This window comes from Variovorax paradoxus (assembly GCF_009755665.1).
Classification (GTDB): Bacteria; Pseudomonadota; Gammaproteobacteria; order Burkholderiales; family Burkholderiaceae_C; genus Variovorax; species Variovorax paradoxus_G.
Genome location: NZ_CP046622.1, coordinates 4,045,494 through 4,272,289, shown reverse-complemented (window position 1 = coordinate 4,272,289; position 226,796 = coordinate 4,045,494). Strand labels below are relative to the sequence as shown.

Sequence of the window (226,796 nt, the reverse complement as noted above, 5' to 3'; positions counted from 1 at the left end):
TTGATCGGCAGGCCCCAGAAGTTGCCCTTCTTCACCGCGTCGAAGCTCTTGCCGTAGCGCGAGAAGTCGCCAAAGTTGAGCATCGGCCCGCTGAAGTAGCTCACCACCAGCGCAATGGCCGAGAGCATCACGGGCAGCGCGTCCCACCCCTGGAACTTGATGCCGCCCAGGTTCAGGTCGATGTTGCTCCAGCCCGCCTTCCACACCAGCCAGCCGCAGAGAACGGCCATGACCACGTACACGGCCGGCCCAGCCCAGTCGATGAACTTGCGGATCGCTTCCATGCCGTGCCAGAACACGAACGCCTGCAGCACCCACATGATCATGAACGCGAGCCAGCCCAGCGCCGACAGGCCCGCGAAGCCGTGCTGCGCCACGTCGGCATACGGCGCAAGGTTGGGGAACATGTGCAGCGCCAGCACCATGAAGGCCGCCGACGCAAGGTACGTTTGCACGCCGTACCAGGCCACCGCAATCAGCCCGCGGATGATGGCCGGGATGTTGGCGCCCAGCACGCCGAACGAGGCGCGGCACACCACGGGGTAGGGCACGCCCGTCACCTGGCTGGGCTTGGCCACAAGGTTGCAGAAGAACTGCACGATGACGATGCCCACCAGCAGCGACACCAGCACCTGCCAGCTCGACAGCCCCAGCGCAAACAGGCTGCCGGCCGTGATGTAGCCGCCCACGCTGTGCACGTCGGACATCCAAAAGGCAAAGATGTTGTATTGGCCCCAGGTCTGCTTCTTGAGAGGGGCCAGGTCTTCGTTGGTCAGCCGCGGGTGGTAACCCGGCTTGATCAGCGCGTTGGATTCGGCATGCGGTGCATGGCCGGCTTCGCTCGCCCCAGCGGGGGCCTGGCTGACAACTGTGCTCATGGTCTTTCCTCGTGCGAATGGTGGATTGAGGGACCGCTTTTCCGGTGCAAGTCGGGGCGCCGGGTATCGGGTGCGTTATTTGTATACAAAAACAGTGTGCAATCAACCCCATCCGGCAAATCATATATCCGTAGATTCCCTGAGATCCCGCTGCGGCACGATCCGCTGTTGGAGGCCCGCAATCGCACATTTCGCGCCTTTCCAGGGGCCCGGTTCAGCATCGGCTCGGGCAGTGCTTTCTTTAGCATTGGCCCACCATCAGACCTCTGCGAACAGGCACCCAATGTCCAATCTTCTCGTCCCCTTCAAACTTGACCAGCTCGGCGAGCCGCGTGAATACCGCCCGCCGGCGGAGCGCGTCATCGAGGGTGATGTCGTTTGCCGCAACTGGGACGTCGACAGCGCGAAAGACGGCAAGGTGCGCGCCGGAGTGTTCGAGTCGACCGTTGGCGTCAATCACTCCATCAAGGGCGACACCTGGGAGTTCTGCCACATTCTTTCCGGCGTGGTCGAGATCACCGAGCAAGGCCAGCCGCCGCAGACCTACAGGGCCGGCGACTGCTTCATCATGAAGCCGGGCTACGTCGGCACATGGCGCACCATCGAGACCGTGCGCAAGGTGTGGGTCATCGCCTGACCGGAAAGCACCGTGACCACAGCCGAGCCACCCATGGACGACACCCGCTTCTACATCGACGGGGCCTGGCAAGACCGCGCCCATGCCGTACGCGTTGCGGTCGTCAACCCGTTTTCAGAAGAGATCGCCGGGCATGTCGCGGCCGGCTCGTCGATGGATGTCGATCTTGCCGTTGCGGCGGCCCGGCGCGCCTTTGAGCGGTTCTCACGAAGCACCGTCGACGAGCGGATAGCACTGCTGGGCCGCATATTGGCGCTGCTGGAGGAGCGCGCGGAGCTTTTCGCACAAGCCATCGTGGCGGAAATGGGCGCTCCCATCGCCTTCGCCCGGGCCGCCCATGTGCCTTTTGCCATCGCGCATATCCGCACCCAGATGGAAGTGCTGCAACGCTACGAGTTTCTTTCCATCCAAGACGGCTTTGCCATTTCAAAAGAACCGATCGGCGTGTGCGCGTTGATCACGCCATGGAACTGGCCGCTGTACCAGATCACCGCCAAGGTCGCCCCCGCAATTGCGGCGGGCTGCACGATCGTGCTGAAGCCCAGCGAACTGTCTCCCTACAGCGCGCAGCTCTTTGCGCAAGTGATGCACGATGCTGGCGCGCCACCCGGTGTGTTCAACCTGGTTGGCGGCACGGGTGAGGTTGTCGGTGCGGCATTGGCGGCGCACCCCGGTGTCGACATGATCTCGATCACCGGATCGACGCGCGCGGGCGTGCTCGTGGCCCAGGCGGGGGCGGTGACGGTCAAGCGCGTGGTGCAGGAACTGGGCGGCAAGTCGCCGAACGTGTTTCTCGACGACGCCGATTTTGAACAGGGTGTCGCGAAGGGCGTGCTGGCCGGCATGCGCAACGCAGGCCAGTCGTGCAGCGCGCCAACGCGCATGCTGGTGCCCGCGTCGCGCTTGGCCGAGGTGGAAGCATTGGCCGCCGCAGCCGTGGCCGGCATCACGCTCGGCGATCCGCGCGACGGACAAACGACGATGGGCCCCATTGCAAATGCCGCGCAGTACGCGAGGGTACAGGCGATGATTGCCAGCGGCATCGACGAGGGCGCCAAGCTGGTGTGCGGCGGCCTCGGCAGGCCTGCCGGCCTGGCGCAAGGCTACTTTGCGCGCCCCACGGTGTTCTCCGACGTGAGGCCCGACATGCGGGTGGCGCAGGAAGAAATATTCGGCCCCGTGCTGGTCATCATTCCCTACCGCGATGAGGCCGAGGCCATCGCGATTGCGAACGACACCGTCTACGGCCTCGGTGCCAGCGTGCAGTCTGGCGACCGAGAGCGGGCACGGCGCGTGGCGGCACAACTGCGCGCCGGCCAGGTGCACATCAACTACCCGGCGCGAAGCAGCCATGCGCCGTTCGGTGGATACAAGCGGTCCGGCAACGGGCGCGAATACGGCGTGCATGGTCTCGAGGAATATCTCGAGACCAAGGCAGTCGTCGGCTACTGACCAGTTTCATCGATTCTTTAACGGACATCCCGAGAATGCCTGCACCTCTATTTCCAGTCGAGTCGAGCCCGGACCTGCCGACGCATGCGGACGTCGTCGTGATCGGAGGCGGCATCATCGGCGCCTTTGCCGCCTACTACATGGCCAAGCGCGGCATGAAGGTCGCGCTGGTGGAAAAGGGCCGCGTCGGCGCGGAACAATCGAGCCGCAACTGGGGCTGGTGCCGCCAGCAGAACCGCGACGCGCGTGAATTGCCGATGGCCACCAAAAGCCTGGACCTGTGGGAACAATTCACCGCGGAAACCGGCGAGGTGACGGGCTTCCAGAGATGCGGGTTGCTCTACCTCAGCAACAGCGAGAAAGAGCTGGAGGGCTGGGCGCGGTGGGGCGAGTTCGCGCGCACCGTCGACGTCAAGACCCACATGCTGACCGCGGACGAAGCGGCGCAGCGCGGCCGCTCAACCGGCAAGCCCTGGAAAGGCGGCGTCTTTGCGCCGACCGACGGCACCGCGGACCCGTCGCGTGCGGCGCCGGCGGTGGCGCGGGCCCTCATGAGATTGGGCGGCACGGTCCACCAGGGCTGCGCCGCGCGCGGCGTCGAAACCGAGGGCGGCCGGCTCTCGGCAGTCGTTACCGAGAAGGGAACCATCCGTACCAAGGTTGCGGTGCTCGCCGGCGGCGCCTGGGCATCCTCGTTCTGCCGCCAGTACGGCATTCGGTTTCCGCAGGCCGCAATCCGGCAGACGGCGCTGTCGGTTGCCACCAGCGGCAAGGAGATACCGGCTGCGCTCCACACGACCGGTGTTTCCATGACGCGGCGCGCGGACGGCGGATATACCCTGGCCATCAGCGGCCGGGGACGCGTGGACCCAACGCCGCAGCTGCTGCGCTTTGCACCGCAGTTCCTGCCCATGTTCCAGCGGCGGTGGCGCAATCTCGCACCCGGCGGACTCGAGGGCGTCCGCTCGGGGCATGAGGGCTGGTCCCGCTGGCGGCTCGACCAGCCGACGCCGATGGAGCGCATGCGCGTGCTCGACCCGAAGGTGGACGCATCGGTTGTGAGCCTCACCTACAAGCGCGCGGTGGAACTGATGCCGGAACTGAAGGAGAGTTCGGTGACCGCAGCCTGGGCCGGCTACGTGGACAGCACGCCCGACGGCGTTCCCGGAATCGGCGAGATGTCGAGCCTGCCCGGCTTCGTGCTGGCGGCCGGGTTCAGCGGCCATGGCTTTGGCATTGGCCCCGGGGCCGGCCATTTGATTGCCGACATCGTCAGCGGCGGCGAACCCATCGTCGATCCGCGCCCCTACCACCCGGCCAGATTCCTGTCGTCGGCATGGGGCAAGGTCGCGGACTTTTAAAGACAGCCATGACGCCGCGGCTCACCGCCCTGCGCGCAGATCACTTGCCCGATGCTGTCCGGCAATCCGCCGCACTTGGATGGCCCTACCGAGAGGCCGACTGGCGCTTTGCCTTCGGTATCGGCAGGGGCTTCGCGGCAGAAGCCGACGGCCGACTGGTGGCTACGGCGATGTGGTGGCCCTATGGCGAGACCCATGCCTCGGTGGGCATGATCATCGTCGACCCGGCCATGCAGGGGCGCGGCTTGGGGCGCGCCTTGATGGAGAGGCTGCTCCACAAGGCGCGCAACCGCACGGTGTTCCTCAACTCCACCCGGGAAGGGCTCCCGCTCTATACGCAACTCGGGTTCGTCGCCCGCGGGCAGGTGTTCCAGCACCAGGCGGTACTGCCGCCGGAAGCCGCTCTGGCTGTTACGCCGGCGCATGTCCGGCCCATGCAGGCAGCAGACAGTGAGAGCGTGCGACGGCTGGATCGGGTCGCCACCGGGATGGACCGCACGGCATTGCTCGATGCATTGTTGGCGGCCGGAACGGCGATGGTCGTCGATCGCGGTGCCGGTGTGTCGGCCTACGCCTCGGCAAGGGAATTCGGGCACGGCGTGGTGATCGGCCCGGTGGCCGCATCGGGCGCAAACAGCGCGGCCGATGCACGGGATCTCGTCACCGCGCTCGCCGGCCGCTTTCGTGGCCGGTTCCTACGCATCGACGTGACGGATCGCAGTGGCCTGTCTCCATGGCTCGCCCAGATGGGCCTGCCCTGCGTCGGCCATGCAGTGCCGATGGTGCGCGACGTCCAGCCTCGGACCGTCGATGCCGATGCCGATGCCGATGCCGATGCAGCTACAGGTGCCGGATTGGATGCGCACCCGCGCCTGTTCGCCCTTTCCAACCAGTCATTCGGCTGACCCCGCGACTCCTCACGCCCAAGCGTCCCCTGACATGATGGAAATCCACTTATGAAGCTGATGCCCTACTGGCTCGATACCGCGCCCAGGTTTACCGGCGGCCAGGCCGAGGCGCCCAGCGGCGATGTCGATGTGGCGGTGGTCGGTGCGGGCTTCACCGGGTTGTCCGCGGCCATTGCACTGGCGAAGAAGGGGGCAAGCGTTGCGGTGTTCGATGCGGGGAATGTGGGCAGTGCCGCCTCGGGCCGCAATGGCGGCATGTGCAACAACGGCTTCGCGCAAGACTACGTTGCGATGTCGGGCAAGCTCGGGCGCGAGCGGGCCAATATGCTCTATCGCGCTTTCGACGCGGGCGTGTGCAAGGTGGAGTCGCTGATCGCGGAGGAGGGCATCGACTGCGACTTCAAGCGCGTCGGCAAGCTCAAGCTCGCTGCCAAGCCGGAGCACTACGACAAGCTGGCCCGCTCGCAGGCGCTGATGGCGAAGGAATGCGATCCGGACACCCACATGGTGACGCGGGCCGAACTGCGCAGCGAGATCGGGTCGGACCAATATTTCGGCGGCATGGTCTTCGGCAAGAGCGCGGGCATGCACGTGGGGCGCTACGGCCATGGCCTTGCCGTGGCGGCCGCGAAGCGCGGCGTGCGCATCTACGAGAACGCGCCCGTCGTCGGCCTCAAGCGCCAGGCCGGTTCGGTGCATCAGGTCGAAACGCCCGGCGGCAGCATCCGCGCCAGGCAGGTGCTGCTCGCGACCGGCACATCGGCCGTGGGGCCACTCGCGTGGTTCCGACGTCGCATCGTGCCGGTGGGTGCATTCATCATCGTCACGGAGCCGCTCCCGGTCGAAGTGCTCGACCGGCTGACGCCGCGGCGCCGCATGACGACGGACACGAAGAACTTCGTCAATTACTTTCGCGTGACGCCGGACAACCGCCTGCTCTTCGGTGGCCGCGCGCGTTTTGCGGCGACCAATCCCAAGTCGGACGTGAAGAGCGGTGCCATCCTGCAGCGATCGCTCGTGCAGGTCTTTCCCGAGTTGAGAGACACCCGTATCGACTACTGCTGGGGCGGCATGGTCGACATGACACGCGACCGCCTGCCGCGCGCCGGAGAGCGCAACGGGCTTTTCTATTCCATGGGCTACAGCGGGCACGGAACCCACATGTCGACCTACATGGGCGCGATCATGGCGGAGGTGCTGGATGGCCGCGCCGACCTCAACCCGTGGCGCGATTTCGACTGGCCCGCGATTCCCGGGCATTTCGGCACGCCCTGGTTTCTTCCGATCGTCGGCGCGTACTACCGCTTCCAGGATCTGGTGCGCTGAGTACCGTCGGCGGCCGGGCGGTCAGTCCGCCTCGACCGGCGCCAGCATGGTTCCGCGGCAGTTGGGCGAGCCGCAATGGCAAGGGTATTTGGAGGCCGGCGAACCATCGTCGGCGGTGAGGGAATAGTCGATGAACAACTCGTCGCCCGCATCCACCGGCACGATGGTCTGGAACTTCAGCACCAGTTCGCCCGCGTCGTCGTACTCCTCGACCGCCTCGCAATTTGGATCGCAGGCATGGTTGAGGTGGCGCGTGCCGTTGCCGCCCTTGCCGCCGTCGATGGTCTCGTGGTTGGAGAGGGTGAACAGGTAGGTGAGCTGGTCGTTCCACGCGCCGGCGGCGATTTCCTGCTGCGTGTAGCGCCGGCCTTCGTAGAGCCCGAGGAACGCATAGGCGGGCAAGTCGCGCGTTGCAAAGGCGCCGAGCCCATGCACTCCGCTGGGCCCGACGCGGATGAACGGCGTGGACGAGGTTTGCTTGCGGCGTTTCATGGGCCCAAGTGTGCACCAGCCACCTTGCTCAGGGCTTGCGTTCCTCCTCGCGCCTTTTGTCGTGTTCTTCATCGGCTTGCGCCTGGAACATGCGCGTGAAGTCGCAGCACGCCTGCGCCAGCATCACGATCGACGAGGTGAGCGCGCTGCGGTGCTCGCCCTTGTGCATGGCCACGTAATGCACCGCGGGCAGGGCGGGCGCCACGTCGATCACAGTGAGCATGCCGGCCGAAACCAGCGGGTCAAGGCACTGGCGCGGAAGGTAGCTCACGCCCAGGCCCGACACCGTGAGCCCGGTCAGCGCCACCAGGTTGCTCACCACGATGGTGTCCGACGGTTGCACGCCCTGGTCCTTCATCCAGGCGTCGTAGGCGCGCCCCGTGCCCGAGCTGCTGCCTTGCACCAGCATGCGGTGCCGGGCGAGCTCGTGCAGCCGCACCGTGCCGGCGGCGGCCACCACGCCCGGCTTGCACATCCAGGCGCTTTGCACCTTGCCGATGGCCTTGCTCTGCATGCGCGAATCGGCGAAGGTGTCGGGCACGATCACCAGGTCGAGTTCGTCGGCCAGCAGCTTGTCGCGCAGTTGCAGGCTGTCGTCCACGTCGGGTTCGAGAATGACCTTGGGATAGTGCCGCTGGATCAGCCCCACGAGCCGGGGCAGCCACGTCATTGCGGTGAGCTCAGTCACGCCGATGCGCAGCCGCCGCTCCACCACGCCCGGCTTGCTGAACTGCTCGACGGCGGCATCGCGCTGCTCGAGAAGCCGGGCCGCAAGCACGAACATCTCTTCGCCTTTTTCGGTCAGCCGCGCGGTGCGCTGGGTTCGGTCGAAAAGCTCGGTGTCGAACAGGAGCTCGAGTTCATGCACCCGCTTGGACACGGCCGATTGCGAGGTGTGAAGCTGGTTGGCCGCCTGCGCAAAGCCGCCGAGCCTGGCGATCCAGTACAGAGCCTCGAGTTGCTTGAAGGTCATCACGGTGCGTCGCGGCTCCTGAACTGAATACTTTTATTCATGTAATTCGATCACAAAAAATCGCTTTTGGAAATTTGAAGCCAAGCCGAAGATTCGCACCGTGCTGCCCCGTGTACTTCCTGCTTCATCTTCAAAGGAACATTCCATGAACTTCAAACTGTCCCTCGTGCTTGGCGCCGGCATCGCGCTGGCCTGCGGTGCCGCGGCGGCGCAAGAAAGCCCGACGCTGCGCAAGATCAAGGAAAGCGGCACCGTGCAGATCGGCAGCCGGGACACGCAGATTCCGTTCTCCTACAAGACGGGTGCAGAGAGTGCGCCCATCGGCTTCACCAACGAGATCTGCCTGAAGGTGGTCGACGCCATCAAGGCCAAGCTGGGCATGCAGAAGATCGAGGTGCGCTACACGCTGCTCAACTCCACCAACCGCATTCCGCTGGTGCAGAACGGCACCGTCGACCTGGACTGCGCGACCACCACCAACACCGTGCAGCGCCAGCAGCAGGTCGACTTTGCGCCGAGCCATTTCGTCACCAACATCACCGCCGCGGTCAAGAAGAACTCGGGCATCAACTCGATTGCCGACCTGCAGGGCAAGACCGTGGCCACGGTGGCCGGCAGCACCTCGATGCAGTTGCTGCGCGGCTTCCGCAAGACCGAGAACATCGAGGTGCAGGAGATCGCGGGCAAGGACACGGCCGATGCCTTCCTGCTGCTGGCGAGCGACCGCGCCGTGGCCTACGTGCTCGACGACGTGCAGCTGGCCGGCCTGATTGCCAACCAGCCCAATGCCTCCGACTACAAGCTGCTGAAGGACGTGCTGCGGCAAGAACCCTACGGCATCATGATGCGCAAGGACGACCCCGAGTTCAAGGCCATCGTCGACCAGACGGTGGCCGAGATGATGAAGTCCGGCGCCATCGACAAGCTCTACGCCAAGTGGTTCATGTCGCCCATTCCGCCGCGCAACGTGAACCTCAATTTCCCGATGTCCGACGCCGTGCGCGAGGCCTACAAGAACCCGAACAACAAGGGCGTTTGAGGATGCCGGCCACCACACACCATGCCAACGGGCTGGCGTTTCCCGATGCGCTCATGCGCGCGGTGAAGCAGCGCTTTCTCAATGTCGACCACGACCACCACGGTCGCGAGCGGCTCTACTTCGACAACGCGGGCGGCTCGTTCCGGCTGAAGGCGGCGGTGGAGCGGTTCGCGCAAGTCGATGCGATTCCCGACAACGCGGAGCGCATTCACGCTGCCGCTGTCGAGCTGCAGCAGATTCAGGCCCGAGGCACGGACGACCTGCGCACCATCTTCAACGCGCGCGGCGGCAGCGTGTATGCGTCGTTGACCGCGTCGGGCGCCATGTTCGACATGGTGCGGGCGGTGGCCGAGAACGTGCCGGGCACGAACATGGTCACCACCGTGCTCGAGCATCCCTCGTCGTTCGACGCGATGAGCCTCTACGCCCAGAGGGCGGGCCGCGAGCTGCGGGTGGCCCGGAGCAACCCCAAGACCGGTGGAGTCGACGCGGACGAGATCGTGCAGCTGGTGGACAAGGAAACCTGCCTGCTCAACGTCATCTACGCATCGAACATCTCCGGCGCCAAGCTGGAACTGGAGCAGATCGTGCGGCGTGCGAGGGAGATCAAGCCCGATCTCTACATCGTGGTGGACGCCGTGCAGCATGCGCCGCACGGGCTCATCGACCTGCAGAAGACGCCGGTGGACGGCATCAACATGGCGCCCTACAAGTTCTTCGGTTGCCGGGGCTCGGGCCTGTCATGGGTGTCCGACCGCGCGGCGCTGCTGCCGCACCACAAGCTCGCGGGCAAGAAGCCCGACTTCTGGGACCTGGGCAGTTCGGCCCCGTGGCAGTTTGCGGTGGTCACCGAAATCGTCGACTACGTATGCTGGCTCGGCGGCCACTTTTCGGATGCCACCGAGCGGCGGGCGCTATTCGAAGCCGGCATCGCGCACATCGAGTTGCACGAGCGGGCGCTGCTCGCGGCGCTGCTCGACGGCAGCGGCGAGGCCACGGGCCTGCGCCACATCGAAGGGGTGAAGGTCTTCCTCGATCATCCCGATCTGACGAAGCGCGACCTCATCATCGGCATCGGCTTCGAACACCTGGACTGCACGCAGGCCGTGGTCGAGTACGGCAGGCGCGGCGTGACGGTGTACGAGCGCGTGGCAAGCAGCATCTACTCCAAGCGCATGCTCGACTCGTTCGGGCTCGAAGGCACGGTGCGTGTCTCACCGCTGCATTGCAATTCGCTGGCCGACATGGAGAAGTTTCTCCATGTGACGCAGGAGATTGCCCTCAGCGCGAAAGGGCGGAGGACAGGAACCGCCGGATGACCGGAACCACCTGCTCGAGGTGCGTCTCGAGCAGCCAGTGCCCGCCGTCCGTCAGCACCAGCTCGGCTTTCGGAATGTCGCGCAGGTAGGCACGCGCGGAAGCCTCGGGCATGTAGCCGTCGTTCGGCCCCCACACGATGAGCGCGGGTGGCTCGTGCTCGCGCAGATAGGCCTGGTAGCGCGGAAACCACTCGAGGTTCTGCTTCAGGCCTTCCATCAGCTTGCGCGCAAGCTCGCGGCGCGGCGGCGTGTTCATCAGCGGCCAATGCAGCTTCCACAGGTCGGGCGGAATCTGCGCAGCTTGGGCTTCGGACACCTCGCCGACGAACTCGGCGCGAAAGCCTTCTTCGCTCACCGCTTCTTCGAGCACCGCGCGGTTCTTCGCCGACGGATCGCGCCAGAACTCCTGGATGGCCTTGTACTTGGGGCCAAGCGTGTCTTCGTAGATGTCGCCGTTCTGGATGATGAGCGCAGCCACGCGCTCGGGGTGGCGAATCGCCAGGCGCAGGCCGATCTGCGAGCCGTAGTCGTGCAGGTACAGGCCGTACCTGCCGATCTCCAGTTTGTCGCAGAAGGCCTCGAGAAAGCCCGCATAGGCGTCGAAGTCGAAGCCGAAGGCATCGGCCGGCGGTGTGCCGCTCAGGCCAAAGCCGGGATAGTCCGGCGCCACCAGCCGCCACTTGTCGGCCAGCGCCGGCATGAGCCGGCGGTACTGGAACGACGAACACGGATAGCCGTGCGGAAGCAGCAGCACCGGCGCGTCGCGCGGGCCGGCTTCCCGGTAGAAGATCTGCATCCCGTCGACCTCGACGAAGCGGTGCGAGACCGCATGGGCATCGGCGGGCAGCAGCGACGTGGAGGAACTGCGTTCGGTCATGCGCCCCATGCTGCGCGCCGGTGCGTGCCGGCGGGTGTAGGTGGCCGCTGATGCGCTGCGTCGGACGGCCGCAACGCAGGCAGGTGGCTCCGCTCGGAGGCTCAGGCCAGCAGGTCGCTCAGCGTGCGCGCAATCACCTTGGTGGCGCGGCGCAGGTCTTCGAGCACCACGCGTTCGTCGCTGCGCTTGGCATGCGATTCGAGCACCGTGCGCGGGCCGGCGCCGTAGATCACGCCCGGAATGCCTGCCTCGCCATAAAGGCGCACGTCGGTGTAAAGGGGCGTGCCCATGGCCTTGATCGGCTCGCCGAACACGTCCTGGCCATGCTTCTGGATCGCATCGACCAGCGGCTTGTTGCCCGCGAGCGGCTTCATCGAATTGGCCAGCAGCAGGCGCTTGATCTCGACCGTGATGCCGGTGCTCTCCGCGGCAGCATCCGCAATCACCTTGCGGATCGTCGCTTCGACCTCGACCGGGTTCTCTTCGGGGATCATGCGGCGGTCGAGCTTGAACACCACTTTGCCCGGAACCACGTTGGTGTTGGTGCCGCCTTCGATGCGGCCCACGTTGAGGTACGGGTGCGTGATGCCCTCGACCTTCGATGTCACCTGCTGGTAGAGCGTGTTCTGCGCATACAGCGCGTTGAGAATCTTGACTGCGCCCTGCAGCGCATCGACGCCGGTGGTCGGAATGGCCGCATGGGCCATCTTGCCGTGCACCGTCACTTCCATCTGCAGGCAGCCGTTGTGGGCGGTGACCACTTCGTAGCTGAAGCCGGCCGCGATCATCAGGTCGGGCTTGGTGAGCCCCTGCTTGAGCAACCAGCCCGGGCCGAGGATGCCGCCGAACTCTTCGTCGTAAGTGAAGTGCAGCTCGACGCTGCCCTTGGTCGGCTTGGCCACGGCTTCGAGCGCGCGCAGCGCGAAGGTAAAGCTCGCGAAGTCGCTCTTGCTGACCGCGGCGGCTCGGCCGTAGAGGCTGCCGTCGGCAATTTCGCCGCCATACGGGTCGTACGTCCAGCCTTCGCCGGGGGGCACCACGTCGCCGTGCGCATTGAGGGCCACGGTGCGGCCGCCGGCGCCGTAGGGGCGGCGCACGATCAGGTTGGTGATCGACTCGAGGCCGTACTCTTTCACCTCTTGCTCCGGCACGGCGTGCTTCTCGGCGTCGAGCCCGAAGTCCCTCAGCAGCTCGGCCGTGCGCTCGGCGTGCGGTGCGTTGTTGCCGGGCGGGGTGTCGGTGGGCACGCGCACCAGTTGCTGCAGGAACTGCACTTCCTCGTCGAAGTGGGCGTCGATCCAGGCGTCGAGCTTGGCGTAGTCGGTCATGTGTTTTCTTTTCAGTGAGCTTGTTCGGCGGCGAGGTCGTCCAGCAGGTTCTGGAAGGCCTGCACTGCGAGCTGGATGTCGTCGTTGGTGCTCGATTCGAGCGGGTTGTGGCTGATGCCCGAGTTGATGCCGCGCACGAAGAGCATGGCCTGGGGCATCACCTCGTGCAGCTTCATGGCGTCGTGGCCCGCGCCGCTGGGCATGCGGAAGAGCGGAATGCCCAACGCGTCGACCGCTCTTTCCCAGCGCTGCTGCCAGTCCGGCGCGCTGGGCGCGGCGGAAGCGCGCATGGTTTCTTCGAGCTCATGCCGCACGCCTCGGCGTTCGCAGATGGCCTTGAGTTCGGCCAGCACATCGTCGGCCAGCGCATCGCGCTGCGCATTGTTCGGCGCGCGCAGGTCGAGGCTGAACTTGCAGCGCCCCGGCACCACGTTGATCGAACCGCTGGGCACTTCGAGCATGCCCACGGTGCCGACGGAGTCGCCGTCTTTCGCGGCGCGCTGCTCGGTGTAGAGAATGAGTTCGGCCACCGCGGCGGCCGCGTCGCGGCGGCGGTCCATGGGCGTGGTGCCAGCATGGCTGGCCGTGCCGATGATTTCGCCCACGTAGCGCACGCCGCCATTGATGGCCGTGACAATGCCCAGCGGCAGGTCGAGCTCGGTGAGCACCGGGCCCTGTTCGATGTGCACTTCGACAAAGCCGAGGTACCGCGCCGGGTCGCGCTGGATCTTCGGAATGTCGGCTTCGTCCAGGCCCGCATGCTTCATGGCTTCGCGCATGGTGATCCCGTCGGCGTCCTTCTGGTCGAGCCAGCGCGGATCGAAGTGGCCGATGAGCGCGCCCGATCCCAGGAAGGTGGCCTTGTACCGCTGGCCTTCTTCCTCCGCAAAGCCCACCACCTCGAAGGCGAAGGGCAGGCGCCTGCCCTGGCGCTTGAGTTCGCGCACGCAGGCCATCGGCACGAAGATGCCCAGCCGCCCGTCGTACTTGCCGCCGTTGCGCACGGTGTCGTAGTGCGAGCCGGTGAGCAGGGTCTTGGCGCCGGGCGTTGCGCCTTCGTAACGGCCGACCACGTTGCCGACCGCATCGATGTGCACGGAGTCGAAGCCGCAGTCGCGCATCCAGCTCGAAATCTGCTGCGCGCAGGCGCGGTGCGCATCGGTCAGGTAGGTTACCGTGAGCTGGCCTTTTTCGGCGTAGCCCGGGTCGGTGTGCGCCGAGAGTGCCTCGTGCCAGTCCCACACGTCGTTGCCCAGCGAGATGTCGGCGCCGAACTTGTCGTCCAGACGGATCTCGGCAATGCGGTGAATGTTGCGCAGCGCCTCGCCGAGTTCGAATTCAGGGTGATTGAACAGTCGGCGCTCGAAGGTGTCGATGATCTCGCGCTTCGAAAGACCCGTGCCGCGCGGCCCGCGCACCGCAAGAATGAAGGGAAAGCCGAACTTCGCGTTGTAGTCGGTGTTGAGCTTCTGGATTTTCGCGAACTCTTCGGGCGTGCAGTCGGTGAGGCCGGCCTTGCTCTGCTCGTTGGTCGATTCGGCCGTGAGCGTCTTGCTGACCATGGCCTTGCCGGCGAGCTCGGGGTGGGCACGGATGAGGCCGATCTTTTCGTCAACCGACGAAGCCGCCAACGCCTGCACCAGCGCATGCTTCAGGTGCGCGAGCGAGCGGAAGGGGCGCGCGGCGAGTGCGCGCTGCGCGATCCAGGGCGAGTGCTCGTAGATGCCGTCGAGCAGGGCCACGGCTTCGGCCGGTACGGCCGCGTTGAGTTGGGCAATGGTGAGGCTCATGGTCAGCTTCCTGAGGCGGCAGATTCGAAGGGGTGTGCCTGCTTCCAGTGGCGCGCGATGTCGACGCGCCGGCAGACCCACACGCGGTCGTGCTGGCCGACGTGGTCGAGAAAGCGCTGCAGCGCGGTAATGCGGCCGGGCCGCCCGAGCAGCCGGCAGTGCATGCCGATGCTCATCATCTTGGGGCTGTTGTCGCCGGCGGGGTTGCCTTCGGCATAGAGCGCGTCGAAGGTGTCCTTCATGTACTGGAAGAACGGGTCGGCGTGCGAGTAGCCCTGCGGCAGCGCAAAGCGCATGTCGTTGCAGTCGAGCGTGTAGGGCACGATGAGCTGCGGCACCACGGTGCCGTCGGTCTTTTGCACCTTCATCCAGAAGGGCAGGTCGTCGCCGTAGTAGTCGCTGTCGTATTCGAAGCCGCCGTAGTCGGCCACCAGGCGCCGGGTGCGTGGGCTGTCGCGGCCGGTGTACCAGCCGAGCGCGCGCTCGCCCGTCAGCTTTTCGATGGCTTCCATGCCCAGGCGCATGTGCTCGCGCTCGGTGGCTTCGTCCAGGTTCTGATAGTGGATCCAGCGCCAGCCGTGGCAGGCGATTTCATGGCCGAGTTCCTTGAAGGCGGCGGTGAGCTCGGGGTAGCGCTCGAGCGCCATGCCCACGCCGAACACCGTGAGCGGTAGGCCGCGCTTTTCGAATTCGCGCAGGATGCGCCACACGCCGGCACGCGAGCCGTACTCGTAGATGCCTTCCATGCTGATGTGCCGGTCCGGAAAGCTCGCCGGGTTGAACATCTCGGAAAGGAACTGCTCCGAGCCCGCATCGCCGTGCAGCGTGGCGTTCTCGCCGCCCTCTTCGTAGTTGAGGACGAACTGCACCGCAATGCGCGCGCCGCCGGGCCATTGCGCATGCGGCGGGTTGCGGCCGTAGCCGACGAGGTCGCGCGGGTAGGGCAGGGTGGTGTCGTAGACGGTCATGGATGTTCAGGACAGTGCAAGCGAGATGTCGTTGGTCGGAACCTTGCGGTCGAACGTGAGGTTGGCCTCGACGTGTTCCAGGTGTTCGGTCATGAGGCGCACGGCGCGCTCTTCGTCGCGTGCGGCCAGCGCCTTCACGATGTCGGCGTGCTCGTCGTTGGAGTGCTCGGCCGCGCTGGTGCTCTGGTACATGAGCGTGATGAGCGCGCAGCGCGAGATCAGCTCGCCGAGTATTTGCGCCAGCACCTGGTTGCCCATGAGTTCGGCCATGCGCACATGAAAGTCGCCCAGCAGTTCGGTGCGGCCCGAAATGTCTTCGCCCGACACGGCGGACTTTTCGAGCGCCACGTGTTCCTTCAGCGCCTTGATCTTCGCGGGCGTGACGGTGCGCACGAACTCGCGCGTCATCTCGGCCTCGAGCATGCGCCGCACCTTGAACACCTGCCGGGCCTCGTCGACCGCCGGTGCCGCCACGAACGCGCCGCGCGCGGGTTCGAGCCGGATGAGCTTGTTCTGCGACAGCTGGAACAGCGCCTGGCGCACCAGCGTGCGCGACACACCGAAGTGGTCGGCCAGCTTTTGCTCTGCCAGCTTGGTGCCGGGCTGTAGCCGGTGTTCGACGATGGCCTTGGTGAGCGCGTCGACGATCGAACGGGTGGTGGAGGACTCCATGTTTTTCATGATAGACCCAAAGGCGGTAACTGTATACACTTTTGTCCACCGGAATTTCCCGCCCCGACCGGAACCTCATCGTTCCATCATTGAAGGAGCGCCCCATGGGCCTGAGCACCCACGTACTCGACACGATGCACGGCGGCCCCGCCGCCGGCATGGAGGTGGCGCTGTACACCACCCAAGGCGACACCGCGACGCTGGTGAAGCGTTTCACGCTGAATTCGGACGGCCGCAGCGACGGGCCTCTCTACGACAACAACTCGCTCAAGGCCGGCACCTATCGCCTGGTGTTCGACGTGGCGGGTTATTTCAAGGCGCGCGGCGTGAAGCTGCCCGAGCCCAATTTCCTGAACAAGGTGTCGCTGGACTTCGGCGTGGCGCACACCGACCAGCACTACCACGTGCCGCTGCTCGTGAGCCCGTGGAGCTATTCCACGTACCGCGGCTCCTGAGGGTCAGTCGCCTTGTTGCTGGCCTTCGGTGAGCGTGTCGAGCTGAAAACGCCCGCTCTTGTCCCACAGCCAGGTGTCGGTCCAGGTGACCGCACCCAGGCGCGTGGCCGCAGGGAAGGGCGCGGCCTGCAGCACGAAGCGTTCGATCTCGGCGATGACCTCGGGCGCATGCTTGGGCGCGCGCATCCAATGCAGGGACACCACCTTTCCGCCGGCATCGAGGTTGACCTGCAGCGTGCCGACGGCGTACAGCAGGGGCGGCAGCTGCCCGCTGTAGATGCGCGACCTGTTGGCTTCGTAGATGTGGCGCGCGGCGTCACGGCGGTACTCGCGCGCGGTGGCCGCATTCGATGCGCGCGGTGCGGCGCCGGCCCCGCCTCGCTCGGTCTTGGAGTCGCTCAGTTGGCCCGGAACAGTGCCGGTGCTCCCGCAGCCGGCAAGCCAGAGGGCGCAAGAAAGAACGGATGCCGCCAAGGCAAGGCGGCGCGGCGTAAGCTGACGATTCATCGCCGGGTTTATACCGTGAGTCTCGTGCAACCCCGCAACCGAAGGTATCGGAAATGAACGGCATGGTCGATCAGCTGCTGGCGCGGCTTGCGCACGAAGACGCGGTGCTGGTGCGCGTCGAATCCACACAGGGATCGGCGCCGCGCGAGGCCGGCACCTGGATGGCGGTGTGGGCCCAAGGGCTCACGGGCACCATCGGCGGCGGTCAGCTCGAGTTCCAGGCCACGCAGGAAGCGCGCGAATTGCTCGCGGGTCGGCGCGCCATCGACGGCATCGAGCGCTACCCGCTCGGCCCGAGCCTGGGCCAGTGCTGTGGCGGCGTGGTGTTTCTCTCGTACCGCCGCATCACGGCCGCCGATGCGCCGGCGCTGCAGCGAGAGCTGGTCGCGCAGCTCAAGCCCGTGGCGCTGTTCGGCGGCGGCCACGTGGGCGCGGCGCTCGCGCGGCTGCTGGCCAGCCTGCCGTTTACCGTGCGCTGGATCGACAGCCGCGACGGCGTGTTCCCCGAGGCGCTGCCGGCGCAGATCGACACCGAGCACTCCGAGCCCGTGCAAGACGCCGTGGCCGCGCTCGCGCCGGGCAGCCGCGTGCTGATCATGAGCTTCAGCCATGCCGAAGACCTGGACATCGTCATCGCCTGCCTCAAGCGCCTGCGCGAGCGCGGCGACCTGCCTTACATCGGCCTGATCGGCAGCAAGACCAAGTGGGCCACCTTCAGCCATCGGCTCGAGGCGCGGGGCTTCACACCCGACGAACTGGCGCGCATCACCTGCCCGATCGGCGTGCCCGGCATCACCGGCAAGGAGCCGGAGGTGATTGCCGTGGCGGTGGCGGCACAGTTGTTGCAATCGCTGGGTTGAACAGGGTTTTCCCGGCGGCAACGCCTTCAAAAAAAGCAGCCCGCCACTTGCCAAAACTGTATACACTTTCGGTCCACAACAAGCCGCAGCGGAGCGAGGCCCATTTCATGGAGCCTGCGTTCGCGGCACTTTCTCTGCTTACAGCGCCCGCAGTGGTGAGCAGGCTGAAGAAACCCCTTTGCGGCGCCCCCACGCGCCCAAGGGGTTGAGAGAGAGCACCACATACATGGAAAGCTATTACCTCGACTGGGCCAACCTGCTGCTGCGCTGGGTCCACGTCATCACCGCCATCGCCTGGATCGGTGCCTCCTTCTACTTCGTGATGCTGGACAACAGCGTCGAAAAGCCGCAAGACCCCGAGTCACTGGACAAGGGCGTGGGCGGCGAGCAGTGGGCCGTGCACGGCGGGGGCTTCTACAACATGCAGAAGTACGCGCTGGCGCCCAAGAAGCTGCCGGACCATCTGCACTGGTCGTACTGGGAGAGCTACAGCACATGGATCACGGGCTTTGCTCTCTTCACCATGTCGTACCTGTGGAACGCCAGCACGTACCTGATCGACAAGAGCAAGATGGACTGGCAGCCCGGCGCGGCCATCGGCGTGGCGCTGGCCTTCTTCGTCGTGTTCTGGATGGTGTACGACGGCATCTGCCAGATCTTCGGCCGCCGCAAGAACGGCGACACCATCGTCGGCGTGCTGATCGCCATCTTCATCGTCTTCGCCACCTGGCTCGCCTGCCAGTGGTTCGCGGGCCGCGCGGCTTTCCTGCTGGTGGGCGCCATGATGGCCACCACGATGAGCGGCAACGTCTTCTTCTGGATCATTCCGGGCCAGCGCAAGAACGTGCAGGCGCTGCGCGAAGGCCGGCCGGTCGATCCGGTGCACGGTCAGCGCGGCAAGCAGCGCAGCGTGCACAACACCTACTTCACGCTGCCGGTGCTGTTTGCCATGCTGAGCAACCACTACAGCTTTACCTACACGCACAAGTACAACTGGATCGTGCTGCTGCTCATCATGCTGGGCGGCGCGGCCATTCGCCAGTTCTTCGTGGTGCGGCACCGTTTCAAGCTCGGCAACGCGGGCAACCCGCTGCCCTATGCGCTCATCGGCATCGTGGTGCTCGGGCTCACCATCGTTTGGATGAAGCCGGAACCGGCCGCGGCGCCCGCGGCTGCCGCAGCAGCGCCCGCCGTGGCGTTCAAGGACGTGCAGAAGGTGCTCGAGCAGCGCTGCTTCATGTGCCACGGCGCGGCCACGCAAATGAAGAACGTGCGTGTCGACACGCCCGACCAGGTGGCGGCGCATGCCCAGGCCATCTACCAGCAGGTGGTGGTCACCAAGATCATGCCGATGAACAACGCAACCGGCATGACGGACGAAGAGCGCGCGCTGGTCGGCCGGTGGTTCCAGGCCGGCGCCAAGACGAACTAGGCAGAGAGACAGAAGAGATAGACCGCGGTCAAGAGAGCGGGCCGCCGTTCGCCGCACAATCGCCGGATGGAGACAAAGCAAGCCATGACCGCATCGAGCCCTTCTTTCGGCCCCACCCCCGACCCGCACGAAGCACCGCGCGCCTTCCTCGAACATCTCTACCGCGTGGCGGTCGACCGCGCATTGCCCTTGTCCACCCTGGGCGCGCATCTGCCGAAGCCGCCCAAGGGCCGCACGCTGGTGCTCGGCGCGGGCAAGGCGGGAGGCTCGATGGTGCAGGCGCTCGAAGCACTGTGGCCGGCCGACGCGCCGCTGTCGGGCCTGGTCGTCACGCGCTACGACCACATTCCGCCGCGGCCCGAAGGCGTGCCCTCGCGCATCGAGCTCGTTGAGGCGGCGCACCCGGTGCCCGATGCGGCGGGCCGGCAGGCGGCCGAACGCATCCTCGCGCTGACCCAGGGCCTCACGGCGGATGACCTGGTGCTGTGCCTGATCTCGGGCGGCGGTTCGTCGCTGCTGGTGCTGCCGGCCGAAGGCCTGACGCTGGAAGACAAGCAGCGCATCAACAAGCAACTGCTCGACAGCGGCGCCCACATCGGCGAAATGAACTGCGTGCGCAAGCACCTCTCGCGCATCAAGGGCGGCCGGCTGGCCGCGGCCTGCGCGCCGGCGCGCGTGGTCACGCTCACCATCAGCGACGTGCCCGGCGACGATGCGGCCGTCATTGCGAGCGGCCCTACCGTTCCGGACGCCACCACCTGCGCCGATGCGTTGGCCATCCTCGATCGCTACGGCATCGAAGTGCCGGCGCCGGTGCGCGCGCAGCTCGAGAGCGGCGCGCTCGAAACCCCGAAGCCGGGCGACGCGGTGTTCAAGGGCCATGAGGTCCACATGATCGCCACGCCGCAGCAGTCGCTTGAAGCCGCGGCCAAGGCGGCACGCGAGGCCGGTATCGAGGCGCACATCCTCAGCGACGAAATCGAAGGCGAATCGCGCGAGGTCGGCAAGATGCACGCCGCGCTGGCACGTGCCGTGGCGAATCGCGGCCAGCCCTTTGCACGGCCGTGCGTCATTCTGTCGGGCGGCGAAACCACCGTGACCATCCGGCCGCGACAGCCCGGGCAGGCCAAGGGCAGGGGCGGGCGTGCCGGCGAGCTTTGCATGGGCCTGGCCGGCGCGCTCATGGGCCAGCCGCAGGTGTGGGCGCTGGCGGCGGACACCGACGGCATCGACGGCGTGGAAGACAACGCCGGCGCCTTCGTTGCGCCCGACACGCTGGCGCGCGCCGCCGCCGCCGGCCGCAAGCTGTCGGACCACCTCGACCGCAACGACGCGTACGGCTATTTCGACGCGATCGGGGATTTGTTCGTGACCGGGCCCACGAACACCAACGTCAACGACTTCCGCGCGCTGCTGATCCTGTAGAGGCAAAAAGGGCCGGTTTTCCGGCGCCTGCGGGCTTCGCGAACTCGGGTTAATCTATGCACCCGGCGGCAAATTGCCGCCGCTGTCGCCAGCGCACCTTCCGGGTGCCGCGCCGCGCAACCCAGATTTTCCCCTTTTCATCATCATCCAGTCCCCGAAGGAAAAGTTCGCCATGACCGCCACCTACACCGACACCCGCCTGCTGATCGACAACGAATGGGTCGACGCCGCCGGCGGCAAGACGCTGGACGTCGTGAACCCCGCTACCGGCAAGGCCATCGGCAAGGTGGCGCATGCCAGCATTGCCGACCTCGACCGCGCACTGGCCGCCGCCCAGCGCGGCTTTGAAAAATGGCGCAACACGCCCGCCAACGAGCGCGCCGCCGTCATGCGCCGCGCCGCCGGCCTGATCCGCGAACGTGCCCCCGAAATTGCCAAGCTGCTCACGCAGGAACAGGGCAAGCCGCTCGCCGAAGCCAAGGGCGAAACCCTGGCAGCCGCCGACATCATCGAGTGGTTTGCCGACGAAGGCCGCCGCGTCTACGGCCGCATCGTGCCCTCGCGCAACCTGGCCGCGCAGCAGCTGGTGATCAAGGAGCCGCTGGGCCCCGTCGCCGCCTTCACGCCCTGGAACTTCCCCATCAACCAGATCGTGCGCAAGCTCGGCGCCGCGCTAGCCACCGGCTGCTCGTTCCTGGTGAAGGCGCCTGAGGAAACCCCCGCATCGCCCGCCGCGCTGCTGCAAGCCTTTGTCGATGCCGGCATTCCGCCCGGCACCGTGGGCCTGGTGTTCGGCAACCCGGCTGAAATTTCGAACTACCTGATCTCGCACCCGATCATCCGCAAGGTCACCTTCACGGGCTCCACGCCGGTCGGCAAGCAGTTGGCCGCGCTGGCCGGCGCGCACATGAAGCGCGTCACCATGGAACTGGGCGGCCACGCACCGGTCATCGTCGCTGAAGACGCCGACGTGGCCCTGGCCGTCAAGGCCGCAGGCGCCGCCAAGTTCCGCAATGCGGGCCAGGTCTGCATTTCGCCCACCCGCTTCCTGGTGCACAACAGCCTGCGCGAAGAATTCGCCCGCACGCTGGTCAAGTACACCGAAGGCCTGAAGCTCGGCGACGGGCTGGCCGAAGGCACGACCCTCGGCCCGCTCGCCAACGCACGCCGCCTCACGGCCATGGCCCATGTGCTGGACGATGCGCGCAAAAAGGGCGCAACCATTGCGGCCGGCGGCGAACGCGTTGGCGACACGGGCAACTTCTTCGCGCCCACCGTGCTGACCGACGTGCCGCTCGATGCCGACGTGTTCAACAACGAGCCCTTCGGTCCCATCGCGGCCATTCGCGGTTTCGACACGCTCGAAGAAGCCATCGCAGAAGCCAACCGCCTGCCGTTCGGCCTGGCAGGCTATGCCTTCACCAAGTCGATCAAGAACGCGCATCTCTTGAGCCAGAAGCTCGAGCTCGGCATGCTGTGGATCAACCAGCCGGCCGCACCTTCGCCGGAAATGCCGTTCGGCGGCGTGAAGGATTCGGGCTACGGCTCCGAAGGCGGCCCCGAGGCGCTCGAGGCTTACCTGAACACCAAGGCTGTTTCGATCATGAGCATCTGAGCGGTTCGCTCAGATCGCCTGGGTTCTTTGGGAAAGGCGGCATCGCTTCGGCGGTGCCGCTTTTTTTTGTGCTGTCGTTGTTCAGTTCAGGGCGGCGCACCCGCCGACGGGGTACCTTTCTCCGCGAATGTCCCCCGGCCTGCGGCCTCCTCCTTTATTTCGCTGCGCAAGGCACCCCATCGACGGGAGCGTTATGAGCGATGGTCGTTGATCAGCGTTGCACCAGCAGCGTGTCCCAGTGCACAGGGCATCGGGTGCTCCCCGCAGCGAAATAAAGGAGGAGGGGCGCAGCCCCGGGGAACATTCGCGGAGGGGAGTACCCGGTGGCCTTTGCACCCGCCCCGAACAGCAGCACCCGGAACAAGCGCAAAAAATCACTGCCACCCATACCGCCGCGCATACCAACCCTTGACCGTCTGCGTCAACGTCGCATACCCAGCCAGCATCGCCGCCAGCCACGGGAAGTAAGCCAGTGGAAGCGCCTGCAGCCTGAAGTAGTGCGCAAACCGTCCCATCGGCAGCCAGATTCCCGCCGCGGCAATGGCGGCCCCCATAGCCAGCAGCGGCCAGGCGGCGCGGCTCTGCAGGAACGGGATCTTCCGCGTGCGGATCAAGTGCACGATCAGCGTCTGCGACAACAGGCCTTCGACGAACCAACCCGACTGGAACAACGTCTGGTGCCCCGCCGTGTTGGCCGAGAACACGAACCACATCACTGCGTAAGTCAGGATGTCGAACACCGAACTCAGCGGCCCGAAGAACACCATGAACCGGCCCAGGTCGGCCGGGTTCCAGCTTTGCGGCTTGCGCAGGAACTCGGGGTCGACGTTGTCGAACGGAATCGCAATCTGCGACACGTCGTACAGCAGGTTCTGCACCAAAAGGTGCAGCGGCAGCATCGGCAAGAACGGCAGGAACGCGCTTGCCACCAGCACCGAGAACACGTTGCCGAAATTCGAGCTTGCCGTGAGCTTGATGTACTTGAGCATGTTGGCGAACGTGCGGCGCCCCTCGATCACGCCCTGCTCCAGCACCATCAGGCTCTTCTCCAGCAGGATGATGTCCGCCGACTCCTTGGCCACGTCCACCGCGCCGTCCACCGAAATGCCGATGTCCGCCGCACGCAGTGCCGGCGCATCGTTGATGCCGTCCCCCATGAAGCCGACCACGTGTCCGTTGGCGTGCAGCGCGTGCACGATGCGCTCCTTGTGCGCCGGCGTGAGCTTGGCGAACACCTGGTGCTGCTCGACCAGCGTGCGCAACCCCGCGTCGTCCAGCGCCTCGATCTCGCGGCCGAGCACCACATGGCCGGCCTCGATGCCCACGTCGCCGCAAACCTTGCGCGCCACCAGCTCGTTGTCGCCCGTGAGCACCTTCACCGCCACGCCATGCTCGGCCAAGGCCCGCAGCGCGGGCGCGGTCGATTCCTTCGGCGGATCCAGGAAAGCGACGTACCCCAGCAGCGTCAGCCCTGATTCATCGGCCACGCCGTAGGCGGGCTTCCGGGCGTCGGCTTTCAGCGCGCGGCTGGCAACGGCCACCACGCGCAGGCCTTGCGCGTTCAGCTCAGACGCCACACGGTGGATGCTCGCCAGCAAATCACCGTCGAGCGCCAGCACTTCCGCGCCGCGCTCGACCGCGGTGCACACCGAAAGAATCTCTTCCAGCGCACCCTTGCAGATCAGCAGGTGCTCGCTGCCGCCGTTCTCCACCACCACCGACATGCGGCGGCGCGAGAAGTCGAACGGCACTTCGTCGATCTTGCGCCAGGCCGTCTGCAGCCGCGTTTCGGGCTGCATCTCGGCGTGGTTCAGCACGGCCTTGTCGAGCAGGTTCTTGAGCCCCGTCTGGTGAAAACTGTTCAGGTAGGCCAGCTGAAGCACATGGTTCGACGCCTCGCCCCAAGCGTTGGTGTGGCGCTCCAGCACGATGCGGTCCTGCGTCAGCGTGCCGGTCTTGTCGGTGCACAGCACGTCCATTGCGCCAAAGTTGTGAATGGCTTCCAGCCGCTTCACGATCACCTTCTGGCGCGACATCACCACCGCGCCCTTGGCGAGCGTGGCGGTCACGATCATGGGCAGCATCTCGGGCGTGAGGCCGACGGCAATCGACAGCGCGAACAGCGCCGCCTCCCACCAGTCGCCTTTGGACACGCCGTTGATCACCAGCACCAGCGGCGCCATCACCAGCATGAAGCGGATCAGCACCCAGCTCACGCGGTTGATGCCGGCCTGGAACGCGCTCGTGCCTTGGTCGGCGGCGGCCACGCGCTGTGCGAGTGCACCGAAGAAGGTGCGGTTGCCGGTGTGCACGATCAGCGCGATGGCGGTGCCGCTGATCACGCTGGTCCCCATGAACAGAAGATTTTCGCGTTCGAGCACGCCGGCTTCGCGGCCGCCTCGGTCGATGGTGGGGAATTTCTCGACCGGCATGGCTTCGCCCGTCAGTGCGGACTGGCTGATGAACAGGTCCTTGGCGCCCAGCAGGCGGCAGTCGGCCGGAATCATGTCGCCGGCCGAAAGCGCGATCACGTCGCCGGGCACAAGGTCGCGCATCGGCACTTCGACGCGCGGCGCGCTCGCGGCGCCGGGGGCCGGCCGCAGCACCGTGGCGGTGTTGCTCACCATCGCCTTGAGCCGCTCGGCCGCCTTGTTGGAGCGCGACTCCTGCAGAAAGCGCAGCACCGTCGACAGCCCCACCATGCTGCCGATCACGAGCGCGGCCTTCATGTCCTCGGTCACGTACGAAACGAGCGCCAGCACCGTGAGCAGCAGGTTGAACGGATTGCGGTAGCACTGCCACAGGTGCGTCCACCACGAAAGCGGCTGCTCGTGGCGCACCTCGTTGCCGCCAAGGCGCTTGCGCAGCGCCTGTGCCTGGTCTTCGCCCAGGCCCTGGGGCGAACTGCCGAGCGTTGCGAGCAATTCGCCAGCATCGGCGTGCGATGCGGCGGCCAGCGCCTTCGCAATGTCCGGCGGCATGGCGGCGGAGGCGATGCCGACGGGTTTCGAGCCCAGCATGGTTTGCCAGCGCTCGAAGTGATGCAGCATGCGGCGGCTGCGCAGGAAGCTCTCGAAAACGGACTTCAGGACGTTCTTCATTCTTTTTTCCTTCGCGGCGCCGGCCGCGAAGGGAAGAACCTCCCGCGTCAATCAGGCGTGGGAATCCCCTGCGGCGCGATGCGCTGCAAACTGTTGTTATCGATGGGTCGGAACAGGGGTGGCGCGCAGGGGCGCCAATGAGAAGCGGGGTCCATGGAAGGCCTCCTTGTTTCGTGCGTGCCGAGCCGTGCGGTGCAGCGCTTCAGCGTTGCGTGGTGCGGGAGGGGTGCTCCAGCAGCAGGAAGAAGCTGCGGATGCGCCGCGTGGTCCAGAGCGCGGCGGCGCGGTCCAGCATCTCGTTGTCGAGGTCCTGTTTGGTGGCTGCTTCGCGCGCAGGCACGTGCGCCGATGGGCGAACGGTGTCCTGCACCGGCCGCTGGTGCTGCTGACGAGATTGGAATTGACGCATGGCAAGGCTCCTTCGCGATGAAGGGCCCCGCGCACGGACGCACGCAAGCTGACTGAAAAAGTCAGTGACGCAGAACGGCGGGATTCGGAAGGGGAGAACCGCTGGCCTGATTGGCGAACGGGTCACGCTGCATGCACGGCGGCCGCAGCGCAAGGGAGCCTGCGCTAGAGGGCCGGATGTGTCACGCCTGCCGAGGCACGCGTCTTGTCACTGATCCAACTGGCACTGTCCACGCACGAGGCTCCGAAGTGAAGATCTCTCGATTGTTGCACTGCGTCATGAGGTGCGTCAACCCTTGGCGGCATATTCCGCGCTGCCAGCGCGGTGGCTCCGAACGTGCGGGAGCGGCCTGCTGGCTTCAGTTCGCGATGCACTGGAACAGCACGCCCGACTCGGCGGGTGCCCTGCCGAGCCACTTGGGCGTTGCATTCCGCGCGCTGCAGTAGTCGGAGGCCTGCACGTAGGTAGGGGCACGCAGCGCGCCGTCGCGAAACGGCGTCACCTCGTTGGGAGGCGAGGAGCAGCCGGTAATAACAAGCAAGGCGAGCGGAAAAAGGAGGTGCCGGTTCATCCGGCCATTCTAAGTAAGAGAGAGTAAGAGCAGGCGCTTCACCGCCCGGCGGCGCGGCGCACCTATTCGCACAACGCACGAATTACCGGCGGAATTGGCACGGCGCGGATGCCGCCGCCCTCGCGCCTGGCCGCAAAGATGCGCACCTCCTCGCACTCGAGAATCAGATCGTCGCCGCGCGTGACGCGGTAGGTCTGCACAAAGCTCTTGTCGCGCCACTCGCCAACGCGCACCGCAATGTGCAGCGTGTCGCCGTAGCTCGCCGCCTTGACGAAGCGCGTGTGCGTGTCGACCAGCGGCGTGCCGATCACGCCCAGCGTCTTGGTGGTTTCTTCCCAGCGCGGCACGCCGCATTCCGCAAAGAAGTGGCGCGAGGCCGCATCGATCCAGCGGAAGAAGTTGGGAAACCAGACAATGCCGGCCGGATCGCAGTCGCCGAACTCGACGCGCGCGGTGTAGGTGATTTCTTTGCTGCTGCTCATCTGTTCATTGTCGCGGTGCTCAGTCGGCAACGATCTTCCGGTCGCGGATCAGCGCGCCGAAGCGCTGCGAATCGGCCGCGGCGCGCTGCTGGAAATCGGCCGGCGACCCCGGCAGCGCTTCGCCGCCCAGCGCGGCAATGCGCTCCTTCACGGCCGGCAGCGCGAGCGCGCGGTTGATCTGCGTGTTGAGCTGCGCCACCACTTCCGGCGGCGTGCCCGCCGGCGCATAAAAGCCGAACACCGTGTCGGCATCGAAGCCGCGCAATCCTGCCTCGTCCAGCGTGGGCACATCAGGAAACTGCGGCGAGCGGTGCGGGCTGCCCACCGCCAGCAGCCGGAGCTTGCCGGCGCGCACCTGCTGCAGGCCGATGCCTGGATCGAACGCATAGTCGATCTGGCCCGCAAGCAGGTCCTGCAGCGCGGGCGCCGCACCGCGGTAGGGCACATGGAGCGCAAAGACGCCGGCCTGGCTCTTGAACATTTCGCCCGCCAAGTGCGGCGAGCTGCCATTGCCCGGCGAGCCGAACGAGAGCTTGCCCGGGTTGGCCTTGAGGTACGAAATGAACTCGCGCACATTGGTGGGCGGCAACGAAGGCTTGACCACCAAAAAGACAAGCACGCGCGCGGCTGCGGCCACCGGCACCAGGTCCTTCGCGGGGTCGAAACTCATGCGCGAATACAGGTGCGGGTTGACGGACACCATGCCCCCCGAACTCATGAGCAGCGTGTAGCCGTCGGCCGGCGCGCGCGCCACCGACTCGCCACCGACGTTGCCGTTGGCCCCCGCGCGGTTTTCGATGACCACGGGCTGCTTCAGCGATTCCTGCAGCGGCTGTGAAATTGCGCGCGCGATCTGGTCCGCCGCGCCGCCCGGCGGAAAGTTGACGACCACCTTGATCGGCTTGGCGGGCCATGCGCCGGGTTGCGCCTGGGCATGCGTGCAGGCCAGGAGCGCGCATGCGGCGGTGAACAGAAGGCGGCGGCGCCAGCGAAGGGTTGTATGGGTCATGGTGTCGTGTCTCCTTGGTTGTTATGAAATTGGAAAATCAGGCGGTGGTGGAAGGTGGACGCTTCATCCAGCGGATGGGCTGGGCCTGCACCGGCCGCGGTGCGGCGCCATGGCGCACGAGGGCGGCGTCGAGCGCCTTGCCGCCTTCGTCTGCCAGGGCCGCCTCGCGCGCCGCGGCAATCGCCTCGGCGCGCTTCATTGCGGGCAAGGTCGCACGGCTCGCGAGTTCGTCGATCACGTGCAGCAGGTTGTGCTTGCCTCGCTCGTTGGTGCTGCCGTAGCCTTTGATGAGCCGTCCGCAGAGGGCCACTTCCCGGCCCAGTGCCCAGGCTTCGCGCATGCCGGTTTCCACGGCCGCAAGCCAGCGTTCGATCAGCGCCTGCTCCTCGCCGAAGCGCTGTCCGCGCCGGCGCAGCCACTTGAGCGAAGACAGGAGCCGCAGCGACGCCATGCCGAACACCGAGTGACTGCCCACCTTCAGCGGCAGCGCCCAAGGCTCGCGGCCACGCGACTGGCGGGCGCGGTCCCATGCGGTCACGCGGCGCGCAAGGCCAGGCGGCAGCAGCGCGGCGAACTCGGGCGCGCCAGGCTTGAAGTGGTCGTAGACCTTCACGATGTCTTCATCCGAGGCGCGCACTTCCTGCCGCACGCGCTGCGCACGGCTCGCCCGGCCCTTGAGCGCGGCCACGCGAACGATGTCGTCGAAGGCCATCCACAGCGCGAGCCAGCGCGCGGCCTCGCGAGTAATGGCAAAGCCCTGCGCGCCGGAAGGGTCGGCAGCGCGCTCGGCATCGAGCACCCTGGCCAGCCGTGCTGCGTAGAGCCCGGCGTAGGCGGCGTCCTGGTAGTCGAGCACGCGCGCATGGCCGAGCGCGAGCATGTCGTGCACCGCCGGCGGAAAGCGCCGCGCCACGTCGTCGGGCAACGCGCGGGCCAGTGGCGGTGCGTCGGCCGTGTCGCCGGCCATCACGCTGCTGACAAAGGCGGCCTGCGCGCGCGGCGCGCTCACCGCCTTGAAGGCGGCTGCAAAGCCGCGCAGGCTGGCCGCGGCCATCTTGTTCAGTTTGTCGGGCGCGCTGGTGTCGCCGCCGCGCACCACGTGCTCATACGCTTCGCGCGGGAAAGGGAGCAGGCCGCTGCCCGCAATGGCACCGAGCATCACGGCGCTGACCACCGTGCCGGCCTCGCGCGCCACGGCGTTCATGTCGAACACATGGTGCTCGCGGCTGAAGGCCTTGACGATGTCGAGCAGGTGCTGCGCGTCTGCGCGGCCGTCGCCGGGCTGCATGCCTTCGGCCGTGGTGAAGATGCGGGCCGAAGAGCTGATGACCAGCGTGCGCAGCGGCGCGCTCATGCCGTTGCCGATCTGGCGCGCGGTCTCGAGCAGTTCCGACGACACGATGGCGTCGAGCGCACCCGGCACCGGGCTCAGGCTGAACACCGGCCGCCTGCCGGCGAGCTGCGCGAGCGGCAGCGGAAACACTTCGATGTAGTAGGTGGTGGCGCCGGTGCGCTGCGCCACGCCGGGAATCGACGTGCTCTGCGCGGCATAGCCGGCGTGGCGGGCAATGTCGACCAGCCATTCGGTGAGTACGCCGCCGCCTTCGCCGCCCAGGGCGCAGACGAGAAGGGTGATGGGCCGGTTCTGTTCCATGGCGTATCTCATGCGGGTTGCAATGCGCGCACGACCGCACCGCGCAGGCCGTGCAGAAGGCGTTCATGCCACTTCGGGTTCTGCACCACCTCGGCGCGGTAGAAGCTGGGGCACAGCGTGGCCGCGTGCGCGTTCTCGCCGCACAACCCGCAGCCCACGCAGCCGTCGATCACGGTGGCCACCGGGTCGACCTTCAGCGGATCGGGGTTGTCCTTGAGCGTGAGCGTAGGGCAGCCCGAAAGGCGGATGCAGGCGTGGTCGCCGTTGCATACGTCTTCATCGACGCCGTATTTCACGCGCACCACGCGCTCGCCCTTCTTGAGCAGGCTTGCAATCCAGGGCTTGATGCGGCGCTGGCGCTCCAGCTGGCACTCGCCCTCGGCAATCACCACCTTCAGGCCGTTGAAGTCGCTGGTGAGCGCCTCCGTCAGCGTCTTGCGCATGCGCTCCACGTCGTAGGTGGTCACGGTGCGCATCCACTTCACGCCCAGGCCCGTCAGCGTGGACTCGATGGTCTGGTTCTTGTCGACCAGGCTCTGCTGCTTGTCGACCGCGCGTTCCTTCATCTCTTCGTCGGGCGTGGAGATGATGTCCTGCGTGCCCGTGGCCGAGGTGTAGCCGTTCTTGAAGATCAGCAGCACCGCATCGTCGCCGTTGAAGAGCGCGCTCTGCACCCCGGTGAGCAGGCCGTTGTGCCAGAACCCGCCGTCGCCCATGATCGACAGCGTGCGGCGGTTCATCATCGGCGCCACGCCTGCGCGGCTTGCCAGGCTCATGCCGTAGCCGAGGATCGAATGCCCCATCGAGAACGGTTCGAAGGTGCCGAAGGCATGGCAACCGATGTCGGCCGCAATGTGCACAGGGCCCGTCTGCTGCTGCGCAAGCTTCAGGGCCGAGAACACCGGACGCTCCGGGCAGCCGACGCAAAAGCTCGGCGGCCGGTTGGGCAGCGGCGCGGAGAGCTGGCGCGCCACGGCTTCGCGCCGCTCGCGGTTGCCGGCCAGCCAGGCCGCGGCGGACGAAGAGGCTTCGCCCGTCCCGATGTATTTGGCCGCGAACACGCCGATGCCGCCCGCGAGCACTTCCACCCCGTATTCACCCGCCGACGGCAGCATGTCCTTGCCGTGCAGCGGCGTTTGGATGTCGCGCCGGCGCAGCAGGGTGGCGATGTCTTGCTCGATGTATTCGGGCTGGCCTTCTTCCACTACCAGCACTGCGCGCTTGCCCACGCAAAAATCGGCCACCTGCTCAGGCACCAGCGGGTAGGTCACGTTCAGCACCAGGATCGGAATGTCCGTCTCGCCGAATGCATCGGCCAGGCCCTGCTGCTGCAGGCTGCGGATCAATGCGTTGTACAGCCCGCCTTGCACCACGATGCCAAGATCGGCATGGCGACCACCTGGAACGAGCTCGTTGAGCCCATGCTCCACGATGTAGCGCCGCGCCGCCGGAATGCGCTCATCGCCCTTGAGCTTCTCGTGGCGAAAGGTGACGGGCGGATGCGCGAGGCGCATGTAGTCGAAGCCCGCGGGTTCCGTCATCAGCGCCCGGGTCGAGACGGCGGGCGCAATGTTGTCCTTGCACTCGAAGCTGCCGCGCACATGGCAGGTGCGGATGCGCAGCTCCATGAGGCAGGGCATGTTCGATGCCTCCGAGAGGCGGAAGCCGTGCTCGACCATGCGCACCATCTGGCCGAGGTCGGGCCGCGGATCGAGCAGGCACATGCTCGACTTGAGCGCGTAGGCATGCGTGCGCTCCTGGATCACGCTCGCGCCCTCGCCGTAGTCCTCGCCCACCACCACCAGCACGCCGCCCGTCACGCCGGGCGACGAGAGGTTGGAGAGCGCATCGGCCGCCACGTTGGTGCCGACGATGGACTTCCACGTGACGGCGCCGCGCAGCGGGTAGTGAATGGAAGCGCCGAGCATCGCGGCCGCGGAGGCTTCGTTCGAGCAGGCCTCCACGTGCACGCCCAGTTCGTCCATGTATGTCTTGGCCTGCACCATCACGTCGAGCAGGTGCGAAACCGGCGCGCCCTGGTAGCCGCCGACGTAGGCCACGCCCGACTGCAGCAGGCCTTTGGTGATCGCGAGAATGCCCTCGCCGTGGAATGTGTCGCCGGCGCCCAGGCGCAGCGATTGCACTTCCTTGCTGAATGAAACTTCCAAGAGATTCGGCTCCAATGGGTTGATGTGGTGGTTGAATGGCTGGCGGGCAAAGGCGTGCGTTCCCCGCACCGCGCCTGCGCCGGCGTTGCGCTGCGGTATCGGTGGCTACTTGCCGGGCGGCCTGGCGGCGGTGCCGGGAAAGCGCGCCACGTAGTGGGCAAGGGTGTCCAGGTCCTCCGGCGGGATGCCGCTCACGGCCTCGGTCATTGCCTGCGTGTAGCCCGGCCGCTTGCCGGTGCGAAAGCCGTGCAGCGTCATCTGCAGGTAGTCCTCGCGCTGCTGTGCGATGCGCGGCACCTGCTGCCCGCCGCTCAGGTCGGCGCCGTGGCAGATGACGCAGCGGTGCGTTTGCGCCAGCGCCTGCCCGCGCGCCATGCGGGCTGCATCGGGCGGTGCGGCCGCGGACGGTGCGGGCACGGCCGGCAGCGTGGCTATGAACTCGGAGAAGCCGCGCAGGTCCTCGTCCTTCATTGTCTTGGCTACGGCCGTCATGGCGGGGTTGTCGCGCCGGCCTTCACGAAACAAGAACAGCTGCGTAATGGCATAGAACGAATGCTGGCCCGCGAGCACCGGTGTTCCCGCCATGTCGCTGCGCCCGTTGGCACCGTGGCACGAGGCGCACACTGCCGCATAGCGCTGCGCATAGCTGCCCTGCGCGGCCTGCGTGCCTTGCGCACTGGCGGAAGGCGCCGCTGAAGCGAGGAGCGTCATGGCCATGGCTGCGCCTGCCTGCATGAAAGCCGAAAGAACGAAACCCCTGCTCATCGGCCGCTGTAGCTGATGCGGTAGATCGCGCCCGCGTGGTCGTCGCTCACGAGCATGGAACCGTCCTTCAGCACCAGAAAGTCCACCGGCCGGCCGAGATAGTTGTTGTTCTCGACAAAGCCCGTCATGAACGGCTCGACCTTCGCGCCGCCCTTGCCATCGGGCCATGCCACGGCAATGTCTGCGTACTTGACCGTGCGGTTCCATGGCCCATGGCGTGCGATGAACATGGCGCCGCGGTACTTGGTCGGGAACATCTTGCCCTTGTAGAAGGCAAGGCCCAGCCCGGCCGCATGCGGGCCGAGCAGCGCGGCCGGCTTGGTGAACTCGCCGCAGTTCTTGCCCCAGCCGAACTCGGGGTCGGCAATGTTGCCCTGGTGGCAATACGGGTAACCGAAGTGCTGGTCGGGCTTGGTCACCACGTTCAGCTCGTCATTCGGCAGGTCTTCGCTGAGCCAATCCCGCCCGTTGTCGGTAAACCAGAGATTGCCCGTCTTCGGATCGAAGTCGAAGCCCACCGTGTTGCGCACGCCGCGCGCCACGGTCTCGATGCCGCTGCCGTCCAGGTTCATGCGAAAGATGCGTGCATGCGCCTCGTCCGGGTCGCAGATGTTGCAGGGCGCACCTACCGCGTAGTAAAGCTTGTTGTCGCGCACGCGCAGGTAGCGCCAGCTGTGGTCCTGACCGCCGGGCAATTTGTCGTTCAGCACCGCCGGCGTGCCGGGGTTGTCGAGCTTGTCCTCGATGCCGTCGTAGCGAACGATCTGCTTGTGCGTGGCAAGGTACAGCGCACCCTTGTGGTATTCGACGCCGGTGGCGAACTCGGTCTTGTCGACAATGGTCTTGGGCTTGCGGTCGCCCTTCTCGGCAATGGCATACACCTTGTTGCCCACGAAGAGCGTGCTCACGAACACCGTGCCCTTGTCGCCCTGCCGGAGCGACCGTGCATCGAGCACGCCCGAGGCCCAGGTCTCCACCTTGAAGCCCGGCGGCAGCTTGAACTTGGCTGTGGGCAACTGGTCGGCCGCGGTGGGAATGGGGAAGGAAGGAACCGGCGCCATGCGCGTGGCCGCCTCGGTCTTGGGGCGCCCCTTGGCCCAGCCCGGCTCTTCGGCCGGAGGCTGTTGGGCCCACGCGGCGGTGGTGGCAACGCAAAGCAGGGCGGCAATTGCCGCATGCGGACGCAGTCTGGCCATGTCTTGTCTCCTTCTCGTGGGTGGGCTCTTCGTTGTTTGCCGAATGTCTCTGCCGGCAACGGCGGCCAGTGTGCGAGCCCTGCGCCGGGTCTTCAATAAAATAATCGAGCTAAGTAATATGCATGCCATGCATATACAAACGATAGACCTCAACCTGCTGCGCCTGTTCGATGCGGTCTATCGCGCGCGCAGCGTGAGCCGCGCCGCCGAAGAGCTGGGCCTCACGCAGCCCGCCGCAAGCCACGGCCTCGGCCGCCTGCGCCTGCTGCTGAAAGACGCGCTCTTCACGCGCGCCCCCGGCGGTGTGGCGCCTACGCCGCGCGCCGATCGGCTGGCCGTTGCGGTGCAGGCCGCGCTCAACACGCTGGAAGAAGCGCTGCAGGAGCCCGGCCGATTCGAGCCGCAGGCATCGCGCAAGACTTTTCGCATTCACATGAGCGACATCGGCGAGGGCCGCTTTCTGCCTTCTCTCATGGCGCGCCTTGGCGAACTGTCGCCCGGCGTGCGCGTGGAGACCCTGCCGCTGGCGCCCACCGAGATAGCGCCAGCGCTCGACAGCGGCCGCATCGACTTTGCCTTCGGCTTCTTGCCCAAAGTGCGCGACACGCAGCGCAAGCACCTGCTGAAAGACCGCTACATCGTGCTGCTGCGCAAGGGCCATCCGTTTGCACGCGGGCGGCGCAACAGCCAGGCGCTCATCGAGGCGCTTCAAACGCTTGAATACGTGGCGGTGCGCACGCATGCCGAAACGCTGCGCATCTTGCAACTGCTCAACCTGGAAGAGCGGGTGCGCCTGACCACCGAGCACTTCATGGTGCTGCCGGCGATCGTGCGCGCCACCGATCTGGCCGTGGTGATGCCGCGCAACATCGCGCGCGGGTTTGCAGAAGAAGGCGGCTACGCCATCGTGGAGCCGGCCTTTCCGCTGCGCGACTTCACGGTGTCCCTGCATTGGAGCAAGCGCTTCGAAGCCGATCCGGCCAACCGGTGGCTGCGGCAGGTGATCGCGGAGCTGTTTTCGGACGGTGCCTGACGCAAAAACGGCGGCGGCCGCCCAGGAATGGCCCGGTATGGCCTGGGAATTGCTCGCTGGCTCAAGGGTTTCCCCGTAGCTTGCATACCGCCCCCCACATACGCAATATGGGCGCTGCGGTATGTATCCGGCGGCGCAAGCCGCTAACGTCAACGCTTGGCCGAAACGAGCCACCCACGAGCACGAAGAGCATGAGCACCGAGAGCAGCAACAAGATCCAACCCATCCGGTTTTTCCACCGCGGAAAAATCGTCGACGTCAGCGGCGTCCACCCCACGCGCTCCGTGCTCGACTGGCTGCGCGAGGACGCGCACTGCACCGGCACCAAGGAAGGCTGCAACGAGGGCGACTGCGGCGCCTGCACCGTGGTCGTCGGCGAGCTGGCCGAGGCCGGTGGCCTGAAGCTGCAAACGGTCAATGCCTGCATCCAGTTCTTGCCCACCTTGCACGGCAAGGCGCTTTTCACGGTCGAAGACCTCAAGGACCAGTGCCAGGCCCATGCGGCAGGCGAGACCGAAGTACAGGCGCAGGACAAGCGCCCGCATCCCGTGCACCGGCTGCACCCGGTGCAGCAGGCCATGGTCGATTGCCACGGCTCGCAGTGCGGTTTTTGCACTCCCGGGTTCGTGATGTCGCTGTGGTCCGCCTACGAGCACCACCAGGCCGAGGGCACCCAGCCCACCCGCCAGCAGCTGGCCGATGAGCTTTCGGGCAACCTGTGCCGCTGCACCGGCTACCGGCCGATTCTCGATGCCGGCCAGCGCATGTTCGACCTGCCGCAGGTACGGCTCGATGCGCAGCCGGTGGTGGCCGCGCTCGCAGCCCTGCAAGGGAATTTGCAGGGAGAGAGCCTCGACTACGCCGCGCCGCTCGGCGCCCGCATCGACCACTTTCATGCACCCAGAACGCTTGCGCAGCTGGCGGCACTGCGCGTGCAGAAGCCGGGGGCGCAGCTGCTCTCGGGCTCCACCGACGTCGGCCTGTGGGTCAACAAGCAGTTCCGCGACCTGGGCGACATCATCTACGTGGGCGACGTGGCTGAAATGAAGATCATCGAGACTCGTGCGGAGGAGCTCTACATCGGCGCCGGCGCATCGCTCGAATCCGCCTTCGAAGCCCTGGTGCAGCGCGTGCCTGGCCTGCAGGATGTGTGGCTGCGCTTTGCGTCGCCGCCCATCCGCCATGCCGGCACCATGGGCGGCAACGTGGCCAACGGCTCGCCCATCGGCGATTCGCCGCCGGTCCTGATGTCGCTCGACGCTGAGATCGAGCTGCGCCGCGGCGATGCGGTGCGCCGCATGCCGTTGCCCGATTTCTATATCGACTACATGAAGAACCAGCTGCAGCCGGGCGAGTTCGTGCAGGGCCTCGCGGTTCCGCTTGCAGCCATGCGCCGCCAGGTTCGCGCCTACAAGATCAGCAAGCGCTTCGACTGCGACATTTCCGCGCTGTGCGCCGGTTTTGCGGTGGAGCTGGAAGAGGGCGGCGACACGGTGAAGGCCGTGCGCCTGGCTTTCGGCGGCATGGCCGCCACGGTGAAGCGCGCCGCCCAGGCCGAAGCCGCGCTCGTGGGCAAGCCCTGGACGCAAGCCAGCGTGAACGCCGCCAAGCTTGCGCTTGCGCAAGACTTCAAGCCGCTGTCGGACATGCGCGCATCGGCCGACTACCGGCTGCAGGTGGCGCAAAACCTCATCCAGCGCCTCTGGCTCGAAACCCGCGCCGACGACGCACTCTCGCTCGACGAGACCAGCGTCTGGAGCGTGATGCCCCATGCCTCGGCCAACACCGTGGCGGAAGGAGTCTGACCATGAACAAGCCCATCGACGCCCGCCTGCTGCAGCCCGCCGAGCCCTTTGCCGACTACCTGAAGAACACCGCCGCACGCATCGACCCCGCGGCCGAGGCCGTGGCGCACGAACTCGGCGCGCGCGTCGGCATCAGCCGCCCGCACGAATCGGCGCACCTGCACGTGGCCGGCGAGGCCACCTACATCGACGACATCCCCGAGATTGCGGGCACGCTGCATTGCGCGCTGGGCCTCTCGCCCGCAGCCAACGGCCGGGTGACGGCGCTGTCGCTCGATGCGATCCGCGCGATGCCGGGCGTGGTGTCGGTGCTGACGGCCGACGACATTCCGGGCACCAACGACTGCGGCTCGATCGTGCACGACGACCCGATACTGCTTTCGCTAAAGGACGGCGGCCAGATCCGCTACCTGGGCCAGCCGGTGTTCGCGGTGATTGCAGAAAGCCGCGATGCCGCGCGCCGTGCCGCCGCAAAGGCGAAGGACGCCATCGCGGTCGAGGCCGAGCCACCCGTGCTCACGCCGCAAGACGCCCACGCCCGCGGCCAATACGTGGTGCCGCCAATGCACATCGTGCGCAGCGGCGGCGCGGCCAACGAAGGCGACGAGGCGGCGGTGCGCGCGGCCATTGCCGCGGCGCCGCACCGCCACAAGGCCACGCTCGACGTGGGCGGGCAGGAGCAGTTCTACCTCGAAGGCCAGATCAGCTACGCCATTCCGAAAGAGGGCGGCGCGCTGCACATTCATTGCTCCACGCAGCACCCGAGCGAGATGCAGCACCTGGTGGCGCACGCGCTGCACCTGCAGTCGAACGAAGTGCACGTCGAATGCCGGCGCATGGGCGGCGGCTTCGGCGGCAAGGAATCGCAATCGGCTCTCTTCGCCTGCGTGGCCGCGGTGGCGGCCAGCAAGCTGCGCCGCCCGGTCAAGCTCAGGCTCGACCGCGATGACGACTTCATGATCACCGGCCGCCGCCACTGCTTCTGGTACGAGTACGACGTGGGCTACGACGACGAGGGCCGCATCCTCGGCGCGGAGATCACCATGGTCTCGCGGGCAGGCCACTCGGCCGACCTTTCGGGCCCCGTGATGACGCGCGCGCTGTGCCACTTCGACAACGCCTACTGGCTGCCCAACGTGGCGATGCATGGCTATTCGGGCAAGACCAACACGCAGAGCAACACGGCCTTTCGCGGGTTCGGCGGTCCGCAGGGCGCCATCGCTGTCGAGAACATCCTCGATTCGGTCGCGCGCGAGCTGAAGAAAGACCCGCTCGATGTGCGGCGCGTCAACTTCTACGGCAAGGCGGAGAACAACGTCACGCCCTACCGGCAGACGGTGACCGACAACATCGTGCACGAGCTGGTGGCCGAGCTCGAAACGAGCAGCGACTACCGCGCCCGGCGCGAGGAGATTGCCGCGTTCAACCAGAAAAGCGTGGTGCTCAAGCGCGGCCTGGCGCTGGCGCCGCTCAAGTTCGGCATTTCGTTCAACGTGAAGCACTTCAACCAGGCCGGCGCACTGGTGCATGTGTACACCGACGGCTCCATTCTCGTGAACCACGGCGGAACCGAGATGGGGCAGGGCCTCAACACCAAGGTGGCGCAGGTGGTGGCGCACGAACTGGGCGTGAGCTTCGAGCGCGTGCGCGTGACCGCCACCGACACCACCAAGGTGGCCAACACCTCGGCCACCGCCGCATCGACGGGTGCCGACCTGAACGGCAAGGCCGCCCAAGACGCGGCGCGGCAGATCCGCGAGCGGCTTGCGCAAAGCGCCGCCGAACGCCATGGCGGCAAGCCGGGCGAAGTGCGCTTTGCCAACGACAAGGTCGAAGTCAACGGCCGCACGCTGGCCTTCAGCACGGTGGTCGGCGAGGCGTACCTCGACCGCAAGCAGCTTTGGTCCGACGGCTTCTACGCCACCCCCGGCCTCAGCTGGGACAAGGAAAAGATGCAGGGCCGCCCGTTCTACTACTACGCCTATGGCGCGGCGGTGAGCGAGGTGGTGGTCGACACGCTCACCGGCGAATGGAAGCTCTTGCGCGCCGACATCCTGCACGACGCGGGCAAGTCGCTGAACCCGGCCGTGGACATCGGCCAGGTCGAAGGCGCCTTCATCCAGGGCATGGGCTGGCTCACTACCGAAGAGCTGGTGTGGCATCCGCAAAGCGGCAAGCTCACCACGCACGCGCCCAGCACCTACAAGATTCCGACGGCCAACGACTGCCCGCCCATCTTCAACGTGCGCCTGTTCGAAGGCCAGAACGTCGAGGACTCCATTCACCGCAGCAAGGCCGTTGGCGAACCGCCGCTGCTGCTGCCGTTCTCGGTGTTCTTTGCCATCCGCGATGCGGTGTCCGCCGCGGGCGGCCACAGGGTCGATCCGCCGCTGAAGGCACCGGCCACGAGCGAATCGATTCTTCGCGCCATCACGGCCGTCCAGTCCGCATAGTCCACTCGTAGACTTTGGCGCATGTCCAAAGTCCTTCCCATGCCCCACGCCCTCGTCCTCTTCGCGAAACACCGCGGAACCGGCCTTGCCGGGCCATGGTTGCGGCTCGCCGTCGTGGGAGAACGCCATGCGTGACCAGGCGCTTTTCGACAAGATCGACCTGCACCTCATCCGGGTGCTGCACACCGTGCTGACCGACCGCAGCGTTTCGCGCGCCGCCATTCGCCTGGGCATGTACCAGCCGGCCGTGTCGGCCGCGCTGAAGCGCCTGCGCGAACTCTCGGGCGATCCGCTCCTGGTGCGCTCGGGCTCGGGCATGGTGCCGACCGATGCGGGGCTGCGGATGATCGAGCCGGCCGCGAGCATCCTGCGCGCAGCCGAAATGCTGTTCTCCGATGCGCGCGGCTTCGAGCCGCAATCGGCGGCCACCACCTTCCGCATTGCGGCCAGCGACTACATGGACCCGCTCTTCCTGCCGATGCTGGTGGCGCACGTGAAGCGCGAGGCGCCGCTATGCCAGATCGAGATCCATGCGCTCACGCCCGATTCCGACTACCACGGCCACCTCGCCCTCGGCCAGGTCGACCTGGTGATCGGCAACTGGCTCAAGCCGCCGGAAGACCTGCACATGGCGCGGCTCTTCGGCGACGAGGTGGTGTCGCTGGTCAACCAGGACCACCCGGCCGTGCGCCGCGGCTGGGACCTGGAAACCTGGCTCGCGGCCGAGCACATTGCGCCCACGCCCATGCACCCGGGCGGGCGCGGCATCATCGACCAGATGCTCGACGAACTCGGGCGCCAGCGCAACATCACGGCGCGCTGCGCGCACTTCAGCCTCATTCCGGACATGGTGGCTTCGAGCCTCCTGGTGCTCACCACCGGCCGCCAGTATTGCGAGCGCTTTGCCGCGCGCCTGCCGGTGAAGATTCTCGATTGCCCGGTGGCGCTGCCGCGCCTCATGTACTACCAGCTCTGGCACGAGCGCACCCATTCGTCGAGCTCCGCGCGCTGGCTGCGCGAATGCATCAAGGACGTGGCGGCCTCGCTTCGGCCCGCCTTCACCACGCCGGCCCAGCGGGCCCTCGCAGCGGAGGCTCCCGACCCGCCCTGACGAATCCTTCGGCCGCGCCGGCGTCGCGGCCGGGGCGACGATGAACGAACCGCCAAATACAACAGCTGGAGACAAGCGACATGAACAGGTTTGAAGAGGTGCCCAAGGTCACCGATCCCCACGCCTCGGGGACAGCCGCGCGCACCGCGCCGCGGAATGCGGGCTTGCTTGAACGCATGTTCAAGCTCACCGAGCACAACACCACGGTGCGCACTGAGGTCATCGCAGGGCTCACCACCTTCCTGACGATGGCCTACATCATCTTCGTGAACCCGTCGATCCTCGGCGACGCGGGCATGCCGAAGGGCGCGGTGTTCGTGGCCACGTGCCTGATCGCGGCGCTGGGCACGCTGATCATGGGCCTGTATGCCAACTACCCGATTGCCATGGCGCCGGGCATGGGCCTGAACGCCTACTTCGCCTATGTGGTGGTGCTGGGCATGGGCTACACGTGGCAGGTGGCGCTGGGCGCGGTGTTCATCTCGGGCTGCCTGTTCCTCATCGTCACGGTCACCGGGTTGCGGGAGCTGTTCATACAGGGCATACCGCAGTCGCTCCGAACGGCAATCACCGTGGGCATCGGCATGTTCCTCGCGCTCATCGCGCTCAAGAGCGCCGGCGTGGTGGCTGCCTCGCCGGTCACCTTCGTCACGCTGGGCGACCTGCATTCGGCGCCGGTGGTGCTGGCCACGGTGGGCTTCCTGGTGATCGTGGCGCTCGACCGGCTCAAGGTGCGCGGTGCCATATTGATCGGCATCATGCTGGTGACGGTGCTGTCGTTCTTCTTCGGCGGCAACAAGTTCCATGGCGTGTTCGATGCGCCGCCGTCCATTGCGCCCACCTTCATGCAGCTGGACATCCTGGGCGCGCTGAAGGGCGGCATTTTGAATGTGGTGCTGGTGTTCTTCCTGGTCGAGATGTTCGACGCCACCGGCACGCTGATGGGCGTGGCCAAGCGCGCGGGTCTCCTGGTGCCCGGCAAGATGGAGCGCATGAACAAGGCGCTCCTGGCCGACAGCGGCGCCATCTTCGCGGGCTCGCTGCTGGGCACCTCGAGCACCACGGCCTACGTGGAAAGCGCCGCCGGGGTGCAGGCCGGCGGCCGCACCGGCCTCACCGCCGTGGTGGTGGCGGCGCTCTTTCTTGCCTGCCTGATGATCTCGCCGCTCGCGGGCTCGGTGCCGGCCTACGCCACGGCGCCGGCGCTGCTGTTCGTGGGCTGCCTGATGCTGCGCGACCTGGTCGAGCTCGATTGGGAAGACACCACCGAGGTGATTCCCGCGGCGGTGACGGCGCTGGCCATGCCCTTCACTTATTCGATTGCCAACGGCTTGGCCTTCGGCTTCATCACCTACGCCGTGCTCAAGCTGTTCACCGGCCGGGCACGGGAAGTGCATGCGATGGTCTGGGTGATCGCAGCAATTTTCCTGTTCAAGTTCGCCTACATCGGCGGACACTGAGCAAAGCGCCGTCGGGCGCCGATGGTTGCGGGGACGCTATTAAACTTGTAGCTATGTTTTCCGCTTGTTGCTGTTGAACGAGACAAACCCACGAAACCCGGCATGACAACCCCCAGACTCCAGCTCGCGAACATCACCAAGCGCTACCCCGCGGTGGTGGCGAACAGCGACATCTCGCTGGCCGTGGCGCCCGGCGAAATCCATGCAGTGCTCGGCGAGAACGGCGCCGGCAAGTCGACGTTGATGAAGATCATCTACGGCTCGGTCAAGCCCGACGAAGGCACGGTCGTCTTCGACGGCCAGGCCGTCAACCTGCGCAACCCGCAGCAGGCCAGGGCGCTGGGCATCAGCATGGTGTTCCAGCACTTCAGCCTGTTCGACACGCTCACCGTGGCCGAAAACGTGTGGCTGGGCCTGGACAAGTCGCTGCAGCTGGCCGAAGTGGCCCGCAGCATCACGGCCAAGGCGAGCGAATACGGGCTCGACATCGACCCCTCTCGCCCGGTGCACACGCTCTCCGTGGGCGAGATGCAGCGGGTGGAAATCATCCGCGCGCTGCTCACCAGCCCCAAGCTGCTGATCTTGGACGAACCGACCTCGGTGCTCACGCCGCAGGCGGTCATCAAGCTCTTCACGGTGCTCAACAAGCTGGCCTCCGAGGGCTGCAGCATCCTCTACATCAGCCACAAGCTGCACGAGATCCGAGAACTGTGCACGGCCTGCACGGTGCTGCGCGGCGGCAAGGTCACGGGCGTGTGCAATCCGCAGAACGAAAGCAACGAGTCGCTCTCGCGGCTGATGATCGGCGCCGAGCCGCCGCCGCTCAAGCACCGGCCGGTGCATGCGGGCGCGGTGGCGCTGCGCGTCGACAAGCTGTCCCTCACTCGCGAAGACCAGTTCGGCGTCGACCTCGACGGCATTTCGTTCGAGGTGCGCGCCGGCGAGGTGGTCGGCATTGCGGGCGTGTCCGGCAACGGCCAGAAGGAGCTGCTCTACGCGCTCTCGGGCGAAGACGTGCGCGCCGAGCCCGCGATGGTGCGGGTGTTCGACAAGCCGGCCGGCCGGTTCAGGCCCCGCGCGCGGCGCGCGCTCGGCCTGCACTTTGTGCCCGAAGAACGGCTGGGCCGCGGTGCGGTGCCTACGCTCGGCCTTGCGCACAACCTCTTGCTCACGCGCGGCAATGCGGTGGGCAAGGGCGGCTGGATTCGCACCGGGGCGCTCGAAAAACATGCCCGCGGCATCATCGAACGCTTCAATGTCAAGGCCGGCGGACCGAATGCCGCGGCGCGGTCGCTCTCGGGCGGCAACCTGCAGAAGTTCATCGTCGGCCGCGAGATCGACGCCAACCCCAAGCTCTTCATCGTCGCGCAGCCGACCTGGGGCGTCGACGTGGGCGCCGCCGCGCTCATTCGCAGCGAAATTCTCGCGCTGCGCGATGCGGGCTGCGCTGTGCTGGTGGTGAGCGAAGAGTTGGACGAGCTGTTCGACATCAGCGACCGGCTGCATGTGATTGCCAAGGGCCGCCTCTCGCCATCCATCGACCGCGCGGCCGCCACGCTGCCGCAGATCGGCGAGTGGATGAGCGGCCTTTGGGAGCAGAAGAACAACAATAAGGAGGCGGCCCATGCTTAAGCTCGAGCCTCGTCCGGAGCTTTCGCGGTTCTGGACCTTCGCCTCGCCGATCCTGGCGCTGCTGATCACCGTGCTCATCGGCGTGGCCTTGTTCGCCGCGCTGGGCAAAGACCCCGTCAAGGGCCTGCTGGTGTTCTTCTACGAACCCATCAAGAGCGGGTACGCCATTGGCGAGCTCACGATCAAGGCCACGCCGCTGCTCATCATCGCACTCGGCCTGGCGGTGTGCTTTCGCTCCAATGTGTGGAACATCGGCGCGGAGGGCCAGTTCGTGTTCGGCGCCATTGCCGCGGGCGGCGTCGCGCTGATGGCCGACAAGACCACCGGTTCATGGATCGTGGTGGCCATTCTTGTTGCGGGCACCCTCGGCGGCATGGTGTGGGCCGGCATCGTGGCGTTCTTGCGCGACAAGTTCAACGCGAACGAAATCCTTGTGAGCCTGATGCTGGTGTACGTGGCCACGCTGCTGCTCGGCTACATGGTGTTCGGCCCGTGGAAAGATCCGCAGGGCTACAACTTTCCGCAATCGAAGACCTTCGAGGCCGTGACGCAGATTCCGCGGCTCTTCAAGGGGTCGCGCGTGAGCATCGGTTTGATCATCGCGCTGCTGGGCGTGGGCGCGCTGTGGGTGTTCCTGTTCCGCACCCGGGCGGGTTTTGCGCAGCAGGTCGGCGGGCTTGCGCCGGCGGCCGCACGCTACGCTGGCTTCTCTGCACGGCGCGCCATCTGGATCGCACTGCTCACCTCGGGCGGGGCGGCAGGCCTGGCAGGCGCGCTCGAAGTGGCCGGCCCGCTTGGCCAGCTCACGCCGTACGTGCCGGCGGGCTACGGCTTCGCGGCCATCATCGTGGCCTTCGTCGGCCGGCTGCATCCGGTCGGCATGGTGTTCTCGGCCATCCTCATGAGCATGTTCTACATCGGCGGTGAGTTGGCGCAATCGCGTCTCGGCCTGCCCAAGTCGCTCACCGGCGTGTTCCAGGGCCTGCTGCTCTTCACGCTCCTGGCCTGCGACACGCTCATCGCCTACCGCATCCGCCGCAAGGCAGCCGCCAAGGCCGCCACCCACACGACGAGCTCGCTGCAAGCCAGCACGCCGCTCACGGCCCCGGCCGCGCGGTCGACCGAAGGAGCCCTCTGACATGGACAGCTACGCACTCCTGCTGGGTTCCACCCTCAGCGCCGGCACCGTACTCGCCATCGCGGCGCTGGGCCTGTTGATCAACGAGAAAGCCGGCATCGTCAACCTCGGCGCCGAAGGCATGATGCTCTGCGCCGCCATCGCGGGCTTTGCGACGGTGGTCACTACGCACAACCCTTGGCTCGGTTTCCTGGCCGGCATGGCGGCCGGCGCATTGCTTGCGGCCTTCTTCGGCGTGCTGGTGATCTGGCTCAACACCAACCAATACGCCACCGGCCTTGCGCTCAGCCTGTTCGGCGTCGGCTTCTCCGCATTCGTGGGCATCAACTTCGTGCAGGCCAAGCTGCCTGAGAGCGTGTCGTATGCCGTGCCGGTGCTCAGCGACATTCTGCTCGTCGGACCCGCGCTGTTCCGGCATCACCCCATGGTGTACTTTGCCGTGGTGCTGACTTTCGGCCTGATTTGGTTCTTGTACCGCACCCGCGCCGGCCTGGTGTTGCGCTCGGTGGGGGAGTCGCCGGAATCGGCGCATGCGCTCGGCTACCCGGTGCGGCGCATCCGCTTCATGGCCGTGATTGCGGGCGGCGCGCTGTGCGGGCTGGCGGGCGCGTACCTCTCGACCGTCTACACGCCGCTCTGGGTCGAGGGCATGGTCGCGGGCCGCGGCTGGATCGCGCTCGCGCTCACCACCTTTGCCACCTGGCGGCCGATTCGCGTGCTTCTGGGCGCCTACCTCTTCGGCGGCGTCTCTATGCTGGGCTTTCACCTGCAGAGCAGCGGCGTCGACGTGCCGCCGCAGTTTCTCAGCATGCTGCAGTACATCGCGCCCATCGTCGTGCTGGCGCTCATTTCGCGCAACCCGGCGTTCATTCGCATCAACATGCCGGCATCCATCGGAAAGCCGTTCTACCCCGGCTCATAATCTCGCATTTCGATTTCCGCCAACCTGTCCTTTTTGAGGATTTCCGACAATGAATGATCTGAACAAGCGCTCTTCCCTGCTCAAGCTCGCCGCCCTGACCGCGGTGGCTTCGGCAGCCCTGATCGGCTGCGGCAAGAAAGAAGAGGCGGCGCCTCCGGCCGCGGCCCCCGCGCCCGCCCCGGCGCCTGCTGCCGCCGCACCGGCACCGGCCGCGCCGCTCAACATCGCATTCGCATACATCGGCCCGGTGGGAGACGGCGGCTGGACCTTCGCGCACGACAACGGCCGCAAGGCGCTCGAGAAGGAATTCGGCGACAAGATCAAGACCACCTTTGTCGAGAGCGTGCCCGAAGGCGCCGACGCCGAACGTGTGTTCCGCGACATGGTCGGCCAGGGCAACAAGCTGATCTTCGGCACCACCTTCGGCTACATGGAGCCCATGCTCAAGGTGGCCGCCGACAGCAAAGAGGTGAAGTTCGAGCACGCCACCGGCTACAAGACGGCCGAGAACATGCGCACCTACGACAGCCGCACCTACGAAGGCGCCTACATGGCCGGCGTGATTGCCGGTGCCATGACCAAGACCAACACGCTCGGCGTGGTGGGCTCGGTGCCCATTCCGGAGGTGCTGCGCAACATCAACAGCTTTACGCTGGGCGCGCAGTCGGTCAACCCGAAGATCACCACCAAGGTGGTGTGGGTGAACGAATGGTTCAGTCCGCCCAAGGAAACCGAAGCCGCGACCGCCCTCATCAACGGCGGTGCCGACGTGCTGTTCCAGAACACCGACTCGCCCGCCGTGCTCAAGACCGCACAGGAAAAAGGCAAGCGCGCCTTCGGCTGGGATTCGGACATGACCGCCTACGGCCCCAAGGCCCACCTCGCGTCCGCCACCATCAACTGGGCGCCTTACTACATCAAGGCTACGCAAGACGCGCTCGACGGCAAGTGGGCCACCGGCCAAAGCTGGTGGGGCGTGAAGGAAGGCGCCATCGACATCGTCTCCATCGCTGAAGACGTGCCGGCCGAAACCAAGGCCAAGGTCGAAGAAGTCAAGAAGGGCCTGAAGGACGGCAGCTTCGTGATCTGGAAGGGCCCGATCCTCGGCCAGGACGGCAAGGAAGTGGTTGCCAAGGACGCCGTGGCCGACGACAAGTTTCTCTCTGGCGTGAACTTCTACGTCAAGGGCGTCGAAGGCAAGGTGCCGGGCGGCGACAAGAAGTAATCACTTCGAGCCTTGCATCAAAAGAAGGGTCGCCTGCGGGCGGCCCTTTTTGTTTTTGCACGGCTCGAGATCAGCTCGGGCAGCCGCTCACAGGTCCCGGGTATTCCATCTCGAGCATGACCCAGCTTCGCCGCGATGCGCCGTAGCGCTCGCCGATCTCGCACAGCGTGCGGTCCAGTTGCTGCACGGGCTTGAGCGTTGCCGAGAGCGGCAGGGGCGGTGGGCTGTCGGCGGCAGGTCGGGCCATGAGCACCAGCCCGCTGCGCAGCGTCACCGGGCCCGAAACCGACACCGCCTCCACGCTGGCGCGCCCGCTGCGCGACCAGGCATCGGCCACGAGCGCCAGGGCAATGTCGTCGCTGCCGTTGTGCACCTCGATGCTGCGCCGCTGCTGGCGCCAGAACGCCGCCTTGTTCAGCAGAAAGTCGGCTCTGCGGCCTGTGTCGAGATAGAACGGCCTGCTGTCGTGCTCAGGGCTCCAGGAGGCCACGCCCAGTTCGGCGGCGAGTGCCTTTGCCTTCCCGGGCCCGCCGATGGCTTCGACCAGCGCAAGCATCGTCGGCACCGAGGCGGTGATGCCTGTGGTCGTGGCTATGCCGCGGTCCATCACGTAGCGCTGGTGCGGCACGTAGGTGGCGCCCGGGTGGCGCTTCAGCAGCGTGCCGCGGTCGTACCAGTGGCCCGCAAAGCGCCGCCCGTCGAGCAACCCGGCCTGGCCGACCACCCGCGCGCCCGAACACACACCAATCACGCGTGCACCCCGCGCCGCCTGCTGCTTCAGCCAGGCGGCAACGGCGGGGTTGTCGTCGGTGATCATCGCGGGCACGAGCACGTAGTCGGCGCCCGAGGGATGAAGCCGGTCGAAGCCGGCAAAGTCCTGTGCGCCGTCGATCTCCAGCGCTGGATACAGGCTCACCCGTCCGCTGCGCGGCGCCACGATGCGCACCTCGGCCATATCGGCACGCCGGAGTACCGCATGCGGCAGCAGCAGGTCGGTCATCTCTGTGCCTTCGTTCAGCGCGAGCACGGCAATCACGGGCCTGCCGGCACGAACCGGCTTCAGCGCATCGACAAAGGCCTGCTGTGCGCGCGCGAACATGGCCGCATCGGCCGGTGGCGGCGGCAGCAGCGGGGTGGTGCTTCCGCAAGCTGTTACCGCCAGCACGGCCAGCGTTGTAATACTTGCCTCTGCCAGCACTCGTAGTAACCTAAACATGCTGTCCCTCGATGACCGTGATGTCTTGAGCCTACGAATACCCACCCCCACCCACAAGGACGAAGAAGCCGCGGTTTCTGCCAGCGATGTGGTGCTTGTCGCGTTCGACGGTGTCGAGGCCATCGACGTCGCCGGCCCGGCGAGCGTGTTCAGCAAGGCCGAACTGCTGCGCCCCGGCAGCTACCGCCTGCACATCGCGTCGCCATCGGGCGGCAATGTGCTGACGAACGGCGGCCTGAGCTTTGCCGGAACGTGCAACCTGCGGCAACTGCCCGCCGCCATCGACACGCTCGTCATTGCGGGCGGCGACGAGCCGGGCGTGCGCGCGGCCATCGTCGACCAAGGCATCAGCGGATGGATCGCGGAAATTGCGCCCGGCGTACGCCGCATTGCCAGCGTGTGCAGCGGTGCATTCGCGCTTGCCGCAGCCGGCCTGCTCGACGGCCGCGAGGCCACCACGCACTGGCGCGCCTGCGACCAGCTGCAGGCGCTGTGGCCGCAGGTGCGGGTGCAGCGCGAACGCATCTACGTGCATGACGGGCCGGTGTGGACATCGGCCGGCGTCACCACCGGCATCGAGCTGGCGCTCGCGCTGGTCGAAGACGATCTCGGCCATGCCGTGTCGATGGAGATCGCCCGCACGCTGGCATTGCCCATGCTGCGCGGTGCCGAGCAGCCGCAGTTGAGCCAGGCGCTCGAGGCGCAGGCCTCGGCGAGCCATCGGCTGCGCGAACTGGTGGCGTGGATCGGCACGCATCCGCAGGACGATCTCTCGGTGGAGGCGCTGGCCGGGCGCGTGCAGATGAGCCCGAGAAATTTCGCGCGCGCCTTCGTGGCCGAGACCGGCCGCACGCCGGCGCGCTTTGTTGAACAGATTCGCGTGGCAGCCGCCGCGCAACTGCTGCGTCAGACGCAGTGGCCGCAAGACCGGATCGCGAGCCTCAGCGGCTTCGGATCGGTGGATGCATTGCAGCGTGCCTTCGCGCGGCAGCACGGCCTGACGCCGCAAGCCTATCGAACCCATGACCAAACTTGACGCTACCGCCCTTGCACTGATCGACAACTGCGCCCGGGCTTCGATCCAGCTCCTGGAACGCAACCTGACGCCGCATGGGATCTTGGCCGCCAGTCCCACCGAGGCGGCCGTGGCGCGGCGCTACACGCGCATCTTCGGACGCGACGCCGCTATTTGCGTGATGGCGATGTGCGGCAGCGGCGTGCCAGCGCTGGAGAAGGGCGCCGTTGCCAGCCTCGATGCGCTCGCGGCGCAGCAGGCCGCCAACGGGCAGATTCCGAAGTACGTCGACCCCGAAGGACTGGACGCCGACTTCTGGTACCTGGGCTGCATCGATGCCACGCTGTGGTGGCTGATTGCGGTGGACCATGTGCGCCGCCATGGCGAGGTGGGTGCCTCGCACTGGAGCGGCGAGGTGGAACGCGCCATCGGCTGGCTGCTGGCGCAGGAGCACCAGCACTTCAGGCTGCTGCAGCAGAACGAGGCCAGCGACTGGGCCGACATCATGCCCCGCTCGGGCTATGTGCTGTACACCAACGCGCTCTGGTACGACGTGAAGCGCCGCTTCGCGCTGGACCACGCCGCGGCCACCGAGCACCACTTCAATCACCTGTTCAATCCGTTCCAGCAAGACCTGCCCGAATACCATCGCGCCCGGTTGCTGCGGCACTACGCGCGACGCGGCCGGGACGACCCGGGCCTGTATCTCAGCTTCGTCAATCTTTCGTTCGTGGGCAACGAGGGCGATGTGTTCGGCAACGTGCTGGCCATACAGAGCGGGCTGGCCGACGCTCCCATGGCGCGCCGCATCGTCAAGACCATCGTGGCCGCACGCGCGGCAGAACCTTACCCCGTGCGAGTGGTGCTGCATCCGCTCACGCGCGAGCATGCGCTGTGGCGGCCGTACATGGCGCGCCATCAGCAGAACGTGGTGCACCAGTATCACAACGGCGGCATATGGCCCTTCGTCGGCGGCTTCTGGGTGATGGCGCTCGCGCGCACGGGCCTGCACGATCTGGCCTGGCCTGAGCTCGCGCGCCTTGCGCACGTGAACGAGCTCGGCAACTGGCGCTTCACCGAGTGGTTCCACGGCCGCACGCTGGTGCCGATGGGAATGGCGGGCCAGAGCTGGAACGCCGCCACCTTCCTGCTTGCGCAGCGTGCCCTGCAGGACGGCGAGGCGGCCTGGTAGCTCAAACCGTGAGAACGACCTTGCCGATGTGGCCCGCGCGTTCGAGGTACTGATGCGCCTGCACCACGTCGCCCAGCGCAAAGCTGCGGTCGATGCGCATCTGCAAGGCGCCGCTGGCCAGGCCCTCGTTGACGAAGCCCAGCCCGCGGCCGAACGCGTCCTCGTCGCGCGGCAGGCCCATGGTGGGCGAGCCGATGAACTCGAGAACCGTGTAGACGTGGAAGCGCCAGCTCTTGCGAAACTGCGCAAGAGCCGGGTACCTGAGTTCCGCGCCGCCGGAGAGCCCGTACAGCACATACCAGCCGCGCTGCGCGACAACGCCGCCCAGTCGCTCCAGCTGCGCACCGCCCACGCCGTCATACACGAGGTCGACGCCGCGGCCCTCGGTGACTGCCATCACGCGTTCGACCACGTCTTCGTCCTGGGTTACCACCACATGCGACGCGCCCGCATCGAAGAGCGCCTGGCGCTTGGCCGCCGTGCGGGTGGTTGCAATGGCGATGATGCCGGCCGCACGCGCCATCTGCAGCGCCGCGATGCCCGTGCCCGATGAGGCGCCTGTGACGAGCATCGTTTGCCCACGCTGCAGCCGCGCCATCTCGAACATCGGAAAGTAGCCCGTCAGGTAGGCCATGTAGGCGCCGGCGGCTTGCGCGGGTGAAAGGGTTTCCGGGTAGCGGACCACCTGGGTCGCGGGGAACAGGATGCTGTCGCCATAGGTAGGGTAGCGGCCCTGGTTGGCACCAGGCAGCACTGCAACGCGGTCACCCACCGAGAAGCCGCTGACGCCTGTGCCCACTGCGTCGATGACACCGGCAGCCTCGTTGCCCAAGCCGGCGGGCAAGATTGCATCTTCGATGTACAAGTTCTGTCGCCACAGCGCATCGGCCCAGTTCAGGCCGATGGCCTGCACCGCAATGCGCACCTCGCCGGCGCCGGGCGAGGGCGTTGCCACCTGCTCGATTTTCAGCACCTCGGCACCGCCGAACTCGTGAAAGCGAACCATCTTGCTCATACAAAAACACTCCTTGATTGAACGAAGGCTGCAGGAATGGAGCAGCCGACCAGGCCAATCTAGTGGCCCTGCTGCAATCAAGGAAATCGATTGATCCGATATTCGGTATGCACACAATCGATAGCTCCAAAGTGCCTGATGAAACCGATCGAACTCAGCCGAATCGACCTGAACCTGCTCACCGTGCTGGCGGCGCTCATGCGCGAGCGGCACGTCAGCCGCGCCGCCGAGCGGCTGAACCTGGGGCAGCCCGCGGTAAGCCACGCGCTGGCGCGGCTGCGCGAGCTCACGGGCGATCCACTGCTGGTGCGCCAGGGACGGGTGATGGAGCCGACCGAGCGCGCGCTGGCGCTGATGCAGGGGCTTGGGCCGGCACTCGACCAGATCGAGGCGACGCTGCGCGCGCAGGCGGAGTTCGAGCCCGGGCGCGCCGCGCCGGTGTTTCGCATCGGCCTGACCGACGACCTGCAGATCGCCATGCTGCCGCGGCTGCTTCGCGCGCTCGGTGCCGAGGCGCCGAGCGCCAGGCTGGTCACGCTCACCGTCTGCTACCGCAACGCTGCGCAGCACCTGGACGACGGGCAGGTCAGCGCGGTGATGAGCTTCCTGAAGGACCTGCCTGCGGGCGCGAAGGTCCGCAAGGTTCGCACGGCGCGTTTCGCAGTGCTGCGCGCCGACACCGCCGCCGGAAAGCTCGCGCTCGATGACTACTGCCGCCGGCGGCATGTGCTCGTGACCTATGCGGGCGACCTCTGCGGCACGGTCGACGAGACGTTGAGCGAACTCGGCAGGCAGCGCGACGTGGCTTTCTCGGTGCCGCAGTTCGGCAGCCTGCCCGCGGTGCTGGCCGGCACCGAGTTGCTGGCCACGGTGCCCGAGCACGTGGCGCAGGCGCTGTCGGCGCAAGGCGGTCTTCGCTACGAGGCCTTGCCTTTCGAAAGCCCGAGCTACCAGATCAGGCTGGCGTGGCGCGCCGTGACCGACAAGGACCCGGCGGAGGCCTGGCTGCGCAAGGCGATGCTGCGCGCCTTTGGCGATTGAAGCAGCGCCGATATGATCTGCGCCAGACTCAATGGGAGACCGGTATGCGAGTGCACGGCAAGACAGGTTTTCTGGCCAGCCTGATGGCCGGGCTGCTCTTTGCGGCCCTGCCGCTCAGGGCCGCACCGGCGGACGAGCCGGCCGTCTGGCCGACCGCCGGATGGCTGGCAAGCACACCCGAGACGCAAGGCATGGATTCCGCCGCCGTCGCCAGGCTGGTCGACTTTGGCGCCGAGAACGCGATGGACAGCCTGCTCGTCACGCGCCACGGAAGGCTGGTTGCCGAGGCCTACTACGCACCTTATCGCGCCAATCTCAAGCATGCGGTGAACTCCACCACCAAGGCCGTCGTCGGAACGCTCACCGGCATGGCGATCCAGGACGGGCTGCTGGCTTCGCGCGACCAGAGCGTGATCGACTTCTTTCCCGAGCGCAGCATCGCAAATCTGGATGCGTCGAAGAAGGCAATGACCCTCGGGCACCTGCTCGACATGACCTCGGGCATCGACTGGAAGGAAAAGCTCGACGATTCGGTACCCGAGACAGCACTGCAGTTCGGGCGCAGCCGCGACTGGCAAGGCTTTGTGCTCGACCGCCCGATGGCGCAACCGCCCGGCGGCGGCTTCAACTACAACAGCGGCAACACGCATCTGCTCTCGGCCATTCTTGCGAAGAAGACAGGCGGCAGCACGCTGGCCTATGCACAGCGCAGGCTGTTCCAGCCGCTGGGCATCGGCGACGTTCGCTGGCGCAAGGACCCGCAAGGCATCGAGACCGGCGGCTTCGGCCTTTACCTGCATCCGCGCGACATGGCGAAGATCGGCTATCTCTACCTGCGCAAGGGCCAATGGGAGGGGCGCCAGCTGCTGCCCGCCGCGTGGGTGGACCAGGTGTTCAACGCCTCGGTGAACATGGAGTTTCGCGATGGCCCCGTGTTCCGGTATGCAAATGGCTGGTGGACCATTCCGGAAAAGCGCGCCTACATTGCCGCGGGCATGAACCGGCAGCTGATCATCGTGCTGCCAGAGAGCGACGTGGTTGCCGTGGTCACAGGAAGGCGCAACTACCGGTTGCCCCCGTTCATCGACATGATCGCGGCTGCTGCCCGTTCAGCCGGGCCGCTGCCTGAAGACGGCGCCGCGCAGGCCCTGCTGGCCGATCGCATTCGCGCCGCTTCCGTAGAAAGGCAGAGCTCCGCGGCGCCCGCGCCCGAGCTTGCTGCGGCGGTCTCGCGCAAGGTGTGGCAATTCGATCGCAATGTGTTGGGTGTGCGGCGGCTGATGCTCGATCTCACGGCGGCCAATCCAAACTACGAGATACTTTTCGACAACGCACGCGCCGACGCGCCTGCCGAGCCGGTGACCGGGCCGCTGGGGCTCGATGGCTACTACCGCATCAACGAGAAGGTTGCCGATGCGCCGGTTGCGGTGAGAGGCGACTGGGTCGAACCGCAGGTCTTTCGCATTTTTTCGCGCTCGCTCAGCGATGGCGATGTGTCGATGTACCTGCTGCGCTTTGATGGCGCCAAGCTGAACGTTGCGTTCGAAAACAACCGGGGTTTCAAGACCCAGGTGCAAGGACGGGCCGCGGACTAGTGGCAACCATCGGATCAGTTGGCAGCCGCCACGATCTTCTCGATGGCCTCCACGGCCCGCCCCAGGCCGTCTTCCGCTCGCATCTGCCCTCCCAGAGCGTGCGCCTTGGCACGCACCTCCGGGCGATCTGCAAATGCAATGGCCCGCGCAAGTCGGTCCGCACCCAGGCGGTTGCCCGCGACGGCCTCGGGTGCAACGCCCGCCAGCGCCAGCCGGTGCGCCCAAAAGGGCTGATCGCCCGCAAAGGGCACCACCACCGATGGCACTCCCGCGCGCGCGGCCGAATGCGTGGTGCCCGAACCGCCGTGATGCACCACGACCGACATTCGGGGAAACAGCCAGTCGTGCGGCGTGTCGCCCACCACATGGAAGTTGGCGGGCAGCGACTGCACGTCGATGCCGCTCCAGCCCGGGTTGAGTACGGCGCGCCGGCCCGCGACGGCATCGACCACCACCTGGCGCAGGCGGCTCGCATCGAAACCGGTCATGCTGCCGAAGCCGATGTAGACCGGTGCCTCGCCCGCGGCGAGGAAGGTGCTTAGCGACTGCGGCGGCTGCCAATCGGGTGCCGGCGGCATCCACTGGCCGCACACGGCTGCGTTCGCGGGCCAATCGGCCGGCCGCGGCACAAGGCTGGGCGAAAAGCCGTAGAGCGCCGGGTGCGCGGTCCACATTCGCCGGCGCGATGGCAGGCCGCACACTTCGGCGCGAGCCACATTCAGCGCGGGCCGGAATGCACGCCACAGCATCGCAGTGACAAGATGATGGCTGGCGCGATTCAGAAAGCGCGGCACGCGCGAAGGCGGCAGGAAGGGTGATGCGAACTCGCGGGTCGGCGTGAGCGGGAACATGCCGGCACCGATGGCCGGCACATCGAGGGCTTCCGCTGCCGACAGCCCCACGAAAGCGGCGAGCCCTGCACACACGATGGCGTCGCAACCGCGCGCGGTCTCGACCGTTTGCCGCAGCCAGGCTGCGGCTTGCACGTTGGCGATGTTCGCGAGCGCCTTGGCGGCCGCGCCGGGCCGGTCGCTCGGCGCCACGACGTTGGCAATGGCCCCGCCGGTGCCCAACGCGCCGCGGATGTCGCCTGCCAATGCATGCGAGCGCACGCCGAGCCGCTGCGCGGTGCTCAGCGTGGATGCGTCCGCCAGCAGCACCGAGGCGTGGCCCGCGTTGTCGAGCGCATGGCACAGCGCCGCGAGCGGGCGGGTATCGCCCTCGGTGCCATAGGTAACGACGGCGATCTTCATGCGCGCTTTCTCCGCAGTGGCTTGCCGGCGGCACGGGCGCCGCCGACAAAGATTTCGACAATGACCGCAAACTCGTCGCCGAGCGCCAGGCCCGGTTGTGTGAGCCATCGCATCAGCGCGCCGAAGTACAGGTGGTGCAGCAGCGAAGCCAGGTGCTCGGCGGGCAGGTCGGCGCGCAGTGTGCCGTCTTGCTGCGCCTGTGCGATCAGCAGCGCAAAGAGCCCCGCGAGGTCGCGCGGGCGCCCTTGGGCATCGCCGGCGTCGAGCTCGTCCTCGATGTTGAGAAAGCGAAACCGGAAGTAGTCGAGCAGGTAGGCCCGGTAGCGCTCCGACCATTCGGCCGACGCGTCGAGCAGCTGCATCAGCCGCGACTCGAAACTGCCGGGCTTCTCGGCCAGCCGGCTCAGCCGCTGCGTGTCCGCCGCCAGTTCCTTGTGCACCCAGTGCGCGAGGATCGCCTCCTTGGTTGGAAAGTGGTTGTACAGCGTGCCCTTGGCCACGTCGGCCTGCAGCGCAATCTGTTCCATCGTGGTGGCGTTGTAGCCGTCGGTTTCGAAGAGCCGCATGGCAGCGGTTGCCACGCTGTCGAGCGTTTGGGCGCGGCGCCGCTCGCGCCTGCCTGTAGGTTCTGCGTCTGCCAAAGGTTAGCCACTGAAATATGAACGTCGTTCAAGTTTATACGATGTTCATATTTTGCGACCAGAGCCGGCCGGATGCGGGAGATCCGAGGCTGGTGTCCGCCCGCGGCACGGGATATAAGACATTTTTTCTGGGAACCGCATCGCCATGCCAAGCCAAACCGCCTCGGTCTCAAGCGCAACCCTTTTGCAGGACACGGCGCCGATCGTCGAGCAGTTGCCCGCCGCAATTTTTTGCAAGGACACCGCGGGACGGTTCGTCTTCGTGAATGAACGGTTCAGCCAGCTCAAGCGCACTTCGGCGGACCGGATCCTGGGCCGCACTGCCACCGAGATCGCCTCTTCCGAAGCGGCACAAGAGCCGGATTCGCCGTGGCGGCTGGAGCTCGCCGAGCGTGAAGACCGGCAGCACGCGCAGATCATCCAGACGGGGCAGCAGCTCGAGCGCGATGAGGTTCTTTCTGGCGCGGGCGGACAGCCGCCGCAGACCTGGCAGGTGGTCGAATCCGCGGTGCTGGGCCCGGGCGGGGCGGTCATCGGCAGCCAGGGGGTCATGCTCGACGTGACCCGGCGCCACCGGGAAGACGAGATGCTGGCCAACGAGCGCGATCTTCTTCGCGCGCTCCTGGACAACTCTCCGGACCACATCTACTTCAAGGACGGGCAGTCCCGCTTCATCAAGACCAGCACGGCCCAGGCCCTCGAGTTTGGAATGTCCACGCCCGAGGGGCTGGTGGGAAAGTCCGATTTCGACGTCTTCTCCGAAGACCATGCACGGCCGGCCTTCGAGGACGAGCAGGAGATCATCCGCACGGGCCTGCCGATGATCGGCAAGGTGGAAAAAGAAACCTGGATCGACGGGCGGCCCGACACCTGGGCGTTGACCACGAAGATGCCGCTGCGCAACCGCGCGGGCGAGATCATCGGAACCTTCGGCATCACCAAGAACATTTCGGACCTGAAGGAGGCCGAGCGCCAGATTGCCGAGGTGCACAAGCAGCTGGTCGAGGCCTCGCACCTGGCGGGCATGGCCCGGATTGCCACCAATGTGCTGCACAACGTCGGCAATGTGCTCAACAGCGTGAACGTCTCCGCCGCGCTCATTCTTTCGCGCGTTCGTGCCTCCAAGGTGGCCGGGCTCGCGCGGGCGGTGCAGCTGCTGGATGAGCATGCGGATGACCTGGGCGCTTTCCTGGCATCCGACCCCAAGGGCAAGATGCTTCCCGGCTATTTGCGCCAGCTGGCTTCGGCGCTGGTGGCCGAGCAGGACGACGCCATCAGGGAACTTGCGGCGCTCAGCAAGAACGTGGAACACATCAAGGAGATCATCGCCGCGCAGCAGGCCCATGCCGGCGCGTCCAGGCTGCTGGAGAAGGTGCAGATCCGCGATCTGATCGAAGATGCACTGCGCATCAACGAAGAGGCACTGAAGCGGCGCCAGATGGCGATCGATAAAGAGATCGCTTCCGTTCCCGAGTTGCTGCTCGATCACGGGCGAATACTTCAGATTCTGGTGAACCTCATCAGCAACGCCGAGCAGGCCATGGACGGTGTGACCGACCGCGAGCCAAGGCTCACGGTGCGGGTGGACCTTACCCCGGCGCAGCGGCTTCGCATCTGCGTGGCGGACAACGGGGTGGGCATCGAGACGCAGACGCTGACCCAGGTGTTCGTGCACGGCTTCACCACCAAGAAGACCGGCCATGGGTTCGGCCTGCACAGCGCGGTGATTGCCGCGCATGAAATGGGCGGCACGCTCACTGCGCACAGCGAAGGGCCCGGCACCGGCGCGGCGTTCACGCTCGAGCTGCCGGTCGAAACCAAGGGAGCCGCCCCGCTCAGCGCAGGCTGAACAGCGCGGCCGCGTTGCCCCAGGCAATGCGTTGTGCCACGTCGGGCGGCAGGTCGCCAAGCCACGTGCGGTAGCCACGCATGATCTCGTCGTAGGCGCTCCAGCGCTGGTTGACCCAGGTGTCGGAGCCGACGACGAAGCGGTCGGGGTACTTGAGCAGAAGCGCGCGCCATTCGGGGCACAGCCTGCCGCCTTCGCAGGTGAGCCCGGGCCGGTAAGAGAGTTCGCCCATCAGCAGCGGATAGCGCTCCAGCAGCGCCTGCACCCGCTCGATCGGCGCGCCGCCGATGCCGGTGTGCGCCCAGATGAGGCGCAGCGATTGGCCCTTCGAAGGCGCATTGGCCATCAGCAGGTCGATTGCCACGTCGTCCACGTGCGCAAGCACCGCGAGCTTCTGCCGCTCCGCCAGAGCGATGAGCTTCCTGGCGACGGGGCCGTTGGCATTGGCGCTCTCATACAGGTGGAATTCGCCGATGCCGCGGTAGGGCCCGCTTGCGGTGCCGCGCGCCAGTTCGGTCTGCACCATCTCGTGGATGGTCTCGTCGCGGAACCAGTTGCTGTAGTCGTCGCGGTTGCGGTACAGGCGCACGAAGGGCACCACGGTAACGCCCGCCTCGCGGGTCTCGCGCGCCGCCGCCAGGGTTTGCGTGCCTGCGTTGGGCCGGGAGTTGGCGATGATCGCCTTCACGTTGTTGCGCTGCATGCGCGCGAGCGCCTCGGCTGGCGGATACGGCCCGGCATTGCCGTCCCAGGCTTCCTGGTTGTAGTGCAGGTGCGTGTCGAAAAGCGGGCCTGCGTAGGGTGTCTGCGCAAAGGCGAAAGGCACGGCAGCCGCCGAGCAGGCGGCCAGAAGCAAGGCTGCAATAGGCGCAATGGCTCTCATGGAATCCTCATGCGGGTGGAGGCCCGATTATCCGGGCCGCGGCGGCCTCGCACACGGGCTCGGCTGGGCTTATGCTGTGCGCAGATCACAACGCCCGATTTGCCCACCATGACCGATTTCCGTCCCGTCTTCGACAAGAGCTTCGGCAGCATTGCCGCCGACCGCCTGCCCGAACTGCTGCGCGCCATGCCCAAGGCCGAGCTGCACATGCACATCGAAGGTTCGCTCGAGCCCGAGCTGATCTTTGCGCTCGCGCAGCGCAACGGCGTGAGCATTCCCTATGCGAGCGTGGAGGACCTGCGCCGCGCCTACGCCTTCACCAACCTGCAGAGTTTTCTCGACATCTATTACGCCGGCGCCAGCGTGCTGCTGAAGGAGCAAGACTTCTACGACATGGCTTGGGCCTACCTGGAGCGCGCCGCGGCCGACAACGTGGTGCACACCGAGATGTTCTTCGATCCGCAGACGCACACGGCGCGCGGCGTGCCGATGGAAGTGGTAGTCAATGGCCTGCACCGGGCCTGCGTCGACGCGCTGCCCAAGCTGGGCGTGAGCGCGGCGCTCATCCTGTGCTTTCTGCGCCACCTGAGCGAAGAAGAAGCCTTCGAAACGCTGGAGCAGGCCCTGCCTTACCGCGACAAGTTCATTGGCGTGGGGCTCGATTCGAGCGAAGTGGGTCATCCGCCCGAAAAGTTTGCGCGCGTGTTCGCGCGCTGCCGCGAGCTGGGCTTGCGCCTCGTCGCGCATGCGGGCGAGGAGGGCCCGCCAGAGTACGTGTGGAGCGCGCTCGACGTGCTGAAGGTAGAGCGCGTCGACCACGGCGTGCAGAGCGCGAAAGACCCGGCGCTGATGAAGCGGCTTGCGCAAGACCGCATTCCGCTGACCGTGTGCCCGCTGTCGAACCTCAAGCTCTGCGTGTTCCCCGACCTGGCGCAGCACAACCTCGGCGCGCTGCTCGATGCGGGGCTGGTTGCTACCGTCAACTCGGACGACCCGGCTTACTTTGGCGGCTACATGAACCAGAACTTCACGCAGACCTTTGCGGCCACCGGACTGAATGTGCAGCAGGCCTGGCAGCTTGCGGCCAACAGTTTCGAAGGCAGCTTCATCGACGCCAGCGCCAAGCGCGCCTACGTCGACCGGCTCAACGCCGTCTTCGCAACTTTCTGACCGGCATCCGCGGCGGCACGTTGCCGCGGAACCAGCAGCGGCATTGCCACCAGCGCGCAGGCGCTGGCCGCAAGCCACACCAGCGCCCAGCCCTGCAGCGCGAGCAGGTGCGGAATGGAAAAGGGCGTGACAAAGCACACCAGGAACACGCTGGTGTTCGCCATGCCCAGTGCGGTGCCGGCGCGGGCCGCACCGGCCAGCGTGGCCAGCTCTGTGTAGGCCACGCCGTGCCAGGCCGATACGCAGACCCCGCTAGCCGCCAGCAGCACCACGAGCGCAATGCGCAGCGCCGCTGAATCGGCCGTGTGCGTGCCAGCCGCCATCACCAGCCCCGCAAGGGCCGCGAACAGCAGAACGCTCAGTGCACTGCAGGCGCGCAGATAGGCGGGGCGGTTGCGGCGGCGGTCGGTCCAGCGGCCGCTCCAAACGCGCATGACCATGGCGCCGATCTGTATGAGCACCATCGTGGCGGTGATGGTTGCAAGCCCGGCATGGCCGAAGTCGTGCAGGAACACGGTGCCGAAAGACAGCACCGCGAACTGCGGCGCGCACAGAATGCCGATGCCGGCCACGATGCGCCAGACGCGCGCGTCGCGCAGCGGGCCGCTCTGCGGTGAAGCCGACGCTTGTGCAGCCCCGGACTGGCTGCGCGGCGCAATCGGCGGCTCGTGCACCCAGGTCCAGCTCATCGCGGCGCTCAGCAGGCACAGCACCGCCAGCAGCCCGTAGAGCGCGGCAAAGCCGAAGTGCAGCGCCACAAAGGGCAACACCAGCGCGCCGATGCCGCCGCCCAGCGGCACGGCGGTCTGGCGGATGCTCATGGCGAGCCCGCGTTCGCCGGCCTCGAACCACGTCATCACCGCCCGGCCGCTCGCGCCGTTGACGCTCCCGCCGAGCAGGCCCACCAGCAGCAGCCCCGCGCCCAGCCAGCCCAGGCCGGGGATGTGCTGCGCGCTGGGGGCGGCCCAGAGCGCCATTGCCGCGAGTGCAACGGCGGTGCTGCCCAGGCCCGTCAGCAGCACCGGCCTGTCGCCCCATCGGTCGGTCAACAGGCCCCAGGGCAGTTCGCTCACCGCAATGCCCAGCCCCATGAGGCCGAGCACCAGGCCCAGCGTGGCGTTGTCGAGCTGGTAGCCCGTGCGCATGAGCACCGCGGTCATCGGAATGCCGCTGAAAGCCACGGAGAAGGCCGCGTTGGCGGCAACGCCCGCGGCCAGCACCTTCCAGCGGTGCGTGGGCGGGAACGAAGAGGAAGAGGTCGAAGCAGTCATGGCGGTGCAGTGTCCGCCGTTGCAAAGGTTTTGAAAATCAGAAAATAATGAGCCAACCGTTCGAAAAAACAGGACGAGTGCTGAAAGGTGAATCCATGTCACAGGTGATGTTCGATCTCGACGTGCTGCGCAGTTTTTCCACCGGCATTGCGCTCGGCAGCTATGCGCGCGCGGCCGATCGGCTGGGCCGCTCCACGTCGGCGGTGAGCGCGCAACTCAAGAAGCTCGAGGCGCAGGCCGGCACGGCGCTTTTTCGCAAGGCAGGCCGCGGCCTGGAGCTCACCGATGCGGGCGAAACGCTGCTTGCCTATGCGCACCGCATGCTCGAACTCAACGAAGAAGCCGGTGCCGCCATGCGCGGGGCGGACTTGCAAGGCTGGGTGCGGCTCGGCCTGCAGGAAGACTTTGGCGAAACGCTGCTGCCCGCCGTGCTCGGGCGCTTTTCACGCGCGCATCCCAAGGTGCGCATCGAGGCCTGCGTGGCGCGCAGTGCCGAGCTGCGCGAGCGGCTCGAGCTTCGGCAGCTCGACCTGGCGCTGGTGTGGGACACCGGCGAGCAGATGACGCCGCACGGCGAGCGCGTGGCACGGCTGCCGCTGCAGTGGATCGGCCCCAGGGCGCCCGATGCGCTCGACGCGCCCTGGTGGAAAGAGCGCGAGCGCCGCAGCGGCGCCCGCAAGACCAGGGAGCCGCTGCCGCTGGTGCTGCTCGATGCGCCGTGCCCGCTGCGCGAAATCGTCACCGCCGCGCTCGACCGCGCGGGCACGCCGTGGCGGCATGCGTTCACCAGCGCCAGCCTTGCGGCCTTGTGGGCGGCGACGTCGGCCGGGCTCGGGCTTTCGGTGCGCACGCCCTTCGGCCTGCCGGCGCATGTGCGCCCCATCGACCGCACGGCCGTGGGTCTTCCGGCGTTGCCGCAGATGTCGCTCATGCTCTACCGCGCGCAGGCCGCGGCCGAGACGCCGGTGGAGCGGCTCGCCACGCTGCTGATGGAGGCCGTGCGCCAGCATGTGCAGCTGGAGCCGGCGCAGCTTCACTGAGCGGCCCCCGCTAAAATCCTCTCCCCGCAGCAGGGCGTCCCGGCCGGCTGCGGGTTTTTGCTTTTCCGGGGCCATGTAGAGGACCACCATGTACAAAAACCTCGCGGGCCGCGCCGTTCTGGCGTGGGCAGCCGCCTGTTTTTTATCTCCCGCTTTTTCGCAACCGCAGGCTCCCAAGGAGCCGCTGAAGATCGGCTTCGTCTACGTGACGCCGGTTACCGATGCCGGCTGGGTGCGCCAGCATGAAGAGGGCCGCAAGACTGTCGACGCGGCGCTCGGCGGCAAGGTCAAGACCACCTTCGTCGAGAACGTGCCCGAGGGGGCCGATGCCGAGCGCGTGATCCGCGACCTTGCGCAGCAGGGCAACCGGCTGATCTTCACGCCCAGCTTCGGCTACATGGAGCCGACGCTCAAGGTGGCGCGCGACTTTCCCGATGTGAAGTTCGAATCGGTCACCGGCTACAAGGCCGCGCCCAACGTGGCAACGGCCAACGCGCGCTACTACGAAGGCCGCTATCTCGCAGGCATTGCGGCCGGGCGCATGACCAGGACGAACGTGGCCGGCTACGTGGCGGGCTTTCCGATTCCTGAGGTGCTGCAGGGCATCAATGCCTTCACGCTCGGCATGCGTTCGGTCAACCCGAATGCGAAGGTGGCGGTGGTGTGGCTCAACGAGTGGTTCGATCCGCCGAAGGAGCGCGATGCGGCCATGGCGCTGTTCAACCAGAACGCCGACGTCGTCGCCTTTCACACCGGCTCCACGGCGGTGATGGCCGCGGCGCAAGAGCGCGGCAAGATGGCCGTGGCCTACCACTCCGACATGCGCAAGATTGCACCCGATGCGCAGATCGTCGCGGTCACCCACCAGTGGGGCGGCTACTACACGCAGCGCGCGCAGGCGGTGCTCGACGGCAGCTGGAAGAGCGGCAACCTCTGGGGCGGCGTGAAGGAAGGAATGATCCGCGTCGGCGACTTCGGCACCAAGGTGCCCAAGGCCGTGCAGCAGGAGGTGCTGGCACGCCAACAGGACATTGCCGCGGGCAAGCTGCAGCCGTTTCGCGCGGTGGACGGCGATGTGCGCGACAACGAGGGCCGTGTCGTCATTGCGAAAGGTGCGCAACTGAACGACGAGCAGATCCTGAAGATGAACTGGCTTGCCGAAGGCGTGCAGGGGCGCGTCGCGCGTTAGGTCAGTCGCGCTAGCCCAGCCGCTCGACCACAAAGTCGACGAAGGTCCGAAGCTTGGCGCTGGGCCGGGCTTCGGGCAGCCGCATGATGTGAACCTGCCGTGTCGGCAGCTCCCACTTGGGCAGCAATCGAACCACCTGACCCGAGGCCAAGGCAGGGCCGAGCAATGCATCGGCCTGCACGATCACCCCCACGCCCGCAATCGCCGCGGCCAGCAGCGCCTGGCCGTTGTTGGTGCTGAGCGGGCCGCGCACCGGCACATGCACCGTCTGGCCGTTGCGCGTGAAGCGCCATGAATGGTTCGGCCCCCACGCCGCGAAGCCCAGCAGCGGAAAAGCTTCCAGTTCGGACGGGTGCTTTGGAAGCCCGTGGCGCGCAACCCAGGCGGGGCTTGCCACCGCGAACATGCGGGCCAATGCGAGCGGCCGCGCAATGAGCCGTTCATCGACCGCGGCCCCCGAGCGGATGCCGCAGTCGAAGCCCTCTTCGGCCAGATCGACCACCCGATCGTTGAGGTTCAAGTCCACCTTCACCTGCGGGTAGGCCGCGATGTACTCGGCAATGACGGGTGTGAGGCGGTGCGCGCCATAGGCGACGGGCGCTGTCACGCGCAGCACGCCCTGCGGCATGGCGCGCAGCGACTCGGCCACGCCGTCGGCCGTGTGCACGCTCGCGAGCACGTCGCGGCAACGCTCCAGGTAAGCGGCACCGATTTCGGTAAGGGCGTGGCGCCGCGTGGTGCGCTCCAGCAGGCGGGCGCCGAGCTGATCCTCGAGCGCGCGGATGTGCTTGCCGACCATCACGGCCGAGAGATCGAGCGCTTCGGCGGCCGCGGCAAAGCTGCCCGCGTCAACCGTAGCGACGAAGACTTCCATGGCGCGCAGCTTGTCCATATTAAGAACTATGAGTTTCGAATTGCCGAACCGGATGGCAATTTATCGAACTATCCATTCGCAAAACAATGGGACCTTCTTGATTCACTTGGCGAGGTTTTCATGAAGGTTCTTGTTGTGGGCGCGACGGGCGCCGTGGGCAGCGCAGTAGCGCAGGCGTTGACCGGGCGCGGGCACGAGGTAGTGCGTGCAGGCCGCACGCGCGGCGACCGGCAGGTCGACATCACGAGCGACGCGAGCGTCGAGGCGCTGTATGCCGCTGTAGGGCGCGTCGACGCGATCGTTTCGGCGGCTGGCGGGCTGTTCTTCGGGCCGCTTGCCGAAATGCGGCCGGCCGATTTCAACATCGGCCTGCAGGACAAGCTGCTCGGCCAGGTGCGCCTCGCGCTGCTGGGCCAGCACGTTCTGGCAGATGGCGGCTCGATCACGCTGACCACGGGCGTGGCGGCCGACGATCCGGTTCGCGGCGGAGCCAATGCGGCTGCCGTGAATGCGGCGGTCGAGGGTTTCGTGAAAGGCGCAGCCATCGAACTGGCGCGCGGCCTGCGCATCAATGCGGTCAGCCCGACGCTGCTGACCGAATCGTTGGCGGCGTATGGCGCGCTCTTTCCGGGCGTCGAAACCGTACCGGCTGCGCGAGCGGCGCTTGCTTATGTGCGCAGCGTCGAAGGCCCACTGACTGGGCGCGTGTTTCGCGTGTGGCAATGAGCAGGCGCACGCGATGGGCCGGCGCACTGCTCGCGCTCGCCACGGCGGCCGCCACCGCCGCACCGCCCGCCGTACAGGCGCTGCCCGAAGACTGGTATCCGGAAAGTGTCGCCATCGGGCCTGACGGCGCGTTCTATGTCGGCAGTTGGCGCCAAGGTGCCGTCGCCCGGTTGAAGCCGGGCGTCGCGCCGAAGGCCGAGGTGCTCGTGAAGCCCGGCGCCAACGGCCTGGCGAACGGGCAGGGCGTGCTGGTCGATGCGAAACGCCAGGCCCTGTGGGTCTGCTCGGGCAACAGCGGCTTCACCACCGTGCCGCAGACGCCGAGCGCCCTCAAGCGCTACGACCTCGCCACGGGCGCGCCGCGCGCAAGCTACGCAATGCCCGATGCGGGCTACTGCAACGATCTTGCCCAGGACGCGCGCGGCAACATCTACGTGACCGATTCCTTCCACCCGCGCGTGTTGCGGCTCGCGCCCAATGCGACCGCGCTCACGGTCTGGAAGGAAAACCCGGCACTGGCCGGCGAAGGGCCGTACAAGGGTTTGAACGGCATTGCGATCGATGGCGGGCGCGACATCTATGTAAGCCTCGTAGCCGCCGCATCGCATCTGCTGCGCATTGGTTTGAACGCCGATGGCGGGCCCGGCGAAGTCACCCGCATCGAGGCGCCGCGCATGATGAAGAACGTCGACGCGATCCGGGCCTGGAAGCCCGGGCGGCTGGTGCTGTTCGAGAGCAATGCCTTCGGCGACGGCCCCTACGGTGGGCAGGTCACGGTGGCGCGCATCGACGGCGCGAAACTGGCGCTGCAAACAGTGGTGGCGGGGCTCAACGACCCGTCTTCGGGCGCGGTGCTGCGCGACCGGGTCTACTTCATCGAATCGAAGTACCCGCTGCTGACCCGGCGCAAGGACGGCGAGGCGGCCGTTCCGCTCGGCGTTCCTTTCGACATCCAGTCGCGTGCCCTGCCGCCGGATTGAAGTGGGGACGGCATATAGCACTCATACGCGCATGGAAATTGCGGCGCTGCGGGGCTGGTTTACCCTCCGCAGCAACGATGAAAAAAGCCTACCGCGCCTCCCTCCTTCGATTCGACGACGCCGGACTGCCCGTTTTCGATGAAGACGGCCTGCTGGTCGTCGCCGCCGACAGCGCCGGCCGCCAGCGTGTGCTCGACGCCGGCAGCCACGCCGCCGTGTCGCCGCGCCACCCCGATGCGGAGCTGACCCACCTGCCGGGCCGCATTCTCGCGCCGGGCTTCGTGGACATGCACATCCACTTTCCGCAAACGGACATCATCGGTTCGCCCTCGCCGGGGCTCCTGCCCTGGCTCGAGAACTACACCTTTCCGGCGGAAGCCAAGTTCATCGACCCGGCGCACTCGAACGAAGTGGCCGACGTGTTCTTCGACGAACTGCTGCGCAACGGCGTCACCACGGCGCTGACCTTTGCCACGTCGCATGTGGCGTCGGTCGATGCCTTCTTCGAGGGCGCCCAGCGCCGGGGCCTGCGCATGATCAGCGGCAAGGTGCTGCAGGACCGGCATTCGCCGGACGGCGTGCGCGACGAGACCGAGCAGAGCCTCATCGACTCCGAAGCGCTGATCCGCAAGTGGCACAACACCGGCCGCCTGGGCTACGCCATCACCCCGCGCTTTGCACCCGCGAGCACCGACGCGCAGATGCGCGGCGCCGGCGAGTTGGCCGCCAAATACGCGGACACGTGGATCCAGTCGCACGTGGCCGAAAACCGCGACGAGGTGGCGTGGGTGCGCGAGCTGTATCCGCAGGCGCGTTCGTACCTCGATGTGTATGCCGGCTTCGGGCTGATGCGCGAACGCGCCGTGTATGCGCACTGCATCTACCTGGACGACACCGACCGCGAGCTGCTGCGCGACACCCGAACGGCCGCCGCGGTAAGCCCCACCAGCAACCTGTTCCTGGGCAGCGGCTTCTTCGACTTCGGCGCGGCGGACCGCGTCGGCTACCCGTACGGGCTGGCCAGCGACGTGGGCGGCGGCACCAGCTTCAGCCCCTTCCACACCATGATGGCGGCCTACTACGTGGGCCGCGAGGGCCAGACCAAGACCGGCCTGAGCATTGCGCCTTCGCAGCTGTGGTGGCGCCATACCGGCGGCGCGGCGCGCGCGCTGGGGCTCGAAGGCGTGATCGGCAACCTGCAGCCCGGCTGCGAAGCCGACTTCCTGGTGCTCAACCCCCAGGCCACGCCTTTGATGGCGCGCAAGGCCGCCCGCGCGAACAACCTGGAGGAGCTGCTGTTCTCGATGATCGTGCTGGGCGACGACCGGCTGATCGAGCGGACGGTGATCTCGCAGGCGAAATAGGGATAGCTCGGTGGCACATGCCACAATTCGTGCCATTCCTCCCCGCAGCAGCATCAGCGACCGCATATGAGCATCAAGAGCGACAAATGGATCCGGCGCATGGCCGAGCAGAACGGCATGATCGAGCCTTTCGAGCCCGGCCAGGTGCGCGAGGCCGCCGGCCACAAGATCATCAGCTACGGCACCTCGAGCTACGGCTACGACATCCGGTGCGCGCCTGAATTCAAGGTTTTCACCAACATCCACAGCACCGTGGTCGACCCGAAGAACTTCGACGAGAAGAGCTTCGTCGACATGCACGGCGACTACTGCATCATTCCGCCCAACAGCTTTGCGCTGGCGCGCACGGTCGAATACTTTCGCATCCCGCGCAACGTGCTCACCATCTGCCTGGGCAAGAGCACTTATGCGCGCTGCGGCATCATCGTCAACGTGACCCCTTTCGAGCCCGAATGGGAAGGCTACGTGACGCTCGAATTCAGCAACACCACGCCGCTGCCCGCCAAGATCTACGCGGGCGAGGGTTGTGCGCAGGTGCTGTTCTTCGAGAGCGACGAGGTCTGCGAAACCAGCTACAAGGACCGCGGCGGCAAGTACCAGGGCCAGCGCGGCGTCACGCTCCCCAAGACCTGATTCACGTGATCTGACCGCTGGTTACGCAACCGGCGGCCGGGCCAAGTACCATCCTGCAGACGCCCGGCAAAACTGCCCGGCAAGGAGACTGCGATGAGATGGGAAGGCAACGAACAATCGGACAACGTCGAAGACCGCCGCGGCCAAGACGGCGGAGGCGGCGGCTTCATCGGGGGCCGCAGCATCGGCATCGGCACCATTGCGGTTGCGCTGATTGCCGGCTGGATCTTCGGCATCAACCCGCTCACGGTGCTCAGCCTGCTGAGCGGTGGCGGAGACCCCGCCCAGGTGCAGCAGCAACAGCAAGGGCCCGCACCCAAGCCACCGTCTGGCGACCGCGAGGCGGCCTTCGTCTCGACGGTGCTCAAGAACACCGAAGTGGTCTGGACCAACATCTTCCGGCAGAACGGCGGCAGCTACCAGCCGCCCCGGCTCGTGCTGTTTCGCGGAGCCACGCCCACGGCCTGCGGCACGGGGCAATCGGCCATGGGGCCGTTCTACTGCCCGGGCGACAAGAAGGTGTACATCGACCTCGGCTTCTACGACACGCTCAAGAATCAGCTCGGCGCACCCGGCGAGTTTGCGCAGGCCTATGTCATTGCGCACGAGGTGGGCCACCATGTGCAGGACGAACTCGGCGTGACCGCCAAGGTGGACGGCATGCGCGGCCGGTTGAGCCAGTCGCAGAACAACGCGCTGAGCGTTCGCGTCGAGTTGCAGGCCGACTGCTTTGCCGGCATCTGGGCGCACCATTCGCAAGAGTCGAAGAAGTGGCTCGAGCCGGGCGACATCGAGGCGGCCATGAACGCCGCGCAGAAGATCGGCGACGACGCCTTGCAGCGCTCCGCGGGCCGCGCGGTGGTGCCCGACAGCTTCACCCACGGCTCCAGCGCGCAGCGCCAACGCTGGTTCGGCGCGGGGTATCAGAGCGGCGACATCAAGTCCTGCGACACCTTCAACGCGCGCACGCTTTGAGCCTTGGCGCTCTGCAGGGCGCATGATCGTTGGGGTTGCAGCTATAAAATAAATAGCAATACGACTGGCGCGGACGTTGTCACGGCGCCGTCACTGCCATTTTTTGCGGCAATGCGACAATAGAAGGCTTAATGACAAGCTCCTTCTCCAATCTATCGCTGGCGGAACCGCTGGCGCGCGCCGTAGCCGAAATGGGCTACGAGACCATGACTCCCATCCAGGAGCAGGCCATTCCGGTCGTGCTTTCGGGGCAGGACGTGATGGGGGCCGCGCAGACCGGCACCGGCAAGACCGCGGCGTTTTCGCTGCCGCTGCTGCAGCGCATGCTCAAGCACGAGAACGCCTCCACCTCGCCCGCGCGGCACCCGGTGCGTGCGCTGGTGCTGCTGCCCACGCGCGAACTGGCCGACCAGGTGGCCCAGCAGGTCAAGCTGTACGCCAAGTACACCAACCTGCGCAGCACGGTGGTGTTCGGCGGCATCGACATGAAGCCGCAGACACTCGAGCTCAAGAAGGGCGTCGAAGTGCTGGTGGCCACGCCGGGCCGGCTGCTCGACCACATCGAAGCCAAGAACGCGGTGCTCAACCAGGTGGAGTACGTGGTGCTCGACGAGGCCGACCGCATGCTGGACATCGGCTTTCTGCCCGACCTGCAGCGCATCCTGAGCTACCTGCCCAAGCAGCGCACCACGCTCTTGTTCTCGGCCACGTTTTCGCCCGAGATCAAGCGGCTGGCCAGCAGCTACCTGCAGAACCCCGTCACCATCGAAGTGGCGCGGCCGAACGAAACGGCTTCCACCGTCGAGCAGCACTTCTACAGCGTGAGCGACGACGACAAGCGCCGTGCGCTCAAGCAGATCGTCAAGCAGCGCGGCATCACGCAGGCCTTTGTCTTCGTCAACAGCAAGCTCGGCTGCGCACGCCTGGCGCGCTCGCTCGAGCGCGACGGTCTTCGCACCACGGCCCTGCACGGCGACAAGAGCCAGGACGAACGCCTGAAGGCGCTCGCCTCGTTCAAGGCGGGCGAGGTCGACCTTCTGGTGTGCACCGACGTCGCGGCCCGCGGGCTCGACATCAAGGACGTGCCGGCGGTCTTCAACTTCGACATTCCGTTCAACGCCGAAGACTACGTGCACCGTATCGGCCGCACGGGCCGTGCCGGCGCCTCGGGCCTGGCCGTGAGCTTTGCCAGCGGCGGCAACGATGCGCGCCTGGTGGCCGACATCGAGAAGCTGATCAAGAAGAAGATCGAGCTCGAACCCGTCGAGTTCGAAGAAGACAAGCCGCGCGGCCGCATCAACGACGGACGCCGCCACTGGCGCGAAGAGGGCGAGGCCGGCGACGCACGCGATGTGCTCGACCAGCCGCGCGAACGCAGCAGCATCGGCGCCGATGCGCGCCGCGGCGGCGGACGCCCGCATCGCGCGCCTTCCGCACCGCGCGATCCGTTCTTCGACAAGCCCTATGAGCCAGGCGAGCGCGAAGCCGCTCCCGACTGGGAAGCCGCCGCCAAGGCTGCGCCCGCGCGCGGCATCTCGAGCAACATCAAGACCAAGCGCAAGGTTGCGGCGCTGTTCAAGAGCGCCGAGACGAACTGACGAGGCTCGGGGGGGCGGCCTGCTTCGGCGAGGCCTCCCGTTCACACAAAGAGAAAGCCGGCGAATGCCGGCTTTCTCTTTGGGCCCTGTCGAGATTCACGGCTCGCGGAACTCTCATGCCTTTCGAGTCGACCACTTACGCGCGGAGCAATCATTGAGGATGGAACCGCTGTTTCACTAAAGCTGGAATTCCTAGGGTTTTGTCCCACTAACTTTGGAATTTAGCGGCTGAATTCGTTCCGAAGCCGAGCTACCTATCGAAGAAATCCTAGCCAGCCATCTGCAAACCGATCACGCCGCCGACGATCACCGCGATGCATGCCAAACGTGTCGCCGTAATAGGATCTCCGAGCAGGACGATGCCAGCGAGCGCAGTGCCAGCCGCACCGATCCCCGTCCAAACCGCATAGGCGCTTCCGACCGGGAGTTGCCGCAGCGCAGTGGAAAGCAGGACCAGGCTGCCGAGCAGCGCGGTGCCTGTTCCCATAGCAACCCAAGGCCGCTCCAAGCCGTTTGAATGCTTCAGCCCTACTGCGAAGACGATCTCGAGCAGGCCCGCCGCAACCACTAAGACCCAGGACATTCCAAGGCTCATGTCATCGACTCCGTGCGTCGTGCTTACGCATGGAGCAGATTGCCGTTCAGGGCTATGCGTACCGTACGCACGGTGAGCACCGCGAGGGCCACGCTCAGCACCGCTAGAAGCAGCACGGCAACCATCCAAAGTTGGCCAGTGCCCCGAGCGTCAGCGTACTTCAGGGCGGCATTGGCCAAGGCAGCCATGGGGAAGCTTATGGCCCACCAGGCCGGCGAGAATTTGATGCTGCGTCGGAACACCTTCGGTGCGATCACCACGAACAGGAACAGCGCAAAGTAGAAGAGCACGGAGGCAAAGCGGTCAACGCCACCCACGATGTTCGTATACGCGAGGAAGCCGACGGCAAAAGGGGCCACCAGGATCATCAACGAGGGTGTCATACCTTGCGCCAGCGGTTCCCGATGCACAAGCCGTCGCACGATCAGCACGAAGAGGACCAGCGCCAAGACCCCACCAACCGCGCCCGCGAGCAGGTTGATCTCGGGCGCCCAAGCCATGGGCATGTGCGCACCCGTCACAGCGATGTCAAGGGTGGCAACGCCGGGAATCAACCAAGCCGGGACCGCGTGCGTGTCGTCCACACTGCCCTTGAGAAGGCGGGAGGCCACAACGAAACTGAGCCAAAAGGTCGCGAGCACGCCGACCGTCCATATCGCGCGCGCTGCCATCTCGCTGTACGGTCCCACCACAGCAGATAGCAGAAGGATCGAGATCGCGATCGTCCCGAAGAAGTTACCGGCCACCGGGTGATTGAATTCCGCTTGCACGGCGGCTCGATACCGGGTGAGCTTGACCAGATAGCCCAGCACGATCAACACAAAAATGCCGAGCGCAAATGCGCCGATGGCTTCACCGATGAAAGCCGGCACACCCAGGCTACTGTGCGCAAGGCGCCATGCCAGTGCCAGACCGGAGAGGCCCATCACCGAGGCGAAAAGACTTACGGGGAGGTTTCTCACAGAGACCCCGGTTGGCGGTGAATAAACCGGAAACGTTGTGTCTGGGGGGACGGTCTCACCTCCGGGGAGGCTGTTCACAAAAGCCTCAGTTGGCGGTGAGTAAACCGGAAACGTTGTGTTTGAGGGAACGGCTTGCATGAATAGCTCCTTGGCTGAATATGTTGATATGGGAATTTTCAGCCATACTTTCTGCATCGTTTTCTCTTTAGCCGGCGTTTTCTGCCAATGAGTCAGCCTTCACAGCCATGCGTATCGCCATCCTTGCTTTCCCCCGTGTGCAACTCCTCGATGTTGTGGGGCCTGCCGACGTATTTGCCGAAGCTTCACGTCAGCTTGGCCAGCCACGCGCGTACCAAATCCAGGTGATCGGCACAGTGCCAGGAATGCTTAAAAGCAGCAGCGGGCTGCGGCTTGCGGTGGACGCAACCGTCGCAGAGCATCGCGGCCCCATCGATACTTTGCTCGTTGCCGGCAGCCCTGATGTTGCGGAGGTCGCGACGGACACCGAATTGCACGAATGGCTCCGACGTCAAGCACACACGGTCCGCCGGTTCGGTTCGGTCTGCAGCGGCGCGTTTGTCCTCGCGGCCGCGGGCCTTCTGGACGGTAAACGTGTGGTCACCCACTGGAACGCCGTAGAACGCTTGGCCGCCCAGTACCCGAAAGCCAATGTCGAGCCGGACGCCATCTACGTGAAGGATGGCAAGCTCTTCACCTCCGCAGGCGTCACAGCCGGGATGGATCTCGCTCTCGCAATGGTGGAAGAGGACCATGGACGCGAGCTAGCTTTGCGCGTTGCGCGTGAGCTAGTGATGTTTCTGAAGCGGCCAGGCGGACAGAGCCAGTTCAGTGCACATCTGGCAGCACAAACGTCGGAACGTTCGAGCGTTCGGCAGGTCCAGGACCATGTGCTTTCGCAATTGAAAGACGACCTCTCCGTTCCGACGTTGGCAGCCCGCGCCGGCATGAGCGAACGCAACTTCGCTCGAATTTTCAGAAGTGAGACAGGCACTACGCCTGCGGAGTTCGTCGAGAACGCGCGCATTGACGCTGCGCGCCGCCTCGTCGAGGAATCGGATTTGCCTGCAAAGCGCCTTGCCGACGAAGTCGGATACGCGAATGTCGATGCGTTCAGGCGTGCCTTCAGCCGGCGGCTCGGCGTGAGCCCGGGCGAATATCGCCGTCGATTCGCAAAGTAGGGCGGTGGCCTAGCGGTGGACAAAGCCTTCGAACGAATGTTGGTGAGCCCGCGGCGGTTCCAAACTCAGTGAAAAAAGTTCCATTCCCGGTGAAACACGACAGGCCCACCGGCCGTGCGAAACACTCAGATCACGTGAAAGTGATGCGTCCCATCGCGCGCCAGTTGTGCCACCAGCCCGAACTCCCAATCCAGATACGCCTGCATCGCTTCGGCGGGCGCATCCGTGCCTTCGTAGGGCCGGCGATAACGGTCGGTGCGCGGCACGGCCAGCCGCGTCTCGCCCGATTCAGCCTCCAGGCCCGCGGCAAACCATGCCGCATTGCCGCCGGCCAGCACCAGCACTTCTACATCGCGCTGGCCGCGCGCGTCGAGCAACGCGCGCAGGTCGGCCGCGGCATAGCGCGCGAGCAGGCTGCTGCCGCAGGTGAGCACATAGCGCTGCGACGGCGGAATGGCCGTGCTTGTGGCCTGCGGCAACTGTGCGCGAATGGCATACCAAGCGCCGGGGATGTGCCGCTTCACGTAGTTGGCGCTGGTGGTCACGTCGATCACCGCGGTGCCGGGCTGCGCCAGAAATGCTGCCAGCGCCTTCGGTTCGATCTCGGCGACGGCCGCTGCAACGGGGGGATAAACAGGGGAGGGCGCCGAGGTTTCGGTGAATGACGAAGCCGCGGGCACCGCATCGGGCACATACACTTCCCAGCCCATCTGCGCGAGCCACGACGCGCTCATCGATGCGCGCACGCCGTCATCGTCCGCCAGCACGATGCGCGCGCCGCGCACCGGCACCTGGTGGTCGGTTTCTTGCACCAGCTGCCCGCCGGGTGCACTCGCAAAGCCGGGCAGGTGCCCGGCCTCGTATTCCTCGGGCGTGCGCACGTCGAAGCGGTACAGCGTGCGCTCCGGGGCTTCGAGTGTGTGCAGCGCGTCGAGCGCGATGCGCCGCACTCCGGCCTTGTCGGCCACGCGGCGTGCATCGGCATCAGCCTGTGCGCGGTGCGCACCGGCCACCGCGTTGGGCGCTCGGCGGCTGGCGCCATGGTCGAGCACCTGCCCCGCGAGCTTCCAGCCGATGGTGCCGTTGCGCAGGGCAGCCACCGGGTTCGGAATGCCCGCATTCACCAGCGATTGCGTGCCGATGATGCTGCGCGTGCGGCCCGCGCAATTGACGATGACTTGCGTGGCCGGGTCGGGTGCGAGCTCCCGCACGCGCAGCACCAGCTCCGCGCCGGGCACGCTGGTGGCCGAGGGAATGCTCATGGTCTGGTATTCGTCGAAGCGGCGCGCATCGACCACCACCACGTTCGCCTTGCCGTCGACCAGCGCCTTCACCTCGGGCGCGGAGAGCGAGGGCGTATGCCGCTCGTGCTCGACCAGTTCGCCGAAGGACTTGCTCGGCACGTTCACGTCGCGGAACAGCTCGCCGCCGGCCGCGCGCCAGCCTTCGAGGCCGCTTTCGAGCAGGTGCACGTTGGTGTAGCCCAGCGCAGCCAGCGTTTGCGCGGCGAGCGGCGCCAGGTCGATGCCGTCGTGCGTGCCGTAGAGCACGATGAAGGTGCTGCGCCGCGGAATGCGCCGCCAGGCTTCGATCTCGATGCGCGAGAGCGGCAGGTTCGCGGCCCACAGCGGATGCTCCTGCGCGAAGGGATCTTCCTCGCGCACGTCGAGCAGCGCGGTTTCTTCGCGGGCGAGCAGGCGCGCGCGCACGGCGGCAGAGGGCAGCAGGGGAAAGGCGGTGGTTGTCGTCATGCGGATGTCGATCGGAGTTCGGCGGAGCGGTCCCACAGGTTGGGAAGAAGCGTGTTGGAGTAGCCCGAAACAAAGGGCTTGCGTCCGCCCTCTGCGGGGTAAGTATGCCGCCGCACGGCGCCGATGTTGGCGCCGTAGACGTGGATGCTGATGGAAACGCGGTCGTCATGCGCGTTGTGCACGCGGTGCAGGTCACCGACGGTGGGCGACACAGCCTCCACTTCGCCGGCTTCGAGCCGCACGGCCTCGCCTTGCGGCCGGGCCCGGCCGTCGTCGCCAATTGCGTAGCCCTGGCTGTATTCGGCTCCTCGCAGCATGCCGATCAGGCCCCACACCGTGTGGTCGTGCACCGGCGTGGCCTGGCCCGGCCCCCACACAAAGCTCACGACCGAGAAGCGCTCGGTGCTGTCGGCATGCAGCAGAAACTGCCGGTAGTGCACAGGGTCGGGCTGCGCGAAGGCATCGGGCAGCCAGTCGTCTCGCGCGACCAGCGTGCGAAGCAGCGCTCGGCCTTCGGAAAGAATGCGCGGTTCGTCGGGTGCGCTGTCGAGCAGCCGGCCGAACGCGCCGACGAATTCACGCAGCGGCGCAATGGCGGCAACCTCGGGTGCGGTCATGCCGGCCGTTTCCAGAGCTGCGCATCGGTGATGGCACGCACGTCCACGCGCAAGGGCAAGATGCCGTCGCGCGCGGAGCGGTCGGCCACCGCCTGCAGTGCAACGATGTCGGCTTCGGCCACCGGCCGGCCCGTGACCGAGGCTCGCGCCGTGATGATGCGGGCCGACTCGATCGGCAGCCGCGTGAGTTGGCTGTAGGCCTGCGCATAGGCCTCTGGGTTGGCAAGCGCCCATTCTCCCGCGCGCGCCAGCCGGTCCAGAAACTGCACGATGGCAATGCGCTTGGCGGGGTCCGCCAGCGAAGGCTCGCTGGCGGTGATGAAGCCCAGGGCCGTGTTGATGCCGCGTCCGTCACGCAAGATGCGCCCGCCCTGCTGCAGCGCAATGGTGTAGTAGGGGTCGAAAACGGCCCAGGCATCGATCTGCTTCGACGCAAAGGCCGCGGCCGCATCCGTCGGCAGCACGAACTTCACCCTGACCTCGCTGCGCAGCACGCCGGCTTCTTCGAGCGCGCCATACAGCTGGTACTGCGAAATGCTGCCGCGCGCGGACGAAACGATGACTGTCTTGCCGCGCAGGTCGGCCACGGTTCGCAGCGGCGAATCGGGCTGCACCACAATGCCCAGCGCATCGGCCTTGCCCACGCGCGTGGCAACGATCTTCAACGGTGTGCGGCCGACGGCCGCGGCAAGCACCGGCAGGTCACCGGCCACCGCGGTATCGACCGCCGCACTGCGCTGCGCTTCGAACAGCGGCGCCGCGCCCTGGAAGTTGGCCCAGCGATACGCGAAGGGCACGCCCTCGAGCGCTTTCGATGCCTCGAAGAGGGCACGCAGGCCTCCGGCCTGGTCGCCGAGCACCAGCGTGGTCTGCGGTTGCTGCGCCCCGGCGCGCATGGGGCCGGCAGTTGCCAGGGCAAGTGCTGCGCCTTGCTTGAGCCAGCTGCGGCGCGAGGCTTTGGAGAAAAGGAGATCGGTCATGCGGCAGCTCCCGAAGACTGCAATGCGCGGGCGCCGGCCGCAATCAGTATGGCGTCGTTCTGCGGCGTGTGAATGCGGCTGCACAGCACGTCGCGGTGGTGCCGCTCCAGCGGGTTCTGCCGTGCGAGGCCGTGGTTGCCACTCAGCTGCAGCGCGATTTCGACTACGCGCACCGCGTTGTCCGTCACGGTGTACTTGAGCAGGCCGCTCTCGGTGGCCGGCTGGGCGTGGCCTTCGTCAACGGCGCGGGCCGCATCGTCGAGCAGCACGCGGTTGGTGCGCAGCAGCGCGGCAATTTCTCCCACGTGCTCCTGCACGCGCGGCAGGCTCGCAAGCGGCGCGCCCAGGCTGCCTGGCGCGCGCCGGTTCAGGAAGCCGGTCAACCAATCATTGGCGGCCTGCGCCACCGCGTCGTACAGGCTGCCGAGCAGCACGGTCATCCAGGCCTGCTGCGTGGCGTGCGCGTCGATGTCGGTCTGGCTGCCCGCGTCGGGGGCCCAATCGGCCGGGGCGCGCAGGTCGACCGCGTGGTCGAGGTCGATCGCGACGTTCTCGAACACCACTTCATGGCTGCCCGAGGCACGCAGGCCCAGGTGATCCCAGCTTGCGATCACGCGCACGCCGGGCGCATGGCGCGGCACCAGGAAAACGCCGGTGCGCGGCGCGGCTTCGTCGGTGCGTGCCCATACGGCAAGCCAGGAGAGCCCCTCGATGCCGGTCGTGTAGAGCTTGTGGCCGTCGATCTTCCAACCGTTGCCTTCGCGGCGCGCAACGGTCGCGGGCAGCCCGCCACGCGCCGGAGAGCCGAGCGCGGGCTCCACGCGCAGCGCATTGATGAGCGCGCCGTGCTCCACCGCGTCGCGCAGTACGCGCTCGCGCAGGTGCGGCGGCCAGCGGCTGTCGCTGCGCGCAAGTGCGTGGTGCTGCAGATAGGTCATCGTCAAGATCAACGCAGTGGCGGGTTCGCCGCGTGCCACTGCGGCAATCACGCGCCGCGCCGTTGCCAGCGTGGCACCGCCGCCGCCGTGCGCCGTGGGCGCTAGCAGGCCGACGAGGCCATGCGATTGCAGCGCGTCGAAGTTCTGGCGCGGAAAGGCGCCGCTGCGATCGTGGTCGGCTGCCGTGGCCGCGAACTGGGCCGACAGGCGCGCGAGAAGGGCGCCGTCGACCCGGGCCGGAGCGGCGTTTGCCGTTGGGAATTCGTTGGTGGCCGGCGGGCGGCGCAAGGGGAGTGCACTCATGGTTGCGCACAGTACCGGCCCCGCGCTGCGGCGGAAACGACGCATCCCGCATATGCAAACTCGTTTTTCTGCGTTCGCTTTTGTTGTGTGCGCCGGTACGGTCCGGTGCATGAAACCTGAATTCCCATTCGATCGGCGCCGCCTGCTGCAGGCCGCCGCCTGGAGCGCCATGGCTGCTGCAGCCGGCGCTGCGCGGGCTGCGGCACCGGCACGCGACCTTTCCGGCGTCACCTTGCGCGTGGGCACCTACAAGGGCCTGTGGAGGCCGCTGCTCACGGCCTCGGGCCAGGCCGACACACCCTACAAGATCGACTGGCGGGAGCTCAACAACGGCGTGCTGCACATCGAGGCCATCAACGGCGACGCGCTCGACCTGGGTTCGGGCAGCGAGATTCCGCCGGTGTTCGCGGCGCGCCAGAAATCCAGCGTGAAGCTGGTGGCCGTGACGCATGAAGACCTGAACAACCAGGCCACGCTCGCGCGCAAGGATTCGCCGATCCGCAGCATTGCCGACTTCAAGGGCAAGCGCGTGGGCTATGTGCGCGCCACCACTTCGCACTACTACCTGGCCAGGCAACTTGCCGAGGCGGGGCTTTCGTTCAGCGACATCCAGGCCGTGAGCCTGACGCCAGCGGATGGCCTGTCAGCCTTTGCGCGCGGCGATCTCGATGCATGGGCCATCTACGGCTACAACGGCCAGCTGGCACGCACGCAGTACGGCGCGCGCACCATCAAGACCGGCGTTGGCTATCTCTCGGGCAACTTTCCCATCTACGCCAATCCGCGCGCGCTGGACGACGCGCCGCGCCGCGCGGCACTGAGCGACCTGCTGCAGCGCCTGCAGCGCTCGTTCGCATGGATCAACGGCAACTTCCTGGCCTATGCGCGCGCGCAGTCGGCCGAGACGCGCGTGCCCATCGGTGACCTGGTCGAGCTCTTCAACGGGCGCAGCGGCAACTACAGCCTGGGCCCCGTCACCGACGCGGTGGTGCGCAGCCACCAGGAGGTGGCCGACACCTTCCTGAAGATCGGCGTCCTCGACGGCCCCGCCGATGTGAAGCCTTTGTGGGACCGCAGCTTCGAGAGCGTACTGCGCCAGTCCGCCGCCTGAACAACCACGCACCCAACCTGAAAACACGAGGACACCATGAGCCAGAACGAAGTTGAATTCATCGGCATGATCCAAGGCCAGAAGGTCTCGGAGATCCATGCCGCCAAAGGCCCCGCCATCGACCGCGACTACGTGCGCGCCTTTGCGCAGGCGCACGAGAACGCGGGCTTCGACCGCGTGCTGGTGCCGCACCATTCCACCAGCCCCGACGCCACGCTGACGGTGGCCTACGCCGCCTCGGTCACCGAGCGCATCCACTTCATGCTGGCGCATCGCCCCGGCTTCGTGACGCCGACGCTGGCTGCGCGGCAGTTTGCATCCCTTGACCAGTTCAGCGCCGGCCGGCTTGGCGTGCACTACATCTCGGGCGGCTCCGACGAGGAGCAGCGACGCGACGGCGACTGGCTCGACCACGACCAGCGCTATGCCCGCACCGACGAATACCTGGAGGTGCTGCACAAGGTGTGGACCAGCGAGAAGCCCTTCGACCACGAGGGTGCGCACTACCGCTTCCAGAACGCGTTCTCGGAAGTGAAGCCGGTGCAGACGCGCAATGGAAAGCCGCATGTGCCGGTGTATTTTGGCGGTGCGTCGGAAGCTGCGATTCCCGTGGCCGGCAAGTACGCCGACGTGTATGCGCTGTGGGGCGAATCGCTCGACCAGGCGCGCGAACTCACGACGCGCGTGCGCGCCGAAGCTGCGAAGCATGGGCGCAGCGTGGGCTTCTCGGTGTCGTTCCGGCCGATCCTGGCGGAGACCGAAGAGGTCGCATGGGCGCGTGCTGACAACATCCTGGCCGAGACAAAACGCCTGCGCGTGGTGCAGGGCTACAACCGCGGCGGCCCGCAGCAGAGCGAAGGCGCCAAGCGCCTGCTGGCCGCGGCCGAGAAGGGCACGCGGCTCGACAAGCGGCTGTGGACCGCGGTGGCGCAGGAGATCGGCGGCCGCTCGAACAGCACGGCGCTCGTCGGCACGCCCGAGCAGGTGGCCGACGCATTGCTCGACTACTACGACTTGGGTGTGACCACCTTCCTGATCCGAGGCTTCGATCCGCTGGAGGACGCGACGGACTACGGACGCGAGCTGATTCCGCGCACGCGCGAACTGGTGGCGCAGCGCCTGCAGTCTCAACGCAAAGCCGCATGACCTGACTTTCTCCCTCCCCCTCTGGGGGAGGGCAGGGGTGGGGGCTGACGGCCTTCACGACACAGCAGCCTTGCGAGTGCCGCTTGCCTCCATCCCAGCCTTCCCCCAGCGGGGGAAGGAGCAACACCCAACACGAGGACATCTTTCATGAGTGCAGTTCTGTCGATCGACTGGGATGCCGGCTTCGCCCTCCAGCGCAACCCGAACCCGCAGCAAAAATACTGGTTCGACCCCATCCCGCCGCGCACCAGCGTGCAGGCCGAGCGCCGCCACAGGCAGGAGCGCCTGGCGGGCGCCTTCCGCCTGTTTGCGCGCTTCGGCTTTGCGCAGGGCCTGGCGGGCCACATCACCGCGCGCGATCCGGAGCTCACCGACCACTTCTGGGTCAACCCGCTGGGCATTCACTTCTCGCGCATCAAGGTGTCCGACCTGCTACTCGTCAACTCGAAGGGCGAGACCGTGATCGGCGACAAGCCGCTCAACAAGGCGGCCTTTGCCATTCACGCCGCCATCCACGAGCACAACCCGAAGATCGTTGCGGCCGCCCACACGCACTCGACCTACGGCAAGGCATGGTCCACGCTGGGCCGCAAGCTCGACACCATCACGCAGGACAGCTGCGTGTTCCATGAAGACGTGGCGCTGTTCGATGACTTCACCGGCATGGTGGTCGACACCAGCGAGGGCGATCGCATTGCCCAGGCGCTGGGCGACAAGAAGGGCGCCATTCTCAAGAACCACGGCATCCTGACGGCGGGCCCCACGGTGGAGGCTGCCGCGTGGTGGTACATCGCGCTCGACAACGCCTGCCACACGCAACTGCTGGCCGAGGCGGCCGGCAAGCCGCAGCCCATCGACGAAGCCACCGCGCGCCACACCCACAGCCAGATCGGGGGCCCGGAGGGGGCCATCCACTCTTTCGACAGCCTCTACCAAGGCCTGGTCGAGGCGGAACCCGAACTGCTGGACTGACGACAAAAAACCAACGGAGTTCTCGATGACCTCATCCCTTTCACGCCCCGTATCGCGCCGGGGTGTCCTGCGCGCCGGCGGCGCCGCCGCCGTGGTCGCCTCCGGCGGGCTGATCGCCTCGCAGGCCTTCTCGCAGCAAGCGCGCAAGCTCACCTTTGCATGGAACGCCGCCGCGTTCTGCCTGTCGCCCGTGGTGGTGGCGCAAGAGCGCGGCTACTTCGAACGCAACGGCCTGCAGGTGGACCTGATCAACTACACCGGCTCCACCGACCAGCTGCTGGAGTCGCTTGCAACGGCCAAGTCCGATGCGGCGGTGGGCATGATCCACCGCTGGCTCAAGCCGCTGGAGTCGGGTTTCGACGTGAAGATCGTCGGCAGCTCGCATGGCGGCTGCGTGCGGCTGGTGGGCGCGAAGAGCGCCGGCGCGACCAGCCTTGCAAGCCTCAAGGGCAAGATCATCGGGGTGTCGGACATCGCGAGCCCCGGCAAGAACTTCTTCTCGATCCTGCTTGCGAAGAACGGCATCGATGCCGACAGGGACGTGACCTGGCGCCAGTACCCGGCCGACCTGCTCGACATTGCGGTGCAGAAGGGCGAGATCCACGCCATCGCCGACGGCGACCCGAACGTCTACCTGATCGAGAAGCGCAACAAGGGCGCCTTCGTCGAGATTGCGAGCAACCTCTCCGGCGAATACAAGGACAAGGTCTGCTGCATCGTGGGCGCCCGCGGCGAACTGGTGCGCAAGGACAAGCCGACCGTCGCTGCGCTCGTGCGCGCCATTGCGCAGGCGTCGGACTACGTGGCCGAGAACCCGAACGAATCGGCCAAGCTCTTCGCCAAATATTCGCCCAAGGTGCCGGTGGAAGACCTGCGCGCGCTGCTGGGCACGCTCACGCACAACCATCATCCGCTGGGCAAGAACCTGCGCAACGAGGTCGAGTTCTATGCGCGTGATTTCCGCGGTGTCGGCGTGCTCAAGAAGACCACCGACCCGGTGCGCTTTGCCGAACACGTTTCTTTCGATCCGCTGGCATGAGCACCCCAGACCCCGCATTGGGCTTCGATTCCCTCCCCTTCCGGGGGAGGGCCAGGGTGGGAGCCGCGGCGCCAGAACGCGCACCTGCTCCCGCATCGACATCGCCCCGTATCCAAACGGCCCTGCCCATGTGGCGCATCGGCTTCGCCGCCGCTGCGACATGGCTTGCGCTCGGCCTGCTCACCATCTACTGGCCGAACCAGGCCGTGGGTTTCAGCGACTGGGCCTACACCGATGAGTTCGGCATTGCAGCCATTGCCGTCGGTGCGCTGCTCCTTGCCGTCGCATTGCTCGGCCCGCGCGCCGGCCGTGCCTCGCGCCTGCTCCGGCCCGCCGGCCCCTGGCTGGTTGCGCTGCCCGTGCTCTTCGCCATCTGGGAGATTGCGACGGCCAAGCTCGCGCTGCTTCCCACGCCGTTCTTCGCGCCGCCGCAGAGCCTGGTCGAAACCTACATCGACGATTGGCGCCGGCTCGGCGAAAGCCTGCTGCACTCGGCAAGGTTGCTGGCGCACGGCTTTGTGCTGGGTGCGCTCGCGGGCTTTCTCACGGGCGTGACCATCGGCTGGTCGCGCATTGCGGGCTACTGGGTGCATCCGGTGCTGCGCTTCCTGGGGCCGGTGCCGGCTTCGGCGCTGCTGCCGCTCGCGTTCTTCTTCTTTCCGTCGAGCTATGCGGCCGCGGTGTTCCTGATTGCGCTGGCCACGGGCTTTCCGGTGGCGGTGCTCACTTGGTCCGGGGTGGCGGGCGTCAACCGCAACTACTACGACGTGGCGCGCACCATGGGCGCGAGCGAGCGCTTCCTGGTGCTGCGCGTGGCCATTCCGGCTGCGCTGCCGCAGGTGTTCGTGGGCCTCTTCATGGGGCTTGGCGCAGCGTTCTCGGTGCTCGTCACGGCCGAGATGATGGGTGTGAAGGCCGGGCTCGGCTTCTATCTTTCGTGGGCGCAGGGCTGGGCCTCGTACTCGAACATGTACGCCGCGCTGATCGTGATGGCCGTGCTCTGCTCGGGCCTGATCACGCTGCTGTTCAAGGTGCGCGACCGCGTGCTGTCGTGGCAGAAAGGAACCGTCAAATGGTAGCCGCCGCTGTTGCAGAAGCCGGTGTGCGCCAGGCCGGCGCGCACATCGACATTCGCGGCGTAAGCCACTGGTTCGATGTGCCTGCGGGGCCGCTGCAGGTGCTCGACGACATCGACCTCACGGTCAAGCCCGGCGAATTTGTCGCGCTGCTCGGGCCGAGCGGCTGCGGCAAGTCGACCTTGCTGCGGCTGGTGGCGGGGCTTGAACCCGCCACGGCGGGACGCATCACGCAAGACGATGCGCCGATCACGCGGCCCGATCCGTCGCGCATCGTCGTGTTCCAGGACCCGACGCTCTACCCGTGGCGTAGCGTGTGGGACAACGTGGCGCTGGGCCTGCAGGCGCGGGGCGTGCTCAAGGCGCAGCGCGGGCGTGTCGATGAAGCCCTCAAGCTCGTGGGCCTGAGCGACTTTGCAAAGGTCTTTCCGCATCAGCTTTCGGGCGGCATGGCGCAGCGCGTGGCATTGGCGCGCGCGCTGGTCAACGATCCGCAACTGCTGGTGCTCGACGAACCGCTCGGCAAGCTCGATTCGCTCACGCGCATCGCGATGCAGAGCGAGCTCGTCAACCTGTGGCAGCGCGCGGGATTCTCGGCACTGCTGGTGACGCACGACGTGGAAGAGGCGCTGTTCCTTGCCAACCGCGTGATCGTGCTGAGCGACCGGCCGGCGCGCGTTGCGGCAGAGATCGTGGTCGACCTGCCGTACCCGCGGCATCGCGGCCATGCGTGGCTCGCCGAGTTGCGTCACGAAGCACTCAGGCACCTGGGGCTCGACGCGACTTGGTGAGATGAACAGCACGCCGGAGGCCGATTGGCTCAACCTGCTGATCGGCCTGCTGCAAGGTGCGCAACTGCAGCTGCTGCGCGTGCTCGATGCGCTCGGGCTCGCAGGGCAGGTGCACGGCCAGCCGGCCTGGCCGTGGTCGCAGCGCCTCTCTGGCGAGAACCTGCTGATCGACCTGGGCCAGGCGCGCAGCCTTGCGTGGACGCTGGTCTTTGTTGCCGTAGCGCTGCTTGCACTGCTGCTCGCGCTGCTGTGGCGGCGCCCGCGCTTCTACTTTCTGGCAATGGTGCCGATGCTGCTGATTGCAGCGCCATGGCCAGAGGCGCATGTGGTGCTGGTGCCGGCAACGCCCACGAGTTTCCAGGCATCGCCGACCGGCTTCACGGCTGCTTCCATCGCAAAGGGACGCGTGCTCTACGAACAGAACTGCGTTGCGTGCCATGGAGTGGACGGCAGGGGCGAAGGACCGCTTGCGGCCTCTCTGGCTGTGTGGCCGCCGAATCTGAGCGGCCCCTTGCTGTGGCGGCGCGCTGACGGCGATCTGCTCTGGCGCATTCTTCACGGCACGCGCGATGCGCAGCATGGCCGGGCCACGATGCCGGGCTTCGGCGGAAAGATCGACGAGCCCGATGCCTGGGCGTTGATCGACTACATGAAGGCGCTTGGCGCGGGCCAGAGCCTGCGCGCGCTCGGCAGCTGGCCGCAGCCCATCGGCCTGCCCGACATGGCGGTGCGTTGTGGCTCGCAGCCGCCGCGCACGCTCGCAAGCTGGCGTGGGCAGCGCGTGCGCATCGTCGCCGGCAACGCAGCGCCGGCCGAAGATCCGCGGCTCGTGACGGTGCTGCTCGTGCCGCCGTCGCCAACGGCATCTAGCGCCGCTGCCGATTGCGTGGCGCAGTCCGCTGCCGCATGGGAGGCGTTGGCCTTGATAGCCGGAACCGACCGCCTCGCCGGCACGCAGCTCATCGCCGACCGCGACGGTTGGCTGCGCGTGCGCGGCGAGCCCGGCAACACGGGCTGGTCCGACGACGACCTGGTCTGCCGCAGCGAACGCACCACGGCGGCAGGGCAGGGCGCCGCCTTGCCCGCCGATGGATTGGGCGCGCTGATCGCCCGCATGGACGCGGAGCCGGTGCGCTTCGTCAAAGGCGGCTTCATTCACTGACCGATTTTTTATCTGCAACGAACACGGAGAACCCATGAACACATCCCAGCCCGACAGATCACGCCGGCGGCTGCTTACGCGCAGCCTCGCTGCGGCCGCCACCATCAGCTTGCCCGCCGTCTCGTTCCAGGCCAATGCACAAAGCCGCCAGGTGCTCAAGGCAGGCGACCAGAAGGGCGGCCTGCGTGCACTGCTCGAAGCGGCCAACGGCCTCGAAGGCCTCGGCTACGACATCCAGTGGTCCGAATTTCCCGCCGCCGCGCCGCTGGCCGAGGCGCTCAACGCTGCCGCAGTCGATTCCGGCCCCATCGGCGATGCGCCGCTCATCTTCGCGCTGGCCGCGGGCACGCGCGTCAAGGCCATTGGCGCGAATCGCTCCGATTCGTATGGCACCGCAGTGCTGGTGCGGCCCGATTCGGCGCTCAAGACCGCGGCCGATCTCAAGGGCAAGAGCATTGCGACCAATCGCGGGTCCATCGGCCACTACGTCACGCTGAAGGCCATCACCGCGGCCGGCCTCAAGCCGGAGGAGGTGAGCATCCGTTTTCTTGCGCCCGCCGATGCCAAGCTCGCGCTCACGCAAGGCTCGGTCGATGCATGGGCCACCTGGGAGCCCTACACCGCGATGGCAGAGGTCAGCCAGCATGCGCGCGTGCTCGTCAGCGGGCGCGGGCTGCTGCCGGGGCTCAGCTACCTGGCGGCCACCGATGCGGCCATTGCCGCCAAGCGGCCTGTGCTGCAAGACTTCTTACAGCGCGTGGTGAAAGCGCAGCTCTGGTCGTACCGCAATGTCGATGCCTACTCGGCTGCGCTGGCCCGCATCATCGGTATTCCGCCCGAGGCGGCCAAGCTGCAGTTCGAACGCCGCCGGCAGAAGTGGATACCGATCGATGCGCAGGTGATTGCCGACCAGCAAGGCACCGCGGATTTCTACCGGCAGGTGGGGCTCATCAAGCAGCCGCTCGATGTGAAGGGCACCTTCGACGCCGGCTTTGGCGTGGCCGCGGGCGCCTAGCCGCGCGGCCGGTCAGCCCGGCTTCTGCGCCTGCTCGCACGTCACCTGGATCAGCTCGCGCTCGTCCAGCGTAGTGCCGATGCGCACGGCGCTCAGGCAGCCGCCCCAGACGCAGCCCGTGTCGGTCGAAAGCAGGTCGGGCCGCGAAAGCCAGCCCAGCGTGGACCAGTGGCCGAACGCGACCGTGGCATTGGCGGTCTTGCGGCCGGGCACGTCGAACCAGGGCATGAAGCCTTCGGGCGCGGTGGCGGCGCCGTCCTTGCTCTCGAACTCCATCACGCCTTCGGCCGAGCAGAAGCGCATGCGCGTGAGTGCGTTCACGATGGCGCGCAGCCGCGCGCTGCCGCTGAGCTTGTCGTTCCACTGCGCCGCCTCGTTGCCGTACATGGTGAGCAGGAACTCGCCCAGCGCCGGGCCGCGCAGCACCGATTCGACCTCGGCCGCCAGCACCAGCGTGTCGCCCACCGTCCATTGCGGCAACACGCCCGCATGCACCATGAGCAGGTCGCCGCCGTCGATTTGCATGTGCAGCGCCATGTGCTGCTGGCGCACCCATTCGAGCATGGCTTCGCTGTCGGGCGCTTCGAGCAGGCCGGCCAGCGTGTCCTTGCGGCTGGGCTTGCGTGCGCCGTGCGCCACGCCCAGCAAGTGCAGGTCGTGGTTGCCGAGCAGGCTCAGCGCCGAGGCGCCGTAGCCCTGCACGCGGCGCAGTACCGCGGCTGAATCGGGGCCGCGGTTGACCAGGTCGCCGAGCAGCACAACGGTGTCGCGGCTGGGAGAAAAACCGATCTTGTCGAGCAGTTTCTGGAGGGCCGCGTCGCATCCCTGGATGTCGCCGATCAAGTAAAGTGCCATTTCCTTATTTTCACCCCATGTTCATGGATGTTCTCCTGCTGGCCTTGCTGACTTCGCTGAATGCGTTGTTCGCAATGTCCGAAATGGCCCTTTCAACCAGCCGGCGCGCGCGCCTTGCCGCGCTGGCCGAGACGGGAGATACCGGCGCGGAAGCCGCGCTCCGGCTGATGGAGGAACCCACCCACTTCCTCTCGACCGTGCAGATCGGCATCACATCGATCGGCATGCTCAGCGGTATCGTGGGCGAGGCCGCCTTTGCCGCGCCGCTCGCAGTCTGGATGGAAAGCCTCGGCATGGGCCGCGGCACGGCCAGTGTGGTTTCCACCGCGGTGGTGGTGACCGGCATCACTTTCTTCACCATCATCTTCGGCGAGCTGGTGCCCAAGCGCATCGGCCAGCTCTACCCCGAGCCCGTGGCGCGCTGGGTGTCGCGCCCCATGCGCGGGCTGGCGAAGGGCGCCAAGCCCTTCGTGTGGCTGCTGGCGGGCGCCACGGCCACCGTGCTGAAGCTGCTGCGCATCGACGCCAACGCCGCCCGCTCCATGACCGAGGAAGAAATTTCGGCCAGCCTGGAAGAGGGTGTGGACGCCGGCGTGATCGAGCAGCACGAGCACCAGATGGTGCGCAACGTGTTCCACCTGGACGACCGGCGGCTGTCGTCGCTGATGATCCCGCGCGCCGACATCGAATGGCTCGACGCGTCGGACACCGTGGCGCAGGCGCTGAAGAAGGTGGCCGACGCGGGGGCGCTCAACATCGTGCATTCGTGGTACCCGGTGTGCCGCAATTCGCTCGACGACGTGGTCGGCGTGATCAGCGTGGCGCATCTGCTGCGGCTGGGCACTGAGCACGCGGGCGTGCTCGGGCAAGAGGCCGCTCCGGCGGTGTTCGTGCCCGAAACCCTCACCGGCATGGAACTGCTCGAGCAGTTCCGCGAACGCGGCGGGCGCCTGGTGTTCGTGGTCGACGAATACGGCGTGGTGCAGGGTCTCATGACGCCGCGCGACATGCTCGAAGCCATTACCGGCGAGCTGCAGCCCGGCACCCTGACCGACGCCTGGGCGCGCGAGCGGCCCGACGGCGTGTGGGAGCTCGACGGGCTGATGCCCGTTTCGGAACTGCGCGCGCGGCTCGGCATTCGCGAACTGCCCGACGAAGAGCGCGGGCGCTACAACACCGTCGCAGGTTTGCTGATGGCCGTTTCGGGCCATCTGCCCAAGGCGGGCGAGGTGATCGAATGCGCGGGCTGGCATTTCGAAATCGCCGCGCTCGAGGGCCGCCGCATCGACCGCGTGCTGGCCGCGCCCGACAAGTCTGCCGCGCACGGCGACTAGCGCCTGCCCGCTTCATCAGAATTTCAAGAAGACCCCACCGAGCGATCGCATGATCGCAGCCCCACCATGACCGAAGACATCTACACCGAGCCGAATGCCGACCCCGACACCCTTGCCAACCTGGGGCCGCTGCGCGCCATGGCCGGCATCTGGGAGGGCAGCCGCGGCGTGGACGTGAAGCCCAAGCGCGAAGGCCCCAAGACGCAGATCTACGTCGAGCGCTACGAGCTGCAGCCCATCGATCCGCAGACCAACGGCCCGCAACTGCTGTACGGCCTGCGCTATCACACCTACATCCACAAGCCCGGCCTCACCAAGATGTACCACGACCAGGTGGGCTACTGGCTCTGGGAACCGGCCACCGGCACGGTGATGCACACGCTGGCCATTCCGCGCGGCCAGGTGGCCATGGCAAGCGGCCATGCCAAGGCCGGCGACACGCGCTTCACGCTCAGCGCCGAGCGCGGCAGCCTGGTGAACGGCATCGTGTCCAACCCGTTCATCGAAGAGGCCTTCACCACGCTGGCGTGGAACATCACGGTCACTATCAATGCCGACGGCACATGGTCCTACGATCAGGACACGGTGATGCAGATCCAGGGGCGGGCCGAGCCTTTCCATCACACCGACCGCAACACGCTCACGCGGGTTGCGGAGCCGGGGCTCAACCCGCTGGCCATGCCCGACGCGCCTGCTGCGGTGGTGGTCTCGCCAAGATAGCGTCGGCAAGCACTACCAGCGGATCTTCACGCCCACGCTGCCGTTCAGGCCACTCTTCGTGCGCGCCCCGCCGCCCGACGCCCAGTACTTGCCCAGCTCTCCGTACAGGCTCATGTTCTGCGTCAGCCGCAGCGTGGCGCCGGCCGCCAGTTCGGTGCTCGTGCCGCCGGTGCGGGTGGCAATGTCGGTGTAGCCCGCGGGCCCTGTGAAGCGGGTCACGTCCGTGCCGCTGCTGCTGCGGTAAAGGTTGAGCCGCGCATACGGTTGCAGCGGCCCGGCGGCGGTGGTCAGCTCGCCCTTGATGCGCACGCCCGCGCGCACCAGCCAGCCGCTGTGGCTGTCCTGCTGCACCACGGCGCCGACGATGCCGGTGTCGTCCAGGCTCACGCGCTGGTGCACCAGCTGCAGCTGCGGCTCGACGATCCACTCCGGCGAAATGCGGAAGGCCTGGCCCACCTCGATGGAAGCGAGAAAGCTGCGGCCCTTGCCCGAGCCGGAGGCGCCCAGGTCCGTTGCCGTGGTGTAGCGGTGGCGGCCGGCCTGCAGCACGCCGTCAACGTACAGGCCTCCGTCGTTCTTCCAGGTGGCGTAGGCGCCCAGGTATTGGCTGCGCAGGTCGTTGGAGCCGGCCGCGTAGCCCTGCACGCCGCGTGCAAAGCCGCTCACGCGCACGTCGCCCTCGAGCTGGCCGACGTAGATGCCGACGCGCCAGTTCGGATCGGCCCACAGGTCGTTGCCGGCCTGGAAGCCCGTGAGGCGCCCTTCGCTGGCGGGGCTGACGGTGCCGCCCTGGCTGGTGGTGCGGTCCATGCTGATGATGCGGGCCCAGCCTTGGCGGAAGCCCTGGTTGGGCGCGTCGATGCCGGCCCCGCCCGCGTTCTCGTCACCCACGCGCTGGTGGAGGTTGCCCACCATGGCCAAGTTGGACTGGCGGAACTGCTCGGGCAGCGCGGCGTACAGCGGCACTTCGGCGCGGTAGATGGGCACGGTGATGGTTGCGGGCGCGTTGGGAGAGCCGCCGTCACCGCTCAGCGGGTCGCCGTCGTCCGGTGCTGGCGCGGGCGCTGGTGCCGGAGGCGCAGGAGGTGCCGGAGGACCAGGAGGCGGTGGAGGAGGAGGGGGAGGCGGTGGCGGCGCAATGATGATGCCGGACCGCAAATACCAATTCTCCCCCGCCCCCGAGGCATCGCCCGCATGCAGCCGGTACTCGTAGGCCCCCGCATCCACATGCCCGCCGGCCAGGCGGAACGCATCGCGCGTGGTCTGCGCCGTCGTCGTGGCCCCGTTCATCGCCGTCACCACCTCGATGCCGCTGCCCACCGTCAGCGCTCCCAGCCCGCCCAGGTTCGTCACCTGGATGTTCGTCGTGCCGCTGGCAATCGCCGTGCAGCCGCTCAAAATCAGCCGGTCGCTCAGGCTGCCGCTGCCCCCCAGCGCCGTACCCAGGCGCAGCGTGCCGCCGTTGCCCACCCAGGGCCCCTGCACCGTCAGCGTCGCCCCCGGCGAGCCGCTCAGCAGCGACACCGTGCCCGCGCTGGCCATGCCCGCAATGGTCTGGCTGTGCCCCGCCAGGTCCAGCACCGCCCCCGCGTCCACCGTGAACGCGCTCGCGCTGCTGAAGCTGCCCGCCGCCCCCGCGCGCAGGCTGCCCGCCGCCACCCGGGTGGCGCCCGTGTACGTGTTCGCCCCGCTCAGGGTCAATGTGCCCGCGCCCACCTTCACCAGCTCGCCCGCGCCCGAGACCGGGCCCGACCAGCCCAGCCCGTGGCCGTTGCTGTCGATCGTGCCCGTGCCGCCCAGCAGCAGCGCATTGCCCAGGTCCAGCCCGTCCGCGCCGGCCACGATGCGCGCGCTCGCGCCGCTGTCGATCGCCACCGCGCCCAGCAGCGTGCCGCCCGCGTTCAGCACCAGGCGGTTGCTGCTGCCGCCGGTGAAGGCCACCGCCGGCGCGCGTGTGAGCCCGTCGCCGCCCAGCCCGCCGGCCAGGGTGCCGCTGTTCTGCAGGTCCAGGTCGGCGCCCCTCACCCCGGCGCCGCCGGCCCCCGGAAGACCTGCGGCCCCGCCGTTGCTGCTGGCTCCACCGGCACCCCCGCCCCGCCGGCGATGGTGCCGCTGTTGATCACGATTGCACCCCCTGCGCCGACCGAGGCCAGCCCGGCCCCGCCGTCGCCGCCGTTGCCCGGCGTGCCGGTGCCGCCCACCCCCGCCGCCGCCGGCACCGCCCGCGCCCCCGGCGCCGCCCAGGAGCTGGCCGGTGTTGACCACTGTCACTGCCGCGCTGCCCGCGAGCGTGAGGCCGGCCCCGCCGGCGCCGCCGCCGCCGCCCGAGGCGTTGCTGCGCGCCGGCAGCGATTCGGATCCGCCCGCGCCGCCGGCGCCGCCCGCCGAGGTGCCGTCGTGGGTCAATGTGAGCCCCGGGGTGGCGCTGCGCAGCCACAGCCCGCTGCCGCCGCTGCCGCCGCCGCCGGCCTGGGAGAAGGCATCGCCGCCCGCACCGCCGGCGCCGCCGGTGAAGACGCCGCTGGCGGTCACATCGGCCAGGGGGTCGAGCAGCGTGGCGCCATGGCCGCCCGCACCGCCGCCGCCCGCGGCCCAGTAGCCGTTGCCGCCGGCGCCGCCCGCACCGCCGGTGGCGGAGAAGCCGGCCGCGGTGGTGGCCGGGCCCATGGCATTGCCGATCTGGCCGCCGCCGCCCCCGCCGCCGTAGCCGTTGCCGCTGGCGATGTCGCCGGTCTGCGATTGCCCGGCGGCGCCCGCGTCGCCCTGCCACACGCCGGGCGAGACCTCGGTGGTGGCGGCACCGGCCGCACCGCCTGCGCCGGGGGTGGCGCCGCCGAAGCTGCCGATGTCGGCGGCGCTGCCGGCGCTGGGGCCGCTCTCGGTGGAGGCGCCGCCGTCGCCGCCATGGGCGTTGACCGTCGTGTCGTTGACCCCGCCGGTGCCGCCTTGGCCGTCGCTGCCGCCGTCGCCGGCGTGCAGGGCGGTCTCGCCCACGGGCTGGCCGCCGCTGCCGCCGGCGGCGCCTGCGGGCAGGGCCAGGGCTGCGCCCAGAAGCAGCACGGACAGGGCGATGGCGTGCAGGCGGAGGTCGGCCACCGGGCCTGCGCGGCTGCGTTCTTCGACACTGCCGCCGCCGCACCCTGGCCGGGCATGGCCGCGAGAGACTTCGGGTGCCGCTACGCATGCGCCGAGCGAAGGATTCCACAGGGTTCGAAAAATTCTGTTCATGGCTCTACCTTTTGGCGGCGTGTTCCCCCCGCTGACCAGCCAACGGAGGCATCGCCTGGCGCCCGGATCGGACTGCAAGCGTTCTTTGCCGTGGAACCAATGTAGAAATTGCGTCACATCCGGACATGAGCGGTGCGCCCCTTTCCCGGGGAGACAAACGCCCCCGCGCGTGCCGCTGCGAACCATGACAAATCGCCTGCCGATGCGGGCAGGCCTGCCTCTCGTCCTACAGGCACGGCGCCGCCGAGCCCCCAGGATCGGGTGATGAGCAAATGGATCTTTGCAAGCGTGAGCGTGGCCGCCTGGTGCGCGGCCGTTACCGCATCGGCGGAGCCCGTGAGGGTGCCGGTCGACAGCGACGACAAGGGCACCATCTACCTGGCGCCGAACGTCAATTCCACCGAAACCTCGGCCTACACCAAGGGCGCGACCATTGGCGTGGAGCGGCCCGACGGCAGCGGCACCTACATAGGCACCGACACCTCAACGCCGCGGCCGACCTACTCGCTGGGTGCGAGCACGGGCGGCAATGTGTCGCTCACGGGCGGCGTGCTGAGCGACGGCAAGAACAACAACGGCGTGAAAGCCGGCGTCACCATCAAGTACTGAGTTTCAGGCGATCAGACGAGCGTGCCGTACACGATGAATCCGTCGTGCGAGGCCATCTTGTCGTAGAGCATGCGCCCCGCGGTGTTGGTCACGTGCGTCTGCCAATACACTCGGTGCGCGCCCACGCGCTTCACGTGCGCGTACACGCCTTCGATCAGCTGGCGCCCCACGCCGCGGCCGCGCTCCGAAGGCAGCGTGAACAGGTCTTGCAGGTAGCAGTTCGGCTCGATGCGCGTGGTGCTGCGGTGAAACAGGTAGTGCGTCAGCCCTACCAGGCGGCCGTCGCGCTCGGCCACCAGCGCATGCACCGGTTCGTAGGCGTCGAAGAATCGCTGCCAGGTCACCCGCGTGATTTCTTCCGGCAGCGCAGTGGGGCCCTCGCGCTCGTAGAAGGCGTTGTAGCCGTCCCATAGCGGCTTCCAGCCGGCGTAGTCTTCCGGCACCGGGGGGCGGACCAGAAGGGAAGAAGAAGGCGAAGGGGAAGAAGAGGTCGTCATGCGTCGGCTGCCTGCACGTTGAAAACATGCGATTGCAACACGACCGCGCACGCTTCAGCGACCGAAGAAGGGGTTCAGCAATTCTTCTTCGGCCGGCGACTTGTCCTTCCGGGCCGTGGACGCAGGCGCGGGCGCGCGTGCGGCCTTGCGCGGTGCGGAAAGGCTGCACGCGGTCGGCACCACCGCCGTCAGCGGCGGAATGGGCGGCAGCACCGGCGGCTCGCCGGCCGGCCCCATCGACTGCTCGAGAAAGTCGAGCATCGCGCGCATGGCGGCGCTGTTGTGCCGGCGCTGCGAATAGGCCGCGTAAAGCCAATGGTCCTTCGGCATGTGCTCGCGCAGCACCGGCACCAGCGCGCCGCGCTCCAGGTGCGACTGCGCCAGCGGCTCGGGCACATAGGCCACGCCCGCGCCGCGCAGCGCCAGCTCGATGAGCGCAACGGCGTCGTTGGCTTCCATGCGGCTGTGCACCTGCACCTCGACCGGCTTGCCCTTGGTCTCGAAGGGCAGGTGGGTCGTGGGCTTTGCCGAATAGCTCAGCACGTCGTGGCGGGCAAGGTCTTCGGGCACCTTGGGAATGCCGCGCTGCGCCCAATAGGTGGGGCTTGCGCACACCACCATGTCGAACGGCACCAGCCGGCGCACGATCAGGTTCATGTCGTCGATGCGCCCGCCCGTCAGGTGAATGTCGATGCCTTCCTCGATCAGGTCGATCTCGCTGTTGGTGAACACCAGGCTCACATACACCTCGGGATAGAGCTTGATGAATTCGGCAATCACGTCGGACAGCCAGCCTGCAATCAGCCCGTGCGGCGCGCTCATGCGCAGGCGCCCGCGCGGGTGCGAGCCGTGGGCCTGCAGGTCGTTCAGCGTGTTCTCGGCCATGGCCACCAGCTCGGCGCTGCGGTCGAGCAGCACCTGCCCCGCATCCGTCAGGCTCAGCGAACGGGTGGAGCGGTTGAGCAGCCGAACGCCGCTGCGCTCCTCGAGCTCGGCCACATAGCGGCTGACGGTAGCTTTCGACATGCCCAGCGAAATGGCTGCACGGGAGAAGCTGCGCCGGAACGCCACTTCGCGGAATGTTTTGATGAGATCGAGGCCGTCCATGGTGGCTGCATTGTTTCAGTTTCCCCGCAGGGCTGCAGATCCAACCGGCGGATTCCCGCGTATCACGGCAGGCGGCTCCTTCCGGCGCCGCGAACAAGGATTTCACGCGCATGCCGCAAACCACTGAAGCCGCCATTCGCTCGGTCGAGCGGGGCCTGGTGCCCGACACCCTCGTGCGAATGGGCATCCGGCGCCTGCTGAGGGCCAGGCTGGCCGAACTCGAAGGCGGCGCCGCGGAAGAAACCGCCGAGCTCACCGAAATCTTTCTGCGTGAGATGCGGGCCGCCCCGCTGGCACCCCTGCCCGAGAAGGCCAACGAACAGCATTACGAAGTGCCGGCCGGTTTCTTCGGCGCCGTGCTGGGGCATCACCGCAAGTACAGCAGCTGCTTCTGGCCCGAAGGCGCAAACACCTTGATGCAGGCCGAGTCGGCCGCGCTCGAGGCCACATGCGAGCGCGCGGAGCTGCGCGACGGGCAGGACGTGCTCGAACTCGGCTGCGGCTGGGGTTCGCTCACGCTGTGGATGGCCGAGCGCTACCCCGCGAGCCGCATCACGGCGCTGTCCAACTCGCAGTCGCAGCGCGAATACATCGAGGTGGAGGCCACGCGCCGCGGCCTGCACAACGTTCGCGTCGTCACGCGCGACTTCAACGAGTTTTACACGGCCGACCGGTTCGACCGCATCCTCTCGGTCGAGATGTTCGAGCACCTGCGCAACTGGCCGCGCGCCTTTGCCAACGTGGCGCGGTGGCTACGGCCCGAGGGCCGCTTCTTCATGCATGTGTTTGCGCACCGGGACGCGCCCTACGCCTTCGAGGAACGCGACGCGAGCGACTGGATGAGCCGCCACTTCTTCTCGGGCGGCATGATGCCGGGCGACAGCCTGGCGCTGCGTTGCCAAGACGATTTGCGGGTGCTTCAGCAATGGCGCTGGGACGGCACCCACTACCATCGCACCGCCGAAGCCTGGCTCGCCAACATGGACGGGCGCCGCATGATGCTGTTTCCGCTCTTCAGACGAACCTACGGCGCCGATGCCGAACTGTGGTGGATGCGCTGGCGGCTCTTCTTCATGTCGGTGGCCGAGCTCTTCGGCTACGAGAGCGGGCAGCGGTGGTGGGTGAGCCACTATCTTTTCGAGCGGCGCGCATGAGTTTCATGACCGTGGCCCTGGGCGGACTTGCGGCAACCGCGGTCCTGGCATTCGCGACCTGGCTCGCCAGCCTGGCACGGCGCGACGCCAGCCTGATCGATCGCGTCTGGTCGCTTTGCATCCTGGCCGCGGCGGCGATGTACTTCTTTCTGCTGCCGCCGCAAACGGCGCCGCGAGGGCTTTGCATGCTGCTGATTGCCACCGTGTGGGCATTGCGGCTCAGCGTTTTCATCAGCTGGCGCAACTGGGGCCACGGTGAGGACCGGCGCTACCGCCAGATCCGCGAACGCAATCAGCCGAGCTTCGGGTTCAAGAGCCTCTACCTGGTGTTCGGCCTGCAGGCCTTGCTGGCGTGGGTTGTTTCGGCGCCTTTCCTTGCCGGCATGTCGGCAGTGCGCGAGCTGAACATGCTCGATGCAGCAGGCATTGCGCTGGCGCTGTTCGGCATTGCGTTCGAGAGCATCGGCGACGCGCAGATGGCCCGATTCAAGGTCAACGCGGCGAACAAGGGGCAGGTGATGGACCGCGGCCTCTGGCGCTACACGCGCCATCCCAACTACTTTGGAGAGGCCTGCGTCTGGTGGGGCTTGTGGCTCATGGCCGCGGCCGGAGGCGGGTGGGGCGGCGCCTGGGCCGCCGTGTCTCCGGTGCTCATGACGGTGCTTCTCTTGAAGGTGTCCGGCGTGAGCCTGCTCGAGAAAGATATTGCCGAACGGCGCCCGGCCTACCGCGACTACATTGCGCGGACCAATGCCTTCGTGCCCGGCCCTTCGCGCGGCAAAGCGCCATGAGGGCCGCACGGCTCGGCCCGACTTTTCCGATCTCGATCCTTCATTCGAACTAACACGGGAACATTCATGTCCATCCGGCAATTCGCCATCGCCTATGCGGCATCGGCCGTGGTCTTCCTGGTGCTCGATGGAATCTGGCTGACCGTGATGGCCGACCGGCTCTATCGGCCGGCGCTCGGCCATTTGATGCTGGAGCGTTTTGCGCTGGCTCCGGCCGCCGCTTTCTATGCGATTTACCTGGCTGGCGTGGTGGTGTTTGCCGTATCGCCCGCGCTCGCCAGCGGGCGCTGGCTCACGTCGCTGGGCCTTGGCGCGCTGCTCGGGCTCATGGCCTACGCGACCTACGACCTGACCAACCAGGCCACGCTGAAAGACTGGTCATGGACGGTGACCATCGCGGACCTGTGCTGGGGCACTTTCGTCACCGCTGTTTCAGCGGCCGTGGCAGCCAAGGTGGTGCTGGCTGCGAGCCGCTGACGCGCGGTTGCTACATCCCGACCAGCGCGCCCAGTGTGCGCGCCACCAAGCCATTGAAAAGCACCCGGCCGCGCACCGAGGCAAGGCAGATGCATTCACCGCCCGCCTGCACCACTGGCTGGTGGTGAAAGCTGCCGTCCGCCTCGTCGAAATCGCCCGGGCCGAACAGCGCGCGCCCGTCGTGGAAGGTGCCGTAGAGCACCTGCGTGAGTTCGGAGTCGCTGTGCGTGTGCATCGGCAGGTTCTTGCCCGCGCCAATGCGCAGCAGAAAAACATTGGCCGCCGGATCGTCGGGCAAGGTCACGCGGCTCCAGCGCATGCCCGGCCCCAGCCAGCGCCAGCGCGTGGCGGGGCATCCGGCCAGCGAGCGCGGCCAGGTCATGCCCGGCGGAAGCACGGGGTGCGGAGCCGGTACCGGCGCCGGCATGGCGCGTGGTGCGGGCGGGGTGTCGATGGCCGCCATCGTGCGCGCGAGCGCATCGGGTGCCATGGTTGCGGCCGGCAGTTCGTCCAGCAGCGCGCCGCCCACCGCCTCGAAGACGCGCATGCGTTCGCGGCAATGGGCGCAGTTTTCGACATGGCTGGCAACGACCACCGAATGGCCGCGGTCAAGGCTGCCTGCCGCATGGGCCAGCAGCAACTCGTCGTCTGGGTGATGTTGAATCGTCGTCATGGTTCGAGTCCATCGAGCAGCCGCCGCAAATGGCGAACGGCCAGGCGCACGCGCGACTTGACGGTGCCGAGCGGAAGGCCCAGCGCCTTTGCAATCTGCGAGTGCGGTTGCTCCTCGTAGAAAGACAGGCGCAGCACCTGCGCCTGTTCGTGCGGCAACTGCGCCATGGCCTCGCGCACGCCGGCTTCGCGCTGCCGCGTCAGCAAAAGTTCGTCCGGCTGGGGAAGCGTGTCGGGCATGTCGTCGCCGTCGAGCTCCTCCGCATCGGCCGTGCGATTGCCAATGCGCCTGAAATGGTCCACCCGCAGGTTGCGCGCAATGGTGAAGATCCAGGTGGAAACATTGGCAAGGCCGGGGTCGAAGCTCGGCGCCTTGCGCCAGACGCTCACCATCGCTTCCTGCGCCAGTTCCTCGGCCAGCCCTTCGGAGGTGCCGAGCCGTATCAGGTAAGACTTTACGCGCGGCGCGAAATGCTTGAACAGCGCGGCGAAGGCCTGCCGGTCGCCGTTGCGTGCCACGGCCTGGGCCAGGTTGTTGAGTTCTTCGCTTGTCGGCATCGCGTCCCGGCCTTGATGCAGTGTCACGATCGACAGCCAAGGTGCTCGCGGTCGAACGCGCGAGGAGACCGGTGCCGTGGTTTGTCGGACGGTGTTCATGCTGCTCTTACGCACCGCCGGCGGCATTAGATCACAGCGGTTCGCTGTAATGGCGGCAAATCCAAATCCGCCGTGGCTGCGTACAAGTTGCCACATCTTCCTTTCGGAGCCCCCATGACGATTGCAGCAGCCCCCGACACGCCAGCGTCGCTCATCGAGGCTCCTGGCGGGCCGGCGCTCGATATTGCAGTGATCGGCAGCGGCATTTCAGGGCTTTCGGCCGCCTGGCTGCTGTCTCAGCGGCACCGGGTCACGCTGTACGAGGCCGACAGCCGGCCCGGCGGCCACAGCAACACCGTGCAGGTCGCGAGCGTGGCGGGGGTCACCCCTGTGGACACCGGCTTCATCGTCTACAACGAATCGGCCTACCCGAACCTCACGGCATTGTTCGCGCACCTGGGCGTGGCAACGCAGCCTGCGGAAATGTCGTTTGCCGTGAGCCTGGACAACGGTGCGCTGGAATATTCGGGCAGCGGCCTGGGCGGCCTGTTCGCGCAGCGCGCCAACCTACCGAGGCCGCGCTTTTGGTCGATGCTGTACGACCTGGTGCGGTTTTACCGGCAGGCGCCGGGCGATGCGGCGCACTACGGCCTGCTGCCTCTCGATTGCTACCTCGACGCGCGCGGCTACGGCCAGGCCTTCAGGGAAGACCACCTGTACCCGATGGCGGCCGCCATCTGGTCGACCCCCGCCGCGCGGATCGGCGACTACCCCACAGAGGCCTTCGTGCGCTTTTGCGAGAACCACCATCTGCTCAGGCTCGGCGGACGGCCGCTGTGGCGCACCGTGGCGGGCGGCAGCGTGCGCTATGTGCAGCGGCTTACCCACGGCATGGGCGATCGGCTGCGGCTGGACACTGCCGCCGTTCAGGTGCGGCGCGAGGCCGACGCCGTTCTTGTGCGCACCGAAGGCGCCGGGCCGCCAAGGCGGTTCGACCACGTGGTGCTGGCCACCCACGCCGACCAGGCGCTGCGCCTGCTGCCGGACGCAAGCAGCGCAGAAATGCGGCTGCTCGGCGCCTTCGGCTACAGCCGCAACCGCGCCGTGCTGCACAGCGACCCCAGCCTCATGCCCACGCGCCGCGCGGTGTGGTCGAGCTGGAACTACATGGCCGACCGCAGCCGCTGCGGCGCCTTGTGCGTGACCTACTGGATGAACAGGCTGCAGGGCATTCCGGAAAGCACGCCGCTATTTCTCACGCTCAACCCCGTGCACGAGCCGGCGCGCGAGCACCTGATCGGCAGCGAGGTGTACGAGCATCCGGTTTTCAACTCGGCCGCCATGCGTGCGCAGGACGAGCTGTGGTCGCTGCAGGGGCAGCGCCGCACCTGGTTCTGTGGGGCCTACTTCGGATCGGGTTTCCATGAAGACGGGTTGCAGGCCGGCCTGGCCGTGGCCGAGGCGCTGGGCGGCGTGCGCCGCCCATGGAACGTGCCCAACGAATCGGGCCGCATCAAGCTGCGCCCGGCCGCTGCGGCGGAGGCTGCTTGAAGCAAGGCTCCGCCCTTTATCTTGGCCGCGCAACGCACCAGCGGCTGCGCCCGGCGCGCCACCGGCTGGGCTACCGCGTGTTCTCGCTGCTGGTCGATGTCGACGAACTGCCGGCGCTTTCGCGCAGGCTGCGGCTCTTTTCATTCAACCGCTTCAACCTGTTCAGCCTGCACGAAAGCGACTACGGCGCGGGCGACGGCATGGCGCTGCGTGCCTATGTGGAGCGCCAGCTCGATGCCGCGGGCCTGCGCACGGGCGGCGCCATCCACCTGCTCAGCATGCCGCGCATCCTGGGCTACGCATTCAATCCGCTCAGCGTGTACTTTTGCGGCCACCCGGATGGCGGCCTGCAGGCGGTGCTCTACGAAGTGAGCAACACATTCGGCCAGCGCCACAGCTACCTGATTGCGGTGAACGAGGCCGAGCGCCACGGGGAGCGCATCGCGCAGCAGTGCGCCAAGCACTTTCATGTGTCGCCGTTTCTCGATCTGGACATGCGCTACGACTTTCGCGTGGAGCCGCCTGATGCAGAGCGCGAGGGGCTACGCATCGGCATTACCGCGTGCGACGCGGAAGGCGCAGTGCTCACCGCTAGCTTCGATGCCCGGCGGCGCCCGCTGGGCGATGCGTCGCTTGCGCTGGCCTTTTTCTCCCACCCGCTGCTGACCTTCAAGGTCATCGCCGCCATTCACTGGGAGGCCCTGCGGCTGTGGGTGAAGGGCGCGCGCTTCCGCTCTTGCCCACCCGCGCCCGCGAAGCCGGTCACCATCGCTGGAACCAAGGACTCATGAGCAATTCAACTTCTTCCACGTCCAGCGGCCTCGAGGCCGCAGTGCTCGGTTCACCCGCGGGGCTTGCTCCAACGTCCTGGATTCGTCAGCCGCTGCGGCGGCTGCTGGCGCGTCTGCTGCGCAGCGTGCATTGCGGCAGCATTGCCGTGGAACTGCCCGACGGCGAGCGCTTGGAAGGCCGCGGCGCGGCGGAAGGCCCGCATGCCGCCATCAGGCTGCACCGCTGGCGGCCGCTCGCGCGCATGCTGCTGCGCGGTGACATCGGCCTTGCCGAGTCTTATCGCGATGGCGACTGGTCGAGCCATGACCTGACGGGACTGCTCGAATTCGGCATTCGCAACGAAGCCGGCTGGGGCCGCGTCTTCGAAGCCTCGCTGCCCGCGAAATGGTTCGGCCGCGCCGTGCACCGCATGCGCGCCAACACGCGCCGCGGTAGCCGGCAGAACATCTCCTTTCACTACGACATGGGCAACGCCTTCTATGCCCAGTGGCTCGATGCCGATTTGATCTATTCGAGCGCGCTGTACGCCACGGGCGACGAATCGCTCGAGCAGGCGCAGGCGGCCAAGATCGACCGCATTGCTGCACTGCTTGCACCGGCGCCCCATGACTCGGTGCTCGAGATCGGATGCGGCTGGGGCGCGCTCGCACTCGCGCTGGCGCAGCGGCACGGTGCGCAGGTCACGGGGCTCACGCTGTCCGCCGAACAGCTCGCGCATGCGCAGCAGCGCGTGCAGGAAGAAGGGCTGTCAACGCAGATCGACCTGCGCCTGCAGGACTACCGCGACGTGCAGGGCCGCTACGACCGCATCGTGTCCATCGAAATGCTCGAGGCGGTGGGCGAGCGCTACTGGCCGGTGTACTTCGACACACTGCGGGAGAGGCTGGCGCCGGGCGGCACGGCGGTGGTGCAGGTCATCACCATTGCGGACCAGCACTTCGAACAGTACCGCCGCAGCCCCGACTTCATCCAGCGCTTCATATTTCCGGGCGGCATGCTGCCGACGGTGCGCGCGCTCGAGGCCGAGGCTGCCCGCGCGGGCCTCGCGCTGGAGTGCGCCGAATCGTTCGGCGCCAGCTACGCGGCCACGCTCGCCGAATGGCGGCACCGCTTTCTTGCAGCATGGCCGTCCATCGAGCCGCTGGGCTACGACGCCTCGTTCAAGCGGCTGTGGGAGTACTACCTCTGCTACTGCGAGGCGGGCTTTCTGTCGGGGCGGGTCGATGTGGGGCTCTTCACGCTGAAGCACGCGCCGAGCCCGGCCGCGCCTATACCGATCGCCCGTCGAACTGCGTGACCGGTATCGCCTGCAAGTCGATGCCTTCGATGCAGCGGAGGTTGATGGCCGCCATCGGCTCGCCCGACGGAGCCTTGGCCTCACCATAGGGATGAATGCCGCACTCGGGGCAGAAGCGGTGCTTGATCACGTGCTTGTTGAAGAGGTAGACGCTGGTGTCTTCTTCGGGCGTGAGCAATTGCATGTTGCCGCGCGGCACAAACCACATCAGCGTGCCCTTGCGCTGGCACATGGAGCAATTGCACGACAGGGCCGAAGTGATCTCGCCCTCGGCCTCGAACTTGATGCGGCCGCAGTGGCAGCTTCCCTGGTATTTCATGCGCGGTGTCCTCTCGTCCAACAGTTAACCGTTGGGTTGAGTATTGGATGAATGCGGCGGTATTGTCAAGCGGAGGCGGCACGTTTCAGTTCGGCCGGCGCGTGCCCATAGGCCCTGGAGAACGCCCTCGAAAAAGCCGCGGCGCTCCCAAAGCCGGCTCGCCGCGCAGTCAACTTCACGGCCTCTCCGGCCGCCAGGTGCCGGCGCGCCAGCGTGAGCCGCCAGGAGCTCAGGTACGCCATCGGCGTCATTCCAACAGTTGCGCGAAACGCCGACATGAATGCGCTCCTGGACATGGCCGCTAGATCCGCCAGGTCGTCCACCGTCCATTGCCGCGACGGCGCCTCGTGAATCAACACCAGCGCGCGATGCAGTGCGGGGTGCGCAAGCCCGGCAAGCAGGCCCGGCTTCTGCGCACCGGTGTCGATCGCGCTTCTCAGCACCATCAGCATGAGCACTTCGGCCAGCCGGTTCAGGGCTGCGCTGCGGCCGCAGCGGCTTTCAATGGCCTCGGAAAGAAATGCCTTGGCGGTGGCCTCCAGCGCGAGCGACTCCTGCAGGGGCACCGATATCTCGTCGGGCATGGCGCTCATTAGCGGGTTGGTGTCGTTGTCGAAATCGACATGCGCCGCAACACGCACATCAGGCGGCAACGCGCTGGAGCCATGCAATCGAAAGACCACCCGGGCACCGGCTTCGCCATCTGCGCCCGCGAGCAGCAACACCGGTCCGCGCGTGTGAGGCTCGGCGAGCACGGCGACTCGCAGCTTGAACACTTCGATAAATGCCGCAAGTCTGTCCGCTTTGGCGGGCTTTGGACTTTGAATCATGGAATCTGGACTCTTCATGATCGCAAGCATGCGATCTTTGAGCCTCGTTTGCAACCAACTCAAAGGAAGACCCAGATGCTGATGCCACGCCAACAAGCCCCGGAACTCGTGCTCGATACGCTCGCCGGCGGCCCCTTTCGCCTGGCCGACGACGCACCCGAACGAATGACGCTGCTGTGCTTCTACCGGGGCCTGCATTGCCCGATTTGCGCCACCTACCTGAAGGAGCTGGAGCGGCTGACGCCGTCATTCGCCGAGCGCGGCGTCAGCACCATCGCCATCAGCTCGGACGGCGAAGAACGCGCACGCGCCATGGCCGAGAAAATCGGCGCAGCCAACTTGCGAATCGGCTACGGGCTTTCGCTCGCAAAGGCCAGGGAGTGGGGCCTCTACGTTTCGGCATCTCGCGGCAAGACGTCCATCGGGATCGAGGAGCCGGCGCTTTTTTCAGAGCCGGGCCTTTTCCTCATCAGGCCCGACAACACCGTTTATTACCTCTCGGTGCAGTCGATGCCTTTCGTTCGCCCCAACTTCGCGGAGATGGTGCAGGCGCTGGATTTCGTCATCAAGAACAGCTATCCGGCCAGGGGCGAGTACACAGGCCCGCTGCAGGAGCAGCCGGCCTGATTAGCGAGCGCTGGTTACTCCGCGGCGATGCCCGCGGTCTTGATGATCTGGCCCCAGCGGCTGAGTTCGGCCAGCTGGAACCGCGCCAGCTCTTCGGGCGTGGAAAGCGCGGCTTCCATGCCGGCCTGCTCGACCAGCTTTTGCACAGCGGGCGTTTCGATGGCGCGGTGCATGAGAGCGTTCAGCCGCTGCACCACCGGAGCCGGCGTCCCGGCGGGCGCGTAGAGCGCGTTCCAGTAGCCGAACTCGTAGCCGGGCAATGATTCGGCAATGGCCGGAACGCCCTGCACCAGCGGCAGGCGCTTGGGGCTGCTCACGCCCAGTGCACGCAGCTTGCCCGCCTTGACGTGGGGCAGGGTGGTGGCCAGGTCGGCAATCATCAGGTCGGTTTGGCCCGCGACCAGGTCGAGCACTGCCGGCGGGTTGGCCTTGTAGGGCACGTAGTTGAAGCGGGTGCCCGTCATCTGCTGGAACAGCTCGGTGGCCACTTGCGCGGACGAACTGCCCGAGCCGTAGTTGAGCTTGCCCGGCGCAGCCTTGGCGGCGGCAATCAGTTCGGCCACGTTGTTAGCCTTGACCTGCGGGTTCACCACCAGCAGCTGATAGCCCTTGGTCAAGAGCGACACCGGCGCGAAGTCCTTGATGGGGTCGTACGAGAGCTTTTTCTGCAGATGCGGGTTGGCCGATTGCGTGGTGTTGGTGGTCATGAACACCGTGTAGCCGTCGGGCTGGGCACGCGCGACAAACTGCGCCGCAATGCCGCCGAACGCGCCGGCCCGGTTGTCGACGATCACGGGCTGGCCCGTTTCCTTGGTCAGCTCCAGCCCTATGGCGCGCGCCAACCCGTCGGTGGCACTGCCGGCGCTGGAGCCCACCACGATGGTGATGGGCCGCGCGGGAAAGTTCTGCGCGCTGGCGGCGCCGCAGAGCGGAAGAAGCATGGCAAGTGCCAGGAGCGATCGGCGATGGTTCATTGGTTTGTCCTTAATAGTTATGGAGAGAGAAAAGAGAGCGGCAACTTCGAATGCGCGCACTGCCCGAAGAGATCAGCGCAGCAGGTTCCAGCCCGACATGAGCGCATGCAACTGCCGGTGCTGGTGGTCCGTCAACGGCCAGGCCGATGGCGGGCGGGTCGCGCCGCAGTCGTTGCCCATCAACTGCAGCGCGGTCTTCACCACGGTCACGTTGGTGCCGTTGTTCTCTTGCGCGCGAAGCTCTTCGAAGGGCAGCATCTCGCCGATGAGCCGCATGGCCAGCGCATGGTCGGCCGCTTCGAGCGCGTTGTAGATGGCCACCGAGCGCTCCGGCAGCACGTTGATGAGGCCCGACGTAAACCCGCGCGCGCCCACGGCGTAGAAGGGCGGCGCCCACACCTCGGCCAGGCCGCCCACCCAGGCCAGCTGGCGGTCGGCGGTGCGGCGCATGGCCTCGGCCAGCACCAGCGGCGTGGGCGAGGCCCACTTCACGCCCACGATCTCGGGTATGCGGCACAGCTCCTCGATGGCGGCCAGGCCGATGTTCTCGTTGCGCAGGTACAGCACCATCGGCAAGCCGTCGGCCGCATCCGCGATCTTTCGCAGGTACGCCACCACGCCGCGCGGCGCAACAAAAGGGTCGGGCGGCTGGTGCACCATCAGCGCGTCGGCGCCGGCTTGGCGCGAGGCGCGCGCCAGTGCGCAGGCTTCATGAACGCTGCGGCCCACGCCGGCCAAAAGGGGCACGCGGCCCGCAATGCATTCGGCTGTGGCATGCACCATGCGCTCGGCCTCGTGCGCCTGCAGGCCGTAGAACTCGCTGGTGTTGCCGTTGGCTACCAGCACATGCACGCCGGCCTGCACGGCGCGGTCGACCACCGGCTTGAGCGGTGCAACGCTGATGGCGTCGCTGGCGTCGAAGGGCGTTACCAGAATGCCGGAGATGCCGTTGAGTGCCTCGCGCAACGCGCGGCCTTGGAAAGAACTCATGTCGAATAAGGAATGGAAAAGGAATGGAGCGCGGAGAACGGCTACTCTAGGAGCCACCGGCAACAGCGTCCAATCCATACATGGGATGCCGCCATCCAAGATTTGAATCGTGTTCCAGCTCACCCAACTCCGCTGCTTTGTGGCCGTTGCCACCGAACTGCACTTCGGCCGCGCCGCCGCATCGCTGAACATGACGCAGCCGCCGCTCACGCGGCAGATCCAGCTGCTGGAGCATGAAGTGGGCGTGCTGCTGCTCGAGCGGGCCGGCGGCAGCGTGCGGCTCACGCCCGCCGGCGAAGTGTTTCTGCGAGAGGCCGAAGACATCTTGCGCCGCAGCCAGGCCGCCACGCTGGCCGCGCGCCGCGCAATGCGCGCCGATGCCGGCAGCGTGACCATGGGGTTCATTCCCGCGGCCAGCTTCACCATGCTTCCGCAGCTGCTGGCCACGGTGCGGACCCAGCTGCCCGACGTGCAGGTGATGCTGCGCGAAATGCAGACCGCCGACCAGATCGAGGCCATTGGCGCCGACCGCATCGAGCTGGGCATCGTGCGCCCGTTTGCGCCGCGCAGCTTTACCGAATCGGCCGCCATATTCCGCGAGCCCTTTGTGCTTGCCGTACCGGCGGAGCACCCGCTGGCGCAGATTGAATCGATACCGCTGGGCGCGCTCGAAGGCCAGGCCTTCATCGAGTTCTGCCCGTCGGAGTCGCGCTACCTTTACGAGCTGGTGGCCGGGCGGCTGCGTGCCGAAGGCGTTGCGCCCGAGGTAGTGCAAACGCTGAGCCACACGCACTCGATACTGTCGCTGGTGGACGCGGGCGTGGGCGTGGCGGTGGTGCCGCACTCCGCGCACAGGCTGCGCTATGCCGGCGTGGTGTTCAGGCCGCTGCAGGATGCGGGCGGCTTCGACGTCGAGCTGCACCTGGCGTGGCGGCGCGGCGGCCGGCATGGCGTTGCGGATACCCTGCGCATGCTCATCCAGCAGGCGTATCCGGCCCCTGCAAGGCCGTAGGGCTTTCTTGTACGATCGTCCGAGAAAACGGGCCCGCCTCAACACTCTTTTTCATGACCGATTCGCTGCTCACGCTGAATGCCGGCTCGTCATCGATCAAGGTCGCGCTGTTCGACGCGGCCGAGGGCGACGGCTCGCTCCCGGTCGCACGTTGGTCGGGTCAGGCCGATGGTCTTGGCGCTGGCCTCAAGCCCAGGCTGCGGGTGCACGATGCAAGCGGCGGCATGCTGCACGACGCCGCGCTCGAAGGCAGCCAGGCTTCGCACAAGGGCGCGCTGGCTGCGCTGCTTGAGTGGCACGCTCGTCAGCACGACGCCAGCCGCATTGCCGCGGTGGGCCATCGCATCGTGCATGGCGGCGGCAGCTTCATGGAGCCGGTGCGCGCCAAGGAGTCGGTGCTTGCCGAACTGGCCGCGCTGGAGCCGCTGGCACCGCTGCACCAGCCGCACAACCTTGCGGGCGTACGCGCCGCCATGCAGGCCTTCAACGGCGTGCCGCAGGTGCTGTGCTTCGACACCGCGTTTCACGCCACGCAGCCCGATGTAAACCGCCGCTTCGCGCTGCCGCGCGCGCTGCACGATGCGGGCGTGCGCCGCTACGGCTTTCACGGGCTGTCTTATGAATCCATCGTCGCGCAGTTCGCCGAGCATGCGCCGCAGCTCGCACAACAGCGCGTGATCGTCGCGCACCTGGGCAACGGGGCTTCGATGTGCGCCATGGCACAAGGTCGATCGGTGGCCACCACGATGAGCTTTTCTCCGCTCGACGGCCTCACCATGGGCACGCGCTGCGGCCGGCTCGATGCGGCCGTGGTGCTGTACCTGATGCGCTCGCGCCGCATGTCGGCGGACGAGGTGGAGAAGCTGCTGTTCCGCGAGTCGGGCCTGCTGGGCCTTTCAGCCGTGTCCAGCGACATGCGCGAGCTCGAGGCTTCAACGGCGCCAGAGGCCGCAGATGCCATCACGCACTTTGCGGAGCAGGTGCTTCAGCACATGGGCAGCCTTGCCGCGGCATTGCGCGGTGTCGATGCGATCGTCTTCACCGGTGGTATCGGCGAAAACGCCGCCGCGCTGCGCGAGCGCATTCTCGAAGAATGCGACTGGTTGGGCGTGAACGTCGATGCGGCTGCCAATGCCGAAGGCGCCACGCGGCTGACCACGCCCGAGAGTCCCGTGAGCGCCTGGGTGTTCAAGACCGATGAAGAGGCCGTGATTGCGCGGCACACCGCGCGGGTGCTGCGCCAGTAGACGGGGCGTTCGCTGTCCCGATGATGCACGCCCAGATCGAAGCTGCCTTTACGGCGTCGCTTTCAGAAGACCGTTTTTCGCAAGACCTTCGCGCGGTTGTTTTTGCACCAGCCAGTTCGTAGCAACCAGCGCAAGAAGAACGGCCGCTGCGGCGCAACCAAACACCGATTGCAGCCCGTGGGCCAGCGCGGCCGCCACGGCGTCTGCCGCCGCACCGCGCGACAGTGCACCCGGTGCGGCAAGTTCGCGCTTCATCAGGTGCGCGAGCAGTGCTGCCAGCAGTGCCACGCCCGCGGCGCCGCCAAGGCTGCGCAGCATGACGGGCGCCGCTGTGGCAATGCCCATGTGCTGCGCCGGCGAAACGCGCTGTGCCACCACGGTGACGATAGGAAAGAGCAACCCCAGCCCGAGCCCCAACGGCAACAGCGCGGCCGACAACGCCAAGGGCCTCGCGGGCAGCCAGTGCAGCACGCCCGCCATCAGGCCGAAGGACAGCAGCATGAGCATGCAAGCCGCACGCGCTATTGAAGCAGCCGGCCTCTGTGCGCGCAGCAGCTTGCCGCTGGTGACGGCCGCCAGAGTGATGCCGGCCATCAACGGCAGCAGGTGCCATGCGGAGCCTGTAGGCGACAGATGCAAGCCAATTTGCAGGTACTGCGGCAGGAACACCACAGCGGCGTAGAGCGCAACGCCGGTCGCTGTTCCGATGAAGCTGACGGCCGCATAGGCGGGGCGCGCGAACAGCGACAGCGGCAGCAAGGGGTGCGCAACTCGCTTTTGACGCCAGACAAAAGCCAGCGTGAACATAGCTCCCAGCGCCAGCAGAAGCCACAGCGAAACGCGCTCTGGCAGATTCAGCTGCCCCTGCTGGGTGGCCAGCAGAAGCAGAACAAGAGCGGCCGTGAGCAGCGCTGCGCCGAGCCAGTCGATGGACATGCGCTGCCGCTCTTGCGTGGCTGGCGGTTGCGCGGCGGAGGACTTCGATGGAAGCGTCGATGCCAGCACGCCCCAGGCCAGCGCCGCCGGCGGAACGTTCATCCAGAAAGCCCAATGCCACGACAGGTGCTCAACCAGTGCGCCGCCAATCAGCGGACCGAACATCGTCGATACGCCGTAAGCCGCGCCCAGCAGCGCCTGGTAGCGGCCACGCTGTTCTGGCGCGAACAGGTCGGGAACCGTCAGCATGGCCAGCGTCATCAAGCCACCGCCGCCCGCACCTTGCAGCGTCCGTGCAAGCACCAGTTGCTGCACGTCCTGGCTCGCCCCGCAGGCCAGTGACCCGGCCAGGAACAGCCCGATTGCCAACAGCAGCATCGGCTTTTTGCCCAGCACGTCGGCCAAGCGCCCATACAGCGCAATGACCACCGTCGCGGCCAGCAGGTAGGCAGAGAACACCCAGGCCAGCGGCCAGGCGCCCGGTAGTTCGCGTGAAATGACGGGCAGCGCGGTGGAAAGAATCGTTTGGTCGAGCGCCGCCAGGACGAGCGTCAGCACGAGCATGGCAAAGGGCAGCAGGGGCGAAGAGGTGCGCAGGGCTTTCATGAAACCGTTCGGTCAGGGGAGGGGGCGCAAGTGTCCGCAGCCACAATCATTTTGTACAGTGCAACATATTGAACATATGATTTCGTATGGCGAACACATACGACCTCAATCTGTTGACCGCGCTCGATGCACTGCTGTCCACCGGCAGCGTGACGGCTGCCGCCGCGCGCATGCACCTGAGCACACCTGCCATGAGCCACACCCTGGCACGCATTCGCGAATCGTTTGGCGATCCGATCCTGGTGCGCGCCGGCCGCAAGCTGGTGCCCACCCCGCGCGCCCTTTCGCTGGCAGAGCCAGTGCGCACCTTGCTCGCGCAAGCACAGGCATTGCGCGCACCGGCAGATGCACAAAGCCTGGCGGCAGTGCGGCGGCGCTTCGTTGTGCGTGCACCCGAAGGCATTGCCGTGGTGTTCGGGGCCAGCGTGTCGCAGACGCTGGAAGAGGAAATGCCGCTGGCCTCGCTCCAGTTTCTGCCGGAAACCTACGCCGACCCCGGCGCGTTGCGCGAAGGCCGCATCGACCTGGACGTGGGCAGCTTCAGAGGCACCGACCCTGAAACCGAAACCCAGGTGCTGTCAGAGCAAACATTGGTGGGCGCGGTGCGCGCGGGGCATCCGCTGCTCAAGGGGTTGAAGAAAACGCCGATGACGGCTGCAAGGTATGCGGATGCACGCCACGTTGGCGTTACGCCGCGCGAGGGCGAGCCGTCGCCGGTGGATACGGCGTTGGGCCAGTTGGGTCTGCAGCGCCAACTGGCGTTGCTGGTGCCAAGCACCTTTTCGGCGTTGATTGCCGCCTCGCGCACCGAGCTTGTTGCAAGCGTTCCCGAGCGCACCGCACGGGGCATGGCCGGTTCGCTGGGCCTCAGCATTTTCGAGTTGCCCGTCGCAGTGCATTCGGAGCCGCTGCGCATGGCATGGCACCCGCGCCACCATGTCGATCCGGCGCATCGGTGGTTGCGCGAAAGCATTCGGCGGCTGCTTGACGACCGGCGCTGGATTGTGCCGTCCGTCACGTCGCTGACCGGCGCTGCGAAGAAGCGTGTGGTGTAACGAGGCCGTGCGGCGTCAGGCCTGAAAGTTCAGCCTGAGCCCCGGCGTGGGCCAGTCATCGATGGCAATCAACCGCCCGCTGCCCGATAGCGTGACGTACGCCGTGCGCATGTCGCGCCCGCCAAAGCAGATGTTGGTGGTGTAGCGGTCGGGCAGCGGCACGTGGTCGCAGGTGCTGCCGTCCGGCGCAACGATGGTGATGCCGCCGTGCAGCAGCGTGGCCACGCACAGGTTGCCCAGCGCATCGGCCGCCATCGAGTCGAAGCGCTGGTAGTGCCCGCCCGGCGATGCGCACAGCATGCGGCCACCGTGCGGCGAGGGCCAGCCGTCCTTGCGCAGGCGGCCGGGCGCCGTGATGTCGAAGGCCCAGAGCCGCGCGCCTTCGGTTTCCGCGTAATAGAGCGTGCGGCCGTCCGGCGACAGCGCGATGCCGTTGGGCGTCATCGCCGGCCGCACGACCGCATGCACGGCGCTGCCGATGCTGTGGCCATGGAACACGCCGCCGCGGTCCATGTCGCGCTCGCGCGTCTTGCCCAGGTCCGTAAAGTAGAAGCCGCCTTGCGCGTCGAACACGATGTCGTTTGGGCCACGAAGCGCAAAGCCCTCGACCATGTCGTAGAGCCGCTCGGCCTGCCCGGTGGCAAGGTTCACGCGTTCGATGCGCCCGCCCGAATAGTCTTCGGCCTGGCCCACCGGGCGGTGGCACCCATCGGCCTCGGTATGCCAGCGAAAGCCGCCGCTGTTGCACACGTACACCGCGCCGTCCGGCCCCATGGCGGCGCCGTTGGGGCCGCCGCCCAGGTCGGCCACCACCTGCACCAAGCCGTCGTGCCGCACTCGCGTGAGCGTGCCGCGTGCAATTTCAACCAGCAGCACAGAGCCATCGTCCATGGCAATGGGCCCTTCGGGAAACTGCAGGCCGGTGGCGAGTTCGCGGATTTGCATCGGAGGCCCTTTCTCTTGCTGGGCCGCCTTTTTACACCCGCGGTTGCGTTTCAGTCGCCGCCGCAGCCGCTGCGCTCCAGCACTGGCAGCAGCTGCGGCCCCAGCGACTTGAGCAGCTGCGTCGGCAGCGCGCTGGTGAACGTGTAACGCGCGGCATGGGGCTCGTGCACGTAGGCCATGATGGTGCCGAAGTAGCGGTCGCCAATGGTGAACGCGAAGGTGGCCGAGCGGCTGATCTTGCGCTCCGCAGACTTGCGCCCGCCGCCGGTGTGGCCGTAGCGGTGGTCGCCGGTGCCGGTCTTGCCGCCCACTTCGAGCGCGCGGCCGTCCGCATCCACCAGCACGCCCTTCAGGCGGCGGGCCGTGCCGTCTTGCACCACCTGGACCAGCGCTTGGCGCACGGTGGCGGCCACCTCTGCGGGCAGCACCTGCTCGGCACCGGCGTTGCGCGGCTCCAACCGTGTTTCGTAAGGGGTGTCGCGCGCAAAGTGCAGTGAGCCCACGCGCTGCACCGGGTGGCGCATGCCGTCGCTGGCGATGATGCCCATGAGCTCCGCCAGCGCGGCCGGCCGGTCGCCCGATGCGCCGATGGCGCTTGCGTAGGAAGGTGTGAGCGATTCGAACGGATAGCCCAAGCGTTGCCACGAGCGGTGGATTTGCGCGAAGGCGTCGATCTCGATCAGCTCGCGCAGGCGCGTGTCTTGCGCGCTCTTGTGGCGCGTCTTGAAGAGCCAGGCGTAGACCTCTTGGCGTTCGCTGGTGCTCGCGTTCAGCACCTCGGCCAGCGTGGCACCGGGGTGCTTTCGCAAATAGCCCACCAGCCACAGCTCCAGCGGATGCACGCGCGCCACGTAGCCGCGGTCTGCCAGCGAAAGGTTGGCGTAGGTGGTGCGCAGCGCACGCAGTTCGCGCGGCGAGCCGTCGTATCCGCGGCCCAGCTTCTGCGAAAGCAGTTCTTCGAGCCGGGTCTCGTCCGCATCTGGCTCCACGGTGAACAGCACGCTGGCCAGGCGCGGCGCCGAAGGCCGCACGCCGCGCAGCAGCAAGGCCTGGGCATCGGCCGCCGGCAGGCGCTGGTACTTGCGATAGAAGCGCATCAGAAAGGCCGAGCCCTCACGGTCGGCAAAGCGCACGAGCAGCTCGCGCCGGCGCGGGTCGGTTGGGTCTTTGAGCAGTTGCTCGGCGTCTGACTCGCCGCCGAACATGCGGTGGCGCACCACGTCGCGCATCAGGCGAATGAACACCAGGTTGATCGAATGCTTGAAGCCTTCGCGCACGGTAATGAACTCGTTGTTGCGCGAGCGCTCGAAATTTTCGAACTGGTGCAGGCCACCGCCGGTAAAGAAGGCTTCGCCCGGGTTGGCCGAATACTTGCGCTCCATGGCTGCTTCGAGCATGGGCGCCAGGCGCTTGTCCTTGGCGCGCAGCAGGTACTGCCGCGCCCACACGCCCAGCGGGTCGCGCGGGCTGGGAGCCAGTGCCGTGAGCTGCGCGGTGCCCAATCCGGCCCAGCTGGCGTGCAGCTCGGCCACCAGCTCGAGGTAGCTCACCAGCGTGCGCAGCTTGGCGGTGGAGCCAAGGTCCAGCCGCGCGCCCTGGTTCACGTCGAAAGGCTGGTCGATGCTGTCTGCCTGAACCCGCAGCAGGCTGCCTTGGGGACCACGCTCGAACAGCGTGAAGCTGTAGACCAGCGGGCTCGGGTCTGCGCCCGCATCCAGCAGGTGCGGGCCGTACAACCCCGCCGCCTTGGCCGCGGCCGGCGTGCGCAGCCCTGCCAGCACCTGTGCCGCCAGCGCTTGCGCCTCGCCGTCCAGGCTGGTTTCGGCCTCCAGGTCGAGCCGCTCCAGGTCGTAGGCGCGCGGCACGTCGAGCAGGGTGGAGATGTGGGTGCGCAGCGCACTCGTGGCCTTGCGCTGAACAAAGTCGGGCCGCGCGGTCGGGGGCAGCTCGGGCCGCAGGTGCAAGGGCAGGGGCAACGCCGCATCGCGCAGCGTGGGCGAAATAACGCCCGCCTCGGCCATCAGCCGCAGGTAGCTGTTGGTGAGCCGGCCCAGGCTTGCGCCGTCGCCCAGCAGGTGTTGCGACGGGCGGCGCTGCGCAATCATCAGCGACAGCGCCTGCTTGAAGGCCTGCGCCTGGCGACGCAGCCCATCGGGCGTGGGGGCGGCGCCCTCCGCCTGGTCGGCCAGCAGGCGGTTCACTTCCCGAAAGTCGCGCCCGTACCAGGCCCACAGCCCGTCGCCCATGCCGTGCACCTCGCCCATGCCGGGGCGCGCGGCCAGCGGCACCGTGTCGAGATAGTCGACCACGATCTGCCGGCGCCGCGCCAGCGTGTCGTCCCCGTCTTGATAGGCGCGCACAGATGCAGACGCCATTTGCCGCAGCTTTTCGCGCACCGATCCCGTGCGGCCGTGCGGCGAATGGCGGTACTTTTCGATTTGCGTGGCCAGCGTGCTGCCGCCCGTGGCCGACTGGCTGGGGCTGAACACCCGCAGCCCGTGCTCCACTGCGGCCTTGGCAAAGCGCTCCGGGTCGAGCGCCGGGTTGCGCTGCGGCGGCTCCGCGTCAAGCAGGTGGCGGTCTTCGACGAACAGCAGGCTGCTCACCAAGAGCGGCGGCACCTCTTCAAAGCGCTCGTAGGCGCGCTGCGGCACCCGCGTGTGCAGCAGCGCCGTGTTTCGGCAGTCGCGCACCGTAAGGCCGGCCTGGTTCTTTTCGCGGTAGGGCGTAAAAAGCCCGTGCTCCTGCAGCTCGATGAGGCGAGGCGACATGCGCGCCTGCCGGGTGATGGTGAAGCCATGCGGCCCGAGCCGCTCGATGAAACGGGGCAGATCGTGATAGCCCATCCGCTCGTCGTACGGCCCAGTTTGGGGAAAGCGAATGGCGTTGCTGGGACCCGAATCGACGCTGAAGGTGGCGCCGGCGGAAAAGTCGCGCCACAAGGCGGATTGCAGGCGCGAGGTCTTCAGCTCATCGACCACCAGAAAGGCACCGAGCGCACCCAGCACGGCGAGCCCAGTGCCGATCCAGAAGACCTTCTTGAACCTTGTCATGCTCTGCCTCGCACACAGTCTGCAACGCGGGTTCGCTCAAGGCGATGATGCGCCTTTGGCAGCAGTTTGGGTGGTGCGGGGCAGCCTGAAACGAGGGAGAACTACCTATTGGGGGTTCGCGGTGTGCCGGCATACAAATGCGGGTTGCCGCCGGGCTTTGAAAAACAGGCGTCAGCCCACCGCCTTGATGAGTCGCTCGCGCCCCGCCTTGGCCAGCATTGACGCCACCGCGCAAGAGGCCAGGCGCGCCGGCTCCGAGTCGGCCCGGCTCGTCAGGATGACCGGCACCCGCGTGCCCAGCACAATGCCCGCCGCATACGCCCCGCCCAGAAAGGTGAGGCTCTTTGCCAACATGTTGCCCGCGTCGAGGCTGGGCACGATCAGCACATTGGCGCGGCCCGCCACCGGCGACACGATGCCCTTGATGCGCGCCGCCTCCGCGTCGATGGCGTTGTCCATGGCCAACGGCCCGTCGACCTCTGCGCCGGTAATCTGCCCGCGGTCGGCCATCTTGCACAGCACCGCCGCATCCAGCGTGGAAGGCACCTTGGTGCTCACCGTTTCAGTGGCCGAGAGAATCGCCACCCGCACCGCAGGCATCTGCAGCGCATGCGCAAGGTCGATCGCGTTCTGCACGATGTCGACCTTTTCATCGAGCGTGGGCGCAATGTTGATGGCCGCGTCAGAAATGATGAGCGGCTGCGGGTGCCCCGGAACGTCCATCACAAAGCAGTGGCTGATGCGCCGCGACGTGCGCAGCCCGCCCTCGCGCCGCACCACCGCGCCCATCAGCTCGTCGGTGTGCAGGCTGCCTTTCATCAACGCATCGACCTCGCCGCGCAAGGCCATGGCCACGGCGGCATCGGCTGCGGCGTGGCTGTGGGGAGCATCGACGATGGGGATGTTGGAAAGGTCTGCATTCGCCTCGCGTGCCGCGGCTTCGATCTTTGCGCGCGGGCCGATGAGCGTGGGGGCGATGAGGCCGAGTGCGGCTGAAGCGAGGGCTGCTTCGAGGGAGACGGCGTCGGCTGGGTGGACGACTGCGACGCGCAGCGGTGGGAGGGCGCGGGCTGCGGTGATGAGGCGGTCGTAGTGGGGGGTGGGAGGCGGGGGGGATGAGAGGGGCATGCGGGCTCCGGAGCTTGTGCGGTTCAGAGAGTTTGCAGCAGTTGGTTGGAATCCGGTTGCTTGCTGCTGCTCAGCAAAGCGTTTCGACCAACCGCGCCGTGGCGCGTGCGATTTCTTGATTGCCTTGCTGATGTGGGAAAAGTTGGGCCGATGCTCGATTTGTTCACTGCATCCACTGCGTCGAGGCCACCAATGGGGCGCTTCTGTTCTTACATTTGAACGACTGCCGCGCCTCACGGCAAGACATCGCAATGCACACCGCAGCGATGTTGATGTGAGGCACAAAAGGCGACGGCCAAGGTGCGCTAACACCATGGCCGTCTGACCAATCAACGTGCAACACCTTGGAAGGCGCACATTAAGTGGCTGATCGAATTATCACCGGGCGGAACACGCCCGCATCCGACCACGCAATCCATCAGCAGGACGCGGCGGACGTTCTTGAGAACAAGTTGTCCCAATTGCAATCTCTGCTGAGTTGCTGCTATGGGGATGGGGCTGAGTGGTTCGATGCGATTGGGGCGAAGCATCGGGACAACATCATGTGGATTGCGGCAGATCTCGCAACTGAGGCCGTCCGGCTTACTCAAGAGGTGCTGAGCGGAACTCGCGCGAATGATCCAGTGAATGCCACTGCCGACGTCGATCCTTACGGCGGTGTCGTAGCCAGCGATCCCGGCGATAGTCGTGCACGAAAGTAGTTCGCGGTCTCTTCGTCACTGCAATAGACGTAGCACCCTTTCATGCCGCGCGTCATCAGCGTGCGGTAGGTGTTCTTAATGATCAGATCCGCCTCCGCGGTAGCCTTCTTCGGATCTGCCTTAAGCCGAACCTTGTAACCACGCAAGGTCTTGTCGTATCGGTCCCGCGCACTCGGCACTGTCTTGATGAGCCCATCACGCACGATCAAGTCCGGTCCGATGATCACGCCGATGTAGTCCACCTCGAGACCTTGGCAGGTGTGGATGCAACCAACCTCGTTGATCGAGTTTGGCGCGATGATCCAAAGGCTCCCATCGACATCGAGGTTCCATCGCTTTCGATACTCGCCAATGACGATGTCGAAAGTCTTGGGGTCTTTCTTGCTGGTCCATGGCCAGCAATAACCAGCGACAACGCGGGCGGTGCCTGACTTGTTCTTCTCTGCGATCGATGCGTGAAGCTCGTCGGGCGTGCTGAAGACCTTGAAGTCGAACTCAGCGGGAGTGAGCATTTTGTTCGCTGTTTGCCGAACGTCGAGCGTGTCGTCCAGCCACGCGATGTAGCCGTCCGAACCACTGCACCTGAACTGAGAGGCCAACTCGTGTTCCGACACCTCCGCGCCTTTGCCAATACCAAAGTCGCGAATGGTTTTCTTAGTGCCGATGTCGCTCAACGTCACGCGTTGGTCTTCATCGATGAAAAACACCGTGCACTTGGCTGCGGCGATGAGTTCCTTGACCTGGTTCTCACCGAGGTTGCCGTACAGGCCGCTCTTCTCGTTCAGGCGGTGAGCCTCGTCCACGATCAGCACATCGAACGTGTCGCTCGGCGTATCGATGAAGCCACCCGAGCCCGTAAAGAGATTTGAATAGCGAGTGCGAGTCATCGTGCCTGCAAGCTTGGTTTCGTACACGCGCCGGGGCGCGGCGTTCTTTGAAACGTACTTGCAGTTCAAGCCAGCACCCATTAGGGCGACGAGTGCGTTAATGGCGAGAACGGTCTTGCCAGTTCCCGGGCCGCCTTCGACGATCACGACCTTGGGGCTCGCGCTCGATGCAGCTCGACCAGCAGCCAAGATGTTCTCGTAAACCTCTTTCTGGTCGTCGATCAAGATGAACTCGGCGTTTCCCCTCAGCAGGCCGGCAAGGCTCTCGCTAAGCGCCTTCGACGGCCTGATTCGGCCATTCACCAATTCGTAGAGCACGCTCGGGTCGCCGAACTTGATGTGCTGCTTGATGAAGTTGCGCAGCAAGCTCCGCTCGGTCTCCCCCCGCAAGAAAAGCGGCGCTTTCTCGATATAGCCGGCGTAGTGGTCCGAGTCGATGACACCGTCGCGCTCGTAGTTGTGCAGATACGCGCAGGCCTGAACCGAGATACCGCCGGAGTAGACGGCTTCGTTGAAACCCTCCATCAACGAGGCGTAGGACCACGCTTGGTACGAAGGATGAACGACCTCTCGGTGCCCCCCACCAAGATATGTGCTGACCAGTGCGTCCTTGGTCGAAGGCTTCACCTTGTCCCACTGCTTGAGCTCGATGAGCACGACATTCTTCGAGTTGTCGTGACCTCGGCCGGTCAGGCTGATGTCGATGCGCTTAGAGCTTTGCGGAATATGAAGCTCGACTGCAACGCCGACGTCATCAGGAATATCCGAAGCGCTGAGAACCCGGGACATGTACCCCAGCGATTCCTTCCATGACCGCATCTCCGCCGCCGGTACCCTTCGGCCGGTAGCAGTCGTGTACTTGGCCAGGATGACGTCTTCGATGTCTCTGTCGTTGTTGTCGCTGAGAAACTGCTTCTTATCGGCTTGGTAGACGATCACGTCAGTTCTTCCCGGACTCGTCGGATTCCGGTTGGCCGTGCTTCTTGCTGCTGCCCCGAACCTTTTCTGCGGGGTATCGCATGGCGTTGTCCTTCAGCTTCTGCTGAACCGCGGCATCGAGGTCGATCCCCAAGACTGAAGAGAGGCGGACGAGGTAGAGCAGAACGTCCGCAAGCTCGTCTTGCACGGCCCTAGCCGTCTGGACGTCTCGACCGGCATCTTTGGAAGCGGCCTCCGACATCCATTGGAAGATTTCGTTCAGTTCCCCGACTTCGCCCGTCAGGGCCATCACCAAATTCTTGGGCGAGTGGAACTGCGCCCAATCGCGCTCGTCTGCAAACTGCTCTAAGCGGGCTGCGAGCTGTGCCAAGTCGACAAGCGCGGTGCCTGACGTTGCGTCAACGGCATCGGTCATGTTGAAGCTCTCCTATTGCCCATCGCCAATGAGGTGCGAGTGAACGGTCTTGACTCAGGTTGCAGGAAATAGGTGCGTAGGTCCGGCTCGGTCATGAAACAAGTGTATCTAGAGACGCCCTCTGCTATTTCACATTGTTGAAGCAAATTGGGTGGAGCGACGCGTTCTACGTCCGCGGGTGGGCTGGTTACGGAGTCCAGGGACCTAAAAACAACGACTCAACGAAACGATGGTTAACTACGACCGAGGATCGAAGTTAAAGTATGTCACCAATCGTTAATTTGTTCGGGTGATGAACGACAATTTCTGTGCAAGTCGCGAAGTGCGGGCTCGACTTGACCTTTTCCAAGTTGCAGAACTGACGCCCGATTGGCGGTTGCAGATCAATTCCTTGGCAAATTGAAATGCCGAGCGAACAAATCTCTTCTGTTTTCTCAATCGCCGCGGCGCTCCCATCTTTTGTTTTGGGACGCGTCTATCGCCGCTCGCAGGATCTCCATTCGGCGTTTGGCGGTGGAGGGCAGAGCGGGATCTCCAACTCTGCGCGGGCACCAGTGACGTTCCTGTTTACGGGAAGTGGTGAGCGCTATGGCTACGCTGATCGATTCGACGAGGACGGCACCTTCTTTTACTTCGGTGAAGGGCAGAAGGGCGACATGAAGTTTGTCCGCGGCAACCTAGCGGTTCTCAACCACTCGAGCCAGGGCAAAGCGCTGCACCTGTTCCGCGTCATTGGAAAAGGCAAGGGGCAAAAATATCTTGGTGAGTTCGTTTATCAGGATCATGACTGGGTCATTGCGGCTGATGTGGACGGAAAGCCCCGAAATGCGATTATTTTTCGGCTAGTACCCCTTGCCCGTCTGGAGCAGCTTGAGCTTGCCTCCGCAGAGCCACCCGTGGACGACGTGACGCTTCAAGAGTCTAGAAATCGAGCTATTGCCGCGTCCGAAGTTATTGGCTCGCAAGAAAACAAGAAGGGGAGCCGGACGATTTATGAACGTAGCCGCGCGGTGCGCGACTATGTCCTGCAACGTGCGGCTGGGAAGTGTGAGCTTTGCGAGTCGCCCGCACCTTTCACCCGAAACGATGGCCGGCCTTACTTAGAGCCGCACCACACCACGCGGTTGTCTGACGGAGGGCCTGATCACCCGCAGTTTGTTGCAGCGCTTTGCCCAGCCTGTCATCGAGAAGTGCACTATGGAGAGCATGCGCAGGTAAAAAATCTGACGTTGAAGGAAAGGCTGCAGGTTCTTGAGGCGGCTGGTCCAGCCTGATTTCGTGTCCACGACCCATCTGCGGGTCAACAGGCAAAAAGCCCCTGACTCTTGCGAATCAGGGGCTTTCTAGTTTTGGTGCCGGAGAGATGAATCGAACACCCGACCTTCTCATTACGAATGAGCTGCTCTACCGACTGAGCTACACCGGCGAAGCCTCGGATTATAGCAACCCGTCAGGCCTTTTCGGTGTGGTACTTGGTCAAACGCTCGACTTCGTTACGCGAACCCAACATCACGCTCACGCGCTCGTGCAGTTTGGTGGGCTGCAAGTCCAGGATGCGCTGCTTGCCGTTGGTGGCGGCGCCACCGGCTTGCTCCACCAGCCAGCTCATGGGGTTGGCCTCGTACATCAGGCGCAGCTTGCCGGCCTTTTCGGGCTCGCGCTTGTCCCACGGGTACATGAACACGCCGCCGCGCATCAAGATGCGGTGCACGTCGGCCACCATGCTGGCAATCCAGCGCATGTTGAAGTCTTTGCCGCGCGGGCCTTCCTTGCCGGCCAGGCACTCGTCGATGTAGCGCTTCATGGGCTCGTCCCAGTGGCGCATGTTGCTCATGTTGATGGCAAATTCCTTGGTATCGGCCGGAATCTGGATGTCTTCCTGTGTGAGCACAAAGCTGCCTTGCTCGCGGTCTAGCGTGAACATGGCCACGCCGTTGCCCACGGTCAGCACCAGGGTGGTTTGCGGGCCGTAGATGCAGTAGCCGGCGGCCACTTGCTGGGTGCCGGGCTGCAAAAAGTCGGCTTCCTGCACGCCGGGGGTGTCGTCGGGCTTTTTCAGCACGCTGAAGATGGTGCCAATGCTCACGTTCACGTCGATGTTGCTGCTGCCGTCGAGCGGGTCGAACATGAGCAGGTATTCGCCCTGAGGGTAGCGGTTGGGCACCACGTAGATGCTGTCCATTTCTTCGCTGGCCATGGCCGCCAGGTGGCCGCCCCATTCGTTGGCTTCAATCAGCACTTCGTTGGCAATGATGTCCAGCTTCTTCTGGATTTCGCCCTGCACGTTTTCGCTTTCGGCGGTGCCGAGCACGCCGCCCAGCGCGCCCTTGTTGACGGCCTGGCTGATGCTTTTGCAGGCACGGGCCACCACTTCGAGCAGCAGGCGCAGCTGGCCCGGAATGAGGCCGTCGGCGCGCTGCTGTTCAACGAGGTAGCGGGTGAGGGAGATCTTCTGTTGTTGATAAGCCATGTGCTTCCTGTATTGGGTTCGATTCGGTTCGATGTTGTGCCGAGGCGAGGCGTCTGGGCGCTCAGTCGGCGTTGTCTTCGGGCCAGGGGGCGCCAAGGTCGTAGGCAATGCGCATGGCAATGTCGGCCGATGCCTTGTCCAGCCCGTCGTTCAGCAACTTGCCCTGGTTTGCCAGCCAATGCGCGCGGCGGATGCTGCGCTGCGTGTTGGCGTCCTTGCCGCGCAGTTCCTGTTTGAGCGAGGGGCCGACGAGGTCCGACAGGCTGACGGTCGAGCGGTACGAATATTCGTGCCACAGCGTGCGCTTGTCGGGGGAGCCGATGCGCACGTTGGCTCGCACCACGGCTTCGTCCTCGTCGTCGGAAACATTGGCCCAGCCTTCGACCACGGTCTGCGCGCTGTCGGGGTTGAGCGGGCTGCCCCTGAACATGCTGGAGGCAGGCTCGCGGTAGGTGGCGCCCTGGTAGTTGGGGCTGGTGCGCAATGCCTTTTCGAGGCGCGGGCTGAGCAGGGGCGCCAGTTCGTAGTTGCCCATTACCGCGAGGTATAGGGCCGAGCGCGACTGGATCTCTTGCTGCAGCGAGTCCTGGTAGCCCTTGTTGGCCGCGCCGGTCGCACCGCCGAGAGCCATGGCACCGATGATGCCCACGCCGGGAATTGCCGCCATGCCGGCGCCGATGACGCGCATGCGCTTGAAGCTGGCGTCCGGGTCGCTTTCGACCTCGACGCCGATGCTGGGCACGACCACCTGCACGGTCGAGCCGGGCAGGGTGGCCAGTTGCGATTTCTTGATCCACGGCTGGCTCGACCTGCCGCCGGCGCCCGCGCAGCCAGCAAGCGCCGCGCAGAGCAGGAGCGCTGTCGCCGTCAGCGCGAGCGCCGGCCGCCGCTTCTGGCGAGGCCGCTCAGTTGCCGGCGAGTGCACGCGTCACTACCTCGTGGGTGTCCTTGCTCAGGTCGGGCTTGGCGGCCACGCGGGCAATGGCTTCGCGCGCGGCGCTGCGGTAGGGCTCGGCCAGCTTGCTCCAGCGGTCGAGCGCGCGGGCAAGGCGGGCGGCCACCTGGGGGTTGATGGCGTCCAGCTCTATGACCCGCTCGCTCCAGAACACGTAGCCGGCGGCGTCGGGGCGGTGGAATGCGCCGGGGTTGGCGCTGCAGTAGCTGAAGATCACGCTGCGCGCGCGGTTGGGGTTCTTGATGGAGAAGTCCGGGTGCTTCATCAGCTGCTTCACCAGCGGCAAGATGTCGCCGCCGCGGTCGGGCGCGCCGGCCTGCAGCGAGAACCACTTGTCGATGACCAGCGCTTCGTCCTTGAACAGGGCATGAAAGCGCGCGAGCGCCTGCGCGGCCAGGGTGTGGCCCGACGACACCAGCGCGTTGAGCGCGTTGAAGCGGTCGGTCATGTTGCCGGCGTCTTTAAAGCGCTGCAGCGTTTTGCCGGGCCACACGGTGTCGCCCGAAGAGCGCGCCGCCAGGCACAAGAAGTTAAGCGCCATGCCGGCCAGCGCGCGGCGGCCTGAAGAGGTCGGGTCGGGCGTGTAGGCGCCGGTGTCGTGGTTTTCTTCGTAGACCTGTTGCCAGTCTTGGAAGAGGGCGGTGGCCAGCTGGGCGCGCATGGCTTCGCGCACCAGGTGCACGCGCGGCGGGTCGACCACGTCGAGCTGCTCGGAAATGTAGGTTTCCGAAGGCAGGGTGAGCACCAGCTCTTTAAAGGCGGCGTCGAGCTTGGGGTTGCGCAGCACGCTGCGCATGGCGTCCAGGTACGCGTCGTTCAGCACCGGGGTGGTGTCGGTCGCCAGCGCGGCAATGCCCTGCAGCGCGGCGCGCAGGCCCAGGCGCTGGCCGGCTTCCCAGCGGTTGAAGGGGTCGGGGTCGTTGGCCAGCAGGGTGAGCAGTTGGGCGTCGGTGTATTCAAAGTCCAGAATCACCGGCGCGCTGAAGCCGCGCAAGATCGAAGGCACGGGCTCGGCGTCGAGGCCCACAAAGGTAATTTGCTCGCCGGCGCGCGAGAGCACCACGGTGCGCGTGCACGGGGTGCCCGGCGCGCTGCGGGTTACTTCGCTTTCGCCTTCGAGCTGCAGCGGCAGTTCGCGGCCGCTGGCGTCGAGCAGGCCAATGTTCACCGGAATGACAAACGGCTCCTTGGTCGGCTGGCCCGGCGTGGGCGGGCAGCTTTGCACAATGCTCAGGGTATAGCTGCGCGCTTGCGCGTCGTACACGCCGTGGGCGGCAAGGCGCGGCGTGCCGGCCTGGCTGTACCAGCGCTTGAACTGCGGCAGCAGGCGGGCCAACTCCGAATCGGGGTTGGCGTCGGCAATGGCCTGGGCAAAGTCGTCGCAGGTCACAGCCTGGCCGTCGTGGCGCTCGAAGTAAAGGGTCATGCCCTTTTCAAAGCCCTTGCGGCCGACCAGCGTCTGCATCATGCGCACCACCTCGGCACCCTTTTCATAAATGGTGACGGTGTAGAAGTTGCTGATCTCGATGTAGCTGTCTGGCCGCACCGGGTGGGCCATCGGGCCGGCGTCTTCAGGAAACTGCGCGGTGCGCAGCACGCGAACGTCTTCGATGCGCTTCACGGCGCGGGCCGAGGCATCGGCGCAAAGGTCCTGGCTGAACTCCTGGTCGCGGAAGACGGTGAGGCCTTCCTTCAGCGAAAGCTGGAACCAGTCGCGGCAGGTGACGCGGTCGCCGCTCCAGTTGTGAAAGTACTCGTGGCCGACCACGCTTTCGATGTTGCTGTAGTCGGCGTCGGTGGCGGTGGCCTGGTTGGCCAGAACGTACTTCGTGTTGAAGATGTTCAGGCCCTTGTTCTCCATGGCGCCCATGTTGAAGTCGCTGGTGGCCACAATCATGAAGCGGTCCAGGTCCAGCGGCAGGCCAAAGCGGGCTTCGTCCCACAGCACGGAGTTGACCAGCGAGTTCATCGCATGCTCGGTCTTGTCGAGGTCTCCGGCGCGCACGTACACCTGCAGCAAGTGCTCCTTGCCGTTGCGGGCGGTAATGCGCTGCTCGCGCGCCACCAGCTTGCCGGCCACCAGCGCAAACAGGTAGCTGGGCTTCTTGAAGGGGTCGACCCACTTGGCAAAGTGGCGGCCCTCGGGCAGGTCGCCCTGTTCGACCAGGTTGCCGTTCGACAGCAGCACAGGGTACGCGGCCTTGGCGGCGCGCAGCGTAACCGTGTACATCGCCATCACGTCGGGGCGGTCCAAGAAGTACGTGATGCGGCGAAAGCCCTCGGCCTCGCACTGCGTGAAGAAGGTGTCTTCGCTCACGAACAGGCCCATCAGCTTGGTGTTCTTGATCGGGCAGCAGGTGGTGAAGATCTCGAGCTCGAAGGCGTCGGGCAAGCCGTCGATCACGAGCTGCTCGCCTTCCATGCGGAACGATGCGCCCTGGCCGTTGACCAGCACGCGCGCCAGGTTCAGCTCGTCGCCGTCCAGGCGCAGCGGCTGGGCCGGCACGTCGGGGTTGCGGCGCAGTTGCATGCGGTTGAGCACGCGGGTCTTGGCGGGGTCGAGGTCGAAGGTCAGGTCGACGGTGTCGATCCAGAATGCCGGAGCGGCATAGTCTTCGCGGCGAATGGCGATCGGTTGCCCTTGGGCGTCACGCTGCAGCAGCATCGAGTGTCTCCAGAAAATTCGAATGGGCGAGTTCGTCGTAGTCGCGAACGGCGGCAATCACATGGGGGCCGGCAAGCTCGGCGGCGGTATGGGTGCTGCACACGGCCACGGCACGCATGCCGCCGCGGCGCGCAGCCTCTATGCCGAAGGGCGCATCTTCAAACACAACGCAGCGCTCGGGCGCCACGCCAATGCGGCGCGCGGCTTCCAAGAAGATCTCGGGCGTGGGCTTGCCGGCAAAGCCTTCGTCGCCGCCCACAATGGCCAGAGGCAGCGGGTCCATCTTCAGGCGCGACATCGCAAATTCAATGTTGTGCTTGTCGCCCGCCGTGCCCACGGCCACCTTCAGGCCGCGCGCCACGGCGGCCTTGGCAAAGGCGGTAAAGCCGGCAACCTCGGTGAAGTTGTCGCCGAACATGGCGCGGTAGATTTCTTCTTTTTCGTGCACCAGGGTTTGGCACTCGGCGTCTGAAAGCTCGCGCTCGAACAACTCGCGCATGCACTCGGTGCCGGTGCGGCCCGTGGTGCGCGCAAGAATGTCGGTCACGTCGAGCTTGAGCCCGTGGCGCGCCACAAACTCGACCCACGAGCGCGCATGCCACGGCATGGAGTCGATCATGGTGCCGTCCATGTCGAAGATGAAGGCTTCGACCTTGTCGTGGGTCAGGCTCATCGATTACACGCCCTGCTTCAGCGAGGCTTCGATGAACACGTCCAGGTCTCCGTCGAGCACCTTTTGCGTGGCCGAGACTTCAACGTTGGTGCGCAGGTCCTTGATGCGGCTGTTGTCCAGCACGTAGCTGCGGATCTGGTGGCCCCAGCCCACGTCGGTCTTGCTGTCCTCGAGCTTTTGCTGCTCTTCCTGGCGCTTGCGCATTTCGTGGTCGTACAGGCGCGAACGCAGGCGCTTCCACGCCACGTCGCGGTTGCTGTGCTGGCTGCGGCCGTCCTGGCACTGCACCACGATGCCCGTGGGGATGTGCGTCAGGCGCACGGCCGAGTCGGTCTTGTTGATGTGCTGGCCGCCCGCGCCCGATGCGCGGAAGGTGTCGGTGCGCACGTCGGACGGGTTGATCTCGATCTCGATGGAGTCGTCGATTTCCGGGTAGACAAAGATCGAGGCAAAGCTGGTGTGGCGCCCGCCCGACGAGTCGAACGGCGACTTGCGCACCAGGCGGTGTACGCCGGTTTCGGTGCGCAGCAGGCCAAAGGCGTAGTCGCCTTCCACCTTGATGGTCGCGCCCTTGATGCCCGCGGTGTCGCCCGGCGTTTCGTCTTCGATCTGCGTCTTGAAGCCCTTGCGCTCGGCGTACTTCAGGTACTGGCGCAGCAGCATGCTGGCCCAATCGCAAGCCTCGGTGCCGCCCGCGCCGGCCTGAATGTCGACAAAGGCGTTGAGCGGATCGGCCGGGTTGTTGAACATCCGGCGGAATTCAAGCTGCTTGATGTCGGCTTCGAGCGCGGCAGCGTCGTCGGCAATGGACTGCAAGCCGTCCATGTCGCCGTCTTCCTTCGACATTTCATACAGCTCGGTGTTGTCCGAGAGGCCGCTGGTGAGGCGGTCGAGCGTCACGACCACGTCGTCGAGCGACTTCTTCTCGCGGCCGAGTTCCTGGGCCTTCTTGGGGTCGTTCCAGACGTTCGGGTCTTCGAGCGATGCGTTGACCGTCCTCAGACGTTCGGCTTTGGCATCGTAGTCAAAGATACCTCCGTAAATCGGCCGTCCGGGCGCTCAGGTCCGCGAGGGTTGCGCCGATTTGGTTGATTTGTTCTGCGTCCATGGGGTGTCCTGACTGTGTTCGGGGGAAACCGGACATTTTCTCATGGACCGATAACCCGCCCAGGAACTGCGCCGTATTGCTCCTTCCCCCGCTGGGGGAAGGCTGGGATGGGGGCGGGCAGGGCGCCCATTTCGAGCGCCGCTTGCCCCCACCCCGGCCCTCCCCCAGCGGGGGAGGGAGGAAGGCGAAGTCAGAAGGCGGGGACGAGCGAGCCCTTGAACTGGCTTTCGATAAAGCTCTTCACCTCCGCCGACTGGTAAGCCGCAACCAGCCGCTTGGCCCAGGGCTTGTCCTTGTCGGCGCGGCGCACGGCAATCAGGTTGGCGTAGGGGCTTTTCGGGGCTTCCTTGATCACGGCGTCCTTGGCGAGCGAAAGGCCGGCCTTCTCGGCGTAGTCGTTGTTGATGGCGGCAATGGCCAGGTCGTCGAGAGAGCGGGGCAGTTGGGCTGCGTCCAGCGCCACCAGCTTCAGCTTCTTGGGGTTGCTCACCACGTCGAGCGGCGTGGCGTTGTTGTTCTTCACCGCATCGGGCTTCAGCGTGATGAGGCCGGCCGTCTGCAGCAGCAGCAGGGCGCGGTTGCCGTTCGACGGGTCATTCTGGATGCCGACCGAGGCGCCGTCGGGCAGCTGGTCGATCGACTTGATCTTGCGCGAGTAGAAGCCCAGCGGCGCCGTGATGGTGAGGCCCACGGGCACGATGTCGAAACCGCGCGCCTTGTTCTGGTTGTCCAGGAAGGGCTGGTGCTGAAAGGCGTTGGCGTCCAGGTCGCCCGAGGCCAGCGCGGCGTTGGGCAGCTGGTAGTCGTTGAACACCACCACCTGGATGTTCAGGCCGTCCTTGGCGGCGACCTTTTTCACCACTTCGAAGATCTGCTCGCCGTTGCCGACGGACACGCCCACCTTGATGGCGGTTTTGTTGTTGTCTTGCGCGAAGGCGGCGCTGCCGGTGAAGAAAAGTGCGCCTGCAACGGTGGCAAGGGCGAGGGTGCGGCGGCGAAGGGTGCTGTGCATGTTGTGTTGCGCGAATCAAAAAAGTAAGGGCGCGAATGTGGCATTGCCCCGCCCGTTTGGGAACGAACCAATCCGCATATCGATATGGCATTGCCCGCTGGGCTTCTCCAATGCTTATGCGTTTTCATGCATAAGCAAGCGCCGATTTGTTCGTTCCCTTTTGACGATTTTGTTTTCATACTCGGCCCCTTTTTGCGAACTCCGCGGCCCGCTTCGACGCAGGCCGTGCCTCCTCTCCATGACCAACCATTCGCCTGATGCGGCCCGCGGCAACGCGGCGCCGGTCATCCGACTTCAATCGGTGCAGAAGTCTTTTGCCTTGCCCAGCGGCGAGGTGTTCGACGCCGTGCAGTCGCTCTCGCTCGACATTCAACAGGGCGACGTGTTCGGCCTGATCGGCAAGAGCGGCGCGGGCAAGTCGACCTTGCTGCGCCTCATCAACCTGCTGGAGCGGCCCGATGCGGGCAAGGTCTTTGTGGGCGGGCGCGACCTGACGACGCTCTCGCGCCGCGAGCTGCGCGACATGCGCCAGAACATCGGCATGATCTTTCAGCAGTTCAACCTGCTGCAGAACGCCACGGTGTTCGACAACGTGGCGTTTCCGCTGAAGATCCACGGCCGCCATTCAAAGGCCGAAATCGACGCCCGCGTGCGCGAATGCCTGGCCCTGGTGGGCCTGGCCGAGAAGATCGACACCTACCCGGCGCAGCTTTCGGGCGGGCAGAAGCAGCGCGTGGCCATTGCGCGTGCGCTGGCGCCGCGGCCGCAAGTGCTGCTGTGCGACGAGCCCACCTCGGCGCTCGACACCGAAACCACCCGCGCGCTGCTGGAAACGCTGCGCGACATCAACCAGAAGATCGGCGTGACCATCGTCATCGTCACGCACGAGCTCTCGGTGGTCGAGGTGCTGTGCCGCAACGTGGCCATTCTGGAGAAGGGCCGGCTGGTGGAGCAGTTCGCAGTGCTCGATGCGCCGGCCGAAGAGCGCAAGACCGCGCTGGGCCGCGAAATCGACGAACTGGTGCGTCGCCGCGAACGCGAGGCGCGAGAACCCGTCACGCCGCGCCCCTTGCCGGTGCAGCGCAGCGCGCAGGAGGTGGCCTATGTTTGAGAACATCGCGCCCATCCTCCCTGAGCTGTGGGTGGCCACGGGCCAGACCTTCCTGATGCTGGCCATCGGCCTTTCGGCGGCGGTGCTGATCGGCGGGCCGCTGGGCATTTTGCTGTTCTTGCTCGGGCCGGGCCAGTCGCTCGAAAACAAGCCGGCGTTCCTCGTCCTGAACTGGATCGTGAACACCGTGCGCTCGTTTCCTTTCATCATCTTGCTGGTGGCGCTGGTGCCGTTCACGCGGGTGATTGCGGGCACTTCCATCGGCCCGCTGGCGGCCGCGGTGCCGCTGTCGTTTGCGGCCATTCCGTACTTTGCGCGGCTGGTGGACCAGTGCCTGCGCGAGGTGCCGCGCGGCGTGATCGAGGCGGCGCACGCCATGGGCGCATCGGAGCTGCAGATCGTGTGGCGCGTGCTGGTGGTGGAGGCGCGCTCCGGCCTGGTGCTGGCGCTCACGGTGCTTGCGGTGAGCTTTCTCTCGTACTCCGCCATTGCCGGCGTGGTGGGCGGCGGCGGCATTGGCGACCTGGCCATCCGCTACGGCTACTACCGCTTTCAGACCGACGTGATGGTGCTCACCGTAGCGCTGCTCGTGGTGCTGGTACAGATCCTGCAGTTCGTGGGCAACACCACGGCGCGCAGGCTGGACAAGCGTTGATTTCCTGTTTTTCTCTTTTCTTTTGTCTCTTTTCTCTCCTGCTCATTCCATGAAAACCGTACTGCTGCGCCGCTCCGTCCTCACCCTGTCTCTTGTCGCCCTGTCGTTCGGCGGCCTTTCACTGGCGCAGGCGCAAGAAGCCAAGAAGAACCTCGTCATCGGCGGCACCGCCGGCTCGAACATCGACCAGCTCAAGGCCGGCATCGTCCCCATCCTGGAGAAGAAGGGCTACAAGGTGAAGCTGGTCGAGTTCAACGACTACGTGCAGCCCAACCTCGCGCTGGCCCAGGGTTCGCTCGATGCCAATTTCTTCCAGCACCAGGTCTACCTGAAGAAGTTCTCGGCCGACCAGAAGCTGGACCTTGCCGAACTGGTGCAAGGCCCCATCGCACCGTTGGGCGTGTATTCGACCAAGCGCAAGACCCTGGCCGAGGTGAAGGAGGGCGACCGCTTCACGCTGCCCAACGACCCGAGCAACCTGGCCCGCGCGCTGGTGCTGCTGGAGCAGAACAAGCTCATCACCATCAAGCCCGGCGTCGATCCGCTGCGCGCGTCTGAAAAAGACGTGGCCGAGAACCCGAAGAAGCTGAAGTTCATTCCGCTCGAAGCCGCGCAGCTGCCGCGCTCGCTGGGAGACACCGACTACGCCATCGTCAACGGCAACTTTGCAATCTCGTCGGGCCTGAAGCTCACCGAGGCGGTGGTGCTCGAAAAGACGCCCGACTACTACCTGAACGTGGTGGCCGTGAAGAGCGCGGACAAGAACGCGCCCTGGGCCAAGGACATTGCCGACGCCTACCGCTCCAAGGAGTTCAAGGCCGTGGTCGACACCAAGTTCCAGGGCTACGCCAAGCCCAGCTTCCTGCAATAACTGCAGCTAACGCCTCAACCCAAGGACGCCCATGCCCGTGCTCGCAGTCTTCGATGCCGAAGGTCGCTGGTGCGACACGCATGTGTGCGACGGCCGCATCAACGAGCACTTGGGCAAGCAGGGCGTGAGCTGGGGCCGCGAAGAAGCGCCCGCGGGCCAGCGTGCGCTTGAGCGGGCGAGCCTGTTCTACGTGCGCACGGAAGACGGCTACCTGGGCCTGCTGCTCGAGGCGGGTGAATGGATGGCGCTTTCGGCCGGCGCCGAGCATTTTGTCGACGACGGTCAGGCCGCGCCGCCCCGGCCGCTGCCCGCCGCGCTGCCGCACTTTGACGCCTTCGTCGACGAGGTGCTGATGCTGACGGGCAACGACGCGGACGAAGAAGACTGAGTGCAAAGCGGGGTCTGCTGGCGCACGCCGGGCCCGCGGGCTTGTAGCATGTGCGCATGACCCAGCACATCGGAATCGTCGGGTGCTCCGCCGAAGGCGCGGCGCTCTGCTACCAGACCATTTGCGTGGAAGGGGCCCAGCTGCTTGGGCCGCATGCGCATCCTGAAGTCTCGATGCACACGCCGTCGCTTGCCGACTACATGCAGCACATTTACCGCAACGACTGGCGCGGCGTGGGCGAGGTGATGCTGGCTTCGGCCAACAAGCTCGCGAAGATTGGCGCCAGCTTTCTGGTCTGCCCGGACAACACCATTCACCAGGCGCTGCCGTTCATCGAAGCGCGCTCGCCGCTGCCGTGGCTGCACATTGCCGAGTGCGTGGCCGAAGAAGCCGCGCAGCGCGGGTTCAAGCGCCTGGCCATCACAGGCACGCGCTGGCTCGTCGAGAGCGAGGTCTACCCCGAGAAGCTCTCTGCCAAGGGGCTCGAGTACGTTCGGCCTGCTGCCGACGAGCGCGAAGAAATCAACCGCATCATCATGGACGAGCTGGTCTGCGGTGTTTTCACGCCCGATGCGGTCACGGCGTTCCGCCGCGTCATACAGCGCATGAAGGACGAGGAAGGCTGCGACGCGGTAGTGCTCGGCTGCACCGAGATTCCGCTGATCATGAACGACGTGAACTCGCCGCTGCCCACGCTCGATTCGACGCGGCTTTTGGCGCGCGCGGCGTTGCAGCGCACCGTGCAGGGCCGCGCTGCAGCCTGAACCCGGGCGGGCTCAGCTCGCCAGAAACTGCTCGATCAACCCGGCCACGCGCTGTGGCTGGTCGTGGTGCAGCATGTGGCCGGCATCGGCCACCTGTTCGATGCGCACCGAGGGCACGGACCGGAGGCGCTCATGGAACTCTTCGAGCGTGTAGCGGTTTTTCCACCAGCCGTGCAGGCTGTCGTCCGCGGCTTCGACCATGAGCGTGGGCGCCGAGATCCGCGCATAAAGGGCGAGCGTTTCATCGACCCGGAAGATGTTGGCATTGACGATCTTGTGAGCGGCTTCGCCAAGAATCTGCCAGCGCTCGCTGCCGTCGGGCTGGGTTTGCGCGGCCGACCAATGGCCCGCCAGCCAGTTGGCCTTGTCGGGCGTGAGGCGCGGGTTGGTCTTCATGAGCCGGCGCGCCACGCCGTCCACCGACGAGTAGCTGGCAAGCGCCATTTCGCCGCGGTGCAGGCGCTTGAGCTCGTCGATCCATTGCCCGTAACGCGCGGGCGCTTCCTCGGGCTTGCGCGCGGGCATGCCGAAGCCTTCGCAATTGACCAGCCGGCGAATGCGCGCGGGCCTTGCCCCCGCGTAGTGCATGGCAACATTGCCGCCCATGCTGTGGCCGACCAGGTCGACGGGCTGCGCCGCATCGCCTTCGCCCGCGTAATGGTCGAGCAGCCATTCCAGGTCGGCCAGGTAGTCGGGCAGCCAGTAGTTGTCGACACCGCCGCCCTCGGTCAGGCCAAAGCCGCGCCAGTCGGGCGCGATGATGAAGCGCTCTTCGGCCAGCGCATCGACCACGAACTGCCACGAGGCCCCCACGTCCATCCAGCCGTGCAGCAGCACCAACGGCGGCCGCGCCGCGGAGGGCTCGCCCCACACGCGCACGTGGTAGCGGAGATTGCGCACGGGTACGAATTCGGTGCGCGAAGGGCGAAGGGCTTGGTACATGGGCGCCGATGATACGGAGCCGACGGCGGCGGCGCAGTCCGCCACAAGACAGTGCGCGCTCGGGTTTTGGGCCCGCGGCCAGCGCACCGTGGAGGAGGGCGGTAGCATTCCGCGCATGAAAAAAATCCAACTCGGCCAGAGCAGCCTGCAGGTCACCCCGATCTGCCTTGGCACCATGACATTCGGCGAACAGGTGGACGAGCCCACCTCGCACGCCATCTTGAGCCGCTCGCTCGAGCGCGGCGTCGATTTCATCGACACGGCCGAGATGTACGCGGTGCCCACGCGCAAGGAAACCTACGGCGCCACCGAAACCATCATCGGCAACTGGTTTGCGGCCAATCCCGGCGCGCGCCAGAAAATTACGTTGGCCACCAAGGTGGCCGGCCCGGTGCGCGCCACGCCCTGGGTGCGCGAAGGCGCGGGCATGACGGCGGACGACATCGTGGCGTCGTGCAACGCCAGCCTCAAAAGGCTGAAGACCGACGTCATCGACCTGTACCAGATCCACTGGCCCGAGCGCCACGTGCCGGCCTTCGGCGCGCTTTACTACGACCCGGCCAAGGAAACCTCGCAGACGCCGATTCACGAGCAGCTCGAGGCGCTGGGCGGGCTGGTCAAGGCCGGCAAGGTGCGCGAAATCGGTCTTTCCAACGAAACGCCGTACGGCGTGCACGAGTTCGTGCGCCTGGCCGAGCAGCACGGCCTGCCGCGCGTGGCCTCGGTGCAGAACGTCTACAACCTGGTGAGCCGCGGGCTCGAGAACGGGCTCGACGAGACGATGCACCGGCTCGGCGTTTCGCTCTTGGCGTATTCGCCGCTGGCCTTTGGCCTGTTGACCGGCAAATACGACCAGGGCGGGATCGAAGGGCCCGAGGCTCCGAAGGGCGCGCGAATTTCGAGCTACGAATCGGTGCGCAAGCAGCGCTGGGGCCGGCCCGATGCATTGAAGGCGGCGCGCCGCTACAACCAGCTGGCGCGAGACAACGGCCTGACGCCGGTGCAGCTGGCGCTGGCCTTCTGCTACACCAAATGGCAGGTGGCAAGCACCATCATCGGCGTGACCACGGTGGCGCAGCTCGACGAAGACCTCGACGTGTGGGGCACCACGCTTTCGCCGGAAGTCTTGGCCGAGATCGACCAGATCCGCTGGGAAATCCGGGACCCGGCAACGTGAGAGCGGCCCCAGGGGTGCACCGGTGAGCAAGAAGGCGCACGTTTCCGAAACGCCTGCCACGCAGCTGCTGCGCGAGAACAAGGTCGCCTTTACGGAGCACCCGTACGAGTACCTGGAGCACGGCGGCGCGCAGCACAGCGCCGAGGTGCTGGGCTTCGATCCCTTCATTGTGGTGAAGACGCTGGTGATGCAAGACCAGGACGCCAAGCCGCTCATCGTGCTGATGCACGGCAACCGCACGGTGTCGACCAAGAACCTGGCGCGGCAGATCGGCGCCAAGTCGGTGGAGCCCTGCAAGCCCGAGGTCGCGCAGCGCCATAGCGGCTACATGGTGGGCGGCACCTCGCCTTTCGGCACGCGGCGCCAGATGCCGGTGTACATCGAGTCGACCATTCTGGAGCTGCCGAAGATCGCAATCAACGGCGGGCGGCGCGGCTACCTGGTGGGCATCGACCCGCAGGTGTGCGTGGCGCTGCTGGGCGCCAAGCCGGTGCAGTGCGCGCTGGCAGAATAGCCGGCCCGAATAAGAACATCCATCCTTCGTGGAGCGCCGCCTTGAGCTTTCATTTGCCTTCCCTCCTTGCCATCGTGGCTTCGTACCTGATCGGCTCGTTGTCGTTCGCGGTCATCGTGAGCAAATCGCTCGGCATGGCCGACCCGCGCAGCTACGGCAGCGGCAACCCCGGCGCCACCAACGTGCTGCGCTCGGGCAACAAGGGCGCGGCGCTGGCCACCTTGCTGCTCGACGCGCTGAAGGGTTGGCTGCCGGTGTTCGTGATTCGCCATTTCGGCGCGCAGTGGGGTTTGGGCGAGGGCGTGGCTGCGCTGGCGGGCCTGGCGGCCTTCCTGGGCCATTTGTACCCCGTGTTCTTCGGCTTCCAGGGCGGCAAGGGCGTGGCCACTGCCGCCGGGGTGCTGGTGGGCATTGCGCCGTGGCTGGGGCTGGCCACCGGCGTCACCTGGCTGATCATTGCGGTGTTCTTCCGCTATTCGTCGCTGTCGTCGCTCGTGGCGGCCTTTTTCGCGCCGGCGTACTACCTGATTGGCGGCAACATTGCGTGGCCGCTCGACCGCACGGTGCTGATTGCGATCATCATCATGAGTCTGCTGCTCGTCTGGCGGCACCGCGAAAACATCCGCCGGCTCGCGGCCGGCACGGAGTCGAAGCTCGGCGCCAAGAAAAAAGCTTGAGAAAGAACATCATGGCAACCATCACCCGCTTTCACGTCGGCCCCCGTCTGTCTGAAACGGCGGTGCACAACGGCACCATCTACCTTGCGGGCCAGGTGCCCGACGACACTTCGCAGGACATCCGCGGCCAGACCACGCAGGTGCTGGCCATGGTCGACCGCCTGCTGGCCGAGGCCGGCAGCGACAAGTCGCGCATTCTCATGACGCAGATCTTCCTGGCGGACATCACCGACATCACGGCCATGAACGAGGTGTGGGACGCGTGGATTCCCGCCGGCAACACGCCGCCGCGAGCGACGGTGCAGGCCAAGATGGCCAATGCGGCCTACAAGATCGAAATCGTGGTCACGGCCGCGCAGGCCTGACGCCGACGGTCAATAGCGCTTCTCGAGGACCATCTGGTCCGCGTCGCGGCGCATCGAAAAGCGGTTGATGAAGCTGTTGCCCAGCAGCACAAAAGGCATGGGCTGCGGAGAGACGATGGCGTCGACGTCGTACACCTCCACATCGCCCACGCGCACCGACTGCAGCCGCAGCTTGTAGCCGCTGGACACGCCGTTGGCGGTGTTCATCTGAACCCGCTGCCCCTTGCTGTAGTCGAGCCCGATGCGCTGCGCGTCGGCCGCCGAAAGCGCGATTGAGGTGGCGCCGGTGTCGAGCATGAACGTGACCGTGCGCCCGTTGATGGCGCCCTGTGTCATGAAATGGCCGCGGCTGTCCGCCGGCAGCACGATGCGGCTGCCGCCGCCCGTACCTGTGCCGCCGCCAATGCTCACCGGCGTGTCCATGCGCAGGTTGACGCGCTTGCCTTCGAGCTCGACCACGGCCTGCTCGGCCTGCAGCGACACGAGCTTGACGCCCTGGAAGGTTTCGCCCACTGCCACCGTCTTGGGCGGGGCGCCGTTCACGATGAGGATGGCGCGGCTGCCGATGGTGCCGGTCAGCATGACCGAACTCGCCGCATGCGCCCCTGCAGCGGCAGCCAGCAACTGCGCTGCGACGACGAGCGATTTCATTCGGGGCTCAGTCGCGGAAGTTGTTGAACGAGAGGGGCATGTCGGGCACGTCCTTCTTGATCAACGCCATGGCGGCCTGCAGGTCGTCGCGCTTGGCGCCTGTAATGCGCACCGCGTCGCCCTGGATGGCGGCCTGCACCTTGAGCTTGCTGTCCTTGATGATGCGCGTGATCTTCTTGGCTTGCTCGGATTCGATGCCGCTCTTGACCTTGATGACCTGCTTGACCTTGTCGCCGCCGATTTTCTGCACGTCGCCTTTGTCGAGAAAACGCACATCGACGCTGCGCTTGGTGAGCTTGGCGCGAAGAATGTCCTCGACCTGCACGAGCTGGAACTCGGCGTCGCCGATCATGGTGATTTCCTTGTCCTTGAGCTCGACGGCGGCAGCCGTGCCCTTGAAATCGAAGCGCGTTGCGATTTCCTTGGCGGTGTTTTCGACCGCGTTCTTCACTTCGGGCAGATTGGGTTCGCAGACGGTATCGAAAGACGGCATGGGCTCCTCCTGGATTCACGGTAGCTGGATGCGACAATTCTCCCATGATCGTGGAGAACAACGTCCCGCTGCAGCCGTACAACAGCTTCGGCATCGTCGCGCGCGCGCACAACCTGGCGCGCATTGCCAACGAGGAGGACGTGGCCGAGCTGCGGGCCGATCCGCGCTGGCGCGACGCCCCCCGCTTCGTGCTGGGCGGGGGCAGCAACATCGTGATCACGGGCGACGTGAAGCCGCTGGTGCTCAAGGTCGAGATCAAGGGCCTGCGGCTGGTCGACGAGACCCCGCGCGCCTGGATCGTGGAGGCCGGCGCGGGCGAGGTCTGGCACGACGCCATCCACTGGATGCTGGCAAACGGCTACCCGGGGCTCGAAAACCTGGCGCTCATTCCGGGCACGGTGGGCGGCGCGCCGGTGCAGAACATCGGCGCCTACGGGGTCGAGCTGCAAGACCGCTTCGAATCGCTCGACGCCATCGACCTGGACACCGGCCGCAGCTTTACGCTGGACGCCGCGCAGTGCGCCTTCGGCTACCGCGACTCGGTGTTCAAGCATGTGCGCAGCGGGCCCAACGACTTCGGGCTTTCGGGCCGGGCGCTGATCACCCGGGTGCGCTTTCGGCTGCCCAAGCCCTGGAAGGCCGTGGTGGGCTACCTCGACCTCGAGCGCAAGATGGAAGAAACCGGCAATTTCACGCCGAGCGCCACCGACGTATTCGACTGGATCTGCGCCATTCGCCGCGCCAAGCTGCCCGACTGGCGCCTGCTCGGCAATGCGGGCAGCTTTTTCAAGAACCCGACGGTCACGCCCGAACAATGCGCCGACATCATCGCGCGCGACCCGAAGATCGTGCACTACCCCATGGCGGACGGCAGCATCAAGCTGGCGGCCGGCTGGCTCATCGATGCCTGCGGCTGGAAGGGCAAGTCCGTCGGCAACGCCGGCGTGTACGAAAAGCAGGCACTGGTGCTGGTGAACCGCGGCGGCCTTGAAAACCCCGTAACCGGTGGCGAGGTAATGACGCTTGCCAAGGCCATCCAGACCAGCGTGTACGAGCGCTTCGGCATCCGGCTGGAGCCGGAGCCAGTGGTCGTCTGATGGACCTGGACTTCCTGCACCTGAACTACCGGCGGCGCATCGCCGCGCTGATGTGGGCACGCCGAGCAGTGGTGGTCGGGGGCCTTGTCGCGGTGTTCTTGGCCTTTCGCAATGGTGGCTGGCTGGTGCTGGTGCCATTGGTTCTTGGCGCGTGGGCCCTGGCGGCCACGCTGGGCTTCATGGAAACCAGCCTGCGACGGCAGTTCATCCGCGAAGCCCGCATGCCGCCGTTTCTCGTCGGCAAGCTGCGCGCGGCGCACCCGGGGCTGAGCGTGCGCGACGCCGAGCTGGTGCTGCGCGGCCTGCGCCAGTTCTTCATGGCCCATTTGCGCAGCGGCCGCAAGTTCGTGGCCATGCCTTCCAAGGTGGTCGATACCGCCTGGCACGAGTTCATTCTGCACACGCAGGGCTACCAGAACTGGTGCAAGGCGGCCTTCGGCGGCATGCTGCACCACAGCCCGGCCGAGGTGCTGGGCAAGGACCCGAAGCGCAACGACGGCCTGCGTCGCACCTGGTATTGGGCCTGCAAGGAAGAAAGCATCGATCCGCGCAAGCCCTCGCGGCTGCCGCTGCTGTTTGCGCTGGATGTGAAGTTCGGCATTCCGGGCGGCTTCGACTACGTGCCCGATTGCAAGGCCGTCGACCGGCACAACGGCTCCGACGCCCATTGCGGCACCAGCTTTGGCGATTCGTCGTCGGATGGCGGTGGCGCGGGCGATGCGGGCGGCTTTGGCGGCAGCGAGTCGAGCGGCAGCGGCGACGGCGGCAGCGGAGGAGGGGATTCTTCCGGCGGCTGCGGTGGTGGTTGCGGCGGAGGCGGTGGCGGCGACTGATCGACCGACAGACGCGCACCGCGCAAATGAAAACGGGCCCGCGAGGGCCCGTTTGTCATTGCAGGAAGCGCCGCGCAGGCTTACTTGGTTTCGTCGTCGTTGGTGAGCCGCGGCACCGAGGTGCCTTGGCCGGGCGACAGCAGCCCGGTCCGGGTGTAGATCGCGAGCTTCTCGCGCGTGTCGACGATGTCGAGGTTGCGCATCGTGAGCTGGCCGATGCGGTCGAGCGGCGTGAACGCGCCGGCCACCTTTTCCATGCTCAGGCGCTCGGGCTGGTACGTGAGGTTGGGCGACACGGTGTTGAGAATCGAGTAGTCGTTGCCGCGGCGCAGCTCGATGGTCACTTCACCGGTGATGGCGCGCGCCACCCAGCGCTGTGCCGTTTCGCGCAGCATGATGGCCTGCGGATCGAACCAGCGGCCCTGGTAGAGCAGGCGGCCGAGCTTGCGGCCATGGTCGCGGTACTGCTCGATGGTGTCTTCGTTGTGGATGCCGGTGACCAGGCGCTCATAGGCGATGAACAGCAGCGCGAGGCCGGGGGCTTCGTAGATGCCGCGGCTCTTGGCCTCGATGATGCGGTTCTCGATCTGGTCGCTCATGCCCAGGCCGTGGCGCCCGCCGATGCGGTTGGCTTCCAGGATGAGGTCAACGAGGTTCGCGTGCTCCACGCCGTTCAGGGCGACCGGGCGGCCTTCTTCGAAGCGCACGGTAACGGTTTCGCGCTTGACCTCGACTTCGTCCTTCCAGAATGCCACGCCCATGATCGGCTGCACGATCTGCATGCCGCTGTCGAGGTTCTCCAGGTCCTTGGCCTCGTGCGTGGCGCCGAGCATGTTGGAGTCGGTGCTGTAGGCCTTTTCGGCCGACATCTTGTAGCCGAAGCCGGCTTTGGTCATGAACGCCGACATCTCGGCGCGGCCGCCGAGTTCGTCGATGAACAGCTGGTCGAGCCAGGGCTTGTAGATCTTCAGGTTGGGGTTGGTGAGCAGGCCGTAGCGGTAGAAGCGCTCGATGTCGTTGCCCTTGTAGGTGCTGCCGTCGCCCCAGATATGAACGTCGTCTTCCTTCATGGCCGACACCAGCATGGTGCCGGTGACCGCGCGGCCGAGCGGCGTGGTGTTGAAGTAGGTAACGCCGGCAGTGGTGACGTGGAAAGCACCGGCCTGCAGCGCGGCAATGCCTTCATTGGCGAGCTGCGCGCGGCAGTCGATCAGGCGGGCGTTCTCGGCGCCGTAGAGCATTGCCTTGCGGGGAATCTCGTCGTAATCGGGCTCATCGGGCTGGCCGAGGTTGGCGGTGTAGGCGTAGGGAATCGCGCCCTTCAGCTTCATCCAGTGCAGCGCGGCGCTCGTGTCCAGGCCGCCCGAAAAGGCAATGCCGACCTTCTGGCCGGCGGGAACGTTTTGGAGAATGGTCGACATGTGGGTGTCCGGTTGGCAGGTCTGGGTTCAGCCGAAGTGGCAGATGTAGCTGTAGGGCTCGCCCGCCACGCGGATCTGGAAGCTCGAATTGCCTGGAACGCTGAACTTCTGGCCGGGGCCTGCCGTGACCCATTCGGTGGTGCCTTCGAGCTGGTATTCGCAGCTGCCGGCCGTGCCTTCCATGATTTCAGGCGCGCCGGTCTTGAAGGTCAGGGTGGACGGAAGAATCACGCCGACCGATTTTTTCGTGCCGTCGGCCAGCGTGAGGCTGTGGCTCACGCACTTGCCGTCGAAGTACACGTTGGCCTTGGTCGCCACTGCGGCGCTGTTGAGAGTGTCGGTAGTCGTCGTCATTGGATGGCGCCGGCGCATGCGCGGTCGGCTTGTCGAGGACGCACCACCGCGGCAGCGCACCCCTCGGGGTTGGAAAAGTCCCCGATTTTAGGGCTTGGCCGAACCCGCGCCGGCAGCCTCTGTGCGGGCGCCTGCCTATGCACGGCTCAGCGCCAGTGGCGGTGGCCCCATCCGCCGCGGTAGCCGCCCCATCCCCTGGAGTAGCCGAAATTCAGCGAGAGGCCGACGGGCGGATAGATGTAGGGCTGCGGGTACACGTAGGCTGGCTGCACGTAAACGGGTGCCGCGTACACCGGGGCGGGCTGCACATAGGTGGGGGCTGGCGCATTGGAGAGCACCACCCCTGGCTCGGGCACCACGTTGTCCCACGGCGATCCGCCTTGCTGGGACGGTTGGGCGTATTGGGGGCTCTGCTGGTACTGCTGTTGACCGCTGTTGGCCTCGACCGGGTAGGGCTGCAGCTGCGGCTGGGGTGCAACCGGTGCCGTGGTCACGCCGTAGGCGTTGGCGTGGATCGGGATGGTGGCGCCCGGTCGGCTGCTCATGCGGGTGGTGTACTGCCGGCCGTTGTATTCGTAGGTGACGTTGTAGCTGGGGCTGCTGCCGGTGGTCTCGTAGACGGGGGTGGCGGAAATCACCCGCGCCCATGCTTCCTGGGCCTGCGCAGCGGTGGCGCCCACCGCCAGCAAACCGGCCGCCGAGAGGCCCGCGAGGGTGCGAAAGACGTGTCTGTTCATGGTGTTCTCTCCTGCAGATCGGGGTTGGAGGCTGGCCGGCAAGGCAGGGTTCCGGCGTTTACACGGCGTTCACGGCGGCGGCCCAGGCTTGCGCGTCGAACCCTGTCGTAACGCCGGTTTTGGCGCCCCAGTTGACCACCGGCCGCTTGATGAGGCTTGGGTTGGCCAGCAGCACTGCCCGGGCCGAAGCGGCATCGACCACCGCGTTTCTCTCAGCTTCATCGAGCTTGCGCCAGGTGGTGCCGCGGCGGTTGACCAATGCTTCCCACCCCGGCTTTTTGAGCCACTGGTCGAGTTCGGCCTCGGGCACGCCTTGCTTCTTGAAGTCGTGAAAGGTGTAGGCAATGCCGTGTTCGTCGAGCCAGTCGCGGGCGCGCTTGACGGTGTCGCAGTTGGGAATTCCGTAGAGGGTTGTCATGGATGCCAATGATGCCGATAAAACTTGCCGCGACCCGCGCTTTGCTGGTCGGCGACAATGCCGGGCTCCATGGAAACCCTTAACGACTGGCTCGCGCGCGCCGAGCAACTTCATCCGAAGAACATCGAACTCGGTCTCGAGCGCGCCAAGGAAATGGCGGCCCGTATGGGCCTGCGCTTCGACTGCCCGGTCATCACCGTGGCCGGCACCAACGGCAAGGGTTCGACCTGCGCCATGCTCGAATCGATCCTTACGCACGCGGGCTACCGCACCGCGGTTTTCACGTCGCCGCACCTTGTGCGCTTCGAAGAAAGGCTGCGGCTGGCGGGCGAAGCTGTCGATGCTTCTAAATTAATAGCAAACTTCGAGGTGGTGGAGGCAGCCCGGGGCGACATGGCCCTGACGTACTTCGAATTCACCACGCTCGGCATCCTGCGCTGCATGATCGAGGAGAAGCCTGACGTGGCAATCCTCGAAGTGGGGCTTGGCGGCCGGCTCGACGCGGTCAACATCATCGACACCGATTGCGCGGTCATCACGAGCATCGACCTCGACCACATGGACTACCTGGGGCCCGACCGCGAAAGCATCGGCTTCGAGAAGGCCGGCATCCTGCGCCCGGGCAAGCCCGCCATCGTGAGCGACCCGATGCCGCCGCAAAGCGTGATCGACCATGCAACTGCCATCGGCGCCGACCTGTGGCGCTTCGGGCACGACTTCAACGTGTCCGGCGACAAGCAGCAGTGGGGCTGGTCGGGCCGCGGCAGGCGCTACAGCGGGCTGGCCTATCCGGCGCTGCGCGGCGCCAACCAGCTGCTCAATGCAGCGGGCGTGCTCGCGGCGCTCGAGGCGTTGCGCCAGCAGTTGCCCATAACCGCGCAGGCGGTGCGCACCGGGCTTGCCATGGTCGAGCTGCCCGGACGCTTCCAGATTGTTCCGGGCGAGCCCGCGCTGGTGCTCGACGTGGCGCACAACGCGCATGCGGTTGCGGCGCTGGCCGAGAACCTCGACGCCATGGGTTTCTATCCCACCACGCACGGGGTGTTCGGCGTCATGGCCGACAAGGACCTAGCCCCCATCCTCGCGCGCATCGGCCCGATGATCGACCGCTGGTATTTCACCGATCTGCCCACGCCGCGTGCCGCAAAGGCGAGCGATCTGCTCGCGAGCTGGCAGGCGCAGAACACGCGCACCGACGTCTCCGGCAGCGTGCACGCGGGGCCGATGGAAGCGCTGCGCGCAGCCATCGAGCACGCAGACCCCGCTGATAGAATCGTGGTCTTCGGATCGTTCTTCACCGTGGGTGGCGTGCTGGAACACGGCACTCCGCGGCTGCAAGCCAAACACCTGCTGCCCGGCGGCTGATCGCCGAACCGTCCGCACCATCTGGCACCACCTCGCTGCACTCCTCCAGGGATCGAACTTCATGGCGTTTTTCAAGTTCCGCACGCGCGGCCCGCAAGGCAACGAAGGACGCAGCGCACCCGCGGCTGTTCCCGCGGAAAGTGTCGAAACCATGCGTCGCCGCGCGCGGCACCGGCTGGTGGGCGCCGCCGTCCTGGTGCTGCTTGGCGTGATCGGCTTTCCGCTGTTGTTCGACACCCAGCCGCGGCCGGTGTCGGTCGACATTCCCATCGAGATTCCAGACCGCAACAAGGTCAAGCCCCTGTCGGTGCCCGCCACACCGGCGCCGGCCGCACCCACCGGCGCGGCCGACGGCAGCTCGCGCGTTGCTGCGGCACCGTCGTCCTCGGGCGGCATGATCACCGAAACCGCCGACGGCACCGAAATCGACCCGAGCAAGCCCGCGGCAAGCACGCCGCCGGCCGCCGCTGCCCCGGCAAAGCCCGCGGCCGAACCCAAGCCGGAGCGCAAGCCCGAGCCAAAGCCTGAACCGAAACCCGAGCCCAAGCCGGAACCCAAGCCCGAGCCGAAGCCAAAGCCGGAAGCCAAGCCGGAAACCAAGCCCGAGCCCAAGCCAGCGGCGCCAAAGCCCGCCTCGGCCGACGACGGCAACCGCGCCCGAGCCTTGCTCGAAGGCAAGCCTTCCAACACCAGCACCAAGCCCGCCGCTTCCGAAGACAGCGGCCGCTTCGTGGTGCAGGTAGGTGCCTTCGCAGACGCCGACAAGGCACGCGAAGTGCGGCAGAAACTCGAGAAGGCGGGCCTGAAGACCTATGTGCACGTGGCCAAGACGGCCGACGGTGAGCGTACGCGTGTGCGTGTCGGCCCGTTCAGCTCGCGTGCCGAGGCGGACAAGGCCGCGGATAAGGTCAAGGGCTTGTCTTTGTCGGCCGCCATCCTCACGTTGTAGTAGCCATCGCTCGCTGCCGTGGCCTTGCTCGACTGGATTGCCGTCACGCTCATCGTGGTGTCGATGCTGTTCGGCCTGTGGCGCGGCTTGGTGTTCGAAGTGATTTCGCTGGTGGGTTGGGTAGCTGCCTTCATTGCCGCCCAATGGCTGGCGTCGGACGTGGCGGCATGGCTGCCGTTCGGCGACCCGCAGGCCCCCTGGCGTTATCCGCTGGCCTTTGTGCTGGTGTTCGTCGGGGTGGCGTTCGGCGTGGGCCTGGTGGCCGCGCTGACGCGAAAGCTGATTGCGGCTGTCGGCCTCCGGCCGGTGGACCGAATATTGGGTGGGGCCTTTGGAGCGGCGCGGGGTGCGGTTGCCCTGCTCGTGCTGGCGGTCATTGTTCATTTGCTGGCGTTGAGCGACAGTGCCTGGTGGCATGAATCGCACAGCGCCATTGTTCTCGATGCGGCATTGCAGGGCCTGAAACCCGCGTTGCCTGAAAAGTTGGCAAGCTACCTGCCCTGAGAGGAATCGTTCATGTGTGGAATCGTCGGCGTTGTCAGCAACGCACCCGTCAATCAGCTGCTCTATGACGCCTTGCTGTTGCTGCAGCATCGCGGCCAGGACGCGGCCGGCATCGTGACCCTGCTCGAACGCAAGTTCTTCATGCACAAGGCCAAGGGCATGGTTCGCGACGTGTTCCGCACCCGCAACATGCGGGCGCTGCCCGGCAGCGTGGGCCTAGGCCAGGTGCGCTACCCGACGGCGGGCAACGCCTACAGCGAGGAAGAGGCGCAGCCCTTCTACGTGAACGCGCCCTTCGGCATCGTGCTGGTGCACAACGGCAACCTCACCAATGCGCATGCGTTGCGCGCGGAGCTGTTCTCCACCGACCACCGCCACACCAATACCGAGAGCGACTCCGAAGTGCTGCTCAACGTGCTCGCGCACGAGCTCGAGCGCGCATCGCGCGGCGTGCCGCTGAACCCGGCCGAGGTGTTTGCCGCGGTCAAGAACATGCACAAGCGCCTGCGCGGCTCGTATGCGGTGGTGTCGCTCATCGCCGGCCACGGCCTCCTGGCTTTCCGCGATCCGTACGGCATTCGCCCGCTCTGCATGGGCCGCAACGAGAAGGACGGCACCGTGATGGTGGCCAGCGAGTCCGTGGCGCTCGAAGGTTCGGGCCACGTGTTCGAGCGCAACATCGAACCCGGCGAAGCAGTGTTCATCGACCTGGAAGGCAACGTGCACTCGATGCAGTGCGCCGAAGCGCCCACGCTCAACCCCTGCATCTTCGAATTCGTGTACCTGGCCCGTCCGGACTCGGTGCTCGACGGCATCTCGGTGTACCAGGCGCGGCTCAACCTGGGCGAAACGCTGGCCAAGCGCGTGGTGTCGACCGTGCCGCCGAACCAGATCGACGTGATCATTCCCATTCCCGAGTCGAGCCGCCCGAGCGCCACGCAGCTCGCGCACCTCTTGGGCGTGCCGTACCGCGAAGGTTTCGTGAAGAACCGCTACGTGGGCCGCACCTTCATCATGCCGGGGCAGGGCGTGCGCAAGAAATCGGTGCGCCAAAAGCTCAACGTGATCGGCAGCGAGTTCAAGGGCCGCAACGTGCTGCTGGTCGACGACTCGATCGTGCGCGGCACCACCAGCCGCGAAATCGTGCAGATGGCGCGCGATGCAGGCGCACGCAAGGTCTACCTGGCCAGCGCCGCGCCGCCGGTGCGCTACCCCAACGTCTACGGCATCGACATGCCCACCAAGGACGAGCTGGTGGCGCACGACCGCACGGTCGAGGAGATCCGTGAACTGATCGGCTGCGACGCACTGATCTACCAGGACGTGGACGCCATGAAGCGCGCCATCGGCTCGCTCAACCCCAAGCTGAGCGGCTTCGATGCCTCCTGCTTCGACGGCGTGTACGTGACCGGCGACATCGACACCGAAGCCATCTCTCGCATGAACGGAAACCGTCCGCGCATCGAAGAGACCGAAGAAGATTCGTCGCGCCTTGCGCTTCCCAATCACAGCGAGTGAGAGCTGAATTGACCGATGAACGAACCCTGCCGCCCGGACTGCACCGCGACACGCTCGCGCTGCGCACCGCGCTGGCACCCAGCCAGCACGGCGAGCACTCCGAAGCGCTGTTCCTGACCAGCGGATTCGTGCAGCCCGACGCAGAAACGTCGGCGCGCCGTTTTGCCGGCACCGAAGCGGGCTTTACCTACTCGCGCACTTCCAACCCCACGGTCACCAGCTTCGAGCAGCGGCTTGCGGCCATGGAAGGCACGGAAGCAGCCATCGGTGCCTCCACCGGCATGGGCGCCATCCTCATGATGTGCATGGGCCTGCTGAAGGCGGGCGATCATGTGATCTGCTCGCGCTCGGTGTTCGGCTCCACGCTCAACCTGTTCGGCAAGGAGTTCGCCAAGTTCGGTGTCGAGACCACCTTCGTCTCGCAGACCGACGTGGCCGAATGGCGCGCGGCCCTGAAGCCCAACACCAAGCTGCTGTTCGCCGAAACGCCGACCAATCCGCTCACCGAGGTGTGCGACATCCGCGCGCTGGCCGACCTGGCGCACGGTGCCGGCGCGCTGCTTGCGGTCGACAACTGCTTTTGCACGCCCGCGCTGCAGCGCCCGACCGAACTGGGCGCCGACCTCGTCATTCATTCGGGCACCAAGTATCTCGACGGCCAGGGCCGTGTGATGGCCGGTGCGATCTGCGGTCCATCGAAGCTCATCGTCGACGTGTTCGGCCCGGTGGTGCGCACCGCCGGCATGGCGCTGTCGCCATTCAACGCGTGGGTGGTGCTCAAGGGGCTGGAAACGCTCGGTATTCGCATGCAGGCGCAATGCGCCAACGCGCTGGCCGTGGCGCGGTGGCTCGAAACGCAGCCCGGCGTCGCACGCGTCTACTACCCTGGCCTTGCCTCGCATCCCCAGCATGAACTGGCCATGCGCCAGCAGTCGGGGCAGGGCGGGGCGGTGGTGTCGTTCGACGTGGTCGGCAACGACCCCGAAACGGCGCGCGCCAATGCCTTCCATGTGATCAACAGCACGCGCGTGGTGAGCATTGCCACCAACCTGGGCGACACCAAGACCATCATCACGCACCCCGGCACCACGTCGCACGGGCGTCTGACCGAAGTGCAGCGCCAGGCTGCCGGCATCAGCCAGGGGCTCATCCGCGTGGCGGTGGGCCTCGAGTACATCGACGACATCAAGGCCGACTTGCTTCGCGGCCTTGGCACCCTGAAATCCTGATCGACCCCATGACCGGCAAAGTTCGCACCCGCATCGCTCCGTCTCCCACCGGGTTTCTTCACCTGGGCACCGCGCGCACCGCGCTTTATTCGTGGGCCTACGCGCGTCACCACGGCGGCGAGTTTGTGCTGCGCATCGAAGACACCGACGTGGCCCGCTCCACACAGGATTCGACCGACCAGATCCTTGCTTCGATGCATTGGCTCGGCCTCGACTATGACGAAGGCCCGATCTACCAGATGCAGCGCCTGGAGCGCTACCGCGAAGTCATCGCGCAGATGCTTGCCGCCGGCACGGCCTACCACTGCTACTGCACGCCGGCCGAGCTCGACGAGATGCGCGAAGCGCAACGTGCGCGCGGCGAAAAGACGCTGTACGACCGGCGCTGGCGTCCCGAGCCCGGCAAGGTGCTGCCGCCCGTGCCCGAAGGCGTGCCACCGGTGGTGCGCTTTTGCAATCCGCCCGAAGGCGACGTGACCTGGAACGACCTCGTCAAGGGCGAGATCACCATCAACAACCGCGAGATCGACGATCTCATCATCTTGCGGCCCGACGGTGTGCCCACCTACAACTTTGCGGTGGTGGTCGACGACTGGGACATGGCCATCACGCACGTGTTCCGCGGCGACGAGCACATCAACAACACGCCGTGGCAGATCAACATCTTTCGCGCACTGGGCGCGCCGCTGCCGCAGTTCGGCCATGTGCCGGTCATCCTGGGTGACGACGGGCAAAAGCTCTCCAAGCGCCGCGGCGCCGTGAGCGTTACCGCGTATGAAGAGAACGGCTACCTGCCCGAGGCCATGCTCAACTACCTGGCGCGCCTCGGCTGGAGCCATGGCGACGACGAGCTCTTCACGCGCGAGCAGATGGTGAGCTGGTTCGACGGTTCGCACTTGTCCAAGAGCCCTGCGCAATGGGACGCCGCGAAGCTCGCATGGGTGAATGCGCAGTACATCAAGGCCAAGCCCGATGCGGAACTCGCCCCGCTGGTGGCCGCGCAGCTGAAGAAGCGTGGCATCGAGGCCGACGATCGCCTTGCCGCCATTTGCGCGCTCTTCAAGGACCGCTGCGAAACCACGGTTGCACTGGCCGACTGGGCCGCCGCTTTCTACACGGACGTGACGCCGAGCGAAGCCGATCGCACGCAGCACGTCACCGATGCGGTGAAACCTGTCATTGCCACGCTCGCCGAGAAGCTCGCGAGCGTGCCGTGGGAAAAAGTTTCGATCGCCGCGGCCATCAAGGAAGTTCTGGCCGCACATTCTGTGAAAATGCCTGTGTTGGCCATGCCGGTTCGCGTCCTCGTGATGGGAACACCGCAGACGCCATCCCTCGATTCGGTGCTCGCAATCTTTTCTCGTGAAAAAGTTGTGGAGCGTCTGAAAAGGGCCTGATTTTTCGGTCTATAATTCGAGGCTCGACACCCACACGGGGGTATAGCTCAGCTGGGAGAGCGCTTGCATGGCATGCAAGAGGTCATCGGTTCGATCCCGTTTACCTCCACCATCAAAGTGTCGAGAAGAAGATAAGTGCTGATCGCAGCACGGTTCCTAAGGTTTTGACCCTATCGTCTAGAGGCCTAGGACACCACCCTTTCACGGTGGCTACCGGGGTTCGAATCCCCGTAGGGTCGCCAGTTTCATGCAAGTGAAGCAGGCACGAGTTGTCAACACTCGGCTCCGCAAGGAGTGAACGTTGTCTACCAGGAGTGGTAGTTCAGTTGGTTAGAATACCGGCCTGTCACGCCGGGGGTCGCGGGTTCGAGTCCCGTCCACTCCGCCAAACATGAGCCCCTGTAGCAGTTCTGCTACAGGGGCTTTTTGCTATGTGCTTCTGTTCTTGCTTGGCGCGACTTGTCCGACACGGGGAGCCGACGCATGCCGACCGGCCGGTGCGCGCGCACCTGTAGCTTGGGCGTTTGCTCACCGACGAAAGGAGTTCACATGAACAAGCACCAACTCGAAGGAATGAAGGTCGCCATTCTCGTGACGGACGGCTTCGAACAGTCCGAGATGACCGACCCCCGCAAGGCCCTCGAAGCCGCGGGTGCGGAAACGAAGATCGTGTCGCCCAAGAACGACCGCGTGCGTGGCTCCAGGCACGGCGACCCGGCCGATACCTTCACCGTCGACGTCCCGCTTGCGCAGGCGGCCGCGCACGAGTTCGACGCACTGCTGCTGCCCGGCGGCGTGATGAGCCCCGATGCGCTGCGCATCAACGAGCAGGCCGTGGTTTTCGTGCAGGACTTCGTCAAGGCCCACAAGCCGATTGCCGCCATCTGCCATGGCCCGTGGACGCTCATCGAGGCGAAGGGGGTAGAGGCCCGCACGATGACCTCGTGGCCTTCGCTGCGCACCGACCTGAAGAACGCCGGGGCGAAGTGGGTGGACAACGAAGTGGTGGTCGACGGCAATCTGGTGACCAGCCGCGGCCCGAAGGACCTGCCGGCGTTCGACCGCGAAATGGTCCGGCTCTTTGCCGACGCCCACGCGCACGCCTGACCGGGCCTGCTGTTGTCGCCATGACTGTTCAATGGGACGAGCTGCGCGTTGCGTATGAAGAGTGGCGCAGCCAGCGAGACAAATACGACCGGTGGATGACCGACATCGCCGCCGGCAAGCCGTATGACAAATCGGCGCTGCAGCGCGACCTGGAAGAGCTCGACGCGCTGCACAAGGTCTTCCTGCAGAAGGCCCGGCCGTTCGTTCACCCGAAGCCCTGAGCGCATCGCCCTCGGTGCATGGATGCGCGAGGGCGCTTCCATAAGCTGCGGTTATCACTAAACAACAGGCGCTGGCATTTCGTGAGCAACCTGCCGCTCGCTCCACAGCGTCGGCACGCGCCGGACTACGACGCCACGCCCGCTGAATACCTGGGCCTGCTGGATGCGCATGGAATTTCGCATGCGCTGCTGGTCCAGCCCGGCTTCCTGGGCGCCGACAACAGCTTCATGCTCCGCGCATTGCGCGCCTGCCCGGATCGCTTGCGCGGCGTTGCCGTGGTGCACCCGGAACGCCCTTTGCCGAATTGCGCGCGCTTGCCGAGGCTGGCATCTGCGGCATCCGGCTCAACCTCATGGGCCTGCCCTTGCCCGATTTCTCGCGGCGTGGGTGACTAAGCCGATGGTCAGCCGGCCCGCGCGTCCGGCGCCCATGGCGCGAACGCGTTCGGTTGCCGCATCGCCATAGGCGAGGCTGGCCCGCAGGTCGTCGACGATGGCCAGCCCTGCCTCGGTGAGGGCGGCGCCGCGACGCGTGCGCGTGAAGAGCTTGGTGCCGACTTCGCTTTCCAGCCGTTTCAGCATCTGCGTCAATGCGGGTTGCGCAAGGTCGGGATTTTCTGCGGCGCGGGTAAGGCTGCCGTCCTCCGCGATCGCCACGATACAACGCATCTGCCGGGTTTCCATGCGGCATTCTATGAACCGGCCCGCGCGGAAAGTGCTGCGCGCGTTGAACGCCCGGCACCGTTGGCGCCCCGGTTCCAGCCCCACCTTACCTGCACGATGCCGAGCAACGCAAGCACCGGCAACGCCAGTTCCAGAACCTCCTCGAAGCTGAGCACGAGGTAGCGGTACAGGCCCGCGGGCCTGCCGCCCAAGGCGTCTTGGTCCGCAAGCACCGCGGGTACTTGGTCGAGAACGATCGCGGTTCCGATCACTGCGGCAAAGGTCAGCAGGGTGGTGGCTTCCGGCCGCCGTTGCCACCATGCGCGCAACGCGTCTCGCGCAGACCAGGCGCGCCTTGCGAGCCATGCGCCGGCCACGGCGATGGGCGCGAAGACCAGGCTGCCGTGGTGCGCCAGGTGCCCGTCCGCTTCGCGCGCGGCAAAGGCAAGAAGCACGATGCAGATAGCCGTCTTGTCCAGCCGCGACAGCGACGCCACCCGCACCGCTGCCAGGCATGCCGCCGCGGCGAGATACAGGAGAACCGTGCTTTTCTCGACCGGCCCGCTTTCCTCCAGGACCGCCGGCCCGATCGACTCAGGCGTATTCAACCCGATCCATGCGGCGGCAAAGCCGAACACCAGCACCAGCGAGGGCCCCGCCCTGCCGGCTGCTAACGCGCGCAGCGGCCATGCCGGCGCGGCGGCGGATGTGCGGGCGAACTTGCGCCCTGCGGCCTGCAGCGCAAGCAGCGCTCCGGCAATGCATGCGCCCAGCAGCGCACCTGCCGCAATATCGAACGGAAAATGGATTCCGGCATAGATGCGGGACCACGCGGTGACTGCGGCCACGGCAAGAACGAGCAGCCCTACGTCACGCAGCCCGCGCCGCAGCAAGAGCATGAAAGCCATGGTGAACATCACCGAGGCGTGCGTGCTGGGCAGGCCCGCGCGCGCGCCGTGCGGCACATGGGCGGGACTCAGTCCCACCATGAAGGGGCGCGGCATACCGATGGACGCCGCGATCTCGTGCGAGATCAGCGAAGCGGCGCCTCCGGCGGCCAGCACGGCCAGCACGCAAGTGCGCCGCGCGGGCCGGCGCCATGCCACCCAGGCAAGAATGGCCGCACATACCCACGACGAGCCCAGCGCAATCGCCGATGCAAACCACAGCAGCGTGGGGGAGGGAGAGAAGCCGGCGGCGAGTGCGTTGAAGAGGGCAAGGTTGAGTGAATTCATCCAGCGTTTTCACAATCCTGGCCGCCCAATTTAGCATCCTCCTGGCGCGAAGAACGCCCGGTGCCAGCGCGTCGCTGCCCGCCGTGACGGGCAAGGCGGCGGCGCCCGTGCCCGTCAGGGCAGGGTGGCCTGCAACGCCAGGAAGGCTTCCATCTCCGCGGAGGTGGAGGCGGTGCCCGAGCGTTTGGCCAGCGCACGCACCAACTGCAGCAATTCGCGGAAGATCTCGGCGTCGTGTGCCGGCGAGCGCTGGTCTTCTTCCTTCCAGCCGAAGGCGGCCCAGCCATTTCGCGCCGACACCTGGCGGTCCAGCGGACCGAGCGCTTCGAACATTGCCTTCATGAAAGCCGCACCGCGCAGCTGGTTGTCGTGGACGACCGGGCTGCCGTCGACGTAGGTGATGCGCGCCAGGTCGGGCGGCAGTTCGAGCCGACCCTCTGGGTCCAGCAGCGTTGCAAGGCGGTTCCACATCGCGCTGGCTGCGTAACTTTCGGCGAACACCTGTGCCTGCAGGGCCGGCAACGTGCCGGGCAAGGAGTGCTCCGCGCCCACCCCGGGACGCAAGGCGTATTCAGCCCAACGCGCGGTGCCCTCCAGGAGCCAGCGCGCCTTGAACATGGTGTAGCCGTACTGATACTGGTGAAAGAGTTCGTGGGCAGGCGACACGTTCTGGTTCGAATGGCTGTTCAGCAGGTCGATACGCAATGCGCAGTGCCCCTGGGGCCCGTCGATGCCAAGGCGATAGTTCGTCGCTTCGTCATAGGAGCGGCCATTCCCTTTCTCCATCTTGAGCAGGAAGACGTCGATCGATGCGGTGCGCGCATTGCGAACCTGGCGCATCGGATGCGTGAGGCCCATCACTTCGGAGAAGATGCGCCGCCCCACCACCAGTTGCGTGGCCACGTCCTCGACCTTGTCGGGCACGCCGTTGCGGTTGGCGTCGCGGGCATCGGGCAACGCATGCTCTCCATCCAGCGTGTAGAAGACGCGGAATTCGTCGCGAACGTGGATGCGGTCGAGGCGAGGAAGATCTGCATTGCGTGCCGTACGGCATTCTTTCGGGCCCGCTCCCTGCGCCGCGGCAGGAAAGGCGGCAACGAGCATGGAGCCGATGAAGAGAAGGGTCTCTTTCCACGGACTGCGACGGCCTTTTCCGCGAGAATTCCGCCGTTGGCCGAACGGCGCGGAGAGGGCATCTCGCGAGTGTTTCATGGCGCATTCAGTATGCCATTGGCACGCAAAGCGGCGCTTCGCCTTCGAGTGCCTGAACTAGGCCAACGCGACCGCTTCCGCCTCGACCTTGAATCCGAAGTGCAATGGCCCCGTCGGCACGATCGCGCGAGCCGGGCGTGCATTGCCGGCCCATTCCGAATAGATGGTATTGAATGCGGGCCAGTTCTCGATGGCGTCGAGATAGACGCGAACCTGAACCAAGCGGTCGATGCCGCTCCCGGCCCCTACCAATGCGGCCTTCAGGTTGTCGAGAACCTGGCGCGTCTGCTCCTCGAACGAGGCCTCGGTCAGCTTGGCGCCGCCGGCTGCAATGGGCAGTTGGCCAGAGACGAAGACGAAGCCGTTGGCCACGGTCGCGTGGCTGTAGTGCCCGCCCGGCGCTGCAAGGCTTTCAGGAGCGATGTACTGAACAGTGTTTGTCATGCGCTTCTTTCTCACCAGCCGTGGAACCGGCTCCAGGTTGCGAGTGTTCCATCTTGCGCCAGCGCGTGGTACTGCGGAAACTGCGCGCCGGTGGCGCAGGCGTGGTTGGGCAGTATGCGCAGTTGCGTGCCGATGGGAAAGCGCCCCGCAATGTCCGTGTCGGGCGTGCCTTCGCGCGACAGGATGCCGTGCTCCTGGTTGGCGCCGCTCAGCACATAGCCGTCGATCGGCTCGCCATCGACACCGCAGACCTGGCCGTAGCCGAAGTCGCGTTTCTGCTTCTGCGTGCCGCGGTCGCGGCTCATCGCCATCCAGCCCGCATCGACGATCGCCCAGCCCTTGTCCGGCTGGTGGCCGATCACCGTCGTGAGCACGCTCAGCGCAATGTCCGAGGTGGCGCAGACGCCGATGTTTTTCATCACGAGGTCGAAGAACACATACACGCCTGCACGCACTTCTGTCACGCCGTCGAGTTGTTGCGCATGCAGTGCGGTGGGCGTGGAGCCGACGCTGACCACCGGGCAGGGCAGGCCCGCGGCGCGCAGGCGCTCGGCCGCGCGCACGCAGCCCGCGCGTTCCTGCTCGGCCATGGCCGCCAGCGCTTCAGGTGTGTCGAGTTCGTAGCTGGAGCCCGCGTGCGTGAGCACCCCGCCGAGCCGCATGCCGCCCGCGTGCAAGGCGTTTGCCGCTTCGAGCAGCGCTGCTTCGTCGGGCTTGATGCCGGAGCGGTGACCGTCGGTGTCGACCTCGATCCAGACCTCGAACACCTCGCCATGCGCGCGGCCGAACTCGGCAATTGCCGCCGCCGAGGCCGGGCTGTCCGTGATGATCTTCAGGTCGCAGCCCTTGCGGCGCAGCGCGAGCGCCTGCGGCAGCCGGTGCTGGGCCATGCCGACCGCGTAGAGGATGTCCGTGATGCCGTCGGCGAAGAACTGCTCCGCCTCCTTCAAGGTGGAAACGGTGATGCCCTGCGCACCCGCGGCCAGCTGGGCGCGCACGACGGGCGTGCACTTGGTGGTCTTCACATGCGGGCGAAAACGCACGGACAACGCGTTCATGCGCGCCTGCATGCGGTCGATGTTGTGCCGCATGCGCGGCAGGTCGATGAGGGCTGCCGGCGTGTCGAGCGTGGCGAGGTGCGATGGTGTGTTCATGGACCTGACTGTAGTAATTCGAGGGTGCTGCGTGGTTTAATGAAACTACACCAATCGTTAAGCTCAGCTGAATGCTCCGCATCGAAGACCTGCAACTTGCCGCGGCGCTCGCGCAGGCGCCTTCGTTGAGCGCGGCCGCGCGCGCGTTGAACGTCACGCCGCCCGCGCTGTCGATGCGGCTGCGCAAGCTGGAGGCCATGCTCGATGTTTCGCTGGCGGTTCGCACCGCAAGGCGCCTGAGCCTGACGCCGGAGGGCGAGCGCTTTGCGCGCGAAGCGGCGACGTTGCTGGCGGGGCTCGAGGCTTTGCCGCAATCGTTCCAGCGCAACGACCGCCGCTTGACCGGCACGCTGCGCATTGCGGCGCCCTTCGGCTATGGAAGGCAGCGCATCGCACCGATGCTCGCGCGCTTTGCGCGGCTGCATCCCTCGTTGGGCCTGCAACTCGACCTGAGGGAAACGCCGTGGCCCGACAGGCACGATTCGGACGTGGTGATTCACATCGGCACGGTGCGCGATTCGTCGTGGGTTGCGCGCACGCTCGCCTTCAACGAGCGCTGGCTGTGCGCGAGCCCGGCTTACTTGCGCACGCACGGAACGCCCAGCGAGCCGCGCGAGCTGCTGAAGCACTGCTGCATCAGCATCCGCGAGAACGAGGAAGACGTGACGCTGTGGCACTTTCACCGGCCCAGCGCGAAGGCGGCGGGCAAGGCAAAGGTGGATGATGCCGCGCGGCGGCAGAAGCCGCGCGAAACGGTGCGCATCGTGCCCAGCTACACCTCGAACGACGGCACCGTGGCGCGCGAGTGGGCCGAGCAGGGCCTTGGCCTGGTGCTGCGCTCCGAGTGGGATGCCGCGGAGTCGATTGCCCGCGGAACCCTGGTGCGGGTGCTGCCCGATTGGGCGCTCGACAGTGCGCCCGTGACGGCGCTGGTGCCCACGCGGCAGGGCCGTACGGCGCGCGTCCAGGCGCTGCTTCAGTTTCTTGAGGAATCCCTCGGAAAACTGCCGGCTCAGCGGCGCTGAAACGCGCTCCGCCAAGCCCTTGCTTCCTGAACGGCCTGACTTCGCGTAGGCCGTTTCCGCAAACGAGTTTTGGCGGAATTTTGTAGAACTAGCATGGGTCGAACACCCTGCCGGTCGGCACGAAGCACCCCGGCTTTTTCTGAAGCTACCTACAAAGGAGAGCACCATGCGGTCCATTCAACTCCGAAGCCTTGCGCTCGCATGTGCGGTTGCAGTCGCCGGCATTGCGGCCGTGGGCTGCACGACCACCAGGCCCCAGGACCAGGCGAGCAGCGCATCGTCGCGCGCCTCGATCGACGCGCAGGTCGACGCCGCATTGTCCAAGCTGTACGGCTCCGCCAGGGGCTCGCGCGAACTGGTCGCCTCGTCGACTGGCGTGCTGGTGTTTCCGGCCGTGGTCGGCGCCAGCATGGGCGTGGGCGCCGAGTATGGGCGCGGTGCGTTGCGCGTGAACGGGCGCACGCAGGCCTACTACAGCACCACCGCGGGTTCGATCGGCTTCCAGGCCGGTGCGCAGTCGAAGGCGGTGATCTACGTGTTCACCACGCAGGCCGCGCTCGACAAGTTCCGCAGCAGCAAGGGGTGGACGGCCGGTGCCGATGCCACCGTGGCCGCGGCAACCTTCGGTGCCAACGGCAGCATCGACACCAACACGCTGCGCCAGCCCGTGGTCGGCTTCGTGCTGACCAACGTGGGGCTCGAGGCCGGCGTGTCCGTGTCGGGCGCGAAGATCAGCGAGATCCGGCTGTAGGCGGCCTGCGAGTCGCTTCCTGATCAGTTCGCCAGCTGCGCCTGCAGCTCGGCGACCTGCTTGCGCAAGGCCTCGTTCTCGGCCGTGAGTTCTGCCACGCGCTGCTCCAGCAGCTGCAGTGCTTCGGCCTTTGCCGGCTGGTCGGCTGTATTCGATTCAGCCGAGTCAGCAGCCTCGCCCGCTTCTTCGCGCGGCTTGCGCTTGGCCTCGCGAACCCGCTTGGCGGCCTGCTTGAGTTCGTCCTTGCCCGCGTTCGCCGCCGAAACCTGCTCTTCAGCGGGCAGGCTGGCCACCGCCGCCGCGGTGTTGATGGAAATGACACCCGACTTCACGGCCGCCACCAGCTCAGGCGCAGCCTGCTTCTGGATCTTCTCGATCATCACCACCTGGTTGCTGCTGAGCCGCGCGGCGCGTGCAATGGCTTCGCGGCTGCTCAGCGGTGCGGGCGGGGGCAGGGCAGGGGCGCTGTTATCGGACGGTCCGGCGGGCGGGTCGGCATCGAACGGCGCGCCGTCGTCAGGCGGCGCCGTGTCGGCCATTGCGCGCGCGCGGCGCTCGTCGACGATGTCTTTCTTTCGCAGTGCCAGCACGCCGCGAAGAAAGTCGGAAATGCTGCGCCGGCCCAGGTGCTGGTCGATCATCCAGAGGTGCACGTCCTCGATCGTCTTGAAGCGCGTGTTCTGCACCGTCTGGAACGGCAGGCCGTGCTTCTGGCAAATGCCGTAGCGGTTGTGGCCGTCCACCAGCACGTCGCCCCACAGCACCAGCGCGTCGCGGCAGCCTTCGGTGAGGATGCTGCGCTCCAGCGCCTCGTGCTCCTCGGGAGTCAATGGATCTATATAGGCTTTGAGTTCTTCGTTGACGACGATGTTCATGAGGCAGGGATCGGGGAAAGGGGCGAAATTCTAGTTGCCGCCCGCGCGTGATCATCTGGCTGTCATGCAGGCGGCCCACCATCGCCGAACGTTTGGTTGCGCTAAATCGGCGTCTGGCTGTCTCGGTTTGGGGTGTTCGAACGTCTACTGGGTATGGAGCATGAAGAGATCGGGAAATGGGGCATTTTTGTATCCACAAGTAGTAATAATTCTCATTTGTATTGAGCACTTCAGGAGTACCTCCCTCATGTTCATGTGTCTTCAACCTCGTCGACGTTCTTTCGCGCGGTTGGCGCTGCGCTTCGCATGATGAGAGAGTCCATCGACATGGCGTTGCCTCTTTCCGAGCCCACGCTCGCCGAAGTCTTCATTGCCAACCGTCCGCAGCTTTTGCGCGTGGCGCGAAGAATCGTGCGCACCGCGGAACTCGCCGACGACGTGCTGCAGGATGCCTACCTGAAGATCACCGACGGCCCCTGCGTGCGCAAGGCCGATCGGCCGATCGGCTATTGCTGCCAGGTGGTGCGCAACGTGGCGCTCGACTGCTGCCGGCGGCATACCGTCGAAGCCAACTACCGCACCTTCGATGTCGATGTCGAGGCCCTCGACGTGGCGGGGCCCCCTTCGCCCGACCGCCTGATGCGCGAGCGCCAGGCGATCCACGCGATCGACAAGGTGCTGGCGGCACTGCCTGCGCGAACGCGCCTGGTGTTCGAGCTTTACCGGCTCGAAGGCCTCACGCAGCGCGAGATCGCATTGCGCCTGGGCTGCGCGCTCGGGCTGGTGAACGGGCTGATCGCCGAAGCGGCCCAGGCCATCAAGGAATGCGGCCGGCTGCTCGACGACGATTGAGCCCTGGGCAATTGAAGGCCTGAATGCGTGCGGGATTGGTGTAAGGTAAAAGCCTTAGCGCCAATGCATTGTGCTGCCGCGCAATGCCACACGTTCACGCACATGACACAAGAACAGGACGATCCCATCTGGAACGCCGCATGGCAGTGGGTGCAGCGCGAGTACGACCGCGAGAGCTTCGATGCGGCTGCGCGCAGCGAGATGACCGCCTGGCTTCTTGCCGACCCCCTGCATCGCAAGGCCTACGACAAGGCGGCCCGCCTATCGCTGCTCGCGGGCCTTGTGCCGCCTGAGTCTTCCCCTGCTTCTCCCCCGGCTTCTGCGGAGTGAACAGATCGCGTCCTGAAACGTCTTGTTGAACAGAGGAGCGAACGGAAGGCCCGTCGGGCCGGCTGATCGCCAGAACCTGTTCAACCGCATAAGGACGCATCCATGTCGACGAGCTGCTTCGATCGCGAAGACGAGACCTTCATTGTTCTGGTCAACCACGAAGACCAGTATTCCATCTGGCCCCACTGGAAGGCCGTGCCAAAGGGATGGACCGCGGTCGACGGCATCAAGGGTGACAAGAAGACCGCCCTTGCCTATGTCGAAGAGGCCTGGACCGATATGAGGCCCCGGTCGCTGCGCGAATGGATGGCGCGGCAAGAACAAAACCCCACCACCGAAACCGCGGCCGGTTGACGCGCGTGGAGACGAGCGTCTCGCTGTTGTGCCTGCCGTGCGCGGGCGCCAGCGCCACGATGTACCTGCGCTGGCGCCGCCTGTTGCCGGGCTGGATCCGCGTGGTGCCGGTGGAGCTGCCCGGCCGTGGGAGCCGTTCGGCCGAAAGCCCGCTGCGCGATTTCGACAGCCTGGTTGCACAGGTATGCGCGGAACAGGCCGACGCCATGCGCGGCAACTTCGCAATCTTCGGCCACAGCATGGGCGCGCTGTTGGCCTACGGCATCGCATGCCGGCTGCGCACGATGGGGCGCGAATTGCCCGTGGCGCTGCTTGCCTCTGGCAGTTCGGCGCCCAGCCGGCGTGACCCCGCGCGCTTTGCCGGAAAGACCGACGACGCGTCGCTGATTGCCGACCTGCGCAAGCAGGGCGGAACGCCCGAAGAAGTGTTTGCCAGCGCGGAGTTGATGCGCATCACCCTCGATGTGCTCGGTGCCGACTACCGCGTGTGCGAAGGCTTTCGCCATGCGGGCGACGCGCCGCTGCCGGTGCCGCTGCATGTGTTTGCCGGGCATCACGACGACATCGACGCGGAACGCATTCGCGCCTGGTCGGCCGAGGCGGGCGGCGTCTTCACGCTCGACTGGTTCGACGGCGGCCACTTCTTCATCCGGCATCAAGAGGCGGCCTTTCTGGCTGCGCTCTCGCAGCGCCTCGGCGGGGTCGTCGCGGGAGGTCGCCATGCGACTCATGCCCTGGCCTGACCCGCTGGCAGCGGGCATCGAGGTCTATCGCCTCGACTTCGACCTGGCCGCCGAGCCTGAGGCGGCGCGGCAACTGCTGACCCCCGCCGAGCGCGCCAAGGCCGACAGGTTCGCAAGAACCGCCGACCGGGTGCGCTTCACGGAAAGCCGCGCCGCGCTCCGAAGCTTGCTTGCGGAGCGCGTGGGCTGTGAGCCCGCCGAAGTGCCGCTTGCATCGAGCGCGCAAGGCAAACCGTTTATCGAGCTCGCTGCCGGTGCTGCGCCGCCGTTCAATCTCTCGCATTCGGGTGCTCGCGCGCTCATCGTTCTGGGCGATGCGCGGACGGTGAGCGACGTGGGCGTCGACATCGAAGAGTGCAGGGCCGAAGTCGACATGGAGGCTATTGCGTCACTGGCTTTCAGCGATCGCGAATTCAATGAAGTGCGCAATGCTGCCGATCGGCTGCGCGCTCTCTACAGCCATTGGGTTGCAAAGGAGGCGGTGCTGAAGGCCATCGGCGTTGGCGTGGCCGAGCACCTGAAATCCATCGGCATCCATTTGGATGCGAAGGGGCGGATCGCTCTCGAATCTGCCGTTTCTGAATGGACAAATTTTCAAGCCGTGGCGCTCGAGGCGCCGCCCGGCTATGCAGCCGCCCTGGCGTGGCGCGCAAAGGAATCGACATGACTGAAATGCCGCAGAAGGCAAACCCGCAGCCGAAGAATTTCGTGGCGCACTTGCGCACGCTCGCGAGCACGCGGCCGGACGACATCTGGCTGACCGTGGCCGGCACGGTGAACGGCGAATTGCATGAAGAGCCGATCAGCTACGGCGTGTTCGAGCGCCGCGTGCGCGCACTCGCGGCGCGGCTTCAGCAGCAGTTGGCCAAGGGCGAGCGCGCACTCATCATGCTCGACAACGGCGACCACTACGCGGTGTGCATGCTGGCCTGCTTCTACAGCGGCGTGATCGCGGTGCCGGTGTTCCCACCCGAGTCGATGCGGCCCCAGCATCTTGCGCGGCTCACCGGCATTGCCGCAGATTCGCAGGCCCGCTGCGTGCTGACCTCGGCCGCCATTTCGCACGCGATGAGTGCAGCCAGAGAGTTCGCCGATGCGGAAATCATCGCCGTCGACGCGGTGGACGCGGCGCTCGCCGGCGCGTGGATACCCTTCGACCCCGAGGGCGGCGACATTGCCTTCCTGCAATACACCTCGGGATCGACCTCTGCGCCCAAGGGCGTGATGGTGACCCATGGCAACCTGATTGCCAACGAAATCGCCATGACGCACGGCATGGACGTGAGGCCGGAGGACAAGTTCGTCTGCTGGGCGCCGCTCTATCACGACATGGGGTTGATCGGCGGGCTGCTGCTGCCGCTTTTCAACGGCATTCCGCTGGTGCTCACGTCGCCCGGCTACTTTCTCGAGCGCCCGGTGCGGTGGCTCGAGCTCATCTCGCGCCACCGCGCCACCCACAGCGGCGGGCCCGATTTTTCGTTTCGCCTGTGCCTGGAGCGCGTGAACGATGCGCGGCTTGCGCAGCTCGACCTTTCGAGCTGGCGCGTGGCCTACACGGGCGCGGAGCCGGTGCGCGCGGACACCGAGGCGGAGTTCATCGAACGCTTCGCGCCCGCGGGATTCGACCCGAACGCGGCCTACCCTTGCTACGGCCTCGCTGAAGGCACCTTGTACGTGACCGGCAGCGTGCGCGGCGGCGGCATGGTGGCACGCACCTTCTCTTCCGATGCCTTGGCACACGGAGTCGGCATGCCGGCCGGCGAAGGCACGGTGCTGGTCGGCTGCGGCGTGGCGGCGCCGGGCCATCGTGTCGAGATCGTCGATGTAGAAACGCTGTCGCCCACGGCACCTGGAAAGATCGGCGAAATCTGGACCAGCGGCCCAAGCATCTGCCTCGGCTACTGGGGCAAGGAGCGCGAGACGCGCGAAACCTTCGTGGAGCGCGACGGCGAGCGCTGGCTGCGCACAGGAGACCTCGGCTTCATGCACGAGGGCCAGCTCTATGTCACGGGGCGGATCAAGGACCTGATCATCGTCCGCGGCCACAACATCTATCCGCAAGACATCGAGCGGCTCATCGAGGCAGAGGTAGACGCAGTGCGCAAGAGCCGAGTCGCCGTCTTTGCGGTCCAGGGCGCGGACGGCGAAGGTATTGGCGTTGCGGCCGAAGTGTCCCGCAGCATGCAGAAGCTCGTGCCGCCGCAGGTGCTGGTCGATGCGCTCGGCGCCGCCGTCAGCGAAGTGTTCGGCGAACCTCTGTCGGTGGTGCTGCTGCTCAACCCCGGCGGCCTGCCCAAGACCACCAGCGGCAAGCTGCAGCGCAGCGCCTGCCGCGCGGGCTGGAAAGACGGCACGGCCGATACCTACGCCGTCTACCAGTTCGGCGCCTTCGTGCAGGGCGGCCCCGCCGAAGCAGCCATCGAGGCCTCGCTCGACGAGGTCGAAATGGCGCTCGCCGCCATCTGGCAGGAGGTCTGGAAGCATGGCGACGAACGCCCGCTCCGGCGCGATGCGCACTTTTTCAACCGGGGCGGGAGCTCGCTCACCGCCACGCTGGCAGCCTCGCGCATCTCGGCGCATTGGCAGATCGACTTTCCGGCGCGAATGCTGTTTGAGCAGCCGCGCCTGCAGGCATGCGCAGCGGCCATTCGCGAACTGCGGGCTCAAGGCCTGCGCCCGCAGCACGCGCCGCTGCCCGTGCTCTCGGCAGAGCGCCGGCTGTTGCCGATGCCGCTTTCGCACGCACAAGAGCGCCAGTGGTTTCTTTGGCGGATGGACCCGCAAAGTGCGGCGTACCACGTAAGCGGCGCGCTCCGCCTCACGGGAGTGCTCAACGCCCATGCCTTGCGCGCCGCGGCGAACGACCTCGTCGCACGCCACGAATCGCTGCGCACGGTGTTCAGCGCCGCTGCCGATGGGAACGCAGAGCAATGGATCAAGCCTGCTGGCGAGTTACCGATGACGCTGCTCGACTTGCGCAGCCTCGATGCCGGCGAGCGCGACAGGCAACTGGCGGAACAAACACGGCGCCTCAAGGCCGAACCGTTCGACCTCACGCAGGGCCCGCTGCTGCGCGCCGCGCTGATTCGCACTGCCGACGAGACCCATGTGCTGGCAGTGGTGATGCACCACATCGTTTCCGACGGCGCCTCGATGCAGTTGCTCATCGATGAGCTGGCCGCGGGCTACGCCGCGCATCTGGGCACAGAAGAGGCCAAGCGCCTGCCCGCGCCGCGCATTCAGTATGCGGACTACGCGCTCTGGCAGCGCGACTGGCTTGCGGCGGGCGAGGGCGAACGGCAGCTGGCCTGGTGGCGCGCACAGCTCGGCGACGCGCATGAAGTGCTGGACTTGCGCACCGACCATCCGCGCAGGCCGCAGACCGGCTACAGCGCTGCGCGGCATGCCTTCGAACTGCCGGGCAGCCTGCCGGCCAAGCTTCGCGGGCTGGCCGACGCGCAGGGTGCCACGCTCTTCATGGTGCTGCTCGCGGGCTTCCAGTCGCTGCTGCACCGCTACACGGGGCAGCAGGACATCCGTATCGGCGCACCGATTGCCAACCGCAACCGGATGGAAGTCGAAGGCGTGGCCGGGATGTTCGTCAACACCCTGGTGCTGCGCAATTCCATCCACGGACGCCTGAGCGCATCGCGCGTGCTGGCGCAGGCCCGCGAAGCCGTGCTGGGCGCGCAGGCCAACCAGGACCTGCCTTTCGAACAGCTGGTGCAGGCGCTGCAACCCGAGCGCAGCCTGAGCCAGACGCCCTTGTTCCAGGTGATGTTCAACCACCTGTTCGAGGACTTCCGCGCATTCTCGAAACTGCCCGGCATCGCGGCAGAGGACCACCCGCTGCCCGACCTGGCGGCGCAGTTCGACCTCACGCTCGAAGCACGCGAAAGGCCTGAAGGGCAGCTGTCGCTGTCGGTGATCTATGCGGCTGAGTTGTTCGAGCCGGACACCATCGAGCGGATGGCCGGCCACTATGTTGCGACCCTGCAGGCAATGGCCGACAAGCCAGATCAGCCGGTAGGCGACATCGAACTGCTCGGTGCACCCGAGCAGGTGCGGTTGGCGCAATGGGGTGTGAACACGCACCGCGAGCCGCAACCCGAGCCCGTTCACCGCATGATCGAGCGGCAGGCGCGAACGCAGCCCGATGCCACCGCACTGCTCTTCGCCGACGAGTCGCTGAACTTCGCTGAACTGAACCGCCGGGCCAACCGCCTCGCGCATCGGTTGATCACGCTCGGCGTCAAGCCCGAAGTGCTGGTGGGCATCGCGATGGAGCGTTCCGTCGAGATGGTGGTGGCGATCCTCGGCGTGCTCAAGGCCGGCGGCGCCTATGTGCCGCTCGATCCGGAATACCCGGCGGAACGCCTGGCCTACATGGTGCGGGACAGCGGCATCGGGCTGCTGCTCACGCAGCGCAGCCTTGCCGATTGCGTGCCAGACCGGCGCGCGTTGACCGTGCTGGAAGTCGACGCCGCCAACCTCGGCGGCGAACCCGACAGCGATCCTCAGATCGGCCTGCACATCGAGAACCTCGCCTACGTCATCTACACCTCGGGCTCCACCGGCAAGCCCAAGGGTGCGGCCATACGCCACGGCGCGCTGCACAGCTGCATGGTGTGGATGCAGAACACCTACCGGCTGACGCGCGATGACACCGTGCTGCACAAGGCGCCGTTCGGCTTCGATGTGTCGGTGTGGGAGCTGTTCTGGCCGATGACCTCCGGGGCGCGGCTCGTGGTGGCCAACCCCGGTGACCACCGCGACCCGTCCAGGCTGGTCGAACTGATCCAGCGCCACCAGGTCACCACGCTCAACTTCGTGCCTTCGATGCTGCAGGCCTTTCTCGCGCACAAGGGCATCGAAACCAGCACGCGTCTCAGGCACATCATCTGCGGCGGCGAGGCCATGCCCGCCGAGACCCAGAAGGAAACGCTTGAACGCCTGCACGGCGCGGGCCTGCAAAACCTCTACGGCCCGACCGAGACCACCATCCACGTCACGCACTGGGCCTGCCGCAATGATGGCCAGAGCCAGGTTCCCATAGGCCGGCCGATCAGCCGCACCAGCACGCACGTGCTGGATGCCGACTTGAACCTCGTGCCTCAGGGTGTTGCAGGCGAGCTGTACCTGGGCGGCATCAGCCTGGCCCGAGGCTACCTGAAGCGGGCGGGCTTGACTGCGGAGCGCTTCGTGGCCGATCCGTTCGGCAGCGAAGGCGGCGGAAGGCTCTACCGCACCGGCGATCTCGTGCGATGGAACGCCGAAGGGCAGCTGGAGTACCTCGGCCGCATCGACCATCAGGTGAAGATCCGCGGCTTGCGCATCGAACTCGGCGAGATCGAGGCACAGCTTCTCGCGCAGCCTGCCGTGCGCGAAGCCGTGGTCGTGGCGAAGGAAGGCCCGGCCGGCGTGCGCCTCGTGGCCTACCTCGCGGCGCATGCGGATCACATCATCGACACCGCCGCGCTCAAGGAGCGCCTTGCACAAGTGCTGCCCGACTACATGGTCCCGCGTGCCTTCGCCGTGCTCGACAGCCTGCCGCTCAACGCCAACGGCAAGGTCGATCGCAAGGCGCTGCCGGAGACAGTTTTCGCCAGCGAGGTGGCCTATGAAGCACCGCAAGGCCACGTGGCGCAGACCTTGGCTGGCGTCTGGTCCCAGGTGCTGAAGGTCGAGCAGGTTGGGCAGCACGACAACTTCTTCGATCTCGGCGGCCATTCGCTCCTCCTGATCCGCGCGCATCGCCTGCTGGAAGACCGGCTGCAGATGGCAATTCCGGTTGTCAACCTTTTCAAGTACCCCACCATCGAATCGCTCGCCCGTTGGATCGAGCAGGCACCGGCCGGCGCCGCTTCGTCCGCTGCCGCCGCCGCAGCTGGCGACGACAGGGCGCTGCGCCAGCGCGCCGCCATGCTTCAACGCCGCAAGGCGGCAGAGAGAGTCAACTGATGTCCAACTCCAGCGCTACCTCCCAAGAGCTTTCCGAACCGACCGGCATCGAGATCGCCATCGTCGGCATGGCCGGCCGCTTTCCGGGCGCCGACGATGTGGACGCCTTCTGGCGCAATGTGCAGGGCGGCGTGGAGTCGGTGTCCCGCTTCACGGACGACGAACTGCGCGCGCGCGGCGTGCCGCAGGGCCTGCTGGACGACCCCGAGTACGTCAAGGCCGGCGTCAGGTTCGACGGCGTCGACCAGTTCGATGCGGGCTTCTTCGGCTACACGCCACGCGAAGCCGAGACCCTCGATCCGCAGCAGCGCATCTTTCTGGAGTGCGCCTGGGCGTCGCTCGAGCACGCGGGCTGCGACACCGCGCGTTGGCCCGGCAAGGTCGGCGTGTATGCGGGCGAGGGCACCAACCTGTACCTCATCCGCAACCTGCTTCCGTCGTTCGGCCTTGGCGCGGAGAGTGGCATTGCAGACCTGCTGGGGCTGATGAACGGCAACTCCGGCGGCTCGCTGTGCACGCGTGTGGCCTACAAGCTCGACCTGCGCGGCCCCGCGGTTACCGTGCAGACCGCCTGCTCGACATCGCTCGTGGCAGTGCACACCGCATGCCAGGCCCTGCTGGGCCACGATTGCGACATGGCCTTGGCAGGCGGCGTGTGGCTCAACCTGCTGCAAGAAGGCGGCTATCGTTACCAGTCCGGCGCCATCCTCTCGCCCGACGGCCACTGCCGCGCCTTCGATGCAAAGGCCGCGGGCACGCTCATCGGCAGCGGCGCGGGCGTGGTGGTGCTCAAGCGGCTGGACGACGCGGTGCGCGACGGCGACACCATCCATGCGGTGATCAAGGGCTCGGCCGCCAACAACGACGGTGCGGGCAAGGTAGGCTTTACAGCGCCCAGCGTGGACGGGCAGGCCGAGGTCATTCGCGCGGCGCAACTCATCGCCGGCGTGGCGGCGGACACCATCGGCTATGTGGAAGCGCACGGCACCGGCACCACCCTGGGCGACCCGATCGAGATGGCCGCGCTGACCCAGGCGTTTCGCGCCGACACCGAGCGGCGCGGCTTCTGCGCCATAGGCTCGGTCAAAACCAATATCGGCCATCTCGACGCAGCCGCAGGCGTGGCGGGGCTCATCAAGGCGACGATGGCGCTCAAGCACCGCGTGCTGCCGCCGAGCCTCAATTTCGAACAGCCGAATCCGAAGATCGATTTCGCGGCGAGCCCGTTCTACGTGAACACCGAAGCGCGCGCCTGGGCCGAGGGCCGTGGGCCGCGCCGTGCGGGCGCGAGCTCCTTCGGCATCGGCGGCACCAACGTGCACGTCGTGCTCGAAGAAGCGCCGGCCGTCGCAACGCATGTGGCAAGGGCGCCGGCCTGGCAGGTTCTGCCCCTGTCGGCAAAAAATGAAACCGCATTGGCGCAAGGCCGATCGCAACTTGCGGCGCACTTGCAGGCGCAGCCCGCACTGGCCCTGCACGACGTGGCGCACACCCTGCAAACCGGGCGCCGCACCTTCGCATGGCGTAGCGCCGTGGTTGCAAGCGACACGCAGATGGCTTCGCAAATGCTGTCTTCGCCAAGCGCCACGTTCCGCAAGACACCGGCCTCCGCGCCCGAGGTGGTGTTTCTCTTTCCGGGCAGCGGCAGCCAGCATGCCTTCATGGGCGCCGCGCTCCACCGCGAAAGCGCCGTGTTCCGCGCGGCACTCGATCGCTGCATCGACTTGCTGCGCACGCAGAGCGGCATCGACCTGCAGCCGCTGCTGTTCCCGGCAGCGGGCGACGAAGCATTGGCGAACGAGCGCCTGTTCCACATCGAGGCCGCGCAGCCAGCGCTTTTTGCCGTCGAATATGCACTGGCGCAATGGTGGCTGCACTGCGGCGTGAAGCCGGCGCTGATGATGGGGCATAGCCTTGGCGAATACGTCGCGGCCTGCGTCGCGGGCGTGTTCTCGCTGGAAGACGCGCTGCGCATCGTCGCGCAGCGCGCGCGCCTTGTGCAGGCGCTGCCGGCCGGTGCCATGCTCGCGGTGCCGCTGGCGGAATCCGGACTCGCGCCTTTCCTCGAGATGAGGTGCGACCTTGCCGCGGTGAATGGAGAGCAGCTCTGCGTGCTGGCCGGCACGCCCGAAGCCATTGCGCGCGCTGAAGAAGAACTGCGCGCGCGACAGCATTCACCGCGCCGCCTGCACGTTGCCGTGGCGTTCCATTCGCGGCTCGTCGATCCGGCGGTCGCCGCGATGGAACAGCTGATTGCATCGGTACCGCGCCATGCACCGCGCATTCCGTTCATCTCCAACCTCACCGGCCTGCCGATCACTGCGCAAGAGGCCACCAGCCCCGCATACTGGGGCCGGCATTTGCGCAACACGGTTCGCTTTTCCGAAGGCCTGGGCCACATCTTCAGCAAGCCCGGACGCGCAGTGCTCGAAGTCGGCCCCGGCGAAACGCTGGCCGGGCTCGCTCGCCAGCATTCGGGCGCCAGCTCGGCCGCGGGCATCTGGGCCAGCCAGGCGCATGCGCAGCAAACCTCGCGCAACAGCCAGCAATTGGCAACTGCGGCTGCGGGCCTGTGGACGGCCGGCGTCGACATCGACTGGGCTGCGAACCAGGAGGGCGGGCAACGCCGCCGCCTGCCGCTGCCGACCTATGCCTTCCAGCGCCAGCGCTACTGGGTGGAGCCGGGCAACGCCGTACCGCCTTCTTCACCAAGCGCAGACGCCGACATTCTTTATGCACCCAACTGGCAGCGAAGCACGCCGCCACCGCCCGCCGGAAACCCTGCGGAGCGAACAGGCAGCACGCTGATCCTGGGCGATGCCGACAGCTTCACCGACCGGCTCGCACGCACCCTGCGCGAGCGCGGCGAACAGGTGGTGCTGGCACTGCGAGGCCCGCGCTTCGCGCGCACCGCGCCGCGGCAATACACCCTGCGGCAAACCGAGCGCGCCGACCACGAGGCGCTGCTGCGCGAAGTGGAAGCCGAGGCAGGCCCGGTGCGGCACATCCATCATCTGTGGAGCCTCGACGGCGGCCGGCCCGCACCGCCGCACACGGACGCTTTCGAAGCCGGCTACTTCAGCCTGCTCGCACTCGTGCATGCACTCGACGCGCTGGGCTTGCCGGGCCGTGCTCCAACGGCGCTGACCATCGTCACCGACGGCCTCGAAGACGTCTCCGGCACCGAGGCGCTGGCGCCCGGGAAGGCAACCCTGCTGGGCATCGCCAAGGTCGTGGGCCAGGAGTATCCGTCGGTCTCCTGCCGCGTGATCGACGTGGTGCTGCCCGCGCCGGAAAGCGCGGCCGAAAGCGATCTGGCGCGCCGCGTCGCCGACGAGGCGGCGTCCGCGCAAGACGCTTTCGTGGTGGCCTATCGGGGGCCGCACCGCTGGCTCAAGAACTACGAGCCGTTGCCCAAGCAGGCCGCCACGCCGCGCCTGCGCGAAGGCGGTGTCTACCTCATCACCGGCGGCATGGGCGGTGTCGGGCTGGCGCTGGCGCGGCACCTGAGCCGCGCATGGAAGGCACGCCTGGTGCTGCTCGGCCGCACGCCGCTGCCCGTGCGCGGCGAATGGGAGCGCATTGCCGCAACGGCCGATCAGCCGGCTGCACTGCGGCGCAAGCTGCGGCAGCTGGTCGAACTCGAAGCCTCCGGCGCGCAAGTGCTGACGGTGACCGCGGACGTGACCGACGCCGCGCAGCTGCGCGATGCACTCGCGGCGGCGCATGCGCGCTTCGGTGCCGTCAACGGAGTGGTTCACGCGGTAATGGACCCGGGGCTCGGAATGATCGCCCAGCGCACCCGCGCCCAGGTGGAAGCGGCGTTCGCCCCCAAGGTGGCGGGCACGCGCGAGCTGCTCGCCGCCCTGCGCGAAGAGCCGCTGGACTTCGTGCTCTTCTGTTCTTCCATTGCCACGCTCGCCGGCGGGCTGGGCCGCAGCGACTACGCGGCTGCCAATGCTTATCTCGATGCACTCGCGGCGGCGCACCGCCGCACATCGGCGCTGCCGGTGTTCTCGGTCAACTGGGATGCGTGGCGCGACGTGGGCTCCGCGGCCGACATGGACCTGCCGGAAGGCGTCGGCCTGGACGAGCGCACTGGCGTGCTCGCCTTCGAGCGCATCGTCAACGGCCCCGACCTGCCGCAGACGGTGGTGTCCGTTTCGCCTCTCGCACCGCGCCTTCGTCCACTGGGCAACGTGCTAGATGCGGTGGAGGCCCAGGACGCAGCGGGCGCCGTATCGGTGGTATCGGTGGGCGAAGCCCGTGCGAGCCACTCACGCCCCGCGCTGCCCACGGCGTACACCGCGCCTGAAGGCGAACTGGAAGAAGGCCTGGCTGCGCTGTGGACCGAGGCACTTGGCATCTCGCCCGTGGGCGCGCACGACAACCTGTTCGAACTCGGCGGCGATTCGCTGCTGGCCATTCGTCTGCTGTCCCGCGTTCGCAAGGCTTATGGCGTCGAGCTGCAGCCTGCCGATTTCTTCAAGGCGCCGACGGTGGCCGAGCTGGCCGCATTGATCGAGCTACGGCTCATCGAAGAGATCGAGCGCGAGGCCGAGGACGCTGAAGACCCACAACCGGCAACCGATCGCATCACCGCAAGTTTTTCATCATGAGCGAGACATCTCACCTTTCCGAACGTCGCGCGCGCCTGTCGCCCGAGCAACTGAACTTGCTGCAGCGCCGGCTGAAGCAGGGCGGCGATGCAGCACCCGCGCGCGAGAGCATCGTGCGCGGCCACAACGCCGGCCCCGCACCCGTTTCCTTCGCGCAGCAGGGCCAATGGTTCCTGTGGCAGGTGAATCCCGCCAACACGGCGTACCACGTCGGCGGCGGGCTTGGTTTTTCAGGCCCGCTCGATGTTGCGGCGTTGCAGGCTGCAATGCGGTCGCTCACCGAACGCCACGAAGCATTGCGAACCGTGTTCGCTTCCGGCCCTGAAGGCCTGCCGGAGCAGCGCGTTCTGCAGCATATTCACATCGACATTCCTTTCGCCGATCTCAGCCTGCTCGATGCGGCCGAGCGCGAAATTCGCTACGACGAAGCGGTGGCCCGGGTCTGCCGCACGCCTTTCGACCTGACGGCCGGCCCCTTGCTGCGTTGTGCCTTGCTGAAGATGGCCGAGGGCGAGCACCAGCTCCTGCTCATGATGCATCACATCATTTCCGATGCATGGTCCGTCCAGCTCATGCTGGACGACCTTGCGCAGGCATACGCCCTGAGGGTGCAAGGCCTGCCGGACACGCGGCCCCAGCCTGAGATCGGCTATGTCGATTTCACGCTGTGGCAGCGCAAGTGGCTCGAAGAAGGCGAAGGCGAACGGCAGCTCGCCTATTGGCGCAAGCGCCTCAGCGCGAACCAGCCGGTGCTGGCACTGACCACCGACCGGCCGCGTTCCGCTGAAGCCCGCTACAGCGCTGCGCAATATTCGCTCGACATACCGGCCGGCCTCGCAGAGGGGCTCAGGCAGCTTTCGCGCGCGCAGGGCGGCACCTTGTTCATGGCGCTGCTCACGGCCTTTCACGCGCTGCTGTTCCGCTACACGGGCCAGAACGAAATTCGCGTCGGCGTGCCCGCCTCGGGCCGCGGCCGGCCAGAGACTGCGGGCGTCATTGGCGTCTTCATCAACACGCTGGTGCTCGATGCGCGCCTTGCCGCGCACACCAGCCTGGCGGATCTCCTGGCGCAGGTTCGCGACGCCTCGATCGAAGCTCAAGCCCACCAGGACCTGCCCTTCGAACGCCTGGTGCAGGCCCTGCGCGCGGAGCACGGGCACGGCGCCGCGTCGCTGTTCCAGGTGATGTTCAACCACCTGGGGCAAGGAGACCAGCCGCTGCGGGGCTGGCCCGACCTGAGCGTGCGGCGCATCGACCTGGAGCAGCGCGCCGCCCCCTTCGAGTTGACGCTGGAAACCATCGAGCGCGAAGACGGCGGCATCCGGGCCAACTTTCGCTACGCGGCCGAACTGTTCGAGCCGAGCACCATCGCGCGCATGGCGGGCCACTACCAGCGCGTGCTCGAAGCGCTGATGAAGCTGCCGGCAGCGAAGCTTGGCGAGCTCGAACTGCTCACCGACGCAGATCGCACCCAGCTCGCGCAGTGGGGCGTCAACACCCATCGCCGTGGCGAAGCGCAAACGGTGCATCGCCTCATCGAGCAACAGGCGGCCGAACTTCCTGATGCCGTTGCCCTGGTTTTCAACGATGAAGTGCTGAGCTACGGCGAACTGAACCGCCGAGCCAACCAACTGGCGCACCGGCTGATGCAAGAGGGCATTCGCCCTGAGGTAAAGGTCGGAGTGGCGCTGGAGCGCAGCATCGAGCTGGTGGTCGGCCTGCTCGCAATCTTGAAGGCGGGCGGCGCCTATGTGCCGCTCGATCCGGAGTACCCTGCGGATCGCATTGCCTACATGGCCGAGGACAGCGGCCTTGCGCTGGTACTGACACAAGAGCGCCTGAAAGAGCGGCTGCAATTGCCGGCCGGCGTGTCCATGCTCGCGCTCGACACGCTGGACCTTGGCGGCTACCCGCAAGCCGACCCGGCGGTGGCGCTCGACAGCGACAACCTGGCTTATGTGATCTACACCTCGGGCTCGACCGGCAAGCCCAAGGGCGCGGCCAACCGCCATGGCTCGCTCTACAACCGGCTGGTGTGGATGCAGCAGGCCTATGCGCTCGGCGAAGCGGACACCGTGCTGCAGAAAACGCCGTTCAGCTTCGACGTGTCGGTGTGGGAATTCTTCTGGCCACTGATGTTCGGCGCCAGGCTGGCCGTAGCCAACCCCGGCGACCACCGCGAACCGGCGCGGCTCGTGCAGCTGATTCGCGCGCATGAGGTGACCACGCTGCACTTCGTGCCCTCGATGCTGCAGGCCTTTCTTGCCCACCAGGGCGTGGAGGCTTGCACCAGCCTGCGGCGCATCGTCTGCAGCGGCGAGGCATTGGCCGCAGAAGCGCAGAACGAAGTCTTCAGGCGATTGCCGCAAGCCGCGCTCTACAACCTGTACGGCCCCACCGAGGCCGCCATCGACGTGACGCATTGGAGCTGCCGCGATGACGGGCGCACCCAGGTGCCCATCGGCCGGCCGATCGACGACACGCAAACCTATGTGCTCGATGCCGAATTGAACCTGGTGCCACCGGGCGCCGCGGGCGAGCTTTACCTGGGCGGCGCCGGGCTTGGGCGTGGCTACGTGCGCCGTGCTGGGCTCACGTCCGAGCGCTTCGTGGCCGACCCTTTCGACAGCGAAGGCGGTGCAAGGCTTTACCGCACCGGCGACCTGGTCCGCTGGAACAGCGAAGGCCAGCTCGATTATCTGGGCCGCATCGATCACCAGGTGAAGATCCGCGGATTCCGCATTGAACTGGGCGAGATCGAGGCGCAGCTGCTTGCCCAACCCGAGGTGCGCGAGGCCGTCGTCTTGGCAAGCCAGGGCGCGAACGGCGCGCAACTCGTGGCCTATGTGTCGGCGCAGGCGGGGCACGTCATCGATGCGGCGCGCTTGCGCGAACAACTCGGCCGCGCGTTACCCGACTACATGGTGCCGGCGCTCTTCATGGTGCTCGAGACCCTGCCGCTGAACGCCAACGGCAAGGTCGACCGCAAGGCGCTGCCCGAACCCGCGCGCGCGAGCGCCCAAGCCTACGAGCCGCCGCAGGGCGCCAGGGAAGAAGCGCTCGCAGCCATATGGGCCGAGGTGCTCGGCGTGCCACGCGTGAGCCGTTACGACAACTTCTTCGAACTCGGCGGGCATTCGCTCATGTCCGTGCAGGTGGTCGCCCGGGTGCAGGGCGCCATGCATGCCGACCTCACGGTCTCCGATATTTTCAGGCAGCCGGTTCTCATGGACGTGGCCGCGCTCATTGCAGATGCCGGCGAAAGGAAACCCGTGGCCCAGTCTCTTTCGGACATCGACGCCTTCATGGACAGCCTGGAGATCGCTTGATGGACATCACGGCCACGCACGACCAGATCGGCAAGCGCTTTTCGCGCCTCAACCCGGCGCAGCGCCGGGCGGTGTACCAGAAGATCCGCGCCGAGGGACTGACCATCGGGCAGTTTCCGATTCTCCAGCGCGACGAGGCAGCGCGCGTTGCCTGCGCGCCTTCGTATGCGCAGATGCGCCAGTGGTTTCTCTGGCAATTGGAGCCGGGCAGCTCGGCCTACCATATCTCGGGCGCGCTGCGGCTCCAGGGCACGCTCGACCGGAACGCCCTGCAGGCGAGCTTCGATGCCCTGGTCGAGCGGCATGAATCGCTGCGCACGGTGTTCCGAGCGAACGCGGAGGGCCTGGTCGAGCAGGTGGTGCAGCAGCGCGCGGCGCTGGACATTCCGCTCATCGACCTTGCTGCGCTCCCGGCCGGTGAGCGCGATGCAAGGGCGGATGAAGAAGCGCGGCGCATCGCTGAAAGGCCCTTCGACCTGACCGCCGACCAGTTGCTGCGCGTGGCGTTGATTCGCCTTCATGACAAGGAGCATTTGCTCGTCGTCGTGATGCATCACATCGTGTCCGACGGCTGGTCGCTCAAAATTCTGGTGGACGAGTTTGCGGCGCACTACCGCGCGCGCACCAACGGGCAGCCGCCGCGATTGCCGGCGTTGCCAATCCAGTATGCCGACTACGCCGTGTGGCAGCGGCACTGGCTGGAGGCCGGCGAGAAAGAGCGGCAACTCGACTACTGGAAGGCCCATCTTGGTGCCGAGCACCCGGTGCTGCAACTGCCGACGGACCACCCGCGGCGCCCGGACGGGCGGTACCGGGCTGCGCGCCATGACGTGGCGTTGCCGCAGCAGCTTGCCGACGCGCTGCACCAGCGCGCGCAGGCGCAGGGTGCAACGCTTTTCATGGTGCTGCTCACGGGGCTGCAGGTGCTGTTGCACCGCTACACCACGCAGCAGGACATTCGCGTCGGCGTCCCGGTTGCCAACCGCCACCGGGTGGAGGCCGAAAAGGTCATCGGCTTCTTCGTCAACACGCAGGTGCTGCGCAATGTGCTGACCAGCCGCACGAGCCTGCTGCAGGCACTGGAAGCCACGCGCAATGCAGCGCTCGGTGCCCAGTCGCACCAGGACCTGCCTTTCGAGCAGTTGGTGGAAGCCCTGCAGCCCGAGCGCAGCCTTGGCACCGCGCCGTTGTTCCAGGTGATGTTCAACCACCAGCGGCGCGACCTTCGCGCGCTGGAAAACCTGCCCGGCCTTAGCCTGCAAGACCATGAACTGGGTGGCCAGGCTGCGCAGTTCGAACTCACGCTGAGCGTCATCGAAGACGCCCAAGGCCGTGCGCAGGCCAGCTTCCATTACGCACAGGAACTGTTCGATGCACAGACCGTGGCGCACATGGCGGGGCACTACCTGGCCGTGCTCGGCGCACTGGCCGCCAACCCTGCACGGGCGGTGGGCGACATCGACCTGCTCGCGCCCGCCGAGAAAGAGCGGCTTGCGCAGTGGGGCGTCAACGCACCCGCAGGCCAGGCCAGCGAGCCGGTGCACCGGCTCATGGAGCGGTGGGCCCACGAGCGCCCAGACGCCGCGGCGCTGCTGTTCGGCGACGAAGCGTTGAGCTACGGCGAGCTCGACCGCCGCGCCAATCGCCTGGCCCACCGGCTCATTGCGTTGGGCGTGAAGTCAGACACGCGCGTCGGCATTGCCGTGGAGCGTTCGTTCGATATGGTGATCGGCCTGCTCGGCATTCTGAAAGCCGGCGGTGCCTACGTGCCGCTGGACCCGGAGTACCCCGCGGACCGGCTGGCCTACATGGTTGCCGACAGCGGCATCGACCTGCTCGTGACGCAAAGCCATGTGAAGGCACGGATTCCGTCCGGCGAGCATGTGCGAGTTCTGCAGCTCGACACGCTCGATCTGCGTGCCGAGCCCGGGCATTCGCCCGCAGTTGCGGTGCATGCCGGCAACCTCGCCTACATCGTCTACACCTCGGGTTCGACCGGCATGCCCAAGGGCGTGATGGTTTCGCATGGCCCCTTTGCCGCCCATTGCGTTGAAACGGCCGTGCTGTACGAGATGGGGCCGCACTCGCGCGAACTGCACTTTCTGTCGTTCTCCTTCGACGGTGCGCACGAGCGCCTCTTTACGGCCCTGTGCTGCGGCGCCTCGCTGCTGTTGCGCGACGCTTCGCTTTGGACCGCCGAGCAGACGCTGGACGCACTGCAGCGCCACGGCGTTACCAACGCGGGCTTTCCGCCCGCCTACCTGCGCCAGCTGGCCGACTGGGCGCGCGACACCGGCCATTGCCCGCCGGTGCAGCTGTATTCCTTCGGCGGCGAGGCCATGTCGCGCGAAGGCTTCGATGCCGTGCGCCGGCACCTGAAGCCCGAGCTGCTGATCAACGGCTACGGGCCTACCGAAGCGGTCGTCACGCCGATGCTGTGGAAGGTCGATGGCGCAGCGAGCTTCGAAGAGGGCTATGCGCCCATCGGCCGGCCGGTGGGCGACCGCAGTGCGCGCGTGCTCGATGCCGATCTCAACCTTGTGCCGCGCAACGTGGCGGGCGAGCTGTACCTCGGCGGCGAGGGGCTGGCGCGCGGCTATCTGCACCGCGCCGCACTCACTGCGGAGCGCTTCGTGGCCGACCCCTTCGACGCGGAGGGCGGCCGCCTGTACCGCACCGGCGACTGGGTGCGCTGGCGCGACGACGGGCAGCTCGAGTACCTGGGCCGCATCGACCACCAGGTGAAGGTGCGCGGTTTCCGCATCGAGCTTGGCGAGATCGAGGCGCAATTGCTTGCCCAACCCGAAGTGCGCGAGGCCGTGGTCGTTGCGCGCAGCGGCCCGGCCGGCGCGCGGCTGGCGGCGTATGTATCGCTGAAGGCCGGGCAGTCCGTCGGCGCAGCAGCATTGAAGGAGCGCCTCGCGCGCGCATTGCCGGACTACATGGTGCCTTCGGCCATCGTGATGCTCGATGCGCTGCCGATCGGTCCCGCCGGCAAGGTCGATCGCCAGGCCCTGCCCGAACCCGAACTGCTGCAAGACGACAAGGCCTATGAGCCGCCGCTCGGCGAGGCCGAAGAGGCGATTGCGAAAGTATGGTGCGGCGTGCTCGGTCTTGAGCGGGTGGGGCGCAACGACAACTTCTTCGAGCTGGGCGGCGACTCCATCCTGAGCCTGCAGATCGTGGCGCGGCTGCGCCTTGCGGGCTGGAAGGTGAGCCCCAAGCAAATCTTCGAGCGGCAGACCGTGGCGCAGCTTGCAGGCGCGGCCGAACCCGTTGGCGATGCAAAGCGCACGGCTGCCGGGGATGCGACAGGCGAGGCACCGCTGCTGCCATTCCAGCACGCGTTCTTCGAGATGCAGATGCCGGTGCGCCACCACTGGAACCAGGCGGTGCTGCTGAAATGCCGCAAACCCTTGCAGTTGGCCGCGTTCCGGCAGGCGCTGCATGCCGTGGTGCAGCACCACGACAGCTTGAGCCTGCGCTACAGCCAGGATGCCGAAGGTGCATGGCACCAGCACTACACGGCAATGCCGGAAAACGAGCTGGCCGAACTGCTGTGGGTGCGCAAGGCACGCGATACGGTGCAACTCGAAGCGCTCTGCAACGAGGCACAGCGCAGCCTCGACCTGGCGCGTGGCCCTCTGTTGCGCGCGCTCGCCGTCGAGTTGCCGGACGGCGAGTTGCGCCTGCTGCTCGCCATTCACCACATGGTGGTCGACGGCGTGTCGTGGCGCATCCTGCTGGAAGACCTGCAGGATGCCTATCGCCAAAGCCTGGCGGGCCAAGCCGTTGTGCTGCCTGCCAAGAGCAGCAGCTATAAAGACTGGACGACTGCATTGCAGGGCTACGCCGCAAGCCACGCCGAGGGAATCGGCCATTGGGCGGCGCTGGCGGACGCCCCTGCCAACCTGCTGTGCGCGCATCCCGACGGATCGAACACCGCTGCCGACCAGCAGACACTCGAAGTGCGGCTGGACACGGCGACCACACAGGCGCTGCTGAAAGACGCACCCGCGGCCTACCGCACGCAGGCCAATGACCTGCTGCTGACAGCGCTCGGCCGTGCCCTGTGCGCTTGGGCGGGACATGACAAGGTGCTGGTCGATCTTGAAGGCCATGGCCGCGAAGACCTGTTCGACCACATCGACCTGTCTCGCACCGTCGGCTGGTTCACCACGCTGTTCCCGGTTGCGCTCGATCCGCTGGGTGAACCCGGCGCTGCCATCAAGCGCGTGAAGGAAAGCCTGCGCGCCGTTCCCGACAAGGGCATCGGCCATGGCGTGCTCAAGTACCTTGGCAACCCCGCGCAACAACGGGCGCTGCGGGCGCTGCCCCGGGCGCAGGTGGTCTTCAACTACCTGGGGCAGTTCGACGCCGGCTCCGAAGAGCGCGCACATTGGCTGCTGGCCGACGAGGCGAGCGGCACCCCGGTGGACGGTGGCGCACCGCTGACGCACGAGTTCGCCGTCAACGGGCAGGTGCACGAAGGCGTGCTGGCGCTGCGCGTGAGTTACAGCCAGGCCCGCCACGACCGCAGCGCCGTCGAAGGGTGGGTGCGGCGGTTCCAGCAGGAACTCGAAACGCTGGTAGCGCATTGCACCAGCGGTGCACATGGCGTCACGCCTTCGGACTTTCCGCTGGCCCGCATCGGCGCGCAGCAGCTCGATGCCCTGCCGGTGCCGCTTTCCAATCTGGCAGACCTGTACCCGCTTTCGCCCATGCAGGCGGGCATGATGTTCCACACCCTGTACGCACCCGGCGGCAGCGCCTACGTCAACCAGCTGCGCGTCGACATCGACGGGCTCGACGTTCCGCGGTTCAAGGCCGCATGGCGTGCGGTGCTGCAGCGGCACGACGTGCTGCGAACCGGCTTTCTTGCCGGCGAACCGGCCTTGCAATGGGTCGCGCGGCATCTCGACCTTCCGATGACGGAGCATGGCTGGCAAGACCGCGTCGACGCCGCCGGCGCGCTCGACGAACTGGCGCAAGCGCAACTCGCGCAGGGCTTCGACCTGGCGAAGCCGCCGCTGATGCGCTTCGTGCTGGTGCACACGCAGGGCGGCAAGCACCATTTCGTCTGGACCATGCATCACCTGTTGCTGGACGGCTGGAGTACCTCGCAGCTCATGGGCGAAATGCTGCGGCACTACGCGGGCGAAGCCCTCGCAGCGCCGGGCGGCCGCTATGCGGATTACATCGCGTGGCTACGGAAGCGCGACGGAAAGGCCGACGAGCGCTATTGGCGCGAGCAGCTGGCGCGCATTGATGAGCCCACGTGGCTGGCCAACACCCTGCCCAAACCGCGCGACGCGCGCACGGGCCATGGCATGCATCGCTGCGAGATCGACGCGCAGCGCACCCGCGCGCTGGCGGAAGCAGCCAAGCGCGAACGCGTGACCCTCAACACACTGGTGCAGGCCGCCTGGGCACTGCTGCTGGCACGCCACACGGGGCAGCGCACGGTGAGCTTTGGGGCCACCGTGGCGGGCAGGCCGGTGGAGCTGCCCGGCGCGCAGCAGATGCTGGGCCTGTTCATCAACACGCTGCCGGTCATTGCCGCGCTTGAGCCGGCACAGCGCGTGGGCGACTGGCTGCGCGAACTGCAGGCGCGCAACCTCGGCGCGCAAGAGCATGAGCACACACCGCTTTATGAAATACAGCGCTGGGCGGGACAGGGCGGGCAAGACCTGTTTGACAGCATCGTGGTGTTCGAGAACTACCCGCTCGACCAGGCGCTGAAGCAGGGCGCGCCCGACAGGCTGCGCTTCGGCGAGGTCTGGAACCGGGAGGAGACGAACTACCCGATGACGCTCTCGGTCAACCAGGGTGAGACGCTGGTGCTGAGCTACAGCCACGCGCGCAGCCAGTTCGGCGATGCGCTCGTCCGGACCCTGGCGCGCCGCATGGAGCAACTGATCGAATTGCTCGCGACATCGCCCGGTGCGCATGTGGGCGACATCGGCCTGCAGGACGAAGGCAAGGCGGCGCTGCCGCCGGCTCCACCCGTGGAGCCCTTGCATGCCGCCGACGTCGCGCAACCCGTGCATCGATGGTTCGAGCAGCAGGCGGCCTTGCATCCGGACGCGACGGCAGTGGTCTTCGGCGATGAAAGCCTGAGCTACGCGGAACTTGATGCACGCGCCAACAAGGTCGCGCACCGGCTCATCGGTCTTGGCGTGGCACCCGAGGTGAAAGTGGGCATCGCGGTCGAACGCTCCATTGAAATGGTCGTGGGGCTGCTCGGCATCTTGAAGGCCGGCGGCGCGTACGTTCCGCTCGACCCCGAGTACCCCGCCGACCGCCTGGCCTACATGATCGAAGACAGCGGCATTCGCCTGCTGCTCACGCAAAGCCATGTGCAGCCCAGGCTCGCGCTGCCGGGCGACGTGCGCGTGCTGGCGCTCGACGATTCCAGCCTGGACGCGGAGCCTGCGCATGCGCCCGAGGTGCCGGTGCATGCGGACCATCTCATCTACGTGATCTACACCTCGGGCTCCACCGGACGGCCCAAGGGAACGCAGCTGACACACCGCAACGTGACGCGGCTGCTGGACTCGACGCAGCCCTGGTTCGGCTTCGACAGGCAAGACGTGTGGACGAACTTCCATTCGTATGCATTCGACTTCTCGGTGTGGGAGATCTTCGGTGCGCTGTGCACCGGCGGCAGGCTGGTGGTGGTGCCGTTCTGGGTCAGCCGTTCGCCCGACGATTTCGTCGCGTTGCTGCGCGAGCAGCAGGTCACCGTGCTCAACCAGACGCCGTCCGCGTTCCGGCAATTGATTCACAGCGCAGCGCTTGCCGCGGGCGACCGGCTGCCGCTGCGATGCGTGATCTTCGGCGGCGAGGCGCTCGAGCCGGAGAGCCTGCGGCCATGGATGGATCGCTTCGGCGACCGGCAGCCGCAGCTCATCAACATGTACGGCATTACCGAGACCACCGTGCACGTGACCTACCGGCCGATCGTGCGCGCCGACCTCGAGGAACAGAGCAGTCCGGTGGGCGCATGCATTCCAGACCTTGGCATGTGGGTGCTCGACGGCGATCTCAACCCGCTGTCCGTTGGTGTGGCGGGCGAGCTCCATGTCTCGGGCGCGGGCCTGGCGCGCGGCTATCTCAACCGTGCGGGTCTCAGTGCGGAGCGTTTCGTGGCCGCGCCCATCGGCCCTGCGGGCGGGCGGCTTTACCGCACCGGCGACCTGGTGCGCTGGCGCAGCGATGGCCAGCTCGATTATCTCGGCCGCATCGACCACCAGGTGAAGATCCGCGGCTTCCGCATCGAGCTTGGCGAGATCGAGGCGCAGCTGCTGGCGCAGCCCGAGGTGCGCGAGGCGGTGGTGCTGGCAAAAGAGGGCGCGGGCGGCACGCGGCTCGTGGCCTATGTCTCCGCGCGCGCGGGCCAGGCGGTGGATGCCGCAATGCTGCGCGAGCGGCTGCTGCAGAAGCTGCCGGACTACATGGTGCCCGCAGCGCTGGTGGTGCTCGACGCCGTGCCGCTGAACTCGAACGGCAAGGTCGACCGCAAGGCGCTGCCCGATCCGGAGATCGCCGGCGGCGGTACATACGCAGAGCCCGTGGGAGAGGCGGAGAGTGCGCTCGCCGCCATCTGGGCCGAAGTGCTCGAGGTGGAACGCGTGGGCCGGAGTGACAACTTCTTCGAGCTGGGAGGCCACTCGCTGACCCTGCTGGCGGTGCAGGCCAAGGTGCAGAAGCAGCTTGCGGTGCAGTTGCCGCTCAAGCGCTATTTCGAAAACCCGACGCTGGCCGCAATGGCCGGGGCCGTGCAGGAAGAGGTCGGCACAGCCGCGGCCGCGGTCTCGGAAGACCTCGCGCAGATGGCCGCGCTGCTCGACCTTCTGGAGGATTGATGGAGATCGACAAGAACAGCATTGCGGACCGCTTTGCGCGCCTGCCCCGCGAAAAACAGAAGGCGTTTCTCGGCCTGCTGCAAAAGCAGGGCGTCGACTTTGCCAGGCTGCCCATCGTGCCCCTGCCGCCCGGAACGAAGGCCGAACTGTCTTATGCGCAACTGCGCCAGTGGTTCCTTTGGCAGCTGGACCCGAAGAGCACGGCGTATCACATCTCCGGCGCGCTGAAGCTGCAGGGGGCGCTCGACATCGACGCACTGAAGAACAGCTTTTCGGCACTGCTGGAGCGCCACGCATCGCTTCGCACGGTGTTCAGGCCGGATGCGCAAGGGCTGTGCGAACAGGTTGTGCAGGAGCATGTGGATATCGACATCGCGGTGATCGACGTGGCCCACGGGCCCGGCGATGCGGAGGCGCGTGCGCGAGAAGAAGCCCGCCGCCTGAGCGCGACGCCGTTCGACCTCACAACGGGTCCGCTGATGCGGGTGGGCGTGATCCGGCTTGCGCCGCAAGAGCATGTGCTCGTGCTGGCAATGCACCACATCGTTTCGGACGGCGGCTCGCTGCATCTGCTGGTGGGCGAGTTCGTCGCGCACTACCGTGCGCGGGTGCTGGGCGACGAGTTGGACCTGCCGCCGCCGCCGATCCGCTACATCGATTACGCGGCATGGCAGCGCAACTGGCTGGAGGCTGGTGAAAAAGACAGGCAGCTCGCCTACTGGACCGAGCGCCTGGGCACCGGCAACCCGGTGCTGCAGCTGCAGGCGGACCACAGCCGCCGGCCGGGCGGCCACTACACCGCCGCCAGGCACGGCGTCGATCTTGCGCCGGAATTGGCCCAGGCCTTGCACAAGCGCGCGCGCGCCGGGGGAGCGACGCTCTTCATGGTGCTGCTGGCGGCTTTCCAGGCGCTGCTGCATCGCTACAGCGGGCAGCAGGACATTCGCGTGGGCGTGTCGGTGGCCAACCGCCATCGCGCGGAGACCGAAGGCGTCATCGGGCTCTTCGTCAACACGCAGGTCATGCGCAGCACGGTCGAAGGCCGCATGAGCCTGGCAAAGGTGCTCGCGCAGGCGAAGGAAGCCGCCATCGGCGCGCAGGCGCACCAGGATCTGCCTTTCGAACAACTGGTGGACGCGCTGCAGCCCGAGCGCAGCCTGAGCGTGAACCCGCTGTTCCAGGTGATGTTCAGCCACGACCGGACCGACTCCCGCACGCTGAAGCAACTGCCTGGCCTGGCGCTCGAAGACCATGCGCTGGCCGCGCCGGTGGCGCAGTTCGAACTGGTGCTGAACACCAGCGAAGATGCCGATGGGCGCTTGCATGCGAGCTTCATCTACGCGTCGGAGCTGTTCGAGCAAGGCACCATCGAACGCATGACCGCGCACTATGTTGCGATGCTCGGTGCGCTGGCTGATGACGAAGGGCGTGCGGTGGGCGACATCGCCCTGCTCGGCGCCCCCGAGCAGGCGCAGCTCACCGCCTGGAGCGTGAACCCCCACCACGAGCCGGCTCCCGTGCCCGTGCACCGCCTCATCGAGCGCCACGCCCGCCAGCAGCCCGAAGCCACCGCGCTCCTGTTCGCCGACCAAGCCATGAGCTTTGCCGAACTGAACCGCCGCGCCAACCGCCTCGCGCACCGCCTGATCGCCCTGGGCGTAGGCCCCGATCGGCTCGTGGGCATCGCCATGGAACGCTCCGTGGAGATGGTCGTCGCCATCCTGGGCGTGCTCAAGGCCGGCGGCGCCTACCTGCCCCTGGACCCCGACTACCCCGCCGAGCGCCTGGCCTACATGGTGCAGGACAGCGGCATCGAGCTGCTGCTGGCGCACCGCGCCACGCGCGACTGTCTCGACGACCGCAGCGGCCTCACCACGCTGGAGATCGACAGCCTCGACTTCAGCGGCGAGCCAGAGGCGGACCCGGATGTCGCCCTGCACGGCGAGCACCTCGCCTACGTCATCTACACCTCCGGCTCCACCGGCAAGCCCAAGGGCGCCGCCATCCGCCACCACGCCCTGCACAGCTGCATGGCCTGGATGCAGCGCACCTACGGCCTCACCCGCGAAGACACCGTGCTGCACAAGGCCCCCTTCGGCTTCGACGTGTCGGTATGGGAGCTGTTCTGGCCCCTGACCGCCGGCGCCCGCCTCGTGGTGGCCCAACCCGGTGACCAGCGCGACCCGGCCCGGCTGGTCGCGCTCATCCAGCGCCACCAGGTCACCACCCTGAACTTCGTGCCCTCCATGCTGCAGGCCTTCCTGGCGCACGAGGGCATCGAGGCCAGCACCCGCCTGAAGCACATCATCTGCGGCGGCGAGGCCATGCCCGCCGAGACCCAGAAGGAGACCCTGCAGCGCCTCCATGGCGCCACGCTGCAGAACCTGTACGGCCCCACCGAGACCACCATCCACGTCACGCGCTGGACCTGCAGGGACGACGGCCGGAGCTTGGTGCCCATCGGCCGGCCGATCACCGACACCCAGGCCTGTGTGCTCGATGCCGACTTGAACCTCGTGCCTCAAGGCGTGGCCGGCGAGCTGTACCTGGGCGGCGTGAGCCTGGCACGCGGCTACCTGAAGCGGCCGGGGCTGAGCGCCGAGCGCTTCGTGGCCGATCCCTTCGATAGCGAAGGCGGCGGCCGGCTCTACCGCACGGGCGACCTCGTGCGCTGGAACGCCGAGGGCCAGATCGAGTACCTGGGGCGCATCGACCACCAGGTGAAGATCCGAGGGCTGCGCATCGAGCTGGGCGAGATCGAGGCGCAATTGCTGGCACAGCCCGAGGTGCGCGAGGCGGTGGTGGTGGCCAGGGAGGGGCCGGGCGGTGCGCGGCTGGTGGGCTATGTCTCGGTGCATGCCATGCAAGCCGGGCAGGCCATCGACACCGCAGTGCTCAAGGAGCGCCTGGGCCGGGTGCTGCCCGACTACATGGTGCCGCGGCTGATCGTCGTGCTCGATGCCTTGCCGCTCAGTGCCAATGGCAAGGTGGAGCGCAAGGCGCTGCCGGAGCCTGTGTTCGCCAGCGAGTTTGCTTACGAACCGCCGCAAGGCGACGCCGAAGAGGCGTTGGCCGCCATCTGGCGCGAGGTGCTGGGCGTGGCGCACGTGGGGCGCGGCGACAACTTCTTCGAACTGGGCGGCGATTCGCTCCTGAGCCTCAAGCTCATAGCGCGCATTCGCAAGCAGTTGCCCGGTGGCAGCCACCTGGGCCTGGCCGACGTGATGCAGGCCGCAAGCCTGCGCGAGATGGCCGCGCGCGTGAACCAGCGGGCCGAGAGCGCGAACGACGCCGTGTGCCTGCATGCCGGCGGTGCGGGCGTGCCGCTCTTCTGCCTGCCCGGCCTCATTGTCAACTCGCGCGAGTTCCAGCCGCTGGCGCGCGCTGTGCAGGGCGACCGGCCGGTGTATGCCTTTGTGAGCCACGTCTACACGCGCAAGCGCTGGCGCGGTTTTGCCATTCGCGAGCTTGCGGCCGAGTATGCGAATTTCATCGTCGAGACTGCCACCGGCGGCCGGTGCGCCTTGCTGGGCTGGTCGCTGGGCGGCGACCTGGCTTTCGAGGTGGCGCGGCAACTGCAGGGCCGCATCGAGATCGTGTTCTTCGGCGCGGTCGATGTGTTCGAGTCGGAGCCGATGGTTCCCCAAGGCAGCTTGACGCCGGCGCAGCGCGCGCAGGCCGACGAGGTGCTGGCCGCCTGGCTTGCAAAATCGGACATGGCGGCGCAATGGAAGGAGCTGTTCGGCCGCATGACCGATGCAGAGCAGGCCTGGGTGGCCGAGCAGCTACTGGCCCCAACCTGGGTGTCGCCGCTCGACGGTGCAGGCGACGAAGCTTATGAGTACCTCCTGTGGGCCACGCTCGACAGCCGCGTGCAGTCCGCACACTACGCCCGCTATGGGCAGGCCAGGACCGATCTGCCCGTGGAGGTGTTCCACGCCGAGCGCTCGCTGCAGGCGCCGGGTGTGCTGCGCCGCTGGCCGGAGCGCGCCCGCGTGCTCTCGACCGAGGTGGTACCGCGTACCGGGCACCTGGACATCATCCGCGATGCGCACTTCGGCGCCACGGTAAAGAACCGCCTGCTGGCACTCGACGCGGCCTAGCGGCAGGGCAAGGCCGCTAGGCCGCACAAAAAAGGCCGGACGCCCTCGCGGGCATCCGGCCTTTGCTCTTCTGGGCCGAAGGGCTTACCAGCGGTAGGTGGCCGTTGCCACAGCAGTGCGCTGCGTTCCCAGATAGCAGTAGCCGTAGGCGCAGTTCGCAACGTAGGTCTTGTTGGTCAGGTTGCGCAGGTTCAGCGCCAGCGTCCAGCGATCGATGTCGTAGCCGATCATGGCGTCCAGCAGCGTGTACGAAGGCACCTTGGCCGGCGCCACGACTTCCGCGTCACCGCGGGTCGAGCCGTTGAAGCGCACGCCCGCGCCCACCTTCAGGCCGTTGCTGAAGCGATAGTCCGCCCACACCGAGAGGCGGTTGCGCGGAACGGACATGGCCTGCTTGCCGATCTCCTCGGCCCGGCTGCTGGCCGTGACGATGGCCCGCGGCGTGTAGGCGTAGGAGGCCGTGAGATTCAGGCGCGGCATGAGTTCGGTGGTGGCTTCGAGTTCGAGGCCCCGCACCGAGATCTCGCCGGTCTGCTTCGGCATGAAGGTCGCGTCATACGTGATGTAGTTCTTGCGGCGCAGATCGAAGATGGCCGCGCTGTAGAGCGACTTGCCGCCCGGCGGCTGGTAGCGGATACCGGCCTCGTACTGGCGGCCGCTTTCAGGCTTGAAGGGGGTCCGGGTGGCCGGATCGAGGGCGCCAATGGGCGCGAACGACTCCGAGTAGCTCAGGTACGGCGCCAAGCCGTTCGGCGCCAGGTAGACCAGGCCCGCGCGCTTGGTGAACTTGTGCTCCGAAATGCGCTGCGTGGAGCCGTCGAGGCGGCTGTAGTTGGTGCTTTGCGCCGTGTCGTAGCGCCCGCCGATGGTGAGCGACCAGCGGTCGCCCCACTTGATCTGGTCCTGCAGGTAGATGCCGGTCTGCGCGAGCCGGCTCACACCGTTGACGTAGGGCTGCGGAATGTCGATGGTGCGGCCGTACACAGGCGCGTAGATGTCGAGCAGCGGCGCACCGAAGGGGCTGCTGTAGGTGTACTGGTCGATGCGGGTGCGCTGGTAGTCCAGGCCCACCAGTACCTTGTGGCGCCAGTCGCCCGAGCGCAGGTCGGCCTGCAGCTGGTTGTCCATGGTGACGGACGATGTGCTTTCCTGGCTGCCGAAGACGCCGCGGTTCAGGTAGCGGTAGTTCTCCGCGCTCAGCGCATTGGCCGGGTCCATGGGGACGAAGCTCGGCGCCTGCAGGGCGCGGTAGTCGACCTCGAGCTTGCCGTAGCGCAGCTTCTGGCGCACGGTGAAGGTGTCGTTGAAGCGATGCTCGAGCTGGTAGCCGATCATCTTCTGGTCCTGGTTGAAGTGATCGAAGTTGGGATCACCGGCGTTCAGGTCGCTGGGAATGTACGTGCCGATGCGCGTTGGCGTGAGCGAGCCGGCCGCGGGGCGGATGCGGGTGTAGCTGCCTGCGCGGTTCTTCTGGTACTGGGCCAGCAGCGTGAAAGTGGTGTCGCTCGATGGCTTCCAGGTGATGGAGGGAGCGATGTAGGTGCGGTCGTCGCGCGAGCTTCCGCCGGGCAGCTGGGCGTCGCGCACCACGCCGGTGATGCGGTAGAGCACCTTGCCTTCGGCGTCGAGCGCGCCCGAGAAATCGCCGGCCACCTGGCGGCGGGCGTCGCTGCCGTACTGCAACTGGATCTCGCGCAAGGGCTCCGCGGTGGGCAGCTTGCTCGCGATGTTGACCACGCCGCCCGGGCTTGCCATGCCATAGAGCACCGACGTGGGGCCGCGCAGCACTTCGATGCGTTCGCTGCCGTAGTTCTCGGTTTTCCACAGGCCCCAGGTGCCGTTGTTGCGCAGCGGCAGGCCGTCCAGGTAAAAGCCCGGCGCATAGCCGTCGAAGCCGCGGATCGAGATCCAGTCGTAGCGCGAATCGGCTCCGAAGGGGGAAATGCCCACGCCCGGGGTGTAGCCGAGCGCGTCCTTGACGTTGGTGGCACCAATGGCGTCCATGCGGTCGGCCGTGATGACCGAGATCGATTGCGGCGTCTCGACAATCGGCGTGTCCGTCTTGCTGCCGGCGGTGCTGCGCTTGGCAAGGTAGCCGTTGACCCGGCCGCTGGCGGATTCTTCCGTGTCGGCGTTCACCGTGATGGCGGGGAGCGTCGAATCGCCGGCCCGCTGCTGTCCAGACGCCTGCGCCAGGGCGCTCACGCTGCAAAGGGAAAAGGCCGTTCCGAAGGCCGTGGCGAGCGCGGCATTCAATAGACGTTGACGGGGCAGGGGACGCATAAAGTTGATACTCCAGGTGCTTGAATACGACGTGTTCACGTTGCGACGCCCAAGGCCGGCCGGTTTCGGCACCTTGGCGCTTCCATACATGAGACGTTTGGCTTAAAAAAAAGGAGACAGCGGCCTGTCTCCTTTTTTGTCCCTGGTAGGTGATTTATCCGCCGCTTCTGCGCTCACCGCCTGTGCGCGCACTGTCCGCAACGGACTTGCCTGAGCGGGCGCCATCGTCCGACCGGCCTTCGATCCTAGTGGAGGTCCGCGATGCCCTTCTTGTAGAAGTGCTTCGCACCTGCTCTTCGACCGGATGCAACCGCGCCCGGCCCTCCATTTGCTCCAGTTGCTTCTGCCGCTCGGCGATGGCCAGCTTCTGCGCATCCTCGCCATAGCGATAGACGCTGAACGTCTTCTGCAGGAGCTTGCCGGGTCCGATGTAGGTGTGCGCCGACCATTGGCGCGGCCGGCCGTCGGGTCCCAACACGCAGGTGACGCCCACAATGCCCGTCTTGTTGTTGCTGCGCAGTTTGTTGGCTCTTTGCTGGCGCATGACCGGTGGGTGCTGCCGGACGACGTCATCGCGCCAGGCCTGCGCCTGCGCCAAGGCGTCTTGAACGCCGCCAAGCTTCGCGAACGAGAACGTCTTGCTGAAACGTTGCCGGCTGCGTTCCAGCTTGACCAGCCAGTAGGTCTTGTGGCGAACGATGCCGTACATGGCGGCGTCGTTCTGGCCGTTGCCCAAGCGGTTGCTCGCCGCATCCAGCTCGGCTTTCACGGCGAAGCCTGCGACCATCAAGCTCAACTGCCGCTCGCGTTCGGCAATGGCCAGTTGCTTGGCTGCCGTTGAAAAGCGCGCGGTGCTGAAAGTCTCGCGCATGAGCGTGCCATCCGCCATCGGGGTTTCAGCGCACCAGTAGCTGGACTGTTTGTCCGGCCCCACCACGAAGGCGATGCCGCCGGGCTTGCCGTTGCAGATCGCGCGCTCGACGGTGCGCCAACGGGGAATCTCCGGATGCTCCTGCATGAGTTGGTCGCGCCGGGCCTGGGCGAGGGCCAGCGCCTCGGGTTCGCTGCGGATCGCCCCGAACTTGAACAGATGGCGGTGCTCGATGCCGTTGCGCGACAACTGCACCCACCATCCGTCGGACGAGCGCACAAGGCAGCGCAGCGGCTGCGGATTCGCGGTTCCTTTGGGCACGGGGTCTGCGGCTGCGAATGAAGGGGCAGTCTGTTCAGCTCTGACGCGTGGCCCTGCTGTGATGAACGTACAGATAGATCAGGCCGACGGGTGCGATGAAGATGGCGAAGGTCCAGCACACCAGCATCGTGAACAACTTGACGAAGAGCATGAGGATGGCATTCACATAGAACGTGTTCGCGCCCAGCAAGAAATTGATCACGCCCTCGTAGACGAATCGCGAATAGGGGTAGAGAAACGTGTTCGCGACCAGGAAGATCGCCATCCCGAGCGACATGATGTGGGGTGAGCGGCTGGCAAAGAAAACGAAGAATGCCGCAAAGCACAGGCCGAACACGAACTGACGGAAGTAGTAGGCGGGGGTCAATCCGCCGAAGGTTTTGGCGAGCAATGGGTGCATATGGTGTTTTTCTAAAGACGGTTGTTGTGATCGGGTGCCGACGTTCAGCAGCGCCAGATGAATCGGTGGGGTGTGGCAGGCACTTTCTTGATCTTTCCGAACTCCTGTTGAGCTTCAAAAACTTGCGTTGAGATTGAACCCAAAGGTGGTCCTGGCCGTGCGATACCCCTCGGGTTTGCGGATCGGCGCGCCCATGAAGAAGTCATAGCTCAACTTGCTCCACTGCCCCCGCACGCCAATGACCGCACCCGCCAGGCTGCGGCCCAGCAGGTCGACCGTCGAGCGCCCACCCACATGCCCGTAGTCGGCGCCGACATACAGCTCCGCCCCGCTCTGTCCCATGGCCCACCCGATGTCATTGCGAATCAGCCAGCCCCGCTCCCCCATCAGGCTCGTCTCGCCGTCGAAGCCGCGCACCGTGTAGCGCCCGCCGATGGCGAACCGGTCCTGCGACATCAGCGGCGTGCGGTTCCACTGGGCGCGGATCAGGCCCGAATAACGCAGCTTCTGTGCACCCAGCTTGAACGGCGCATTCAGGCTCACTTCGGCCGTGTACAGCTTCATGCGCGAAGTGCCGTCCAGCGGCTCGGCAGGGTTGCTGCGGTGGTAGATCTCCTGCGGCGAGGTCCGGGCGCCGAAGCCGCCCGTGCCGTGCTTGAACGCCAGCGTGCCCTCCAGCGTGGCCTCGCCGATGAACTCCTTGTGGTTCAGCCCGAGTTCCCAGCCGCCCACCACCTGGTGCTGCACCGGCACTTCCGTGTCCTCGATGAGGCTGCGCGACTCCCTGCGGAAGCCCTTGAGCGCCAGCGTCGTCTTGCGGCTTTGGTCCCGGTACAGCAGGCGCGAGAGCTTCACTTCGGCGTTGTTGGACTTGCCGGCGTAGTTGATCGGTCCGTTGAAGCTTTCCACGCTCTGGTGGTACTGGCTGTTCGAGGCGGTGAAGCCCAGCATCCAGTAGCCATACGGCAGCGAATAGTGCACCGTCTGGCCCTCGGTGCCGTAGCTCGGCTCCGAGAGGAAATGGCTGTTGATGCTGTGGTTGGCGCTGACATAGAACAGATCGTTCAGCCCGAAGGGGTTGTCCAGTGACACCGTGGCACCGGCCTGGTAGCGGCCCGTGGCCTTGGTGCCGCTGTCGTCCAGGCTCAGGGCCACGCGCCACTTCCTGACCTGCACGTACTTGACCACCAGGTCGCTGTCGCCGGGCTTGGCATCGGGCGCGGTCGAGGGCTCGATCTGGATGTCGGCCTCGGCCGTGGGGGCGCGCTTGAGGTTCTCCAGGCCTTGCTCGATGTCGCGCAGGTTCAAGAGGTCGCCCGGCCGGGCGGGAATGGCCGAACCCAGCAAGGCGCCGCTGCCCAGCAGCGTGGATGAAGAATCGGGCGTGGCCCGGATTGCCGCGATGCGTCCCGGCACCAGCGACAGGGTCAGGGTGCCGGTGGACAGGTCTTGCGGCGCAGCCAGCACGCGGGTGGTGACAAAGCCGCGCGCGATGGCCGCCTGCTGGGCGCGGGCGAGCACCACGTTCACGCCGGCGGTGCCCAGGCAGCGGCCGAGAGGCGAATCGTTGCCGTCAGGGCCAGACAGATCAGAGACCGCCCATTGGAACAATTCGGCCTGCTCGCCGACCAGCAGCACGCGGTCGATGCGGAAGCACGGGGCTTCGGTCTCGGGAATGCGTGCCACCGGTGCGGGCGGTGCGGCCTGCGGGCGTTGATCGACCGTGCGCTCGTTCTGTTCGCGCAGGGCGCGTTCGCGTTCCTGCTGGCGCTGTTGTTCGACGAAGGGTTGGGGAGTGGTGGGGGTTTGCTGTGCAACCGACAAAGAGGGCAATGCCAGCGAAGCGAATGCGCAGACAAAATGCACGCGACCCGCGCGTGTTCTGAGGTGATGAGTCATGGGGTATTCGATGGCCCGCCGGATGCTTCGAACGTCAAGCGTCCGAACGCCAGATGAACGAAGTGGCACTGCTCAAGAGCGAGGAAGCGCGCGCTCCCCCGCGAACGAGCAACTACTTCGTCGTCTTGAGAATGGTCCCCACAGACAGGCTTTTCACCTGGTACTTGCCAGGCAACTCTTCGAGCTTGACCAAGCTGTTTCGGGCCATGATGATCCCCATCGATGGGTCCTGTTGGATGAACACGATGTCGCCGGCCTTGACCGAGACCGAGGTATCGGCCCAGTTCTCGGCCTTCGACAAAATCTTGTGCTCCCCTGGCCGCAGGCTGAAGTAGATGTACTGGCTGCCTCGGGTGTAGCCCATTTCGGATGCTGGCTCCTGATCGTCGACGAAGACGTTGAAGCGAACCATGCTGCCCGTTGAAGAGGGGCGTACCACATAAACCATGGCTTCGCCGTCGCTCGGCAGCTTTGGAAGCTGGAAATCCGCGGTGGCGGTCTTCATCGCCTCCGGTGATGGCAGGCTCGCGCAGCCCGTGGCAGCAATTGCTGTACATGCCAACAGGATGTTGGCGATGGTTCTTTTGATTCTCATTGTTGATACTCCCTAGGGTTGTTGAAACTAATTGATGTTGTGCTGCGGAGCGCCTCGGATGCGCCCATGAATATCAGATCTTCAGTCAAAGAAAGTGCCTTATCCACCGCCTCTCGGGCCAAAAAACGCAATAAAAAGTGAGGAGAGTGCAAAAGCAATCAAAGGGGCCATCAACAAGATCAGCCCCGAAAGCAAGTACTTCACGGATCTTGACGCGGTCGAGCGAAAGAGCCTGATGTTGTAGTTCGTCGCAGTCGCCCCAACAAGACCACCAATTGCACCGCCGACAAGGACGAGCAGTAACGGCAATCCCACCCAGAGATATTCATGCCAGCGCAATTTCGTCTTTTCGTTCATCTTTCCTCCCCTTTGGTTGTGTTTCAAGTGGACTCCCTCGTACTCACTCACCGTGCGAGCTAGCCCGGGAGCAAGCAACCCAGGTACTCCCGCGCAAAGACAGTGACTGCGATGCAGGTAGTCACGACAGCTGCGGTGGTGACGATCTTTCGCACCATCGACGAACCTGTTGCAGTCAACCAGGCGTGTGTTGTGAAGAAGGCACCCGCAATGACGCCAATCATTGCCCCTAGGATCACGAAGCGCAGCCAGCGATTGATGGGAGACCATTGCCAGATATCGGTAAAAACCCACACAAGAAAAGGTACAAGCAACGCCCCACCAATTGCCATTGAAGCGGTTATGGCTGTGACAAAAATCGTCGTTTGCAACGCGAACACTTTCGCCCATGGAAATTGTTTTCTCAACTTGGTCCTTTGATCTGGTCTTTGGCGCCCGAGCCGAGCAGCGATCCGCTGGTGTTGATGATGATCAAAATGACTTCAACGTTGTCAAGGAAGCCGCATCGCACCGCAACTTAACGGGAAGAATTTTTCCGATCCATTCACGCAAGACAACCAAGAGAGTGATATAGATCACCACGACCAGAGCGGTTGTCACAACCTTTCTCGCCAACGAGGAAGATGTGTGAACCAACCACTGGTAATTGGTAAAAAGCGCCCCCATCAAAACGCCCCCGATTGCCGCCAGGACCACGAAGCGAAGCCAGCGATTGACGGGAGTCCATTGCCAGATGTCTGTCAGAAGCCAAAGATATGCGGGAATGACGATACCCAACATCAGCGCCATGCCCAGCGCAAACGCCAGCCCAAAAATAAGGGCAAGCAACAAGAAGGTTGCAATCCAGCCGTGCTTGCGTCCCATCATTTCCCTTGCGCTCTCTGTAGCGCCTCCTTCGTAGAATTTCCGACGGTTTCTTGTGCCCCGCTTGAACGGACATTGCCAGCCATCCCCGCAAACATGAGCACAACAAAATCGAATATTGTCCCAAAGGTAAGCTTGCACCATGAGCCCTCATGATCGACGATGAAAGAACATAAGCATCAAACGAATTGCATCGAAGAGAATGCAAAATATTGCGGCTGCAAGAATTACGAGAAACATAGACCAGTGCTTATCTCTCGAAAATACGGGAGTCCCTAAGGACGCGATCTTGTAGAACCACTCAATAAATTCCGGCAGTCTCCACATCCCAATAGAGATCAGAATCATGACACCTATTCTGACGACGCTCCCTTTCCATGCTGGAGAAATAATCAGTTTATCGAATGAGTTCATTTATTTCTTGCTGGTTGACCGGGGATAAAGGAGGCTCCGCCTTGAAGCACCGACCCAACAATAGCACCGCCAACCACAGGCGATGGATTTGGCGAACCCTGAAACAATGCTGGAATTTTAGGATTGAGGTTGTTGTAAACAAACGGTGAAGTGACCTGACGCAGTCCTAGTATTGCTGCCGGGTCCTTGGGGGTCGGTGGCGGGGACGCCGGCCCAGCCGTTCCAGCCGATGTCGGGGATCCGCTGGAAGCCGCCGATGCTGAAGAGGACTTCGCTCGCCGCATAGCGCACGCTGCTGCCGGGGAGCGCGTATTCGACGATGTGCTGGTCCGATCCGGGCTCCAGGGTCCAGGTCACGCCGCCGTTGGTGTTGCTCAGCGTGGCCGTCTTGATGTCGACGTTGCGGGTCGCCTCGATCGTTGCGGCGTGGTTGTTCACCGCACCGGCCGAGCCGGTGGCATGGCCCAGCGCATCGAGGCTGCCGCCGATGGCAAGATCGCCGTCGCTGAAGATCAACGACCCGTCGCGGTTGTTGATGGTGGTGGCGCCAATGTCCAGGCGCCGGCGCGCGGCGATGGTCGCGGCGCTGGTGGTGCCGTTGACGGCGGTTTCTGCCAGGTTGTTGAGTGTGCCGACACCGATGGAGATCTGGTCGCCGTAGATGCGGCCGGTGCCGATGTTGTCGAGCGTGCCCGCATCGATGCGCGTCAAACTGCCGTCGATCACGCCGCGGTTCGTCACCGTGCCGGTGGCGCTAAGCCGCGTGATGGTGCCCTGGATGTCGCCGGTGGCGGTGTTGTCGATGTTGGGTGCAGAAAGCGATAGGTCGTTGCCGGCGGCAATCCTGCCGCTGTTGCTGATGTTGCCGCCGGCGGCGATGCTCAGGTCGCGGTTGGCGATGGTCTCGCTGCCCGCGGCGATCACGACGTCCTGCGTCAAGGCAAGGCGCATGTCTTGCTGGGAGAGCAGCTTGCCGTTGTTGGCGAGCGAAGCTGCATCGACGAGGAGTGCCTTGCCGGCCAGCAATGTGCCGCCGTTGACCAGGTTCAAGGTCTTTGCAGCCGCGGTCGGATCAACGATGGCCAGCGTGTTCCCCGCGAAGATCAGGCCGCCAGTGCCGTTGTCGACGCGGCCGCCACTGGTAAGCGTGGTGTTCACATCGGCGCGGATGGCGCCCGAGGTGTTATCGACAGTCGTGGCGGCGATGGAGACGTTCTGGCCTTCGATGCCTTGTTCGGCACCGGAGGTGAGGCGGTTGTCGATGCTGCCCGCATTCAGGGTCGTCGTGGCGGTCGAGCGAATCAGGCCGCCGATGTTCGCGATGCTGCCGGCGTTGACGCCCAGGTCGCCTATGGCGAGTGTTTGACCATGGCTGTTGTGGTAGCTCGCGCCCTGGGTGTTGATCGCCACCGTAGACTGGCCGAGCACCATGCCGCCATTGGTGTTGGTGAAGGATTGGGTTGTGGCGTCCACCGCATTGGTCGCGCCGATGAAGCCCGCTGCATTGTTCACCGCGCCCGTGTTCAGCACCAGCGTATCCGCGCTGGCGATGCCGCCCTGCCGGGTGCTGTGGCCCGCGGCATTGGTGTTCGTCAACGCTTGGCCATTCGTATTGATGGTCATCGCGCTGCCGGATTGGATCAGGCCCGCATCATTTGCGAGAACGCCCGAGCTCACCGCCACCGTGGTGGTCGCGGTTATCGTGCCGCGCGTGTTGTCGAGAGAACCGCCGTGCGTGTCGATGGAGAGGCTGTCGCCGCTGACCGCGCCGTCGGTGTTGGCCAAGCCACTGTTCGCGAGCACGACCGGGCCAGAGGCCAGCATGCGGCCTGCCGTGTTGACGGTGGCACCGCTCGTGGTGACGCGCAGATCGCCGGCCACGGAGGCCAGGGTGCCTGCGGAATTGTCCAGGCTGGCGGCGTCGACCGTGGTGTTGCCGTTACCGGCCAGCGTTCCTTCGACGTTGGACACCGCCCCAGCGGCCTTGACACTCAAGATGCCCGGCGTTGTGATCGTAGCCTTGTTGGTGGTCACGTTGCCTTGCCTGGCCGTGACCGCGATATTGGCTGCGCTGGTCTGGCTGGCCGAGAGATCGACACTCGCGCCCAGCAACGTGGCATTGCCGGCCGCAAGGTTGGTGCCGTTGGCGATCAATGCGCCGTTGCTGGTCACGCGCAGATCACCCGCGCTGCCGAGGCTGCCATCGTTCTGGATACCGGCACCGAGCACGCCGGTGTTGCTGCTTTGCAAGCTGCCGGCCTGGATCGTGGTGTTGCGGCCGGCCGTGATGCTGCCGTCGTTGGTCAGCGCGCCGCCGACTGCGACATTGACATCGTTCGCGCCGCGCAAGCTGCCGCTATTGGCGAGCGAGCCTGCTTGCACGTTCAGGTCGGTGGCCGCGTTGATGGAACCGCCGCTGCCATTCACCAGCTGGTTGGTCACTGCGAGCTGCACGCCAGCCTGTGCTGACTGGATATTGCCCTGCGTATTCTGGAGGGAGCCAGTGTTGAGCGTCAGGCCTTGGTTGGAAGCCAAGGTGCCACTGTTGTTGATGGTTGACTCCGGCCACATTGGCGTTCAGGGCGCCTGTCGCAGAAATCGTCCCGCGCGTGTTGTCAGCCTGGCCGCCCACGGTCAGGGTGGCGTCGGTGGCACTGGTCAGCTTGCCGTCCACATTGACTAGATCGCCCGTGGTCGCAATGTTCAGGCTGCCCGCGTTCAGCGTCCCACCGGTGTTGTTCAACTCGCCCACGTTGGCGCTGAAGCTGTTGCTGACGTTGAGAGTTCCGCCCGCGTTGCTGAAGGTCGGGCCCGTGACCGCCATGCTGGCCACCGACAGCGAGCCGCCCGCATTGTTGATCTGCGGGGTGTTCAGTGTGACCGGGCCGCCAGCGTAGATCTTGCCCCCGTCATTGAGGATGGCGCCTGCCGCGGTGAGGGTGCCGGGCGACGTGGGCACATACGGTGCCGGTGCGGGCGAGGCTGTGCCGCCGGAACCCGAGGTGGAACCCGTTCCAGCCGTGGGCGTACCTGGACTGGCGGTGCCGCCCGTGTCGGCGCTGCCTCCAGTGCTTGCACCGCCGCCCGAGCCCGCCGTGGGTGCAGGCAACGGCTCGGCACCGATGACCCCTCCGTTCGTGTTGGACAGCACCGGTGCAGTGATCGCGAGTCCCACGCTGCTGGTCTGGCGGATCGTGCCGCCGCGGTTGTCGATGTCACCGGCGCTGGCAAGCTCGACGCGCGTGCCTTCGAGGGTGCCGGTGTTCTCCAATCTGCCCGCTGAAGTGACGATGAGGTTGCCGTTGCTGGCGCCGATGCTGCCGGCGTTGCGCACGCCCAGGCCGGCCTCGGTACCGATGAGCGTGATCTTGCCGGCGTACATGCCGCCGAGCGCGGCCACGTCCAGAGCAAAGGTGGGAGCGGCGCCGGTGCCGGCGGTTGGCGTGATCTGGCTGTGGTCGGCGCTGACCTGGTTCGCGCCTGTGACCACCTTGAGGTCGGTGGCGTAGATCGCCGCATTGAGCTGCACGGCGCGAGCCAAGATGGCCGCGTAGTCCGTCTTGCTGGCATCCAGGCCCGCACCATCGATGGTGACGGTGCCGCCTCGCACCAGGAAGCTGTCCAGGCCGCCGATGGCGCTGAATTGCGGCGTGCCCGTGGTCACCGTGGCGCGGCTGGCATTGATGAAGCCGCCGCCATTGATGCTGATGCCGGCAGGGTTGGCGATGATCACCTCGGCGCGCTGCCCCGCGACTTCGATGTAGCCGCGCAACTGGCTCGGGCTGCCGCCGTTCACCTCGGTCAGGATGATGCGTGCGGGTCCGGTCGCGAGATACGGATTGCCCTGGACGATGCCGCCAAGCTGCGTACCTACACTTGTTCTGCTGTTGTTCAGGATGGCCCCATTGGGGGCAACATTGAACTGGTTGAATATATTTCTGCTGACACCGGCGGCGCTGGGCGTCTGGATGTTGATGAGCGGCACGCCGTTCGGCGCGACCATCACGGTGGGGCGCAGGTTGCCCGGAACGTTGGGGGCGCCGACGATCTGGGCGAGGGCAGGCGAGGCTGACAGCATGCCTGCGAGCGCGGCACCCACGAGCATGGGCGCAAAGGCAGCGGCACCGGCGAATGCACCGGACGCAACCGTGGTTGCCTTGGAAGATCCCTTACCAGTGCTCTTGACGGTTTCTTGAACGACCATGCGCAGCCCGCGCTTCGCATTGAACACAATACGGTGCAAATTCTTATTCATGTCGTTCTTCTTCCCTGATCTCTCTGCGTGACAGCCATGCACGCCGCGACAAGCGACCGTGCTGATTCGCCGACATCCACATCGGCATGCCCGGATTTTCCGGTTGAGATGCTGTAAGGAATGTCAACGAATCTGCAGGTGCGCAGATTCAGGTTGGAAGCGCCACATATCTCACGCGCCGGGGCATGGCGATGAGTCATTAAGTTGTCATCGATGCGGTTGCGCTGTGGGTCGCCGGCTACGATTTCGGCCGGTAGCCACGAGTCACGCGAATCTCTCCTCCCTGAGTGAGGCTACCTTTTCTGACCCGCCTCAACGAATCTCGTCCGGACGGGTTTCTTCGCGCCGCGGAGGTGCAAGACCTCATCGGAACGCCCTAGGCTTACGCCTCAGTAGAGAGGCGCCTACGGCCTATGCCTGCACCGGCTGCCGCTCGTGGCGGGGACTGTTTGCGGCGTTCACCGCGGTGGCGGCCACCGGCGCGCCGGCCGGAATGGCCCTGAGCAGGGCGTTGCCGATCTCGCCCGTGCGCACCGAGGTGACCGACAGCAGGGTGTCGCTCAACCCGTGCGACGACTCGCAGGCGCCCTGCAGGAAGATGGCGGGGTGAAAGTCCGGCGTGCTGCCCACGCGGTAGTGGCGGTCGACCGAAAAATCGCCGAGGTAGGGAGCGAGCGGCGTCAGCAGCGCCTTGTGCTGCTCGCGGCCATAGCCGGTGGCCAGCACCACGGCGTCGTAGCGAAGAGTGTCTTCATGGCCGGTGTTCTGGTCGTGCAGGGTCAGCTGGATGCCATCGGCGGCGGCATGCACGCCGCGGATCTCGTGCCGGCGCAGGAAGCGCATGCGCTCTTCGCCGCGAACCTTCTGCTCGTAGAACATCTTGAAGATCTGCTGGATCAGGTCGAGGTCGGCCACCGCATAGTTGGTGTGGCCGAACTCGTCGATCAACGCGGCGCGCTCGTTTTCAGGCTGGCTGTAGATGTAGTCGGTGAACTCGACGTTGAACACCTCGTTCACAAAGGGGCTGTCGTCCGACGGGCGAATCGAGCGGGCCCGCATGATGAGGTCGACCTGCGGCGCATGCGGGCGGCCCTGCAGGTCCATGAAGATCTCCGCCGCACTCTGGCCCGCGCCCACGATGGCAATCCTTGCGGCGTCGGGCAGGCGGGCCATGTCCCGCAGGTAGCTGCTCGAATGGAACACGCGCGGGTCGTTCCTGAGCGCGCGGAACCCGTCCGGAATGTTGGGCATGCCGCCAATGCTCACGACCAGGTTGCGTGCAAGGCGCTCGGTCACGCGGCCGGCGCCGTCGCGCGAGCGCACGCGCAGCAGCGATACCTCGCCGCCGTGGCCTTCTTTTTCGGGCAGCACCTCGAACACTTCCTCGCCATAGACGCAGGCATCTTCGAACTGGGATGCGGCCCACCCCAGGTAGTCGTTGAATTCGTGGCGGCTGGGAAAGAAGGTCTTCAGGTTGATGAAGTCCTGCAGGCGCTTCTTCTCATGCAGGTAGTTGATGAAGGTGAAGCGGCTCGTGGGGTTGCGCAGCGTTGCCAGGTCCTTCATGAACGAGATCTGCATGTGCGCCTGGTCGAGCATCATGTCCTTGTGCCAGGCGAAGCCGGCCTGCTTCTCGATGAACATCGCATCGACGCGGCGGCCGTCGCGCCGTTTCTCATCCAGCGCAATGGCCAGTGCGATGTTCGAAGGGCCGAAGCCGATACCGATGAGGTCGTGAATCACCATGGCGTTTTTCCTTTACGCAGAATGTTGGGCAGGCATGGCGGCGCCGTCGCTGCGGGGCAGCCAGAGGGCGTCGGTGAAGTAGCGTTCGCGCAGCATCACGACCAGCAGGGCGCGCTTGTGCGGCAGGTCGAATTCCTTCACCTTCGCGTAGCCGGACTTGTCGAGGTTGCGGATCTGCTGCAGGTGGTCGATGCGCGGCTCGCCCACGGCGCGCCGGGTGCGTGGGTCGCACAAGAAGATGTAGTGCGAAATCGAGGTGAGCCAGGCGGTGGCAAAGGCCTTGCCGCGAAACGCCGGCTCGCCGATGAGCACGTGCCAGCCGCGGTCGTAGTCGTCCACGTCGTAGAACGGCGCAATGCGGCTTTCCTTGGCCCAGTACATCTCGAAGTAGCCGAAGGGCTCGCCGTCGAGGCAGGCGATCATCGAATACATGTGCGGATCGCGGTCGATGGCCGAGAGGTACTGGCGGTGCTTGTCCAGGTCGCCTTCTTCCTCCCAGATCACGGCCACGTCGGGGTCGTTCATCCAGCGGTTGAACATCGGCAGGTCGGCTTCGGAGTCGAAACTGCGAAACGAAAAGGTCTTGCCGAGCCAGGGGATGAAGCGCTGGTAGAGCACCCCGCGCGGCTTGGGCGGGCGCACGGGGTGGCGCTTGCCGTTGGTCAGTGCGTATTGCAGGGCCATGGGAGCGTGCACTGCGGGCAGCCACAGCGAAGGCTGCTGCCAAAGCATGTCGCGGCAGGCGAGGGCCTGGCCGCCTTCGGCTTGCAGCAGCACGCCGCCCTGCACGAGCGACGCCGCCGGCTGGCTCGGCGCAACGCGCAGCGTCTTGTGGGCCGGGTGGTGTTCGAACGCGCCTTCCAGGGCGGCCAGCAGGTGGGCCGTGGATGTATTGCTGCCGTCCACCCACTGGAGCGCGGCGCCCGAGGCCGCCTGGCTGGTTTTCCACAGCGAGCGTGTTTCGTCCTGCGTGTTGCGCACGCTGAGCGTGTCGCCGTCGCGCGTGATGGCGTGCGGCATGCCGCCCGCATAGGAGACATGGGGAGTTGGCGTCATGCGGTTCTTTCGGTGAGCGGTTGCCGTTGCCCTGCAAGCAGGGCCAGGCCCTCGTGCAGGGCGGGGAAGAGGCTGTGGTTGAAGTTGTTCCAGCGCAGCTCGAGGATGGTGTCCTCCGGGTCGATGGTGGTGCGCAGCGCGTCGTGGATCACCTCGCCGGAGTCGATGCCGTTGTCCACGTAGTGAAGCGAGGCCCCTGTCTTGTAGAGAGGAGGCACAGGCACGCTTTCCATCGTTTGCCAGTTCACGATCTTGCGGCCCTGCGCGCCGTGCAGCGCATCGAGCGTTGCGTAGGCGCCGCGGCGCTCGTACGGCGATTCGATGCGGGTGATGCCCGGATGGATGTTGACGATCTTTCGGTGCAACGGCGCGCCGGGCCGCACCAGTTCGTCGAGGATCACGAGGAGGCCGTCGAGCAAGACGATGTCGGCCTGTAGCGTCAGCAGCTTGTCGAGCAGGGTGCGCTCGAAGCGGCTCTTGCCGCCGGGGCGTTCGGCTGAATCGAGCGGCAGCCGCCTGTATTCGGAAGGCACCGAATGGAAGATGTCCGTGAGCTGTTTGCCTTGCGTCTTCAGGCCCGCCGGAAAAATCCATTTCTTGTCGGGCTGGCACGAAAAGCCGTAGTCCTGCAGCGCGGCCTGGTCTTTCGGCGAGCGCGGATCGTCGTCGATGACGATGCCTTCGAGCGAGTAGGCGTCGCCCAGCGGCGTCTCGTCGAGCGCCTTGGCCAGGTACTCCAGCGGTGAGGCCATGTAGCGCTGTTCTCCCTTGTACGAAATATGCTGGCCGGCCTTGTCGGCGGCGGCGTTTCTCAAAGACAGGATGTAGACGAGCTTGGCCTGGGACATATGCGTGGAATGGATGGATAGATGGAAGACGGAATGGCCCGCAATCTGTTCACCCGAGGCCGCGATGCTCCGGCGCAAGCGGGCAGGCGTTGCAGTGGTGCTCGCGCGGCAGAAGGTAGTTGAGGCAGCACTCCCGGTGCAGCTTGACGGGGTGGCTGCGTTCGCGCCCGTGAAGCGGGTTGGCGCGAGGTTCGTTCGGCCACGTGGCGCTGTGCAGCAGCAGCTGCCGGTCGCGCGCGATCGACGGTGCGCTGCCGGTGGCGGCCAGCGCCACGTCGAATACCGGCTCCATGAGCCGCACGGTGTTGCTCCAGAGAATCTTGGGCGCGAGCCGTGTCAGGCCGGCGAGCGCCTCGAACAGCGGCGCAAGGTGCTGCCAGAGCAGCGGCGCGTAGCGCTCTGCGGCGCCGGCGCCGTGGTGCGGCCGGCCCATGTGCCGGATGTGAAAGCTGGCGGGGCCGCCATGCGCGTCGAGCCGCACCCAGGTGTGTTCCGCCGCAACCGGAAACACGTGCTGCAGCATGCTGGCCGCGGCCATCACAGGCGGCAGCAGCATCGCGATGTATTCGAGGCTCCATGCAGACGCAACGGCGCGCAAGTCTGTGCCGGCAAGGCCCCGGTAGCGCGCATTTCTCTGCAGTACGTCGGCAAGCAGCGCGGGCGATTGCGCAAGGTCCGCCACGCGCACCGCGCCGGGCGGCACGGTGTCGGCGCATTGCAGTTTCTCGCCATGCGCGGCCAGCTCGCCGGGGAACAGGGGCTCCAGCAGCGGGATCACGGATCGGCCGTCGGCAAGGTCATTTCATCAAGACGGATTTGCAGGGCAACTGTTCACGCGCACCGCGCTGAACATTGCCGCGGCTCAACCGTCTAGGCAGTAGGTGGCACGAAGCCGCCGGGGCTGTGCCGGGCGGCATGGTCGTTTCCACGCTGTCGCCCCCGGGGCGGAAAGAGCCTTTGCATGACAACTACCACCACAGGCAACGGCGCCGAGATCGGGCGCCTGCTGAAACCGTTTCTTCCATGGATATCGTTGTCCCTGGTGACGGGCGTCGGTGCCGGTGCGGCCACGGTCGCGCTGCTCGGCACCATCAACCGGGTGCTCAACCAGCCGGGCGGACTGGCGGGCGGCCTGCTGCTGACCTTCGTCGGCCTGTGCGGCGTGGCGCTCTTCGGGCGCATGGCGTCGGACGTGTCGACGAACTTTGTCGGCCAGCGGCTGGTGGCCCAGGTGCGAAAAAGCCTGGCGCAGAAGATTCTCTCGGCACCGATCGATGCGTTGGAGCGCTACCGCACGCATCGCCTGATGCCTGTGCTGTCGCAAGACGTAGACATGATCAGCGACGTGGCGTTTGCGCTGTCGGGCACGCTGATCGCGCTTGCCGTCGCGCTGGGCTGCCTGAGCTATCTCGCGTTTCTTTCGCTGCCGCTGTTTGGCCTGATGCTACTGGCGCTGGTGATCGGCATCAGCGTGCAGCTCATGGCGCAAATCCGAGGTGAGGCCGGCTTCTGGAAGGCGCGCGAGCAGGAAGACCAGTTGCACAAGGCCTACCGCGCCATCAGCGAAGGCGCCAAGGAGCTGCGCATGCACCGCACGCGCCGTACGCGCATGTTCGCGGGGCAGATCGAGCGCATCGTCGACACCATTCGCGTGGTCAACGGGCGCGCCATCAACACCTACGTGATCGCCACCGCCTTCGGCTCGGCGCTGTTTTTTCTGCTGATCGCGTTGATCCTGGGTTGGGCTGCATTCCGCACGACCGAGCCCGCGGTGGTCAGCGGCTTCGTGCTCGTGCTGTTGTTTCTCAAAGGGCCTCTGGACCAGATTGCGCTCACCTTGCCCGGCGTGGGCCGCGCCAAGGTCGCCTTTCAACGCATCGGCGATTTGTCAGCGCGCTTTGCCACGCCGGAGCCGCACCTGCACCTGGAGCGCGCGTCCAACGGTGTCATCCTGAAGAACGAAATCGGCATGCGCGGCGTGCGCTATGCGTTCGATGCGCCCGAAGGCGGCGAAGCCTTTGCGCTCGGGCCCATCGACCTGAAGCTGCGCCGCGGCGAAATGGTGTTTGTGGTGGGCGACAACGGCTCCGGCAAGACCACGCTGATCAAGCTGCTGCTGGGCCTGTATGCGCCGCAAGCGGGCGATGTGCTGATCGACGGCTCGGTGGTCAAGCCCGAAGGCCGCGACGACTACCGCCAGCTCTTCACCACGGTGTTCTCCGACTTCTATCTGTTCGAAGACCTCGTGGCCGGTGAGGAAAGCGAAGGCGGCGCCGGCATGGAGGTGCTGCCCGAAACGGCGCTGCCCTATCTGGAGCGGCTGGAAATCGCTCACAAGGTGAGCCTGAAGAACGGCGCATTCAGCACCACCGACCTGTCAACGGGGCAGCGCAAGCGGCTGGCGCTGGTGCACGCTTACCTCGAAGGCCGCCCGGTGCTGGTGTTCGACGAATGGGCCGCCGACCAGGACCCGACATTCCGTCATCTTTTCTATACCGAGCTGCTGCCCGAGTTGCGCGCCAAGGGACACCTGCTGGTGGTGATCTCGCACGACGACCGCTACTTTCACCTGGCCGACCGCGTCATCACCATGCAGGCGGGAAAGATCGTCGAGGACAACGTGCGCGAATCGCGGGAAAGCCTCGCAGCGTGAAGGAGGGGAATGAAAGACAAGACCACCCGGCCGACCGACGACGACCCGGCCTTCGACGTCGCGTGGTCGCTCTTCTGCACGCTGCATGATTCGCCCTCGCCGGAGCGGGCCGAAGAGCTCATACGCTGGCTCGGCGTGAACCCCGGCAACATCTGCGCGCTGGACGATGTGCTGACCCTGTGGGCCCTGACCGGCGCCGCGCTGATCAAGCCTTCGATGGACGAGGCGCTGCGCGAAGGGGGGCGCCTGCAGTGAGCGACGGACGCGCTACTTTTGCAGGTTGCGCAGTTCCGCCGCCATGCCGCCGAGGGCGTCCCAGCGCCGCCGCGCTTCGTGCGCCGCGGCGGCATGTTCGGCCGATCGGCTGCGCCAGCGGCTCAAGGCCAGGCGCGCGGCAAGAGCCGCATCTTGCGGGGCGCTTTCGCTTTCGACGATGAGCGCGAGCGCACGCTCGATGAGCTTTTCTTCCGGCGCGCTTGCCACGTTGCGACGCTCAGGCGAAGTCTTCGGCCAGTTTCGCGTCGAAACCCGTGCGGTTCGACACGGTGGTCTGTTCGACCAGCTCCGAGCGCAGCACGGCGAACACGCGCGAGCAGTCGATGGCGGCTCGCAGCAGATGTTTTGCCACCGCCATTTCAGTGATGCCGAGCTGCTGCGCGATTTCTGCGCGCGTGTGGCCGTAGGCGCGAAACAGCAAAAACACTTCGCGCCGCCGCGGCGGCAGGGTTTCCAGCGTTTCGACCACGCGCGCCAGCACCTGCTGCTGGGAGGCGATGCACTCGCAAGACGGCACCGTCTGGCGCGAGCCGACGCTGAAATGCGTGCTGACCCACTCCTGCGCCACCTTGCGATGACGCGCGTCGTCCACGCACAGGTTGCGCGCCACGCGAAACAGCAGGGCCCTCGGCGACTCGATGCCCGGGCCCTGCGGTCCATCGGGTGCCGCGCCGCCGATGCGGATGTCCTTGTTCAGCTTGAGCGCGTGCGCATACACCCGCTCGAAGCTGGATTGCGCGATGTCCGCCGCGTAGTGCGGGTCCCGCAGGTCGCGCGTCAGCTGCCGACGCAAGTCCGCATAGTGAGCTACCAGTTCCTGGACGAGGTCGCGCATCCGATCGCCTTCTCGCAAGCATTCGCAGTGGTGGTGGTTCCCGGCCGGTCACCGGCTTCAGTGCCAAGGGTGACTCGGATGATTGAATAAGAATTATTCTTATTGAAGTGTAACCTTAACCGCAGCTGAACGACGCGGGTTAAAGGTTTGGGAACCCCGGATGCGTGCCTGAAAGAGACACTCGCTCCGAAAATGAATAGTTCTGTTTTCGGATCGGGCGGCGGATGCGCTGCCCCTCGCAATCAGCCGCGCTTCGGAATGCCCAGGCCGCGCACGACGGCAGGCCGCGCAACGAAGGTCTCGAGCACGCGAGCGACGTTCTTGAATTCGCTGAAGCCCACCAGTTCGGCCGCTTCGTAGAAGCCGATCAGGTTGCGCACCCAAGGGAAGATGGCAATGTCGGCGATGGTGTAGCCATTGCCCATGACCCATTCGCGCCCTTCGAGGCGCTTGTCGAGAACGCCGAGCAGTCGCTTCGACTCGGCCACGTAGCGGTCTCGCGGGCGCTTGTCTTCATAGTCCTTGCCGGCAAACTTGTTGAAGAAGCCAAGCTGGCCGAACATCGGGCCGATGCCGCCCATCTGGAACATGAGCCACTGGATGGTTTCGTAGCGGCCCGCGGCATCTTGCGGAATGAACTGGCCGGTCTTGTCGGCCAGGTAGAGAAGAATGGCGCCCGACTCGAAGAGCGCGAGCGGCTTGCCGCCGGGGCCGTCGGGATCGAGGACGGCGGGAATCTTGTTGTTCGGATTGAGCGACAGGAATTCCGGCGACATCTGGTCGTTGGTCTCGAAGCTCACCAGGTGCGCTTCGTAGGGCAGCCCGGTTTCTTCCAGCATGATCGAAACCTTCACGCCGTTGGGCGTGGGCAGCGAATAGAGCTGCAGCCTGTCAGGCTGCAGCGCGGGCCATTTCTTGGTGATGGGAAAGCTGGAAAGATCGTGCATGGGCAATTCTGAAAGAGCAGGAAAGGAGCGGAGCCATGGCGCCGCGCCTGCCGGTTTCAGATGCCCAGCCAGGTAAGCAGGGCGGCCTCGACCTCGGCCGACGGCGCGACGAAGCCAGTGTAGGTCGAGGTTGCAAGCGCGCGCTTGCCGGCGTCGCTTTGTGCAAGCCCCAGCAGGGCTTCTCGCGCCGCGGCGGTGGTGGCGGCATCGAGCTTGCGCGACGCCACCCACTGCTTGATGGGCACCGCGCGCGATTCGGCGCACACGTTGCCGCCGCCGTCCTTCCAGGCCTTGATCACGCCCGACGAGGCCGTGGCGCCGTACGCGGCGAAACCGTTCTTCACGTAGAAGGGCACGGCATCCTGGTAGCGCGTGTTGGTGAGCTTGAGTGAAGCGGCCTGCACGCCTTGCTCGCGCAGCATGGCGCGCGTGATCACCGAGGTGATCGAATCGGGGTCGGGCATCACCAGGCCCTTGCCGGCAACGCTCTTCCAGTCGGAGATGGGTTGCGGCTCCTTGCACAGCAGCGACACCTTGTACGCGGTAAAACCGCCGGTCCAGGCCAGCGCCTGGTAGCGGCCGCTCTTGATGGCTTCGAGCGCCACATGGGCCGGATGGATGAAGGCCATGTCGACCTGCTGCTCCTTCAGGGCCTCGCGTGCACCGTTGTACGAAATCAACACCTTGATGGTCACCGGCTGCTTCAATGCCTTGCTCAGGGCCTCGGCAATGGGCTCGAAGCGCGGTGCGATCTGGCTTTCGGTGACCTGGTAGCTCACGCCTTCCGTCACGCCGATGACCAGCGCGTGGGCGGGTGCGACCCCTGCCAGCAGCAACGCCGCCGCGGGAGCGGCAAGCAAAAGCGAGCGCGGCTTGCGGGTGCGGCGCGCACTGGCGGCGCACACGTCGATGTTGTCGGGGCGGAGTGTGGCGGGGATGTACATCAAAAGATCATAGGGGCCGTGGGCGCGGCCGCCGATGATCGCAAGCACCTATGCGCGCGGCGCCCCACCCATGGCATGCATGGCACGGGGCCGCTGCGGCAGGGAAAACGTCAGAACCGCGCCTTGAGGAAGGCCGATGGCCCGTGCAGCTTGACCTTGACCCGCGTCTCGGCGGTGCTGCTTTCGCGCGCCAGGTCGATGTTGGTGACCCCGTAGGCCAGCACCAGGCCCACGTTCTTCACCGGGAACCACTCCACGCCCGCGCTGGCGTTGTAGATGTTGCCGTGAAAGCGCCCGCCGCCCTTGCGCACGCCGGAGAGGTCTGCAAACAGGCGCAGGTCCGGATTGATGGCGTGCCGCACGCCGACTTCGAGCAAGGGCGCAATGGCATCGTCGCTCGCGTCTTCGTTCAACTGGCTGATGCGCCCGTTGACCGCAATGTTGGCGTTCGCGCCCACATTGATGCGGTAGTAAGCCGCGCCGGCGCCAAGCCCGAACACCGTGTTGCCCGTGCCCAGCCACCACTTGTACGAGAGCTTGGCGAAGTCGAGCTTCACGTTGAGGTTGGCGTTGCCGAGGGCGTTGAACGTACCGAAGCCGCCGAGCGATTCGCTGCCGCCGGCCTGGCCGAAGTAGTCGCGCTTGTAGCGGTAGTAGTCGAACGAGAGACCGTGGCTGTCGCCGATCAGGAGGTCGGCCGTCACGCGCGGCATGGTCACGCGGCCGGGCTCGAGGTCGCGCGTTCGCAGCGCGCCGTACGGCGAGCTGACCGATGCGTTGAATTTGGGATCGGCGCTGAAGGCTCCCACCGAAAAACTGAAGCGGTCCAATGCGGGTGAAGGTTCCGCCCAGGCACTTGCGTGGGCAAAGATCAATCCGGCACCGGCCAATGTGCCCAGCGTCGTCAATCTTGCGGTGTTGGCGAGCGGGCGGGAGCGAGGCAGCAGCATGAAAGGTCCTTCAGAAGGCAAAAAAAATGCCTCGGGCTCGGCACGCAATTTCATGCGCGCGGTGCTTCCGGGCGGGGCTCCCTTTTGATGACCGACAAGTTAATAGGGCGCACGCCGAAAACCCATGCGCTGATTGCCGCTGTACTTGTAGGACGGTGTCGATGCAGGCATCGGCGCGCCTGAAAAAGTATTCAAGCTAAGCTTTGAACATGCACGAACATCTTTCCGCGACCACCGGCCCAGAGCGTCTCTTGTATGGCGCGGTCGCGGGCATTGCCGTCGCGGCGGTTGCCCCGCTCGAGCCGATGGCGCGCGGCCTTGCAGGCTGGTGTGCCGGCGCCGCGGTCTTCCTGGTGCTCACGTGGTGGCTGGCCGATACTTTCGATGCACAGCGAACCCGCGAGCGCGCGCAATCGCTGGACCAGCCCAACCTGGTGATCCTGGTGTCGATGCTGGTCGCGATTGGTGCGAGCGTGGTTGCCATTGCCATGCTGCTGCAGCAGGTCAAGCTGATGAGCGGCCCCGCGCGCGCCGCGCATATCGCGCTGGGGCTGGTGGCACTCGTGGGCTCCTGGCTCATGATGCATACGATCTACGCGTTTCACTACGCGCACCGCTACTACATCGACCAGCGGGACGGCTCCCCCGACGGCGGGCTGGATTTTCCGGGCAAGGACGAGCCGGACTATTTCGATTTTTTGTACTACGCCTACGTGGTCGGCATGACCTCGCAGGTGTCGGACGTGCAGGCCACTTCTCGCGAGATGCGGCGCATCACGCTGGTGCACAGCGTGCTCGCCTTTGCCTTCAACATGCTGGTGCTCGCGTTGTCGGTCAACGTGGTCGCGGCGGCGATGTAGCGGCGGCGGAGCCCGCACGCGGCCACAGCTTCACAAGGCCGGTGGAAAGCGCCACGCCGCACACGATGACGGCCGCGCAGATCAGCATCCACTGCGTGATGTTTTCGCCGAGGAACACCGCGCCGTAGAAAACCGCGAACACCGGCACCAGGAAAGTCACGGTCAGCGCGCGCGCCGGTCCCGCATTGGCGATGAGCCGGAAGAAAAGGATGTACGCCAGGCCGGTGCAGGCAATGCCCAGCGCCAGCAATGCGAGCCATGCGCGCAGGCTGGGCATTTGCGCGGGCCAGAACCATAGCGCGGGCAACGCAAGGAACAGCGTGGCGCCGATCTGGCTGCCGGTGGCCGTGGCCAGCGCGGGCACGCCGCCCAGGTAGCGCCGCGTGGCACTGGCCGCCACGCCATAGCTCGCGCAGGCGCCAAGACACGCCAGCACGGCCCACAGCGCGGCATTGCCGCCCGCATCGGCATGCAGGCCCGCGCTGCGGCTTGCGAGCATGGCAACGCCCGCAAAGCCGATGATCAGCCCGACGATGCGAGAGCCGTCGGGCCGGTCGCGAAACCAGGCCCACGCCACCAGCGCGCCGAACATCGGCACCGTGGCGTTGATCACCGCGGCCAGGCCGCTGTTGATGGTGAGCAGTGCAAAGCAGAACAGCGCGAACGGAATGCCGGAGTTCAGCACGCCGATGGCCATCGAGGCCTTCCAGTGCTGTGCCAGCGCCGCGCCATGGCCGCGCATGAACAGCAGCGGCAACAAAAAGAGCGTGGCCACGCCGACGCGCACCGCGGCCGCCGGCAAGGCGCCGAATTCGGCCGCGCCGATGCGCATGAAAAGAAAAGACGCTCCCCAGAGTGCGCCCAGCAGCACGAGATCGATGAGCCAGGCCTTGGGCTTCGGCGAGTCGGCGGGTGCAGTGTTGTCTTTCGTTGTCGTGCTCATACGTTCTCTTGAGGGTGCGCGCGCGGCCGGAGCCGGGCCTTATTTCGATTCGAGTTCCAGCAAGGCGGTCTTGCGGTGGAGCCCGCCAGCGTAACCGGTCAGCGAGCCGTTGGCGCCGAGCACGCGATGGCAGGGCACGATCACGCTGATCGGGTTGCGCCCCACGGCCGCGCCCACCGCGCGCACCGCGGTCGGGTTGCCCACGTTTGCGCTCAGTGCGCCGTAGGTCAAGGTCTTGCCCGCGGGTATGGCAAGCAGTGCCTGCCACACGCTCTGCTGGAAGGCAGTGCCGTGCGAAAGATCGAGCTTCATATCGAAGGTGTCGCGCTTGCCGGCAAAGTAGTCGCGCAACTGCGCGCCGGCTTCAACGAGCGCGGGGTGGTCGTCCTTGGTTTGCCAGCCCGTGGTGTTTGGCCAATGGCGTTGCTGGTCGAACCAGACGCCCGCCAGGCCTTCGTCGGTGGCGGCCATGGTGATGCCGCCAAGCGGCGTGTCGATGTGCGATGTGTAGATGACTTTGGTCTTGAACTTCATGACATTTCAGGCGGGGGCGCCTGCCGTTGTGATGTTGCTGGAAGAAGATTCCGCCGCGGGTGAGTCCGCGGGAGTGGCCGGTGAGGGTGAAGGCGCATGCCATGCGCGCAGCACCGCGTAGCTGCGCCACGGGCGCCATGCCTGCGATGCCTCGCTTGCTGCGCGCGCGGTCGTCACGCCCAGTGCTTTCTGCAATGCGACGTCGCCCGCCGGAAAAGCGTCGGGCCAGCGCAGCGCGCGCATGGCGATGTATTGCGCGGTCCAGGCGCCGATGCCGGGGAGCTCCTGCAGCGCCGCGATGGTCGAGGGCACATCGGCACCCGCATGCAGCGCCAGCTTGCCGGCCCCGACCTCGCGGGCAATGGCCTGCAGCGCGGCCTGCCGCTGGCGCACGATGCCGAGTTGCCCGAGCGCGTCGCCGCTCGCCGCTGCAACGGCGGCAGGCGTCGGAAACAGCCGGTCCAGGCCCTCGATGGGCGTGGCGATGGGTTCGCCGAATGCCGCGACCAGCCGCGAGCCCAGCGTGCGCGCCGCGGCCACGGTGATCTGCTGGCCCAGCACCGCGCGCACCGCGAGCTCAAAGCCGTCGACTGTGCCGGGCACGCGCAGCCCATCGCCGTGTGGAAAGGCTTGGTGCAGTGCGGTGTTGATGGCCATCGGCTCGGCATCCAGGTCGAGCATGGCGCGTGCGCGGCTGATCACGATGGGCAGCACCGCGGCGAGCGAATCGCTGACCGAGAGCAGCATCTGCTCGCGCTCCATGTCGAAGCGCAGTTGCAGCCACCCGGCGTGCGTTTGCGCGCCTTGCTGCACGCGCAGCGTGCGGGCCAGCCGTACGTAGGCGGGCGTGCTGCCCTTTGCGGGCTCCTTGCCGTCGGCCGTGAACGCAACCTCGGCGCCGCGCAGCGCACGGCGCGCAAAGAAGCCGAGCATCGCGTTCACGTCGTAGGGCGGACGGAAACCCAGGCGCACTTCGATGGTCTTGCCTTCGCCGCCCTCTGCACCGCCCGCGCGCCGCAGCGCACTCGGGTTGAGGCCATAGTGTTCGAGGAAAGCGGCATTGAAGCGGCGCACGCTCGCAAAGCCGCTGGCCAGTGCCACCTGCGTCATGGGCAGGCGCGTGTCGGCGATCAATTGCTTGGCGGCCAGCAGGCGTCGCGTTTGCAGGTACTGCAGGGGCGAGACGCCGAACTGCGCCTCGAAGATGCGCCGCAGGTGGCGGTCGCTCACGCCGAGCCGCGCGGCAATCTGCGCGGCGCCCGGACCGTCTTCGGACCACGCATCGGGTTCGTCGATGAGGCGTGCGGCCTGCAGCGCGAGGATGCGCGAGGCATCTTCGGTGGACCAGCTTGCCGCGCGCGGCGCCAGTTCGGGCCGGCAGCGCAGGCAAGGGCGAAAGCCTTCGGCCTCGGCCTGCGCCGCATGGCGGAAGAACCGGCAGTTCTCGCGGCGCGGCAGCTTCACGCGGCAGACCGGCCGGCAATAGATGCCGGTGGAGGTCACGGCCGTGAAGAACGAGCCATCGAAGCGCGCGTCGTGCGTCTTCATTGCCAGGTAGCAGGCATCGCTCTCGAGCACTTCGGTGGAGGCATGTGTGGAAGGCATGGACAAATGATACGGTTTCGACTCGTTTCAACTGGCCGTTTTCGGACATGTGGGTACCAGACTGCTTGCCTACAATGGCTCGGTCTTTAGAACTACAGGGAATGCCTTCTCATGCAACTCAGTGCGTCGATTTTCAAGGCCTACGACATTCGAGGCGTGGTGCCCGTCACGCTCGATGCCGAGGTTGCCGAAGCGCTCGGCCGGGCTTTCGGCAGCGCCGCCCGTGCCGCCGGTGAAAAAACCGTGGCCGTGGGCCGCGACGGCCGCCTGTCGGGCCCTGCGCTCGCCGAAGCACTGATCAAGGGCCTTGTTGCCACCGGCATCGAGGTCATCAATGTGGGCGCCGTGACAACGCCCATGCTGTACTTTGCGGCGCACACGCTGTCGAGCAGCGGCATCCAGGTGACCGGCAGCCACAACCCGAAGGACTACAACGGCTTCAAGATGGTGCTGGCCGGCCGCGCCATCTACGGCGACGAGATCCAGGGCCTGCGCAAGGTGATGGAAGAAGGCTCCGCCAGGCTCGCACCCGGCGGCAGCGTGCGCAATGTCGACGTGACCGAGGCCTATGTGAAGCGCATCGTCGGCGACATCAAGCTGGCGCGCCCGCTCAAGATCGTGGTCGACTCGGGCAACGGCATTGCGGGCGCTTCGGCTCCCGCCATCTTCCGCGCCATCGGCTGCGAAGTGACCGAACTGTTCAGCGAGGTCGACGGCGACTTTCCCAACCACCACCCCGACCCGAGCCGGCCCGAGAACCTGAAGGACCTGATGGCCGCATTGGCCACGGGCGACGCCGAACTGGGCCTGGCCTTCGACGGCGACGGCGACCGGCTGGGCATCGTCACGAAAGACGGCCAGAACATCTTCCCTGACCGCCAGATGCAGCTCTTTGCGCAGGACGTGCTCTCGCGCGTGCCGGGCGGCACCATCGTGTACGACGTGAAGTGCTCGCAGCGCCTGGCGCCGGCCATCGAGGCCGCGGGCGGCAAGCCGATGATCTTCAAGACCGGCCATTCGCTCATCAAGGCCAAGATGAAGGAAATCGATTCCCCGCTCGGCGGCGAGATGAGCGGCCACATCTTCTTCAAGGAGCGCTGGTTCGGCTTTGACGACGGCACCTATGCGGGCTGCCGCCTTCTCGAGATCTTGAGCAAGACGCCGAACGCGAGCGACACGCTCAACGCGCTGCCCACGAGCTTCTCGACGCCCGAACTCAACGTGAAGTGCGCCGAAGGCGAGCCGCATGCGGTGGTCGAAAAGCTGGTTTCAGGCGCAAGCTTTGCAGCACCCGCCGTGGTCTCGACCATCGACGGATTGCGCGTCGACTGGCCCGACGGCTTCGGCCTCATTCGCGCTTCGAACACCACGCCGGTGCTGGTGCTGCGCTTCGAAGGCCAGACCGATGCGGCGCTCAAGCGCATCGAAGCCGAGATGCTCGCGCTCCTCAGAACCGTCAAGGCCGACGCGACGCTGGCCGAAGCATCGCACTGAACCCCGTGCGTTCGCTGCTGCTGCGCCTGTACGGCGTCTTCACCACTGTTGTGCAACCGTTGGTTCGCCGCAAGCTGCGGCGCCGCGCGGTGGCCGAGCCGGGCTATGGCGTGGCCGTGGAGGAGCGCTTCGGCTACTACGACGACGCAACCACCGGCGAGGGCCAGTGCTGGGTGCATGCGGTGTCGCTCGGCGAAACGCGCGCGGCCGCCATCCTGATTGCCGAGCTGCGGCGGCAGTACCCGGGCATTCCGATCCTCCTCACGCATGGCACCGCCACCGGTCGCGAAGAGGGCGCCAAGCTGCTCGAGCCCGGCGACACGCAGGTCTGGCAGCCGTGGGACACGCCGGGCGCGGTGGCGCGTTTCCTCGATCGCTTTCAGCCGCGCATCGGCGTGCTGATGGAAACCGAAGTCTGGCCGGAGATGGCCGCCGCCTGCGCCGAGCGACGCATTCCGCTGGTGCTTGCCAACGCGCGCCTCAACGAAAAGTCGCTGGCCGCGGCCGAGCGCCTGAGCTGGCTCGCGCGGCCCGCGTATTCGGCGTTGGCCGCCGTGTGGGCGCAGACGGAGGCCGACGCGCACCGGCTGGTTTCCCTTGGCGCCAAGGTCACCGGCATCTACGGCAACCTCAAGTTCGATGCCTCGCCCGACGCGCGCCAGCTCACCGCGGCCGTGGCGCTGCGCGAGCGGCTGCCCAAGCCCATGGTGGTGCTTGCGAGCTCGCGCGACGGCGAGGAGCGCATGCTGCTCGAGGTGCTCAAGCGCTTCGGCGCCACGTCGCCCGTGCCGCCGGAGCAGGGTGCGGTCCGTTCGATTGCGAAGCGCGTGCATGACGTGCAATGGATGATCGTGCCGCGGCATCCGCAGCGCTTCGACGAAGTGGCCGCGCTCATCGAGTCGCAGGGCTTTGCCGTGGCACGCCGTAGCGCGGCCGGCCAGCCGACCGATGCGGAGATATGGCTCGGCGACTCGCTCGGCGAAATGGCGCTTTACTACGGGCTGGCCGACGTTGCGCTGCTCGGCGGAAGCTTCGAACCGCTGGGCGGCCAGAACCTCATCGAGCCCGCGGCATGCGGTTGCCCGGTGGTCATGGGCCCTTCGACCTTCAACTTTGCCGAAGCCGCTCAGCTTTCGCTTGCGGCCGGTGCCTCGCTGCGTGTCGAGAACATGGAGCAGGCCGTGACCGCGGCGCTCAAACTGGTCGAAAACCCCGAGCGCCGCGCCGCCATGGCACAGGCCGCGCTGGCTTTCTCATCGTCGAACCGCGGGGCGGCCGAACGCACCGCCGCGGCGGTGTTGGCCATTGCGCAGGCTGCGGACCCCGTGCCGACCGGAGCCGCGCCTCTGGAAGAAGAGGCGAGAGCGGAACCCACGCTCGAGTAGCCGCGGGCTCTGGATCCTCAGCGAGCGGGGGGATTCAGGATGACCGGTGGCGGCGGTGCCGAAGGCATCGTCGGTGCCGGCGGATTGAACGGCGGCACCGGCACGGGTGGCACCACGGGAATGCTCGGCGGAGTGACCGGCACCACTGTCGAAGGCGCCGTCTGCGGGCGCTCGCCAAGCGAAGGTTGCGCAGGCTGCGAAGAGGCACTTCCGTTCTTCGCCAGCGTTGCGTTGATCGCATTCATGTCGTCCACCGTCAGCGTGCCGTTGGCCTGGCGCAGCCTGAGGTTGCCCAGCAGCACGTTGTAGCGGGCCTGCGCGAGGTCGCGTTTGGTCTGGTAGAGCTGGCTTTGCGAATTGAGCACGTCGATGTTGATGCGCACGCCCACCTGGTAGCCGAGCCGGTTGGCGTCGAGCGCGCTCTGGCTCGAGGCCTCGGCGGCTTCGAGCGCCTTGACCTGCCCCGCACCGGACACCAGCCCGAGGTAGGCCGCGCGCGTGGCCTGCGCCACGCTGCGGCGGGTGCCCTCGAGCACGCTTCGCGACTGGTCTTCGAGCGCCAGCGTTTCCTTGATCCGGTTTTCGGTGGCAAAGCCCGCGAAGAGCGGCATGTTGAACACCACGCCCACCGATGCGGCATCGATGCGCGTGCCCACGGTGCTGGTGCTCGTGCCTTGCGGATTGCGCGTGATGTTGTAGCCCAGGTTGGCGTCCAGCGTGGGCTTGTGGCCGGCTTCGGCCTTGCGGATTTCGAGGCCGGCCACATCGAGGCCGAGCCGCGCCTGGCGGATGGAGGGGTGCGCTTCTTCGGCCTGTGCGACCCAGGCATCGATGTTTGCCGGCATGGCCGTCGGCAGCACCACGGGCTGCGCCAACGGAACCGGCACGCTCCCGGGACGGCCGACCAGCTGGTCGAGGACGATCTTCTTGACCTGGAGGTCGTTCTCGGCGGCAATCTCCTGCGCAATGACGAGGTCGTAGCGCGCCTGCGCTTCACGCGTGTCGGTGATGGTGGAGGTGCCGACCTCGAAATTGCGCTTGGCCGACGCGAGCTGCTCGGCCACGGCCACCTTTTGCGCGCGCACCAGCGTCAGGCTGTCCTGGCTGGCGAGCACGTCGAAATACGCTTGGCTCACGCGAACGATCAGGTCCTGCTCGGCCGCGGTGAGCACGGCCTCGGCAATCTCGGCCTGGCGCTTGCCTTGCTCGTAGGTGGCCCAGTTGGCGGGCCGGTAGATCGGTTGCGTGGCGTTGATGCCGACGTTCTGCGTGGTGAAGTCGCGCGGCGTGCTGGCCCCGCGGCCGGCACCAGTGAGGGTGTCGATGTCGAGGTTGTTGCGCGTGGCGCCGGCCGTGAGCCCCACCGCGGGAAGAATGCCCGCCTTGGCCTGCGCGGCACGCGCCACGTTCGCCTCGTACTGGGCGCGCGCACCTTGGTAGGTGGCGTCGAAGCCGCGGGCGGATTCGTAGAGTTCGTTCAGTGTCTGGCCTTGGGCCGGCAGTGCGAGCAGGGTGGCAAAGAGACTTGCGAGCGCTGCGGAAAGAGGCAAAAGCCTGGGCCTGGAAGGCATTGAACGTCCTTGAAGAAAGAATCAGTAGCGCGGCACGGCGGGATCGTGCTGTGCGGACCAGGCGTCGATGCCGCCGGCCACGTTGGCCAGCTCGGCAAAGCCGTTCTGGCTCAGGAAGGCTGCCACACGCTGGCTGCGCGCACCGTGATGGCACAGGCATGCAATGCGCTGGCCCTCGTCCAGTTCGGAAAGCCGGCCCGGAATTTCGTTCATCGGGATGGCGACCAGCGTGAAGCCCTGGGGCGCGACGCTTGCCGTCTGCAGCTCCCAGGGTTCGCGCACGTCGAGCAGCACGGGCGCGGCATCGGGGTTCTGGGCAAACCAGGCTGCAAGATCGGCGGGGCGGACTTGATCGATCATTCGGAAGTCCCGCTCAGAACGAGAAGCGCGAGGGCTCGGGGAAGTTGAGCAGGCGCGGCGCCACCGTGTCCCACGGCTGGATGGTGTCCCACTTGCTTTCGCTGGTGCGGGTCACGAAGTGCGCGCGCATCATCGGCTCTTCGCCCACGATGGCGGCCAGGCGGCCACCCACCTTGAGCGAGCCGAGCAGGTTTTGCGGAATGCGCGCGACGGAACCGCTGAGCACGATCACGTCGAAGCTCGGGCCGCTCGGCAGCGGCACGGCGCCGTCGGCGTTGCGCACTTCCACGTTGGCAACGCCGTTCTGGCGCAGTGTTTCGGCGGCGCGGGCGGCCAGCACGGGGTCGATTTCGAGTGAGAGCACCTGGGCGGCGCGATGGGCGAGCAGGGCGGCCATGAAGCCGGAGCCGGTACCGATCTCGAGCACCGACTCGTGCTTTTGCACGTGCAGGTCTTGCAGCATGCGTGCCTCGACCTTGGGCGAGAGCATCACCTGGCCGGGAACGGAGCCGTCGCCGAGCGGAATTTCCATGTCGAAGAAGGCCAGGCCGCGGTGCGCGGGCGGCACGTAGTCTTCGCGCCGGATGCTGGCCAGCAGGTCGAGAATTTCCAGGTCCAGCACATCCCAGGGCCGGATCTGCTGCTCGATCATGTTGAAGCGCAAGCGCTCGAGGGTGGGGGTCGGGTTCATTGGGGGCTTTTCCTTGTGGGGCTCAGGACAAACCTTCAATTTTAGGTCGCGCCGCGCCCGCTCGCGGAAGCCCGGCCGTCCATGCACGCTTCATGCCGCGCTCTCCGGGCGGCGCGTGAGGCCGTAAAGCACGGTTTCGGCCTGGGTGGCGAGGTACTTTTCAGGGTCGAGCGAGGTGTCTTCGTCGACGCAGACCATGGCCGAGTGCTTCCAGAGCATGAGGAAGACCATGGGTGCCACCACCGAATAGATGGCGTGGTCGATGTCGACCGGCGCGAATTCGCCTTTGTCGATGCCCCGCTGAAGGATGCGGCGCAAAAGAGAATGGCCGGGCCGGATCACTTCCTTGCGGTAGAACTCCGCCAGGTCGGGAAAATTGGCGCCTTCGCTCATCATGAGCTTGGTCAGGCCCGAAGCCTTGGTCATGCCCACCCGCTCCCACCAGACGCGCATGCAATAGCGCAGCATGTCCGCCGAGGTGCCTTCGAAGGTCTCGAATTCTTCGTTCCACTCGGAAAACCGGCCGCTGAGGTTTTCGACCACCACGGCCTTGAAGAGCTCTTCCTTGCTCGGAAAATAAAGAAAAAGCGTGCCCTTGGAGACCCCCGCGCGTGCCGCCACTTCCTCGGCGCGGGTGGCGGCAAAGCCTTTTTCGACGAAGAGATCGAGGGCCGCTGCCAGCAGTTCGCCGGGGCGTGCCTCCTTGCGGCGCTCGCGTTTGGAGCGCACCGGGCAGATCTTGTCGACAAAGGAACGGGGGGTGGGCATGAGATTAATGACTCGCGGGTTAGTAATGTAGTGACCAGCATCCGGCCCGTCAAGCCGCGACAATATCGGGTTCGCTTTTTTCCTACCTGCCGGAGCAGCCCATGTCTTCTTCACTGTCGCAAACCGAAACCATCGTGCTCGGGGGAGGCTGCTTCTGGTGCACCGAGGCGGTTTTCGATCGCGTGCAGGGCGTGGTGGACGTCGAATCGGGCTATTGCAACGGCCAGACCGTCAACCCCAGCTACGAGCAGGTCTGCACCGGCCGCACCGGGCATGTGGAGGTCGTGAAGGTCGAATTCGACCCCGCGGTCATCAGCCTGCGCGAAATTCTCGAGATCTTCTTTGTGGTGCACGACCCCACGACGCTGAACCGCCAGGGCAACGACGTCGGCACGCAGTACCGCAGCGGCATCTATGTCACGAGCGATGCGCAGAAAGAAGTGGCCCAAGGGGTCATCCGCGAAATCGAGGCCGGCAAGACCTACAGCGCTCCGGTGGTGACCGAAGTGGTGCCGCTCGCGAACTACTCGACCGCCGAGGCCTATCACCACGACTATTTCCTGAACAACCCGAACCAGGGCTACTGCGCTTTCGTGGTCGGGCCCAAGGTCGAGAAGTTCCAGAAGACCTTCGCCTCGCGCGCCAAGGCCTGATCTTTCGGCCAAAGCCCGCTTCCCGTGCACACCATCGCCAGCCAGGCTCCGCGCCGGTCGATTCTGTCGACCCGTGCGATCGCCGTCGCGCTGGTGATTGCGTTGTGGTTCGCGGGCACGCTCGGGCTGATCCACCGGTCGCTGCACGTGCCGGGCCTTGGCCAGGCGACCGCGGCGGCGCAGGCCAGCCATGCCGAAGGGGCGCACGGGCACGCAGCCCACATGTCGTCGCACGGCATTGCCAGCGTGTTCGGCGACCACACCGATGCCGAATGCCGGCTGTACGACCAGTTGTCGCACGGCTCGGGCGCATTGGGCGTTCCCATGGTGGTGCTGCCGGTGCTGCTGCCGTCGGCCACCTTTGCCTATCTGCAGGGCGAGGCCATCGCCCGATGGGTTGCGCTGTTCGACGCGCGCGGCCCGCCTTCCACTCGCTGAATCCCTCCGTGTTCCGGTTGCTGCACCGCGTTTTTTCGCGGTGGCGGCAGATCGTCCCTAGATTCAACGAGTGCTCATTCATGATTCCCAATTTCCGTCGCAACGCCATCGGCGCTGCCGTTCTCTTGCTGGCTTCCTTCGCGGCCGTGGCCCAGGCGCAACCCGCCGAAGCGCCCGCGGCGTCCCTGCCTGAGATTGCCGTCACCGGCAATCCGCTGGGCGCGGCCGACCTGATTGCGCCCACCACCACGCTTTCGGGCGACAAGCTCCTGATGCGCTCCGAATCGACGCTCGGCGAAACGCTCAACAACCTGCCCGGCGTCAGCAGCAGCTACTTCGGTCCCAATGCGAGCCGGCCGATCATCCGCGGCCTGGACGGCGATCGCATCCGCATCCTGCAGAACGGCGGCGGCGCGCCGGACGCTTCGGCGCTGAGCTACGACCACGCGGTGCCGGTGGATTCGCTGGTGACCGATCGCGTCGAGGTGCTGCGCGGGCCTTCTGCGCTGCAATACGGCGGTAGCGCAGTGGGCGGCGTGGTCAACGTGATCGACAACCGCATTCCCACCGAGCCGATCAACGGCTTCGGCGGCCGTGCCGACCTGGGCTTTTCGACCGGCAACAAGGAAAAGAACGGCGGCGTGGTCTTCGAGGGCGGCAACAACCGCCTGGCGCTGCACGTAGATGCGTTCAACCGCGACTCCAAGGATGTCTCGGCGCCCATCGACCTGGAATGCACCAAGCCCGGCCGCCCCACGCTGGCGCGCAAGATCTGCAATTCGGCCAACGAGGCGCACGGCGGCGCCGTGGGCGGCACGCTGTTCTTCGACCAGGGCTGGATCGGCGCCTCGGCCAGCACCTATCGCAGCAACTACGGCACGGTGGCCGAAGACGACGTGACCATCGGCATGAAGTCCGACCGCTATGCGATCGAAGGCGAATGGCGCCCGGGCGGCATCATCAGCAGCGTTCACGCCAAGCTCAGCCATACCGACTACCGCCACACCGAGTTCGAAGGCGGCGAGGCCGGCACCACCTTCTCGAACATGAGCAACGATGTGCGCATCGAGGTGCGCCACCAGAAGACCGGCAACCTCGAAGGCCTGGTCGGCTTCAGCAGCGAAACCAACCGCTTCGCCGCGGACGGCGCCGAGGCCTTTGCGCCGCACAGCCGCACGCGCTCCAACGCGCTGTTCATGTACGAAGAGCTCGGCACGTCGTGGGGCCGGCTGAGCTTTGGCGCGCGCACCGAGAAGGTCCGCGTCACCTCGCTCGGCTACCCGGACGATCCGACCGTGACGCGTTTTGCCGTTGGCGAGCGCACCTTCAACCCGCACAGCGCGGCCCTGGGCGCGCTGGTGAACTTGACGCCGCAGTGGCAGCTCACCTCGAACCTGGCCTACACCGAGCGGGCTCCGAAGGATTACGAACTGCTTGCCAACGGCCCGCACGTGGCAACGGCCGCGTGGGAAGTCGGCAATCCGAACCTCGACAAGGAAAAGTCGACCGGGTTCGACCTGGGTGCGCAATGGAAGTCGGGCGCCAACACGGCGCGCGTCAACGCATACGTCACGCGCTTTCGCAACTACATCGGCCTGACGGCTTCGGGTCGCACTCTGGATGAAGAAGGCCAGGTGGTGACCGACCCGGAGGCGACCGATACCCTGGCCGAGTACCTCTACAGCGGCGTGCGCGCCCGGTTCACCGGCATCGAGGCGAACGGCAACCTGCGCCTGCTGGGCACCGACGGCTTTGCGCGTTCCGCCGACGGCTCGACGCTTGACCTGGAATGGCGCGGCGACATCGTGCGGGCCAAGAACCTCGACACCGGCGAACCGCTGCCGCGCATTGCGCCGCTGCGCGTGGGGGCCACGCTGGCCTACGGCAACGGCCCATGGGGTGCGCGCCTGGGCTTCGACTACAACGCGGCGCAGCGCCGGGTGCCGAGCGTGGGCGCGCGCGAGACCGACTCCTACACGCTGTGGAATGCCGCCGTTACCTACCGCATGAAGGTGCAGCGCGCCAACCTCACCTGGTATGCGCGTGTCGACAACATCACCAACAAGCTGGCCTACAGCCCGACGTCGATCCTGACCACGACGGTGTATCCGAACGCGCCGCTGCCGGGACGTTCGCTGAAGGTCGGCCTGCGCGTGACGTTCTGAAGACCTGAAGACCTGAAGACTTGAAGCCCGCCGCGCCCGCTCTTCCCCTCGCGGAGGAGCGGGCGAGCTGAGCGGCATGCACCCTCGGCTATCCTCGACGGGGTGAACCCGTTCGTCATTTCCTCGCTGCTGCCGGTCGTCGTCCTGATCGCAGCAGGCTACCTGGCAGGCCGGCGCCGCTGGATCGGCGGCGACGCCGTCAAGGACCTTTCCAACCTGATCTTCCTGCTGCTGGCGCCCGCGCTGCTGTTCCGCGCGATGAGCACGGTGCACGTGGAAGAACTCAGCCTGAAGCCCGTCGCCGCGTACTTCATCGCCTCGGGCCTGCTCTTCGCGGGCACGCTGGCGCTGCGCGGGTTCAATCGCACGGCCGCCGTGATTGCGCTCGCCAACACCTACAGCAACACTGTGATGATCGGCATCGTGCTGGTCGGCCTGGCCTATGGCGAGCAGGGCATGGTGGTGCTGCTCACGCTGATCTCGCTGCACTCGCTGGTGCTGTTGACGAGCGCTACCGTGGTGCTGGAGCTGGCCGTGGCGCGCGAGCATGCGGTTGTGAGCGGCGAGGACAAGCGCTCCATGGCGCGCACCGTGATGCGGGCGCTGCGCAACGCCATCATCCATCCGGTGCCGCTGCCGATCATCGCGGGGCTGCTGTTTGCGCAGACGGGGCTCGTGATGCCCGACTTTCTCGACAAGCCGATCATGCTGCTCGGGCAGGCCTTCGGCCCGGTGGCGCTCGTGATGGTGGGCATCACGCTGGCGCTGACGCCCATCGGCCGGCACTGGCGCGGTGCCACGGTGCAGGCCCTGGTGAAGAACCTGCTGCATCCGCTGCTCGTGGCCGGCATCGGCTGGCTGCTGGGCGTGCGGGGCATTCCGCTCACCGTGATGGTGGTGGCGGCGGCGCTGCCGATCGGCGCTAACGTCTTTCTTTTTTCGCAGCGCTACCGCACGGCCGAAGACCTGGTGACGGCCAGCGTGGCCGTGTCGACGGTGCTCGCGCTGGCCACGCTCACGCTGGTGATGACGCTGGTGCAGTGGCTCCCCTGAAGATTTCGTAGCGCCAGGCGCCTATGCCGTTCGGCAGGGTGGCCATTTGGCGAGATGGCGAGCGGCGCCTGCCGCTCTACATTTGCCGGCTGATGATTTACCAGGTGCGGTCTTCGCCGTTTTCCGCCATGGCGCCGATCGTGATGGTGGTCGCGCTGTGCTGCGCCGCCTTTGCCGCAACGGCCACGGCCGATACCAAGCCGTGCAGAACGCCGTGCCTTTCGGCGCGGGTACCCAGGGAGGCGGTGCCGCCGGCAGCCGAGCTACCGGCAGCCAGGCCAGCGGGGCTCAAGCCGGCTGCGGCAACGCGGCCCAGGCCGCAGGCCGTTGCGGTGGCCGCGCAGCCGGCGCCGCCGCCAATGCCGGAGGTGGAGAAGCCCGCGGCCCCTAAAAAGCCGCCGCTCTCCAGGCGCTGCAGCGAAATCAACATGCGGGCAGCGGTGGGTGAGCCGCTGTCGGACGAAGACATGAAGATCTTGAGGAGCCAATGCTGATGATGAAGACCACCATCCACCCGATCGGGACCGTGCTGCGCGTGCTCGCGTTGTGCGCCGCGGCGCTTTCCGTTGCGTGCGCGCACCGGCCCGCGCCGGGCAACGCCATGCCTTTTGACCAGGCCGTCAATCAGGCGGTGGACGACCTGATCGTGCAGACGCAGAAACTGCCGGCCTTCCTGGCCAAGGTGGAGTCGACCATCAAGCAGAGCCGCATCGTGATCGATCCGCTGCTCGAGGGTTCGAGCGGCCAGCAGACCGAAGTGACGCGCGTGGCCGAGCAGCGCGTGGTCCAGCGCATGCAATCGCAGTTCAAGCAGTTCACCGTCACGCCCTTCAACAGCGCCGAGATCGAGCGCGCCCAATACGTGCTGAACGGCACGCTGGTGCGCGACAAGGATGCGGCCGACGGGCGCTACCGGCTGAACCTGGCGCTGACGGAAATCAAGAGCGGCGTGGTCATCGCGCAATCGGTGGCGCGCATCAGCGACCCGACGCTGGACACGCGTCCGACGGCCTTCTTTCGCGACAGCCCGGTGAACGGCAAGGACCGCGGCGTGGAAGGCTACATTCGCACCGCCGAAACGCAGCCCGGCCAGGCCGCCGATGCGTTGTACCTGGAGCGCCTGCCCACTTCGACGGTGCTGCAGGAAGCCACCGCGGCCTACGAGGCTGGCCGCATGAGCGAAGCCCTGAGCCGCTACGAAGCCGCATCGCGCCGGCCCGACGGACAGCAGCTGCGCATCTACAGCGGCCTGTACCTCACGCAGGCGCATCTCGGCCGCGCGGCGGATGCGGAAAAAACCTTCGGCACCCTGGCGCGGCTCGGGCTGGAAACCAATAACCTGAGCGTGAAGTTCCTGTTCAAGCCGGGCTCGACCGACTTCCTGGCCGACCCGAAGATCAGCGCCGCCTATCCGATGTGGCTGCGGCAGATCGCGCGCCAGGCGGCGCAGATCGATTCATGCGTGGTGGTGACGGGCCACACGAGCCGCACCGGCCCTGAGGCGGTCAACGAGCGCCTGTCGCTGCAGCGCGCGGTGAGCGTGAAGACCCGGCTCGTGGGCGAGGCGCCGCCTCTGTCGAAGAAGCTGCGCGAATCGGGCATGGGGTTCCGGGAGAACATCGTGGGCACCGGGGCGGACGACGCAAGCGATGCGCTGGACCGCCGCGTCGAATTCAAGGTCGCAGCCTGCGAGGCTTGACCAGGCTCAGGGTGCGAGCCGTTCGCGCACCCAGTTGCCGCCTTCGAGCCGGTAGCGCAGCCGGTCGTGCAGGCGGCTCTTGCGGCCCTGCCAGAATTCCCAACGGTCGGGCACAAGCCGGTAGCCGCCCCAGTGCGGCGGGCGCGGCGGCGAGAGCAGGTGCTTGGCGGCCGCCACGGCGGCGTTCTTCACCAGCACGTCGCGTCCGCTGATCACTTCGCTTTGCGGGCTGGCCCAGGCGCCGATGCGCGAGTCCAGCGGGCGGCTGGCAAAGTAGGCGTCGCTTTCCTCGGCGCTGGTTTTTTCGACGCGGCCTTCGATCCGCACCACGCGTTCGAGCTCGACCCAATGGAACTGCAGCGCCGCATACGGATTGCCCGACAGCTCGCGGCCCTTGCGGCTTTCGTAGTTGGTGTACCAGACGACTCCGCGTGCGTCGTAGCCCTTGATGAGCACGATGCGGCTCGAAGGCCGCAGGTCGCTGCCCACGGTGCACAAGGTCATCGCATTGGGCTCGGGCACCTGGGCGTCGATGGCTTCGCCGAGCCAGCGCTCGAACTGCTTCAGCGGATCGTCGGCGCTATGGATCTCGCCGAGCTCGGCCCGCTCATAGCTCTTGCGCAGCGCGGCCAACTTTTCGTTGGTGGGAGAAGAGGTCATGCCGACATTGTTGCGCATGCCTTGCCTGCCGGCATTCCGCGCACATACTCGGCCCATGGCGACAAAGGCAAATTCTCCTTGGGTGATCGTGCTGGCCTCGGGGCGGGGTGAGCGCTTCAAAGCGGCCGGCGGCGTGGGTTCCAAGCTGCAGGCGCCGCTCGCGGGCAAGCCGGTGCTCGAACGAACGCTCGATGCCGTTCGCGCCAGTGGACTCCCCTGGCGGCTCGAAGACGCCGGCCATCCAGGCATAGGCGATTCGATTGCCGCCGCGGTGCGGGCGACGCCCGACGCCGCCGGCTGGCTCATCTTGCCGGGCGACCTGCCACTGGTGCGCGCTGAAACGCTGCGCGCGGTGGCGGGGGCCCTCACCGGCCGGATTTGCGCCGCGCAGCCGCAATACAAGGGCGAGCGCGGGCACCCGGTGGGCTTTGCGGCCGGATGCCGCGCGCAGCTCGCGGCGCTGCAGGGAAACTTCGGCGCCGCGCCCATCCTCAAGGCCATGCGCGCCATCGATGCAGTGGCAGACCTTGTGGTGGACGACGTGGGCATCGTGACCGACATCGACACGCCGGAGGCCCTGGCGCACGCCGAGGCCCTTTGGCGGGAGCGCTGGGCGGGTTTGGCTTAACCGACGATCAGCGCCGCGCGATCACTGCGCATGCGGTGCGCGGGCCGGAGTTGCCGGCCGGCTGGGTCGTGAAATCGTCGCGGTCGCGGTGCACGACGAGCGCGCGGCCCACCACGTTGTTGGCGGCGCCTTCGGTCAGCGAAATCGAGTGGATGTCGACACGGAAGCGAGCCACGCCGCTCGCGTCGGCTACGAGGCTGGGGAGTTCGCCGGCGTGGCTGCCCGGCGCGCCGAACTTGCCGTGCGTGCCGCCGGTGGGGTTGAAGTGGCCGCCCGAGGCGTTGCCGTTGTCGCCGCAGTCGCCCTTTTCATGGATGTGGAACCCGTGCTCGCTGCCCGGCGCCAGGCCGCGCACTTCGCCGGCCACGCGCACCCCGTGGTCCAGCGCGGTGAAGGTCACCGTGCCGCGCGTGGGGTTGGGCGAGATCGCCGCGGTCGGCATCAGTTCGGCGGCCGCGCTCGGCTTGCCGCCCATCATGCCGCCGCAGGCCGAAAACAGGGCGCTGGCGAGAAGGGCGGTGCCGGTGGCGATCGAGAGACGATGGTTCATTGTTTTTCCTTGGACGGTCCGGAAGATTGTTGGGAAGAAAAGGAACGGGAAGAAGAAGTTTTTTTGTCCGGAGACCCCGGAACGTATACCGGAGCAGGAGGCGTGCCGCAATCAGCCGCGGCGCCGGATTGCGCTTGCTGCGCCTGTCGGTCGTGCTGCTCCTGTTGTTCCTGCTGTTCTTGCCTCTCGTGCGCCAGCGCAACCAGCCGGGCCAGCGCCGCGTCGTGGATTGAATGGCGGCGCAGTTCCAGCAAGGTCTGGCGCGCATAGTCGAGCGAGCTGCCGTAGCGGCCCACCGCATGGGTGAAGATGTGGCGATAGCGCTCGTCGCTGAGCTCCCCCGTGAAATTGGGGCTGCGCCGCGAGAGCGTGAAGGCCAGCGCGCGCACCGGGCCTTCGGGCGTGACGCACTTGAGCCACTTCGGGTCGTACACGCCGGTGGGCATTTCGCGCAGCCAGAGCCTGCGCAGCGTTTCGAGGCCCTGTGCAGCCGGCACCCGGAACACCATGCCGCGGCAACTGCCGCCCGACAGCAGCCCGAACACGAGGCCCGGCGTCTGCACGCTGCCGCGGTTGATGCGGCTCCACATCTTCAAGGCGCGATGCCAGCCGTGCACCCAGGCGAAGCGCCGCTCGGCAAAGTCGAACTCGGGGCGCCATATGAGCGAGCCGTACCCGAAGAGCCACAAGTCCTCGCGGCCGCCCCAATCGGCAATGGCCTGCTCGAGCATCGGCTGCGGGTCGCGCAACGGCCGGGGCATCGGGTCCAGCCCCGGCGGCCCGGGGTCGGGTGCGGGGCCCGACGGGCCGGCGCCTACAATTTGGCGATCATGGTTCACCGCACCATTATTTACCGACCTCTTCCCTACGGAGCACGCAGACCCATGAATGAAGACGACAGCCAGCAAAATTTCGCCCTCGGATTTCTGTTGATACTGATTGCGCTGGTGATCTCCTTCGTACTGGGCATTGCGTTCTGGCACAAGGGCAAGAACACGGCAGCAAAGGCCAGGCCCGCAGTTGCGGTTGCAGCGGCTTCCGCGCCGCCGGCACCCACCACCACCGTGGCCGAGGTCACCGAAACCGTCACCGTGGTGATCCCCGATGGCGCCAGCATCCGCGTGGGCGACGGCGTGGTGAACTTCTATTTCGCAACCGGCAGCGCCGATCTCGCACCCGGTGCCGCCGAGGCGCTGGCCGCCGTCATCAAGGGCGTGGAAAGCGGCCGCAAGGCGGTGGTCTCGGGCTTTCATGACACTACCGGCGATGCGGCCATCAACGAGCAGCTTGCCAAGAAACGCGCCGAGATGATCCGCGACGTGCTGGTGGGCCTGGGCGTTCCGGCGGCCAAGGTCGACCTGCAAAGACCCCCGGTCACGGCAGGTTCGGGCAACAACGCCGAGGCGCGCCGCGTCGAAGTCAAGCTCATCGATTGAGCGCCCTCCGCCCGATTGGCGCGCGAATGTCAATGCGGGATGTAAATGCGTATTGCCGGAAGGCCGTTTTCGATCGGCCTTGTCGCTGCTGTCTTGGTACTATTCACTTCCAAGTCGAAGGTCGCACAAGTGACATTGGCCAGATGCCGGCAGCGCGACCGAATACATCCCCATGAGCACACATCCCACCGTCCTTGACGTTACCGCTCGCATTCGCGAACGCAGCCGGGGGCCGCGCACCGCGTACCTCCAGCGCCTGACAGAAATCCGCAACCGCGACCGCGGCTCCGACCGCATGGGCTGCGCCAATGTGGCGCACGCCGTGGCCGGCATTCCGGCCAACGACAAGTTCAGGGTGGTGACAGAGCGCGCGCCCAACATCGGCATCGTCACCGCCTACAACGACATGCTCTCGGCCCACGCGCCGTACCAGAGCTACCCCGACATCATCAAGAACGAGGCGCGCAGCCTCGGCGCCACGGCGCAGGTGGCCGGCGGCGTGCCCGCCATGTGCGACGGCGTGACCCAGGGCACGCCCGGCATGGAGCTGAGCCTCTTCAGCCGCGACGTGATCGCCATGGGCACCGCGGTGGCGCTCACGCACGACATGTTCGACGGCGCGCTGCTTTTGGGCGTGTGCGACAAGATCGTGCCGGGCCT

General features: G+C 66.4%; 196 protein-coding genes, 4 tRNA genes and 2 pseudogenes (2 of these 202 cut by a window edge). 106 read left to right on the top strand and 96 right to left on the bottom strand.

Annotated elements, in window-relative coordinates; translation table 11 throughout:
* Positions 1–878: the 5' portion of an NCS1 family nucleobase:cation symporter-1 gene (locus GOQ09_RS19865; protein ID WP_157615094.1), read on the bottom strand. It extends 613 nt beyond the left edge of the window; only the first 878 of its 1,491 coding nucleotides appear in the window; it begins with the start codon at positions 876–878; its stop codon lies beyond the left edge, outside the window.
* A gap of 283 nt (positions 879–1,161) precedes the next feature.
* On the opposite strand from GOQ09_RS19865, the gene GOQ09_RS19860 reads away from it, so the two are divergent.
* The 5 genes from GOQ09_RS19860 to GOQ09_RS19840 are packed head-to-tail and all read left to right on the top strand — an operon-like array spanning position 1,162 to position 6,562.
* Entirely contained in the window at positions 1,162–1,515 is a 354-nt protein-coding gene (locus tag GOQ09_RS19860) for a cupin domain-containing protein (RefSeq protein WP_157615093.1), read from the top strand.
* A gap of 33 nt (positions 1,516–1,548) precedes the next feature.
* Entirely contained in the window at positions 1,549–2,967 is a 1,419-nt protein-coding gene (locus GOQ09_RS19855; RefSeq protein WP_157616770.1) for an aldehyde dehydrogenase family protein, read from the top strand.
* Positions 2,968–3,002: 35 nt separating this feature from the next.
* A complete protein-coding gene (locus GOQ09_RS19850; RefSeq protein WP_157615092.1) occupies positions 3,003–4,328 on the top strand; it encodes an NAD(P)/FAD-dependent oxidoreductase in 1,326 nt (441 codons plus the stop codon).
* 8 nt (positions 4,329–4,336) lie between these two features.
* Positions 4,337–5,233, top strand: a complete 897-nt coding sequence (locus GOQ09_RS19845) for a GNAT family N-acetyltransferase (RefSeq protein WP_242630890.1) — start codon at positions 4,337–4,339, stop codon at positions 5,231–5,233.
* A 51-nt stretch (positions 5,234–5,284) separates the two neighbouring features.
* The gene (locus GOQ09_RS19840) at positions 5,285–6,562 is read left to right on the top strand and encodes an NAD(P)/FAD-dependent oxidoreductase (RefSeq protein WP_157615090.1); all 1,278 of its coding nucleotides are present in this window, start codon (positions 5,285–5,287) and stop codon (positions 6,560–6,562) included.
* Between the two features lie 21 nt (positions 6,563–6,583).
* Here the strand turns inward: GOQ09_RS19840 and GOQ09_RS19835 are convergent, their stop codons facing one another.
* Both GOQ09_RS19835 and GOQ09_RS19830 read right to left on the bottom strand, forming a co-directional pair.
* Positions 6,584–7,054, bottom strand: a complete 471-nt coding sequence (locus GOQ09_RS19835; protein ID WP_157615089.1) for an SET domain-containing protein — start codon at positions 7,052–7,054, stop codon at positions 6,584–6,586.
* A gap of 28 nt (positions 7,055–7,082) precedes the next feature.
* The gene (locus GOQ09_RS19830) at positions 7,083–8,027 is read right to left on the bottom strand and encodes a LysR family transcriptional regulator (RefSeq protein WP_157615088.1); all 945 of its coding nucleotides are present in this window, start codon (positions 8,025–8,027) and stop codon (positions 7,083–7,085) included.
* Between the two features lie 145 nt (positions 8,028–8,172).
* Here GOQ09_RS19830 and GOQ09_RS19825 point away from each other — a divergent pair, with 145 nt between their 5' ends.
* Together GOQ09_RS19825 and GOQ09_RS19820 are read left to right on the top strand one after the other, a co-directional pair.
* Positions 8,173–9,066, top strand: a complete 894-nt coding sequence (locus GOQ09_RS19825) for an amino acid ABC transporter substrate-binding protein (RefSeq protein WP_157615087.1) — start codon at positions 8,173–8,175, stop codon at positions 9,064–9,066.
* A gap of 2 nt (positions 9,067–9,068) precedes the next feature.
* A complete protein-coding gene (locus GOQ09_RS19820; RefSeq protein ID WP_157615086.1) occupies positions 9,069–10,385 on the top strand; it encodes an aminotransferase class V-fold PLP-dependent enzyme in 1,317 nt (438 codons plus the stop codon).
* On the opposite strand, the gene GOQ09_RS19815 is transcribed toward GOQ09_RS19820, so the two are convergent.
* From GOQ09_RS19815 to GOQ09_RS19795, 5 genes are all read right to left on the bottom strand, one after another.
* Positions 10,348–11,262 (bottom strand): alpha/beta fold hydrolase, encoded by a 915-nt coding sequence (locus GOQ09_RS19815; RefSeq protein ID WP_157615085.1) that lies wholly within the window; start codon positions 11,260–11,262, stop codon positions 10,348–10,350. The two genes, GOQ09_RS19820 and GOQ09_RS19815, sit on opposite strands and share 38 nt — an antisense overlap.
* Positions 11,263–11,363: 101 nt before the next feature.
* Complete coding sequence (locus GOQ09_RS19810; RefSeq protein ID WP_157615084.1) at positions 11,364–12,590, bottom strand: M20 family metallopeptidase; 1,227 nt, start codon at positions 12,588–12,590, stop codon at positions 11,364–11,366.
* Positions 12,591–12,601: 11 nt separating this feature from the next.
* Positions 12,602–14,380: a 2-oxo-4-hydroxy-4-carboxy-5-ureidoimidazoline decarboxylase gene (gene uraD, locus GOQ09_RS19805; protein ID WP_157615083.1), complete on the bottom strand. Its 1,779-nt coding sequence runs from the start codon at positions 14,378–14,380 to the stop codon at positions 12,602–12,604.
* Between the two features lie 2 nt (positions 14,381–14,382).
* On the bottom strand, positions 14,383–15,348 hold the full coding sequence (puuE, locus tag GOQ09_RS19800; protein WP_157615082.1) for an allantoinase PuuE: 966 nt from the start codon (positions 15,346–15,348) through the stop codon (positions 14,383–14,385).
* A gap of 6 nt (positions 15,349–15,354) precedes the next feature.
* Positions 15,355–16,020, bottom strand: a complete 666-nt coding sequence (locus GOQ09_RS19795) for a GntR family transcriptional regulator (protein WP_242630889.1) — start codon at positions 16,018–16,020, stop codon at positions 15,355–15,357.
* A gap of 104 nt (positions 16,021–16,124) precedes the next feature.
* On the opposite strand from GOQ09_RS19795, the gene uraH reads away from it, so the two are divergent.
* The gene (gene uraH / locus GOQ09_RS19790) at positions 16,125–16,475 is read left to right on the top strand and encodes a hydroxyisourate hydrolase (protein WP_157615080.1); all 351 of its coding nucleotides are present in this window, start codon (positions 16,125–16,127) and stop codon (positions 16,473–16,475) included.
* A 3-nt stretch (positions 16,476–16,478) separates the two neighbouring features.
* Here the strand turns inward: uraH and GOQ09_RS19785 are convergent, their stop codons facing one another.
* Complete coding sequence (locus GOQ09_RS19785) at positions 16,479–16,982, bottom strand: hypothetical protein (RefSeq protein ID WP_207309871.1); 504 nt, start codon at positions 16,980–16,982, stop codon at positions 16,479–16,481.
* 53 nt (positions 16,983–17,035) lie between these two features.
* Here GOQ09_RS19785 and xdhC point away from each other — a divergent pair, with 53 nt between their 5' ends.
* The 4 genes from xdhC (at position 17,036) to GOQ09_RS19765 (ending at position 22,314) form a co-directional block, all read left to right on the top strand.
* Positions 17,036–17,842 (top strand): xanthine dehydrogenase accessory protein XdhC, encoded by an 807-nt coding sequence (gene xdhC / locus GOQ09_RS19780; RefSeq protein ID WP_157615078.1) that lies wholly within the window; start codon positions 17,036–17,038, stop codon positions 17,840–17,842.
* Positions 17,843–18,068: 226 nt separating this feature from the next.
* Positions 18,069–19,274, top strand: coding sequence for a urate hydroxylase PuuD (locus GOQ09_RS19775; protein WP_157615077.1), 1,206 nt, complete (start codon positions 18,069–18,071; stop codon positions 19,272–19,274).
* An 84-nt stretch (positions 19,275–19,358) separates the two neighbouring features.
* Positions 19,359–20,699, top strand: a complete 1,341-nt coding sequence (locus GOQ09_RS19770) for a glycerate kinase type-2 family protein (RefSeq protein ID WP_157615076.1) — start codon at positions 19,359–19,361, stop codon at positions 20,697–20,699.
* Positions 20,700–20,871: 172 nt separating this feature from the next.
* On the top strand, positions 20,872–22,314 hold the full coding sequence (locus tag GOQ09_RS19765) for an NAD-dependent succinate-semialdehyde dehydrogenase (RefSeq protein WP_157615075.1): 1,443 nt from the start codon (positions 20,872–20,874) through the stop codon (positions 22,312–22,314).
* Between the two features lie 374 nt (positions 22,315–22,688).
* Here the strand turns inward: GOQ09_RS19765 and mgtA are convergent, their stop codons facing one another.
* The 9 genes from mgtA to GOQ09_RS19720 form a co-directional block, all read right to left on the bottom strand.
* Entirely contained in the window at positions 22,689–25,415 is a 2,727-nt protein-coding gene (mgtA, locus tag GOQ09_RS19760; RefSeq protein WP_157615074.1) for a magnesium-translocating P-type ATPase, read from the bottom strand.
* A gap of 202 nt (positions 25,416–25,617) precedes the next feature.
* Positions 25,618–25,824 (bottom strand): hypothetical protein, encoded by a 207-nt coding sequence (locus tag GOQ09_RS19755; RefSeq protein ID WP_157615073.1) that lies wholly within the window; start codon positions 25,822–25,824, stop codon positions 25,618–25,620.
* Between the two features lie 358 nt (positions 25,825–26,182).
* On the bottom strand, positions 26,183–26,395 hold the full coding sequence (locus GOQ09_RS19750; RefSeq protein ID WP_157615072.1) for a hypothetical protein: 213 nt from the start codon (positions 26,393–26,395) through the stop codon (positions 26,183–26,185).
* Positions 26,396–26,457: 62 nt separating this feature from the next.
* Positions 26,458–26,877, bottom strand: coding sequence for an acyl-CoA thioesterase (locus tag GOQ09_RS19745; RefSeq protein WP_157615071.1), 420 nt, complete (start codon positions 26,875–26,877; stop codon positions 26,458–26,460).
* Positions 26,878–26,896: 19 nt separating this feature from the next.
* Positions 26,897–27,886, bottom strand: a complete 990-nt coding sequence (locus GOQ09_RS19740; protein ID WP_157615070.1) for a Bug family tripartite tricarboxylate transporter substrate binding protein — start codon at positions 27,884–27,886, stop codon at positions 26,897–26,899.
* Between the two features lie 37 nt (positions 27,887–27,923).
* The gene (locus GOQ09_RS19735) at positions 27,924–29,540 is read right to left on the bottom strand and encodes an indolepyruvate oxidoreductase subunit beta family protein (protein ID WP_157615069.1); all 1,617 of its coding nucleotides are present in this window, start codon (positions 29,538–29,540) and stop codon (positions 27,924–27,926) included.
* An 8-nt stretch (positions 29,541–29,548) separates the two neighbouring features.
* Positions 29,549–31,708, bottom strand: coding sequence for an indolepyruvate ferredoxin oxidoreductase subunit alpha (locus tag GOQ09_RS19730; protein WP_157615068.1), 2,160 nt, complete (start codon positions 31,706–31,708; stop codon positions 29,549–29,551).
* Between the two features lie 105 nt (positions 31,709–31,813).
* Positions 31,814–32,425, bottom strand: a complete 612-nt coding sequence (locus GOQ09_RS19725) for a c-type cytochrome (RefSeq protein WP_165442104.1) — start codon at positions 32,423–32,425, stop codon at positions 31,814–31,816.
* A gap of 44 nt (positions 32,426–32,469) precedes the next feature.
* Positions 32,470–33,669, bottom strand: coding sequence for a PQQ-dependent sugar dehydrogenase (locus GOQ09_RS19720; protein WP_207309870.1), 1,200 nt, complete (start codon positions 33,667–33,669; stop codon positions 32,470–32,472).
* A gap of 127 nt (positions 33,670–33,796) precedes the next feature.
* Between GOQ09_RS19720 and GOQ09_RS19715 the strand changes: the two genes are divergently transcribed.
* The 9 genes from GOQ09_RS19715 (at position 33,797) to GOQ09_RS19675 (ending at position 46,448) form a co-directional block, all read left to right on the top strand.
* Positions 33,797–34,702 (top strand): LysR family transcriptional regulator, encoded by a 906-nt coding sequence (locus tag GOQ09_RS19715; RefSeq protein WP_431769282.1) that lies wholly within the window; start codon positions 33,797–33,799, stop codon positions 34,700–34,702.
* A gap of 191 nt (positions 34,703–34,893) precedes the next feature.
* The gene (xdhA, locus tag GOQ09_RS19710) at positions 34,894–36,507 is read left to right on the top strand and encodes a xanthine dehydrogenase small subunit (RefSeq protein WP_157615065.1); all 1,614 of its coding nucleotides are present in this window, start codon (positions 34,894–34,896) and stop codon (positions 36,505–36,507) included.
* Between the two features lie 2 nt (positions 36,508–36,509).
* Positions 36,510–38,960: a xanthine dehydrogenase molybdopterin binding subunit gene (gene xdhB, locus GOQ09_RS19705; RefSeq protein ID WP_157615064.1), complete on the top strand. Its 2,451-nt coding sequence runs from the start codon at positions 36,510–36,512 to the stop codon at positions 38,958–38,960.
* Positions 38,961–39,087: 127 nt separating this feature from the next.
* Positions 39,088–40,071, top strand: a complete 984-nt coding sequence (locus GOQ09_RS19700) for a LysR family transcriptional regulator (RefSeq protein WP_157615063.1) — start codon at positions 39,088–39,090, stop codon at positions 40,069–40,071.
* A gap of 176 nt (positions 40,072–40,247) precedes the next feature.
* Entirely contained in the window at positions 40,248–41,531 is a 1,284-nt protein-coding gene (locus tag GOQ09_RS19695) for an NCS2 family permease (protein ID WP_207309977.1), read from the top strand.
* Between the two features lie 102 nt (positions 41,532–41,633).
* A complete protein-coding gene (locus GOQ09_RS19690) occupies positions 41,634–43,163 on the top strand; it encodes an ABC transporter ATP-binding protein (RefSeq protein ID WP_157615061.1) in 1,530 nt (509 codons plus the stop codon).
* A complete protein-coding gene (locus GOQ09_RS19685; protein ID WP_157615060.1) occupies positions 43,156–44,301 on the top strand; it encodes an ABC transporter permease in 1,146 nt (381 codons plus the stop codon). Before GOQ09_RS19690 ends, GOQ09_RS19685 begins: the two co-directional genes overlap by 8 nt.
* 1 nt (position 44,302) lies before the next feature.
* On the top strand, positions 44,303–45,223 hold the full coding sequence (locus tag GOQ09_RS19680) for an ABC transporter permease (RefSeq protein ID WP_157615059.1): 921 nt from the start codon (positions 44,303–44,305) through the stop codon (positions 45,221–45,223).
* A 49-nt stretch (positions 45,224–45,272) separates the two neighbouring features.
* Positions 45,273–46,448 (top strand): BMP family ABC transporter substrate-binding protein, encoded by a 1,176-nt coding sequence (locus GOQ09_RS19675; protein ID WP_157615058.1) that lies wholly within the window; start codon positions 45,273–45,275, stop codon positions 46,446–46,448.
* Positions 46,449–46,518: 70 nt separating this feature from the next.
* Here GOQ09_RS19675 and GOQ09_RS19670 read toward each other — a convergent pair whose 3' ends face one another.
* The gene (locus tag GOQ09_RS19670) at positions 46,519–47,664 is read right to left on the bottom strand and encodes a DJ-1/PfpI family protein (RefSeq protein WP_157615057.1); all 1,146 of its coding nucleotides are present in this window, start codon (positions 47,662–47,664) and stop codon (positions 46,519–46,521) included.
* A 37-nt stretch (positions 47,665–47,701) separates the two neighbouring features.
* On the opposite strand from GOQ09_RS19670, the gene GOQ09_RS19665 reads away from it, so the two are divergent.
* Positions 47,702–48,700: a GlxA family transcriptional regulator gene (locus GOQ09_RS19665; protein WP_157616768.1), complete on the top strand. Its 999-nt coding sequence runs from the start codon at positions 47,702–47,704 to the stop codon at positions 48,698–48,700.
* Positions 48,687–49,871 carry an amylo-alpha-1,6-glucosidase gene (locus tag GOQ09_RS19660; protein ID WP_157615056.1) on the top strand — a complete coding sequence of 395 codons (1,185 nt, stop codon included), beginning with the start codon at positions 48,687–48,689 and terminating at the stop codon, positions 49,869–49,871. The genes GOQ09_RS19665 and GOQ09_RS19660 overlap by 14 nt, the downstream gene beginning before the upstream one ends.
* Before the next feature lies 1 nt (position 49,872).
* Here GOQ09_RS19660 and GOQ09_RS19655 read toward each other — a convergent pair whose 3' ends face one another.
* On the bottom strand, positions 49,873–50,886 hold the full coding sequence (locus tag GOQ09_RS19655; RefSeq protein ID WP_157615055.1) for a zinc-dependent alcohol dehydrogenase family protein: 1,014 nt from the start codon (positions 50,884–50,886) through the stop codon (positions 49,873–49,875).
* Positions 50,887–51,024: 138 nt separating this feature from the next.
* Here GOQ09_RS19655 and GOQ09_RS19650 point away from each other — a divergent pair, with 138 nt between their 5' ends.
* Entirely contained in the window at positions 51,025–51,927 is a 903-nt protein-coding gene (locus GOQ09_RS19650) for a LysR family transcriptional regulator (protein WP_157615054.1), read from the top strand.
* A 44-nt stretch (positions 51,928–51,971) separates the two neighbouring features.
* Positions 51,972–53,522: a serine hydrolase domain-containing protein gene (locus GOQ09_RS19645; protein WP_157615053.1), complete on the top strand. Its 1,551-nt coding sequence runs from the start codon at positions 51,972–51,974 to the stop codon at positions 53,520–53,522.
* Positions 53,523–53,536: 14 nt separating this feature from the next.
* Here GOQ09_RS19645 and GOQ09_RS19640 read toward each other — a convergent pair whose 3' ends face one another.
* Positions 53,537–54,775 carry a glycosyltransferase gene (locus tag GOQ09_RS19640; RefSeq protein WP_157615052.1) on the bottom strand — a complete coding sequence of 413 codons (1,239 nt, stop codon included), beginning with the start codon at positions 54,773–54,775 and terminating at the stop codon, positions 53,537–53,539.
* Complete coding sequence (locus GOQ09_RS19635; RefSeq protein ID WP_242630887.1) at positions 54,772–55,356, bottom strand: TetR/AcrR family transcriptional regulator; 585 nt, start codon at positions 55,354–55,356, stop codon at positions 54,772–54,774. Before GOQ09_RS19635 ends, GOQ09_RS19640 begins: the two co-directional genes overlap by 4 nt.
* A 205-nt stretch (positions 55,357–55,561) precedes the next feature.
* Here GOQ09_RS19635 and GOQ09_RS19630 point away from each other — a divergent pair, with 205 nt between their 5' ends.
* On the top strand, positions 55,562–57,265 hold the full coding sequence (locus GOQ09_RS19630; RefSeq protein ID WP_157615051.1) for a PAS domain-containing sensor histidine kinase: 1,704 nt from the start codon (positions 55,562–55,564) through the stop codon (positions 57,263–57,265).
* On the opposite strand, the gene GOQ09_RS19625 is transcribed toward GOQ09_RS19630, so the two are convergent.
* Positions 57,252–58,148, bottom strand: a complete 897-nt coding sequence (locus GOQ09_RS19625) for an amidohydrolase family protein (protein ID WP_157615050.1) — start codon at positions 58,146–58,148, stop codon at positions 57,252–57,254. The two genes, GOQ09_RS19630 and GOQ09_RS19625, sit on opposite strands and share 14 nt — an antisense overlap.
* A gap of 108 nt (positions 58,149–58,256) precedes the next feature.
* Between GOQ09_RS19625 and GOQ09_RS19620 the strand changes: the two genes are divergently transcribed.
* Positions 58,257–59,318 carry an adenosine deaminase gene (locus GOQ09_RS19620; protein WP_157615049.1) on the top strand — a complete coding sequence of 354 codons (1,062 nt, stop codon included), beginning with the start codon at positions 58,257–58,259 and terminating at the stop codon, positions 59,316–59,318.
* Here GOQ09_RS19620 and GOQ09_RS19615 read toward each other — a convergent pair.
* On the bottom strand, positions 59,279–60,589 hold the full coding sequence (locus GOQ09_RS19615) for an MFS transporter (protein WP_157615048.1): 1,311 nt from the start codon (positions 60,587–60,589) through the stop codon (positions 59,279–59,281). The genes GOQ09_RS19620 and GOQ09_RS19615 overlap by 40 nt on opposite strands.
* A 95-nt stretch (positions 60,590–60,684) precedes the next feature.
* Between GOQ09_RS19615 and GOQ09_RS19610 the strand changes: the two genes are divergently transcribed.
* Positions 60,685–61,629 (top strand): LysR substrate-binding domain-containing protein, encoded by a 945-nt coding sequence (locus tag GOQ09_RS19610; protein WP_157615047.1) that lies wholly within the window; start codon positions 60,685–60,687, stop codon positions 61,627–61,629.
* Between the two features lie 88 nt (positions 61,630–61,717).
* Positions 61,718–62,818 carry a BMP family ABC transporter substrate-binding protein gene (locus tag GOQ09_RS19605; RefSeq protein ID WP_157615046.1) on the top strand — a complete coding sequence of 367 codons (1,101 nt, stop codon included), beginning with the start codon at positions 61,718–61,720 and terminating at the stop codon, positions 62,816–62,818.
* 10 nt (positions 62,819–62,828) lie between these two features.
* On the opposite strand, the gene GOQ09_RS19600 is transcribed toward GOQ09_RS19605, so the two are convergent.
* A complete protein-coding gene (locus GOQ09_RS19600) occupies positions 62,829–63,710 on the bottom strand; it encodes a LysR family transcriptional regulator (protein WP_157615045.1) in 882 nt (293 codons plus the stop codon).
* A 102-nt stretch (positions 63,711–63,812) separates the two neighbouring features.
* On the opposite strand from GOQ09_RS19600, the gene GOQ09_RS19595 reads away from it, so the two are divergent.
* From GOQ09_RS19595 to GOQ09_RS19570, 6 genes are all read left to right on the top strand, one after another.
* Positions 63,813–64,418 (top strand): short chain dehydrogenase, encoded by a 606-nt coding sequence (locus tag GOQ09_RS19595; protein WP_157615044.1) that lies wholly within the window; start codon positions 63,813–63,815, stop codon positions 64,416–64,418.
* Complete coding sequence (locus tag GOQ09_RS19590; RefSeq protein ID WP_157615043.1) at positions 64,415–65,398, top strand: hypothetical protein; 984 nt, start codon at positions 64,415–64,417, stop codon at positions 65,396–65,398. The genes GOQ09_RS19595 and GOQ09_RS19590 overlap by 4 nt, the downstream gene beginning before the upstream one ends.
* A gap of 77 nt (positions 65,399–65,475) precedes the next feature.
* Positions 65,476–66,762, top strand: coding sequence for a guanine deaminase (gene guaD, locus GOQ09_RS19585; RefSeq protein WP_157615042.1), 1,287 nt, complete (start codon positions 65,476–65,478; stop codon positions 66,760–66,762).
* Positions 66,763–66,828: 66 nt separating this feature from the next.
* Positions 66,829–67,395 (top strand): dCTP deaminase, encoded by a 567-nt coding sequence (dcd, locus tag GOQ09_RS19580; protein WP_015866656.1) that lies wholly within the window; start codon positions 66,829–66,831, stop codon positions 67,393–67,395.
* Positions 67,396–67,488: 93 nt separating this feature from the next.
* Positions 67,489–68,370, top strand: a complete 882-nt coding sequence (ypfJ, locus tag GOQ09_RS19575; RefSeq protein ID WP_157615041.1) for a KPN_02809 family neutral zinc metallopeptidase — start codon at positions 67,489–67,491, stop codon at positions 68,368–68,370.
* Between the two features lie 131 nt (positions 68,371–68,501).
* Positions 68,502–69,968, top strand: coding sequence for a DEAD/DEAH box helicase (locus tag GOQ09_RS19570; protein ID WP_157615040.1), 1,467 nt, complete (start codon positions 68,502–68,504; stop codon positions 69,966–69,968).
* Positions 69,969–70,236: 268 nt separating this feature from the next.
* Here the strand turns inward: GOQ09_RS19570 and GOQ09_RS19565 are convergent, their stop codons facing one another.
* Together GOQ09_RS19565 and GOQ09_RS19560 are read right to left on the bottom strand one after the other, a co-directional pair.
* The gene (locus tag GOQ09_RS19565; protein WP_347563257.1) at positions 70,237–70,563 is read right to left on the bottom strand and encodes a DMT family transporter; all 327 of its coding nucleotides are present in this window, start codon (positions 70,561–70,563) and stop codon (positions 70,237–70,239) included.
* Positions 70,564–70,586: 23 nt separating this feature from the next.
* Positions 70,587–71,663 carry an SLAC1 anion channel family protein gene (locus GOQ09_RS19560; RefSeq protein ID WP_157615039.1) on the bottom strand — a complete coding sequence of 359 codons (1,077 nt, stop codon included), beginning with the start codon at positions 71,661–71,663 and terminating at the stop codon, positions 70,587–70,589.
* A gap of 107 nt (positions 71,664–71,770) precedes the next feature.
* On the opposite strand from GOQ09_RS19560, the gene GOQ09_RS19555 reads away from it, so the two are divergent.
* Positions 71,771–72,724: a GlxA family transcriptional regulator gene (locus GOQ09_RS19555; protein ID WP_157615038.1), complete on the top strand. Its 954-nt coding sequence runs from the start codon at positions 71,771–71,773 to the stop codon at positions 72,722–72,724.
* 125 nt (positions 72,725–72,849) lie between these two features.
* Here GOQ09_RS19555 and GOQ09_RS19550 read toward each other — a convergent pair whose 3' ends face one another.
* From GOQ09_RS19550 to GOQ09_RS19535, 4 genes are read right to left on the bottom strand one after another with little or no spacing between them, the layout of a single operon-like run.
* Positions 72,850–74,475 carry a rhodanese-related sulfurtransferase gene (locus tag GOQ09_RS19550; protein WP_157615037.1) on the bottom strand — a complete coding sequence of 542 codons (1,626 nt, stop codon included), beginning with the start codon at positions 74,473–74,475 and terminating at the stop codon, positions 72,850–72,852.
* Positions 74,472–75,092 carry a cysteine dioxygenase gene (locus GOQ09_RS19545; RefSeq protein WP_157615036.1) on the bottom strand — a complete coding sequence of 207 codons (621 nt, stop codon included), beginning with the start codon at positions 75,090–75,092 and terminating at the stop codon, positions 74,472–74,474. The genes GOQ09_RS19550 and GOQ09_RS19545 overlap by 4 nt, the downstream gene beginning before the upstream one ends.
* A complete protein-coding gene (locus GOQ09_RS19540; RefSeq protein ID WP_157615035.1) occupies positions 75,089–76,072 on the bottom strand; it encodes an ABC transporter substrate-binding protein in 984 nt (327 codons plus the stop codon). The genes GOQ09_RS19545 and GOQ09_RS19540 overlap by 4 nt, the downstream gene beginning before the upstream one ends.
* The gene (locus GOQ09_RS19535) at positions 76,069–77,313 is read right to left on the bottom strand and encodes an acyl-CoA dehydrogenase family protein (RefSeq protein WP_157615034.1); all 1,245 of its coding nucleotides are present in this window, start codon (positions 77,311–77,313) and stop codon (positions 76,069–76,071) included. The genes GOQ09_RS19540 and GOQ09_RS19535 overlap by 4 nt, the downstream gene beginning before the upstream one ends.
* 109 nt (positions 77,314–77,422) lie before the next feature.
* Here GOQ09_RS19535 and GOQ09_RS19530 point away from each other — a divergent pair, with 109 nt between their 5' ends.
* From GOQ09_RS19530 to GOQ09_RS19495, 8 genes are all read left to right on the top strand, one after another.
* Positions 77,423–78,424, top strand: coding sequence for an ABC transporter substrate-binding protein (locus tag GOQ09_RS19530; protein WP_157615033.1), 1,002 nt, complete (start codon positions 77,423–77,425; stop codon positions 78,422–78,424).
* 36 nt (positions 78,425–78,460) lie between these two features.
* On the top strand, positions 78,461–79,570 hold the full coding sequence (locus tag GOQ09_RS19525; RefSeq protein WP_157615032.1) for an LLM class flavin-dependent oxidoreductase: 1,110 nt from the start codon (positions 78,461–78,463) through the stop codon (positions 79,568–79,570).
* Positions 79,571–79,717: 147 nt separating this feature from the next.
* Positions 79,718–80,542, top strand: a complete 825-nt coding sequence (locus GOQ09_RS19520) for a class II aldolase/adducin family protein (protein ID WP_157615031.1) — start codon at positions 79,718–79,720, stop codon at positions 80,540–80,542.
* 25 nt (positions 80,543–80,567) lie between these two features.
* Positions 80,568–81,581 (top strand): ABC transporter substrate-binding protein, encoded by a 1,014-nt coding sequence (locus tag GOQ09_RS19515; protein WP_157615030.1) that lies wholly within the window; start codon positions 80,568–80,570, stop codon positions 81,579–81,581.
* A complete protein-coding gene (locus GOQ09_RS19510) occupies positions 81,578–82,660 on the top strand; it encodes an ABC transporter permease (protein ID WP_157615029.1) in 1,083 nt (360 codons plus the stop codon). Before GOQ09_RS19515 ends, GOQ09_RS19510 begins: the two co-directional genes overlap by 4 nt.
* The gene (locus tag GOQ09_RS19505; RefSeq protein WP_157615028.1) at positions 82,654–83,448 is read left to right on the top strand and encodes an ABC transporter ATP-binding protein; all 795 of its coding nucleotides are present in this window, start codon (positions 82,654–82,656) and stop codon (positions 83,446–83,448) included. The genes GOQ09_RS19510 and GOQ09_RS19505 overlap by 7 nt, the downstream gene beginning before the upstream one ends.
* Before the next feature lies 1 nt (position 83,449).
* Entirely contained in the window at positions 83,450–84,610 is a 1,161-nt protein-coding gene (locus tag GOQ09_RS19500; RefSeq protein WP_157615027.1) for a c-type cytochrome, read from the top strand.
* A gap of 34 nt (positions 84,611–84,644) precedes the next feature.
* The gene (locus tag GOQ09_RS19495; protein ID WP_157615026.1) at positions 84,645–85,625 is read left to right on the top strand and encodes an ABC transporter substrate-binding protein; all 981 of its coding nucleotides are present in this window, start codon (positions 84,645–84,647) and stop codon (positions 85,623–85,625) included.
* Positions 85,626–85,637: 12 nt separating this feature from the next.
* Here the strand turns inward: GOQ09_RS19495 and GOQ09_RS19490 are convergent, their stop codons facing one another.
* Positions 85,638–86,480, bottom strand: a complete 843-nt coding sequence (locus GOQ09_RS19490) for a symmetrical bis(5'-nucleosyl)-tetraphosphatase (protein ID WP_157615025.1) — start codon at positions 86,478–86,480, stop codon at positions 85,638–85,640.
* Positions 86,481–86,503: 23 nt separating this feature from the next.
* Here GOQ09_RS19490 and GOQ09_RS19485 point away from each other — a divergent pair, with 23 nt between their 5' ends.
* Together GOQ09_RS19485 and GOQ09_RS19480 are read left to right on the top strand one after the other, a co-directional pair.
* Positions 86,504–87,814: a hemolysin family protein gene (locus GOQ09_RS19485; RefSeq protein ID WP_157616765.1), complete on the top strand. Its 1,311-nt coding sequence runs from the start codon at positions 86,504–86,506 to the stop codon at positions 87,812–87,814.
* 66 nt (positions 87,815–87,880) lie between these two features.
* On the top strand, positions 87,881–88,534 hold the full coding sequence (locus GOQ09_RS19480; protein WP_157615024.1) for an FABP family protein: 654 nt from the start codon (positions 87,881–87,883) through the stop codon (positions 88,532–88,534).
* 12 nt (positions 88,535–88,546) lie between these two features.
* On the opposite strand, the pseudogene GOQ09_RS19475 reads toward GOQ09_RS19480, so the two are convergent.
* Positions 88,547–91,762 (bottom strand): annotated as a pseudogene (locus tag GOQ09_RS19475) (autotransporter outer membrane beta-barrel domain-containing protein).
* Between the two features lie 264 nt (positions 91,763–92,026).
* Between GOQ09_RS19475 and GOQ09_RS19470 the strand changes: the two are divergent.
* Positions 92,027–92,371: a hypothetical protein gene (locus GOQ09_RS19470; RefSeq protein ID WP_157615023.1), complete on the top strand. Its 345-nt coding sequence runs from the start codon at positions 92,027–92,029 to the stop codon at positions 92,369–92,371.
* Positions 92,372–92,382: 11 nt separating this feature from the next.
* Here the strand turns inward: GOQ09_RS19470 and GOQ09_RS19465 are convergent, their stop codons facing one another.
* Together GOQ09_RS19465 and GOQ09_RS19460 are read right to left on the bottom strand one after the other, a co-directional pair.
* Positions 92,383–92,868 carry a GNAT family N-acetyltransferase gene (locus tag GOQ09_RS19465; RefSeq protein ID WP_157615022.1) on the bottom strand — a complete coding sequence of 162 codons (486 nt, stop codon included), beginning with the start codon at positions 92,866–92,868 and terminating at the stop codon, positions 92,383–92,385.
* A 54-nt stretch (positions 92,869–92,922) separates the two neighbouring features.
* The gene (locus tag GOQ09_RS19460; protein WP_157615021.1) at positions 92,923–93,975 is read right to left on the bottom strand and encodes a LysR family transcriptional regulator; all 1,053 of its coding nucleotides are present in this window, start codon (positions 93,973–93,975) and stop codon (positions 92,923–92,925) included.
* A gap of 110 nt (positions 93,976–94,085) precedes the next feature.
* Between GOQ09_RS19460 and GOQ09_RS19455 the strand changes: the two genes are divergently transcribed.
* The 3 genes from GOQ09_RS19455 to GOQ09_RS19445 all read left to right on the top strand — a co-directional run bounded on the left by GOQ09_RS19455 (position 94,086) and on the right by GOQ09_RS19445 (position 96,397).
* Entirely contained in the window at positions 94,086–95,129 is a 1,044-nt protein-coding gene (locus GOQ09_RS19455) for an SAM-dependent methyltransferase (protein ID WP_157615020.1), read from the top strand.
* Complete coding sequence (locus GOQ09_RS19450) at positions 95,126–95,920, top strand: DUF1295 domain-containing protein (protein WP_157615019.1); 795 nt, start codon at positions 95,126–95,128, stop codon at positions 95,918–95,920. The genes GOQ09_RS19455 and GOQ09_RS19450 overlap by 4 nt, the downstream gene beginning before the upstream one ends.
* A 66-nt stretch (positions 95,921–95,986) precedes the next feature.
* On the top strand, positions 95,987–96,397 hold the full coding sequence (locus GOQ09_RS19445; RefSeq protein ID WP_157615018.1) for a DUF2177 family protein: 411 nt from the start codon (positions 95,987–95,989) through the stop codon (positions 96,395–96,397).
* Between the two features lie 10 nt (positions 96,398–96,407).
* Here the strand turns inward: GOQ09_RS19445 and GOQ09_RS19440 are convergent, their stop codons facing one another.
* A complete protein-coding gene (locus GOQ09_RS19440; RefSeq protein ID WP_157615017.1) occupies positions 96,408–97,070 on the bottom strand; it encodes a ChrR family anti-sigma-E factor in 663 nt (220 codons plus the stop codon).
* Positions 97,067–97,627 carry a sigma-70 family RNA polymerase sigma factor gene (locus GOQ09_RS19435; RefSeq protein ID WP_165442103.1) on the bottom strand — a complete coding sequence of 187 codons (561 nt, stop codon included), beginning with the start codon at positions 97,625–97,627 and terminating at the stop codon, positions 97,067–97,069. The genes GOQ09_RS19440 and GOQ09_RS19435 overlap by 4 nt, the downstream gene beginning before the upstream one ends.
* Positions 97,628–97,840: 213 nt before the next feature.
* Here GOQ09_RS19435 and GOQ09_RS19430 point away from each other — a divergent pair, with 213 nt between their 5' ends.
* Genes GOQ09_RS19430 through GOQ09_RS19420 form a run of 3 tightly spaced genes read left to right on the top strand, consistent with a single transcriptional unit; the run spans position 97,841 to position 101,306 of the window.
* Complete coding sequence (locus GOQ09_RS19430) at positions 97,841–99,217, top strand: NAD(P)/FAD-dependent oxidoreductase (protein WP_157615015.1); 1,377 nt, start codon at positions 97,841–97,843, stop codon at positions 99,215–99,217.
* Positions 99,214–100,008 (top strand): DUF1365 domain-containing protein, encoded by a 795-nt coding sequence (locus GOQ09_RS19425; protein WP_242630885.1) that lies wholly within the window; start codon positions 99,214–99,216, stop codon positions 100,006–100,008. Before GOQ09_RS19430 ends, GOQ09_RS19425 begins: the two co-directional genes overlap by 4 nt.
* Positions 100,005–101,306 carry an SAM-dependent methyltransferase gene (locus GOQ09_RS19420; protein ID WP_157615013.1) on the top strand — a complete coding sequence of 434 codons (1,302 nt, stop codon included), beginning with the start codon at positions 100,005–100,007 and terminating at the stop codon, positions 101,304–101,306. Before GOQ09_RS19425 ends, GOQ09_RS19420 begins: the two co-directional genes overlap by 4 nt.
* Here GOQ09_RS19420 and GOQ09_RS19415 read toward each other — a convergent pair.
* Both GOQ09_RS19415 and GOQ09_RS19410 read right to left on the bottom strand, forming a co-directional pair.
* On the bottom strand, positions 101,278–101,625 hold the full coding sequence (locus GOQ09_RS19415; protein WP_157615012.1) for a GFA family protein: 348 nt from the start codon (positions 101,623–101,625) through the stop codon (positions 101,278–101,280). The two genes, GOQ09_RS19420 and GOQ09_RS19415, sit on opposite strands and share 29 nt — an antisense overlap.
* Positions 101,626–101,690: 65 nt before the next feature.
* Positions 101,691–102,551: a helix-turn-helix domain-containing protein gene (locus tag GOQ09_RS19410; protein ID WP_242630884.1), complete on the bottom strand. Its 861-nt coding sequence runs from the start codon at positions 102,549–102,551 to the stop codon at positions 101,691–101,693.
* On the opposite strand from GOQ09_RS19410, the gene GOQ09_RS19405 reads away from it, so the two are divergent.
* Positions 102,531–103,082, top strand: coding sequence for a peroxiredoxin-like family protein (locus GOQ09_RS19405; RefSeq protein ID WP_157615011.1), 552 nt, complete (start codon positions 102,531–102,533; stop codon positions 103,080–103,082). The two genes, GOQ09_RS19410 and GOQ09_RS19405, sit on opposite strands and share 21 nt — an antisense overlap.
* Positions 103,083–103,096: 14 nt before the next feature.
* Here GOQ09_RS19405 and GOQ09_RS19400 read toward each other — a convergent pair whose 3' ends face one another.
* A complete protein-coding gene (locus GOQ09_RS19400) occupies positions 103,097–104,056 on the bottom strand; it encodes a Bug family tripartite tricarboxylate transporter substrate binding protein (protein ID WP_157615010.1) in 960 nt (319 codons plus the stop codon).
* Positions 104,057–104,128: 72 nt separating this feature from the next.
* Positions 104,129–105,046 (bottom strand): dihydrodipicolinate synthase family protein, encoded by a 918-nt coding sequence (locus tag GOQ09_RS19395; protein ID WP_157615009.1) that lies wholly within the window; start codon positions 105,044–105,046, stop codon positions 104,129–104,131.
* Positions 105,047–105,155: 109 nt separating this feature from the next.
* Here GOQ09_RS19395 and GOQ09_RS19390 point away from each other — a divergent pair, with 109 nt between their 5' ends.
* Positions 105,156–106,058 (top strand): LysR substrate-binding domain-containing protein, encoded by a 903-nt coding sequence (locus GOQ09_RS19390; protein ID WP_157615008.1) that lies wholly within the window; start codon positions 105,156–105,158, stop codon positions 106,056–106,058.
* A 53-nt stretch (positions 106,059–106,111) separates the two neighbouring features.
* Positions 106,112–107,305, top strand: coding sequence for an acetate/propionate family kinase (locus GOQ09_RS19385; protein ID WP_157615007.1), 1,194 nt, complete (start codon positions 106,112–106,114; stop codon positions 107,303–107,305).
* Between the two features lie 48 nt (positions 107,306–107,353).
* Here the strand turns inward: GOQ09_RS19385 and GOQ09_RS19380 are convergent, their stop codons facing one another.
* Positions 107,354–108,847, bottom strand: coding sequence for an MFS transporter (locus GOQ09_RS19380; protein WP_157615006.1), 1,494 nt, complete (start codon positions 108,845–108,847; stop codon positions 107,354–107,356).
* Positions 108,848–108,933: 86 nt separating this feature from the next.
* Between GOQ09_RS19380 and GOQ09_RS19375 the strand changes: the two genes are divergently transcribed.
* Entirely contained in the window at positions 108,934–109,902 is a 969-nt protein-coding gene (locus tag GOQ09_RS19375) for a LysR family transcriptional regulator (RefSeq protein ID WP_157615005.1), read from the top strand.
* 15 nt (positions 109,903–109,917) lie between these two features.
* Here GOQ09_RS19375 and GOQ09_RS19370 read toward each other — a convergent pair whose 3' ends face one another.
* From GOQ09_RS19370 to GOQ09_RS19350, 5 genes are all read right to left on the bottom strand, one after another.
* Positions 109,918–110,847, bottom strand: coding sequence for an SMP-30/gluconolactonase/LRE family protein (locus GOQ09_RS19370; protein ID WP_157615004.1), 930 nt, complete (start codon positions 110,845–110,847; stop codon positions 109,918–109,920).
* 50 nt (positions 110,848–110,897) lie between these two features.
* Positions 110,898–113,900 carry a transglycosylase domain-containing protein gene (locus tag GOQ09_RS19365; RefSeq protein ID WP_157615003.1) on the bottom strand — a complete coding sequence of 1,001 codons (3,003 nt, stop codon included), beginning with the start codon at positions 113,898–113,900 and terminating at the stop codon, positions 110,898–110,900.
* 171 nt (positions 113,901–114,071) lie between these two features.
* Positions 114,072–115,028, bottom strand: a complete 957-nt coding sequence (locus GOQ09_RS19360) for a bifunctional enoyl-CoA hydratase/phosphate acetyltransferase (protein ID WP_157615002.1) — start codon at positions 115,026–115,028, stop codon at positions 114,072–114,074.
* 649 nt (positions 115,029–115,677) lie between these two features.
* The gene (locus GOQ09_RS19355; protein ID WP_157615001.1) at positions 115,678–117,555 is read right to left on the bottom strand and encodes a DUF2075 domain-containing protein; all 1,878 of its coding nucleotides are present in this window, start codon (positions 117,553–117,555) and stop codon (positions 115,678–115,680) included.
* 1 nt (position 117,556) lies between these two features.
* The gene (locus GOQ09_RS19350) at positions 117,557–117,970 is read right to left on the bottom strand and encodes a nucleotide pyrophosphohydrolase (RefSeq protein WP_157615000.1); all 414 of its coding nucleotides are present in this window, start codon (positions 117,968–117,970) and stop codon (positions 117,557–117,559) included.
* 404 nt (positions 117,971–118,374) lie between these two features.
* On the opposite strand from GOQ09_RS19350, the gene GOQ09_RS19345 reads away from it, so the two are divergent.
* Entirely contained in the window at positions 118,375–119,244 is an 870-nt protein-coding gene (locus GOQ09_RS19345; RefSeq protein ID WP_157614999.1) for an HNH endonuclease, read from the top strand.
* A gap of 76 nt (positions 119,245–119,320) precedes the next feature.
* Here GOQ09_RS19345 and GOQ09_RS19340 read toward each other — a convergent pair.
* The 7 genes from GOQ09_RS19340 to GOQ09_RS19310 all read right to left on the bottom strand — a co-directional run bounded on the left by GOQ09_RS19340 (position 119,321) and on the right by GOQ09_RS19310 (position 126,853).
* A tRNA-Thr gene (locus tag GOQ09_RS19340) sits at positions 119,321–119,396 on the bottom strand.
* A gap of 24 nt (positions 119,397–119,420) precedes the next feature.
* A complete protein-coding gene (locus GOQ09_RS19335) occupies positions 119,421–120,440 on the bottom strand; it encodes a class 1 fructose-bisphosphatase (RefSeq protein ID WP_157614998.1) in 1,020 nt (339 codons plus the stop codon).
* Between the two features lie 61 nt (positions 120,441–120,501).
* Positions 120,502–121,365, bottom strand: a complete 864-nt coding sequence (locus tag GOQ09_RS19330; protein WP_157614997.1) for a hypothetical protein — start codon at positions 121,363–121,365, stop codon at positions 120,502–120,504.
* On the bottom strand, positions 121,346–124,060 hold the full coding sequence (pepN, locus tag GOQ09_RS19325; RefSeq protein ID WP_157614996.1) for an aminopeptidase N: 2,715 nt from the start codon (positions 124,058–124,060) through the stop codon (positions 121,346–121,348). Before pepN ends, GOQ09_RS19330 begins: the two co-directional genes overlap by 20 nt.
* Positions 124,044–124,733 carry an HAD family hydrolase gene (locus GOQ09_RS19320; protein WP_157614995.1) on the bottom strand — a complete coding sequence of 230 codons (690 nt, stop codon included), beginning with the start codon at positions 124,731–124,733 and terminating at the stop codon, positions 124,044–124,046. Before GOQ09_RS19320 ends, pepN begins: the two co-directional genes overlap by 17 nt.
* Before the next feature lie 3 nt (positions 124,734–124,736).
* Positions 124,737–125,841, bottom strand: a protein-coding gene (gene prfB, locus GOQ09_RS19315; protein ID WP_157614994.1) for a peptide chain release factor 2 whose coding sequence is annotated in 2 segments (ribosomal slippage) — positions 124,737–125,759 and positions 125,761–125,841 — 1,104 coding nt in all. Because the reading frame shifts where the segments join, the coding sequence is not laid out codon by codon here.
* Positions 125,842–126,031: 190 nt separating this feature from the next.
* On the bottom strand, positions 126,032–126,853 hold the full coding sequence (locus GOQ09_RS19310; RefSeq protein ID WP_157614993.1) for a MetQ/NlpA family ABC transporter substrate-binding protein: 822 nt from the start codon (positions 126,851–126,853) through the stop codon (positions 126,032–126,034).
* 238 nt (positions 126,854–127,091) lie between these two features.
* Here GOQ09_RS19310 and GOQ09_RS19305 point away from each other — a divergent pair, with 238 nt between their 5' ends.
* Genes GOQ09_RS19305 through GOQ09_RS19285 form a run of 5 tightly spaced genes read left to right on the top strand, consistent with a single transcriptional unit; the run spans position 127,092 to position 130,642 of the window.
* Positions 127,092–127,964, top strand: a complete 873-nt coding sequence (locus GOQ09_RS19305) for a methionine ABC transporter ATP-binding protein (RefSeq protein WP_157614992.1) — start codon at positions 127,092–127,094, stop codon at positions 127,962–127,964.
* Positions 127,957–128,619, top strand: coding sequence for a methionine ABC transporter permease (locus tag GOQ09_RS19300; RefSeq protein WP_047783086.1), 663 nt, complete (start codon positions 127,957–127,959; stop codon positions 128,617–128,619). The genes GOQ09_RS19305 and GOQ09_RS19300 overlap by 8 nt, the downstream gene beginning before the upstream one ends.
* A gap of 49 nt (positions 128,620–128,668) precedes the next feature.
* Positions 128,669–129,490, top strand: a complete 822-nt coding sequence (locus tag GOQ09_RS19295) for a MetQ/NlpA family ABC transporter substrate-binding protein (RefSeq protein ID WP_157614991.1) — start codon at positions 128,669–128,671, stop codon at positions 129,488–129,490.
* Between the two features lie 31 nt (positions 129,491–129,521).
* A complete protein-coding gene (locus tag GOQ09_RS19290) occupies positions 129,522–129,878 on the top strand; it encodes a hypothetical protein (RefSeq protein ID WP_157614990.1) in 357 nt (118 codons plus the stop codon).
* 56 nt (positions 129,879–129,934) lie between these two features.
* Positions 129,935–130,642: an aspartate/glutamate racemase family protein gene (locus GOQ09_RS19285; protein ID WP_157614989.1), complete on the top strand. Its 708-nt coding sequence runs from the start codon at positions 129,935–129,937 to the stop codon at positions 130,640–130,642.
* Positions 130,643–130,654: 12 nt separating this feature from the next.
* On the opposite strand, the gene GOQ09_RS19280 is transcribed toward GOQ09_RS19285, so the two are convergent.
* Positions 130,655–131,584: an alpha/beta fold hydrolase gene (locus tag GOQ09_RS19280; protein WP_157614988.1), complete on the bottom strand. Its 930-nt coding sequence runs from the start codon at positions 131,582–131,584 to the stop codon at positions 130,655–130,657.
* A gap of 115 nt (positions 131,585–131,699) precedes the next feature.
* Here GOQ09_RS19280 and GOQ09_RS19275 point away from each other — a divergent pair, with 115 nt between their 5' ends.
* Genes GOQ09_RS19275 through GOQ09_RS19260 form a run of 4 tightly spaced genes read left to right on the top strand, consistent with a single transcriptional unit; the run spans position 131,700 to position 134,317 of the window.
* Positions 131,700–132,761 carry an aldo/keto reductase gene (locus GOQ09_RS19275; RefSeq protein WP_157614987.1) on the top strand — a complete coding sequence of 354 codons (1,062 nt, stop codon included), beginning with the start codon at positions 131,700–131,702 and terminating at the stop codon, positions 132,759–132,761.
* A gap of 22 nt (positions 132,762–132,783) precedes the next feature.
* Positions 132,784–133,275 carry an aminoacyl-tRNA deacylase gene (locus GOQ09_RS19270; protein WP_157614986.1) on the top strand — a complete coding sequence of 164 codons (492 nt, stop codon included), beginning with the start codon at positions 132,784–132,786 and terminating at the stop codon, positions 133,273–133,275.
* Between the two features lie 41 nt (positions 133,276–133,316).
* On the top strand, positions 133,317–133,952 hold the full coding sequence (plsY, locus tag GOQ09_RS19265; protein WP_157614985.1) for a glycerol-3-phosphate 1-O-acyltransferase PlsY: 636 nt from the start codon (positions 133,317–133,319) through the stop codon (positions 133,950–133,952).
* 11 nt (positions 133,953–133,963) lie between these two features.
* On the top strand, positions 133,964–134,317 hold the full coding sequence (locus GOQ09_RS19260) for a RidA family protein (protein ID WP_042582160.1): 354 nt from the start codon (positions 133,964–133,966) through the stop codon (positions 134,315–134,317).
* Between the two features lie 9 nt (positions 134,318–134,326).
* Here the strand turns inward: GOQ09_RS19260 and GOQ09_RS19255 are convergent, their stop codons facing one another.
* Positions 134,327–134,968: a retropepsin-like aspartic protease family protein gene (locus GOQ09_RS19255; RefSeq protein WP_157614984.1), complete on the bottom strand. Its 642-nt coding sequence runs from the start codon at positions 134,966–134,968 to the stop codon at positions 134,327–134,329.
* Positions 134,969–134,975: 7 nt separating this feature from the next.
* Positions 134,976–135,461, bottom strand: a complete 486-nt coding sequence (locus GOQ09_RS19250; protein WP_015866547.1) for a YajQ family cyclic di-GMP-binding protein — start codon at positions 135,459–135,461, stop codon at positions 134,976–134,978.
* 44 nt (positions 135,462–135,505) lie between these two features.
* Here GOQ09_RS19250 and murB point away from each other — a divergent pair, with 44 nt between their 5' ends.
* Together murB and GOQ09_RS19240 are read left to right on the top strand one after the other, a co-directional pair.
* Positions 135,506–136,558 (top strand): UDP-N-acetylmuramate dehydrogenase, encoded by a 1,053-nt coding sequence (gene murB, locus GOQ09_RS19245; RefSeq protein WP_157614983.1) that lies wholly within the window; start codon positions 135,506–135,508, stop codon positions 136,556–136,558.
* Positions 136,558–137,391, top strand: coding sequence for a glycine-rich domain-containing protein (locus GOQ09_RS19240; protein WP_157614982.1), 834 nt, complete (start codon positions 136,558–136,560; stop codon positions 137,389–137,391). Before murB ends, GOQ09_RS19240 begins: the two co-directional genes overlap by 1 nt.
* A gap of 80 nt (positions 137,392–137,471) precedes the next feature.
* Here GOQ09_RS19240 and argG read toward each other — a convergent pair whose 3' ends face one another.
* The 4 genes from argG to GOQ09_RS19220 form a co-directional block, all read right to left on the bottom strand.
* Positions 137,472–138,812 (bottom strand): argininosuccinate synthase, encoded by a 1,341-nt coding sequence (gene argG / locus GOQ09_RS19235; RefSeq protein ID WP_157614981.1) that lies wholly within the window; start codon positions 138,810–138,812, stop codon positions 137,472–137,474.
* A 27-nt stretch (positions 138,813–138,839) separates the two neighbouring features.
* Positions 138,840–139,166, bottom strand: coding sequence for a pyrimidine/purine nucleoside phosphorylase (locus GOQ09_RS19230; RefSeq protein ID WP_126746289.1), 327 nt, complete (start codon positions 139,164–139,166; stop codon positions 138,840–138,842).
* Positions 139,167–139,312: 146 nt separating this feature from the next.
* Positions 139,313–139,903, bottom strand: coding sequence for a hypothetical protein (locus tag GOQ09_RS19225; protein ID WP_157614980.1), 591 nt, complete (start codon positions 139,901–139,903; stop codon positions 139,313–139,315).
* Between the two features lie 58 nt (positions 139,904–139,961).
* Positions 139,962–140,321 (bottom strand): ArsC family reductase, encoded by a 360-nt coding sequence (locus tag GOQ09_RS19220; protein ID WP_157614979.1) that lies wholly within the window; start codon positions 140,319–140,321, stop codon positions 139,962–139,964.
* A 57-nt stretch (positions 140,322–140,378) separates the two neighbouring features.
* Here GOQ09_RS19220 and folC point away from each other — a divergent pair, with 57 nt between their 5' ends.
* The 12 genes from folC to GOQ09_RS26410 all read left to right on the top strand — a co-directional run bounded on the left by folC (position 140,379) and on the right by GOQ09_RS26410 (position 149,007).
* Positions 140,379–141,686, top strand: a complete 1,308-nt coding sequence (gene folC, locus GOQ09_RS19215; protein ID WP_157614978.1) for a bifunctional tetrahydrofolate synthase/dihydrofolate synthase — start codon at positions 140,379–140,381, stop codon at positions 141,684–141,686.
* Positions 141,687–141,747: 61 nt separating this feature from the next.
* Positions 141,748–142,635 (top strand): SPOR domain-containing protein, encoded by an 888-nt coding sequence (locus GOQ09_RS19210; protein WP_157614977.1) that lies wholly within the window; start codon positions 141,748–141,750, stop codon positions 142,633–142,635.
* Between the two features lie 18 nt (positions 142,636–142,653).
* Entirely contained in the window at positions 142,654–143,139 is a 486-nt protein-coding gene (locus GOQ09_RS19205; RefSeq protein ID WP_157614976.1) for a CvpA family protein, read from the top strand.
* A 12-nt stretch (positions 143,140–143,151) separates the two neighbouring features.
* Positions 143,152–144,657: an amidophosphoribosyltransferase gene (gene purF, locus GOQ09_RS19200; RefSeq protein ID WP_157614975.1), complete on the top strand. Its 1,506-nt coding sequence runs from the start codon at positions 143,152–143,154 to the stop codon at positions 144,655–144,657.
* A gap of 8 nt (positions 144,658–144,665) precedes the next feature.
* Positions 144,666–145,886, top strand: coding sequence for an O-succinylhomoserine sulfhydrylase (locus GOQ09_RS19195; protein WP_157614974.1), 1,221 nt, complete (start codon positions 144,666–144,668; stop codon positions 145,884–145,886).
* An 8-nt stretch (positions 145,887–145,894) separates the two neighbouring features.
* The gene (gene gltX / locus GOQ09_RS19190; RefSeq protein WP_157614973.1) at positions 145,895–147,283 is read left to right on the top strand and encodes a glutamate--tRNA ligase; all 1,389 of its coding nucleotides are present in this window, start codon (positions 145,895–145,897) and stop codon (positions 147,281–147,283) included.
* 36 nt (positions 147,284–147,319) lie between these two features.
* Positions 147,320–147,395, top strand: a tRNA-Ala gene (locus tag GOQ09_RS19185).
* 54 nt (positions 147,396–147,449) lie between these two features.
* Positions 147,450–147,525 (top strand) — tRNA-Glu (locus GOQ09_RS19180).
* A 69-nt stretch (positions 147,526–147,594) separates the two neighbouring features.
* Positions 147,595–147,671: transfer RNA gene (locus tag GOQ09_RS19175), tRNA-Asp, on the top strand.
* 161 nt (positions 147,672–147,832) lie between these two features.
* Entirely contained in the window at positions 147,833–148,390 is a 558-nt protein-coding gene (locus tag GOQ09_RS19170; RefSeq protein WP_157614972.1) for a type 1 glutamine amidotransferase domain-containing protein, read from the top strand.
* Positions 148,391–148,410: 20 nt separating this feature from the next.
* Positions 148,411–148,611 carry a hypothetical protein gene (locus GOQ09_RS19165; protein WP_157614971.1) on the top strand — a complete coding sequence of 67 codons (201 nt, stop codon included), beginning with the start codon at positions 148,411–148,413 and terminating at the stop codon, positions 148,609–148,611.
* 18 nt (positions 148,612–148,629) lie between these two features.
* A complete protein-coding gene (locus GOQ09_RS26410) occupies positions 148,630–149,007 on the top strand; it encodes an amidohydrolase family protein (protein ID WP_347563254.1) in 378 nt (125 codons plus the stop codon).
* Here GOQ09_RS26410 and GOQ09_RS19160 read toward each other — a convergent pair.
* From GOQ09_RS19160 to GOQ09_RS19140, 5 genes are all read right to left on the bottom strand, one after another.
* Complete coding sequence (locus tag GOQ09_RS19160) at positions 148,963–149,295, bottom strand: LysR family transcriptional regulator (RefSeq protein WP_347563253.1); 333 nt, start codon at positions 149,293–149,295, stop codon at positions 148,963–148,965. The genes GOQ09_RS26410 and GOQ09_RS19160 overlap by 45 nt on opposite strands.
* A gap of 8 nt (positions 149,296–149,303) precedes the next feature.
* Entirely contained in the window at positions 149,304–150,509 is a 1,206-nt protein-coding gene (locus tag GOQ09_RS19155; protein WP_157614970.1) for a phosphatase PAP2 family protein, read from the bottom strand.
* A gap of 114 nt (positions 150,510–150,623) precedes the next feature.
* Positions 150,624–151,613 (bottom strand): hypothetical protein, encoded by a 990-nt coding sequence (locus tag GOQ09_RS19150; RefSeq protein ID WP_157614969.1) that lies wholly within the window; start codon positions 151,611–151,613, stop codon positions 150,624–150,626.
* A gap of 165 nt (positions 151,614–151,778) precedes the next feature.
* Positions 151,779–152,165, bottom strand: coding sequence for a RidA family protein (locus GOQ09_RS19145; RefSeq protein ID WP_157614968.1), 387 nt, complete (start codon positions 152,163–152,165; stop codon positions 151,779–151,781).
* 11 nt (positions 152,166–152,176) lie between these two features.
* Complete coding sequence (locus GOQ09_RS19140; RefSeq protein ID WP_157614967.1) at positions 152,177–153,319, bottom strand: DSD1 family PLP-dependent enzyme; 1,143 nt, start codon at positions 153,317–153,319, stop codon at positions 152,177–152,179.
* Positions 153,320–153,390: 71 nt separating this feature from the next.
* Here GOQ09_RS19140 and GOQ09_RS19135 point away from each other — a divergent pair, with 71 nt between their 5' ends.
* Together GOQ09_RS19135 and GOQ09_RS19130 are read left to right on the top strand one after the other, a co-directional pair.
* Positions 153,391–154,344: a LysR family transcriptional regulator gene (locus tag GOQ09_RS19135; protein ID WP_157614966.1), complete on the top strand. Its 954-nt coding sequence runs from the start codon at positions 153,391–153,393 to the stop codon at positions 154,342–154,344.
* 166 nt (positions 154,345–154,510) lie between these two features.
* Positions 154,511–155,095, top strand: a complete 585-nt coding sequence (locus GOQ09_RS19130; RefSeq protein ID WP_157614965.1) for a BPSL1445 family SYLF domain-containing lipoprotein — start codon at positions 154,511–154,513, stop codon at positions 155,093–155,095.
* Positions 155,096–155,118: 23 nt separating this feature from the next.
* Here GOQ09_RS19130 and GOQ09_RS19125 read toward each other — a convergent pair whose 3' ends face one another.
* A complete protein-coding gene (locus GOQ09_RS19125; protein ID WP_157614964.1) occupies positions 155,119–155,970 on the bottom strand; it encodes a plasmid replication/partition related protein in 852 nt (283 codons plus the stop codon).
* A 306-nt stretch (positions 155,971–156,276) separates the two neighbouring features.
* Here GOQ09_RS19125 and GOQ09_RS19120 point away from each other — a divergent pair, with 306 nt between their 5' ends.
* The 10 genes from GOQ09_RS19120 to GOQ09_RS19075 all read left to right on the top strand — a co-directional run bounded on the left by GOQ09_RS19120 (position 156,277) and on the right by GOQ09_RS19075 (position 184,129).
* Positions 156,277–156,822: a sigma-70 family RNA polymerase sigma factor gene (locus tag GOQ09_RS19120; RefSeq protein ID WP_157614963.1), complete on the top strand. Its 546-nt coding sequence runs from the start codon at positions 156,277–156,279 to the stop codon at positions 156,820–156,822.
* Positions 156,823–156,924: 102 nt separating this feature from the next.
* Positions 156,925–157,152, top strand: coding sequence for a DUF4880 domain-containing protein (locus GOQ09_RS19115; RefSeq protein WP_157614962.1), 228 nt, complete (start codon positions 156,925–156,927; stop codon positions 157,150–157,152).
* A 102-nt stretch (positions 157,153–157,254) separates the two neighbouring features.
* Positions 157,255–157,506: an MbtH family protein gene (locus tag GOQ09_RS19110; protein ID WP_157614961.1), complete on the top strand. Its 252-nt coding sequence runs from the start codon at positions 157,255–157,257 to the stop codon at positions 157,504–157,506.
* 5 nt (positions 157,507–157,511) lie between these two features.
* Positions 157,512–158,249: a thioesterase II family protein gene (locus GOQ09_RS19105; RefSeq protein WP_157614960.1), complete on the top strand. Its 738-nt coding sequence runs from the start codon at positions 157,512–157,514 to the stop codon at positions 158,247–158,249.
* Positions 158,227–158,916 (top strand): 4'-phosphopantetheinyl transferase family protein, encoded by a 690-nt coding sequence (locus GOQ09_RS19100; RefSeq protein WP_157614959.1) that lies wholly within the window; start codon positions 158,227–158,229, stop codon positions 158,914–158,916. The genes GOQ09_RS19105 and GOQ09_RS19100 overlap by 23 nt, the downstream gene beginning before the upstream one ends.
* Positions 158,913–164,210 (top strand): non-ribosomal peptide synthetase, encoded by a 5,298-nt coding sequence (locus tag GOQ09_RS19095; protein ID WP_157614958.1) that lies wholly within the window; start codon positions 158,913–158,915, stop codon positions 164,208–164,210. Before GOQ09_RS19100 ends, GOQ09_RS19095 begins: the two co-directional genes overlap by 4 nt.
* The gene (locus GOQ09_RS19090; RefSeq protein WP_157614957.1) at positions 164,210–168,829 is read left to right on the top strand and encodes an SDR family NAD(P)-dependent oxidoreductase; all 4,620 of its coding nucleotides are present in this window, start codon (positions 164,210–164,212) and stop codon (positions 168,827–168,829) included. The genes GOQ09_RS19095 and GOQ09_RS19090 overlap by 1 nt, the downstream gene beginning before the upstream one ends.
* Complete coding sequence (locus tag GOQ09_RS19085) at positions 168,826–172,158, top strand: non-ribosomal peptide synthetase (protein ID WP_157614956.1); 3,333 nt, start codon at positions 168,826–168,828, stop codon at positions 172,156–172,158. The genes GOQ09_RS19090 and GOQ09_RS19085 overlap by 4 nt, the downstream gene beginning before the upstream one ends.
* Complete coding sequence (locus tag GOQ09_RS19080; protein WP_157614955.1) at positions 172,158–180,026, top strand: non-ribosomal peptide synthetase; 7,869 nt, start codon at positions 172,158–172,160, stop codon at positions 180,024–180,026. The genes GOQ09_RS19085 and GOQ09_RS19080 overlap by 1 nt, the downstream gene beginning before the upstream one ends.
* Positions 180,026–184,129, top strand: coding sequence for a non-ribosomal peptide synthetase (locus GOQ09_RS19075; RefSeq protein WP_157614954.1), 4,104 nt, complete (start codon positions 180,026–180,028; stop codon positions 184,127–184,129). Before GOQ09_RS19080 ends, GOQ09_RS19075 begins: the two co-directional genes overlap by 1 nt.
* Before the next feature lie 84 nt (positions 184,130–184,213).
* On the opposite strand, the gene GOQ09_RS19070 is transcribed toward GOQ09_RS19075, so the two are convergent.
* From GOQ09_RS19070 to fhuF, 13 genes and pseudogenes are all read right to left on the bottom strand, one after another.
* Positions 184,214–186,412 (bottom strand): TonB-dependent siderophore receptor, encoded by a 2,199-nt coding sequence (locus GOQ09_RS19070; RefSeq protein ID WP_157614953.1) that lies wholly within the window; start codon positions 186,410–186,412, stop codon positions 184,214–184,216.
* 154 nt (positions 186,413–186,566) lie between these two features.
* Positions 186,567–187,538 (bottom strand): hypothetical protein, encoded by a 972-nt coding sequence (locus tag GOQ09_RS19065; RefSeq protein ID WP_157614952.1) that lies wholly within the window; start codon positions 187,536–187,538, stop codon positions 186,567–186,569.
* 100 nt (positions 187,539–187,638) lie between these two features.
* Positions 187,639–188,004 carry a hypothetical protein gene (locus GOQ09_RS19060; protein ID WP_157614951.1) on the bottom strand — a complete coding sequence of 122 codons (366 nt, stop codon included), beginning with the start codon at positions 188,002–188,004 and terminating at the stop codon, positions 187,639–187,641.
* Positions 188,005–188,118: 114 nt separating this feature from the next.
* Positions 188,119–189,903 carry a ShlB/FhaC/HecB family hemolysin secretion/activation protein gene (locus GOQ09_RS19055; protein ID WP_157614950.1) on the bottom strand — a complete coding sequence of 595 codons (1,785 nt, stop codon included), beginning with the start codon at positions 189,901–189,903 and terminating at the stop codon, positions 188,119–188,121.
* Between the two features lie 112 nt (positions 189,904–190,015).
* Complete coding sequence (locus tag GOQ09_RS19050; protein WP_157614949.1) at positions 190,016–190,498, bottom strand: DUF2846 domain-containing protein; 483 nt, start codon at positions 190,496–190,498, stop codon at positions 190,016–190,018.
* Between the two features lie 99 nt (positions 190,499–190,597).
* Positions 190,598–190,855 (bottom strand): hypothetical protein, encoded by a 258-nt coding sequence (locus GOQ09_RS19045; protein WP_157614948.1) that lies wholly within the window; start codon positions 190,853–190,855, stop codon positions 190,598–190,600.
* 59 nt (positions 190,856–190,914) lie between these two features.
* Positions 190,915–191,262: a hypothetical protein gene (locus GOQ09_RS19040; protein ID WP_157614947.1), complete on the bottom strand. Its 348-nt coding sequence runs from the start codon at positions 191,260–191,262 to the stop codon at positions 190,915–190,917.
* 64 nt (positions 191,263–191,326) lie between these two features.
* Positions 191,327–191,722 carry a hypothetical protein gene (locus GOQ09_RS19035; RefSeq protein ID WP_157614946.1) on the bottom strand — a complete coding sequence of 132 codons (396 nt, stop codon included), beginning with the start codon at positions 191,720–191,722 and terminating at the stop codon, positions 191,327–191,329.
* A gap of 861 nt (positions 191,723–192,583) precedes the next feature.
* Positions 192,584–196,388, bottom strand: a pseudogene (locus GOQ09_RS26630) (filamentous hemagglutinin N-terminal domain-containing protein); the annotation flags it as partial.
* Between the two features lie 411 nt (positions 196,389–196,799).
* The gene (locus tag GOQ09_RS19025) at positions 196,800–198,134 is read right to left on the bottom strand and encodes a lysine N(6)-hydroxylase/L-ornithine N(5)-oxygenase family protein (RefSeq protein ID WP_157614945.1); all 1,335 of its coding nucleotides are present in this window, start codon (positions 198,132–198,134) and stop codon (positions 196,800–196,802) included.
* 12 nt (positions 198,135–198,146) lie between these two features.
* Positions 198,147–199,190, bottom strand: coding sequence for a GNAT family N-acetyltransferase (locus GOQ09_RS19020; protein WP_157614944.1), 1,044 nt, complete (start codon positions 199,188–199,190; stop codon positions 198,147–198,149).
* Positions 199,187–200,038 carry a N(5)-hydroxyornithine transformylase PvdF gene (locus tag GOQ09_RS19015; protein ID WP_157614943.1) on the bottom strand — a complete coding sequence of 284 codons (852 nt, stop codon included), beginning with the start codon at positions 200,036–200,038 and terminating at the stop codon, positions 199,187–199,189. The genes GOQ09_RS19020 and GOQ09_RS19015 overlap by 4 nt, the downstream gene beginning before the upstream one ends.
* Positions 200,039–200,087: 49 nt before the next feature.
* Positions 200,088–200,816, bottom strand: coding sequence for a siderophore-iron reductase FhuF (gene fhuF, locus GOQ09_RS19010; protein ID WP_157614942.1), 729 nt, complete (start codon positions 200,814–200,816; stop codon positions 200,088–200,090).
* 183 nt (positions 200,817–200,999) lie between these two features.
* Here fhuF and GOQ09_RS19005 point away from each other — a divergent pair, with 183 nt between their 5' ends.
* Both GOQ09_RS19005 and GOQ09_RS19000 read left to right on the top strand, forming a co-directional pair.
* Positions 201,000–202,691: a cyclic peptide export ABC transporter gene (locus GOQ09_RS19005; protein WP_157614941.1), complete on the top strand. Its 1,692-nt coding sequence runs from the start codon at positions 201,000–201,002 to the stop codon at positions 202,689–202,691.
* Positions 202,692–202,700: 9 nt separating this feature from the next.
* A complete protein-coding gene (locus GOQ09_RS19000; RefSeq protein ID WP_157614940.1) occupies positions 202,701–202,946 on the top strand; it encodes a hypothetical protein in 246 nt (81 codons plus the stop codon).
* Between the two features lie 12 nt (positions 202,947–202,958).
* Here the strand turns inward: GOQ09_RS19000 and GOQ09_RS18995 are convergent, their stop codons facing one another.
* From GOQ09_RS18995 to GOQ09_RS18975, 5 genes are all read right to left on the bottom strand, one after another.
* The gene (locus GOQ09_RS18995) at positions 202,959–203,174 is read right to left on the bottom strand and encodes an iron dicitrate transport regulator FecR (RefSeq protein ID WP_157614939.1); all 216 of its coding nucleotides are present in this window, start codon (positions 203,172–203,174) and stop codon (positions 202,959–202,961) included.
* A 10-nt stretch (positions 203,175–203,184) separates the two neighbouring features.
* Positions 203,185–203,802: an RNA polymerase sigma factor gene (locus GOQ09_RS18990; protein ID WP_157614938.1), complete on the bottom strand. Its 618-nt coding sequence runs from the start codon at positions 203,800–203,802 to the stop codon at positions 203,185–203,187.
* 242 nt (positions 203,803–204,044) lie between these two features.
* A complete protein-coding gene (locus tag GOQ09_RS18985) occupies positions 204,045–204,749 on the bottom strand; it encodes a glutathione S-transferase N-terminal domain-containing protein (RefSeq protein WP_157614937.1) in 705 nt (234 codons plus the stop codon).
* A 56-nt stretch (positions 204,750–204,805) separates the two neighbouring features.
* On the bottom strand, positions 204,806–205,693 hold the full coding sequence (locus GOQ09_RS18980; RefSeq protein WP_157614936.1) for a phosphate/phosphite/phosphonate ABC transporter substrate-binding protein: 888 nt from the start codon (positions 205,691–205,693) through the stop codon (positions 204,806–204,808).
* A 110-nt stretch (positions 205,694–205,803) separates the two neighbouring features.
* On the bottom strand, positions 205,804–206,643 hold the full coding sequence (locus tag GOQ09_RS18975) for a hypothetical protein (RefSeq protein WP_157614935.1): 840 nt from the start codon (positions 206,641–206,643) through the stop codon (positions 205,804–205,806).
* 209 nt (positions 206,644–206,852) lie between these two features.
* Here GOQ09_RS18975 and GOQ09_RS18970 point away from each other — a divergent pair, with 209 nt between their 5' ends.
* On the top strand, positions 206,853–207,503 hold the full coding sequence (locus GOQ09_RS18970; protein ID WP_157614934.1) for a DUF1345 domain-containing protein: 651 nt from the start codon (positions 206,853–206,855) through the stop codon (positions 207,501–207,503).
* On the opposite strand, the gene GOQ09_RS18965 is transcribed toward GOQ09_RS18970, so the two are convergent.
* The 3 genes from GOQ09_RS18965 to GOQ09_RS18955 are packed head-to-tail and all read right to left on the bottom strand — an operon-like array spanning position 207,478 to position 210,585.
* Positions 207,478–208,446 (bottom strand): DMT family transporter, encoded by a 969-nt coding sequence (locus GOQ09_RS18965; RefSeq protein ID WP_157614933.1) that lies wholly within the window; start codon positions 208,444–208,446, stop codon positions 207,478–207,480. The genes GOQ09_RS18970 and GOQ09_RS18965 overlap by 26 nt on opposite strands.
* A gap of 39 nt (positions 208,447–208,485) precedes the next feature.
* Complete coding sequence (locus GOQ09_RS18960; protein ID WP_157614932.1) at positions 208,486–208,980, bottom strand: methylated-DNA--[protein]-cysteine S-methyltransferase; 495 nt, start codon at positions 208,978–208,980, stop codon at positions 208,486–208,488.
* A 6-nt stretch (positions 208,981–208,986) separates the two neighbouring features.
* Positions 208,987–210,585: a DNA-3-methyladenine glycosylase 2 family protein gene (locus GOQ09_RS18955; RefSeq protein WP_157614931.1), complete on the bottom strand. Its 1,599-nt coding sequence runs from the start codon at positions 210,583–210,585 to the stop codon at positions 208,987–208,989.
* Between the two features lie 111 nt (positions 210,586–210,696).
* Here GOQ09_RS18955 and GOQ09_RS18950 point away from each other — a divergent pair, with 111 nt between their 5' ends.
* Together GOQ09_RS18950 and GOQ09_RS18945 are read left to right on the top strand one after the other, a co-directional pair.
* Positions 210,697–212,079 (top strand): phosphomannomutase/phosphoglucomutase, encoded by a 1,383-nt coding sequence (locus GOQ09_RS18950; RefSeq protein ID WP_157614930.1) that lies wholly within the window; start codon positions 210,697–210,699, stop codon positions 212,077–212,079.
* A gap of 5 nt (positions 212,080–212,084) precedes the next feature.
* On the top strand, positions 212,085–213,464 hold the full coding sequence (locus GOQ09_RS18945) for a 3-deoxy-D-manno-octulosonic acid transferase (RefSeq protein WP_157614929.1): 1,380 nt from the start codon (positions 212,085–212,087) through the stop codon (positions 213,462–213,464).
* A gap of 17 nt (positions 213,465–213,481) precedes the next feature.
* Here the strand turns inward: GOQ09_RS18945 and GOQ09_RS18940 are convergent, their stop codons facing one another.
* The 4 genes from GOQ09_RS18940 to GOQ09_RS18925 form a co-directional block, all read right to left on the bottom strand.
* Positions 213,482–215,035 carry a TolC family outer membrane protein gene (locus tag GOQ09_RS18940; RefSeq protein ID WP_157614928.1) on the bottom strand — a complete coding sequence of 518 codons (1,554 nt, stop codon included), beginning with the start codon at positions 215,033–215,035 and terminating at the stop codon, positions 213,482–213,484.
* A 21-nt stretch (positions 215,036–215,056) separates the two neighbouring features.
* Positions 215,057–215,395 (bottom strand): rhodanese-like domain-containing protein, encoded by a 339-nt coding sequence (locus GOQ09_RS18935; protein ID WP_157614927.1) that lies wholly within the window; start codon positions 215,393–215,395, stop codon positions 215,057–215,059.
* A gap of 13 nt (positions 215,396–215,408) precedes the next feature.
* Positions 215,409–216,086: a protein-L-isoaspartate O-methyltransferase family protein gene (locus tag GOQ09_RS18930; protein ID WP_157614926.1), complete on the bottom strand. Its 678-nt coding sequence runs from the start codon at positions 216,084–216,086 to the stop codon at positions 215,409–215,411.
* Between the two features lie 90 nt (positions 216,087–216,176).
* Positions 216,177–216,854 carry a TetR/AcrR family transcriptional regulator gene (locus tag GOQ09_RS18925; protein ID WP_157614925.1) on the bottom strand — a complete coding sequence of 226 codons (678 nt, stop codon included), beginning with the start codon at positions 216,852–216,854 and terminating at the stop codon, positions 216,177–216,179.
* A gap of 101 nt (positions 216,855–216,955) precedes the next feature.
* On the opposite strand from GOQ09_RS18925, the gene msrA reads away from it, so the two are divergent.
* The 4 genes from msrA (at position 216,956) to GOQ09_RS18905 (ending at position 221,163) form a co-directional block, all read left to right on the top strand.
* On the top strand, positions 216,956–217,507 hold the full coding sequence (gene msrA, locus GOQ09_RS18920; RefSeq protein WP_157614924.1) for a peptide-methionine (S)-S-oxide reductase MsrA: 552 nt from the start codon (positions 216,956–216,958) through the stop codon (positions 217,505–217,507).
* 24 nt (positions 217,508–217,531) lie between these two features.
* The gene (locus GOQ09_RS18915) at positions 217,532–217,945 is read left to right on the top strand and encodes a hypothetical protein (RefSeq protein WP_157614923.1); all 414 of its coding nucleotides are present in this window, start codon (positions 217,532–217,534) and stop codon (positions 217,943–217,945) included.
* Between the two features lie 80 nt (positions 217,946–218,025).
* Entirely contained in the window at positions 218,026–220,110 is a 2,085-nt protein-coding gene (locus GOQ09_RS18910; protein ID WP_157614922.1) for a TonB-dependent receptor, read from the top strand.
* Positions 220,111–220,212: 102 nt separating this feature from the next.
* Positions 220,213–221,163, top strand: a complete 951-nt coding sequence (locus GOQ09_RS18905; protein ID WP_157614921.1) for an AEC family transporter — start codon at positions 220,213–220,215, stop codon at positions 221,161–221,163.
* 97 nt (positions 221,164–221,260) lie between these two features.
* On the opposite strand, the gene GOQ09_RS18900 is transcribed toward GOQ09_RS18905, so the two are convergent.
* Positions 221,261–221,632, bottom strand: coding sequence for a hypothetical protein (locus GOQ09_RS18900; protein ID WP_157614920.1), 372 nt, complete (start codon positions 221,630–221,632; stop codon positions 221,261–221,263).
* An 18-nt stretch (positions 221,633–221,650) separates the two neighbouring features.
* Here GOQ09_RS18900 and GOQ09_RS18895 point away from each other — a divergent pair, with 18 nt between their 5' ends.
* A complete protein-coding gene (locus GOQ09_RS18895; protein ID WP_431769281.1) occupies positions 221,651–222,862 on the top strand; it encodes an OmpA family protein in 1,212 nt (403 codons plus the stop codon).
* Positions 222,863–222,868: 6 nt separating this feature from the next.
* Here GOQ09_RS18895 and pdxH read toward each other — a convergent pair whose 3' ends face one another.
* Positions 222,869–223,540 (bottom strand): pyridoxamine 5'-phosphate oxidase, encoded by a 672-nt coding sequence (pdxH, locus tag GOQ09_RS18890; protein WP_431769280.1) that lies wholly within the window; start codon positions 223,538–223,540, stop codon positions 222,869–222,871.
* A 37-nt stretch (positions 223,541–223,577) separates the two neighbouring features.
* On the opposite strand from pdxH, the gene GOQ09_RS18885 reads away from it, so the two are divergent.
* A complete protein-coding gene (locus tag GOQ09_RS18885; protein WP_157614917.1) occupies positions 223,578–224,150 on the top strand; it encodes a nucleotidyltransferase family protein in 573 nt (190 codons plus the stop codon).
* A 7-nt stretch (positions 224,151–224,157) separates the two neighbouring features.
* On the opposite strand, the gene GOQ09_RS18880 is transcribed toward GOQ09_RS18885, so the two are convergent.
* Together GOQ09_RS18880 and GOQ09_RS18875 are read right to left on the bottom strand one after the other, a co-directional pair.
* Positions 224,158–224,700 (bottom strand): superoxide dismutase family protein, encoded by a 543-nt coding sequence (locus tag GOQ09_RS18880; RefSeq protein WP_157614916.1) that lies wholly within the window; start codon positions 224,698–224,700, stop codon positions 224,158–224,160.
* Complete coding sequence (locus GOQ09_RS18875; RefSeq protein WP_157614915.1) at positions 224,697–225,461, bottom strand: gamma-glutamylcyclotransferase; 765 nt, start codon at positions 225,459–225,461, stop codon at positions 224,697–224,699. The genes GOQ09_RS18880 and GOQ09_RS18875 overlap by 4 nt, the downstream gene beginning before the upstream one ends.
* A 123-nt stretch (positions 225,462–225,584) precedes the next feature.
* Here GOQ09_RS18875 and GOQ09_RS18870 point away from each other — a divergent pair, with 123 nt between their 5' ends.
* Positions 225,585–226,136 (top strand): OmpA family protein, encoded by a 552-nt coding sequence (locus GOQ09_RS18870; RefSeq protein WP_157614914.1) that lies wholly within the window; start codon positions 225,585–225,587, stop codon positions 226,134–226,136.
* A gap of 172 nt (positions 226,137–226,308) precedes the next feature.
* Positions 226,309–226,796 carry the start of a phosphogluconate dehydratase gene (gene edd / locus GOQ09_RS18865; RefSeq protein WP_157614913.1) on the top strand. Its footprint extends 1,339 nt past the window's final position, so the window shows 488 of its 1,827 coding nt (coding positions 1–488); the start codon lies at positions 226,309–226,311; the stop codon falls past the right edge of the window.

Bases quoted from the DNA above. Each gene is read 5' to 3' on its own strand.
- GOQ09_RS19860 (WP_157615093.1), top strand. From the start codon at position 1,162: ATGTCCAATCTTCTCGTCCCCTTCAAACTTGACCAGCTCGGCGAGCCG.
- GOQ09_RS19855 (WP_157616770.1), top strand. From the start codon at position 1,549: ATGGACGACACCCGCTTCTACATCGACGGGGCCTGGCAAGACCGCGCC.
- GOQ09_RS19850 (WP_157615092.1), top strand. From the start codon at position 3,003: ATGCCTGCACCTCTATTTCCAGTCGAGTCGAGCCCGGACCTGCCGACG.
- GOQ09_RS19845 (WP_242630890.1), top strand. From the start codon at position 4,337: ATGACGCCGCGGCTCACCGCCCTGCGCGCAGATCACTTGCCCGATGCT.
- GOQ09_RS19840 (WP_157615090.1), top strand. From the start codon at position 5,285: ATGAAGCTGATGCCCTACTGGCTCGATACCGCGCCCAGGTTTACCGGC.
- GOQ09_RS19835 (WP_157615089.1), bottom strand. From the start codon at position 7,054: ATGAAACGCCGCAAGCAAACCTCGTCCACGCCGTTCATCCGCGTCGGG.
- GOQ09_RS19830 (WP_157615088.1), bottom strand. From the start codon at position 8,027: ATGACCTTCAAGCAACTCGAGGCTCTGTACTGGATCGCCAGGCTCGGC.
- GOQ09_RS19825 (WP_157615087.1), top strand. From the start codon at position 8,173: ATGAACTTCAAACTGTCCCTCGTGCTTGGCGCCGGCATCGCGCTGGCC.
- GOQ09_RS19820 (WP_157615086.1), top strand. From the start codon at position 9,069: ATGCCGGCCACCACACACCATGCCAACGGGCTGGCGTTTCCCGATGCG.
- GOQ09_RS19815 (WP_157615085.1), bottom strand. From the start codon at position 11,262: ATGACCGAACGCAGTTCCTCCACGTCGCTGCTGCCCGCCGATGCCCAT.
- GOQ09_RS19810 (WP_157615084.1), bottom strand. From the start codon at position 12,590: ATGACCGACTACGCCAAGCTCGACGCCTGGATCGACGCCCACTTCGAC.
- uraD (WP_157615083.1), bottom strand. From the start codon at position 14,380: ATGAGCCTCACCATTGCCCAACTCAACGCGGCCGTACCGGCCGAAGCC.
- puuE (WP_157615082.1), bottom strand. From the start codon at position 15,348: ATGACCGTCTACGACACCACCCTGCCCTACCCGCGCGACCTCGTCGGC.
- GOQ09_RS19795 (WP_242630889.1), bottom strand. From the start codon at position 16,020: ATGGAGTCCTCCACCACCCGTTCGATCGTCGACGCGCTCACCAAGGCC.
- uraH (WP_157615080.1), top strand. From the start codon at position 16,125: ATGGGCCTGAGCACCCACGTACTCGACACGATGCACGGCGGCCCCGCC.
- GOQ09_RS19785 (WP_207309871.1), bottom strand. From the start codon at position 16,982: ATGAATCGTCAGCTTACGCCGCGCCGCCTTGCCTTGGCGGCATCCGTT.
- xdhC (WP_157615078.1), top strand. From the start codon at position 17,036: ATGAACGGCATGGTCGATCAGCTGCTGGCGCGGCTTGCGCACGAAGAC.
- GOQ09_RS19775 (WP_157615077.1), top strand. From the start codon at position 18,069: ATGGAAAGCTATTACCTCGACTGGGCCAACCTGCTGCTGCGCTGGGTC.
- GOQ09_RS19770 (WP_157615076.1), top strand. From the start codon at position 19,359: ATGACCGCATCGAGCCCTTCTTTCGGCCCCACCCCCGACCCGCACGAA.
- GOQ09_RS19765 (WP_157615075.1), top strand. From the start codon at position 20,872: ATGACCGCCACCTACACCGACACCCGCCTGCTGATCGACAACGAATGG.
- mgtA (WP_157615074.1), bottom strand. From the start codon at position 25,415: ATGAAGAACGTCCTGAAGTCCGTTTTCGAGAGCTTCCTGCGCAGCCGC.
- GOQ09_RS19755 (WP_157615073.1), bottom strand. From the start codon at position 25,824: ATGCGTCAATTCCAATCTCGTCAGCAGCACCAGCGGCCGGTGCAGGAC.
- GOQ09_RS19750 (WP_157615072.1), bottom strand. From the start codon at position 26,395: ATGAACCGGCACCTCCTTTTTCCGCTCGCCTTGCTTGTTATTACCGGC.
- GOQ09_RS19745 (WP_157615071.1), bottom strand. From the start codon at position 26,877: ATGAGCAGCAGCAAAGAAATCACCTACACCGCGCGCGTCGAGTTCGGC.
- GOQ09_RS19740 (WP_157615070.1), bottom strand. From the start codon at position 27,886: ATGACCCATACAACCCTTCGCTGGCGCCGCCGCCTTCTGTTCACCGCC.
- GOQ09_RS19735 (WP_157615069.1), bottom strand. From the start codon at position 29,540: ATGGAACAGAACCGGCCCATCACCCTTCTCGTCTGCGCCCTGGGCGGC.
- GOQ09_RS19725 (WP_165442104.1), bottom strand. From the start codon at position 32,425: ATGGCCATGACGCTCCTCGCTTCAGCGGCGCCTTCCGCCAGTGCGCAA.
- GOQ09_RS19720 (WP_207309870.1), bottom strand. From the start codon at position 33,669: ATGGCCAGACTGCGTCCGCATGCGGCAATTGCCGCCCTGCTTTGCGTT.
- GOQ09_RS19715 (WP_431769282.1), top strand. From the start codon at position 33,797: ATGCATATACAAACGATAGACCTCAACCTGCTGCGCCTGTTCGATGCG.
- xdhA (WP_157615065.1), top strand. From the start codon at position 34,894: ATGAGCACCGAGAGCAGCAACAAGATCCAACCCATCCGGTTTTTCCAC.
- xdhB (WP_157615064.1), top strand. From the start codon at position 36,510: ATGAACAAGCCCATCGACGCCCGCCTGCTGCAGCCCGCCGAGCCCTTT.
- GOQ09_RS19700 (WP_157615063.1), top strand. From the start codon at position 39,088: ATGCGTGACCAGGCGCTTTTCGACAAGATCGACCTGCACCTCATCCGG.
- GOQ09_RS19695 (WP_207309977.1), top strand. From the start codon at position 40,248: ATGTTCAAGCTCACCGAGCACAACACCACGGTGCGCACTGAGGTCATC.
- GOQ09_RS19690 (WP_157615061.1), top strand. From the start codon at position 41,634: ATGACAACCCCCAGACTCCAGCTCGCGAACATCACCAAGCGCTACCCC.
- GOQ09_RS19685 (WP_157615060.1), top strand. From the start codon at position 43,156: ATGCTTAAGCTCGAGCCTCGTCCGGAGCTTTCGCGGTTCTGGACCTTC.
- GOQ09_RS19680 (WP_157615059.1), top strand. From the start codon at position 44,303: ATGGACAGCTACGCACTCCTGCTGGGTTCCACCCTCAGCGCCGGCACC.
- GOQ09_RS19675 (WP_157615058.1), top strand. From the start codon at position 45,273: ATGAATGATCTGAACAAGCGCTCTTCCCTGCTCAAGCTCGCCGCCCTG.
- GOQ09_RS19670 (WP_157615057.1), bottom strand. From the start codon at position 47,664: ATGTTTAGGTTACTACGAGTGCTGGCAGAGGCAAGTATTACAACGCTG.
- GOQ09_RS19660 (WP_157615056.1), top strand. From the start codon at position 48,687: ATGACCAAACTTGACGCTACCGCCCTTGCACTGATCGACAACTGCGCC.
- GOQ09_RS19655 (WP_157615055.1), bottom strand. From the start codon at position 50,886: ATGAGCAAGATGGTTCGCTTTCACGAGTTCGGCGGTGCCGAGGTGCTG.
- GOQ09_RS19650 (WP_157615054.1), top strand. From the start codon at position 51,025: ATGAAACCGATCGAACTCAGCCGAATCGACCTGAACCTGCTCACCGTG.
- GOQ09_RS19645 (WP_157615053.1), top strand. From the start codon at position 51,972: ATGCGAGTGCACGGCAAGACAGGTTTTCTGGCCAGCCTGATGGCCGGG.
- GOQ09_RS19640 (WP_157615052.1), bottom strand. From the start codon at position 54,775: ATGAAGATCGCCGTCGTTACCTATGGCACCGAGGGCGATACCCGCCCG.
- GOQ09_RS19630 (WP_157615051.1), top strand. From the start codon at position 55,562: ATGCCAAGCCAAACCGCCTCGGTCTCAAGCGCAACCCTTTTGCAGGAC.
- GOQ09_RS19625 (WP_157615050.1), bottom strand. From the start codon at position 58,148: ATGAGAGCCATTGCGCCTATTGCAGCCTTGCTTCTGGCCGCCTGCTCG.
- GOQ09_RS19620 (WP_157615049.1), top strand. From the start codon at position 58,257: ATGACCGATTTCCGTCCCGTCTTCGACAAGAGCTTCGGCAGCATTGCC.
- GOQ09_RS19615 (WP_157615048.1), bottom strand. From the start codon at position 60,589: ATGACTGCTTCGACCTCTTCCTCTTCGTTCCCGCCCACGCACCGCTGG.
- GOQ09_RS19610 (WP_157615047.1), top strand. From the start codon at position 60,685: ATGTCACAGGTGATGTTCGATCTCGACGTGCTGCGCAGTTTTTCCACC.
- GOQ09_RS19605 (WP_157615046.1), top strand. From the start codon at position 61,718: ATGTACAAAAACCTCGCGGGCCGCGCCGTTCTGGCGTGGGCAGCCGCC.
- GOQ09_RS19600 (WP_157615045.1), bottom strand. From the start codon at position 63,710: ATGGACAAGCTGCGCGCCATGGAAGTCTTCGTCGCTACGGTTGACGCG.
- GOQ09_RS19595 (WP_157615044.1), top strand. From the start codon at position 63,813: ATGAAGGTTCTTGTTGTGGGCGCGACGGGCGCCGTGGGCAGCGCAGTA.
- GOQ09_RS19590 (WP_157615043.1), top strand. From the start codon at position 64,415: ATGAGCAGGCGCACGCGATGGGCCGGCGCACTGCTCGCGCTCGCCACG.
- guaD (WP_157615042.1), top strand. From the start codon at position 65,476: ATGAAAAAAGCCTACCGCGCCTCCCTCCTTCGATTCGACGACGCCGGA.
- dcd (WP_015866656.1), top strand. From the start codon at position 66,829: ATGAGCATCAAGAGCGACAAATGGATCCGGCGCATGGCCGAGCAGAAC.
- ypfJ (WP_157615041.1), top strand. From the start codon at position 67,489: ATGAGATGGGAAGGCAACGAACAATCGGACAACGTCGAAGACCGCCGC.
- GOQ09_RS19570 (WP_157615040.1), top strand. From the start codon at position 68,502: ATGACAAGCTCCTTCTCCAATCTATCGCTGGCGGAACCGCTGGCGCGC.
- GOQ09_RS19565 (WP_347563257.1), bottom strand. From the start codon at position 70,563: ATGAGCCTTGGAATGTCCTGGGTCTTAGTGGTTGCGGCGGGCCTGCTC.
- GOQ09_RS19560 (WP_157615039.1), bottom strand. From the start codon at position 71,663: ATGCAAGCCGTTCCCTCAAACACAACGTTTCCGGTTTACTCACCGCCA.
- GOQ09_RS19555 (WP_157615038.1), top strand. From the start codon at position 71,771: ATGCGTATCGCCATCCTTGCTTTCCCCCGTGTGCAACTCCTCGATGTT.
- GOQ09_RS19550 (WP_157615037.1), bottom strand. From the start codon at position 74,475: ATGACGACAACCACCGCCTTTCCCCTGCTGCCCTCTGCCGCCGTGCGC.
- GOQ09_RS19545 (WP_157615036.1), bottom strand. From the start codon at position 75,092: ATGACCGCACCCGAGGTTGCCGCCATTGCGCCGCTGCGTGAATTCGTC.
- GOQ09_RS19540 (WP_157615035.1), bottom strand. From the start codon at position 76,072: ATGACCGATCTCCTTTTCTCCAAAGCCTCGCGCCGCAGCTGGCTCAAG.
- GOQ09_RS19535 (WP_157615034.1), bottom strand. From the start codon at position 77,313: ATGAGTGCACTCCCCTTGCGCCGCCCGCCGGCCACCAACGAATTCCCA.
- GOQ09_RS19530 (WP_157615033.1), top strand. From the start codon at position 77,423: ATGAAACCTGAATTCCCATTCGATCGGCGCCGCCTGCTGCAGGCCGCC.
- GOQ09_RS19525 (WP_157615032.1), top strand. From the start codon at position 78,461: ATGAGCCAGAACGAAGTTGAATTCATCGGCATGATCCAAGGCCAGAAG.
- GOQ09_RS19520 (WP_157615031.1), top strand. From the start codon at position 79,718: ATGAGTGCAGTTCTGTCGATCGACTGGGATGCCGGCTTCGCCCTCCAG.
- GOQ09_RS19515 (WP_157615030.1), top strand. From the start codon at position 80,568: ATGACCTCATCCCTTTCACGCCCCGTATCGCGCCGGGGTGTCCTGCGC.
- GOQ09_RS19510 (WP_157615029.1), top strand. From the start codon at position 81,578: ATGAGCACCCCAGACCCCGCATTGGGCTTCGATTCCCTCCCCTTCCGG.
- GOQ09_RS19505 (WP_157615028.1), top strand. From the start codon at position 82,654: ATGGTAGCCGCCGCTGTTGCAGAAGCCGGTGTGCGCCAGGCCGGCGCG.
- GOQ09_RS19500 (WP_157615027.1), top strand. From the start codon at position 83,450: ATGAACAGCACGCCGGAGGCCGATTGGCTCAACCTGCTGATCGGCCTG.
- GOQ09_RS19495 (WP_157615026.1), top strand. From the start codon at position 84,645: ATGAACACATCCCAGCCCGACAGATCACGCCGGCGGCTGCTTACGCGC.
- GOQ09_RS19490 (WP_157615025.1), bottom strand. From the start codon at position 86,480: ATGGCACTTTACTTGATCGGCGACATCCAGGGATGCGACGCGGCCCTC.
- GOQ09_RS19485 (WP_157616765.1), top strand. From the start codon at position 86,504: ATGGATGTTCTCCTGCTGGCCTTGCTGACTTCGCTGAATGCGTTGTTC.
- GOQ09_RS19480 (WP_157615024.1), top strand. From the start codon at position 87,881: ATGACCGAAGACATCTACACCGAGCCGAATGCCGACCCCGACACCCTT.
- GOQ09_RS19470 (WP_157615023.1), top strand. From the start codon at position 92,027: ATGAGCAAATGGATCTTTGCAAGCGTGAGCGTGGCCGCCTGGTGCGCG.
- GOQ09_RS19465 (WP_157615022.1), bottom strand. From the start codon at position 92,868: ATGACGACCTCTTCTTCCCCTTCGCCTTCTTCTTCCCTTCTGGTCCGC.
- GOQ09_RS19460 (WP_157615021.1), bottom strand. From the start codon at position 93,975: ATGGACGGCCTCGATCTCATCAAAACATTCCGCGAAGTGGCGTTCCGG.
- GOQ09_RS19455 (WP_157615020.1), top strand. From the start codon at position 94,086: ATGCCGCAAACCACTGAAGCCGCCATTCGCTCGGTCGAGCGGGGCCTG.
- GOQ09_RS19450 (WP_157615019.1), top strand. From the start codon at position 95,126: ATGAGTTTCATGACCGTGGCCCTGGGCGGACTTGCGGCAACCGCGGTC.
- GOQ09_RS19445 (WP_157615018.1), top strand. From the start codon at position 95,987: ATGTCCATCCGGCAATTCGCCATCGCCTATGCGGCATCGGCCGTGGTC.
- GOQ09_RS19440 (WP_157615017.1), bottom strand. From the start codon at position 97,070: ATGACGACGATTCAACATCACCCAGACGACGAGTTGCTGCTGGCCCAT.
- GOQ09_RS19435 (WP_165442103.1), bottom strand. From the start codon at position 97,627: ATGCCGACAAGCGAAGAACTCAACAACCTGGCCCAGGCCGTGGCACGC.
- GOQ09_RS19430 (WP_157615015.1), top strand. From the start codon at position 97,841: ATGACGATTGCAGCAGCCCCCGACACGCCAGCGTCGCTCATCGAGGCT.
- GOQ09_RS19420 (WP_157615013.1), top strand. From the start codon at position 100,005: ATGAGCAATTCAACTTCTTCCACGTCCAGCGGCCTCGAGGCCGCAGTG.
- GOQ09_RS19415 (WP_157615012.1), bottom strand. From the start codon at position 101,625: ATGAAATACCAGGGAAGCTGCCACTGCGGCCGCATCAAGTTCGAGGCC.
- GOQ09_RS19405 (WP_157615011.1), top strand. From the start codon at position 102,531: ATGCTGATGCCACGCCAACAAGCCCCGGAACTCGTGCTCGATACGCTC.
- GOQ09_RS19400 (WP_157615010.1), bottom strand. From the start codon at position 104,056: ATGAACCATCGCCGATCGCTCCTGGCACTTGCCATGCTTCTTCCGCTC.
- GOQ09_RS19395 (WP_157615009.1), bottom strand. From the start codon at position 105,046: ATGAGTTCTTTCCAAGGCCGCGCGTTGCGCGAGGCACTCAACGGCATC.
- GOQ09_RS19385 (WP_157615007.1), top strand. From the start codon at position 106,112: ATGACCGATTCGCTGCTCACGCTGAATGCCGGCTCGTCATCGATCAAG.
- GOQ09_RS19380 (WP_157615006.1), bottom strand. From the start codon at position 108,847: ATGAAAGCCCTGCGCACCTCTTCGCCCCTGCTGCCCTTTGCCATGCTC.
- GOQ09_RS19375 (WP_157615005.1), top strand. From the start codon at position 108,934: ATGGCGAACACATACGACCTCAATCTGTTGACCGCGCTCGATGCACTG.
- GOQ09_RS19370 (WP_157615004.1), bottom strand. From the start codon at position 110,847: ATGCAAATCCGCGAACTCGCCACCGGCCTGCAGTTTCCCGAAGGGCCC.
- GOQ09_RS19365 (WP_157615003.1), bottom strand. From the start codon at position 113,900: ATGACAAGGTTCAAGAAGGTCTTCTGGATCGGCACTGGGCTCGCCGTG.
- GOQ09_RS19360 (WP_157615002.1), bottom strand. From the start codon at position 115,028: ATGCCCCTCTCATCCCCCCCGCCTCCCACCCCCCACTACGACCGCCTC.
- GOQ09_RS19350 (WP_157615000.1), bottom strand. From the start codon at position 117,970: ATGACCGATGCCGTTGACGCAACGTCAGGCACCGCGCTTGTCGACTTG.
- GOQ09_RS19345 (WP_157614999.1), top strand. From the start codon at position 118,375: ATGCCGAGCGAACAAATCTCTTCTGTTTTCTCAATCGCCGCGGCGCTC.
- GOQ09_RS19335 (WP_157614998.1), bottom strand. From the start codon at position 120,440: ATGGCTTATCAACAACAGAAGATCTCCCTCACCCGCTACCTCGTTGAA.
- pepN (WP_157614996.1), bottom strand. From the start codon at position 124,060: ATGCTGCTGCAGCGTGACGCCCAAGGGCAACCGATCGCCATTCGCCGC.
- GOQ09_RS19320 (WP_157614995.1), bottom strand. From the start codon at position 124,733: ATGAGCCTGACCCACGACAAGGTCGAAGCCTTCATCTTCGACATGGAC.
- GOQ09_RS19310 (WP_157614993.1), bottom strand. From the start codon at position 126,853: ATGCACAGCACCCTTCGCCGCCGCACCCTCGCCCTTGCCACCGTTGCA.
- GOQ09_RS19305 (WP_157614992.1), top strand. From the start codon at position 127,092: ATGACCAACCATTCGCCTGATGCGGCCCGCGGCAACGCGGCGCCGGTC.
- GOQ09_RS19300 (WP_047783086.1), top strand. From the start codon at position 127,957: ATGTTTGAGAACATCGCGCCCATCCTCCCTGAGCTGTGGGTGGCCACG.
- GOQ09_RS19295 (WP_157614991.1), top strand. From the start codon at position 128,669: ATGAAAACCGTACTGCTGCGCCGCTCCGTCCTCACCCTGTCTCTTGTC.
- GOQ09_RS19290 (WP_157614990.1), top strand. From the start codon at position 129,522: ATGCCCGTGCTCGCAGTCTTCGATGCCGAAGGTCGCTGGTGCGACACG.
- GOQ09_RS19285 (WP_157614989.1), top strand. From the start codon at position 129,935: ATGACCCAGCACATCGGAATCGTCGGGTGCTCCGCCGAAGGCGCGGCG.
- GOQ09_RS19280 (WP_157614988.1), bottom strand. From the start codon at position 131,584: ATGTACCAAGCCCTTCGCCCTTCGCGCACCGAATTCGTACCCGTGCGC.
- GOQ09_RS19275 (WP_157614987.1), top strand. From the start codon at position 131,700: ATGAAAAAAATCCAACTCGGCCAGAGCAGCCTGCAGGTCACCCCGATC.
- GOQ09_RS19260 (WP_042582160.1), top strand. From the start codon at position 133,964: ATGGCAACCATCACCCGCTTTCACGTCGGCCCCCGTCTGTCTGAAACG.
- GOQ09_RS19255 (WP_157614984.1), bottom strand. From the start codon at position 134,968: ATGAAATCGCTCGTCGTCGCAGCGCAGTTGCTGGCTGCCGCTGCAGGG.
- GOQ09_RS19250 (WP_015866547.1), bottom strand. From the start codon at position 135,461: ATGCCGTCTTTCGATACCGTCTGCGAACCCAATCTGCCCGAAGTGAAG.
- murB (WP_157614983.1), top strand. From the start codon at position 135,506: ATGATCGTGGAGAACAACGTCCCGCTGCAGCCGTACAACAGCTTCGGC.
- GOQ09_RS19240 (WP_157614982.1), top strand. From the start codon at position 136,558: ATGGACCTGGACTTCCTGCACCTGAACTACCGGCGGCGCATCGCCGCG.
- argG (WP_157614981.1), bottom strand. From the start codon at position 138,812: ATGTCGACCATTCTCCAAAACGTTCCCGCCGGCCAGAAGGTCGGCATT.
- GOQ09_RS19230 (WP_126746289.1), bottom strand. From the start codon at position 139,166: ATGACGACGACTACCGACACTCTCAACAGCGCCGCAGTGGCGACCAAG.
- GOQ09_RS19225 (WP_157614980.1), bottom strand. From the start codon at position 139,903: ATGAACAGACACGTCTTTCGCACCCTCGCGGGCCTCTCGGCGGCCGGT.
- GOQ09_RS19220 (WP_157614979.1), bottom strand. From the start codon at position 140,321: ATGACAACCCTCTACGGAATTCCCAACTGCGACACCGTCAAGCGCGCC.
- folC (WP_157614978.1), top strand. From the start codon at position 140,379: ATGCCGGGCTCCATGGAAACCCTTAACGACTGGCTCGCGCGCGCCGAG.
- GOQ09_RS19210 (WP_157614977.1), top strand. From the start codon at position 141,748: ATGGCGTTTTTCAAGTTCCGCACGCGCGGCCCGCAAGGCAACGAAGGA.
- purF (WP_157614975.1), top strand. From the start codon at position 143,152: ATGTGTGGAATCGTCGGCGTTGTCAGCAACGCACCCGTCAATCAGCTG.
- gltX (WP_157614973.1), top strand. From the start codon at position 145,895: ATGACCGGCAAAGTTCGCACCCGCATCGCTCCGTCTCCCACCGGGTTT.
- GOQ09_RS19170 (WP_157614972.1), top strand. From the start codon at position 147,833: ATGAACAAGCACCAACTCGAAGGAATGAAGGTCGCCATTCTCGTGACG.
- GOQ09_RS19165 (WP_157614971.1), top strand. From the start codon at position 148,411: ATGACTGTTCAATGGGACGAGCTGCGCGTTGCGTATGAAGAGTGGCGC.
- GOQ09_RS26410 (WP_347563254.1), top strand. From the start codon at position 148,630: ATGGATGCGCGAGGGCGCTTCCATAAGCTGCGGTTATCACTAAACAAC.
- GOQ09_RS19160 (WP_347563253.1), bottom strand. From the start codon at position 149,295: ATGGAAACCCGGCAGATGCGTTGTATCGTGGCGATCGCGGAGGACGGC.
- GOQ09_RS19155 (WP_157614970.1), bottom strand. From the start codon at position 150,509: ATGAATTCACTCAACCTTGCCCTCTTCAACGCACTCGCCGCCGGCTTC.
- GOQ09_RS19150 (WP_157614969.1), bottom strand. From the start codon at position 151,613: ATGCTCGTTGCCGCCTTTCCTGCCGCGGCGCAGGGAGCGGGCCCGAAA.
- GOQ09_RS19145 (WP_157614968.1), bottom strand. From the start codon at position 152,165: ATGACAAACACTGTTCAGTACATCGCTCCTGAAAGCCTTGCAGCGCCG.
- GOQ09_RS19140 (WP_157614967.1), bottom strand. From the start codon at position 153,319: ATGAACACACCATCGCACCTCGCCACGCTCGACACGCCGGCAGCCCTC.
- GOQ09_RS19135 (WP_157614966.1), top strand. From the start codon at position 153,391: ATGCTCCGCATCGAAGACCTGCAACTTGCCGCGGCGCTCGCGCAGGCG.
- GOQ09_RS19130 (WP_157614965.1), top strand. From the start codon at position 154,511: ATGCGGTCCATTCAACTCCGAAGCCTTGCGCTCGCATGTGCGGTTGCA.
- GOQ09_RS19125 (WP_157614964.1), bottom strand. From the start codon at position 155,970: ATGAACATCGTCGTCAACGAAGAACTCAAAGCCTATATAGATCCATTG.
- GOQ09_RS19120 (WP_157614963.1), top strand. From the start codon at position 156,277: ATGATGAGAGAGTCCATCGACATGGCGTTGCCTCTTTCCGAGCCCACG.
- GOQ09_RS19115 (WP_157614962.1), top strand. From the start codon at position 156,925: ATGACACAAGAACAGGACGATCCCATCTGGAACGCCGCATGGCAGTGG.
- GOQ09_RS19110 (WP_157614961.1), top strand. From the start codon at position 157,255: ATGTCGACGAGCTGCTTCGATCGCGAAGACGAGACCTTCATTGTTCTG.
- GOQ09_RS19100 (WP_157614959.1), top strand. From the start codon at position 158,227: ATGCGACTCATGCCCTGGCCTGACCCGCTGGCAGCGGGCATCGAGGTC.
- GOQ09_RS19095 (WP_157614958.1), top strand. From the start codon at position 158,913: ATGACTGAAATGCCGCAGAAGGCAAACCCGCAGCCGAAGAATTTCGTG.
- GOQ09_RS19090 (WP_157614957.1), top strand. From the start codon at position 164,210: ATGTCCAACTCCAGCGCTACCTCCCAAGAGCTTTCCGAACCGACCGGC.
- GOQ09_RS19085 (WP_157614956.1), top strand. From the start codon at position 168,826: ATGAGCGAGACATCTCACCTTTCCGAACGTCGCGCGCGCCTGTCGCCC.
- GOQ09_RS19080 (WP_157614955.1), top strand. From the start codon at position 172,158: ATGGACATCACGGCCACGCACGACCAGATCGGCAAGCGCTTTTCGCGC.
- GOQ09_RS19075 (WP_157614954.1), top strand. From the start codon at position 180,026: ATGGAGATCGACAAGAACAGCATTGCGGACCGCTTTGCGCGCCTGCCC.
- GOQ09_RS19070 (WP_157614953.1), bottom strand. From the start codon at position 186,412: ATGCGTCCCCTGCCCCGTCAACGTCTATTGAATGCCGCGCTCGCCACG.
- GOQ09_RS19060 (WP_157614951.1), bottom strand. From the start codon at position 188,004: ATGCACCCATTGCTCGCCAAAACCTTCGGCGGATTGACCCCCGCCTAC.
- GOQ09_RS19055 (WP_157614950.1), bottom strand. From the start codon at position 189,903: ATGACTCATCACCTCAGAACACGCGCGGGTCGCGTGCATTTTGTCTGC.
- GOQ09_RS19050 (WP_157614949.1), bottom strand. From the start codon at position 190,498: ATGAGAATCAAAAGAACCATCGCCAACATCCTGTTGGCATGTACAGCA.
- GOQ09_RS19045 (WP_157614948.1), bottom strand. From the start codon at position 190,855: ATGAACGAAAAGACGAAATTGCGCTGGCATGAATATCTCTGGGTGGGA.
- GOQ09_RS19035 (WP_157614946.1), bottom strand. From the start codon at position 191,722: ATGATGGGACGCAAGCACGGCTGGATTGCAACCTTCTTGTTGCTTGCC.
- GOQ09_RS19025 (WP_157614945.1), bottom strand. From the start codon at position 198,134: ATGGTGATTCACGACCTCATCGGTATCGGCTTCGGCCCTTCGAACATC.
- GOQ09_RS19020 (WP_157614944.1), bottom strand. From the start codon at position 199,190: ATGACGCCAACTCCCCATGTCTCCTATGCGGGCGGCATGCCGCACGCC.
- GOQ09_RS19015 (WP_157614943.1), bottom strand. From the start codon at position 200,038: ATGTCCCAGGCCAAGCTCGTCTACATCCTGTCTTTGAGAAACGCCGCC.
- GOQ09_RS19005 (WP_157614941.1), top strand. From the start codon at position 201,000: ATGACAACTACCACCACAGGCAACGGCGCCGAGATCGGGCGCCTGCTG.
- GOQ09_RS19000 (WP_157614940.1), top strand. From the start codon at position 202,701: ATGAAAGACAAGACCACCCGGCCGACCGACGACGACCCGGCCTTCGAC.
- GOQ09_RS18990 (WP_157614938.1), bottom strand. From the start codon at position 203,802: ATGCGCGACCTCGTCCAGGAACTGGTAGCTCACTATGCGGACTTGCGT.
- GOQ09_RS18985 (WP_157614937.1), bottom strand. From the start codon at position 204,749: ATGCACGATCTTTCCAGCTTTCCCATCACCAAGAAATGGCCCGCGCTG.
- GOQ09_RS18980 (WP_157614936.1), bottom strand. From the start codon at position 205,693: ATGTACATCCCCGCCACACTCCGCCCCGACAACATCGACGTGTGCGCC.
- GOQ09_RS18975 (WP_157614935.1), bottom strand. From the start codon at position 206,643: ATGCTGCTGCCTCGCTCCCGCCCGCTCGCCAACACCGCAAGATTGACG.
- GOQ09_RS18970 (WP_157614934.1), top strand. From the start codon at position 206,853: ATGCACGAACATCTTTCCGCGACCACCGGCCCAGAGCGTCTCTTGTAT.
- GOQ09_RS18965 (WP_157614933.1), bottom strand. From the start codon at position 208,446: ATGAGCACGACAACGAAAGACAACACTGCACCCGCCGACTCGCCGAAG.
- GOQ09_RS18960 (WP_157614932.1), bottom strand. From the start codon at position 208,980: ATGAAGTTCAAGACCAAAGTCATCTACACATCGCACATCGACACGCCG.
- GOQ09_RS18955 (WP_157614931.1), bottom strand. From the start codon at position 210,585: ATGCCTTCCACACATGCCTCCACCGAAGTGCTCGAGAGCGATGCCTGC.
- GOQ09_RS18950 (WP_157614930.1), top strand. From the start codon at position 210,697: ATGCAACTCAGTGCGTCGATTTTCAAGGCCTACGACATTCGAGGCGTG.
- GOQ09_RS18940 (WP_157614928.1), bottom strand. From the start codon at position 215,035: ATGCCTTCCAGGCCCAGGCTTTTGCCTCTTTCCGCAGCGCTCGCAAGT.
- GOQ09_RS18935 (WP_157614927.1), bottom strand. From the start codon at position 215,395: ATGATCGATCAAGTCCGCCCCGCCGATCTTGCAGCCTGGTTTGCCCAG.
- GOQ09_RS18930 (WP_157614926.1), bottom strand. From the start codon at position 216,086: ATGAACCCGACCCCCACCCTCGAGCGCTTGCGCTTCAACATGATCGAG.
- GOQ09_RS18925 (WP_157614925.1), bottom strand. From the start codon at position 216,854: ATGCCCACCCCCCGTTCCTTTGTCGACAAGATCTGCCCGGTGCGCTCC.
- msrA (WP_157614924.1), top strand. From the start codon at position 216,956: ATGTCTTCTTCACTGTCGCAAACCGAAACCATCGTGCTCGGGGGAGGC.
- GOQ09_RS18910 (WP_157614922.1), top strand. From the start codon at position 218,026: ATGATTCCCAATTTCCGTCGCAACGCCATCGGCGCTGCCGTTCTCTTG.
- GOQ09_RS18900 (WP_157614920.1), bottom strand. From the start codon at position 221,632: ATGTCTTCGTCCGACAGCGGCTCACCCACCGCTGCCCGCATGTTGATT.
- GOQ09_RS18895 (WP_431769281.1), top strand. From the start codon at position 221,651: ATGCTGATGATGAAGACCACCATCCACCCGATCGGGACCGTGCTGCGC.
- pdxH (WP_431769280.1), bottom strand. From the start codon at position 223,540: ATGCGCAACAATGTCGGCATGACCTCTTCTCCCACCAACGAAAAGTTG.
- GOQ09_RS18885 (WP_157614917.1), top strand. From the start codon at position 223,578: ATGGCGACAAAGGCAAATTCTCCTTGGGTGATCGTGCTGGCCTCGGGG.
- GOQ09_RS18880 (WP_157614916.1), bottom strand. From the start codon at position 224,700: ATGAACCATCGTCTCTCGATCGCCACCGGCACCGCCCTTCTCGCCAGC.
- GOQ09_RS18875 (WP_157614915.1), bottom strand. From the start codon at position 225,461: ATGCCCCGGCCGTTGCGCGACCCGCAGCCGATGCTCGAGCAGGCCATT.
- GOQ09_RS18870 (WP_157614914.1), top strand. From the start codon at position 225,585: ATGAATGAAGACGACAGCCAGCAAAATTTCGCCCTCGGATTTCTGTTG.